The sequence below is a fragment of the Sphingomonas sp. M1A8_2b genome (genome assembly GCF_053345535.1).
The window spans coordinates 57,672-288,357 of record NZ_JBKFAH010000002.1; the positions used below are offsets into that span (position 1 = coordinate 57,672).

General features: G+C 65.8%; 199 protein-coding genes and 6 tRNA genes (2 of these 205 only partly in view). 115 read left to right on the top strand and 90 right to left on the bottom strand.

Features of this window, described 5'->3' with window-relative positions; translation table 11 throughout:
* Together ACLBWL_RS08655 and ACLBWL_RS08660 are read right to left on the bottom strand one after the other, a co-directional pair.
* On the bottom strand, nt 1-453 hold the 5' end (the start) of the coding sequence (locus tag ACLBWL_RS08655) for a tryptophan halogenase family protein (RefSeq protein ID WP_447792159.1). 1,173 nt of this gene lie to the left of the window's left edge; the window shows 453 of its 1,626 coding nt (coding positions 1-453); its start codon is at nt 451-453; the stop codon falls past the left edge of the window.
* Nucleotides 450-749, bottom strand: coding sequence for a tryptophan 7-halogenase (locus tag ACLBWL_RS08660; protein WP_447792161.1), 300 nt, complete (start codon nt 747-749; stop codon nt 450-452). Before ACLBWL_RS08660 ends, ACLBWL_RS08655 begins: the two co-directional genes overlap by 4 nt.
* 241 nt (nt 750-990) lie before the next feature.
* Here ACLBWL_RS08660 and ACLBWL_RS08665 point away from each other — a divergent pair, with 241 nt between their 5' ends.
* Complete coding sequence (locus ACLBWL_RS08665) at nt 991-4,482, top strand: TonB-dependent receptor (protein ID WP_447792163.1); 3,492 nt, start codon at nt 991-993, stop codon at nt 4,480-4,482.
* 107 nt (nt 4,483-4,589) lie between these two features.
* Here ACLBWL_RS08665 and ACLBWL_RS08670 read toward each other — a convergent pair whose 3' ends face one another.
* The 6 genes from ACLBWL_RS08670 to ACLBWL_RS08695 all read right to left on the bottom strand — a co-directional run bounded on the left by ACLBWL_RS08670 (nt 4,590) and on the right by ACLBWL_RS08695 (nt 11,158).
* On the bottom strand, nt 4,590-5,372 hold the full coding sequence (locus tag ACLBWL_RS08670; protein ID WP_447792165.1) for a gamma-glutamyl-gamma-aminobutyrate hydrolase family protein: 783 nt from the start codon (nt 5,370-5,372) through the stop codon (nt 4,590-4,592).
* A complete protein-coding gene (gene epsC, locus ACLBWL_RS08675; RefSeq protein ID WP_447792167.1) occupies nt 5,369-6,319 on the bottom strand; it encodes a serine O-acetyltransferase EpsC in 951 nt (316 codons plus the stop codon). The genes ACLBWL_RS08670 and epsC overlap by 4 nt, the downstream gene beginning before the upstream one ends.
* The gene (locus ACLBWL_RS08680) at nt 6,316-7,134 is read right to left on the bottom strand and encodes a phosphate/phosphite/phosphonate ABC transporter substrate-binding protein (RefSeq protein WP_447792169.1); all 819 of its coding nucleotides are present in this window, start codon (nt 7,132-7,134) and stop codon (nt 6,316-6,318) included. The genes epsC and ACLBWL_RS08680 overlap by 4 nt, the downstream gene beginning before the upstream one ends.
* On the bottom strand, nt 7,131-8,021 hold the full coding sequence (locus tag ACLBWL_RS08685; protein WP_447792171.1) for a fatty acid desaturase: 891 nt from the start codon (nt 8,019-8,021) through the stop codon (nt 7,131-7,133). Before ACLBWL_RS08685 ends, ACLBWL_RS08680 begins: the two co-directional genes overlap by 4 nt.
* Nucleotides 8,022-8,218: 197 nt before the next feature.
* On the bottom strand, nt 8,219-8,788 hold the full coding sequence (locus ACLBWL_RS08690) for an alpha/beta hydrolase (protein WP_447792173.1): 570 nt from the start codon (nt 8,786-8,788) through the stop codon (nt 8,219-8,221).
* A 213-nt stretch (nt 8,789-9,001) separates the two neighbouring features.
* Nucleotides 9,002-11,158 (bottom strand): TonB-dependent siderophore receptor, encoded by a 2,157-nt coding sequence (locus tag ACLBWL_RS08695; RefSeq protein ID WP_447792174.1) that lies wholly within the window; start codon nt 11,156-11,158, stop codon nt 9,002-9,004.
* A 52-nt stretch (nt 11,159-11,210) separates the two neighbouring features.
* On the opposite strand from ACLBWL_RS08695, the gene ACLBWL_RS08700 reads away from it, so the two are divergent.
* Nucleotides 11,211-12,404, top strand: a complete 1,194-nt coding sequence (locus ACLBWL_RS08700; protein WP_447792176.1) for a DUF1624 domain-containing protein — start codon at nt 11,211-11,213, stop codon at nt 12,402-12,404.
* A gap of 109 nt (nt 12,405-12,513) precedes the next feature.
* Here ACLBWL_RS08700 and ACLBWL_RS08705 read toward each other — a convergent pair whose 3' ends face one another.
* Genes ACLBWL_RS08705 through ACLBWL_RS08715 form a run of 3 tightly spaced genes read right to left on the bottom strand, consistent with a single transcriptional unit; the run spans nt 12,514 to nt 17,023 of the window.
* Nucleotides 12,514-14,019, bottom strand: coding sequence for a tryptophan halogenase family protein (locus tag ACLBWL_RS08705; protein ID WP_447792178.1), 1,506 nt, complete (start codon nt 14,017-14,019; stop codon nt 12,514-12,516).
* The gene (locus ACLBWL_RS08710; RefSeq protein WP_447792180.1) at nt 14,016-15,503 is read right to left on the bottom strand and encodes a tryptophan 7-halogenase; all 1,488 of its coding nucleotides are present in this window, start codon (nt 15,501-15,503) and stop codon (nt 14,016-14,018) included. Before ACLBWL_RS08710 ends, ACLBWL_RS08705 begins: the two co-directional genes overlap by 4 nt.
* On the bottom strand, nt 15,500-17,023 hold the full coding sequence (locus tag ACLBWL_RS08715; RefSeq protein ID WP_447792182.1) for a tryptophan halogenase family protein: 1,524 nt from the start codon (nt 17,021-17,023) through the stop codon (nt 15,500-15,502). Before ACLBWL_RS08715 ends, ACLBWL_RS08710 begins: the two co-directional genes overlap by 4 nt.
* Before the next feature lie 276 nt (nt 17,024-17,299).
* Between ACLBWL_RS08715 and ACLBWL_RS08720 the strand changes: the two genes are divergently transcribed.
* Nucleotides 17,300-20,680 carry a TonB-dependent receptor gene (locus ACLBWL_RS08720; RefSeq protein ID WP_447792184.1) on the top strand — a complete coding sequence of 1,127 codons (3,381 nt, stop codon included), beginning with the start codon at nt 17,300-17,302 and terminating at the stop codon, nt 20,678-20,680.
* Between the two features lie 37 nt (nt 20,681-20,717).
* On the top strand, nt 20,718-21,734 hold the full coding sequence (locus tag ACLBWL_RS08725; protein ID WP_447792186.1) for a cupin-like domain-containing protein: 1,017 nt from the start codon (nt 20,718-20,720) through the stop codon (nt 21,732-21,734).
* A 146-nt stretch (nt 21,735-21,880) separates the two neighbouring features.
* On the opposite strand, the gene ACLBWL_RS08730 is transcribed toward ACLBWL_RS08725, so the two are convergent.
* Genes ACLBWL_RS08730 through ACLBWL_RS08745 form a run of 4 tightly spaced genes read right to left on the bottom strand, consistent with a single transcriptional unit; the run spans nt 21,881 to nt 27,207 of the window.
* On the bottom strand, nt 21,881-23,734 hold the full coding sequence (locus ACLBWL_RS08730) for a glycoside hydrolase family 9 protein (protein ID WP_447792188.1): 1,854 nt from the start codon (nt 23,732-23,734) through the stop codon (nt 21,881-21,883).
* Between the two features lie 4 nt (nt 23,735-23,738).
* Nucleotides 23,739-24,836 (bottom strand): SGNH/GDSL hydrolase family protein, encoded by a 1,098-nt coding sequence (locus ACLBWL_RS08735; protein WP_447792190.1) that lies wholly within the window; start codon nt 24,834-24,836, stop codon nt 23,739-23,741.
* Nucleotides 24,833-25,855 carry a glycosyl hydrolase gene (locus tag ACLBWL_RS08740; protein WP_447792192.1) on the bottom strand — a complete coding sequence of 341 codons (1,023 nt, stop codon included), beginning with the start codon at nt 25,853-25,855 and terminating at the stop codon, nt 24,833-24,835. The genes ACLBWL_RS08735 and ACLBWL_RS08740 overlap by 4 nt, the downstream gene beginning before the upstream one ends.
* Nucleotides 25,855-27,207 (bottom strand): glycoside hydrolase 5 family protein, encoded by a 1,353-nt coding sequence (locus tag ACLBWL_RS08745; RefSeq protein ID WP_447792194.1) that lies wholly within the window; start codon nt 27,205-27,207, stop codon nt 25,855-25,857. Before ACLBWL_RS08745 ends, ACLBWL_RS08740 begins: the two co-directional genes overlap by 1 nt.
* Nucleotides 27,208-27,432: 225 nt before the next feature.
* Between ACLBWL_RS08745 and ACLBWL_RS08750 the strand changes: the two genes are divergently transcribed.
* The 10 genes from ACLBWL_RS08750 (at nt 27,433) to ACLBWL_RS08795 (ending at nt 38,295) form a co-directional block, all read left to right on the top strand.
* Complete coding sequence (locus ACLBWL_RS08750) at nt 27,433-27,735, top strand: PadR family transcriptional regulator (protein ID WP_447792196.1); 303 nt, start codon at nt 27,433-27,435, stop codon at nt 27,733-27,735.
* Complete coding sequence (locus ACLBWL_RS08755) at nt 27,732-28,385, top strand: hypothetical protein (protein ID WP_447792197.1); 654 nt, start codon at nt 27,732-27,734, stop codon at nt 28,383-28,385. The genes ACLBWL_RS08750 and ACLBWL_RS08755 overlap by 4 nt, the downstream gene beginning before the upstream one ends.
* A gap of 40 nt (nt 28,386-28,425) precedes the next feature.
* Entirely contained in the window at nt 28,426-30,993 is a 2,568-nt protein-coding gene (locus tag ACLBWL_RS08760) for a hypothetical protein (RefSeq protein WP_447792199.1), read from the top strand.
* Nucleotides 30,994-31,100: 107 nt separating this feature from the next.
* On the top strand, nt 31,101-31,310 hold the full coding sequence (locus tag ACLBWL_RS08765) for a hypothetical protein (RefSeq protein WP_447792201.1): 210 nt from the start codon (nt 31,101-31,103) through the stop codon (nt 31,308-31,310).
* A gap of 153 nt (nt 31,311-31,463) precedes the next feature.
* Complete coding sequence (locus ACLBWL_RS08770; RefSeq protein ID WP_447792203.1) at nt 31,464-32,573, top strand: AI-2E family transporter; 1,110 nt, start codon at nt 31,464-31,466, stop codon at nt 32,571-32,573.
* Between the two features lie 175 nt (nt 32,574-32,748).
* On the top strand, nt 32,749-33,435 hold the full coding sequence (locus ACLBWL_RS08775) for an NAD(P)H-dependent oxidoreductase (protein ID WP_447792205.1): 687 nt from the start codon (nt 32,749-32,751) through the stop codon (nt 33,433-33,435).
* A 50-nt stretch (nt 33,436-33,485) separates the two neighbouring features.
* Nucleotides 33,486-34,523, top strand: a complete 1,038-nt coding sequence (gene adhP, locus ACLBWL_RS08780; RefSeq protein ID WP_447792207.1) for an alcohol dehydrogenase AdhP — start codon at nt 33,486-33,488, stop codon at nt 34,521-34,523.
* A complete protein-coding gene (locus ACLBWL_RS08785) occupies nt 34,520-36,916 on the top strand; it encodes a phosphoketolase family protein (protein ID WP_447792209.1) in 2,397 nt (798 codons plus the stop codon). Before adhP ends, ACLBWL_RS08785 begins: the two co-directional genes overlap by 4 nt.
* On the top strand, nt 36,913-37,953 hold the full coding sequence (locus tag ACLBWL_RS08790) for an acetate kinase (RefSeq protein WP_447792211.1): 1,041 nt from the start codon (nt 36,913-36,915) through the stop codon (nt 37,951-37,953). Before ACLBWL_RS08785 ends, ACLBWL_RS08790 begins: the two co-directional genes overlap by 4 nt.
* Before the next feature lie 135 nt (nt 37,954-38,088).
* A complete protein-coding gene (locus ACLBWL_RS08795; protein WP_447792213.1) occupies nt 38,089-38,295 on the top strand; it encodes a hypothetical protein in 207 nt (68 codons plus the stop codon).
* Nucleotides 38,296-38,378: 83 nt separating this feature from the next.
* Here ACLBWL_RS08795 and ACLBWL_RS08800 read toward each other — a convergent pair whose 3' ends face one another.
* Complete coding sequence (locus tag ACLBWL_RS08800; RefSeq protein WP_447792215.1) at nt 38,379-38,525, bottom strand: ATP-binding protein; 147 nt, start codon at nt 38,523-38,525, stop codon at nt 38,379-38,381.
* A 28-nt stretch (nt 38,526-38,553) separates the two neighbouring features.
* Between ACLBWL_RS08800 and ACLBWL_RS08805 the strand changes: the two genes are divergently transcribed.
* On the top strand, nt 38,554-38,742 hold the full coding sequence (locus ACLBWL_RS08805) for a hypothetical protein (protein ID WP_447792217.1): 189 nt from the start codon (nt 38,554-38,556) through the stop codon (nt 38,740-38,742).
* 240 nt (nt 38,743-38,982) lie between these two features.
* Here the strand turns inward: ACLBWL_RS08805 and ACLBWL_RS08810 are convergent, their stop codons facing one another.
* From ACLBWL_RS08810 to ACLBWL_RS08825, 4 genes are all read right to left on the bottom strand, one after another.
* Nucleotides 38,983-39,801, bottom strand: coding sequence for a universal stress protein (locus ACLBWL_RS08810; RefSeq protein WP_447792218.1), 819 nt, complete (start codon nt 39,799-39,801; stop codon nt 38,983-38,985).
* Nucleotides 39,802-39,934: 133 nt separating this feature from the next.
* Nucleotides 39,935-41,215 (bottom strand): DEAD/DEAH box helicase, encoded by a 1,281-nt coding sequence (locus ACLBWL_RS08815; protein WP_447792220.1) that lies wholly within the window; start codon nt 41,213-41,215, stop codon nt 39,935-39,937.
* A 155-nt stretch (nt 41,216-41,370) separates the two neighbouring features.
* The gene (locus ACLBWL_RS08820) at nt 41,371-43,767 is read right to left on the bottom strand and encodes a glycoside hydrolase family 31 protein (RefSeq protein WP_447792221.1); all 2,397 of its coding nucleotides are present in this window, start codon (nt 43,765-43,767) and stop codon (nt 41,371-41,373) included.
* Nucleotides 43,768-44,118: 351 nt separating this feature from the next.
* The gene (locus ACLBWL_RS08825; protein ID WP_447792223.1) at nt 44,119-45,594 is read right to left on the bottom strand and encodes a PAS domain S-box protein; all 1,476 of its coding nucleotides are present in this window, start codon (nt 45,592-45,594) and stop codon (nt 44,119-44,121) included.
* A 165-nt stretch (nt 45,595-45,759) separates the two neighbouring features.
* On the opposite strand from ACLBWL_RS08825, the gene ACLBWL_RS08830 reads away from it, so the two are divergent.
* The 3 genes from ACLBWL_RS08830 to ACLBWL_RS08840 all read left to right on the top strand — a co-directional run bounded on the left by ACLBWL_RS08830 (nt 45,760) and on the right by ACLBWL_RS08840 (nt 47,075).
* Nucleotides 45,760-46,029 (top strand): GlsB/YeaQ/YmgE family stress response membrane protein, encoded by a 270-nt coding sequence (locus ACLBWL_RS08830; protein WP_056047837.1) that lies wholly within the window; start codon nt 45,760-45,762, stop codon nt 46,027-46,029.
* Nucleotides 46,030-46,104: 75 nt separating this feature from the next.
* Nucleotides 46,105-46,416, top strand: a complete 312-nt coding sequence (locus ACLBWL_RS08835) for a hypothetical protein (protein WP_447792225.1) — start codon at nt 46,105-46,107, stop codon at nt 46,414-46,416.
* A gap of 23 nt (nt 46,417-46,439) precedes the next feature.
* Complete coding sequence (locus ACLBWL_RS08840) at nt 46,440-47,075, top strand: hypothetical protein (RefSeq protein WP_447792226.1); 636 nt, start codon at nt 46,440-46,442, stop codon at nt 47,073-47,075.
* 57 nt (nt 47,076-47,132) lie between these two features.
* Here the strand turns inward: ACLBWL_RS08840 and ACLBWL_RS08845 are convergent, their stop codons facing one another.
* The gene (locus tag ACLBWL_RS08845; RefSeq protein WP_447792228.1) at nt 47,133-49,613 is read right to left on the bottom strand and encodes a TonB-dependent receptor; all 2,481 of its coding nucleotides are present in this window, start codon (nt 49,611-49,613) and stop codon (nt 47,133-47,135) included.
* A gap of 177 nt (nt 49,614-49,790) precedes the next feature.
* Between ACLBWL_RS08845 and ACLBWL_RS08850 the strand changes: the two genes are divergently transcribed.
* Nucleotides 49,791-50,603: a shikimate 5-dehydrogenase gene (locus ACLBWL_RS08850; RefSeq protein ID WP_447792230.1), complete on the top strand. Its 813-nt coding sequence runs from the start codon at nt 49,791-49,793 to the stop codon at nt 50,601-50,603.
* Between the two features lie 11 nt (nt 50,604-50,614).
* On the opposite strand, the gene ACLBWL_RS08855 is transcribed toward ACLBWL_RS08850, so the two are convergent.
* From ACLBWL_RS08855 to ACLBWL_RS08870, 4 genes are all read right to left on the bottom strand, one after another.
* Nucleotides 50,615-52,015: a M20/M25/M40 family metallo-hydrolase gene (locus ACLBWL_RS08855; RefSeq protein ID WP_447792232.1), complete on the bottom strand. Its 1,401-nt coding sequence runs from the start codon at nt 52,013-52,015 to the stop codon at nt 50,615-50,617.
* Between the two features lie 157 nt (nt 52,016-52,172).
* Nucleotides 52,173-54,722 (bottom strand): TonB-dependent receptor, encoded by a 2,550-nt coding sequence (locus ACLBWL_RS08860; RefSeq protein WP_447792234.1) that lies wholly within the window; start codon nt 54,720-54,722, stop codon nt 52,173-52,175.
* Nucleotides 54,723-54,835: 113 nt separating this feature from the next.
* Nucleotides 54,836-56,401, bottom strand: a complete 1,566-nt coding sequence (locus ACLBWL_RS08865) for a sulfotransferase (protein ID WP_447792236.1) — start codon at nt 56,399-56,401, stop codon at nt 54,836-54,838.
* Between the two features lie 86 nt (nt 56,402-56,487).
* The gene (locus ACLBWL_RS08870) at nt 56,488-58,155 is read right to left on the bottom strand and encodes a glycoside hydrolase family 43 protein (RefSeq protein WP_447792238.1); all 1,668 of its coding nucleotides are present in this window, start codon (nt 58,153-58,155) and stop codon (nt 56,488-56,490) included.
* Nucleotides 58,156-58,395: 240 nt separating this feature from the next.
* Between ACLBWL_RS08870 and ACLBWL_RS08875 the strand changes: the two genes are divergently transcribed.
* From ACLBWL_RS08875 to ACLBWL_RS08885, 3 genes are read left to right on the top strand one after another with little or no spacing between them, the layout of a single operon-like run.
* Nucleotides 58,396-60,774: a glycoside hydrolase family 95 protein gene (locus ACLBWL_RS08875; RefSeq protein ID WP_447792240.1), complete on the top strand. Its 2,379-nt coding sequence runs from the start codon at nt 58,396-58,398 to the stop codon at nt 60,772-60,774.
* 43 nt (nt 60,775-60,817) lie between these two features.
* Complete coding sequence (locus tag ACLBWL_RS08880; protein WP_447792242.1) at nt 60,818-61,876, top strand: alpha/beta hydrolase; 1,059 nt, start codon at nt 60,818-60,820, stop codon at nt 61,874-61,876.
* Nucleotides 61,877-61,887: 11 nt separating this feature from the next.
* On the top strand, nt 61,888-63,456 hold the full coding sequence (locus ACLBWL_RS08885) for a glycoside hydrolase family 43 protein (RefSeq protein WP_447792244.1): 1,569 nt from the start codon (nt 61,888-61,890) through the stop codon (nt 63,454-63,456).
* 3 nt (nt 63,457-63,459) lie between these two features.
* On the opposite strand, the gene ACLBWL_RS08890 is transcribed toward ACLBWL_RS08885, so the two are convergent.
* The 3 genes from ACLBWL_RS08890 to ACLBWL_RS08900 form a co-directional block, all read right to left on the bottom strand.
* Nucleotides 63,460-65,406, bottom strand: coding sequence for a sialate O-acetylesterase (locus ACLBWL_RS08890; RefSeq protein ID WP_447792246.1), 1,947 nt, complete (start codon nt 65,404-65,406; stop codon nt 63,460-63,462).
* A gap of 49 nt (nt 65,407-65,455) precedes the next feature.
* Nucleotides 65,456-66,997, bottom strand: coding sequence for a tryptophan halogenase family protein (locus tag ACLBWL_RS08895; RefSeq protein ID WP_447792248.1), 1,542 nt, complete (start codon nt 66,995-66,997; stop codon nt 65,456-65,458).
* A gap of 62 nt (nt 66,998-67,059) precedes the next feature.
* Nucleotides 67,060-70,005, bottom strand: coding sequence for a TonB-dependent receptor (locus ACLBWL_RS08900; RefSeq protein ID WP_447793451.1), 2,946 nt, complete (start codon nt 70,003-70,005; stop codon nt 67,060-67,062).
* Between the two features lie 323 nt (nt 70,006-70,328).
* Here ACLBWL_RS08900 and ACLBWL_RS08905 point away from each other — a divergent pair, with 323 nt between their 5' ends.
* Nucleotides 70,329-71,015: a SapC family protein gene (locus ACLBWL_RS08905; RefSeq protein ID WP_447792250.1), complete on the top strand. Its 687-nt coding sequence runs from the start codon at nt 70,329-70,331 to the stop codon at nt 71,013-71,015.
* Complete coding sequence (locus ACLBWL_RS08910) at nt 71,012-72,010, top strand: cupin-like domain-containing protein (RefSeq protein WP_447792252.1); 999 nt, start codon at nt 71,012-71,014, stop codon at nt 72,008-72,010. Before ACLBWL_RS08905 ends, ACLBWL_RS08910 begins: the two co-directional genes overlap by 4 nt.
* Here the strand turns inward: ACLBWL_RS08910 and ACLBWL_RS08915 are convergent.
* From ACLBWL_RS08915 to ACLBWL_RS08930, 4 genes are all read right to left on the bottom strand, one after another.
* Complete coding sequence (locus tag ACLBWL_RS08915; RefSeq protein WP_447792254.1) at nt 71,985-73,277, bottom strand: MFS transporter; 1,293 nt, start codon at nt 73,275-73,277, stop codon at nt 71,985-71,987. The two genes, ACLBWL_RS08910 and ACLBWL_RS08915, sit on opposite strands and share 26 nt — an antisense overlap.
* Nucleotides 73,278-73,293: 16 nt before the next feature.
* Nucleotides 73,294-75,378 (bottom strand): glycoside hydrolase domain-containing protein, encoded by a 2,085-nt coding sequence (locus tag ACLBWL_RS08920; RefSeq protein ID WP_447792256.1) that lies wholly within the window; start codon nt 75,376-75,378, stop codon nt 73,294-73,296.
* A gap of 173 nt (nt 75,379-75,551) precedes the next feature.
* A complete protein-coding gene (locus tag ACLBWL_RS08925) occupies nt 75,552-76,694 on the bottom strand; it encodes a YdcF family protein (RefSeq protein WP_447792258.1) in 1,143 nt (380 codons plus the stop codon).
* A gap of 5 nt (nt 76,695-76,699) precedes the next feature.
* A complete protein-coding gene (locus ACLBWL_RS08930; RefSeq protein WP_447792260.1) occupies nt 76,700-79,264 on the bottom strand; it encodes a TonB-dependent receptor in 2,565 nt (854 codons plus the stop codon).
* Between the two features lie 124 nt (nt 79,265-79,388).
* Between ACLBWL_RS08930 and ACLBWL_RS08935 the strand changes: the two genes are divergently transcribed.
* Nucleotides 79,389-80,498, top strand: a complete 1,110-nt coding sequence (locus ACLBWL_RS08935; protein WP_447792262.1) for an ROK family protein — start codon at nt 79,389-79,391, stop codon at nt 80,496-80,498.
* A 39-nt stretch (nt 80,499-80,537) separates the two neighbouring features.
* Here ACLBWL_RS08935 and ACLBWL_RS08940 read toward each other — a convergent pair whose 3' ends face one another.
* Both ACLBWL_RS08940 and ACLBWL_RS08945 read right to left on the bottom strand, forming a co-directional pair.
* Entirely contained in the window at nt 80,538-82,445 is a 1,908-nt protein-coding gene (locus ACLBWL_RS08940) for a S9 family peptidase (RefSeq protein ID WP_447792264.1), read from the bottom strand.
* 125 nt (nt 82,446-82,570) lie between these two features.
* A complete protein-coding gene (locus tag ACLBWL_RS08945; RefSeq protein ID WP_447792266.1) occupies nt 82,571-84,529 on the bottom strand; it encodes a glycoside hydrolase family 127 protein in 1,959 nt (652 codons plus the stop codon).
* A gap of 262 nt (nt 84,530-84,791) precedes the next feature.
* Here ACLBWL_RS08945 and ACLBWL_RS08950 point away from each other — a divergent pair, with 262 nt between their 5' ends.
* Complete coding sequence (locus ACLBWL_RS08950; protein ID WP_447793453.1) at nt 84,792-85,286, top strand: DUF427 domain-containing protein; 495 nt, start codon at nt 84,792-84,794, stop codon at nt 85,284-85,286.
* Between the two features lie 162 nt (nt 85,287-85,448).
* On the opposite strand, the gene ACLBWL_RS08955 is transcribed toward ACLBWL_RS08950, so the two are convergent.
* The 4 genes from ACLBWL_RS08955 to ACLBWL_RS08970 all read right to left on the bottom strand — a co-directional run bounded on the left by ACLBWL_RS08955 (nt 85,449) and on the right by ACLBWL_RS08970 (nt 87,801).
* A complete protein-coding gene (locus ACLBWL_RS08955) occupies nt 85,449-85,670 on the bottom strand; it encodes a hypothetical protein (RefSeq protein ID WP_447792268.1) in 222 nt (73 codons plus the stop codon).
* A gap of 269 nt (nt 85,671-85,939) precedes the next feature.
* Nucleotides 85,940-86,095 (bottom strand): hypothetical protein, encoded by a 156-nt coding sequence (locus ACLBWL_RS08960; protein WP_447792270.1) that lies wholly within the window; start codon nt 86,093-86,095, stop codon nt 85,940-85,942.
* A 127-nt stretch (nt 86,096-86,222) separates the two neighbouring features.
* Nucleotides 86,223-86,345, bottom strand: coding sequence for a hypothetical protein (locus ACLBWL_RS08965; protein WP_447792272.1), 123 nt, complete (start codon nt 86,343-86,345; stop codon nt 86,223-86,225).
* Nucleotides 86,346-86,628: 283 nt separating this feature from the next.
* Nucleotides 86,629-87,801, bottom strand: a complete 1,173-nt coding sequence (locus ACLBWL_RS08970; RefSeq protein WP_447792274.1) for a zinc-dependent alcohol dehydrogenase — start codon at nt 87,799-87,801, stop codon at nt 86,629-86,631.
* Nucleotides 87,802-88,329: 528 nt separating this feature from the next.
* Here ACLBWL_RS08970 and ACLBWL_RS08975 point away from each other — a divergent pair.
* The gene (locus ACLBWL_RS08975) at nt 88,330-88,995 is read left to right on the top strand and encodes an HAD family hydrolase (RefSeq protein ID WP_447792276.1); all 666 of its coding nucleotides are present in this window, start codon (nt 88,330-88,332) and stop codon (nt 88,993-88,995) included.
* Between the two features lie 34 nt (nt 88,996-89,029).
* Here the strand turns inward: ACLBWL_RS08975 and ACLBWL_RS08980 are convergent, their stop codons facing one another.
* On the bottom strand, nt 89,030-89,194 hold the full coding sequence (locus ACLBWL_RS08980) for a hypothetical protein (protein WP_447792278.1): 165 nt from the start codon (nt 89,192-89,194) through the stop codon (nt 89,030-89,032).
* Between the two features lie 691 nt (nt 89,195-89,885).
* Here ACLBWL_RS08980 and ACLBWL_RS08985 point away from each other — a divergent pair.
* The 3 genes from ACLBWL_RS08985 (at nt 89,886) to ACLBWL_RS08995 (ending at nt 93,972) form a co-directional block, all read left to right on the top strand.
* Nucleotides 89,886-91,907: an HAD-IIB family hydrolase gene (locus ACLBWL_RS08985; protein WP_447793455.1), complete on the top strand. Its 2,022-nt coding sequence runs from the start codon at nt 89,886-89,888 to the stop codon at nt 91,905-91,907.
* Complete coding sequence (locus ACLBWL_RS08990; RefSeq protein ID WP_447792280.1) at nt 91,904-93,064, top strand: glycosyltransferase; 1,161 nt, start codon at nt 91,904-91,906, stop codon at nt 93,062-93,064. The genes ACLBWL_RS08985 and ACLBWL_RS08990 overlap by 4 nt, the downstream gene beginning before the upstream one ends.
* A gap of 68 nt (nt 93,065-93,132) precedes the next feature.
* Nucleotides 93,133-93,972 (top strand): galactosyltransferase-related protein, encoded by an 840-nt coding sequence (locus tag ACLBWL_RS08995; RefSeq protein ID WP_447792282.1) that lies wholly within the window; start codon nt 93,133-93,135, stop codon nt 93,970-93,972.
* Here the strand turns inward: ACLBWL_RS08995 and ACLBWL_RS09000 are convergent.
* On the bottom strand, nt 93,906-95,087 hold the full coding sequence (locus ACLBWL_RS09000) for a glycosyltransferase (protein WP_447792284.1): 1,182 nt from the start codon (nt 95,085-95,087) through the stop codon (nt 93,906-93,908). The genes ACLBWL_RS08995 and ACLBWL_RS09000 overlap by 67 nt on opposite strands.
* 446 nt (nt 95,088-95,533) lie before the next feature.
* Between ACLBWL_RS09000 and ACLBWL_RS09005 the strand changes: the two genes are divergently transcribed.
* On the top strand, nt 95,534-96,805 hold the full coding sequence (locus tag ACLBWL_RS09005) for a tyrosine-type recombinase/integrase (protein ID WP_447792286.1): 1,272 nt from the start codon (nt 95,534-95,536) through the stop codon (nt 96,803-96,805).
* Nucleotides 96,806-96,855: 50 nt separating this feature from the next.
* Here ACLBWL_RS09005 and ACLBWL_RS09010 read toward each other — a convergent pair whose 3' ends face one another.
* From ACLBWL_RS09010 to ACLBWL_RS09045, 8 genes are all read right to left on the bottom strand, one after another.
* Nucleotides 96,856-98,763 (bottom strand): ATP-dependent helicase, encoded by a 1,908-nt coding sequence (locus ACLBWL_RS09010; RefSeq protein WP_447792288.1) that lies wholly within the window; start codon nt 98,761-98,763, stop codon nt 96,856-96,858.
* Between the two features lie 2 nt (nt 98,764-98,765).
* On the bottom strand, nt 98,766-100,664 hold the full coding sequence (locus ACLBWL_RS09015; protein WP_447792290.1) for an ATP-dependent nuclease: 1,899 nt from the start codon (nt 100,662-100,664) through the stop codon (nt 98,766-98,768).
* A gap of 347 nt (nt 100,665-101,011) precedes the next feature.
* Nucleotides 101,012-101,087 (bottom strand) — tRNA-Lys (locus ACLBWL_RS09020).
* 115 nt (nt 101,088-101,202) lie between these two features.
* Complete coding sequence (gene rodA / locus ACLBWL_RS09025) at nt 101,203-102,309, bottom strand: rod shape-determining protein RodA (protein WP_447792292.1); 1,107 nt, start codon at nt 102,307-102,309, stop codon at nt 101,203-101,205.
* 19 nt (nt 102,310-102,328) lie between these two features.
* The gene (mrdA, locus tag ACLBWL_RS09030) at nt 102,329-104,371 is read right to left on the bottom strand and encodes a penicillin-binding protein 2 (protein ID WP_447792294.1); all 2,043 of its coding nucleotides are present in this window, start codon (nt 104,369-104,371) and stop codon (nt 102,329-102,331) included.
* A 26-nt stretch (nt 104,372-104,397) separates the two neighbouring features.
* The gene (locus ACLBWL_RS09035; protein ID WP_447792296.1) at nt 104,398-104,928 is read right to left on the bottom strand and encodes a rod shape-determining protein MreD; all 531 of its coding nucleotides are present in this window, start codon (nt 104,926-104,928) and stop codon (nt 104,398-104,400) included.
* Nucleotides 104,925-105,797: a rod shape-determining protein MreC gene (gene mreC, locus ACLBWL_RS09040; protein ID WP_447792298.1), complete on the bottom strand. Its 873-nt coding sequence runs from the start codon at nt 105,795-105,797 to the stop codon at nt 104,925-104,927. The genes ACLBWL_RS09035 and mreC overlap by 4 nt, the downstream gene beginning before the upstream one ends.
* A 105-nt stretch (nt 105,798-105,902) precedes the next feature.
* Nucleotides 105,903-106,946 (bottom strand): rod shape-determining protein, encoded by a 1,044-nt coding sequence (locus tag ACLBWL_RS09045; RefSeq protein WP_055878614.1) that lies wholly within the window; start codon nt 106,944-106,946, stop codon nt 105,903-105,905.
* 170 nt (nt 106,947-107,116) lie between these two features.
* Between ACLBWL_RS09045 and mutL the strand changes: the two genes are divergently transcribed.
* The 8 genes from mutL (at nt 107,117) to guaA (ending at nt 114,344) form a co-directional block, all read left to right on the top strand.
* Nucleotides 107,117-108,919, top strand: coding sequence for a DNA mismatch repair endonuclease MutL (mutL, locus tag ACLBWL_RS09050; protein WP_447792300.1), 1,803 nt, complete (start codon nt 107,117-107,119; stop codon nt 108,917-108,919).
* Entirely contained in the window at nt 108,916-109,230 is a 315-nt protein-coding gene (locus ACLBWL_RS09055) for a DUF6966 domain-containing protein (protein WP_447792302.1), read from the top strand. Before mutL ends, ACLBWL_RS09055 begins: the two co-directional genes overlap by 4 nt.
* A 310-nt stretch (nt 109,231-109,540) precedes the next feature.
* The gene (locus ACLBWL_RS09060; protein WP_056047934.1) at nt 109,541-109,786 is read left to right on the top strand and encodes a hypothetical protein; all 246 of its coding nucleotides are present in this window, start codon (nt 109,541-109,543) and stop codon (nt 109,784-109,786) included.
* 154 nt (nt 109,787-109,940) lie between these two features.
* A complete protein-coding gene (rpsM, locus tag ACLBWL_RS09065; RefSeq protein WP_056015521.1) occupies nt 109,941-110,309 on the top strand; it encodes a 30S ribosomal protein S13 in 369 nt (122 codons plus the stop codon).
* An 84-nt stretch (nt 110,310-110,393) separates the two neighbouring features.
* A complete protein-coding gene (rpsK, locus tag ACLBWL_RS09070; RefSeq protein ID WP_031395237.1) occupies nt 110,394-110,783 on the top strand; it encodes a 30S ribosomal protein S11 in 390 nt (129 codons plus the stop codon).
* Nucleotides 110,784-110,880: 97 nt separating this feature from the next.
* Nucleotides 110,881-111,951 carry a DNA-directed RNA polymerase subunit alpha gene (locus tag ACLBWL_RS09075; protein WP_031395236.1) on the top strand — a complete coding sequence of 357 codons (1,071 nt, stop codon included), beginning with the start codon at nt 110,881-110,883 and terminating at the stop codon, nt 111,949-111,951.
* Nucleotides 111,952-112,206: 255 nt separating this feature from the next.
* The gene (gene rplQ / locus ACLBWL_RS09080) at nt 112,207-112,629 is read left to right on the top strand and encodes a 50S ribosomal protein L17 (protein ID WP_056482675.1); all 423 of its coding nucleotides are present in this window, start codon (nt 112,207-112,209) and stop codon (nt 112,627-112,629) included.
* Between the two features lie 158 nt (nt 112,630-112,787).
* Nucleotides 112,788-114,344 (top strand): glutamine-hydrolyzing GMP synthase, encoded by a 1,557-nt coding sequence (gene guaA / locus ACLBWL_RS09085; protein ID WP_254685942.1) that lies wholly within the window; start codon nt 112,788-112,790, stop codon nt 114,342-114,344.
* A gap of 216 nt (nt 114,345-114,560) precedes the next feature.
* Here guaA and ACLBWL_RS09090 read toward each other — a convergent pair whose 3' ends face one another.
* Genes ACLBWL_RS09090 through ACLBWL_RS09100 form a run of 3 tightly spaced genes read right to left on the bottom strand, consistent with a single transcriptional unit; the run spans nt 114,561 to nt 118,994 of the window.
* Entirely contained in the window at nt 114,561-115,892 is a 1,332-nt protein-coding gene (locus tag ACLBWL_RS09090) for an ABC transporter ATP-binding protein (RefSeq protein WP_447792306.1), read from the bottom strand.
* Between the two features lie 3 nt (nt 115,893-115,895).
* Nucleotides 115,896-117,641: an ABC transporter permease gene (locus ACLBWL_RS09095; RefSeq protein ID WP_447792308.1), complete on the bottom strand. Its 1,746-nt coding sequence runs from the start codon at nt 117,639-117,641 to the stop codon at nt 115,896-115,898.
* Between the two features lie 12 nt (nt 117,642-117,653).
* Nucleotides 117,654-118,994, bottom strand: coding sequence for a carbohydrate porin (locus ACLBWL_RS09100; RefSeq protein WP_447792310.1), 1,341 nt, complete (start codon nt 118,992-118,994; stop codon nt 117,654-117,656).
* A 461-nt stretch (nt 118,995-119,455) separates the two neighbouring features.
* On the opposite strand from ACLBWL_RS09100, the gene ACLBWL_RS09105 reads away from it, so the two are divergent.
* Nucleotides 119,456-119,734 carry a metal/formaldehyde-sensitive transcriptional repressor gene (locus ACLBWL_RS09105; RefSeq protein ID WP_037527252.1) on the top strand — a complete coding sequence of 93 codons (279 nt, stop codon included), beginning with the start codon at nt 119,456-119,458 and terminating at the stop codon, nt 119,732-119,734.
* A 181-nt stretch (nt 119,735-119,915) separates the two neighbouring features.
* Here ACLBWL_RS09105 and ACLBWL_RS09110 read toward each other — a convergent pair whose 3' ends face one another.
* Nucleotides 119,916-120,527 carry a phytochelatin synthase family protein gene (locus ACLBWL_RS09110; RefSeq protein WP_447792313.1) on the bottom strand — a complete coding sequence of 204 codons (612 nt, stop codon included), beginning with the start codon at nt 120,525-120,527 and terminating at the stop codon, nt 119,916-119,918.
* 258 nt (nt 120,528-120,785) lie between these two features.
* Here ACLBWL_RS09110 and bla point away from each other — a divergent pair, with 258 nt between their 5' ends.
* The 4 genes from bla to ACLBWL_RS09130 are packed head-to-tail and all read left to right on the top strand — an operon-like array spanning nt 120,786 to nt 124,406.
* Nucleotides 120,786-121,688 carry a subclass B3 metallo-beta-lactamase gene (bla, locus tag ACLBWL_RS09115; protein ID WP_447792315.1) on the top strand — a complete coding sequence of 301 codons (903 nt, stop codon included), beginning with the start codon at nt 120,786-120,788 and terminating at the stop codon, nt 121,686-121,688.
* A 6-nt stretch (nt 121,689-121,694) separates the two neighbouring features.
* A complete protein-coding gene (locus ACLBWL_RS09120) occupies nt 121,695-122,348 on the top strand; it encodes a DUF969 domain-containing protein (RefSeq protein ID WP_447792317.1) in 654 nt (217 codons plus the stop codon).
* Nucleotides 122,345-123,286, top strand: coding sequence for a DUF979 domain-containing protein (locus ACLBWL_RS09125; RefSeq protein WP_447793457.1), 942 nt, complete (start codon nt 122,345-122,347; stop codon nt 123,284-123,286). The genes ACLBWL_RS09120 and ACLBWL_RS09125 overlap by 4 nt, the downstream gene beginning before the upstream one ends.
* A gap of 16 nt (nt 123,287-123,302) precedes the next feature.
* Nucleotides 123,303-124,406: a lactonase family protein gene (locus ACLBWL_RS09130; RefSeq protein WP_447792319.1), complete on the top strand. Its 1,104-nt coding sequence runs from the start codon at nt 123,303-123,305 to the stop codon at nt 124,404-124,406.
* A gap of 4 nt (nt 124,407-124,410) precedes the next feature.
* On the opposite strand, the gene ACLBWL_RS09135 is transcribed toward ACLBWL_RS09130, so the two are convergent.
* The 5 genes from ACLBWL_RS09135 to ACLBWL_RS09155 all read right to left on the bottom strand — a co-directional run bounded on the left by ACLBWL_RS09135 (nt 124,411) and on the right by ACLBWL_RS09155 (nt 127,852).
* Nucleotides 124,411-126,012 (bottom strand): carboxylesterase/lipase family protein, encoded by a 1,602-nt coding sequence (locus ACLBWL_RS09135; RefSeq protein WP_447792321.1) that lies wholly within the window; start codon nt 126,010-126,012, stop codon nt 124,411-124,413.
* Between the two features lie 109 nt (nt 126,013-126,121).
* Entirely contained in the window at nt 126,122-126,997 is an 876-nt protein-coding gene (locus ACLBWL_RS09140; protein ID WP_447792323.1) for an exonuclease domain-containing protein, read from the bottom strand.
* 73 nt (nt 126,998-127,070) lie between these two features.
* Nucleotides 127,071-127,147: transfer RNA gene (locus ACLBWL_RS09145), tRNA-Arg, on the bottom strand.
* Nucleotides 127,148-127,340: 193 nt separating this feature from the next.
* Nucleotides 127,341-127,601 carry an SWIB/MDM2 domain-containing protein gene (locus ACLBWL_RS09150; RefSeq protein ID WP_031394799.1) on the bottom strand — a complete coding sequence of 87 codons (261 nt, stop codon included), beginning with the start codon at nt 127,599-127,601 and terminating at the stop codon, nt 127,341-127,343.
* 47 nt (nt 127,602-127,648) lie between these two features.
* Nucleotides 127,649-127,852, bottom strand: coding sequence for a hypervirulence associated TUDOR domain-containing protein (locus ACLBWL_RS09155; protein ID WP_056482645.1), 204 nt, complete (start codon nt 127,850-127,852; stop codon nt 127,649-127,651).
* A gap of 119 nt (nt 127,853-127,971) precedes the next feature.
* On the opposite strand from ACLBWL_RS09155, the gene ACLBWL_RS09160 reads away from it, so the two are divergent.
* Genes ACLBWL_RS09160 through fghA form a run of 3 tightly spaced genes read left to right on the top strand, consistent with a single transcriptional unit; the run spans nt 127,972 to nt 130,309 of the window.
* A complete protein-coding gene (locus tag ACLBWL_RS09160; RefSeq protein ID WP_447792326.1) occupies nt 127,972-129,078 on the top strand; it encodes an S-(hydroxymethyl)glutathione dehydrogenase/class III alcohol dehydrogenase in 1,107 nt (368 codons plus the stop codon).
* Nucleotides 129,079-129,089: 11 nt separating this feature from the next.
* Complete coding sequence (locus tag ACLBWL_RS09165; RefSeq protein WP_447792328.1) at nt 129,090-129,473, top strand: VOC family protein; 384 nt, start codon at nt 129,090-129,092, stop codon at nt 129,471-129,473.
* A complete protein-coding gene (fghA, locus tag ACLBWL_RS09170) occupies nt 129,473-130,309 on the top strand; it encodes an S-formylglutathione hydrolase (RefSeq protein WP_447792330.1) in 837 nt (278 codons plus the stop codon). Before ACLBWL_RS09165 ends, fghA begins: the two co-directional genes overlap by 1 nt.
* A 435-nt stretch (nt 130,310-130,744) precedes the next feature.
* Here the strand turns inward: fghA and ACLBWL_RS09175 are convergent, their stop codons facing one another.
* Nucleotides 130,745-133,687 (bottom strand): TonB-dependent receptor, encoded by a 2,943-nt coding sequence (locus tag ACLBWL_RS09175; protein WP_447792332.1) that lies wholly within the window; start codon nt 133,685-133,687, stop codon nt 130,745-130,747.
* A 239-nt stretch (nt 133,688-133,926) separates the two neighbouring features.
* On the opposite strand from ACLBWL_RS09175, the gene folE reads away from it, so the two are divergent.
* The 3 genes from folE to ACLBWL_RS09190 are packed head-to-tail and all read left to right on the top strand — an operon-like array spanning nt 133,927 to nt 135,630.
* Entirely contained in the window at nt 133,927-134,517 is a 591-nt protein-coding gene (folE, locus tag ACLBWL_RS09180; RefSeq protein WP_447792333.1) for a GTP cyclohydrolase I FolE, read from the top strand.
* Nucleotides 134,517-135,287 carry an SDR family NAD(P)-dependent oxidoreductase gene (locus ACLBWL_RS09185; protein WP_447792335.1) on the top strand — a complete coding sequence of 257 codons (771 nt, stop codon included), beginning with the start codon at nt 134,517-134,519 and terminating at the stop codon, nt 135,285-135,287. Before folE ends, ACLBWL_RS09185 begins: the two co-directional genes overlap by 1 nt.
* Nucleotides 135,280-135,630: a dihydroneopterin aldolase gene (locus ACLBWL_RS09190; RefSeq protein WP_447792337.1), complete on the top strand. Its 351-nt coding sequence runs from the start codon at nt 135,280-135,282 to the stop codon at nt 135,628-135,630. The genes ACLBWL_RS09185 and ACLBWL_RS09190 overlap by 8 nt, the downstream gene beginning before the upstream one ends.
* 116 nt (nt 135,631-135,746) lie before the next feature.
* On the opposite strand, the gene leuA is transcribed toward ACLBWL_RS09190, so the two are convergent.
* Nucleotides 135,747-137,405, bottom strand: a complete 1,659-nt coding sequence (gene leuA, locus ACLBWL_RS09195) for a 2-isopropylmalate synthase (RefSeq protein WP_447792339.1) — start codon at nt 137,403-137,405, stop codon at nt 135,747-135,749.
* 263 nt (nt 137,406-137,668) lie between these two features.
* On the opposite strand from leuA, the gene ACLBWL_RS09200 reads away from it, so the two are divergent.
* Nucleotides 137,669-138,001 (top strand): hypothetical protein, encoded by a 333-nt coding sequence (locus tag ACLBWL_RS09200; RefSeq protein ID WP_447792341.1) that lies wholly within the window; start codon nt 137,669-137,671, stop codon nt 137,999-138,001.
* Between the two features lie 12 nt (nt 138,002-138,013).
* Here the strand turns inward: ACLBWL_RS09200 and ACLBWL_RS09205 are convergent, their stop codons facing one another.
* The 5 genes from ACLBWL_RS09205 to miaA form a co-directional block, all read right to left on the bottom strand.
* Complete coding sequence (locus ACLBWL_RS09205) at nt 138,014-138,619, bottom strand: YceI family protein (RefSeq protein WP_447792343.1); 606 nt, start codon at nt 138,617-138,619, stop codon at nt 138,014-138,016.
* A 461-nt stretch (nt 138,620-139,080) separates the two neighbouring features.
* The gene (ilvC, locus tag ACLBWL_RS09210) at nt 139,081-140,100 is read right to left on the bottom strand and encodes a ketol-acid reductoisomerase (RefSeq protein ID WP_447792345.1); all 1,020 of its coding nucleotides are present in this window, start codon (nt 140,098-140,100) and stop codon (nt 139,081-139,083) included.
* Nucleotides 140,101-140,206: 106 nt separating this feature from the next.
* Nucleotides 140,207-140,722, bottom strand: coding sequence for an acetolactate synthase small subunit (ilvN, locus tag ACLBWL_RS09215; protein ID WP_056048113.1), 516 nt, complete (start codon nt 140,720-140,722; stop codon nt 140,207-140,209).
* A 137-nt stretch (nt 140,723-140,859) separates the two neighbouring features.
* Complete coding sequence (locus ACLBWL_RS09220; RefSeq protein ID WP_447792347.1) at nt 140,860-142,608, bottom strand: acetolactate synthase 3 large subunit; 1,749 nt, start codon at nt 142,606-142,608, stop codon at nt 140,860-140,862.
* 82 nt (nt 142,609-142,690) lie between these two features.
* Nucleotides 142,691-143,632 carry a tRNA (adenosine(37)-N6)-dimethylallyltransferase MiaA gene (miaA, locus tag ACLBWL_RS09225; RefSeq protein ID WP_447792349.1) on the bottom strand — a complete coding sequence of 314 codons (942 nt, stop codon included), beginning with the start codon at nt 143,630-143,632 and terminating at the stop codon, nt 142,691-142,693.
* Here miaA and serB point away from each other — a divergent pair.
* The gene (gene serB / locus ACLBWL_RS09230; protein ID WP_447792351.1) at nt 143,631-144,512 is read left to right on the top strand and encodes a phosphoserine phosphatase SerB; all 882 of its coding nucleotides are present in this window, start codon (nt 143,631-143,633) and stop codon (nt 144,510-144,512) included. The genes miaA and serB overlap by 2 nt on opposite strands.
* Before the next feature lie 146 nt (nt 144,513-144,658).
* Here the strand turns inward: serB and ACLBWL_RS09235 are convergent, their stop codons facing one another.
* The 3 genes from ACLBWL_RS09235 to ACLBWL_RS09245 all read right to left on the bottom strand — a co-directional run bounded on the left by ACLBWL_RS09235 (nt 144,659) and on the right by ACLBWL_RS09245 (nt 146,558).
* Nucleotides 144,659-145,144, bottom strand: a complete 486-nt coding sequence (locus ACLBWL_RS09235) for a hypothetical protein (RefSeq protein WP_447792353.1) — start codon at nt 145,142-145,144, stop codon at nt 144,659-144,661.
* Nucleotides 145,145-145,213: 69 nt separating this feature from the next.
* Complete coding sequence (locus ACLBWL_RS09240; protein ID WP_447792355.1) at nt 145,214-145,423, bottom strand: hypothetical protein; 210 nt, start codon at nt 145,421-145,423, stop codon at nt 145,214-145,216.
* 22 nt (nt 145,424-145,445) lie between these two features.
* Entirely contained in the window at nt 145,446-146,558 is a 1,113-nt protein-coding gene (locus ACLBWL_RS09245; RefSeq protein WP_447792357.1) for an SPOR domain-containing protein, read from the bottom strand.
* A gap of 187 nt (nt 146,559-146,745) precedes the next feature.
* Here ACLBWL_RS09245 and ACLBWL_RS09250 point away from each other — a divergent pair, with 187 nt between their 5' ends.
* Genes ACLBWL_RS09250 through ACLBWL_RS09260 form a run of 3 tightly spaced genes read left to right on the top strand, consistent with a single transcriptional unit; the run spans nt 146,746 to nt 149,273 of the window.
* The gene (locus ACLBWL_RS09250; protein WP_447792359.1) at nt 146,746-147,450 is read left to right on the top strand and encodes an AAA family ATPase; all 705 of its coding nucleotides are present in this window, start codon (nt 146,746-146,748) and stop codon (nt 147,448-147,450) included.
* 4 nt (nt 147,451-147,454) lie between these two features.
* The gene (locus ACLBWL_RS09255) at nt 147,455-147,946 is read left to right on the top strand and encodes a hypothetical protein (RefSeq protein ID WP_447792361.1); all 492 of its coding nucleotides are present in this window, start codon (nt 147,455-147,457) and stop codon (nt 147,944-147,946) included.
* A 16-nt stretch (nt 147,947-147,962) separates the two neighbouring features.
* The gene (locus tag ACLBWL_RS09260) at nt 147,963-149,273 is read left to right on the top strand and encodes an SPOR domain-containing protein (RefSeq protein WP_447792363.1); all 1,311 of its coding nucleotides are present in this window, start codon (nt 147,963-147,965) and stop codon (nt 149,271-149,273) included.
* 2 nt (nt 149,274-149,275) lie between these two features.
* On the opposite strand, the gene ACLBWL_RS09265 is transcribed toward ACLBWL_RS09260, so the two are convergent.
* The 4 genes from ACLBWL_RS09265 to ACLBWL_RS09280 all read right to left on the bottom strand — a co-directional run bounded on the left by ACLBWL_RS09265 (nt 149,276) and on the right by ACLBWL_RS09280 (nt 153,251).
* Nucleotides 149,276-150,496: a dihydroorotase gene (locus tag ACLBWL_RS09265; RefSeq protein WP_447792365.1), complete on the bottom strand. Its 1,221-nt coding sequence runs from the start codon at nt 150,494-150,496 to the stop codon at nt 149,276-149,278.
* Entirely contained in the window at nt 150,493-151,479 is a 987-nt protein-coding gene (locus tag ACLBWL_RS09270) for an aspartate carbamoyltransferase catalytic subunit (protein WP_447792367.1), read from the bottom strand. Before ACLBWL_RS09270 ends, ACLBWL_RS09265 begins: the two co-directional genes overlap by 4 nt.
* Before the next feature lie 198 nt (nt 151,480-151,677).
* Nucleotides 151,678-152,145: a Holliday junction resolvase RuvX gene (gene ruvX, locus ACLBWL_RS09275; protein ID WP_447792369.1), complete on the bottom strand. Its 468-nt coding sequence runs from the start codon at nt 152,143-152,145 to the stop codon at nt 151,678-151,680.
* Nucleotides 152,142-153,251 carry a DUF3089 domain-containing protein gene (locus ACLBWL_RS09280; RefSeq protein ID WP_447792371.1) on the bottom strand — a complete coding sequence of 370 codons (1,110 nt, stop codon included), beginning with the start codon at nt 153,249-153,251 and terminating at the stop codon, nt 152,142-152,144. Before ACLBWL_RS09280 ends, ruvX begins: the two co-directional genes overlap by 4 nt.
* Nucleotides 153,252-153,524: 273 nt before the next feature.
* Between ACLBWL_RS09280 and gatC the strand changes: the two genes are divergently transcribed.
* The 4 genes from gatC to gatB are packed head-to-tail and all read left to right on the top strand — an operon-like array spanning nt 153,525 to nt 157,258.
* Nucleotides 153,525-153,827: an Asp-tRNA(Asn)/Glu-tRNA(Gln) amidotransferase subunit GatC gene (gene gatC, locus ACLBWL_RS09285; protein ID WP_447792373.1), complete on the top strand. Its 303-nt coding sequence runs from the start codon at nt 153,525-153,527 to the stop codon at nt 153,825-153,827.
* A gap of 58 nt (nt 153,828-153,885) precedes the next feature.
* Complete coding sequence (gene gatA, locus ACLBWL_RS09290) at nt 153,886-155,370, top strand: Asp-tRNA(Asn)/Glu-tRNA(Gln) amidotransferase subunit GatA (RefSeq protein ID WP_447792374.1); 1,485 nt, start codon at nt 153,886-153,888, stop codon at nt 155,368-155,370.
* On the top strand, nt 155,364-155,780 hold the full coding sequence (locus ACLBWL_RS09295) for a hypothetical protein (protein ID WP_447792376.1): 417 nt from the start codon (nt 155,364-155,366) through the stop codon (nt 155,778-155,780). Before gatA ends, ACLBWL_RS09295 begins: the two co-directional genes overlap by 7 nt.
* Entirely contained in the window at nt 155,777-157,258 is a 1,482-nt protein-coding gene (gene gatB, locus ACLBWL_RS09300) for an Asp-tRNA(Asn)/Glu-tRNA(Gln) amidotransferase subunit GatB (protein WP_447792378.1), read from the top strand. Before ACLBWL_RS09295 ends, gatB begins: the two co-directional genes overlap by 4 nt.
* A 284-nt stretch (nt 157,259-157,542) precedes the next feature.
* Here the strand turns inward: gatB and ACLBWL_RS09305 are convergent, their stop codons facing one another.
* Nucleotides 157,543-158,193, bottom strand: a complete 651-nt coding sequence (locus tag ACLBWL_RS09305) for a retropepsin-like aspartic protease family protein (RefSeq protein ID WP_447792379.1) — start codon at nt 158,191-158,193, stop codon at nt 157,543-157,545.
* Nucleotides 158,194-158,371: 178 nt separating this feature from the next.
* Between ACLBWL_RS09305 and ACLBWL_RS09310 the strand changes: the two genes are divergently transcribed.
* Nucleotides 158,372-158,986 (top strand): hypothetical protein, encoded by a 615-nt coding sequence (locus ACLBWL_RS09310; RefSeq protein ID WP_447792381.1) that lies wholly within the window; start codon nt 158,372-158,374, stop codon nt 158,984-158,986.
* Nucleotides 158,987-158,989: 3 nt separating this feature from the next.
* Here the strand turns inward: ACLBWL_RS09310 and ACLBWL_RS09315 are convergent, their stop codons facing one another.
* Both ACLBWL_RS09315 and ACLBWL_RS09320 read right to left on the bottom strand, forming a co-directional pair.
* Complete coding sequence (locus ACLBWL_RS09315) at nt 158,990-159,208, bottom strand: hypothetical protein (RefSeq protein WP_447792382.1); 219 nt, start codon at nt 159,206-159,208, stop codon at nt 158,990-158,992.
* Between the two features lie 2 nt (nt 159,209-159,210).
* Complete coding sequence (locus tag ACLBWL_RS09320; protein WP_447792384.1) at nt 159,211-159,366, bottom strand: hypothetical protein; 156 nt, start codon at nt 159,364-159,366, stop codon at nt 159,211-159,213.
* Nucleotides 159,367-159,475: 109 nt separating this feature from the next.
* Here ACLBWL_RS09320 and ACLBWL_RS09325 point away from each other — a divergent pair.
* From ACLBWL_RS09325 to clpX, 6 genes are all read left to right on the top strand, one after another.
* Nucleotides 159,476-159,560: transfer RNA gene (locus ACLBWL_RS09325), tRNA-Leu, on the top strand.
* Nucleotides 159,561-159,627: 67 nt separating this feature from the next.
* Nucleotides 159,628-161,283, top strand: coding sequence for a trigger factor (gene tig, locus ACLBWL_RS09330; RefSeq protein WP_447792386.1), 1,656 nt, complete (start codon nt 159,628-159,630; stop codon nt 161,281-161,283).
* Between the two features lie 109 nt (nt 161,284-161,392).
* Nucleotides 161,393-162,931 carry a hypothetical protein gene (locus tag ACLBWL_RS09335; RefSeq protein ID WP_447792388.1) on the top strand — a complete coding sequence of 513 codons (1,539 nt, stop codon included), beginning with the start codon at nt 161,393-161,395 and terminating at the stop codon, nt 162,929-162,931.
* Nucleotides 162,928-163,872, top strand: a complete 945-nt coding sequence (locus ACLBWL_RS09340; RefSeq protein WP_447792390.1) for a glycosyltransferase family 2 protein — start codon at nt 162,928-162,930, stop codon at nt 163,870-163,872. Before ACLBWL_RS09335 ends, ACLBWL_RS09340 begins: the two co-directional genes overlap by 4 nt.
* A 232-nt stretch (nt 163,873-164,104) precedes the next feature.
* Entirely contained in the window at nt 164,105-164,824 is a 720-nt protein-coding gene (locus ACLBWL_RS09345; protein WP_447792392.1) for an ATP-dependent Clp protease proteolytic subunit, read from the top strand.
* Between the two features lie 123 nt (nt 164,825-164,947).
* A complete protein-coding gene (clpX, locus tag ACLBWL_RS09350) occupies nt 164,948-166,213 on the top strand; it encodes an ATP-dependent Clp protease ATP-binding subunit ClpX (protein ID WP_056048170.1) in 1,266 nt (421 codons plus the stop codon).
* A 418-nt stretch (nt 166,214-166,631) separates the two neighbouring features.
* Here clpX and ACLBWL_RS09355 read toward each other — a convergent pair whose 3' ends face one another.
* Nucleotides 166,632-167,090 carry a hypothetical protein gene (locus ACLBWL_RS09355; RefSeq protein WP_447792394.1) on the bottom strand — a complete coding sequence of 153 codons (459 nt, stop codon included), beginning with the start codon at nt 167,088-167,090 and terminating at the stop codon, nt 166,632-166,634.
* A gap of 100 nt (nt 167,091-167,190) precedes the next feature.
* Here ACLBWL_RS09355 and ACLBWL_RS09360 point away from each other — a divergent pair, with 100 nt between their 5' ends.
* Nucleotides 167,191-168,315, top strand: coding sequence for a calcium:proton antiporter (locus tag ACLBWL_RS09360; protein ID WP_447792396.1), 1,125 nt, complete (start codon nt 167,191-167,193; stop codon nt 168,313-168,315).
* On the top strand, nt 168,312-168,704 hold the full coding sequence (locus tag ACLBWL_RS09365; protein WP_447792398.1) for a VOC family protein: 393 nt from the start codon (nt 168,312-168,314) through the stop codon (nt 168,702-168,704). Before ACLBWL_RS09360 ends, ACLBWL_RS09365 begins: the two co-directional genes overlap by 4 nt.
* Nucleotides 168,705-168,989: 285 nt before the next feature.
* Here ACLBWL_RS09365 and ACLBWL_RS09370 read toward each other — a convergent pair whose 3' ends face one another.
* From ACLBWL_RS09370 to ACLBWL_RS09380, 3 genes are all read right to left on the bottom strand, one after another.
* Nucleotides 168,990-169,376: a c-type cytochrome gene (locus ACLBWL_RS09370; protein WP_447792400.1), complete on the bottom strand. Its 387-nt coding sequence runs from the start codon at nt 169,374-169,376 to the stop codon at nt 168,990-168,992.
* Complete coding sequence (locus tag ACLBWL_RS09375) at nt 169,373-169,570, bottom strand: hypothetical protein (RefSeq protein ID WP_447792402.1); 198 nt, start codon at nt 169,568-169,570, stop codon at nt 169,373-169,375. The genes ACLBWL_RS09370 and ACLBWL_RS09375 overlap by 4 nt, the downstream gene beginning before the upstream one ends.
* 116 nt (nt 169,571-169,686) lie before the next feature.
* Entirely contained in the window at nt 169,687-171,411 is a 1,725-nt protein-coding gene (locus ACLBWL_RS09380) for a M1 family metallopeptidase (RefSeq protein ID WP_447792404.1), read from the bottom strand.
* Nucleotides 171,412-171,661: 250 nt separating this feature from the next.
* On the opposite strand from ACLBWL_RS09380, the gene lon reads away from it, so the two are divergent.
* From lon to ACLBWL_RS09415, 7 genes are all read left to right on the top strand, one after another.
* Nucleotides 171,662-174,055, top strand: a complete 2,394-nt coding sequence (gene lon / locus ACLBWL_RS09385; RefSeq protein WP_447792406.1) for an endopeptidase La — start codon at nt 171,662-171,664, stop codon at nt 174,053-174,055.
* Nucleotides 174,056-174,182: 127 nt separating this feature from the next.
* On the top strand, nt 174,183-174,455 hold the full coding sequence (locus ACLBWL_RS09390) for an HU family DNA-binding protein (RefSeq protein ID WP_055872709.1): 273 nt from the start codon (nt 174,183-174,185) through the stop codon (nt 174,453-174,455).
* A gap of 207 nt (nt 174,456-174,662) precedes the next feature.
* Nucleotides 174,663-174,737: transfer RNA gene (locus tag ACLBWL_RS09395), tRNA-Val, on the top strand.
* 257 nt (nt 174,738-174,994) lie between these two features.
* On the top strand, nt 174,995-175,633 hold the full coding sequence (locus ACLBWL_RS09400) for a CerR family C-terminal domain-containing protein (RefSeq protein WP_447792408.1): 639 nt from the start codon (nt 174,995-174,997) through the stop codon (nt 175,631-175,633).
* A complete protein-coding gene (locus ACLBWL_RS09405) occupies nt 175,630-176,805 on the top strand; it encodes an HlyD family secretion protein (RefSeq protein ID WP_447792410.1) in 1,176 nt (391 codons plus the stop codon). Before ACLBWL_RS09400 ends, ACLBWL_RS09405 begins: the two co-directional genes overlap by 4 nt.
* A gap of 1 nt (nt 176,806) precedes the next feature.
* Nucleotides 176,807-178,426: a DHA2 family efflux MFS transporter permease subunit gene (locus ACLBWL_RS09410; protein WP_447792412.1), complete on the top strand. Its 1,620-nt coding sequence runs from the start codon at nt 176,807-176,809 to the stop codon at nt 178,424-178,426.
* Nucleotides 178,426-179,889 (top strand): efflux transporter outer membrane subunit, encoded by a 1,464-nt coding sequence (locus tag ACLBWL_RS09415; RefSeq protein ID WP_447792414.1) that lies wholly within the window; start codon nt 178,426-178,428, stop codon nt 179,887-179,889. Before ACLBWL_RS09410 ends, ACLBWL_RS09415 begins: the two co-directional genes overlap by 1 nt.
* A gap of 347 nt (nt 179,890-180,236) precedes the next feature.
* On the opposite strand, the gene ACLBWL_RS09420 is transcribed toward ACLBWL_RS09415, so the two are convergent.
* Together ACLBWL_RS09420 and ACLBWL_RS09425 are read right to left on the bottom strand one after the other, a co-directional pair.
* Nucleotides 180,237-180,572 (bottom strand): DUF6481 family protein, encoded by a 336-nt coding sequence (locus ACLBWL_RS09420; RefSeq protein ID WP_132740214.1) that lies wholly within the window; start codon nt 180,570-180,572, stop codon nt 180,237-180,239.
* A gap of 155 nt (nt 180,573-180,727) precedes the next feature.
* Entirely contained in the window at nt 180,728-181,384 is a 657-nt protein-coding gene (locus ACLBWL_RS09425; protein ID WP_447792416.1) for a prolyl hydroxylase family protein, read from the bottom strand.
* 213 nt (nt 181,385-181,597) lie between these two features.
* Here ACLBWL_RS09425 and ACLBWL_RS09430 point away from each other — a divergent pair, with 213 nt between their 5' ends.
* The 21 genes from ACLBWL_RS09430 to ACLBWL_RS09530 all read left to right on the top strand — a co-directional run bounded on the left by ACLBWL_RS09430 (nt 181,598) and on the right by ACLBWL_RS09530 (nt 199,277).
* A complete protein-coding gene (locus ACLBWL_RS09430; protein ID WP_447792418.1) occupies nt 181,598-182,371 on the top strand; it encodes a type II secretion system protein N in 774 nt (257 codons plus the stop codon).
* Between the two features lie 10 nt (nt 182,372-182,381).
* Entirely contained in the window at nt 182,382-184,592 is a 2,211-nt protein-coding gene (gene gspD / locus ACLBWL_RS09435) for a type II secretion system secretin GspD (RefSeq protein ID WP_447792420.1), read from the top strand.
* Between the two features lie 107 nt (nt 184,593-184,699).
* Entirely contained in the window at nt 184,700-186,241 is a 1,542-nt protein-coding gene (locus ACLBWL_RS09440) for a GspE/PulE family protein (protein ID WP_447792422.1), read from the top strand.
* Between the two features lie 171 nt (nt 186,242-186,412).
* Nucleotides 186,413-187,639: a type II secretion system inner membrane protein GspF gene (gene gspF, locus ACLBWL_RS09445; protein WP_447793459.1), complete on the top strand. Its 1,227-nt coding sequence runs from the start codon at nt 186,413-186,415 to the stop codon at nt 187,637-187,639.
* Nucleotides 187,640-187,647: 8 nt separating this feature from the next.
* Entirely contained in the window at nt 187,648-188,088 is a 441-nt protein-coding gene (gene gspG, locus ACLBWL_RS09450; protein ID WP_447792424.1) for a type II secretion system major pseudopilin GspG, read from the top strand.
* 22 nt (nt 188,089-188,110) lie between these two features.
* Complete coding sequence (locus ACLBWL_RS09455) at nt 188,111-188,566, top strand: GspH/FimT family pseudopilin (RefSeq protein WP_447792426.1); 456 nt, start codon at nt 188,111-188,113, stop codon at nt 188,564-188,566.
* Nucleotides 188,556-188,942, top strand: a complete 387-nt coding sequence (gene gspI, locus ACLBWL_RS09460; RefSeq protein ID WP_447792428.1) for a type II secretion system minor pseudopilin GspI — start codon at nt 188,556-188,558, stop codon at nt 188,940-188,942. Before ACLBWL_RS09455 ends, gspI begins: the two co-directional genes overlap by 11 nt.
* Nucleotides 188,939-189,628: a type II secretion system minor pseudopilin GspJ gene (gene gspJ / locus ACLBWL_RS09465; protein WP_447792430.1), complete on the top strand. Its 690-nt coding sequence runs from the start codon at nt 188,939-188,941 to the stop codon at nt 189,626-189,628. Before gspI ends, gspJ begins: the two co-directional genes overlap by 4 nt.
* Entirely contained in the window at nt 189,615-190,619 is a 1,005-nt protein-coding gene (gspK, locus tag ACLBWL_RS09470; protein WP_447792432.1) for a type II secretion system minor pseudopilin GspK, read from the top strand. Before gspJ ends, gspK begins: the two co-directional genes overlap by 14 nt.
* Nucleotides 190,616-191,707, top strand: coding sequence for a type II secretion system protein GspL (gspL, locus tag ACLBWL_RS09475; protein WP_447792434.1), 1,092 nt, complete (start codon nt 190,616-190,618; stop codon nt 191,705-191,707). The genes gspK and gspL overlap by 4 nt, the downstream gene beginning before the upstream one ends.
* The gene (gene gspM / locus ACLBWL_RS09480; protein ID WP_447792436.1) at nt 191,704-192,180 is read left to right on the top strand and encodes a type II secretion system protein GspM; all 477 of its coding nucleotides are present in this window, start codon (nt 191,704-191,706) and stop codon (nt 192,178-192,180) included. Before gspL ends, gspM begins: the two co-directional genes overlap by 4 nt.
* Nucleotides 192,177-192,902: a type II secretion system protein N gene (gene gspN, locus ACLBWL_RS09485; RefSeq protein WP_447792438.1), complete on the top strand. Its 726-nt coding sequence runs from the start codon at nt 192,177-192,179 to the stop codon at nt 192,900-192,902. The genes gspM and gspN overlap by 4 nt, the downstream gene beginning before the upstream one ends.
* Nucleotides 192,903-192,965: 63 nt before the next feature.
* Nucleotides 192,966-193,042: transfer RNA gene (locus tag ACLBWL_RS09490), tRNA-His, on the top strand.
* Between the two features lie 112 nt (nt 193,043-193,154).
* Nucleotides 193,155-194,204: a Leu/Phe/Val dehydrogenase gene (locus ACLBWL_RS09495; protein WP_447792440.1), complete on the top strand. Its 1,050-nt coding sequence runs from the start codon at nt 193,155-193,157 to the stop codon at nt 194,202-194,204.
* Nucleotides 194,205-194,390: 186 nt separating this feature from the next.
* On the top strand, nt 194,391-195,116 hold the full coding sequence (ccmC, locus tag ACLBWL_RS09500) for a heme ABC transporter permease CcmC (RefSeq protein WP_447792442.1): 726 nt from the start codon (nt 194,391-194,393) through the stop codon (nt 195,114-195,116).
* Nucleotides 195,113-195,241: a hypothetical protein gene (locus tag ACLBWL_RS09505; RefSeq protein WP_447792444.1), complete on the top strand. Its 129-nt coding sequence runs from the start codon at nt 195,113-195,115 to the stop codon at nt 195,239-195,241. The genes ccmC and ACLBWL_RS09505 overlap by 4 nt, the downstream gene beginning before the upstream one ends.
* Entirely contained in the window at nt 195,238-195,684 is a 447-nt protein-coding gene (ccmE, locus tag ACLBWL_RS09510) for a cytochrome c maturation protein CcmE (RefSeq protein WP_447792446.1), read from the top strand. The genes ACLBWL_RS09505 and ccmE overlap by 4 nt, the downstream gene beginning before the upstream one ends.
* Nucleotides 195,681-197,594: a heme lyase CcmF/NrfE family subunit gene (locus ACLBWL_RS09515; protein ID WP_447792448.1), complete on the top strand. Its 1,914-nt coding sequence runs from the start codon at nt 195,681-195,683 to the stop codon at nt 197,592-197,594. The genes ccmE and ACLBWL_RS09515 overlap by 4 nt, the downstream gene beginning before the upstream one ends.
* Nucleotides 197,591-198,118, top strand: a complete 528-nt coding sequence (locus ACLBWL_RS09520; RefSeq protein ID WP_447792450.1) for a DsbE family thiol:disulfide interchange protein — start codon at nt 197,591-197,593, stop codon at nt 198,116-198,118. Before ACLBWL_RS09515 ends, ACLBWL_RS09520 begins: the two co-directional genes overlap by 4 nt.
* 122 nt (nt 198,119-198,240) lie before the next feature.
* On the top strand, nt 198,241-198,636 hold the full coding sequence (locus tag ACLBWL_RS09525; protein WP_447792452.1) for a cytochrome c-type biogenesis protein: 396 nt from the start codon (nt 198,241-198,243) through the stop codon (nt 198,634-198,636).
* On the top strand, nt 198,597-199,277 hold the full coding sequence (locus tag ACLBWL_RS09530; RefSeq protein ID WP_447792454.1) for a tetratricopeptide repeat protein: 681 nt from the start codon (nt 198,597-198,599) through the stop codon (nt 199,275-199,277). The genes ACLBWL_RS09525 and ACLBWL_RS09530 overlap by 40 nt, the downstream gene beginning before the upstream one ends.
* Nucleotides 199,278-199,393: 116 nt before the next feature.
* Here ACLBWL_RS09530 and ACLBWL_RS09535 read toward each other — a convergent pair whose 3' ends face one another.
* On the bottom strand, nt 199,394-199,612 hold the full coding sequence (locus tag ACLBWL_RS09535) for a DUF3072 domain-containing protein (RefSeq protein ID WP_056058060.1): 219 nt from the start codon (nt 199,610-199,612) through the stop codon (nt 199,394-199,396).
* Between the two features lie 50 nt (nt 199,613-199,662).
* Nucleotides 199,663-200,769 (bottom strand): alanine dehydrogenase, encoded by a 1,107-nt coding sequence (gene ald, locus ACLBWL_RS09540; RefSeq protein ID WP_447792456.1) that lies wholly within the window; start codon nt 200,767-200,769, stop codon nt 199,663-199,665.
* Between the two features lie 127 nt (nt 200,770-200,896).
* Here ald and ACLBWL_RS09545 point away from each other — a divergent pair, with 127 nt between their 5' ends.
* The 6 genes from ACLBWL_RS09545 (at nt 200,897) to ACLBWL_RS09570 (ending at nt 207,700) form a co-directional block, all read left to right on the top strand.
* Nucleotides 200,897-201,337 (top strand): Lrp/AsnC family transcriptional regulator, encoded by a 441-nt coding sequence (locus ACLBWL_RS09545; RefSeq protein WP_254686007.1) that lies wholly within the window; start codon nt 200,897-200,899, stop codon nt 201,335-201,337.
* Between the two features lie 291 nt (nt 201,338-201,628).
* A complete protein-coding gene (locus ACLBWL_RS09550) occupies nt 201,629-203,527 on the top strand; it encodes a potassium transporter Kup (RefSeq protein WP_447793460.1) in 1,899 nt (632 codons plus the stop codon).
* A gap of 172 nt (nt 203,528-203,699) precedes the next feature.
* Nucleotides 203,700-204,218, top strand: a complete 519-nt coding sequence (locus ACLBWL_RS09555; protein WP_447792459.1) for a 2'-5' RNA ligase family protein — start codon at nt 203,700-203,702, stop codon at nt 204,216-204,218.
* A gap of 66 nt (nt 204,219-204,284) precedes the next feature.
* Nucleotides 204,285-204,361 (top strand) — tRNA-Met (locus ACLBWL_RS09560).
* Nucleotides 204,362-204,542: 181 nt separating this feature from the next.
* Nucleotides 204,543-206,915 carry an FdhF/YdeP family oxidoreductase gene (locus ACLBWL_RS09565; protein WP_447792461.1) on the top strand — a complete coding sequence of 791 codons (2,373 nt, stop codon included), beginning with the start codon at nt 204,543-204,545 and terminating at the stop codon, nt 206,913-206,915.
* Nucleotides 206,912-207,700 carry a formate/nitrite transporter family protein gene (locus ACLBWL_RS09570; protein ID WP_447792463.1) on the top strand — a complete coding sequence of 263 codons (789 nt, stop codon included), beginning with the start codon at nt 206,912-206,914 and terminating at the stop codon, nt 207,698-207,700. The genes ACLBWL_RS09565 and ACLBWL_RS09570 overlap by 4 nt, the downstream gene beginning before the upstream one ends.
* A gap of 30 nt (nt 207,701-207,730) precedes the next feature.
* On the opposite strand, the gene fdhD is transcribed toward ACLBWL_RS09570, so the two are convergent.
* The 3 genes from fdhD to ACLBWL_RS09585 are packed head-to-tail and all read right to left on the bottom strand — an operon-like array spanning nt 207,731 to nt 211,316.
* Nucleotides 207,731-208,519 carry a formate dehydrogenase accessory sulfurtransferase FdhD gene (gene fdhD / locus ACLBWL_RS09575; RefSeq protein ID WP_447792465.1) on the bottom strand — a complete coding sequence of 263 codons (789 nt, stop codon included), beginning with the start codon at nt 208,517-208,519 and terminating at the stop codon, nt 207,731-207,733.
* Nucleotides 208,516-209,121 carry a molybdenum cofactor guanylyltransferase gene (mobA, locus tag ACLBWL_RS09580; protein WP_447792467.1) on the bottom strand — a complete coding sequence of 202 codons (606 nt, stop codon included), beginning with the start codon at nt 209,119-209,121 and terminating at the stop codon, nt 208,516-208,518. The genes fdhD and mobA overlap by 4 nt, the downstream gene beginning before the upstream one ends.
* Nucleotides 209,028-211,316, bottom strand: a complete 2,289-nt coding sequence (locus ACLBWL_RS09585) for an FdhF/YdeP family oxidoreductase (protein WP_447792469.1) — start codon at nt 211,314-211,316, stop codon at nt 209,028-209,030. Before ACLBWL_RS09585 ends, mobA begins: the two co-directional genes overlap by 94 nt.
* A 125-nt stretch (nt 211,317-211,441) precedes the next feature.
* On the opposite strand from ACLBWL_RS09585, the gene trxB reads away from it, so the two are divergent.
* Complete coding sequence (trxB, locus tag ACLBWL_RS09590) at nt 211,442-212,410, top strand: thioredoxin-disulfide reductase (protein ID WP_447792471.1); 969 nt, start codon at nt 211,442-211,444, stop codon at nt 212,408-212,410.
* A 9-nt stretch (nt 212,411-212,419) separates the two neighbouring features.
* Here the strand turns inward: trxB and ACLBWL_RS09595 are convergent, their stop codons facing one another.
* Genes ACLBWL_RS09595 through ACLBWL_RS09605 form a run of 3 tightly spaced genes read right to left on the bottom strand, consistent with a single transcriptional unit; the run spans nt 212,420 to nt 214,151 of the window.
* On the bottom strand, nt 212,420-213,178 hold the full coding sequence (locus tag ACLBWL_RS09595; protein WP_447792473.1) for a hydrolase 1, exosortase A system-associated: 759 nt from the start codon (nt 213,176-213,178) through the stop codon (nt 212,420-212,422).
* Nucleotides 213,166-213,843: a hypothetical protein gene (locus tag ACLBWL_RS09600; protein WP_447792475.1), complete on the bottom strand. Its 678-nt coding sequence runs from the start codon at nt 213,841-213,843 to the stop codon at nt 213,166-213,168. Before ACLBWL_RS09600 ends, ACLBWL_RS09595 begins: the two co-directional genes overlap by 13 nt.
* Nucleotides 213,844-213,872: 29 nt before the next feature.
* A complete protein-coding gene (locus ACLBWL_RS09605; RefSeq protein ID WP_447792476.1) occupies nt 213,873-214,151 on the bottom strand; it encodes an acyl carrier protein in 279 nt (92 codons plus the stop codon).
* A gap of 77 nt (nt 214,152-214,228) precedes the next feature.
* Between ACLBWL_RS09605 and ACLBWL_RS09610 the strand changes: the two genes are divergently transcribed.
* The 12 genes from ACLBWL_RS09610 to ACLBWL_RS09665 all read left to right on the top strand — a co-directional run bounded on the left by ACLBWL_RS09610 (nt 214,229) and on the right by ACLBWL_RS09665 (nt 229,808).
* Complete coding sequence (locus tag ACLBWL_RS09610; RefSeq protein WP_447792478.1) at nt 214,229-215,821, top strand: acyl-CoA ligase (AMP-forming), exosortase A system-associated; 1,593 nt, start codon at nt 214,229-214,231, stop codon at nt 215,819-215,821.
* Nucleotides 215,818-217,044, top strand: coding sequence for a pyridoxal-dependent decarboxylase, exosortase A system-associated (locus ACLBWL_RS09615; RefSeq protein WP_447792480.1), 1,227 nt, complete (start codon nt 215,818-215,820; stop codon nt 217,042-217,044). The genes ACLBWL_RS09610 and ACLBWL_RS09615 overlap by 4 nt, the downstream gene beginning before the upstream one ends.
* Before the next feature lie 140 nt (nt 217,045-217,184).
* Nucleotides 217,185-217,829, top strand: coding sequence for an XrtA/PEP-CTERM system exopolysaccharide export protein (locus tag ACLBWL_RS09620; protein ID WP_447792482.1), 645 nt, complete (start codon nt 217,185-217,187; stop codon nt 217,827-217,829).
* Nucleotides 217,830-217,840: 11 nt separating this feature from the next.
* Entirely contained in the window at nt 217,841-219,364 is a 1,524-nt protein-coding gene (locus ACLBWL_RS09625; protein ID WP_447792484.1) for an XrtA system polysaccharide chain length determinant, read from the top strand.
* A 6-nt stretch (nt 219,365-219,370) separates the two neighbouring features.
* Nucleotides 219,371-220,378 (top strand): AAA family ATPase, encoded by a 1,008-nt coding sequence (locus ACLBWL_RS09630; protein ID WP_447792486.1) that lies wholly within the window; start codon nt 219,371-219,373, stop codon nt 220,376-220,378.
* Nucleotides 220,375-222,123 carry a hypothetical protein gene (locus ACLBWL_RS09635; RefSeq protein WP_447792488.1) on the top strand — a complete coding sequence of 583 codons (1,749 nt, stop codon included), beginning with the start codon at nt 220,375-220,377 and terminating at the stop codon, nt 222,121-222,123. Before ACLBWL_RS09630 ends, ACLBWL_RS09635 begins: the two co-directional genes overlap by 4 nt.
* A 13-nt stretch (nt 222,124-222,136) precedes the next feature.
* On the top strand, nt 222,137-223,213 hold the full coding sequence (locus ACLBWL_RS09640) for an ExeA family protein (RefSeq protein WP_447792490.1): 1,077 nt from the start codon (nt 222,137-222,139) through the stop codon (nt 223,211-223,213).
* Between the two features lie 34 nt (nt 223,214-223,247).
* Nucleotides 223,248-224,075 carry an XrtA system polysaccharide deacetylase gene (locus ACLBWL_RS09645; protein ID WP_447792492.1) on the top strand — a complete coding sequence of 276 codons (828 nt, stop codon included), beginning with the start codon at nt 223,248-223,250 and terminating at the stop codon, nt 224,073-224,075.
* Between the two features lie 8 nt (nt 224,076-224,083).
* The gene (locus ACLBWL_RS09650; RefSeq protein ID WP_447793462.1) at nt 224,084-225,112 is read left to right on the top strand and encodes a FemAB family XrtA/PEP-CTERM system-associated protein; all 1,029 of its coding nucleotides are present in this window, start codon (nt 224,084-224,086) and stop codon (nt 225,110-225,112) included.
* Nucleotides 225,109-226,422 carry a glycosyltransferase gene (locus ACLBWL_RS09655; protein ID WP_447792494.1) on the top strand — a complete coding sequence of 438 codons (1,314 nt, stop codon included), beginning with the start codon at nt 225,109-225,111 and terminating at the stop codon, nt 226,420-226,422. The genes ACLBWL_RS09650 and ACLBWL_RS09655 overlap by 4 nt, the downstream gene beginning before the upstream one ends.
* Complete coding sequence (xrtA, locus tag ACLBWL_RS09660; protein ID WP_447792496.1) at nt 226,419-227,921, top strand: exosortase A; 1,503 nt, start codon at nt 226,419-226,421, stop codon at nt 227,919-227,921. The genes ACLBWL_RS09655 and xrtA overlap by 4 nt, the downstream gene beginning before the upstream one ends.
* Nucleotides 227,922-229,808, top strand: a complete 1,887-nt coding sequence (locus ACLBWL_RS09665; protein ID WP_447792498.1) for an XrtA/PEP-CTERM system amidotransferase — start codon at nt 227,922-227,924, stop codon at nt 229,806-229,808. It begins immediately after the preceding gene.
* Nucleotides 229,809-229,811: 3 nt separating this feature from the next.
* Here the strand turns inward: ACLBWL_RS09665 and ACLBWL_RS09670 are convergent, their stop codons facing one another.
* Nucleotides 229,812-230,003 (bottom strand): hypothetical protein, encoded by a 192-nt coding sequence (locus tag ACLBWL_RS09670; RefSeq protein ID WP_447792500.1) that lies wholly within the window; start codon nt 230,001-230,003, stop codon nt 229,812-229,814.
* 67 nt (nt 230,004-230,070) lie between these two features.
* A protein-coding gene (locus tag ACLBWL_RS09675) for an alpha/beta hydrolase (protein WP_447792502.1) crosses the window boundary here: on the bottom strand, nt 230,071-230,686 show its 3' portion. 374 nt of this gene lie beyond the right edge of the window; the window shows 616 of its 990 coding nt (coding positions 375-990); its start codon lies off the right edge, out of view — the gene reads right to left on this strand; the stop codon is at nt 230,071-230,073.

The window sequence follows — 230,686 nt, forward strand, 5'->3', positions numbered from 1 at the left end:
TGATCGCGCGTCTCCGGTCGCCCGCCCGAACTTGCCGTGCGCGGCGGCCATCGCGCTCATCGACCAGTTCGAAATGCTGTCGGTCGGCCGCCGCGCCTGTTCGCGCAGCCAGAGCTGATGGAAATGGACGCCTTGCAGGTCGTGGCCGTAATTGCCGAACGGGTGGAAATACCGTTCGCCGACCGCGCCCCAGTCGACGAATTCGATCCCGAGCTTGAACGTGCCCGAGGTCGCGGCGAGGAACGCATTCTCGTCGAGCCCGAGCATCTGGTTGAAATTGATCAGCGGCGGGATCGTCGCCTCGCCCACCCCGACCGTCCCGATCTCCTCGGATTCGACCAGCGTGATCTCGGTATAACCATTGTTGAGGAACCGGGCGAAGGCCGCGGCGGCCATCCAGCCGGCGGTGCCGCCGCCGACGATGACGACGCGTCGGATCGAATGGTCGTTCATGGCAGGAGCTGTCTCGTCTGGGCCGCACGATAGGCGGCAGGGCTGGGAACATGCGGCAGGGCCGCAGAAATCCGTGCGGTCAGGCGCGCCATCGCCGCGTGGGCGGTGGCGGGCGGCACCGTGGTGATGACAAGGCGGTCGTCGAACGCGCGGATATTGGGCAGCGCTTCGGCCTCGACGAGTCGTCCCGAACACTGGTGTGGCGGCACACGTGATAGCGCTGCCGCGGCGATCCATCCGGCGAGGCCGCCGCCGACGATGGCCACCCGTATCTTTGGCTCTGCCACGACCGGCACCGACACTCTCCCCCTGCGCCTTATGTTTGCGCTCGCGACCAAAGCTCCCTCATTCGAACTGCTGCGTCAACCGTCCTCTGATTGTTGCGGGGGCGTTGCCGGATTGTCACGTTTCCAAACATTTAAGGTTTGATTTCCTTCTAATGTTACCGCAAACATTATGGGCACGCCGGGGCATTAGACACTCGGGGGCAACAGGGAATCAGGCGCGATCACAGCGTCGTATTTAGGAGGGGTCACGATGCGCCGTATTGCGCCGTCCAATAATGCCGTCCGTCATATCGTACGATTTTTACAGAGCACGTCGGCGACGACGTTGTGTGTCGCGCTGGCTGGCGTCGCCCAAGCGCAGGCCGGTCCCGATGCCCAGCAGGTCGCAGCGCCCGCCGCCAACCAGACGTCGCCGACCGGTGCGAAAACCGGCCCGGGCACCGCAGGGTCGGCCAGCCCCGCAACCGCCGCGAGCGACCCGTCCAGCGCCGATCCGCAGAGCGCCACCACCGCGCCCGCCACGACCGCCGACGCTGCCGATGCGCCGGGCGAGATCGTCGTCACGGGCATCCGGCAGAGCCTCGCCAACGCGCAGAACATCAAGCGTAATTCCGATACCGTCGTCGACGCGATCACCGCGACGGATATCGGCGCGTTGCCCGACCGATCGGTGACCGAGGCGCTGCAGCGCGTCCCCGGCGTGTCGATCAGCCGCTTCGCCGGCGCCAACGATCCGGACCATTTCTCGGTCGAGGGATCGGGCGTCGTGATCCGCGGCCTCAACTTCGTCCGGTCGGAGTTCAACGGGCGCGACGCCTTCGCCGCGGGCATCGGCGGCCAGGCGTTGAATTTCAGCGACGTTCCGGCCGAGCTGCTCGGATCGGTCGAAGTCTACAAGAACGTCACCGCCGCTTCGATTGAGGGTGGTCTGGCCGGCACGGTCAATCTCAACACGCGCAAGCCGTTCGACAATCCCGGCTTTCATATCGGTGCCGATGCCGAGGCGAACTATGGCGATTTCGCGAAGAAGTGGACGCCGACCGGATCGATACTCGTCAGCGATACATGGGATACGCCGATCGGCAGGTTCGGCCTGCTCGGCGACGTGTCCTATTCGCGGATTCGCAGCCGCGCGGATGGTGTCCAGATCACCAACTTCCAGGCGCGCGACAACAGCCAGGTGCCGTATCAGAACGGCAACGGCGTGCTGGTCTGCCGCAATCCGCTGCCGAGCAACGCCGACACCACGACGCTGCCCGCCGCCGGCGCACCCTGCAACGCCGCCTCGACCCCCGGGGCGGATGGCTTTGCCGATCTGTCGGCGGGGCAATATGCCCCGCTCGGCGGCCAGTATCGGACGCAGGATTTCGATCGCAAGCGCGACGGCGTCGCCTTGGCCGCGCAGTTCGAGTCGAGCGATCGCAATTTCCTGCTGACCGGGCAGTATATCCGCTCGCACACCACCAATGCGACCAACGAGCATACGTTCGAAGCCGCCCCCGATCTGTCAGAGTACAGCACCTTCCCGAAGGGCTGTCAGCAGAACAGCAACGGGCCGCTCTACAACAACAACGGCACGACGCGGGCGGAATGCCCGGTCGGCGGCTTCACCAACTACACCTACGACGCGAACGGGCTGTTCGAGAGCGGCTATATCACCACCCCCGGCACCGGATTTCGCACCAACCGCAGCGGCACGCCGTCGACCACCTCGATCCCGACCGGCGGCGCACCGATTTCGCTGTCGCGCGGCCAGACCTATGAGCGCAACCTTATCAACGATTATGGTCTGAATGCGGAAATCCACCCGACCGAACGGCTGTCGATCGCGCTGGACGCGGATTACACGCGCTCCGAACGCGACCAGCTCAGCCTGAACATCTTCGGCGAGACCTTCGCCGATCAGGAACTGGATCTCTCGGGCAGCGTGCCGAACGTCGTCTCGCACAAGCCGAGCACGCTGTCGGCCGCGTGGGCCACGCCGGCGAACGCGGTGCTCGCCGGCCAGACCGACAGCCAGTATTTCGCCGATCCCAGCACCACCTTCTGGCGCGCGGCGATGGATCACAGCGAGCACAGCGTCGGCAAGGAGTTCCAGTTCAAGGCCGATGCGACCTATGACTTCGCCGACGGTGGCTTCTTCACCAAGGCGCGGTTCGGTGCGCGCTATGCCGACCGCGATCAGACGGTGCAGTATTCGACCTACAACTGGGGTATGGTCAGCGAAGTCTGGGCCGGGTATCCGGTGACGGTCGACCAGTTCGGTGGCGACCGTGCGGATTATTACACATTCCCGAACTTCTTCCGCGGCGCGACGTCTTCGCCACCCGGCGCGTATTTCTATAATGGCGACATGATCAACGGCTACAACGACGCCGTCAACTTCATCAAGCAGGTCGAAACCACCGCGCAGACGCAGAACGGCAACACCCAGCAGCAGTGGCGGCCGCTGGCCGAACGTCCGGGCATCGTCGCCGGGACCAACTACCTGCCGAGCGAAATCCAGCGCGTCCACCAACGCGACTTCTCGGCCTATGCGATGGTATCGTTCAAGACCGAGTCCGACGCGAACGGGCTCAACTTCAGCGGCAATGTCGGCGCGCGATACGTGCGTACCGGGCTGGATTCGTTCGGCACCAGCACGATCCCGAACCAGGCGACGCTGAACATCACCAACAACTACGACACGCGCTGTGCGATCTCGACGGTGCCGGCGGGGGCGCCTCCGGGCACCAACCCGACCCGTCCGGGCGGCGTCTGCAACTTGGGTGCGGACGGTTATGCACGGTTGCAGCAGTTCGCCGGCGTCGATTCGGTCAATTTGTTCAACCAGGCCAAGACGAGCTACAATTACCTGTTGCCGAGCATGAACCTGAAGCTCGGCGTGACGCCGAAACTGCTGGCGCGCCTGTCCGGATCTAAGGTGCTTACCCGCCCCGACTCCGCGCTGATCCGCAACTATCAGCAGATCTCGATCGACGGGAACGGCAATTTCCTGAGCACGGTGGGCAACCCGTATCTGAAGCCGGCGACGGCGTATCAGTTCGATCTCACCGCCGAATGGTATTTCTCCAAGGTCGGCTCCCTGACGGTCGATGCGTTCTACAAGGACGTGAAGAACTTCTTCTACCAGTCGGTCGTCAATCTGCCGTTGCAGAACAACGGGGTCACCTTCCCGCTGCTCACCCGCGGTCCGGCGAATTACAACGGGCATGGCAAGATCAAGGGCGTCGAGGTCGCGTATCAGCAGACCTTCGATTTCCTGCCGGGCGTCCTGAGCGGCTTCGGTTTCACGGGCAATTATTCGTACATCAAGAGCTCGGGGCTGCCGAACTCGTTCCTGAACGGCGGCACGCCGGTCGGCAACGTCGCGCCGCAGACCAAGACCGGCAGCCTGCCGCTCGAAGGACTGTCCAAGCACAACGTGAATGCGACCTTGTTTTACGAAAAGGGCCCGGTCTCGGTTCGCGCAGCGTATAACTGGCGCTCCAAATACCTGCTGACTGCGGCCGACGTGATCTTTCCCTACACGTCGATCTTTCAGGATGCGGCCGGGCAGCTCGATGCGTCCGCTTTCCTCAACGTCAACAAATACATCAAGATCGGCGTCCAGGGCGTGAACCTGACCAACTCGGTGACCAAGACGCTGCAGGCGTATAGCGGCGACCCGAGCGCGCTCGCCCCGCGGTCTTATTTCGTCAACGACCGCCGCTTCTCGTTCATCCTGCGCGGCAATTTCTAGTCTGCCGGGCGGAGGGTAGCGCCAGAGAATGGACGGACCGCGGTCCGTCCATTCTCTTCCTTTTTTGGATAGCCTGTTATTCTAAAAGCAATGGAGCGGCCGTTGACTTACGAATTCGTCGAAGTCTGAAGCGATCGGCCGATGAGCGAGAAAAACGCGCGGCTCGCGTCGCTGACTGCGACATCCCATTCGGGATGCCATTGGACGGCGACGACGTCGCCACCACAGGGCCGCGCCGAAAATGCCTCGATCAGGCCGTCGTCGGTCGCGATCGCCTCGACGTTCAGCCCGGTTCCAAGCCGGTCGATGCCCTGGCGGTGCACCGACGTCACCGACATGCTCGACCGCGCCATCGCCGTTTCGAGCAGACCGCCGGTCTGCAGCGCGACATCGTGGACATGGTCGAACAGCGTTTCATACGCCGTCATGTCGCCGGTTTCGCGGTGATGGCCGACGTCCGCGCTGCGCAGCGTGCCACCGAACAGGACATTGAGTTCCTGCAAGCCACGACAGATGCCGAAGACCGGTCGGCCTGCCTCGATCATCCGCGCGGCAAGATCGAACGCGACCGCATCGCGATCGAGGTCCAGGGTATCGTCCGGCGCGTCGACACGGCCATAGCGGTCGCCAGCGACGTTCGACCGCGACCCGGTCAGCAACAGGCCATCGAGCCGAGTCGCCAGCGACCGGGCGTCCAGTGCGTCCGCAACCGCCGGCACCAGCAGCACGGTCGCGTTTGCATAGTGTACGAGCGGATCGATGAAGCGGGTGGCGACCGCCTGGATCGGACGATCGGCGACTTCGTTGCAGCACACCACGCCGATCACCGGGCGTGCGGGCTCCGCATCGCGACGGCTGGTATGACGATACGAGGGAAAGAAACGCGTCACGCGGTTCGCCCGCGCAGCGTCTCGTGCAACTGAGTGGCGGCGTCGCCTTTCAGGATCACCGCGGTTGGTTGCGCCACGACGCTGTCGGGCGGCACGTCCTCCAGCAGCCAGACATTGCCGCCGATCGTCGCGCCTCGTCCGATCGTCACCCGCCCCAGAATCGTGGCACCGGCATAGATCACGACGTCGTCCTCGACGATCGGATGGCGGGCCAGTCGCTCGCGCACCGACATGTCCGTCACGCCGAGCGGGCTGCGCGCGCCGAGCGTCACATGCTGGTAGATCTGGACCCGGTCGCCGATGATCGCGGTTTCGCCGATCACGACGCCGGTGCCGTGGTCGATGAAGACTCCGCGCCCGATCGTGGCGCCGGGATGGATGTCGATACCGGTGCGCGTGTTGGCGAGTTCGGACACGATCCGCGCGACGATCGGCGCGCCCAGATCGTGGAGCGCATGCGCGATACGGTGATGCAGCATCGCGACGATCCCTGGATAGCAGATGAGGATCTCGTCCGCGCTGCGTGCCGCCGGATCGCCGAGAAACGCGGCACGGACATCGGCGTCGACCATCTCGCGGATAGGCCCGAGTTCGGCGACGAAGAGACGGACGATCATCGCCGGCTGGCTGGGGTCGAACGCGTGCGCCGACTCCTCCTGCCAATAGGCGAGTTCGCTCGCCACCTGTCGCTGCAGGATCGTCAGGGCGCGACGAAGTGCGGCGGCGACGAAGGCATCTTCCCCAGCGCTGTCCCCCGCATAGCCACCGAGCCGACCGGGAAACAGCGCGACGACGAGATCGCCGATCGCGCGCTCGACCTCGATGCGCGACGGGAAGTGCGCGACGCTGTGACGCCCGCCATCCTCGCGTCGCCAGGCATCGCGTGCGGCGCGAAGGTCCGCGATGGCGTCGTCGAGATCGGGCACTTGCTGATGCGGCGCTGTCATCGCAGGTCCGGATAGCCGAAGCGGATCGCGGTGCGTTCCAGCGCGCGGATCGGGGCGAGCGCGTCGGCGTTTGCGGGGACGATACCCGCTAGCCCGAGCAGGGCGCGATCGTCAGCGAGGCGAGGGTCCGTCATGACCTGCTGCAAGGCGTGCTGCAGCGCCACGATCGTCTCGATGCTTGTTTCCGCCGACGTCACGAACGGCAGCGTCGGCGAGGCGGGGCTGCGCGCGACGATTCTGAGCGGGACGGTCAGATCGGGTTCGTGACGCACCAGCGTGGCGTAGGTGACGGCGTCGATCGCGGCGATATCCGCGTCCCCGGCAGCGATCGACGTGACACTGGCGCGGTGCGATCCGGTCTGCACCACGCCGGCGAAGAAGACATTCGTCTCGGCGATCGGCGCCAGCGTCGCGCGGAACAGGTTCATGCCCGTGTTCGACTGCGGATCGTTGATCGCGGCCCGGGTGTCGCGGTAGTCGACCAGCGATCTACGCCCATCGTTCGCGCGCGCCACCAGCACGCTGGCGTGCGTCGCGTCGCTATTCGTCGACCCCGGCGCGTCGTAGATCGGCAAGGCGATGACCTGCAGGGCAAGGCTATCGTCGGCGATCAGCGGATAGCCGCACGCCTGCCCGAACAGCAGGTTCGGGTCCCGCCAGAGGTCATGAACGTGGCGCGCCCGGTCGAGGGCCTCGGGCACGCCTTCGACTCCGCGTGTCCGCAGAATACGGACGATCGCGGACCAGATCCGATCGTTCGATCCCTGTTGCGCCGGATGATCGTACATCCCGAGCGAAGCGACCAGCCGCGTCATGCGGAGCGTGCCCGGTGATCGGGATGCAGCATGTCGTCATGCGATCGAAACGCGAACCGGCGCAGGACCTCGCCATAGCCACGATACACCGGCGCGCCTTGCGCCACGAACCGGTCACGGTGGCTGTGGTGATAGGACGGCAGGCGATACCAGGCGAGCCGTGGACGTTCGTGGTGGGCGGCATGGAGAGTGTTGTTGAGATACAGCAATGCGAACAGGCCGCCGCGCTCGACGATGGCGGCCCGTCCGGGGCTCGCCAGGTCGGCGCGATGCTCGGCATATGAGCGCAGCATCGTTAGCGCTGTGCCCGGATAGACGAACGCCAGGATATACGTGGCAAGGTTCAGTCCGACATGATCCAGCCACCACAACACCGCGGCCACGCCGATCAGATGCGGTGTCCAGTCGCGCGCAACGGCAGCAGGGCTGTGGATGGCACGCCGCGCCTCGGCAATGAGGAATCGGCCGATCGACAAGGCCGGGCCGAAGATCATCTGGCCGACCAGGGTCGACTGCAGCGAAGCGGCGAGGGCGCCGTGTCGGGATAGACGGTAGCGCGATTCGGGATCGTGTCGGGGATCGGTGATCACCTTGGCGGCATGATGCGCGAGATGGCTGCGGCGATACAGCCGATACGGTAGCCAGAGCGACAAGGGGGCAAAGCCGATCGCGCCGTCGACCCAGCCGATCCCGGTCGGATGGCCGTGGATCGTCTCGTGCTGCAGCGATCCCTGCCAGGCGACCAGCCATCCTCCGAGGATGACCAGCGCGGGAAGCGGAACCTGTGCGTGCAACGCGGTAAGGGCGATCCAGCCAGCGTAGATCAGCACCGCGATGGCGAGCGTGGGCCATTCTGTGACGGGCATCCTCGCGACGAGATTTCGCATATCCACCTCCTTTGCTGCTGCCAAAATCCCCTCGATCGATGGGAATTGAAAGCAAGCAAAGGTGCGCCGCTGGGATAGGTTTGCTTCGTCACGGCGATTTGAGGGCGGGCTACCCCAAAAAGTGACGTCGGAGATTCCCGACCGGGCGGTCACATTGCCCGACGTTCGGCCGGTCTCACTCGACGACCGCCGTCCAGCTAGGCGTCTCCGATCGCCTGGATGATACGATACGCGGCACCTACATCGCGCTCGACGACGGCGGAGGTAAAGCGTTCGATGATGGCGCGCAGGCGATAGGTCGGTGCCGTCGCCGCGCTCAGCAACGGGCCATCGATCAGGCGACTGCCCCATTCCACGCCCAGACGCTGCGCTTCGTCATCGGCGCCGACGACGATCGACGGGAAGGGCAGGCCGATCTTCGGCGCCGCGAAATGACGCTGGTGCAAGCGCGTGCCCTCGGGAGCGACCAGCAAGGCGCCGACAACGTTCGCGGTATAGGCTTTCGGCGACAGTCGCGCCCACCATGCGGCGGCCGCGCAGGCACTGCCCTGCGCCAGAAGCATGACCGCACGATCGGACGCCGATACGGCGGCATCGATCCGCGCTGCCAGCGCCGTTCGCTCGGCAGTGGTACGGCTGCGAACAGCGATCTGCTGCGCATCGCCAAACCGCGGAAATTCTCGGAACCGCTCGAATATGGAGACGGCCTTGTCGGGGACGAGCGCGACGAGCGTCAGCCGGTGACTATCCAGGACAGCAACAGACACAATCCGGTCTCCCTTTCCAAGAACGCATAAGCTGCCTTGTTCTGTTCACCGATGCAACGCAGCGTTTCGGATACGCGCCAGACCGTTCTATCCTGGGTTTCGGCTGAGATCAGGGCGATTAGATTTCACGCGATATGTCACCACATCCTGCAAAGCGGTGCTTTCCCCCATTCCGACTCAGTTAGATCCCTCAGCCTGGGCTGACGGGCGCGCCTACGAGCGCACCGTCAGCGTCGCGCGGACCGTCCGTCCGGTTCCGGGCACGATCCACAAGGCGCTGTACGAACTGTCAGCGTAGATCGTGTCGAACACATTGTCGATTTCGCCGCGGATTCCGATCCAATCGGTGACCGCATAGTCCGCCGCCATGCGGACCTTGGCATAGGCCGGAAGCTGCAGGCGGCTCGCATCGATCGTCGCTGCGCGACGCGACTGGTAGGTGACGCCGGCATTGGCGCGCAGCCGTGCGAACAACGGGCCCGAGACGAACGCCGTCGCCTGATGCTCGGGCACGTTCAGCACCGCGGTCGTCGACAAGGCGCGATCGTCCGAGCGGGCATGGACCCAGGCGTAATTGCCGACCAGTCGCCAGCCACCGGGCAACGAGGCCGACGCGTCGAGTTCGATGCCGCGGCTCGACAGCTCGCCGACCGGCGCGAGGAAATTGGCGTCGGTCGGATCGGTGGCGAGGATGTTGTTCTTTTCGATCGAGAAATAGGTCACCGTGGCGTCGATTCCCGGCCAGCGCGCGGCGACGCCGGTTTCCCAGCCTTGGCCGCGTTCCGGCGAAAACGCCGCGCCGTCGCGCCCGGTGCTGGAGTTCGCGCGGAAGGATTCGCCATAGCTTGCATGCACCGCGATGGTGTCGTTGACGCGGTAGCGCGCGGCGACCCGACCGTCGAACGGGCGATGCGACACGCGCGACACGGTGCCGTTGCGGCGATTGTCGTAGCGCTGCGTCCAGCGGTCGTAGCGCATGCCGCCGTTCAGTGTCAGCCGGTCGCCGATTTCCCACATGTCCTGCGCGTACAGCGTTATGGCCTCGCGATGCTCCTTCTGGCCGGTGAACGGCAGCAACGCTGCAGTCGTCGTACCGTAGACGGGCCGGCTCACGTCGATCTGATAAGGAAGCGTCACGCTCGGACTGCGTCGCCATTGCTGCTCGGTGAAGTCGAGCACATAGCCCTTGATGCCGAGCGCGGGCCGGTGGACGCCAGCGAGTCCGTCGATCCGTCCGGCGAGCTCGAGCCGGCCCGACAGATCGTCGACCGCGAAATCGCGGTAACGCCGTTGTCGCCACAGCGCAGGCCCGGCCACGAGCCGCGATTGCTCGGACGAGAAGCCGGTCAGCCGACCTTTGCGCCATGCCGCGCCCCCGTTCAGCGTCGAGTCGTCGCTGAGATCCTGAGTCGCCACCAGCTGTTGGCGCGTGTTGCGCGATACCATCCGCCCGTCGCTCGGTTCGCCATAGAAGCGGTCGCGCGGCACCGCCTCCGCATCGCCGTTCAGCGCGGGTACGCCGCGGTCGAACGGCGAGGCGAAGCGCAGCCATTCGCCCGTGTACGTCACGCGCGTCGCCCCTGAAGGCGCCCAGGTCAGCGACGGCGACACGACGGTGCGGCGCAAATCGACGAAGTCGCGATAACCGTCGCTGCGTTCGGCGGCGACGACAATCCGGGCGGCGAGTGCCCTTGACAGCGGCCCCGTCGCGTCGACTGTGATTCGCGCTGTGTCGAACGATCCGTAAGTGAGCGTAGCAGAAGAGCCGGGGGTGAAGGACGGGGTCTTCTGCACAATGTTGATGCGGCCCGCAGGATCGATCTCTCCGAACAGCGCGCCGGCCGGTCCTTTCAGCACCTCGATCCGCTCGACGAGCGCCGGGTCGCGCGGTGGCCCGAAGCCGCGATTGGCGAGAAACCCGTCGACATAATATTCGGCGCCGGTATCGGGCGTGCCGAGAAAGCCGCGGATCGCAAAATTGTCGCGCAGGCCGCCCAGGTTGTTCTGCCGGCTGATGCCGCTCACCAACTCCAGTGCGTCGTTGAGCCGCAGCGCGCCATAATCGTGGACCAGATCCGCCGCTATCGCCCGGCTCGATTGCGAGAGGCGCTCGGTGGCGAGGTCAGAGCCGATCCCGCGCTGAACTCTGTTGGCGCGATTGCCGAGGACGACGATGTCGCTGTCGCCGTCTCCGTCGCCGCTATCGTCGCTGCCCTGATCGGCCCCTGCATCTTCGGTGTCTTCGGCCGGCACGGGATCGCGTACCGGGGCCGAGGGAAAGCTCGGCAGCGCCGCCGCGACAGGGGCGACGAAGCAGCAGGGCGCTACGAAATAGAGGGGGACGGCGACGAGGGCCGGGCGCAGCGACAAGGTTGACCTCCCAGTAACAATATATCATTGCGCGTCGGGGGGAAACGAGACCATGTCAACCTTCATTGCCGCTGAACGCCCGAATGCACCGCCGGCCGCGCCGCCCGGATCGGGGTCGGCGACACCGGTTAGCCGTGGCACGCGGATCGAGTCGATCGACGGTCTGCGCGGTCTGGTTATGCTGTTGATGCTAGTCGATCACACCCGCGAATTCTTCTGTTATGGGCATCAGGTCGCCGACCCGATGGATCTGACCACGACGTCGCCCGGCCTGTTCTTTACGCGGCTGGCGGCGCATCTCTGTGCGCCGGTGTTCGTCGCATTGACCGGTCTGGCCGCATGGCTGTACGGCGCAGACAAACCCATGGCGGCGACGTCCGCGTTCCTGGTAAAACGCGGCGCGTTCCTGATCGCGCTGGAACTGACGGTCGTGGGGTTCGCCTGGACCTTCACCCTGCCGCCAGCGACGCTGTTTCTGCAGGTCATCTGGGCGATTGGCTGGTCGATGCTGGCGCTGGCCGCGCTGGTACATCTGCCGCGCGTCTGGGTCGCAGCGATCGGCGCGACGATTGTTGCCGGGCATAATCTGCTCGATCCGATCGCCTTTGCGGTCGGCGAGCCGGGCCACGCAATCTGGGCGGTGCTGCACGATCGGGGCTTTATCGATCTGTGGGGGGGCACGCGCGCGCGGACCTCCTATCCTGTGTTGCCGTGGGTCGGCGTCATCGCGCTCGGCTATGCGATCGGCCCCTGGTTCGCGTCGGCGATCCAGCCGAGGGTGCGGGTGCGCAGGCTGTGGATGCTGGCAGTTGGTTTACTGTCCGCGTTCTGCGTGGTGCGCGGGCTGAACGGTTATGGCGAGCCGAGTCCCTGGGTTGTGGGCGCGACCCCATCGCTGACCGCGATGTCGTTTCTGAACGTGACCAAATATCCGCCGTCGCTAGATTTTCTGCTTCTGACGCTGGGGACGGGATCGGCCCTGCTCGCGCTCTGGGACAGCCGTTCGCCGCGGCGGCTGGCGGTCTTGGGAAGCGCACCGTTGTTCTTTTACATCGTGCATCTCTACGTCCTGCATCTCGTCCAGATCGGTGCCGGTGCAGTCACCGGGACGACGGGCGCGGACGTGCCATCGATCGGCTGGATTTGGCTGATCGCGGCGGTCATGGTGGGGCCGCTCTGGTTGGTGACAGAATGGTTCGCGCGTGTGAAACGTGACAGCGGCCGGTGGTGGATGCGGTATCTCTGACGGCGTGGCTTCTAATGCGATGCTTCGGGATGCGAGCAATCCGGACGGTGTAGTGTGCCAGCGCGATCTACCGCCATCCACTGCGACCAGGCGATCTTCCGGTTCAAGTCTACGGCGTGAACCGGGCGTAGCGGGCGATGAAGTCGGCATGCCGTGGTAATGCTTGTGCGTTGCTCAGCGTTGTAGCGCGGATCTGCCTGAGAGCGTCCGCGACCCGGTCGGCGTCGAGTGCGTCGACGATCGGATCGTACCCGAGCGGCATGACGTTCTGGCCGAGCAGGACCTGGACCCAACTCGAGATGCCGAACAGTTCGTCGTCGTAGCGAAAGATCCGGCCCTTTTCACGGAACAGGTCGAGCTTACGCGTCAGGCTGGCGGGGACCGGCATCGTCCGGACGTGACGCCAGAACGCGGAATCGTCGCGTCGGGTGGCGTGGTAGTGGAGGATGATGAAGTCGCGCACCGAGGTGTAGGCGTCGCCCATCAGCCGGTTATATTCGTCGCGCTCGACCGCGCCCAACCGGCGGTCGGGGAACAGCGCGAACAGCTTCGAGATGCCGGTCTGGATCAGGTGGATGCTGGTCGATTCGAGCGGTTCGAGGAAACCGCCGGCGAGCCCGAGCGCGACGACGTTGCCGTCCCACATCTTCGCGCGCCGCCCGGCCTTGAAGCGGAGATAGCGCGGGTCCGCGGTCGGCCTGGCGTCGAGATTGGCGAGCAAGGTCGCGGTCGCCTCGTCGTCCGAGATGTGCGCGCTGGCGTAGACATGGCCGTTGCCGGTGCGGTGCTGGAGCGGGATCCGCCACTGCCACCCGGCCGAGCGGGCGGTGGCGCGGGTATAGGGCAGCAGCGGCGTGGAGGGCTCGGTCGGCACCGCGACGGCGCGGTCGCACGGCAGCCAGTGCGACCAGTCCTCGAACGGCACGCCCATCGTGTCGCCGAGCAACAGGCTGCGGAAACCCGAGCAGTCGATGAACAGGTCGCCGTCGACTGCGCGATCGTCGTCGAGCCTAACGGCGAGGACGTGGCCGGTCTCGGTATCGCGATCGGTGCCGGTGATCCGACCCTCGATCCGGACGACGCCCCCGGCTTCGGCACGACGGCGGAGGAATGCGGCATAGAGCCCGGCGTCGAAATGATAGGCGTGGGCGAGCGGGGGGCGGGTCGCCGGGTCGGCCAGCCCGAACCGGCCGAGATATGCGGCGACGGCGGACAGCGAATAGGCGTCGATGCCGCCGATGCCCGGGCGGTCGCGCAGGGCGAGCCAGAGCTGGTGGAACGCCAGCCCCTGGATGTCGCGGCCATGCCCGCCAAAGGCGTGCATGTAGCGATCGGTACCGGTGTCCCAGCCGACGAACTCGATCCCGAGCTTGAAGGTCGCGCCGGTCGCGCGGAGGAACTCGCGTTCGTCGACGCCGATCAGCTGGTTGAAGCCGAGGATCGGCGGGATCGTCGCCTCGCCGACGCCGACGGTGCCGATCGCATCGGATTCGATCAGGACGATCTTGCGCTGGCCGTCGTCGAGGAAACGGGCCGCGGCGGCCGCCGCCATCCAGCCGGCGGTGCCGCCACCGACGATGACGACCTTGCGGATCGGCGCGCGCGCGGCGGTCATCGGCGGCGCTCCAGTTGCGCAAGATAGGCGGGGTAGGGGGGCAGTCGGCCCGGCAGCGTGGCGATCCCCTCGACCAACCGTTTCAACGCCGACGCGGCGGTCGCGATCGGTGTCGCCGCGGCGATCGGATCGGGGCTGCGCGGGATCATGCCGAGCCCTAGCAACAGGCCATACCAGTCGTTCTTGTCGAAACTTTCGTCCTCATGGAACGGCAGCCGGCCGCGATGCGCGAATTGGTCGAGCGTGTGCGCCAAGCTGTCCGGTCGCGAGGCATGGCGGAGCGCCTTCCAGAATACGCCGCGGGTCCGGCCCGAGGCTAGCAGATACGCGGCCTGATAATCGCGGACGCGGGCCGCCTGCCGATAGGTGCGAGCATTATATTCTGCCAATTCCGTCGCTGCGCAGTCGCGACCGGGAAGCAGATCGATCGCGCGCAGGATCGCGGCATGCGCCAGATGCAGGTTCGCGTCCGCCAGCGGATCGAGCACGACCGCAGCGTCGCCGAGCGCGAGGACGTTGTGCATCCACGGATCGCGGCGGATGCCGGGCGCGATCGACACGACCTCGTCGCCTGCGGGCAGGATACGACAGGCGCTGGCGTCGGCGGTCTGGTCGGCGACATAGGCGAGGCCGACCAGCGTGCGATCGCGCAACGGCCGGGCGAACCGCCAGCCAGCGGGCAGCGCGACCAGATCGTCGGTCGGCGTCGGCGGCTGGACCGGGGCGGTGCCAAGCAGCAGACGATTGACCGGCAACGCACCGCGCCAATCCTCCCACTCGGCATCGATCGCCGACCGCAGCGGCGCGGCGGGCCCTCCGCAGTCGAGGTAGAGATCGGCGACAACACGGCGTCCGTCCGCGAGCGTCAGCGCCGCGACACCGCCGTCCGGGCGGCGATCGACACCGGCCAACCGACCGGCGATCGGGGTGATCTTCAGGTGTCGCGCGAGCGCCCGCAGCAGATCGCGGTAGCGCGGTGGATCGAGCCGCAGCGCATAGCCGAAATTGGCGAGCGGCGAGGCGCGATCGGTCGAGGGATGTACGAACCGGTCGGCCGCGGCGAGGACGGCGGCGGGCGAAAACGCGTCGAACCGCGCGACCTTTTCGTGGCGACGGACCGCGAGCCAGTGTTGGTGGAAAGCGCCCTGACCGATCGCGCCGCCGTGGTCGCCATGCGCGAGCACGATCGGGGCGGGGTTCGCGCTCCAGTCCGACAGGCGCGTACCGATCCGATGGGTGGTGCCGGCGGCGAGCAGGTCGGCCTCGCCGAGCCCGACCCGGTCGTGGAACGTCGCGATCGACGGCAACGTGCCCGGCATCCGATCGGCGAGCGCGGCGGGGTCGGCCGGCGTCTCGATCAGCGTGATCGCGAGACCGGGCAGCGCGCGCGCGAAGGCGATCGCGGCGGACAGGCCGACCAGCCCCGCGCCGAGGATCGCGACGCTGCGGATCGGCGCGCGACCTTCGCTTTCGGGTGCGCTCACGCAGGGACCGTGGCGTTGCGCTGGACGAGGAACGCAGCGTGATCGGGCATCGCCGCGGCGGTCGCGCCAACCTCGGTCCGCAGGTGCGCGACCGCGCGATCGAGCGCGTCGAGCGCCGGGCCGTCGGCGCGCTGATCCCATCCCGACGGCGTGATTCCCTGACCGAGATACACCGCGATCCAGCTCGGTTCGAGGAACAGCCCCTCGCTATAGTGCGTCACCCGGCCGGCGCGGCGGAATAGTTCCATCTTCTCGGCCAGCGTATCGGGGACCTCCATCGTCCGGACGTGGTTCCAGAAATCGGAATCGTCGCGGGTGGTGGCGTGGTAATGGAGGATCAGGAAGTCGCGGATGCGGTCATATTCCATGTCGACCATGCGGTTGAATTCGGTGCGATCGCGCGCCGAGATCCCGTCTTTCGCGACCCGCTGCGGAAACAGTTCGATCAACTGCGTGATCGCCATCTGCGCGAGGTAGATGCTGGTCGATTCGAGCGGTTCGAGGAACCCCGAGGCGAGCCCGACGCCGACGACGTTGCCGACCCAGCTGTTGCAGCGGCGCCCGGCGCGGAACTTGAGATAGCGCGGGTCGGCGAGCGGTGCCCCCTCGACCGACCCGACCAGCGCATCGGCGGCGGCCTGATCGCTCAGATGTGCGCTCGAATAGACATAGCCGTTGCCGACGCGATGCTGGAGCGGGATCCGCCACTGCCAGCCCGCGGGTTTCGCGGTGGCGCGGGTATAGGGCTCGATCGGCCCGGCGGGCGAGGCGCAGGGCATCGCGACGGCGCGGTCGCACGGCAGCCAGCGCGACCAGTCCTGCCACGGTTCGGCCATCGCGCCGCCCAGCAACAGGCTGCGAAACCCCGAGCAGTCGACGAACAGGTCGCCCTCGATCGTCTCGCCTGAGTCTAGCCGGACTGCGCGGACGTCGCCGGTTTCGGGGTGCTGATCGACCGACGTGATCCGTCCCTCGACGCGGTGCGTGCCCAGCCCCTCGGCGAAGCGGCGCAGATAGGGGCCGAACAGCGTCGCATCGAACTGATACGCATAGCCGAAGCTTCCCGCGAGTTCGTCCGCGTCGCTAACTGGAACGGCGAAGCGCGCGCGCTTTGCAGCGGCCACCGCGACCGAATAGTCGCCGATCGGCCCCACCCGCCCGGCGGCGGCGAGCCGCAGCCAATAATGGTGGAACCCGACATCGTTGAACGGTCGGCCGAACGTGCCGAACGGATGGATATAGCTGCCGCCGATCGCACCGAAATCGCGGAAGTCGATGCCGAGCTTGAAGGTGGCATTGGTGGCGCGCATGAAATCGGCCTCGTCGAGCCCGAGCCGCTGCACGAACGCGCGGATATGCGGCAGCGTCGCTTCGCCGACTCCGACGATGCCGATGTCCGCCGATTCGACCAGCGTCACGGTGCAGGCGGTCGGCAGGATGCGGATCAGCGCCGCCGCGGTCATCCACCCCGCGGTGCCGCCGCCGACGATCACCACGCGCGTTCGGTCGTTCGGTATCATGATCCTCTCTCTACCCTTTCGTTTGCGAAAGTGGGTGCCAAAAATAGGGCTGCGACAATGGGGCCGATCCGAGCCTGTTACAGATTAGCCACAGTCGAGCAACGTTCGACACATTCGTATACCAATTTGGGTTATTGAACTTGTGGCGATAAAAAAGGCCTCGTAACGCACGCTTAGCGTGATTGATGAACGATCGCGGCAAAAGGGGAAGCCCGATTCGAACGCCTGCTTGATAAGCGGCGGAGGTCGGGTTCGTGGATGTTGAAGGGGTCAATAATGACAGTTGGTACGTCGTCGCGGACGGTCGGTCTCGCGTATCGCATGTTTGGCGCGAGCGTCTCCGCACTGGCGATCGCGTTCGTCGCGCAGCCCGCGTTGGCGCAGGTCGCCGATCCTTCGACCGACGCGCAGGCGGCACCCGCGCCCGCGGGACCCGGTGTTGCCAGCACCACGTCGGGTTCGGCCAGCCTCGACACGGCGACCGCCGGAACCGCGCCGGGTTCGGCCAGCAACACCACCGGTACGTCGGGCGCGTCGCAGGGTGCCGGCAATCCGACCCCCGATACGCAGCGCGACGAGATCGTCGTCACGGGTATCCGCCAGAGCCTCGCCAACGCGCAGAGCATCAAGCGTAACTCCGACACCGTCGTCGACGCGATCACCGCAGAAGACATCGGCGCGCTTCCCGACCGTTCGGTCAATGAAGCGCTGCAGCGCGTCCCCGGCATCTCGATCAGCCGCTTCGCCGCTCCCAGCGACTCCGCGCATTATTCGGCGCAGGGCTCGGGCGTCGTCATCCGCGGCCTCAGCTATGTCCGTGGCGAGTTCAACGGCCGTGACGCCTTCGCGGCCGGTGGCGGTCGCGAGATCGGCTTCAACGACATTCCAGCGGAAATCGTCGGCTCGGTCGAGGTGTTCAAGAACCTCACCGCCGACCTGGTCGAGGGCGGTATCGCCGGCACCGTCAACATCAACACGCGCAAACCGTTCGATTCGAAGAAGGACCTGTTGTTCCTCTCGGCCGGCATGAACCTCGGTGATCTCGAAAAGCGCGGCGCGCCGCAGTTCGTCGGGCTTGTCTCGAAGCAGTTCGACCTCGGTAGCGCAGGCCGCTTCGGCATCCTCGCCAGCGGCACCTATCAGAAGCTCTACAGCCGCTCGGACTCGGTGTTCATCTCGTCGATGCTGCCGCGCTACAACGACGACAAGAACGGCAATGGCGTCCAGGATGCGGGCGAAGGTCGCGTGCTGAATGCCGGTACGCCGTTCCAGTCGACGCTGTTCGATACCTTCCCGCTGCCCGCCGGTCGCAACGTGGTGTACGCGCCGCTGGGCGCAGGCTCGCGATCGCAGGATTTCGACCGCACGCGCATCGGCTATTCGGGTGCCGCGCAGTATGAGAACGCGTCGGGCAACCTGCTGGTCACCGCGCAGTTCGTGCGTGCCGAATCGACCGACGACTGGATCGAGCATACCGTCGAGCCCAACGTCTATTACGGCGATGCCAACACGGTATTCCCGGTCGGCGGGTCGGACTTCACCTATGACGACGATGGCGTGTTCACGAGCGGCACGCTCGGCAAGCGGACCGGCGCGGTGCAGGGCAATGGCCCGAACGGCTACGGCGTGCTGTCGCAGTTCGCACCGAACGGCGTGTTCACGACAGAGTCCAACCGGCACTTCTTCTCGAAGTCGATCTCACAGGACCAGTCGCTCAACATCAAGTTCGAACCGATCGATCGCCTTCACCTGAATTTCGACGGTCAGTATGCGACGTCGAAGGTCAAGGTGCGTGACGACATTCTCGACACCGCGACGTTCAGCCAGACCGCGATCGATCTGCGCGGCAGCGTGCCGCAGATCACCTCGATCACGCCTGGCTTCGATACGACCAGCTATTTCGCCAACCCGAACTCGGTGTATTTCCGCGATGCCTTCAACGGGCGTCAGGACAACAAGGGTCACGAATGGGCGTTCCGCGGCGACGCGCAGTTCGACGTCAGCGATCACGCGTTCCTGCGCAACCTTCGCGTCGGCGGGCGTTACGCCGACCGCAAGCAGACCGTGCAGGCGGTCGACTATAACAACTGGGGCTATCTGTCGGAAACCTGGTCGGCGAAGGGCCCGGTCAGCTACGCCGCGCTCGGCCAGGACGAGCAGAGCCTGCACAGTTTCACAAACTTCTTCCGCGGCGGGACCAACACACCGCCGAGCACGACGTTCGTGTCCGACGATATCCTGCGCGATCACGACGCGTTCACCGATCTGTTGCGCAAGGTCACCGCGCTGGGCGGCGGCACCTACACGCCGGCCGAGGACCGCAAGACGGCGGATGGCAGCCCGCTGATCGACGGGGCGTATCTGCCGAGCGAAATCTATCGCAATCGCGAGCGGACCTATGCGGCCTATGCCCGCGCCGATTTCGGTGTCGACGATTTCGGCAACGGCATGAGCCTGACCGGGAACGTCGGTATCCGTTTCGTCCGGACCAAGGACGATTCCGACGGCGCGATCACCTATCCGCAGCAGAACACGATCTTCGATCCGACCAATCTCGGCCTCAACCCGGCCGGCGTCGCGTATCCTCAGAATTTGGGCGGTTTCTGCCAGTCGCAGATCGACAAGCCGCCCTCATCGGGATCGATCGCGGTGATCTGTACCGTTCCCGCGGCACAGCAGGCGGCGATCCTCGCCTACGCGAACGGCGGCTCGACGCCGGATGTCGCCAAGCAGAAGTTCAACTTCTGGCTGCCGAGCGCGAACGTGAAGCTTCAGGTCACGCCGACCCTGCTGTTCCGCGCGGCCGGTTCGAAGGCGATCTCGCGGCCCAATTTCGGCGATTTGCGCAACTATGTCGGTGTCGGCGCGTCGGGCGGCAATTCGGCCGGCAACTTCCAGTTCGCCGCGCAGTCGCGCAATCCCTTCCTCCGCCCGGTTGAGGCGCTTCAGTTCGACCTGACCAGTGAGTGGTATTTCTCGAAGGTCGGTTCGCTGACCGCGACGCTGTTCCAGAAGACCTTGTCGAACATCATCGTCGACAATTTCGGCTATACGCGCACGCTGACCAACAACGGCCAGACGTTCGACGTGCAGGTCAGCGGCCCCGCCAACGTCAAGGGCAAGTCTCGGATCAAGGGTGCCGAAGTCGCGTACCAGCAGACCTTCGACTTCCTGCCCGGACTGCTCAGCGGTCTCGGCATGCAGGCGAACTACACCTTTGTGAAGGCGGGCAAGATCCCCAACCCGGTGCCCGCCAACGGCGCCGCGGATGGCAGCCGTCCGCCGCAGGATGTCGCCGGCCTCTATGACAATCTGCCGTTGCAGGGCCTGTCGAAGCACACCGTCAACGTCGCGGGCTTCTACGACAAGGGCGCCTTCTATGCCCGCGTCGCGTACAGCTGGCGCTCGAAGTTCCTGCTGACCAACCGCGACTGCTGCTTCCCGTTCCTGCCGGTCTTCGCATTGCCGACCGGTCAGCTCGATGCCTCGGCGTTCGTGACGGTGAACGAGCATTTCAAGCTCGGCGTGACCGCGTCGAACCTGCTCGACGAGACGACCAAGACCAACTTCCTGTTGAACGGTGCCGGCCTCGAAGCGCCGCGCAGCTTCTTCAAGAACGACCGGTCGTACACGCTGTCGGCGCGCATGACCTTCTAAAGTAGCGCGATCGGAAGCCGGGGATTACACGCACGCGATGAGTGAAATCTCCGGCCTTCCTGTCGCCGAAACCGGTGCGATCGATGCGGCGCGGTTCGAAACCGAGATCGCGCACGGGTATCGTCCGGTGGTGATGCGCGGACTGGCGGCGGATTGGCCGGCGGTGCGTGCAGCCCGGATGTCAGACCGCGCGATCGGCGAGCATATCGTCTCGTTCGACGGCGGGCGCTCGGCCGACGTGATGGTCGCGCAGGCTGCCGTGCGCGGGCGGTTCTTCTACGACGAGGCGCTGACCGGGTTCAATTTCGAGCGTGCGAAGGCGCCGATCCCGACGCTGGTCGAGCAGGTGCTGGCGCTTCAGACGGTGCCGGGCGCGCCGGCGATCTATGCGGGGGCTGCGGCGGCGGGCGAGTTCCTGCCGGGCTGGGCGGAGGCGAACGTCCTGCCGCTGCCGACCCCCGACGCGGTGCCGCGGGTGTGGATCGGCAACCAGAGCCGGGTGTCCACGCATTACGACGTATCGAGCAACGTCGCGGTCGTGGTCGCAGGCCGGCGACGGTTTTGCCTGTTTCCGCCCGAACAGGGACCGAACCTGTATGTCGGGCCGCTCGACGTGACGATCGCCGGCCAGCCGGTGAGCTTGGTCGATCTCGAAGCGCCCGATCTCGAGCGATATCCCCGGTTCGCCGAGGCGCGGGCGCAGATGCAGGTGACAGTGCTGGAGCCGGGCGATGCGATCTTCATCCCGTCGATGTGGTGGCATGACGTCAAGGCACTTGGGCGGTTCAACGTCCTGGTCAATTACTGGTGGGGGCAGGCTGGTGCAGCCTCGCCATTCCCTGCGCTGATCCACGCGATCCTGGCGATCCGTGACTTGCCAGAGGGCGAGCGCGCGGCGGTGCGCGGCTGGTTCGACCAGTATGTGTTCGGGGATGAGGCGCAGGCTGCGGCCGCGCACTTGCCCGAGGCGATACGGGGTGTGCTGGGGAGCCCGTCGCCGGAGCGGACCGACGCGATCCGCGGGTATCTCGCGCGGACGCTTGAGCGGCTGTAGCGTAATCCGACGATCCTCCCCCGCCAGGGGGAGGTGGCGCCGAAGGCGACGGAGGGGGCGGACACGAAACAGTGGTTTTCCTTACCTCCCCCTCCGTCTGGCAAGCGCCAGCCACCTCCCCCTGGCGGGGGAGGATTATAATTGTCTTAGCGCCCCCGCGTCGCGTCGAGGAACGCGGCGGTCCAGACCAACGGCGCGTTCCAGTTGATCGCGACTTCGTTGACGGTGAAGGCGCGGTAGTCGTCGATCCAGCAGGTTTGCGGCGCGCAACCGTGCATCGGGCCGGCCTCGTTCGCCGCCGCCGAGTTCGGACCGCCGGACAGCACGCCGGTCGGGGGGGCGGGGTAGCGCTTGTCCGCCGCGGCGGCCCAGAAGCGGTGGTGCGGGTGCTGCATCGGGCGCGTGCCGATGCCCGTGACGTAGGAGCGGTCGAGCGGGTTGCGGCCGAGGACGTAGTCGAGGCTTGCCACCACCGCGTCGCGATAGGCGGGCTTGCGGTCGATCTGCCACGCGACGCCGAGCACGATCGCGCGGTTGAGGATCGCACTGTTCGAGCCCCACGGGTATATGGTGCCACCAAAGGGTATGCCGTAGCCGCTCTGCTTGCCCTCGGCGACGAAACCGTCTGCGAGCGCGATGATGCGGCTGCGAAGCGGCGTGCGATCGGCGGTCGGGAGCGCGCTCGGGACGGTCGCGAGCGTCAGCGCGCCGGCGAGTTTAAGCGAGCCCCAGCTGATGCCGTCGCCGGGATCGGTGAAAATGTGGTCAGTGCGCAGCCGGTCGAGGAACGGCTTTTCCCCCGTCGTGGCGTAGAGTTGCGCAGCGGCAAAGCTGAATTCGTCGCTTACGTCGGGGTCGCCATAGCCACCGCTACCGGTGAAGTCCGAGCTGGTGAGGAGGGCGGGGTGGCGTAGCGCCGCCGCCCAACCGCGTCGCGCCGCGGTGAGGCATTTGGCGGCGAATACGGGGTCGATCGTTCGCCAGATCCGCGCGCATTGGGCCGCGACGCCGACCATGTTGAGCGTCGCCGCGGTCGAGGGTGGGTAAAGGAACCGGCGTTCGTGGTCGTCGGCGGGGGCGGTCGGGAGTCCGGTCCAGTGCTCGTCGGCGATCTTGGTATGGACCAGGCCGCCGGCGTCGATCGTCTCGAACCGGGTGATCGGCTTGCCCGCGACGCCGGCATCGGGCGCGACCGCGAGCTTGGTCCCGTCGGGAATCTGCATCGCGAGCAGGAAGGCAACTTCGACGCGCGCTTCGTCGAGCAGGTCGTCGACGCCGTTGGCGCGCTCGGGCAGCGCAAGGCGACCGTCGGCGAATGCGCGCGCGTCCCCGAACGCGGCGAGGCGCTCGTGAAGATCAAGCAGGGTCCAGGTCGAGACGCCGCCGTTGACGACGTATTTCCCCTGGTCGCCGGCATCGTACCAGCCGCCGGTCGCATCGAGCTTGTACGCACAACCGGGCCATTTGACGCCCTTCGGGTCGGTGCCGGCAAAGCAGGTGGCGATGTCGGGGGCGTGGCCGGCGGCGCGGGCGAGGTCGGGCCGTTCGACGAATGCAGGCAGGATCGGGACGCCGCTGCGTTGCTGATAGAAGAACGCCATCGCCGCAGTCGCGACCGGCGCGAACGGGCGGGCGGTGATCGCGAACGGGTGGCTAACGCTGGTGCCGAAGTGGAGACGGTAGCCGGTGCCGGGGGCGTGGAGCGAGCCGAAATCGATCCGGTGGACGCGCTCGCCCGACGCCGCGTCGGGGCCGACCGGGATTGTCTTACCCGATGCGACGATCTTGCCGGTCGCGTCGGTCAGCGTCCAGACGACCGGTGTCGACGATGCGGACGGCAGGACCGCCGTCTTCGGGCCGTAGGTCTCGAACCCGGCCTGGTCGATGCGGATCGGCGCGGGCGGGACTTGGGCCGCGGCGGTGGCCAGCAGGACCGCCGCACCACCGAGCACGAGGCGCGCGCGCGAAGAAAAGCCTGTCGACATCATCGTCCCGATCATGTGGTTATTTCTTTGTCCAAAGGGACGGGTGCGCGTCGATGTATCCCGCAAGTGCGCTGGTAATTCGCGCGTCGTCGGCAGTCGACGGGTGGGCGTGGCAGCCGGTGAAGGCGAGGCCGGTGACGGGGATGAAGGTCACGTTGCGTTCGCCCTCAACCTTCAGGCGCGCGGCGACCTTAGCGACTTCGGCCGCAATCTCGCCGTCGGCCATGTCGGTTGCCCACAGGACGACATGCGCGTCGGGATCGCGGGCGCGGAGTCGTTTGACGAAGTCGACGTAGTGCGTTTCGTACTCGGCGTGGAGCGCGTCGCGCGTCTTCCACGGTTCGGTGGCTTTCAGCGGCGTGGTGAAGTCGTTGGTGCCGAGCGCGATGACGAACAGGCTCGGGTGCCAACTGGGATCGACGTAGCGCTTGGCCGACTTGAACAGCGTAAACGGGTAGGCCGCGGGAACGGTATCGCCGGGCGCGCCGTCATAGTTGCGGACGATCCCGCGGCCCGAGATCGCGTTGACCTGATAGTCGGCATCGTAGCGGCGGGCGGTCAGCGCGGGCATCGCGAGCGAGGTGTCGGTGGTCGCCCAGACCTCGTCCTGCGTGCAGTCGGGCTTGGTCGAGATGTTGCCGTAGCCGACGGTGTGGGAATCGCCGATGAACTCGATCTGGCGGGCGCGGACAGGTGCGGGGAGGGCGCGTGTTCCGGGTGCGGTGTAGAGGCCGCCGAAGACGGTGGGGGCGGCTTGGCTTTCGCTGGCGACGTCGACGCGGACGGTGTGGCGGCCGCGTCCGAGCCCGGCGACGCGGTATACGCCCGGCTTCGGCTTGACGAGTTTGGCGACGGTCGCGCCGTCGACCGAGATGCGGAGGATGACCTCACCGGTGCCGATTTTCAGGATTACCGCGGGGCCGCTGAACGCCGCCTCGAAATAGCTGCCCGGCCATTGGCGCGTGTAGCCATCTACGGTGCGCGCGACGCGGCCGCCGATATGCAGCGGGAGCGCGGCGCCCGGCTTGGTCGCGACGGGGGTAATCGTCGCGGGTTGGGCGACCGCTGCGCTCGCCGACAGCGAGGCCGCAGCGAGCAGCGCCAGGATCGTCTTCATGCCTTGACCTTCAACCATGCGGGAAGCTCGTCCTTGGTGATGTAGCGTTTCGAGGCGAAGTCGCGGCGCAGTTGGTCCGGCGTGTTCTGGTCGGCGCCGGTCAGCCAGCGCGTGTGCCAGGTCATGAACCACAGCCAGTCCGCCGAGGGACCGAGCAGCGCCGGATCGGGCACCGGGCCGTTCTCGTGCAGGCAGATCGGCAGCGTCTCGCCGACGATCGCCTTCACCTGCGCGAACAGGGCTGCGAGATTGCCGTGGTCGTTCGCGTAGATATCCGCCCCCGCGACATCGACCATCGCGCGGCCCGGATACCAGGCGGGGTCGACGTTCTGGCCGGCCCAGCCGAGCACCCAGATCAGGTTGTTCAGCCCGTGAACGCGCGTGAACTGGTCGTACATCAGCGCCCACAGCGCCTTGAACGCATCGGGGCCGTGCTTGCCCCACCAGAACCAGTCGCCGCTGAACTCGTGGAACGGGCGCCACAGGACAGGCACGCCGCGATCGCGCAGCACCGTCAGTAGGCGCGCGATCTCGGCCATCTGGCGCAGCATCGCGACGTTCTGCGGCGTGCCGGGTTTCAGCGCGGCGGCGACGTCGAAATCCTTCTTCGAATTCTCGTAGCCGGTGCCGACGTCCGGTGCTCCCCAGTGCCAGCACAACGTGACGATCCCGCCCGACCGCGCCCAGGCGGTGGCGCGGTCGTTGACCGCGGCGTTGTCGCGCGGGTCGATGTAATCCAGTCCGAGGATCGCGGGCAGCTTGCCGGCCACGCGCTGCAGATAGTCGAGTTCGCCGTTCGGATTGGCGGGCCCCGAGCCCTGTTCCTGTTGGCCGGTCAGCGTGGTCTTGCCGTACTGGCTCCAGAGATAGGCGTACAGGTGGCGCGCGGCGGGCGAGGCGTTCGCGTTGCTCAGGTTGCGGTTCGGAACGGCTGCGAGCGCTGGCACGCCGTGGAGCAGGCCGAGCGCCGCGGTCATGCCGAGCGTTTCGCGTCGGTTGAGCATCCCCGGTTTCGACATCAGAGCTTCGCCATCACGGCGGCATGCGCGCGGATCACGGCCTGCGTCGCGGCATCGCTGTCGAACACGCCGTACCAACCCTGCGGTTCGTGCGGCGGATCGCCCATGTACTGGAGGTCGCCGCGCTGGAACCGGTGATCCGCGTGCGGCGTGCGCGCCTCGCCGTTCCACGCCCAGAAGTTCGAGCCGGCAAGCGGTCCGCCGGCCTTCGCATTGGCCTCGATCGCAGCATAGATCTGGCGGTAGAAGCGGTCCTTGTAGACCGTCGTGATGGTCGGATCATACGCGGTCTTGCCGTCCCGCGGATAGCCGAACTCCTCGATCACCAGCGGCTTGCCGAGCGTCGTCGCGAGCCGGATGTGCGTGTCGATATAGTCCGCCACCTTCGCCGCGCCCGCGTCATAGGTGCCGGCGAGATCGCCCGCGTCCATCCAGCTCCAGTTGTTCGGCCAGATGTGCGTGGTCAGATAGTCGATCGACGGCGAGCGATGCGCGGCGAGCACGACGTCCTCGCGCTCGATCGAGCCTTTCAGCCCTTCCGACCCGGTCGAGACGAGGTGGTTGGGGTCGAGCGTCTTGATGTAGCGCGCGGTCTCGTCGATCCAGCGGTAGAAGTTCGGCAGATTGGGAACGGCGACCTTTTCCGATCCAGCCGGGCGGGGCTCGTTCGCCAACTGCCACGCCATGATCGTCGGGTCGGCGGCATAGGCGACACCGGAGACGGTGTTGATGCGCGTCACGACCGCGCGGATATAGTCGCGGTACATCGCCTGCGCCTGGCCGCTGGTGTAGAACGCGGCGTTCCAGTCGGCGAACTCGGGCCACGGATGCGCGGGGTCGTTCATGTTGATGTATTTGCCGCCGTTCACCCACGACAGATACGTCATCATACCGCCCGACCATTCCCAGAAGTTGGTCAAATAGATCACGCCGGTCATGTCGCGCTTCGCCATTTCGGCGAGCGTCCAATCGAGGCCCTTAAGAAGGTCCTCATTGTAGGTCGCGGTCTTGTCGCGGAAACCGGGGGTAATCGAGTTCTTGAGCGGCGACAGCTCCGCCGAGCCAAGGATCCGCAGATTGCGAATGCCGAGCGCCTGCAGCCGATCGAGTTCGCGCCCCAGCCGTGCACGGTTGCCATAAGCGGTCGGCGCGCCGAGCCACGCACCATACCAGATGTTCGCACCGGCATAGCGATACGGCTTGCCGCCGCGCTGGAACCCGGTCCCCTCGACGGTCACGAACCGCGACCCGGGCCGTGCCTTGCCCGTCTTTGCCGCGATCGCGCGGCCGGCCAGCAGCGCCGCGCCGGTTATCGCCAGGCCTGATCCAAGCAAGAAGCGTCGGTTGATCATCGTAAGTGCACCTTGTTGGGGAAGCGTCTGGCAGGACGCGATCCTACTGCATTCGCACCGTTATTTGGAATAGGTTGGCGCTGCATCGAGCGCTAGCGCCTTATCGTCAATCGGGTGCGGCCGCGGCGGCCCTGCGAGTGCACGCAGATTCCCAGTTCGAAACGCAAATCAAGAAAGAGCTGCGGCGGTTCTTGACTCATAAATCTACATATGTAGGTTACGGGCATGACCCGCGATCGACGCCCCTCGAAACAGATGCTGACCCTGCTCGGTGCCTTGTCGGAGCAGGCGCGAGACTGGCGCCACGGGTACGACCTGATGAAGGCGACCGGCATTTTGTCGGGGACACTCTACCCGTTGCTGATGCGGATGACCGAGCAGGGGATGCTGGAGGCCGAGTGGCGCGAACCGGTGCAAGCGGGGCGGCCGCCGCGGCATGCCTATCGCCTGACGGCTGCGGGGCTGGCGCTCGCGCGATCCGTCGCGGACGAGGACGTCCGGTCGGTCGGCGGGCGCGTGCCGATATGATCGAAGCGCTCGCACGGTGCCTGATGCGGGTCGCGATCCGCTGCCTCGGTGATCGCCGCCGCGACTGGGGCTTTGCGATGCAGGGCGAATTCGAGGTCGCGATCGACGACGGCAAGCCGTTGTCGTTCGCGCTTGGCTGTCTGCTCGGCGCGTGGCGCGAGATGCCGGCGCATGCGGAAGGGCGCTTCGTCCTCGCCAACTACACGCTGGCGCTCGGTCTGGTCCTGCCGATCGCGGCGCTGTTGATCGCGGGCGCGATCATCGGCTTTCCGTATCTCGATTTCGGGCAGAACGACATCGTCGGCATCCTGACGCTCGATGGCGCGCCAACGACGCTCCTCAACGACGGCAACCGCGCGGCAGCGTCCTCGCTGTCGCTGGTCGTGATCCTGCTGGCCGGCACGAGCGTCCTCGTCGCGTGGGCGATGCTCGACCGTGAATGGGAGCGTGTCGGCGCGATCGAGCGGTTTACCGCGGCGGCGACACTGACGTTGATCGTGTTCGTCGGACTGCTCGGTTTCGATGAAACGCGCATGGCGTTGCCGATCATCGGCCTCGTGGTGCAACACATCGCGATCCTGCTGCTCGCGCACTGGCATTGGCGGCTCTGCAGGAATGGATCGATTATCGACCATACCGCCGATGTGTAGAGCGTTGACGAGCGCCCCGGTCGCAGTCGACACCCGCTGAGTGACGCTGGCGGCGATCCTCCTGAGTTGGTTGGCCGCGGGTGCCGGCCAGTCGCCGCCGCCGCCAGCGGTCAATGCTACGACGGATACACAGGCGAAGACGGGCGCCGGTGCATCTCCCGACCAGTCCGCGGCATCGGACAGCGATCCCGAAATCGTGATCCTCGGCCGCCGCGGCGCGGTCGATACCAGCTTTCAGCCGCTGGCGACGCTGGATGCGGCGGCGATCTCCGCGACCGGGGCCACCTCGATCGGCGAACTGCTCCGCACCATTCGCGGCGTAACGCAGTCGGGCGACGGGCAGGAGCCGATCTTCCTGCTCAATGCCCAGCGCGTGTCGGGGTATCAGGAGATCGGCAACCTGCCGCCCGAAGCGCTCGATAAGGTGGAGGTCTTTCCCGAGCCCGTCGCGCTCCGATATGGCTATCCGCCGACGCGACGGATCGTGAATTTCATTACCAAGCGGCGCTTCCGCCAGCTCGCGTTGAAGCCCGCCGTCGGCACGTCGACGCGGGGGGGCGCCGACACCGTCAACGGCCATCTCGATTTTACCCGGCTCCACGACGACGGCAGGCTGACTCTGTCGCTCGACGCGCGGCATAGCGATGCGCTGCTGCAATCGCGGCGGCGCGTGCTGCCCGATCCGGATGTGCCGTTCGACGCGCGCGGCAACATCACCGGTGTGGGGGCGGGGAGCGAGATCGACCCCGCCTTGTCCGCGCTCGCGGGCCAGGTCGTGACGATCGTGCCCGTCCCGGCCGCGCCCGTCGCTGCGGGCGTCGGGCTGGGGCGTTTCGTCGCGCAGGCCAATCGGCCGCGACTGTTCGACCTGTCGTCGGTGCGCACGCTCGCGCCGTCGAACGATACGCTCCACGGCGAGGCGGTGATCGCCAACCGGATTTGGCGAACGGTGTCGGGATCGTTGACGCTGACCGCCGACCACAGCCGCGAGACGACCATATTCGGGCCGGCCAGCACGACGCTCGTCGTTCCTGCCGGCAACCCGTATTCGCCGTTCGCGAACGACGTGCTGCTCCAGCGCTACCTCGTCGAGGCGCCGCCGCTCCGTCAGCGTACCACGACCACCACGCTCCACGCCGGTGGCGTCGCCCGCGGCGCCTGGCGCGGCTGGCAATGGGACCTGACCGGTACGCTCGATACGCAGCGCAAGACCGGGGTGGTCGCCAAGGGCATCGACGTCACCGCGGCCAATGCGGCGATCGCGGCGGGTGCCGATCCGTTCCAACCGTTCGATCCCGCGCTGGTCGCCGGCCGTCTCGTCGATCGGACCGCGCAGTCCACCTACGGCGCCGGCACCAAGTTCGTCGCGACCAATCGCCCGCTCCGCCTGCCCGCCGGGCGCGTCACGCTGACCGCGACGGCAGAAGCCGAGCAGGTCGGCACGCACAGCAGGACGCGCGGGCCCACCCCGTCGGCGGTCGCATTCGGCCGCAGCCGGATCGAAGGCGCGGTCGCACTCGATCTGCCGATCACGTCGCGGCGCGAGGACGTGCTGCCCTGGATCGGCGACGTGTCGGCGACCGTCTCCGCGGCCACGCGCCACGTCGAAGGGTTCGGCGCGTTGACCGATACGACGCTCGGGCTGAACTGGACGCCGTTCACCGGGCTTCAGCTGTTGGCGCAACTCAATCGGTCGGCCGCTGCGCCGACGCTGGACCAGCTCGCCGCGCCGCAGGTTTCGGCGCCTCAGGTGCCGCTGTTTGATTTCGCGACCGGCCGCTCGACGCTGACCACGGTCGTTTTCGGCGGCAATCCGCTGCTGGTCGCCTCGCGTCGTCGTACGCGCTCGATCGGCGCGACCGTGAAGCCGCTGGCCAAAAGCGAGCTGCGGATCGGCGCCACCTACGAGCTCGCGGAGATCCGCAACGGCGTCCAGACGATCTATGCGCTGAGCCCGGCGACCGAGGCGGCGCTGCCCGATCTGTTCGTCCGCGACGCCAATGGCGCACTCGCATCGGTCGCGTTCCGTCCGATCAACGTCTTGCGCGAACGCCAGCGAACCTTGAACCTCACGGTCGCCGCCAGCGGCCAGATCGGCCGTGCCAGGCCCGCGACGACGCCCGGCGGCCAACCGCCCGATCGCCCCAGCTATTATGGCGGGATCGGGCCGACGATCCGCTTTTCCGACCGGTTGCAACTTCGTCCCGGCACACCGACGCTGGACCTGATCGCGGGCGACACGGTGTCGGGCGGCACGACACAGCGGCTGGCCGGCTATGGCTATGGCGGGGTGAACTATCGCGGCAATGGCGGCACTTTCGACTTCTACTGCACCGGCCGCGCCGATGTGCGCGGGCCGGTCGCCGCCTCGACGCTCCGGTTCGAGCCGCTGTGCAAGCTGAACGTCACCGGGTCGGTCGGCGTTCATCATTTCCTGCCGCAGCAACGCTGGGCTCGACATCTGGTGTTCAAGCTCGAAATCGCCAACGTCACCGACGCACGACAGCGGGTGCGCGATGCCAACGGCGTCGTTCCGTATCGGTACCAGCCGGACCTGCTCGACTCGGTCGGGCGCAGCGTCGTGGTGTCGCTCCGCAAACTGTTCTGACAGCGCGAGCGGGAGCACGAGCAAGAGCCGCCAAGCGGACAGGCCAGGCGTCGCGTCATCCCGCGCCCGATTGACCTGAGCCGGCGTTTGCGACCATCAGTCCGACGATGACCAAGACCAAGGGGCGCCTCGGCGCACATGCCCGCGCCAATATTCAGCCGCGGCCGACCGCGGCCGAACTCGAAGCCGCCAAGCGCGACGTGGCTCAGATCGAAGGGCGTCTTCGCGACCTCGCGGCCGGGCACCCCTCGGTGAAGACGTGGAAGGCGCGCCTGCGTCTGGCGCAAGCCGTGATCGCGCGTGCTCCACGCGAGTAGCGTGACGCCTCACCGATGTGCCGTCCGCAGCGCGCGTGATCGTCGTCCGCGACGTCCGAACGCGGTCGGGGACAGGGGCCGATCCCCCCGGCCGGAGGGTTGGCGGCACGCCCCCGGGCCCCTAGAGCGATCGGGTCTCATAAGGGGGGATCGATGACCGCTACCACCACACCGACGCAGACCCGCGCCCGTGTCGCTCTGGCTGCGGCGGTGGCCCTGATCGCTCTGTGGATCGGGTCGGCGTTCGTTCCCGCCATCCTATGGGCGGCGGTGGTGAGTATCGCGGTCGAGCCGCTGCGCGTTCTCCTGCTGCGGCGGTGGCCCGGGCGCCACACGCTTGTCGCCGCGCTGATCACGCTGGCCGTCATCACGATCGTGGTGGCGCCGCTGGTGATCGCGGTCACCCGCGCGGTCACCGAAGTCGACGGAATCACCGCCTGGATCAATGGCGCTCGCGCCCACGGCGTGCCGGTCGCCGCCTGGGTGGCAAATCTGCCGGTCGGGTCGGCCGAGTTGTCGGCATGGTGGACCAGCCACCTGTCCACCCCGACCGCCGCGGCGGGACAGCTCGCGCGATTGAACATGGGGACCATCATCGAGCAGTCGAAGTCGGTCGGACACAATATCGTCCAGCGCGCGGTGGTGTTCGCGTTCACCGTCCTGATGCTGTTCTTCGTCATCCGCGATCATGACGCGATCGGTGCGCAGCTCACGCGTGCGGTCGATCGCGCGTTCGGCGATGCGGGCCAGCGCATCGGCCGCCAGATCACGCTGTCGGTTCGCGGCACGGTCGACGGCGTCGTACTGCTCGGCCTTGCCCAGGGCGTATTCATGGCGGCGGTCTACGCCTTTGCCGGCGTGCCGCACCCGATCCTGCTGGGGCTTCTTTCGGGGGTCGGGGCGATGGTCCCGTTCGGGCTGATAGCAGTGATGCTGATCGCGCTCGCGCTGCTCGTGATCCAGGGCTCCGTCATTGCCGCCATCGTCGTCGGGATCGTCGGCGGCACGATGTCCTTCGTCGTGGATCACACCGCCAAGCCGGCGCTGATCGGCGGCGCCACCAAGCTGCCGTTCGTCTGGGTGCTTATCGGCATCATCGGCGGCGTCGAGACGATCGGCCTGCTCGGCCTGTTCGTCGGGCCCGCAGTGATGGCCGCGCTGGTCCTGATCTGGCGCGAGTGGGTGGCGGACGACACCAGCGTGGACAATGCCGTACAGTCCGCCGCGGATCCGAATGGGAATATTGGCGAGGTGTCACGATGATCTCTGCCGACGCTGCGGACAAAGCCGACCTGTCCGAACCTCCGTATTTCCCGAGGGTCAACGGCACGCCGACCTGTCGCTAGACCGATCGTACCTTGCAGGTTGGGCCCGCGGGGGGACGTTGGGACATCGTGATCTTGCGTCTGTAGCGCTGCGTACAAGATCGGAATTCGGGATGAGCGTGCAAGCAGACATCGTGGCGAAGGGCGGCCGACATGCGGTGATCCTGTGCCATCCCGATCCCCACAGCTTCAATCACGCGCTTGCGGATGCCTATTGCGAGGCGGTCCGCGGCGCCGGGCAGGAGGTCGTCGTGCGGGACCTGTATGCGCTCGGGTTCGATCCCGTGCTGAAGGCGGAGGAACGCCCGACGCTGGCCGCCCCGGTTCGATCGCCGGATGTCGCCGCCGAACTCGATATGCTCGCGGGGAGCGACGTGTTCGTGTTGATCTATCCGATCTGGTTCGGCTCCCCGCCGGCGATGATGAAGGGGTATATCGAGCGCGTGCTCGGCACCGGCGTGCGGCCTGATGCGGTGCAGAAGCGGCAGCGGACCGAGCTGCTCGGCGGCAAGCGGCTGCTGAGCTTCACGACGTCGGCGGCGAGCGACGTCTGGTTGAACGAGCAGGGGCAGGAACAAGGCCTGCGCAGTGTGCTCGATACGTATCTGGTGCACGCCTTCGGAATGCATGCGCAGGACCACAAGCGGTTCGATCACGTCACTGCCGACCTCGGCCAGCGGTTTGCGGACCAGTATTTTCGCGCGGTCGTCACACAGGCGCACCGAACCTGCGCGCAGATCACGTTTGGCGACGAGGCGCTACTCCACGATCCCGAGCTGGCGCGGCAAATCGCGCGCTGACCGCGATCTTTACCGATCCGTACGCCCACGCCCTCACCGAAGGAATTCCAATGTCCCGCATGATGCAGGCTGCCGTCGTCGAAGCGTTCGGCGAGCCCCTGAGCGTACGCGAATGCGCGATACCCACTGCAGGCCCCGGCCAGATCCTGGTCAAGACCGAGGCGTGTGGGGTGTGCCACACCGATCTCCACGCCGCGCGGGGCGACTGGCCGGTCAAGCCCGTACCGCCGTTTATCCCCGGGCATGAGGGGATCGGAATCGTCGTCGAGGTCGGCGCCGGCGTGACGATCGTGAAAGCAGGTGACCGGGTTGGTGTACCCTGGATGTATTCCGCCTGCGGACACTGCGAATATTGCCTGTCGGCCTGGGAAACCGTGTGCCCCGAGATCGAGTTTAGCGGCTACACGCGCAACGGCGGCTTTGCCGACTACATCCTCGCCGACCCGAATTATGTCGCGCATATTCCGACGGGCTTGTCCGCGGTCGATGCGGCGCCGATCATCTGTGCGGGTATCACCACCTACAAGGGGCTCAAGGAGACGGGCGCGCGGCCGGGCGAGTGGATCGCGATTTCGGGCGTCGGCGGGCTGGGGCATCTGGCGGTGCAATATGCCAAGGCGATGGGCCTTCGTGTCTGCGCGGTCGATGTCGACGACGGCAAGCTGGCGCATGCGAACGCGCTCGGCGCCGAGGTCCAGATCGACGCACGTGCGGGTGACGCGATTGAGGCATTGAAGGACGCTACCGGCGGTGGCGCTCACGGCGTGCTCATCACCGCGCCGTCGCTGACCGCCTTCAACCAGGGCGTCGCGATGACGCGGCGTCACGGCACCTGCGTGCTTGTCGGTCTGCCACCCGGCGACTTTCCGCTGCCGTTGTTCGACGTGGTGGCGAACTGCATCACGGTGCGTGGATCGTTCGTCGGTACGCGCAAGGACATGGCGGAGGCGCTCGCGTTTGCCGCCGATGGCAAGGTGAAGGCGGATATCGAGCTCCAGCCGCTGTCGGCGATCAACGCCGTGTTCGACCGGCTCGAACACGGCAAGGTCGCGTCGCGAGTCGTGCTCGATTTCGGTGCAGCATCATGACCGCAATCGACACGCTGCACCGATCTGGCACGGCGACGCCGCGCCACCCGCTGACCCCCGAGATGCTACGGCGGATGAACGCGTATTGGCGCGCCGCCAATTACCTGTCGGTCGGGCAGATCTACCTGCGTGACAACGCGTTGCTCGATCGGCCGCTGACGATCGCCGACGTGAAGCCGCGGCTGCTCGGTCATTGGGGCACGACGCCGGGACTGAATTTTCTGTACGTACATCTCAACCGGCTGATCGTCGAGCACGACCTCGACATGATCAATATCATCGGGCCCGGGCATGGCGGGCCGGGGCTGGTCGCGAATACCTACTTGGAGGGCTCGTACACCGAACGCTATCCGGCGATCGAGCGCAGCCGGTCGGGCATGCACCGCCTGTTCCGGCAGTTCTCGTGGCCGGGCGGCATCCCGAGCCATGTCGCACCCGAGACGCCGGGCTCGATCCACGAGGGCGGCGAGCTCGGCTATTCGCTGGCGCACGCTTACGGCGCGGCGTTCGACAATCCCGACCTGATCGTCGCATGCGTGGTCGGCGACGGCGAGGCGGAAACCGGCGCGCTGGCGGCGAGCTGGCATTCGAACAAGTTCCTCAATCCGGCGCGCGACGGCGCGGTGCTGCCGGTCCTGCATCTCAACGGCTTCAAGATCGCCAACCCGACCATACTCGCGCGGATCGACGGGCACGAACTTGACTCGCTGCTGCGCGGCTATGGCCACGAACCCTATTTCGTCGAGGGCAGCGATCCCGATACGGTCCACCAGCACCTCGCGGTCGCGCTCGATCGCGCGCTCGCGCGGATTCAGGCGATCCAGGCCGAGGCGCGGGTCGAGGGCGCGACGCCGGTGCGGCCGCGCTGGCCGATAATCGTGTTCCGCACGCCGAAGGGCTGGACCGGGCCCAAGTTCGTCGACGGCAAGCCGGTCGAGGGCACGTGGCGGGCGCACCAGGTCCCGATCGCGGACTTCAACGATCCCGAACATCTGCGCCAGCTCGAGGAATGGATGCGCAGCTATCGTCCCGAAGAGCTGTTTGACGCCGATGGAAAGTTCCTTGACGAGTATGCGTCGCTTGCGCCGACCGGGCATCGGCGGATGGGATCGAACCCGCATGCCAATGGCGGCGAACTGATGGTGCCGCTGTCGCTGCCCGATTTCCGCAGCTTTGCGGTGCCGGTGGAGACGCCGGGCAGGGTGAAGGCGGAGGCGACGCGGGTGCTCGGGCGGTATCTGCGCGACGTGATGAAGCTCAATCTGGCGACGGTGAACTTCCGGCTGTTCGGACCGGACGAGACCGCGTCGAACCGGCTGGCCGATGTGTATGACGTTTCCGGGAAGGTCTGGATGGCCGGGATCGAGGCGGTCGACGAGCATCTCGGCCCCGACGGCCGGGTGATGGAGGTGCTGAGCGAGCACCTGTGCCAGGGCTGGCTCGAAGGGTATCTGCTGACCGGTCGGCACGGGCTGTTCTCGTGTTACGAGGCGTTCGTCCACATCGTCGATTCGATGGTCAACCAGCATGCCAAATGGCTGAAGGTGACGCACGGCATCCCGTGGCGCCGGCCGATCGCCTCGCTCAATTATCTGCTGACCTCGCATGTCTGGCGGCAGGACCATAATGGCCTGTCGCACCAGGATCCGGGCTTCCTCGATCACGTCGCGAACAAGACCGCCGATGTCGTGCGGATCTATCTCCCGCCCGATGCGAACTGCCTGTTGTCGGTCGGCGATCACTGCCTGCGCAGCCGCGGCTATGTGAACGTGATCGTCGCGGGGAAGCAGCCCGAATGGCAATGGCTCGGAATCGACGCCGCCGTGCGGCATTGCACGGTGGGGGCGGGGATCTGGGGCTGGGCGGGGGACGATGCGGACCCCGACGTGGTCATGGCGTGTGCGGGCGATGTGCCGACGCTGGAGACGCTGGCGGCGGTGACGCTGTTGCGCGCCTATGTGCCGGATATCCGTATCCGGGTGGTCAATGTCGTCGACCTGATGACGTTGCAGCCGCGGTCGGAGCATCTCCACGGGCTCGACGAGCGCGAGTTCGATGCGCTGTTCACGCGCGATGTGCCGGTGATCTTCGCCTTCCACGGCTATCCCGCGCTGATCCACAAACTGACCTACGCGCGCGCCAACCACGCCAATATCCATGTCCGAGGCTATAAGGAGATGGGCACGACGACGACGCCGTTCGACATGGTCGTGCTCAACGATCTCGACCGCTACCGACTGGCGCTCGACGCGATCGAGCGGATCCCGCGGTTACGGGACCGGGTGCCGCGCGAGACCGCACGCTACTGGACGACGATGGAGCGCCACAAACTCTACATCGCCGAGCAGGGCGACGACATGCCGGAGGTGCGCGACTGGCAGTGGCGGCGGTGACGTCCGACACGGTCGTGCTCGCGCTCAACAGTGGGTCGTCGTCGCTGAAATACGCGCTGTACGCGGTAGGCGGCGCTACGCCCGCGCTCCTGGTGGGCGGCACGATCGAGACGACCGACGATCACGGCGCGTCTTTCGAGGCGATCGCGCTTGCACTGGTCTCGTTTCCGGCCCCGACCGCGATCGGTCACCGGATCGTCCATGGCGGACCGGACCGTGACGCGCATTGCCTGATCGATGCGGCGGTGATCGCCGATCTGGCGGCGGCCTGTGCGTTCGCGCCTTTGCATGGCCCGGCGGCGCTGGCGCTGATCGCGGCGGCACGCGCCCGTTTCCCCGTGCTGCCGCAGGTTGCCTGTTTCGACACCGCCTTCCATGCGGGAATGCCCGATGTCGCCCGGGTATTGCCGATCCCGCGGCAGTACCGCGAGGAGGGCGTCCGGCGGTACGGGTTTCACGGGCTGTCCTGCGAGTCCATTCTTCGACAACTTGGGGACGCCGTGCCGGCCCGGCTGGTGATTGCGCATCTCGGCAACGGCGCAAGCGTCACCGCGATCCGCGACGGCCGATCGGTCGACACCAGCATGGGCCTGACGCCGTCGGGCGGCGTGATCATGGCAACGCGGACCGGCGACATCGATCCGGGCGTGCTGCTCTATCTGTTGCGAGAGAAGCGGATGACGGTCGACGCGCTCGCAAGCATGATTGATCACGGATCGGGCATGACCGGGGTATCCGGCGGGTCTGGGGACATGCGACGCCTGCGCGCGGCGGCGGCGACCGATCCGGATGCCGACCTCGCGATCCGGATGTTCGAGCGCTCGGTCTGCAAGCAGGTCGCGGCGATGGCTGCCGCGATGGGCGGTGCCGATCTGCTCGTGCTGACCGGCGGTATCGGCGAGAACGACGCGGCAACTGGACAGGCGCTCCGCGAGGATTTGGCGTGGCTGCCAATGCTCGAGATCGTGACGATATCGTCGCAGGAGGACGAGGAGATCGCGCTGCACACTGCACGTCTGTGCCACCGCGCCGCGTGATCATCACCGGGATACGTGGTTTCCGAGTCCGGACACCGGACCGGACCCGATCTAGGGTCATCGTCGACGGCACCTCATCGGTCGGTCGCTGCGCCCTGCAGGACCCGAGACGGGGCGCCCGGTGAGGACAGTGTCATGGACGGACGGGAGGCAGAACCGCTGTATCTATCGGGTCGTGTGGCGGACTCGCTGGCGATGGCCGCTGCCGCAGCGGGGCCGTGCTCGCAGATTGTCCACCTGACTCTCGCGCGCCTGTATGGCGAGGCGCTCGACGCGCTGGTCGTGCGCCCCGGCGGGGCGACGGTTCATTTGCGACAACAGGCGCCGTCACGGCTGGCGTAATGCTGGCAGCGACGGCGCAGCGTGCGTCGTTGGCAGTGCATGCCTCAGCCGATCGCGTTCCAGCCGTCCGCGCCCGCATCCGCTCAGATCCGCCCGCCATGCGCCTCGACGATCGTCCGGCAGATCGACAGGCCCAGCTTCATGCCGTTCTGCTTGGCGGTCGCAAACGCCTCGAACAGCCGGTCCCGAATGTCGGGATCCAGCCCGATCCCCGTATCGGCGACGGCCACGCGGACCCAGCCCGCGCGATCGGGGCACGTGGTCGACCATCACCCCGTCGATGGCCGGCGCAATCACCATCGTCGCGGCGATGCCCGCCTCGTGCGCACCGAGTCGCCCCAGGCTGTTCGCTTCCTCGACGAGCATGTCGATCGCGTAGCTCTTCGCGCCGTCGATCGGCAGACCGGGTTCTTCGGCCAGCACGCGTTGCAACTCACCAGTGCTTAGGTGCCCGAGAGTCCGTCCAAGGGCGTCGGGCCGCTCGTATACGAGGAGCGGTCAGTCGGGCTATCCGGGCGCGGCTCATGGCGTGTGCCCCTGCTTTGGGCGTCTTCCGGTGCGGCGGCAATCCCCGCAGTATCCGAACCGCGATCTTGGCCCTTCGAATGATGGATAGTTTTGCGTGAGTCGCGACCGGCCCGATACTTTGGTTTCACAGCGAGCAAGGCGGCTCTGATCGCGGCAAGCTCAGTGCGACAACAACGTGCAGCGGTGCTCGTGGAGAAGCAGGTCGCGGGTCATGCCGCCGAACGCCCATTCGTGGATGCGACTGTGGCCATAGGCACCGGCGACGATCAGATCAGCCTCGATCTCGTCGGCGATCGTCGCCAGCGTCGAAGTCGGCGATCCGTCAACGCGCGTGTTGACTTGGTCCGCACCGATGCCGTGGCGATCGAGCCAGGCGGCGATGTCGTCGATCCCGCGCCGCGCGCCGATCGGGTCGTAGCTGGCCTCGACGAGCGTCACGCGGTCGGCGTCGTGGAGCATCGGCAGCGCACCAACGATCGCGCGTCGGCATTCCCGCGTGTCGGTCCAGGCGACGAGGACATTGCGGAAATCGGCCGTGGCATTCGTTGAAGGCACGACGAGCACCGGACGGCCGGCGTGAAGGACCAGATCGCCGGTGTCGGCATACGTCGTCGGGTCGTGATGCACCGGCCCGACGCTGGTGATGATCAGATCGGTGCAGCGCGCGAGGCTGGCGACGATGTGTGCGATCGTATCCAACGTCGAGATCGACCGCCACTCCAGGATATGAGATCGTATGCCCGGATGCGCGTGAACCTCTGTCTTGGCGCGAGCGAGCTCCTCGGTGACGAGGTCGCGCATGGCGACGGCAAGCGCGCCGTCCAGATAGCCGTCGCAGGCGCCGACCTTGACCGGCTGGCAGGCAGCGACGCCGATGACCTTGGCGTCGTAGCGTTGGGCGACCGCTGTTGCGACGTCGAGCAGCGTCGCGTTGGGTCGTGCGCCGTCGAGATGCACCAACACAGTCGAATAGGACACGACGGATCTCCGGCTCCGCAGGACGCGCGGGCGTTTCGTGTCCTGTCCTGCGCTACATCCGTGCCCGGCGGCAGCGTCGGAAACTACGTGGGCACCGACGATCTCATGCCAGCACCGTCGATCCGGCCAGCATTCAGGCGGCTTTCGCGGCCATCCGTGCGGCGAGCTTCTCTTCCTCGGTCCAGACCTTCCGCACGCGCTCCTTGGTCGGCTTGATCTGCTTGGCGGGGCCGCCGCCGAGCACCGGCGCGCGCTGGGTCGAGTTGCGCGCGACTTCGCAATGCCATTCGTGATCGTCGTGCACGGTCAGCGTGCGGCCGATCTCGCGCTCGACATCATGCAGCCACGCGCGCTGCTCGGCGTCACACAAGGTGATCGCAAAACCGCTGCGCCCGGCGCGGCCGGTGCGGCCGATCCGGTGGACATAGCTCTCCGGCAGGCTTGGCAGGTCGTGGTTGAACACGTGCGTCACCGTGTCGACATCGATCCCGCGCGCCGCGATATCGGTTGCGACCAGGACCTGCACGGTCCCCGCGCGGAAAGCATCGAGCGCGCGCTCGCGCTGGCCCTGCGACTTGTTGCCGTGCAGCGCCTCGGCGGTGATGCCGGCTTCGCCGATGAACGCGCAGACGTCGTTGGCGATGTTCTTCTGCAGCGTGAAGACGACCGCCTGGCCCATGTCGGGCGTCCGCAGCAGCGCCAGCAGCGCGGCCTTCTTGTCGGCCGCGTCGAGGAACATCACCGACTGGTCGATCCGGTCGACGGTGGTGGAGGGCGGCGCGATCTCGACCTTGGCGGGATCGCGCAACAGGCTATCGGCGAGCGCGGCGATCGACTTCGGCATCGTCGCCGAGAACAGCAATGTGTGGCGATCCTTCGGCAACGTCGCGACGATCCGCTCGATCGGCTTGGCAAAGCCCATGTCGAGCATCTGGTCGGCTTCGTCGAGCACCAGCGCTTCGAGCGCGGACAGGTCGCACAGCCCCTGGTCGATCAGATCGAGCAGGCGGCCCGGCGCGGCGACGATGATATCGACGCCGTCCTTCAGCGCGTTGACCTGATGAAACTGGCTGACGCCGCCGAAGATCGTCGTCACGCGCGGCTTGATATGCCGGCCGAAGCTTTCGAAGCCGGCGGCGATCTGCGACACCAGTTCACGGGTCGGCGCGAGCACCAGCACGCGCGCGCCGCCCTTGGGGGCAGGGCGTGGATCGGCGGCCAGGCGGTGGAGCAGCGGCAGCGCGAACGCCGCGGTCTTGCCCGTCCCGGTCTGCGCCATGCCAAGCATGTCGCGGCCTTGCAGCAGCATCGGGATCGACTTGGCCTGGATCGGCGTCGGGCTGACATAGCCTTCTTCCGTGAGCGCCTGCAGCAAAGCGGGCGCGAGGGCGAGGTCGGCAAACGTGATGGTCATGGTCGAGCGGCGCCTCCGGCGCAGAACAAAGCGGCACCGTGAAGGGCTTGGCGTAATAGAGGAGGCGCGCGTCTAGGATCGATGCTGCACTGCGTCAACGTTGAAAGCGGTGGCCCGGCTCGGATCCTCAGACCCGCGCGCACCGGCAAACCCGATTATCGACGACTTCCGGCACCCGGTCTGCCGGCGTCCAATGCGACGTCGATGGCCTTTCCGGTGTAAGCGATCGTCTGACCGATGCCTTCGCCCAGCCCGACACCATTGCCCATGCCGACCGAAACCACGTGGAAGATGCGCGATACGGGCATCCCCGGATAGCGTCCCTGTCGCGTACCGATCGTCAGCGTCCCGGTCTTGTCGTCCAGGGCGAGATCGATCGTCGCACGCTCGCCGCGGCGCCAGCCCTGGCCGTCCCCGGCATCGTCGTAGAGCGTGAAGCGGCCATTCCGCCCGCGGTACACGCGCAGTTCTATCGGCAACGCCGGCGACTGCTCGGCATATTCCACGCGCTGCCCCAGCGGCAGGATCGTTCCCGCCGCAACGTGCAGCGGGATCTGCCCGATCGGTGCGGCAACCGTGAGCCGCGTGCCGCCCACTAGACGTGCGCCCGACCAGAAATCATACCAGTCGGTGCCTGCGGGCAAATAGACCTGCCGCGACGTCGCGCCCTTTTCGACCACCGGGCTGACCAGGAGCGACCGACCGAACAGATAGTCGTCGCGCAAGTCCCGCGCCTTCTCGTCGCGCGGGAAGACCATGCCCACCGGATACAGGAACGACGCGCCGTGCTGCGTGACCTGCCACGACTGCGCATACAGGAACGGCAACAGACGGTAGCGCAGCGCCACCGCATCGAGCAGCGGACCGCGCGCCGTTTCGGGGAAGCTGTAGACCTCCTTGCCCGGACCGGTTCCGTGGATCCGGAACATCGGATTGAAGACCGCGAACTGGAGCCAGCGGGTGAACAATTCCTGATAGTCGGGATCGTCCGGGCTGCCGCCGAAGAACCCGCCGATGTCCGCCGACCAGTAGGGGATTCCGGTCATCGAGAAGTTGACCCCGGCGGGGATCTGCGCGCGAAACACGTCCCACCGGCCCGCGACGTCGCCCGACCAAGTGATCGCGGCATTGCGCTGTTGCCCGGCCCAGGCCGAGCGCGTCAGGATGATCGGGCGCTTGGCGGCGAAGTCGGTCGCCATGCCGTCGTGCACCGCGCTGGTGTGCATCAGCGGATACGCGTTGTAGACGTCCGCGCCCGGTCCGATCGCGGTCCGCACGTCGCGCATCTCGCCCCAATGGCCGCCGAGTTCCGCCTCGCTGCCGTCGAGCCAATAGCCGTCGAAACCGACCTTGCCCAACCGCTCCGACACGAACTTCCAATAGATCGCGCGCGCGTATTTGGAGAAGGCATCGTACCAGCGGCCTTCACCGGCGGGATAGACGTTGGGATAGGTCTTTTCGTACAGCCCACCGACCGCGTCGAGCGCCTTGGTCGTATCCAGGCCGAGGTCGAAGCGCGGCCAGATCGACACGATGCTGTGCAGGTTCTGGCGGTGCAGCGTGTCGAGCATTCGCTTGGGATCCGGATAACGTGCCGGGTCCATCAGGTGGCTGCCCCATTCGCCGGGCTTCCAATATTGCCAGTCCTGGACGACTGCATCGAGCGGGATGTTCATCGCGCGGTAGCGTGCGCCGACGCCTAATAACTCGGCCTGCGACGCGTAGCGTTCCTTCGATTGCCACAGTCCCCAGGTCCAGCGGGCCATCAGCGGCGCAGGGCCGGTCAGGTTTCGATAGGCGCCGATCACGTCGTCGACATCGGGACCGCCGAACAGGAAGTAATCGACCCCCTTGCCGGCCTGCGATCGGAACACGATCCGGTCGGTTGCCTGCGGTACCGCAACGGCGACATCGGTCACCGCTGGGTTGTTCCAGAACAGCCCGTAGCCCGCACTCGACACGAGCACCGGCACGCCGACATCGGTATTGGCCTGTTGCAGCCGCACGGTGGTCCCGCGGTAGTCGAGCAGCCCGGCCTGATGCTGGCCGAGGCCGTAAATCGATTGCCCCCCGTCGATCTCGAACCGCTGCTGGATGCGGCCGTCGGGTTCGGGCGCGTCGCCCAGGCGGCGGCTGGTCGGATCGCTTTCGCCGATCAGCGGCTTGCCGTCGGCGCCCAGCAACGCGACCCGGCCATCGGCTTTCGCGACCGTCACTCGCATCGCCGACGTCGCGATCACGAAGCGGTCGGCGTTCTCGGTCATCGTCCAAGACACCGCCGCGGGCGTACCCAGCACGGCGAGACCGGGGTCGATCTCCGCCCCTTGCGCCGTCGCGCCGACGGTCACGCGGATCGCGCGATCGCCCCACATGGTTACGCGCAGGACGCCGCCGGGAACGCGGAACCGCGCACCGGTCGCGGTCTTCTGCTCAAGCGCGGTTCGTGCGGCCGGGACCTGCGTCGCGGTCGATTGCCACGGCGTCTGTGCGCCCGCAGGGGTCGCGCTGGCGATTGCGCCGACCAACGCCGCGCCGATCCAACTCTGCTGCATCCATCCTCCCGGCCCGGACTTGAATGCCCGCGTCGCTTCTGAATATGTCAGAGTATTGACCAGGTCAATTCGCTGGCATCAGGCGGAGCGCGCATGACCCCGCGAACGATCGGCCCGGGCTCCAGGGTGGTGAACAGCGCGATGATCGCGACACCCGCGCTGGTGGCAGCGGAGGATATTCAGCCACTGCTCTGCCGCGTCGGTCCGCTTGCCCCTGCGCCGCAGCTTTTTTCCAAAGGAGCGTGCGGGATCACACGGCCGGTCAAGGTGCGCGAGCTGCGCGAGCTGCGCGAGGCGCGCGAGGCGCGCGAGGATCGTCGCAATCTTGCCGGCCGGCAATTCCCAGATCAATCAGGCGCCGACGCCGCGTTCGTGTGCCCAGACCACCGCGGCGCTGCGTCGGTTCACGCCGATCTTGGCATAGAGCCGTGCGACATGGTTGCGGACCGTGTTGCGCGACAGGCCAAGACGGTCTGCGATCGCCGCATCGTCGAGATCCTGGCAGATCAGTTCGAGCACCTCGCGTTCGCGTTTGCTGAGATCGGTGGAGGGGGCGCTGGTCCCGGGTAGCGCGCGCGGGTTCCGCAGCGTCGCCAGCTTGTCCATGATCGAGCGGCTGAGCCAGTTGGCATCCTTCATCACCGCATCGATCGCTTCGACGAGATCGAGTTCGCCGCGCCGCCGTGCCGAGATGTCCTGATAGAGCCACAGGACGCAGGGTTCGCCGTCGACGCTGATCCGTTCGGCGGAGACCAGGCAATCGAGCCCTTCGCCGTTCTTGTGGAGCAGCCGGACATCGTGGCCGCGAAAGCCGCCGGACTCGCGGATTTCGGTTTCGAGGCCCTCCCGCTGAGCCGCATCGTTCCACAGTTGCAGGTCGTCCGCGACCATGCCCACCACCGCCTTCTCGGTGTAGCCGGTGAGCGTCTTGAACGCGGCATTGACCTGCGCGATGCGGTTCTCCTCGCCCTGCGTCACGACCATCGCGATCGGTGCCATCTCGAACACCGAGGCGAAGTGGCGTTCGCTGGCCTGCAACGCGCGTTCGGCCTGACGACGCGGTTCGAGATCGGCGAAGGTGAATAGCAGGCAGTCTTCGTTCGCGACCTCGATCGGCTGGCCGGCCAGCACCACCAGCGTCTTGTCGCCGTTTGCGAGCGGCAGCTCGGCTTCGAGCTGAGGGACCGTCTTGCCCGCGGCCACGCAGTCCCTGACGAACGGCTTGCGCTGCACCTCGGTCAGGAAATCGAACTCGAACAGCGTCTTGCCGATGATCTGATCGCGGCTGTAGCCCGACAGGTCGAGAAACCCCTGATTGACGAGCACGTAGCGCTGGTCGGCAACCCGGATGATCAGTGCCGGCGCCGGGTTGGCATGGAACATCGCCTCGAACCGGTCCTCCGCATCGAACCGTTCGGACACGTCGTTGATGACGAGCCCCAGGCAATCGGGCTCGCCGCCATCCTCGTCCATGACGATGTCGCGAACCTGGTGCACCCAGCGCGGCTCGTCCGCACCCGCCGGGCCGACCTCGACGATCAGGTCGGGAAAGCTTTCCCCCGCGAGCAGCCGCATCAGCGGGTATTCGCGGCGCGGGATCTTACGGTGGTTCCGGTGGCGCAGATCGAACCGCGCGGCGTACTCGTCGGCGGTCTCGCCCAGATCCTTCACCGAGGATATTCCGTGCATCTTCAGGGCCGCGGGGTTCGCGCTGAGGATGACGCCGGTCGGATCCATCAGGATCACCCCTTCGAGCAGCCCGGTCATGAGCTGTTCGAGATGGTGCAGCGTGGGGGCGTGGAGCGGCGGATGCGAGGTCTTCGTCATACCCCGTCCAGCGCCGGCCGGGGCACTCTTGTTCCGCATCGCGCAGAGCAAAAATACCAATCACCCCGGTACTTCTGCACCAACCGGCAAAAGGTGCGATCTGAACGGAACCGCCCGTCCGACTGTTGAGCATCCCGTACTACAACCACCCCAGGGAACCTCATCATGAACCTCATCATCCTTCTCGTCGTCGGCGGACTCATCGGCTGGGTCGCCAGCATGATCATGCGGACCGATGCGCAGCAGGGGATCTTCCTCAACATCGTCGTCGGAATCGTCGGCGCGTTGCTCGCCGGGTTCCTGATCACGCCGCTGATCGGTGGCGCATCGATCATGGACGGCGCGCTCAACATCCAGTCGATCCTGATCTCGCTGGTCGGCGCGGTCATCCTGCTCGCGATCATCAACCTGTTTCGTCGCGGCACGGCACGCTGAGCAATGGGGGAGGCGGTTCGGTCCGCGGATTGCCTCCCACCCACTTCCTAAAAACCAAAAATCCAGGAGAGTATCATGACCGTCAGAACATTTATCGCCTGTGGCGCGATGCTGCTGGCGTCGAGCGCCGTCGCACAGACCGCGACGCATACCGGCGCGCACAATCCCGCGATCAAGAGCAACGACGCTGCGCACGTCGCCGCGCCCGCCAGCGGCGCCAATTCCTTCTCGCAAGACCAGGCGCGCGGTCGGCTGACCAAGGCCGGCTATCGGTCGGTCTCCGCGCTGACCAAGGACAAGGACGGCGTCTGGCGGGGCATGGCGACCCGCGGCGGCAAGAAGGTCCATGTCGGGCTCGACTACAAGGGCAACGTGACCGCGCGCTGATCCCAATCCCTAGGAGAGAAACGATGACCAAGACCCTTACACGCCTGTTCGACGACTATGCCGACGCAACCGCCGCGCTCCACGATCTCGAGCGACTGGGCGTACCGCATAGCCATATCAGCATCGTCGCGAGCAACGCCGACGGCGCGCATGGCGATAGCGACACGACGCTCGGCGACGTCGACGATCGCGGCGACGTCAGCCGCGGCGTCTCGACGGGTGCAGCGGTCGGCGGCGTCGGCGGCCTGCTCGCCGGGCTCGGCCTGCTCGCGATCCCAGGTCTCGGTCCGATCGTCGCGGCGGGCTGGCTCGCCTCGACCGTGGTCGGTGCCGGGATCGGTGCGGCCGGTGGTGCTGCAACCGGCACGATCGTCGGCGCGCTGAAGGACGCAGGCCACTCCGAAGAAGACGCGCATGTCTATTCGGAAGGCGTCCGCCGCGGTGGCACGCTGTTGAGCGCGCGCGTCGAGGACGATCTGGTCGCCGAAGCCGAAGCGGTGCTCGATCGCAACCGCTCGGTCGACGCGACGACGCGCGGCGCGGCGTATCGTCAGGATGGCTGGAGCCGCTTCGACGAGGCTGCTCCCGCCTATACGCGCGACGAAGTCGCCGCCGAGCGGAACCGGTATCGGCCGACGACGACGTCGACGACCTACTGAACTAATACCGCTTGGATGAAGACGGCGGCCTGTTGGAAAACAGGCCGCCGTTTTTCGTCAGAACCGCGTGGAAATGGTCGCGCCGTAGGTCCTCGGATCGCCCGGCTGTCCGACGATCAGACCGGTGCTGCCCGACTGGGTCGCGAGCACGTCATAGTAATGCTCGTCGAACGCATTGCGCAGCCAGAGGAACGCGCTGATCCCTTCGCGCTCGCGGAACCCGACGCGGAAGTTGCTCAGCGAATAGCCGTTGATCTCGGTATAGATCGATTCCGACGGGTTCGACGAGAAATGCGACCGGTAGCTGCCGTCATAGCCGACATAGACCTGACCATCCTTGCCCGCGATGCGTGCCGGCAAGTCGTATTCCGCGCCGTACGAGAGCGCGAATTTAGAGACGCCGGGTAGGCGCTGCCCCGAGATGTCGCAACTCGCCGGGCTGTACGACGGCCGGGTCGCGGTGCCGGCCTGGCCTGCGGGGCTCGCCGGGTGCGTCGCATCCGCCGCAGTGCCGCCGGTCAGCTCGGGCGGGCAGGGCGCATCGACGAACTTGACGTATTTGGCGTCGGTGTAGGCGCCGTTGACGTACAGGTTCAGCCGCTCCGACGGCCGGAACGCGGAGTCGAATTCGAGGCCGCGCGTACGCACCTTGCCTGCGTTCGCGAGATAGCCGCGCAACACCGAATACTGGTTATTGGTGACGGTTGCCTGATAATCCGCGATTTCGGTCCAGAACCCGGCGATGTTCAACGTCACGCGCCGATCGGCGAACTGCGTCTTCAGCCCCAGCTCGTAGTGATTGACCTTTTCCGGCTTCACGGTCGCCGCCGCGAGGATCGGGTTGTTGCTGGCATCGAGCGGCAGGCCGGACAGGTTGATGCCGCCCGATTTATAGCTGCGCGCATAGGTCGCATAGGCGTGGACGTCGGCGGTCACGGTGTACGACGCGGTGATGTCGCCCGACAGGTTCCAATTGTCGAACGTCGGCTTGTAGCTTTGCGGCGCGAGCACACCGCGCTGATCGGCTGTCAGCGTGGTGCCGCCATTGCCGGTGGTGACGACGGAGACGTAATCGCCGTCCTTCTTGTCGTAATTCAACCGCAGGCCGGGCGCGATCTGAAGCTTGTTCGTGGCATGCCACGTCAGCTTGCCAAACAGCGCGGCGCTGGTGTTGGTGAAGCCGATCGTGTTGCGGCTGGTCAGCCCGTCGAGCACCGACGGGTTGCACGCCGCGGTGGTCGCGGTCGCGCATCCGGTGGCGCCGGGCGCGACACCGTTGCCGGGATTGAGCAGGAACCGGCTCGCCGCGGGCCCCTGCACCTGAAGACCCTGCGTATCGATCGTCTGGTGGAAGTAGAAGACGCCGACCGTGTAGTCGACCGCGTGCGTGCCGTTCGATCCGACCCGCAGTTCCTGGCTGAACTGGCTCTGCTGCGACGGGTTTGCCGAGACCGGGGTGATCGGCAGGCCGATGAAGTCGCGATCGTTCGAAGGGTCCCAATGCCAGAACCGCCACGCCGTCACCGACGTCACCGTCGCGGGGCCGAGATCCCAATTCGCGAGCAGCGATGCGCCGCCCAGCTCCTGCTTCGCGCGCAGCGGCGTATCGACGTCGGTCACCCGGTCGAACGCGTTCGTCGAGGGCACGACATAGCCCTGCGCCGCGGCGAGCGCCGCATATTGCCGGTTGAGTGGGCGCTGCGTCGTGCCGACCCGCGCATAATATTGGACGCAGCAATTGGGGTTCTGCCGGCCGTAATCGCCGTACAGCGTCAGATCGAGATTGGACGCCGCGCGCCAGAGCAACTGGCCGCGAAACCCGAGATTGTCCTGGCTGTTGAGATAGGTGTCGGTGCGCGAATTGTAGATCGTGCCGCGCCGGGTCGTGATCGACGTCGACAGTCGGATCGCCAGCTTGTCGTCGACCAGCGGCCCCGACACCGACGCCTTGCCTTGGAAGAAATCGTAATTGCCGCCGCTCAGCTCGACGCGCGCCTCGGGCGTGAAGCTCGGCGCGCGGGTGGTGACGTTGATCGCGCCCGCGGTGGTGTTCTTGCCGTATAGGGTGCCCTGCGGTCCGCGGAGGATCTCGATCCGCTCGGTATCGGTGAAGTCGAACGTCGCCGAGGCGATCCGGCTGTAATAGACCTGGTCGACATAGATGCCGACGCCCTGTTCGATGCCGTCGTTGGTCAGGCCGAACGGCGCGCCGAGTCCGCGGATATTGGCGGCCGAATTACGCGGGTTGGTCGAATAGAATTGCAGCGTCGGTGCAAGCTGCGTGATGCGGCTGACGTTGTACGCGCCGGTGTCGGCGATCGCGGTGCCGCCGATCACCGACATCGCGATCGGCACGCTCTGGACGGTTTCCGCACGGCGGCGGGCTGTGACGAGGATGTCGCCGCCTCCATCGCCCGATGCCGGGCCTGCGCGTTCCTGCTCGCCTGTGGAGTGCGCCGATTGCGCGGCCGACGTCGCCACGGGTGCGGGCTGCGGGGGCGGAGTCTGCGGTACCTGATCGGCACTCTGTAATGTCATCAGCAAAGCAGTCAGCACCATATCGCGTCCCCCGAACCTGTTCCGGTAAACTCCATTGATATAGTAGGATTACCAATATCTATTTTGATCGGATGGCTAAAGCGCAGCTTTGAGGGGCGGCGGGATGGCAGCGTCGGCCCGACGCGATATACGCGCGACATGACGAAGGAGAGCAGCATGAAACCGCCGATCGGACGCGATACGCGCCTTTGCATGTCGTTGTCGGCAAGGCCCGGCAATTTCGGCACCCGGTTCCATAATCGGCTCTACGAGCTTACCGGACTCGATTGCGTGTACAAGTCCTTCTCGACCACCGATCTGCCCGCGGCGATCGGCGGCATTCGCGCGCTGAATATTCGCGGCTGTGCGATCTCGATGCCGTTCAAGGAGGCGGTGATCGCGCTGCTCGACGGACTTGCGCCATCGGCGAGTGCGATCGACAGCGTGAACACGATCGTCAACGACGACGGCGTGCTGACCGGGCACAACACGGATTACGGCGCGGTCGTCGATCTGGTCAGCGATATCGATCGATCGCTCTCGTTCGTGCTGCACGGTTCGGGCGGGATGGCCAAGGCGGTCGCCGCCGCGCTGAGCGACAGCGGTTTCCGGGACGGCACGATCGTCGCGCGCAATGCGGCGGCTGGGCGGGCGCTCGCCGATCTGTACGGATATCGTTGGGCATCCGAAGCGAGCGGGGCGGCGGCGCTCCTGATCAACGTGACGCCGATCGGGATGACCGGGGCGGATGCGAACGCGCTGGCGTTCCCGCCCGACATGATCGCGGCGTGCGACATCGCGTTCGACGTTGTGCAATATCCGCCCGAGACGCCGTTCCTGCGCGCCGCCGCCGACGCGGGCAAGCGCTGCATCACCGGGACCGAGGTCGCGACTCTGCAGGCGCTGCAACAGTTCGTGCTCTACACCGGCGTGACGCCCGACGCCGCCCAGGTCGCCGACGCGGCCGAGTGGGCGCGCGCGAACTCCTAAGCCGCCCGCATCTATTTCGTCAGGTCGGTGAGCAGCGAGCGGTAATAGGTGATCGCCAGCGGGATGTTGTCGATCGGCGTCCGCTCGTTGAGGCCGTGGCTGAAATCGTCGGACTGCTTGATGAAGGTCGGGCTGACCCCGTAGCTCGGCACGCCGACCGAGCGATACCACATCGAATCGCTCGCGCCCGCCGACATGCTCGGGAAGATCGGCACGCCGGGGCGGATCTTGGCCATCGCCGTCTTGACCGCACCCATCAGGTCGGCGCGCAGCGGCGAGGCGTCGGTCGGGTTCGACCCTTCGGTGACGTCGCTGAACTTCACGCCGGGGTCGGCGGCGACCTTGGCGAGTTCGGCCATCACGGTCGCGGGTTTCACACCGGGGAAGATGCGGCAGTTGATGTTGGCGGTCGCGCGCTGCGGTAGCGCGTTGAGCGCATGCCCGCCGCTGATCATCGACGTGACGCAGGTCGTGCCGATCTGGCCGACATACCCTGGGTTGGCGGCGAGCGTCTCGATCGCCTTCTGGTCCTTGGGGTTGGCGGCGAAGGCGCGCATTGCGGCACCGATCTCTGGTGTCTGGCGCGGTGCGACGCCCTCGAAATAACCCTTGGTGATCGGCGACAGCTGCGGCGCGAAGCGGTAGTCGCCGATTTTCACCAGCGCGGCGGCGAGTTGGTTGATCGCGTTCACTTTGCGCGGGGCAGAGGAATGGCCGCCGGCGCTGGTCGTTTCGAGCTGGAAATCGGCATAGGTCTTCTCGGCCGCGCCGACGGTGAAATATTCGGCCTTGCCGTCTTCGCCGTACAACCCGCCGCCGCCGTCGATGTTGAGCGCCATTAGCGCCATTTCGGCAGTCTTGAGCCGGTCGGCGATCAGCGACGACGCCTTCATGACGGTTTCCTCGTCGCCCGACAGCGCGAGGACGATGCCGCGCTTGGGTTTGTAGCCCGCCTTCTTCATGTCGAGCAGCGTGGCGATCGCGAGCGCGGCATCGAGCTTCATGTCCGTCGCGCCGCGGCCGTAGAGATAGCCGTTCTCGACCACCGCCGTGAACGGATCGCGCTGCCAGTCGGCGGGCTTGGCCTCGACCACGTCGATATGCCCGGAAATGACGATCGGCTTCAGCGCCGCGTCGGTCCCCTTCCAGGTCGCGATCAGATAGGCGGTGTCGTCGACCGGGGTGACCGTCACGTCGCTCGCCGCAAAGCCGCCGCCGACCAGTACGGACTTCAGATAGGCGGCGAGCTGCGGCGTCTGGTTGCCCGGCCCGCGCACGCTGCGAAACGCGATCATCTTCTTGGCGATTTCGAGCCCGTTGGCGGCGGCGGTCGGGGTCTGCGCCGCGGCGGGTAGGGCGGTCATCGCGGCGGTGCAGGCCAGGAGAAGCTTGAGCTTGGACGTCATCATCATCTTTCCTCGGAGAATTTTTCCTCCCCCGCCAGGGGGAGGTGGCTGGCGCTTGCCAGACGGAGGGGGAGGACACGGAGCAGAGGGTATCGCATGCCGCCCCCTCCGTCGCCTTCGGCGCCACCTCCCCCTGGCGGGGGAGGATAACGACGAGCCAGTCCTAGAATTTCGCCCCCGCGCGAAGGCCGATCGTTCGCGGCGTGCTGGTGACGATGTAGGTGCGCTGCGAACAGGTGCCGCATTGCTGGTAGCGGGACAGCTCGGCGCGTTCGTCCCACAGATTCTGGACGAATACTTCGAACGTGAAGTTGGATACCTCCGCACCGACCGAGGCGTTGCCGGTGGTGTAGGCCTGAAGCCGCCCCAGTGTCGCCGCCTGCGCCAGTCGGATATCCGCCGACGCCGAACTCTGATGTGCGACGAGGCCCTGGATATACGCCTTCGCGGTGCCGATCGGCATGCTGTAGCGCGCGGTGCCGCTCGCCTTGAAGCGCGGCGTGATCGGCAGGCGTGTCCCCGATGGCGCAAGCACGTCGGTGCCGTCGCCGCTGCAGATCTGTGTCGCGCACAGATCATTGCGCGTCTTCGCATCCGTGTACGAACCCGCCGCGGTCAGCGAGAGGCCGCCCGCCGAGTAGTTCGCATCCGCCTCCACGCCGCGGATCCGCGCGTTCGGGCCGTTCTGGATGATCGTGAAGCTGTTCGCGCCGAGGAACGAGAACTGGAACTTGTCCCATTGCTGTTGATAGATCGCGGCATTGAACCGCAGTCGATCGAACAACGTGGTCTTCAGGCCCAGCTCGTAATTGGTCAGGAAGTCCGCGCCGTACGGCGCGACGTCGCCGCGGCGGTTGATCCCGCCCGGCCGATAGCCGCGCGAGAAGGTGGCATAGGCCATGACCTTGTCGGTCGGCTTGAAAGTCAGGTTGAAGCGGTAGGTGGCACCTTGGCCCTGGGTCTTTTTGGGTACCAGCCCGGTGGTCGTATAGGTGGCGAGGTTGGTGCACGGCGACCCCGCGACCGCTGCCGGCAGCAGCGTCGAGGTGTCGCCGCCGTTCAGATAGGCCTGCCGCAAGGTCTGGCCATTGGCGAGATAGCAGCCTGCGACGCCGGTCTGGCTGCTGCCCGCGGCGTTGAACGGCGTGGCGGTGTACGGCCGGCCATCGTCCGGATCGACCGCCGGATTGCGGCCGAAGCCGTAGAAGCCGATCAGCGAATTGTCGTAGATGTACGCGCGGCCGCCCGCGGTCGCGGTCAGCGTCGGCAGGATGTCATAACTCGCCTCGCCGAACATCGCGTAATCGGTGTCGACGCGCTTCTGCTTGGTCAGCCACAGCGTCCCCGGCGAGCCGTTGACGGACACCGCGGTGCCCAGATTGGCGATCTGATAATCCTGGAAGATGTCGTTGGTCTGGCGCTGGTAGAACGCGCCCGAGACGATCCGGAAGCGATCCCCGGCGGGGGAGGCGACGCGGAGTTCCTGGCTGGTCTTCTTGAAGTGATCGGTGCCGATGATCTTCTGGCGCGGATCGATCGTCCGGCCGGCATTGTCCTGGTAATAGAAATAGCCGGCGAGCCCGCCCGCGGACGAGTACATCGAGTCATACGCCTCGGCGTAATCGGTATAGTCGCTCGACGTGAAGGTCTTCCGGTCGAGATACGCGCCCGCGTACGTGACGTCCCAGTTGCCGACCTTGCCCTCGATCGTCAGCGCGCCCTGGATGAAGCGGTCGCGGCGGAATTCTGGGAAGAAATGCTGGACCTGGAGATCGCCGACCTTGGGGTCGTAGCCATAGGTGCCGTGGTTGCGCTGTTCCTGGTAGAGGACGGTCGGCGTCACGGTCCAGTTGCTGTCGAGATCGACCTTCAGCGCGGCGCGGCCGCCATAGGTCTCGGTATCGTTGTAGTTCTTCTTCACGAATGCGGCATTGTCGACGACCACGCCGCCGTTCGCCGACGTGCACGAGGTCGCGGTCGGTTCGGGCAGGTAGCTGCGGCACCCGGCGACATTGTCGATATAGCCTGCATCGCGCTGGTAGAAGCCGACCACGCGCAGCGCCGCCGATCCGGACAGCGGCATGTTGAGCATGCCCTCGAGCTTGCTGCCGATGCCGCCCGACTTGACGCTGTTCACCTCGCCATCGACCCGGCCGTAGAAACCGCTCAGATCGGGCTTGTTGGTGATGATCCGGATCGTGCCGGCTTCCGACGACGCGCCGTACAGCGTGCCCTGTGGCCCGGCGAGGCTCTCGATCCGGGCGATGTCGTAGATGTGGACGTCGAGCGTACCGCCGATCGTCGTCACCGGCTGTTCGTCGAGATACGTGCCGACCGACGGCAGCGGGCCCGAATGATTGCCGTCGCCACCCGATGCGACGCCGCGCATGTAGACGACGGTCGAGCCGGGCTGCGTCGTCTGGAACGACACCGACGGCAGCAACTGCGTATATTGGTTGAAGTTCGAGATGTTGAGATCGTCGAGCCGCTTGGTGCCGATCGCCTGGATGCTGATCGGGACGCTCTGGATGCTCTGGTCGCGCTTCTGCGCGGTGACGACGATGTCGCCTTCGTATTCGCCTGCGGTTTGCGCGGCAGGGGCGGCAACCGGTGTCTGGGCGGCGGCAGGATCGATCTGGGCGTAGGCGGGAGACACGATTGCCGACGAGGCGAGAAGTGAGCCGATCAACAACCGACGATCGAATATGTGCATGCGCGAGCCCCCAAGCGATTATGCGCAGAGACTGTGGTGCGGTGCAGCGAAGGTCAAACGAAGCCGGGCGATTTTGCAGCTTTATTACGCGAGCGTGACGTTTTTGCCACGGATCATGCGCGCAGCAGGTCGCCGAGCGCAGTTTTGAGCGGGTCGAGCCACGTCTCGTATGGTCGCCAAGCATCGACGCCGTCGCGATTGATCGGGCGGCGGACCTGTTCCGAACTCGCGGTGCGCACCGCGCGATCGGTTTCGTAGAAAGCGAGGCAGGCGGGTTCGTAGTCGAGGCCGCACGCTGCGAGCAGCGCACGGACCTCGACCTCGGTGTTGTCGATCAGCGCTTCGTGATCAACGCGGTGGACGCGGCCCGGCGCGACCGTGTCGACGTGGCGCATCAGGCGGATGTAATCGCGATAATAGCGGCCGAGATCGTCGAGCGAATAGCTGAACGTCTGGCCCCGCGCGTAATGCTGTTTGAAGTTCGAGAAGCAGCAGTCGAGCGGATCGCGGCGTGCATCGATGATCCGCGCGTTCGGCAGCGCGAGCAGGATCAGCGGGACATGCGCCCAATTGTTGGGGAGCTTGTCGATGAAGAACGGGCGTTCGGTGCGGCGCTGGATCGTGGCGCGGCGCAGATACTCCTCGCCGAGTTCGCGCAACGCCTCCGCCGACAGCGTGTCGATCGCGCCCGGATAGTCGGCGATGCCGCGCGCGATCGCGGGCATGTCGGGGAGTTCGGTGGTGCCCTCGACCAGGCTGTGGCTGGCGAGGATCTGTTCGATCAGCGTCGACCCGGCGCGCGGCATGCCAAGCACGAAGATCGGGTCGGGGGCGTCGCACCCCTGTCCGCGACGCGCGTCGAGCAGCGCCGGGGTCAGCACCGCGATGCTGCGGTCGACGAACGCGGTGGTCTCGTCGGCATCGTAGCTGATGCGCGTGCGGCGCAGCGTGTTGCCGGCGTCGTAATGCGCGAACGAGCGGGCGGCGTCGCGGCGATCCTCGAATGCCTTACCGAGTGCGAAGTCTAGGTGGAACCTGTCCTCGTCGCCGAGGTCGCCGCGCGCGAGCGCCGCCTCCATCGCCGCGATATCGTGGTCATCGAACCTCACCGTCTTGAGGTTGGCCAGGCTCCACCACGCATCGCCCAGCGTCGGCTGGAGTGACAGCGCGCGCCGATATGCGGTGATGCCGTCGTCGCGGCGCCCGACGGTCTTGAGCATATGGCCGTAACTCAGCCACACGCGCGGCTGATCGGGGGCGTCGCGCAGCACCTTTTCGTACAGCGTGATCGCATCCTCGAACCCGCCGAGCCGACCCAGCGCCGCCGCCTTGAGGTTGGCGTGGCCGGGATTGTCGGGCTCGTCGGCGATCACCGCATCGAGCAGGGTCAGCGCCTCGGGTGCGCGGTTCTGGCGGTAGAGCACGAGCGCGAGGTTCGCGCGCGCCGCGGTGAACCCGGGGGCCAGTTCGACCGCGCGCCGCAGCAGCGTCTCGGCGTCCTTGTATCGCCCGATCCGCCCGGCGAGTTCCGCCAGCATACGGATCGCGCGCGCGTCGAACGGATCGCGTTTGAGATAGGCCTTCAGCAGCGGCTCGGCGACGTGGAGCTGATTGTCGTGCAGCGCCAGCGCGGCCTGCATCAGGTCGCTCGACCAGCGGGGAGTGGGGAGGGAAGCCATCGCGCCGAACAGTCGGAGAGCATCGCCCCAGCGTCAAGCATGCATCCGCACTCGCGCGCGCATGCCTGACCTACGCCGTCACGCGGTCACTGCGTCCAAGCATAGGGACCTACGACGGTCCCGACGAACCCGCCCGCGGACTTGGTGCTGAGAAAGCGTGCGTCGACCTTGTCCGACAACGTGCGCCGGGTGCCCGCGACCTGATAATCGAACGCCATCGTTCCGCCGTTCGCGCGGATCGTCAGCGTGATGGGACCGGCTGCTACGGGGGCCGACGCGACCAGCCGCTCGCGCCCGTCGGCCGCGCTATACAGCGCGACAACGGTCTTGCCGGCGATCCGCGTGACGCCGAACACCAGATAGTTTCGGTCGCTCTGCATCGCCGCGAGGCCGGCGCGGTCGCCATCGGTGTCCGGTGCGAATTTGACCGTGGTCGACATCGTCGCGACGTGATGCTGCTGACGCCGTCCGACGAATGCGGGTACGCCCGACAGGTCGCCGATCGGCGTACCCTTGCCGAGCACGAGGTCGCCGTGATCGAGCCGGTAGAACGGCTGTTTCGGGGTCCGCACGCCGATCCACTGCATCGCCAGCTTGGTGCCGTCGAAATCGTCGACATAGCCGAAGTCGCCGCTCGTCGGGATCTTGGACGCGGGTTGTTTGGGGAGGTCGGGCGTTTTGCCGACGAACGGGATCGCCTGGCCCTTGGGCAGGATGATCGGCCAGCCATCCTTCCACGTCACCGGCAGCAGGAACGTCTCACGACCAATGTTGTAATAGTCGCCGTTATACGGGCGGACCGCGAGGAAGGTCGCCCACCAGTCGCCCTTCGCGGTCTGGACGAGTTCGGCGTGACCCGACGAGGTGATCGGATTGGCGCGGGCGGGATCGAGGTCGCGCTGCGTCAGGATCGGGTTGCCCGCGAACGGCGCGAACGGCCCGCGCAACTGCCGCGACCGGAATACGACCTGCGAATGGTTAACGCTCGTGCCGCCTTCCGCCGCGGTCAAATAATACCAGCCGTCCTTGCGGAAGATGTGCGGTCCCTCGATCCAGACCGGCTTCTTCGTCAGGTCGACGCCGCCGTTGATCAGCTGCGTGCTCTCGCCGACCATTTTCCCCGTGCGCCAGTCGAATTCCTGGATCCAGATCGCGCGGTGGCCGTCGTAGCGCGGCGGCTCGTTCGGTGCGCGGTTGTTGACGACATAGGCCTTGTCGCCCTCCCAGTAGATCGACGGATCGATCCCCTCGAACGGCAGCCAGGTCGGATTGGACCAGGGACCCGCCGGGTTCTTGGCGGTGATGACGAAGTTGCCTTTGCACTCGACGCAGGTGTTGACGATGTAGAATGTGCCGGCGTGGTAGGAGATGTCGGGCGCGAACACCGCCTGTGAGGTGCGCATGCCGGTGAAGTCGAGCTGTTTCGGCCGGTCGATCGCGTTGCCGATCTGCGTCCAGTGGACGAGATCCTTCGACGTGAAGATCGGCAAGCCGGGGAAATGCGCGAACGACGACAGGACGAGGTAGAAGTCGTCGCCGACGCGGGTCACCGACGGATCGGGGTAATAGCCCGACAGGATCGGATTGCGGTATTCGCCGGGGCCGACTTTAACCTGTTCCTGCGCGTGGCCGTCATAGGTGAAGCGGCTGAACCGGGGGGCGTCGCTTGCCGAGGCGGTGGCGGCGGCCGTGCCTGCAAGCAGGACGGCGGTCGCGCGCAGTGCGGCGCCTGCATATCGATCGAAGCGCGTCATGGTGGTCCTCTCCCGTCGTCTCGCGGCACTGAACGCGCCTGCTGCCTCAGCATTATAGCGCTAACATTCTCGAAGGCCAGCCGCGTGCCTTCGAGTGGCGGAAGGAGGCTTGGGGGTAGCTAAGATACCGGTACCAAGTTACGCTCCATCCCAACGCAGGTGCAACGGGCGGCGTGATGAGTGTCGGACAGGGTCCGGCCTCCCGCAGATCCGCTCGTGACGATCGCGGAAGGGAGAAGGATGACCGAACTGTCCGCCAAGGGACCGCACGCATCGCCGTCGCGGCGTGAAGTGTTGGAAGGCGTGGGAGCGACCGTCGCGCTGGCCGTGCCGGCTTTGGTCCTGCCGACGACCGCCGAGGCGAAGACGTCCGCGCAAGGCGAAACGCGGTTATGGTATCGGCAACCGGCCAAGGTCTGGACCGAAGCGCTGCCGGTCGGCAACGGGCGCCTCGGCGCGATGGTGTTCGGCGGCACGACGCGCGAGCGGTTGCAGCTGAACGAGGACACGTTGTGGTCCGGCGGGCCGTACGAACCGGTCAACCCGGACGCGCGGGCGGCGCTGCCCGAGGTGCGGCGGCTGATCGATGCGGGCGCGTTCGCCGAGGCGCAGACGCTCGCCAACGCGCGGCTGATGGGCGTGCCGAATACGCAGATGGCGTATCAGCCGGTCGGCGACCTGCTGCTCGAGCTGCCGGGCACAGCGGGAGAGGCAAGCGCCTATACCCGGGATCTCGACCTCGATGCGGCGATCGCGACCACCAGCTTCACGTTCGGCGGGACGCGGTTCCGGCGTGAGGTCTTCGCATCGCCGGGTGAGCAGGTGATCGCGGTGCACATGACCGGCGATCGGCCGTTCGACCTGCTGGTCGGGCTGACCTCACCGCAACCGGGCGCGGGTGTCGTCGCGGCCGGGGGGATGCTGACGCTGACCGGTCGCAACGATGCGCGGGCTGGCGTTGCGGGCAAATTGCGGTTCGCGGCGCGCGCGCGTGTCGTGGCGGACGGCGGCAGGGTGGTGGCGGACGGCGAGCGTCTGCGCGTCACCGGTGCCCGGTCGGTCACGCTGCTGGTCGCGATGGGGACGAGCTATCGCCGGTTCGACGATGTCGGCGGCGATCCCGAGGCGGCGACACTGGCGGCGGTCGCGGGCGCGGCGCGGCGCGGCTTTGCTGGGCTGCGGTCGGACGCGATCACGGCGCACCGCGCGCTGTTCCGGCGGGTGAAGCTCGACCTTGGCCGGACCGCGATCGCGGATCGGCCGACCGGCGAGCGGGTGCTGGTCGATCTCGCCGCGGCCGACCCTGCGCTCGCCACGCTGTATTTCAATTACGGACGCTATTTGCTGATCGCGTCGTCGCGACCGGGGAGCCAGCCGGCCAACCTCCAGGGAATCTGGAACGCGGAGACCAGCCCGCCCTGGGAGTCGAAATATACGGTCAACATCAATACCGAGATGAATTACTGGCCGGCCGAGGTCACCGCGCTGCCCGAATGCGTCGCGCCGCTGGTCCAGATGGTGCGCGAGCTGGCGGTCACCGGCGCGCGGACCGCGAAGACGATGTACGGCGCACGCGGCTGGGTGTGTCATCACAACACCGACCTGTGGCGCGCGACCGCGCCGATCGATGGCGCGCAATGGGGGCTGTGGCCGACCGGCGGCGCATGGCTGTGCACGCATCTGTGGGACCATTACGACTATAGTCGCGATCTCAAGTTCCTACGGTCGGTCTACCCGCTGCTGCACGGCGCGGCGCTGTTCTTCCTCGATACGCTCCAGACCGATCCCAAGACCGGCGCGCTGGTCACCAATCCATCGCTGTCGCCCGAGAACGTGCACCCCAAGGGCGCGTCGATCTGTGCGGGGCCGGCGATGGACATGCAGATCCTGCGCGACCTGTTCGATCAGACTGGCAAGGCGGCGACGCTGCTCGGCACCGACGCGGCGTTCGTCGCGGAACTGGCGGCGGCACGCGCGCGGCTGGCGCCCGACAAGATCGGTCGCGGCGGCCAGTTGCAGGAATGGCAGGCCGATTGGGATGCCGATGCGCCGGAACAGCGCCATCGCCACGTTTCGCATCTCTACGGCCTGTTCCCGAGCGACCAGATCGATCTCGACGCGACGCCGGCGCTGGCCAAGGCGGCACGGCGTTCGCTCGAAATCCGCGGTGACGAATCGACCGGCTGGGCGACCGCATGGCGCGCGAACCTGTGGGCGCGGCTGCGCGACGGCGAGCACGCGCACCGCATACTCGCCTATCTGCTCGGCCCTGCGCGCACCTATCCCAATCTGTTCGACGCGCATCCGCCGTTCCAGATCGACGGCAATTTCGGCGGGACGCGCGCGATCGCGGAGATGCTGATGCAGAGCCGCGGCGACGAGATCCTGCTGCTGCCGGCGTTGCCGCGCGCATGGCCGAGCGGCTCGATCGCAGGGCTGCGCGCGCGGGGTACGTGCGTGGTGGACGTGCGGTGGGAGCGCGGCACGCTGACCGAAGCGGTCCTCCGTTCCACGATCCACGGACGCCGCCGTATCCGGCTGGGCGACCGCACCGTCGACGTGATGCTGGTGCCGGGGCGCAGCGTCAGGCTGCGCGGTGCCGGACTGGCGCAGGCATGACCACCGCATGCCCATCTTCTCTGCTCTTCGAGGAAGTGCACCCATGACGAAATTCCTGATGGCCGTGCTCTCCTTCGGCTTGGCGATATCCGGCACGGCCCATGCGCAGGTCGCGACCACCACGCCGCCACCGGTCACGGGCGCCAAGCCGGTCACGGTCGAGCGGATCACGGTTCATTCGCGCGCAATCGAGGGCAATCTCGAAGGTAACAGCGCGGATCGCGCGGTGATGGTGATGCTGCCACCGAGCTATCGCAGTACCCCGGCACGCCGCTATCCGGTGGTCTACGCACTGCACGGCTATTCGATCGGGGCCGAGCAATGGGCGAAGGAAATCCACGTCCCGCAGACGATCGAGGGAGCGTTCGCCAAGGGTGCGCGCGAGATGATCGTCGTGCTGCCCGACAGCAAGACGGTGCATAACGGCTCGTTCTATTCCAGTTCGGTGACGGTCGGCGACTTCGAGCAGTTCATCGCGCGCGATCTCGTCGGCTATGTCGACGCGCATTACCGGACGCTGGCGGACCGCCGCAGTCGCGGGCTCGCGGGGCATTCGATGGGCGGTTACGGCACCGCGCGGATCGGCATGAAGCATCCCGACATCTTCGGCGCGCTCTACATGATGAGCCCGTGCTGCCTGTCGACACGCGCGCTCGGCACGCCCGACGCGGCGGCGGAGAAGACTCTGCGGGCGCTACGCTCGCCGACCGAAAGCGCGCGCCTGTCGTGGGGATTGCGCGCGCAACTCGCGACTGCGGCGGCGTGGTCGCCGAACCCGAAGGCACCGCCGCTGTTCCTCGACCTGCCGATCAAGGACGGCGTCGCGCAGCCCGACGTGATCGCGCGTTGGGCGGCCAACGCGCCGCTCTCGATGCTCGATCAATATGCCGGCAATTTGCGGCGCTACGCGGCGATCGGGCTCGACGTCGGCGATCGCGACGGGCTGAAGGGCGATGCGATCGCGCTGCACGAGGGGCTCGATCGCTACGGGATCGCCAACCAGTTCGCGGTGTATCCGGGCGACCATACCAGCGGCGTTGCGGGGCGGGTGCAGGATGCGATGATGCCGTTCTTCTCGCGCAGCCTGGCGTTCGCACGATGAGGGGCAGGGCGTTGATCGCGGCGTTCGCGCTGCTGGCGATACCAGCGTCGGCGCAGGTCTGGCGGTCGGATCAGGGGAACGGGACTTTCCGCAATCCGGTGCTGTTCGCGGACTATCCCGATCCCGACATCATCCGCGTCGGCCACGACTATTATTTCGCGACGACGACGTTCGCCAACGTGCCGGGGATCACGATCCTGCACAGCCGCGACCTGGTCAACTGGACGCTCGCGTCGCACCTCGTCGATCGGCTCGAGGGGAAGCCCGAATATGATCTGAAGGGCGGCAACGCGTATCGGCATGGGCTCTATGCCTCGTCCTTACGCTATCACGCGGGCACCTATTATCTCGCCAATACACCGGTCGGGCAGAAGACGCGGATCTGGTACGCCAAGGACGTACGCGGGCCGTGGCACTATCACGAACTGGAGCGCGAGGCGTTCGATCCCGGGCTGTTCATCGAGCCCGATGGGCGCGCGTATATCGCCACCGCCTCGACCGCCGACGGCACGATCACGCTGCTCACGCTCGACAAGGATTTGGCGCACGTCACCGACGCGCGGAAGGTGCATTACATCAAGGGCGCGGAGGGTTCGAAGATCATCCGCCGCGGTGCGTATTATTACTTGTTCAACGCGTTGCCGCCGCGCCTCGGGCTGACCGTCTCGCGGTCGCGCAGCCTGTTCGGGCCGTGGGAAACGCGCGATCAGATCGACGACACGACCGGCGGCCATCAGGGCGCGCTGGTCGACCTGCCCGACGGCCGCTGGTTCGGGTTCGTCATGGAGGATAGCGGCGCGGTCGGCCGGATGACCAATCTCAGCCCGGTATTCTGGCGCGACGACTGGCCGGTGTGGGGCACCGCGGACGCGCCCGGTCGCGTACCCCGGCTCGCGCAAAAGCCGATCGCCGGGTTTCCGTTCGCCGAGCCGGCGAGCTCCGATAATTTCGCGGGTCCGCGTCTCGGCCTGCAATGGCAGTGGAACCATAATCCGGACCCGAGCCGCTGGTCGCTGACCGCACGGCGGGGCTGGTTGCGGCTGAAGCCGACGGTCGCGCCACGCTTCTGGTCGGCGCGCAACACGCTGACGCAGAAAGGGCAGGGGCCTGCCAGCCGCGCCGAGGTGAAGGTGGATATCGGTCATCTCGCGCCGGGCGATCGATGCGGGTTCGGGACGCTGGGGCAATATAGCGGCAACCTGACGATCGAGCGCGACGCGGGCGGCACGGCCGCGGTGGCGATGGAGGTGACCGAAGACACGGTCGACGGCGCGCGGACCGAAACGCGCGGTCGCAGCGTGATTGGTGCTGGTCGCGCGCTATGGTTGCGCACCGAGATGGATTTCACGATCGATCGTGCCCGCGTCGCGTATAGTCTCGACGGCCGCCGCTGGACCGGGCTCGGCGGCGACTTCCCGCTCGCCTTCGCGTGGCGGACGGGGACGTTCCAGGGCGAGCAGTTCGCGCTGTTCTGCTACGCGCCTAGCCCCAGCAGGGGCTGGCTCGACGTCGACTCGTTCACGCTGAGCGTGCTCGAACCCCGATCGACGTTCAAGTTCCGGAACGCGCCCCCGCGGTAATCATCATCGCGGCGCGACGGGTATCTCGAACGTGCCGACCGGCAACATCGCGTCGTCGGACAGGTTCACCGATGGCGCATCCGCCCAGGCATAGCGGACTCGGGTGACGGGCTTGCCGTCGCCCGGCAGCGTCACGGTGGTGCCGGCGACGCTGCCCGCGGCATAGCGGCAGGTGCCCGGCGCGGTGTCGCACAGTTCGAACCCGATCGCCTGGTTCGCACCGCGGGCGTGGAGCGCACCGGTCACATCGCTGAAGCGTAGCGCGATGCTGCCATCGGCCCCGGCGTCGGCCGAGGCGATGGCGGGACCGGACGGGCCGCCGGGGGCGCCATAGACCGCCGACCGCATGACCTTTGCGAGGCGTTGCCCGACCTCGTGCTTCTCGCCGGGATGGATGTCGAGCGCATCGCCGATATCGAGCGCGACCGCGATCCCGGCATGGCGATCGGCGGCGGCGACGCGGCGCTGCGCATCGCGGATATAGCCCCAGCCGCTGTCGCTCGGCACGCTGGTCGGCTTGCCGTAGTTCGCGAGCTGGACGATTCCGAACCCCGTCTCGGGCGTGCCGAACCGCGTGCGCCAGTCCGCGATCAGTGCGGTGAGGCGGCGGTCGTAGCCGGGGATGCCCGTGTCCGACTCGCCCTGATACCAGGCGATGCCGGCGAGCTTGGTCGAGGCCAGCGGCGCGATCATCGCGTTGTACAGCGTGCCGTCGCCATTGATATCGTCCCACGGCACGCGCGGTGCCGCGCCATCGAGCCGCTTGGCGATCGCATAGCGCCAGCCGCTGCCGAGCGGCGCGCTGCTGCCGTCGGCGAAGGTCACGCGCATCGTCTCGGCGGGGCCGGTCATGCCGCCGAACGCATAGACGTCGTCGTCGTTGACGGTGATGACATTGGCGCCGGGCTTCAGCGTGCCGACCGGCAGCGTGTAGACGCGCGGCTTGCTGGCAAGGCTGCTGCCACCGACGCCCTGGCCGTTGACCCAGGTCCGGTCGGCATCGTCGATCGTGCCGAGCGACAGGATCGCGGGTCCGCGCGCCTGCGCCGCGGTGACCTCGACCGTCCGCTGATACCAGATCATGCCGTTGTAATCGGCGAGTTCGGGCATCCCCCAGGTCTCGAAATTGGTCATCGCCGGCACCGGCTTCCAGTTGAGCGCGGCTGCCGGCTGCCACGGTTCGCGGCCCACCGCATCGCCCGACCCGGTGCGCCACCAGCTTTCCCAGATCGTCGACGCCTTGCGGTCGGCGGCGGCGGGATCGCGCGCATACAGGGCTAGCAGATCGGCCTCGGCGCCGAGACCCGCCTTGCGCAACGCGGGGTCGCTGAGCCACGCGCTGATCCGCGATCCGCCCCAGCTCGAATGGATCGCGCCGATCGGCACCTTCGCGGTCCGCCGGAGCGCCTGCACCATGTAGAAACAGGCCGCCGAAAACGTCGGTACGGTAGAGGGCCCGGCCGCAGCCCAGTGCGGTTGCTCGGCGAAGCGCGCGACGGTGCTCGCCGCCGAGACCTTGGCCACGGTCAACAGCCGCAGCTGATCGTCGATCGGCGGATGCGCGTCGGGGAACAGCGTCTGCGCGTTCTCGACCGCCAGCTCCATGTTGCTCTGGCCCGAGCACAGGAATACGTCGCCGATCAGGATATCGCGCACCACCGCGGCACCGCTGTTCGCCGCGATCGTCAGGTCGTAAGGGCCGCCGGCGGGCAACGCGGGCAGGCGCGCCTCGAACCGGCCGTCGCGCCCCGCCTTGGTCGTCACCGTGCGACCGGCGAGCGCGATCAGGATCGTCTCGCCCGCTGCCGCATCGCCGTTCAGGACGATCGGCTGGCCGCGCTGGATCACCGCATGATCGCCGAGCACGCCATTGAGACGCGGCGCGGCCAAGGCCGGGGAGGCCGCACCGGCAATAGCGGCGTAGAGCGCGAGGCGCAGGGCGGTCTTCATCGGATCGTTTTCCTTGGGGTTCGGATCGAACAGGGATCGACAGGGAGGCTCAGATCGGCTGGAGTCCGTGCTTGACGATGCGGTCGATCAGGTCGCGGTGACCGGGCAGGCTGCTCATCATGCGCTGCGTCTGGACGTGGTTTTCGCGGCGGGCGCGGCGCGCCAGTTCGGCGTCGGCCTCGATCGTGCCGGGCATCACCGCGGTGCGCGCGCCCATGCCGTAGAGGACATATTGATAGCTGGCCGACGGAAAGACCTCTTCGGCGCGATCGAACTCGTCGTGGATCCACGGCGACTGATAGCGCCACAGCTCCATCAGCCCGCGCAGCCGGTCGGGGATCGACTCGGGGCGGACATTGTCGCGCCAGAAGTCGGTGTCGGTCCGTTTGGTCAGCGTATAGTGCAGCTTGAGGAAATCGATGATCCGGCCCCAGCGATAGGTCGTCGTCGCGTTGAAGCGGTTGGCGACTACATCCATCACCTCGCGACAGACGGGCATCTGCTCGGCGATCATCTTGGCGGATAGCTCGATCAGCACGATCGCAGACGCCTCGAGCGGTTCGAGGAACCCGGCGGCAAGTCCGACCGCGACGCAATTGCCCTTCCAGAATGTTTCGCGGTGGCCGGCTCGGATCGAGAGTTTCCGGACGGGCAGATCTTTCCCCGCCGGGCCGAGATACGCGCGCAGTTCGCGTTCGGCGGCGTCGACGTCGATATGGCTGCTGGAGAAGACATGCCCGACGCCGCGGCGGTGGGGCAGGCCGATATCCCAGATCCAGCCGGCCGACTGCGCGGTCGAGATGGTGTGGCTGGCGATCGGATCGTCGGGGCGCTCGTACGGCAGTTGCACGGCGAGCGCGGTGTCGCAGAACAGCGTGTCGGTGCAGCTGCGGAACGGCACGCCCATCGCTTCGCCGATTAGCTTCGCGGCAAAGCCGGTGCAGTCGACGAACAGGTCGCCCTCGATCGACACGCCCTGCGCGGTCTCGACGCGCGCGATATCGCCGGTCTCGTCGAGGATGACGTCGGTGACGTCGGCCAGCACGTGCCGGACGCCCAGTGTGTCGCAGCAATGGCGTTGCAGGAAATGCGAGAATTTCCCCGCGTCGAGATGATAGGCGTAGTTCGCCACGCCGTCGAATTCGGGCGTCGCCATGGTCTTGGGAGCAAGGCCCTCGTCGCAGATCCGACCTTGCGGGGTGACTGCGTCGCAGAAGCTGTCGTGGCCGTCCTCGGCCAGCCAGTGCGGGGCGAGGTTCAGCGAGCCGAACTGCTGTGGCAGCATCAGCGGGTGGTAATAGCCGTCGTCGACCGCGCCGGTGGTCCAGCGGTTGAACCGCGCGCCCTGTTTGAACGCGGCGTTGCAGTGGCGGAACAGCTCGGTTTCCGACACGCCCATCTTGCGCAGCGTGGCGCGCAGCGTCGGCCACGTGCCCTCGCCGACGCCGATGGTCGGGATGTTGGGGGATTCGACCAGCGTTACGGTGAAGCCGTGCTCGCGCTGGCCCTTGTGCCGCGCAGCGATGACGCCCGCGGTCAGCCAGCCGGCCGTGCCCCCTCCGACGATGACGATGTCTCTGATCTGGTGCATGGGTCAGCGTATTCGAAAAATGGCGGAGCACAACATCGTCATGCTCCGCCAGGGGGGAGAGCTCAGAAGCGGAAGCGCGCGCCCAGCGTGTAGCGGCGTCCGTAATCGAACACGTCGAGCAGCTGGTTGCTGTAGCGACCATGCGTACTCTGCTGGTTGTTGTTGACGTTCAGCGCCTCACCGAAAATGCTGAAATTCTTGGTGATGTCGTAGCTGCTCGTCAGATCGACCTGGAAGCTCTGGTTGACGAAGGTCGGCTCCGCCCCGAACGAACCGGTATTCTGGTTCTGCCCGAACTGGAGGAGATACTTGTCGCGCCAGTTGGCCGCCGCACGGAACTGGAACCCGCTCTTGTCGTAGAAGCCGACGAAGTTCGCTGAATTGGCAAGCCCCGTCACGGCGAAGCCAGACTGGGTGATGTTCTTGTCGTCGTACGGGCGGTTGGTGTTCACGAACGTCGCGTTGGCCTGGAAGCCGAAGCCGCTGTCGCCAAACACCTGCTGCCAGGCGAGTTCGACACCGCGGACGGTGGCGTCGGGACCGTTGATCTGCTGCGACACCGCGAACGATGCGGGTTGGCCGGTGGTCGGATCGATCACGCCGTTGATCGTCTGGCGAGTCACGCCGGCCACCACGAAATTGCTGACGTTCTTCAGGAAGAAGCCGACCGACAGATACGAGTTGCGGCGATAATACCATTCTGCGCCGACGTCGAAATTGTCGGCGAGATAGGGCTTGAGGTTCGGATTGCCGCCGCTGGCCGACAGCGCCCCGATCCGCTGGCCGTTACCGACGTTGAGCACCGGGTTGAGCAAGTTCAGCGCCGGTCGGGTCAGCGTCCGCGATGCGTCGAACCGCAGGAGCAGGTTGTCGGTAAGCTCCAGCTTCGCATCCATGCTCGGCAGCAGGTAAGAATACGAGCTCTTGCTCGTGATCGCGCCGGGGTCCGTATAGGTCGGGATGCTCAGCAGCGTCGGGTCGGCGGTGCTCGTCACGAGCGACGTCGGCAGGCGACCGACACCATCTGACGTCAGGTTGGTATTCTCGTTGCGAACGCCGGCGTTGAAGGTGAACGGCAGGCCGCCGATCTCGGTCTTGAAATTGGCGCTGAAATACAGCGACCACGTCTTTTCGCGGACGCGCAGCACGCTGCCCGGATCGACCGCTTCGTCGAACGCGCCGGTAAAGCCCTGCACGTTGGCGTAGTTATAGCCCGGGACGTTCTGCGCCTGCGGATTGCCGAGGCTCGACAGGTAGTTCTGGTACGCGACCGGGCTGAACACGAATACCGACGGCGGCAGCGTGCCGTTGAAGCCGGGGATGAAGTTGTTCAGGCTGACCGAGCCCTGATACAGGTTGGCGGGCAGCGGCGCGACGCCCGACGTGCCACCCGATGGCGCGCCGTATCCGGCATAGGCCTGCCAGAAATTGTTGGTGAAGGTGCTCGTGTTGCGGAAGTTGAACGTGTCCTGGTAATATTGGCCACCCGCCTTGAGCGTCAGATTGTCCTGCTTCCAGGTGGCGTTACCGCGGAACTGGATGAGTTCGTCGGTGTTGCGCTGGGTCTGGTTGACCGCGACGTGCGAGCCGATCAGCGAAGTGTCGGCCCAGGCCGCGGAGTTGCCGGCCGGTCCGAAATTGCTGATCGACGGGAATGCGCTGTCGCTGTTGCCATCGATCTTGAAGCGCAGCGTGTTGCCCAGCGCGTTGCCATAGCCGATGTCGCCGTTCTGGCTGCCGATCACGTCGCCCGGGTTGCGCCAGCTCTTGGCATAGGCGCCATCGGCTTCCAGCGTCAGGTTGCTGGTCGCGTCGTATTTGACGTTCAGGCCGGTCTGGTTGGTCTTCAGGATCTCGGTGTTGAGCGCGGCGGTGAAATCGGTCGGCGTGCCGGTCTGCGTGAAGTCGACCGCCGTACCGTTCTTGTCGAGCGTCACGTTGCGCAGATCGCCCTGGTTGAACCAGACGCCGAACGCATAATTCTCCGACGTCACCTTTTGGCGCGAGTAATTGTTGTCCAGCGTCACCATCAGGTCATCGGTTGGATGATATTGCAGCGAGATGCGCGCATCGATGCGCTCGTCCTCGACGCGCTGCTGTTCCGCGCCATATTGCTGCGGGAACCAGCCGGGCAGGTTCTTGGTCTGCAATTGGGCTGGCGTACACGCCGCCGTCAGCTGGCACGCGGCGTAATTGCCACCCGGCCAACCCGACACGTAGACGCGATTGGTATCGGTATCACGCTTGGTGTAAATGACGTCTGCCAGCACGCCGAACTTGTCGTCGGCGCTGGTCGTGCTGAGTAGCAGGCCGCCGGTCGGGACGATCTTGCCGGAGCGATCCTGGATCGAGCCCGAGGCCGTGGTCGCGGCGCGGAAACCGGGATGATCGAACGGGTTCGGGAAGGCGATGTTGACGGTCGCGCCGATCGAGCTCGACGCCAGCGACACGTCGGGCGTCTTGAGCACGCTCAACTGGCCGATGAAGTCGACGCCGACGGTGCTGAAGTCGATCTGCCGTCCACCGGTCGCGGACGAAATCCGGCGGCCATCGTACAGCGTGGTGTTGAAATCGCCGCCAAAGCCGCGGACCGTGATGCCGGTCGGTTCGCCGCGCGAGCCGGAGCGCTGGATCGACACGCCGGGCAGGCGCTGGAGCGAAGCAGCGACGTTCGAATCAGGAAATTTGCCGATATCTTCCGCGGAGATGACGTCGACCACGCCCGAGGACGTGCGCTTCAGGTCGAGGTTGCGCTGCAACGAGCCGCGCAGGCCGACCACGACGATATCGTCGCCGGTGGTGGTGCCTTGCGAAGCGTCGGGCGCCGTCGCGGTATCCTGAGGCTGCCCGGCTTCGCTCGCGGTCGTCGTGTTGGCGGTCGCCGGTACGGCGGGCTGCACGCCGACCTGACCTGCGGCCTGTACCGCGGCGGGCTGACCGGTGGTCGCCGTCTGCAGGTTGGTCTGGTCCTGCGCGAACGCGGGCGATGCCCAGGCCAGCGCAGCCATGCTGCTGGCGCAGGCCAACGCACGGGCACGCCGCGCACGGCTGCGATCGGCAAGTATCGAACGGGTATCCTGGCTCACTTCAACATCCCCTCAACTAACACCGCGCTGCCCCCTATTGATGGGGGCTTCCGGCAATATCGTTCGCAATCTCGTGAGTCGGTGATCCGTCTCGTCTCGCTGCGGTAGCGCTCACAATACGCGATGCCGCTACCATTGCAAGCTATTGTAGGAGTGATCGCGAAGCCCCTTTGCAAGGGTAGCCGGGTGTGCGAGTTCGGGGATCAGAACCGCGAAGACAGTCGCGTGCGTTACGGGAGGATGGGATGCCGGCATGGGAAATGTTGAACAGCGAACAGCATGCCGCGCTGCGCGTGTCGCGGGCCTGCGACGCCACCCGGCATTTCGCGCAAATCGTCGCTGACGAGTTTCCCCGCGCCGCGCCGCATTACCTGATCCTGTTCACCAAGCATCCCGAGACCGGCGCCTTTTATGCGGGCGTGGTGATGGGACTGGAGCCGGGTGACAATCTGCTGACCGTCGACGGCGCGCTGCCGGACTATCGCCCCGCCGATCTCGAGCGCCAGGGTTTCTTCGTCAACGACGGCCAGATGGTGATCGATCGCGAGCATCCCGTCTTCGCGAGCGGACAGGGCGAGGCGCTGTTCGAGATGGATGGCGCGCCGTCGCTGACGTTGAAACGCGTCCAGCACGCGCTGCACACGCTGCAACACGGCCTCGCCGCCACCGACGATGCGATCAAGCGGTTCCTGGCGCATGGCCTGTTGGAGCCGATCGACGTGACGCTCGACTTCGACGACGGCAACCGGCTGCGGCTCGACGGCCTGTATTCGATCAGCCTCGACGCGCTGCATGCCTTGCCCGATGCTGCGGTGCTTGAGCTGTTCCGCGCGGGCGATTTGCAACTCGCCTATGCGCAGACGGGCTCGCTGCGCCATCTTCGCACGCTCGGCCGAATCCGCAACGCGCGCCTGTCGGATGTGTCCGCATGATCGAGGCGCCCCCCGCCACAGCGCTGGCCGATCCCGAACAGTTTCGCGACCACGTCATGACGGCGGGCGAGCCAATGCTTCTCCGCGGCGTCGCGCGCGATTGGCCACTGTTGGCTGGCGAAGGCGTGCAAGGCGTCGTTGACGAGTTGCTGCGGCTGGAGACGCGACGATCCGCCGAAGTGTTCGTCGGCGACCCCCAAATCGGCGCGCGCTATCATTACGATGCGACGATGGCGGGGTTCAATTTCACGCGCTCGACGATGCCGTTTCGCGATGCGCTGACGCGGATCCTCGCCACTGCCGGCGCGCCGGGACACCCCAGCATGTATATGGGATCGCTCACCGCGGAGACGTTCTTTCCGGGTGTCGAGCAGATGACCCGGCTGCCGTTCGTTCCGCCGGAGGTGCGCCCGCGGATCTGGATCGGCCATGCCTCGACCGTCGCCTGCCACTACGACACGATGGACAACGTCGCGTGCGTCGCGGCCGGGCGTCGGCGCTTCACGCTGTATCCTCCCGATGCGATCGGCGATCTCTATGTCGGCCCGATCGATCATACGCTGGCCGGCCAGCCGGTCGCGCTGGCGGTCGGCAGTACGCCCGGCGATCCCAATTTCCCCCGCTTCGAGCAGGCACGACATCGCGCGCGCGTGTTCGATCTGGCGCCTGGCGATGCGCTGTATGTGCCGAAACTCTGGTGGCATCAGGTCGAGGCGACCGGCGAGGTCAACGTGCTCGTCAATTTCTGGTGGGACGGGTTCGCCGCCGGCCCGGACCAACCCTATACCGCGATGCTGCTCGCGCTCACCGCGATCGCCGAGCGTCCGCCGGCCGAGCGTGCGGCGTGGCGTGCGTGGTTCGATCATTACGTCTTTCGCCCCGACGGCCATCCGCTCGCGTTCCTGCCGCCCGAGCGCCACGGTATCCTGGGCGCGGCGAAGGAGAATCACGGCCGCATTCGGGCGCTCGTCATGCGATTGCTGCGGGGCGGCTGACGGGCGCGGACTTCGATCCGACCATGATCGCAAGACCCGCCAGCGCGCCGATCAACGGGATCGCCCACGCCATCGTCAGCAGCAGATCGCCGCGTTCCGCCAGGAGCGGCCGACCGACTGTCCAGCCGATCGCCGACAGGCCGCGACCGAGCAGCGCCCCGCTCAGTCCGCCGCCGACCTTCAGCGTCAGCAGCAGCAGCGCGACCGGCAAGCCTTCGAGGCGGACACCGGTGCTGCGCTCGCCGTGATCGACCGCATCGGCGAGCAACACCCAGATCATCATCTGCAACCCCGCATTGCCCGCGCCGAACAGCGCGATACCCGCGATCATCGTCCCCGGCCCTGCGGCGAAGATGCCGAGCCCGACCGCGATCGCAACCAACGCGACCCTCAGCACCACGCGGCGGTCGCGGCGGCGGGCGAGTGCCATCCACGCCGGCAGCGCGACGAGTTGCGACAGCGCGAGCGTCGCCAGCGCCTGTCCGGTCCACGTCGCGTCGTGGATCACACCCTTGCCGATATACGCGAACGATCGCGCCAGGAACGGCAGCGTCAACGCCTGCGCGAACGCCAGCGCGAGCAGCATCAACAGCGGGCGGTTGCCTATGATCCACGCAAACGTCGCGCGCCGTGCCTGCGCGGCGATCGCGTCCGATCGCGGCGCGGCGGCCGCCGACAGCCACAGCGTGGCGACATAGGCGACCGCGGCACAGCCGGTGACGACGATCAGGGCCGTGCCGCGATCCGCGTCGGGATCGACGAACGCCGGTGCGCAATAGGCGACTGCCAGTGCCCCGCAGCAGCTGAACATGTAGCGCAGACCCGACACCGTCGTCGCGGCGCCCGGCGACCGCGTCAGCTGCATCATCAACGCGTTGTGCGCGACGTCGCAGACCGAGTAGGCGGAGCGGAACAGCAGCACGATCGTCGTCGCCCACAGCAGGATCGCGGAGTCCGGCCAGTGCGCGCCGCGCACGTCGGGTTGAATGAAGAAGACCGCGAAAAAGAGCCCGACGACCGGCGCCCCGACGAACAGCATCCGGCGATACGCAGCCAGCCGATCCGCGGACCGGTCGACCAGCCGCCCGAGCAGCGGATCGCAGACGCCGTCCCAGACCAGGCCGATCATCACCACGAGTCCGGCGGCTTCGGGCGATATCCCCCAGCGCTCGGTAAGGATGAACAGCAGGAAGAAGTCCATCGTCGAGGCGAGCACGTTCTTGCCGAAATTGCCGCTCGCATAGCCGAGCATCCGGGCGCGATGCACGGGGCGTTCGGCGGGTCTAGCGGGGGCGGGGCACTCCATTCTTCAACGTCTTAGCGCCGATGTCTTGCAGTTGCGGGACAATTCGTTCGCTGCGCGCGACCGTGGTGATCGTCAGCGTGCCGCCGCGGAGAAGATCGGCGTGGCGGACACGGAAATCGGGCAGGGCGCGCCCGTTCAAACTGGCGCGCACGATCGTGCCGTCCTCCGGCCCGTCACGCCGGATCGCCAGCGTGCGCGCATTGCCGAGGTCGATCTGCGCGCGGTCGAACGCTGGAGTCGTGATGACGTACCACGGCTCGCCAGGCACCAGCGGATACAGGCCAAGCGTCGCAAATACGTACCACGCGGTCATCCCGCCGGCATCGTCGTCCATCCCGTCGGCAAAGCCCTGCGACGACAGCGCGAAGCTGCGGCCGACGAACGGCACCGGCAGCTTGCCGCTGTTGGTATAGGGGTGCGCGATGGGCTTGGTGAGGATCGTGCGGATCAGGTCGGCGGTCGCCTGCGGCTGGCCCAGCGCGGCGAACATCCACGGGACCTGGATGTCGGGCTCGTTGGTCATGTTGAACAACCCGGCATCGAAGAAATGATGCAGTTCGCTCAGCAGGCGCTCGCGACCCACGGTCGCGGTCAGCCACGGCAAGTCGAAGATCGGCGCCCAGCGATATTGCCACAAGGTGCCCTGATACAGCCCGCGCGCCTTGACGACATCGCCATCCGCGCCGGGCGTCTGGAACACCGATCGCCACATCGGGCGGTAGCTCTGCGCCTTCGCGGTGAAGATCCGCGCGAGATCGGTGCGGCCGAGATCGCGCGCGAGTTCGGCGGTCGCCCAATCGTCATAGGCGGCTTCGATCTGCTCGTCTGGCGTGCCGCGCTTGAGCCGGTCGCTGTCCGCCGCCATCCCCGCCAGCGCGGCGGCCGCGTCGAACGCGATGCCTTTGCGATGCATGTCGAGCAGCGCGATTCCGGCATGTTCGGTCCGAACCGTCAGGAACGGCTCGTGCGGCGTCGACCATTGCGCCTTGCCGCCAGCGTAGAGCGCGACCAGCGAGTTCGCGATATCGGCGCTGCGCTCGGGCTGGAGCAACGCGAGCAGCGGCATTTGCGTGCGGTAATTGTCCCATAGCGACCAGTTCGCGTAGCGCGTCCGGCCCTTCGGCGAGGTCTGGACCGTGCCGTCCTTGTCGCGGTGGCGTCCGTCGGGATCGTCGATCGCGACCGGGGTTTCCATGACACGGTAGAGCGACGTGTAGAATAGCGCGCGCCGATCTCGCGGGCCGCTCACTGCGACGCGGCCGAGGATGCGGTTCCAGGCGGCGCGCGTCTCGGTCGCGACGGCGGCGAGGGGGCGGTCGCCGACTTCGGTCTCGCGCACCGATGCCGCGCCGCGTCCATCGACGGTCGACAGGCCGGTGCGGATTTCGATCGCATCGCCCGCTTTGCCGGTGAAGTGGAGCGTCGCCAGATCGCCCGCGCCGGTGGTCAGCGTCTGGTGGATCGGCCGTCCGTTGACGAGAATCCGGCTGGCGGTGTGGAGGTGATACGCGCCCTGATCACAGACAGTGCCGGCGACCAGATCGGCGCGGAGGTCGTCGCTGGCGAGGCTCGCCCAACTGGCTGCCAGGCGTTTCGAATAGCTGTGTCGCGGGTCGATCCGCAGGTCGACCGTGCCGGCGCGGGGCAGGGTGAAGCGCAGCACGCCAGCGCCGCGCGTCGCCGCCATCTCGGCGAGGATGCCGTGGTCGTAGCGGACGTGGTATTTCCTGGCGCGTGCGGTCTCGCTCGCCTTGTCGATCAGCGCGGCGCCGGTGCTGCCGGCATAGCGCAGCGAGATCATCAGGTCGCCGCCCGCACCGCTACAGCCTACGCCGACGCCGCGGGTGTGCGAAAAGCCGAGCAACGTGGTCGCCGCGTGGTCGTAGCCCGCGTGGTTGGCGGGGCTGGTGTCGAGGCCGAGTTGCATCATCCCGAACGGCGCGACGGCGGCGGGGGAGAGTTGGCCGAAGTCGGCGAGCGTGCCGACGATCGGATCGACGAGGTCTGCGGGGGTTTCCTGTGCGGTGAGGGCGGTGGGGGTGAGGAGGAGCGCGAGAAGCACCGGATATCTCGCCCTCCTTTTGCGTAACCACCCCGGCGAAGGCCGGGGCCCAATTGGAAAGGTCGGCGTAATGGAGCGCGATCCTCTGTTACAGCCGTCCCCCAATTGGGCCCCGGCCTTCGCCGGGGTGGGGGCCAGGGTACGCATCTTGGATGCGTTCAAGAAATACCGGCTCATGGATCGAGAGGATCGCGCGGATCCTGGCGCAGCGATAGCCGCGACGGGCGGAATTCGAGATCGTACACCGACAAACGCCGGCCCATCGCACCCGGCAGATACCCGAGTTCCGCGCGGTTGCGGTCGGTGAAAATCTGGCTCTCGATGTACTTGCTCTGCTCCGCATCGGTCACGATCAGCGTCGGCCGGTCGAGCGGGATGCCGAGCGCGACCATCCGCCGCGTCGCGTTGCGCAGATTGGTGGTCGTGTGACGCGCATACGGCTCCAGGATCACGCGATCGGCGGGGATGCCGTAGCGCTCGACCAGCGCACGGCGGATCTCGACAGCCTCGACGAACCGCGTGCCGCGCGGATGCACTGCGCTGCCCGAGACGAGGATGAACGGCGCGAGACCCTGGCGATAGCGTTGCGCGGCGAGCAGCGCGTGGAGCTTGCTGCGGGGGCTCAGGACCGTCGCGCTATCCTCGGGGCCGACGCCGGGCACAATCAACAGTGAGTAGCGGTACGCGCTCCAGTTCGTCCGCGCCGCCACCGCTTGGGCTCCCGCATTCTCGCGCTGATCGAGCGGGTCGAACCGCGTCGCCGCGGTCGCGTCGTTGGCATCCAGCAGCGCCACCGCCAGCCGTACGCTCGCGGCGATCGTGTCCGGCCGCGCCGCCGATGCCGCCCGCGCGGTATCGATCGCGACCTTGACGCTGTCGGTAAAGAAAGGCGTGTCGGTCGCGAAGACCGGGCCGTCGATCTTCGGATAGCGCCCCGGCAGCCCTAGTCCGTACACCCGCAGGACGACGTTCAGCGCTTCGAGCTCCTGGTCGATCCCCGCCGCCACCGACAGGTCCGCATTCTGCCGGGCGCCGGTCTTCCCCAGCCGCGGCACCGCTGCCGCGATTGCCGCGCGATCCCGATCGTTCCACATCGTCGCCTCGACCACGCAGGCCGGCCCTTCGCCACATGCGGCAATGCGCGCCGCCCGCGCCCGCGTGTCGAGGCCCGGCAACCGGCCGAGCGCGCCCAGCATCGGGAACAGCCGCTGCGACAGGCCGTCGGCCACCGTGTCCGTCACCGCGACCGGAGCGGCAGTCTCCGCCCCCACCGGCGCGCCAGCCATCATCGCCAGCGCCGCCAGCATCAACCGCATGCCGCTCACCAGGACTTGCTGACCACGAGGCGGAGATTGCGCCCGAAGATCGGCCGGCCATAGATCGCGTCAGCGGTGCCCTGTCCGCTCAGCTGGTCGGTGCGGGTGTTGCCTTCGGTCAGGCCTTTCGCGTTGAACAGATTGTCGCCGACGACCTGCATCTGCCACGTGTCGTGCGTCAGCGTCATGCCCGCGCCGACCGTCTGGTACGAGGGCAGGGCGGTGTTGTTGAAGAAGTCGACATAGCGCTTGCCGGTATATTCGTAGCGGCCGTACAGCTGCACCGCATTGCCCGCGACGTCGAAGTCGACCGAGGGGCGGATGTTGCCATAGACCTTGGGCTCGCGGACGATCTGGTTGCCTTCGACGGCGCCAGCGCTCGCGCCATTGGCGTTGGTCAGGCTCTTGTATTGCGGATCGCTGACCGTCAGCGCGCCGGTCACTGCGAAGCCGTGTGGCAGCGCGAGGTTGCCGTCCATCTCGATCCCCTTGATCTCGGCCTTGCCGATGAACGGCACCGACTGGTCGTTGCGGCCGGTCACCGGGTCAAGCGCGACGAACGACGCGTTGAGCGGATCGTAGCGCGTATAGAAGCCGATCAGGTACAGATACGACCTGCCGAACGCCGCCTTCAGCCCGACCTCGTACTGGTTCGCCTTCGAGGTGATGATCGTCGGATTGATCTGGTACGTCACCTGCGTCGACGGCGGCGTTTCGAGATGCGACGCGCGCGCATAGGCGCCGAGATGCTGCGTGACGTCGTAGTTGACGCCGCCCGTCCAGTTGGTGATGCTCGGGCTCAGCTTGGAGTTGATGATCTGGCCGGTGAACGCGCGCACCGCATTGTCGGCCAGCGTGTTCGGATCGCCGAGATTGGCGGACGTCGTCGCGAACGCAGAGCCCTTGAAGCTGTAGCGCTCATGGCGGATGCCGCCGTCCAGCGTCAGGCCCTTGACCAGTTCCCACGTGTCGTTGGCGTAGAGCGCGTACATCGAGGCGTCGGTGTTGCCGCGGTTGAGCGTGGTCGTATAGCGCAGCACGCCGTTGTCGGTGATCGAACCGACCGCCTGGCCCGCGGCGTTGTAGGCGATGAGGTCGAGCGTGCGCGGCTTGCCCTTCACTTCGAGCAGATAGTCCTGATACGCGACTTCGTTGGTCTCGCCGTACAGGCTGCCATACACACCGACGCGCAGGTCATGCGTGCCGAACCCGGTCGCGATCGATCGCGTGACGCTGAGATCGCCTTGCGTCGAATAATATTTCGAGACGACGTCGCGGAACTGCGCCGGCACGACGAGCCCGGACGCGGCGTTGGGATCATAGACCTGCGCGCCGTTGGTGCCGGCGATCGCGTAGCCGAGCCGCGTCACGCCTGAGCCGAATGCGGTCCTTGCCGCAGTCAGGTTGCTGGCGGCAAAGGCGTTGGCGTCCGACGGATTGCTGGTCGAATACAGCGCATCGAAATGCAGCTTGCCGACGCTGACGCCGCCCTTCGCCGCGACTTTCCAGCCGTCGTAATCCGCGTCGTACTGCACCCCAACATTGCCGAACTGCGTGTGGCGACCATTGCCGAGATCGGCATTGACGTTGCGCGTCGTGCCGTCGGCCTCGCGGAACCTGATGTCGGCGTTGCGCAGCGCAGGCGAGTTCATCGTGCCGCTGAAGAAATCGATATACTGGTTGAGCGACTTGGTCGGATCGCGCGGATCCGCGGTCGGGATCGGCAGGTAGAACACGTTGTGATCGTTCAGGTAGTTGCCCGTGATCCGCAGCGACCCGTTGCTGAAGTCGTGCTTGATGTTGGCACGGATCTGGCCGCCGCGATCATTGGGGAAGCCATTGTCGCGATAGCCGTCGTGATGACGGATGAACCCGCCGATCGCATAATAGGTCGAGTCGTCGATCGGCCCCGCCTGGTACGCGTCGAGCCGGTACAGCCCGGTGTCGCCGAGCGTCACCTGCGCCTTGCCGCGCGTCGTATCGGTGCCCGACACGGTGATGTTGTTGACGATCGCCGCGGCATAGCTGGCATAGACCGGCGCCGGCCCGCCGCGGACGACCTCGACGCGCTGCGTCATCAGGTCGAATCGGTTGATGCTGTCGCCGCGGAAGAAGTTGCCGTCATTCTCGTGGAACATCGGCAGGCCGTCCTGCTGGAACGTGACCAGACCGCCGTCGCTCGGCAACCCACGCAGGCGGATGATGTTCTGGACCTCGCCGCCGGTATTCTCGACCGCGAACCCGGGCAGCTTGCCGAGTAGATCGGCGAAGTTGATCGGTGCGAGCTTCTGGATGTCGGCGTTGCTGAGCGAATTTACCGCGTAGGATACGTCGAAGCGGCGCTGCTGGCGGGCCGATCCGGTGACGATGATGTCGCTACCGGTCTCAGGTGCGGCGGTTTCAGGTGTGGTCGCATCCGGGGCCGGCGCAGCGGCCGGAGCGGCGGCTTGCGTGGCCGACGCATCTTCACTCGGTGGGGTCGTCGGCGCGGTCTGGGCCCAGGCCGGCGCGCACGCCATCATGCCGAGCGCGATCAATGCGCTGCCGGAGCGCAAGCGAGTTTTCGTCATCGGTTCGTTCCCACCCTTTGTAATGACGCAGGCGCTGAACGCCCAATATGACAATTTTAATTAATTTCATGAAATAAACTAATCGTGTAGCCGATTGTCGCGGGAGCATGCAGAGGTGTCACACATGAGGCTCAGGCTGGACGACGACGAACGCCGCATCATGCAGGTGCTGCGCGTCTCCGGTTCGCGGTCGCGCAAGCAACTGGCGCTCGATCTCGACATGAGCGCCTCGAAGCTTACCCGCCTGTCGAGCAACCTGCTGGCGCATGCGCTGATCGAGGAGTGCGCGACCGTGGATCCGGTCACGCCCGGGCGTCCCGCCGTGCCGCTGCGGATATCGCCGCAGGCGGGCTATGCGGTCGGCGCGATGCTGCACCGCGGGCTGATCGAGGTGGCGCTGGTCGATTATGCCGGCGGCGTGATCGCGCACAGGTCGCAGCCGTTCGACGATTCCGACCCGCGCGTGTTCGCGCAAACCGTGACGACGACGATGCATGAGCTAGCGATCGCCAACCGGTTGCTCGGCCGCCGCCTGCTGGGGGTGGGCATCGGCGTCCCCGGTTCGTCGCTGTCGCCGGAGGGCAACAAGCGCTGGACGGTCGACAGCCTGGCGGTCTGGCGCGGCGTCGATCTGAAGGCGCTGTTCGAGGAGCATATCGGTCAGCGCGTCTGGATCGAGAACGACGCGAACGCCGCCGCGCTGGCGGAATATTATATCGGTGGCCTGATGCGGCGCTGTTCGACCGCGGTGGTGATCCTGCTCGGCCACGGAATCGGTGCCGGCGTGATCGTCGAGGGTCGCATCCTGCGTGGCGCAATGGCAAGCGCGGGCGAGATCGGCTGTCTCTATCCCAACACCGACGCGCGGCCGTCGACGCTCGACCTGCTGATCACGTTGCGCGCGGCGGGATGCGAGATCCATTCGCTGGTCGATTTCGACGCCGCGATCGCCGGGTACGAGGACGTCGTCGATCGCTGGGTGCGCCGTGCCGCCGCGCAGATCGCGGTGATCGTCAACTGGGGGATCGCCTGGATCGATCCCGGCGAGTTCGTGATCTCCAGCCCGCTACCCAATCGCATCCTCACCGCGCTGGTCGACCATATCGACTTCGCGGCGATGCACATCGGCGATCACGTGGCGACGCCGCCGCGGATCTCGGTGTCCACGCTCGAAGGCGCCGCGGCGACGATCGGTGCAGCGTTGCTGCCGATCCACGCTACGACGCTGTCCTGATACCACGCGACGCAGGGACGGACTTCGCGGACTGAAGCCTTAGCGGGCGTTCTTCACATAGCGGTCGAACCACGCGATCGACCGCTGGCGGACGTCGGCGGACTGTTCCTGCCCGGTGACGCAGTGGCCGGCATCGGGATAGATAACGAGGCTGACCGGCACGTTGCGGTCCTTCAGCGCATGCCACCATTCGATCGACTGGGTCGGCGGCACTTCGATGTCGCGCTCGCCGACATAGATGAAGGTCGGCGTCTTCGCCCGCTTGGCCTGATAGATCGCTGACACGTCCTCATATGCCTTCATATCGTCGTACATCGACTTGCCGAAGAACGGCAGCATCCACTGGTCGATGCCGTTGGTGCCGTAATAGCTGACCCAGTTCGACAGGCCGGCGCCCGCGACGATGCCCTTGAAGCGGTCCGTCTGCGTGTTCGCCCACATCGCCATGAACCCGCCATAGCTGCACCCGCCGAGGCCGAGCCGCCTGTCGTCGACCGGCGCGACGCGCTCGACCGCATCGACGCCGGCGAGGATATCGCGCAGGTCGCCACCGCCGAAATCGCGCTTGTTGGCCGCGGTGAACGCCTCGCCCTGGCCGTAACTGCCGCGCGGATTGGGCAGGAACACGTAATAGCCCGCCTTCACCAGCGCGGCGTTGAGCGAGGTCGGATAGAGATAGTTCGGCGTCGATGCGGCCGAAGGACCGCCGTGGACGATGGTGATCATCGGCGCCTTGTCGCTCGGCGCGACGCGCGGCGCGAGCAGCCACCCCTGCACGTCGTAGCCGTCGTTCTTCCAGCTTATGCTGCGCGCGGCGGCGAGCGCCGGGGCGGCGTCGTTGTCATGCGTGAGTTGTTTCACCCCGACACCCTGGTTGGCGATCGGTCCCGCATAGATCGCTGGCGCACGTTCGTAATCCTGCACCACCGCCGCGGCGATCCGGCCATCGGCGGAAAACGCCGCCCGGCCGTCGCCCGCCGTCGTGCTGACCGGCTTCGAAAAATTGGTGACGACCGACTGGCCCGGTGTCAGCGTCCCGAACTGGACCTTGTCGCCCGCGAGCGTCACGACGCGCAGCCCGGACTGGCTCCAGTCGATCGTCGTCACCGTCGCCTTGGCACCCTGCGTGATGTTGCGTGGAGTCCCGCCGCCGAGCCCGACCGTGTAGACGTCGCCACCGATCGATCCGAAATCGCTCATCAACCCGCCGATATAGGCGACCGTGCGCCCGTCCGGCGAAACCCTCGGCTGGTTGATCTGCGTCGCCGGCTTGGCGATCGACCGCACCGCGCCGGTCTGCGCATCGATCGCATCGAGCGTCGCCACCCACCAGTTGTTGTCGCCATTGCCGAGCGCGGTCGTCGCGACGAAGCCGCGTCCGTCCGGCGTCCAGTCATATTCGTAGACATAGCGTCCGGCGGGGGAGAGGGGCTTCACGCTCGTGGTCGTCCGCGTCAGGTCGAACACCGCGAGACGCTGCTCATCGTTCTTCTCGCCGATCTCGCCGATCATGCGGACGCCCGCCTGCGTCGCGCCCGATTCCTTGGCGGCGCCCAGCGTCACCAGCAACGCGACCCGCTTGCCATCGGGCGAAACGCGCGGCGTCTGCGCGATGCCGCCGATCGTCGCGACGGTGCGGGTGGTCTTCGCATCGGCATAGGTCAGCGTGACGGTCCCGGCGGCAGTGTCGCGGCTGAGAAATACCAGATCGCCATTGGGTGCGAAGGTCAGCCCCGCATAGCTGCAGCTCGGACACGGATCGATCGTCCGCAGCACATGGCCGTCGGCGGCGCTGCGGATCGTCACGACGCCGTGCGCGCCATTGCCCTCGATCGTCGCCAGGCGGTCACCGGTGGCGGACAAGGCCAGACCGCCATATTGGTGCAGCGTCTGGGCGGAGGCCGGCGATGTGGCGGCGAGAAGGGCAGCAGCAAGGGTAAGACGCATCGAAAGCTCCGGCAGACGGCAGGTGTCGCCTTGCTTACCGCGTCCACCCCAACCCACAAGTGCCGCCGCGCCAACCAAATCGATGATCGTCCTTTAATATGAACGGCATCGCCGCCGATCGTACGTCAGACCGCCCCGCGCGTGACCTTCCAATAGGTTGCGTACCGCTCGTGCGCGATCCGGTGATACGGGATCAGGCGGATCGGCTGCCCCTCGGCCGATACTGTCGCAAATTCGAGCGGCTTGGAGCCGGGACGTATCGCCGCCGCCATCGTGGCGGGATCGCCGGCCAGAGTCGGCGCCGCGAACGGCACGGCGTTATACTCGCCATATTTGCGCTCGCTGACGATGATGTCCGACCCCGCCGCCAGTCCGTCACGGCCGAGCGCACCCGCGAGCACCAGCGGGCCGTAGGTGAACGCCACGATGTCGGGCGCGGCGGGTGCATGCTGCACCGCGACGTCCATCGCGAGCCGTAGTTCGACTCGGTCGCCATCGCGCCACGTCCGCGCGACGTCGACATAGCGGCCGGGCGCGGTCGAGCGCGCGGTCTCGACGCCATTGACCAGCACGACCGCGGTTTCGCTCCAATGCGGATGCCGCAGTTTCAGCGTTGCCGTGGTCGGTCGCTTCGAATTCCATCGCAGTGTGGTCGTCGGCGTCTCGGGGAAGCTCGTCGTCTGCGTGACGACCGCGTCCTTGTCGCGCCATCGCACCGACGACGGCAGGAACAGGTTGACGTAGAGCGCGTCGGCATCGTGAAAATAGATCGAATCGCGGTATTTGACGTGGTTCTCCATGCCGGTGCCGGTGCAGCACCAGAACGAGTGCTCCGGGGTGTGGTACAGTTTCATGTACCCCGGACGCGCGCCCTGGAAATACGTCGCCATCCCGCTATCGGGATCCTGCGAGGCGAGGATGCCGTTATACAGCGTTCGCTCGTAATAATCGACATACGCCACCTGCGGATCGTGCAGGAACAGCGCCCGTGTGAGCTTGAGCATATTGTGCTGGCAGCAGGTCTCGGACCCCTTGGCCGAGAAGACGTGATCGGCGAAATCGGCCATCGGGAAGAAATGCTCGTTGTCGCCGTGCCCGCCGGTCGCGAACGACCGGGTCAGCGCCACTGTCTGCCAGAAGAACGCCGCCGCCGCATGATATTCGGGCTTGCCGGTGATCTCCCACACCCGCTGGTAGCCGATGATCTTGGGCAGTTGGGTGTTCGCGTGCATCGCGTCGAGCATATCGCGGCGCTTGGCGAGCGGAATCAGGATCGCCTTCTGCGCGAACCGCTCCGCCAGCTGCCGATACTCCGCCTTGCCGGTCATCGCGTACAGGTCGGCGAACACCTCGCTCATGCCGCCATGCTCGGTTTCGAGCATCGTCTCGAACTGCACGTCGCTCAGCGGCCGCGTCGCGATCACCGCCCAGTCGGCGAGTTTCAGCAGCACCGCGCGCGCCGTCGCGCTGTCCGCCAGCACCGCCCCGTCGCGCAAACCGGCGTACACCTTGTGCAAAGTATACCACGGTACCCCGGTGATCGGCTCGCCCCGCAGATGCGCCGCCACCAATGCGGCGCCATCGGGAAAGGCACAGACCAGTCCGCTGTTCGCGGCTTTCTGACAGGCGGCCAGTTCACGCGCGATATAGTCGACCCTGCGTTTGTACGAGGCGGTGCCGGTCGACCGATACGCGAGCGCACACGCCGACAGATAATGGCCGAGCGTGTGGCCGTGGCAGTTGATGTCCGCCCAGGTCGGATCGGACTCCCAACCACCATAGACTGGCGCCCTAGGTTTCAGTCCGGCGTTCACGCGAAAATTGTGCAGCATCCGGTCCGGCTGCAACGTCAGCAGATACGCCTCGGTCTGGCGCTGCGCATGCAGGAACGGACTGTCGCCCAGCGTGACGTCGGAGAGATCGAACGGCGTCACCGTCGCCGCCGGGTTCGTGGCAGCGTTCGGCGCGGGCAGGGCGGCGATCGACCGCGTGTCGACCAGCAACGACCCGGCCGACAGCGCGGCAGTCCCCGCACTCACGAGAAAATCCCGGCGCGAACCGCCCCTGCAACAGTCGTCAGCCATGCCCGCTCCTAAGATCATCACGCGTCTTGTTGGAGTATTTGATAGCAGCATTCGACCGTGGATAAAGCGGGAACTGGTCGACTAACTGAAGGCGACGCTGCCAGCGGGCGACCGAGGGAACGTCGGAGCCGCGACTTCGCTTTTATTCAAATGTGCGTCATATTCGCCGGGAGGAGCAAAGAATGCCAAAGGTCCTCGAGAAAGTCGCCTTGCCACGTCGTGCAGCGCGGCAGTGTGCCATCCGCTCGGCAGCATGTCGGTCGTGAGGCCCGTACCCGATCCCGTCGGTCCGGGGCAGACGAGCGTGTGGCAGTTCCCCCGACCGGCGATCGCCGAACCGACCTCGCGCCATATCGTGATGGAGCATCGCGGCGTTATCCTCGCGGACACGCGGTCAGCGGTCCGCACGCTAGAAACCAGCCATCCGCCAAGCTATTATATCCCGCCCGAAGACGTCTTGGCCTCGGCTCTCCGGCGCTCGGGACGAGGGTCATTCTGCGAATGGAAGGGGCAGGCGATCTATTACGACGTCGTGATCGCGGGCGACGTGTTCCCCGACGCGGCCTGGAGCTATCCGACCCCGACGTCGTCCTTCGCCAGCCTGCGCAATCACATCGCCTTCTACGCGACGCCGTTCGACCGATGCCTCGTCGATGGCGAACGCGTCATCCCCCAGCCCGGCGGCTTCTACGGTGGGTGGATAACCACAGACCTCGCCGGCCCGTTCAAAGGCATTCCTGGCAGTCGGTTCTGGTAGGGGCGGCAAGAGCACCATTTTAAGACGAACGAGCGGGCACCGGAAAACCCTAATAGTCATTAAAAGTTAGGGTCTCGCAGTGCCGGCTTAACAAGTTAGTGAAAACTAACCGTGATAAGGCACGCCCGACATGCGCCTGGGACGCATGTCCAACGATTTGTCTCAGCCGAACGGATCTTCGGGCTGATCGGGCGTGCCGTGTACCTGGTAAAAATAGTTGTAGCATTCGAGATAGGTCGAATAACCGAGCGCCTTCCAGCCATTGCTCAAGCACACACTGCGAGCATAGTCGCTCGCTGGATCACTGCCAGCGATCGACGGCTGAGACATTCCGACCAATGCTGCGGCGAGGGTTGCGACAACAGCTAAGCGAGACTTGTTCATAGACCTTCTCCCTGATGCGGAATCACTCCGACACCGGCAGGCTATTCCGCCCGAGGAGATAGGTAAATAGCCCATACTAATTATAGAGGTTCGTGACGGCGGTGTCGCTACTGTTCAAGGCCCGCCTGGGGAGACAGATCGAACTGTGCCTGTCACTATTGCCGAGCGTCGGGCTGGTTCGATCAGGAGAAATTGTCATCTCGAGTCGCTTCCGTCGTCTACCTGAATCGGATCATCGCCCGCCGACGCTAGGCCGGCGGACGGGTAATCTATTCGTCTTCAGGGTCGATGTTGACGCCACTCAGCAGATCGGTGTGTTTCTCGATACCAGCCTGCGACCTGGTAAGCAGGTCTTTCAGCAAACGTCGCTCGCCCTCGACGTGATCTTCTTCAGGACCTTCTTCATCGGGTCGTGTGCCGACCATAGGTGCTTCAGTACGTCGGTGTAGAATCTTCGGGTGCAGACGCGGGTTCGTCTTTGAGTTTCCACCGCGCGATGTGTGCGGTGGTTGGTCTTGAATTTCAAAATCGCGAGGGTTCGGTGTTGCGGTGTCAGCCGGCGCCTGGCTTGGCTTGCTCTTCCTCGTAGCGTGCGTCGGTGCCGATCTTGCCGTTCGCCTCGGCTTCGGCGATGCTCGACGACGCTGATCGTGCGGCCTGCGGCGGCGATCGCATGGGGTTCGCGATCGGCATCCGGGTCGGCGGCTATCGTCGTACGGTCACCACCGCCAGAACCTGCGACGCCGTTGGCCGCACTGCCGCCTCCTTCGCTGCAACCATGGACGTCGTCGCCGCCGCGGGGCGAGTCCGATACGCCGTCCGGGGCGCCCTTGCTTGCCGGATTGCCGGGAACGGGAGTGTGAACCTTGTCACTCATCGGTACGTCCTTCTGAATGGAGCGGATCAATAGAAGGTCGCACCGGTCCACTCGACATGCGTGGACCGGTGCGGAAAGGGGTTACGGTCGCAGCACGACCTTGATGACGCCGTCCTGCTTGTCGCGGAACTTCTGGTACATCTCGGGCGCATCCTCAAGGCTTGCCGGGTGCGTCACGACGAAGCTCGGGTCGATATCGCCCGCCTCGATCCGCGCGAGCAGTGGCTTGGTATAGGCCTGGACGTGCGTCTGGCCGGTCTTGATCGTCAGCCCCTTGTTCATCATCGCGCCGATCGGGATCTTGTCGCCCATCCCGACATAGACGCCGGGGATCGACACCGTGCCGCCCATCCGGCAGCTCATGATCGCCTCGCGCAGCACGTGCACGCGGTCGGTCGCGAGGAACGTCGCGGCCTTCACCTTGTCGATGATCGCGTCGACAGCGCCGTGCCCCGAGGCCTCTGCGCCTACCGCATCGATGCAGCTGTCGGGACCACGACCCTTGGTGCGGAACTGGAGCTCGTCATAGACGCTGTCGACCTCGGCGAAGTTGATCGTCTCCGCACCACCGGCCTCGGCCATCGCCAGGCGCTCAGGAACTTCGTCGATCGCGATCACGCGACCGGCACCAAGCATCAGCGCGGAGCGGATCGCGAACTGCCCGACTGGGCCGCAGCCCCAGATCGCAACGGTATCGCCGGCCTCGATGTTGGCGTTCTCGGCGGCCATATAGCCTGTCGGGAAGATGTCCGAGAGGAACAGCGCCTGGTCGTCGGTGACATTGTCGGGCACCTTGATCGGGCCGATATCGGCCATCGGCACGCGCAGATACTCGGCCTGACCGCCGCAATAGCCGCCCAGCATGTGGCTGAACCCGAACAGGCCGGCGGGCGAATGGCCCATCGCCTTGATCGCCATCTCCGAGTTCGGGTTGGTCCGCTCGCACGCCGAGAACAGACCCTTTCGACAGAAGAAGCAGTCGCCGCAGCTGATCGTGAAGGGCACGACGACGCGGTCGCCGATCTTCAGATTGGTGACTTCGGACCCGAGTGCCACGACGACGCCCATATTCTCGTGTCCTAGAATGTCGCCGGCCTGCATGGTCGGCTGATATCCGTCGAGCAGATGAAGGTCGGACCCACAGATCGCGCAGGCCGTAACCTTGATGATCGCGTCACGCGGATGCTTGATTTCTGGGTCGGTGACCGTGTCGACCCGAACGTCACCTTTTCCATGCCAAACCAGTGCACGCATCAGAGAATCTCCATAATAGAATCATAGTAATGAAATCGCGAACATCGCAGATGTCGGTCGATCGATTTGGAAGCCATACGATCTCGCGGCCAACGTCGGGTTGCTGCGCTTCCACGTTTCCGCCGTGCGCCAGCGCATGTTCTGGAGAGTATAGCGATTCGAGCGGCATCATCGTTCCTGTCGCCGGCCAATATCCGCGATTTAAATTTTGTGTTGATCGATATCAGTATCGATCACGATGAATTAATATCGGTAAAAACACGAAAATATCTAAAAATCATATAGGGTTGGCAAATAGCGCCGATCATCAACTTCGTTACGAGTGCGATATAGTTCCTGTGCGTTGTTGTGCGGGATCGTGTCGGCATTCGAAATATCGGGGTAAGCGGGGCCAATTCTCGGATTGAACCGTTAGGATGCTGTCGCACGCCGCACATTCTGTTCGACGGCGGCGCCTTGATGCCGCTGGGGCAGTTCGATCAGCGTGCCCGATCAGCGGGCGTATGATTTCAGTTTCAGGACACCCTTATGAAGATCAAAGCCATTCTCTTCGATATCGACGGTACGCTCGTCGATACCAACGACATGCATGTCGTTGCTTGGGAAGAGGCGTTTGCTACCGTCGGTGCATCGTTCGACCGCCAGGTGATCCACGACCAGATCGGCAAAGGAACGGACATGCTCGTGCCGACGCTCTTGCCCGACGCGGACGAGGATCAGCAGCAAGAGCTGGGCGACACGCACGGCGCGATCTTCCAGGCAAAATTTCTGAAGGCCGCCAAGCCGTTCGCGCAGGCGCACGCGCTGTTGGCGCATGCGCATGGTCTGGGGCAGTGCGTCGTCCTGGCATCGTCGGCGTCGGAGACCGAACTCGACCACTATATCGATCTGCTCGAAGCGCGCGACCTGATCGCCGCAACGACGAGCAGTGACGATGTCGAGAAGACCAAGCCCGCGCCCGACATCTTCGCGACCGCGCTCAAGAAACTGTCGGGGATCGACCCCACCGAAGTGATCGTCGTCGGCGACACGCCTTATGATATCGAGGCAGCGAAGAAATGCGGCATTGCTGCGGTCGCGGTTCGATCGGGCAAGTTCAGAGACGAGCAACTGCAATCTGCGGGCGCGATCGCGATCTACGACGACGTGGCGGCCTTGCTCGCCGGCTACGCGACCTCGCCGCTGGGGCGTTGATCGAGATGGGCATCACTCTGAAACTCCTGCGCGATCAGGTGATCGTCGTCACCGGCGCAACCAGCGGCAACGGCCTCGCGACCGTCGCGGAGTCTACGCGGCGTGGAGCGGTCGTCTGTCGGCCGTCGACGAACGCGTCGCGATCTGCGTCGTTGACGTTAGCGACATGGCATTTGCGCGGACGGGGTGGGGCTAACATAAATGTCGGCTCGATCCTCAGCGACCGCGCGATCGTCGAGCACCATATTGCAGATGCAGAAGCTCAACCCTGCTGCTCGGTGTTCTTGGTGCCGGTATCGCCGTGGCGCTCAGCCGAACGAGGGAAAGCCAGTGACGGCAGAGGCCGCAGGGGCAGGGGGCAGGGGCAGGGGGCAGGGGCCGTGGCGCCTTCGAACTTGTGCTCGTCCTCATTGCTCGGCGCGTTCGAGGCGGTGTCGACGAGGCGCTATACGAGCATGGCTTCCAGCCCGACTGGATCATCGGCGCATCGATCGGAGTCATTAACGGAGCGCTCATCACCGGTTCCGCCCCGATCGCCGGATCGAGACGCTGCGGGCATTCTGGCAGCCTACGCTTTTGTCTTCGCGAATTTGCGTTTGATGCGTTCTCAACCAGCTGTCGTACATACGCCGTCGGATGGACCGCCGCCTTGGGCCGCACCGGTATCTTCGGCCTGATGCCCTCCGCCGTGACCGCGTGGACCGACAACGCGCCGTCATCTTCCAAACCAGCCAGCTTGCCCCGACGTTCTTCATGCTGATGCAAATCAGTATTAAACTGGACTAGTTGGGTTTAGAACACGCAACCACAACATGAACCCTGCGTTAATATAGTCAGTTCCGACAGGAGCGGTTATCTTTTGATTTAAGGCTTTCCATCCCTTGTTCATCATGTCGATTGCCCTTGGCGGGTGCCTGAAAGGACCGCCTATTGAATTCGGCCTAACCGAAGATACGGGCGGACATATCACCTATGCGCTGGGAGCTGCCCAAGCGCTGGCGGCGCGGCACGATGTCGACAGGGTAGAGATCGTCACACGCTTGATCGAAGATGCGGACCTAGGCGCGGCCTATGCCGTGCCTTTCGAGCCGATAACAGAAAAACTCGCGATCCGTCGCATCGGAACCGCCGATCGGCAATATCTGTGCAAGGGCGCTGCGGCGGCTGATCGTCCTGCTTTCGCCGACGCGCTGCTTGCGCATATCGCAACGTTCGAGCAGCGCCCCGATGTGATCCATGCCCATTTTGCCGACGCCGCCGACGTCGCCGCGCTGGTTCGTGAGCGTTTCGGCATCCCCTTCATCTACACCGCGCACTCGCTGGGTATCGACAAGGGGAACTCGGCGCCGGGGCTGAGCCACGCCATGGCGCCGAGGATCTCCGAGGAGAATCGAGCGATCGCCGCGGCGGATGCGATTATTGCATCCTCGCGCGACGAGGCCGAGCGGCAACTGATGTCGTATCCCTCGGCTTGTCCCGCTAAGATCCACTGTGTGCCACCAGGGGCCGGCCTCGCCTATACCGCGCCAAGCGATCTGACCGGCGCTCGGGAGTTGATCGTGCCGTTTCTGCGAGAGCCAGACAAGCCGATGATTCTCGCCATTGCGCGGCCCGTCGCCAAGAAGAACCTTAGTGGCCTGATCGATCTTTTTGCGACCGATGCACGGCTGCGCGATCGCGCTAATCTAGTGATCGTGGCGGGCCTGCGCGATGGGCCCGATACGGGCGAGGAGGAACAGCGGAGCGTCATCGCGGGCCTGCTCGCTGGGCTCGACCGACACGATCTTTATGGCACGCTGGCGCTGCCCAAGCGCCATACGACCGACGATGTTGCCGCGCTCTACGCTCTTGCGCGGGAAACGCGGGGTATCTTCGTCAACCCCGCGCTGACCGAACCCTATGGATTGACGCTGACTGAGGCTGCCCTGCACGGGTTGCCGGTGGTGGCGACCTGCCATGGCGGTCCTGCGGACATCGTCGCGCGGTTGAGGCATGGCATCGTTGCCGATCCGCGTGACCATGCGAGCTTCGCGGCTGCGATCAACGCGTTGCTCGATGATGAGATCGAATGGGCACGTGCTTCGAGCGCCGGGCGCGTCAATGCGCGGACGCTTGATTGGCATGGATACGCCGCGCGGTTCGTCGCGATCGTCGACGGTCTTTCCACGGTTGCTGCGGTGAAACCGCGCGCGTCGCGGTTATTGCTCTGCGATATCGACAATACACTGACCGGATGCACCATCGGAGCGCATGGCATGGCGGCGTATCTCAAGGCCGAGCCAAACCTCGCCTTCGGGGTCGCGACCGGACGGTCGCTGCAGGAAGCCGAGCGGTTGCTCGGGGAATGGGGGCAACCCGCGCCCGACGTTCTGATTACGTCTGTTGGCGCGGAAATCTACTGGCGTGACGGTGCCCGGCTCGCCGCGGATGCCGACTATGCTGCGCATATCGATCGCGGCTGGGACGCGGCAGCGGTCGATGCGCGTATTTCGGGCCTTCCAGGAGTCGAGCGCCAGCCGGCCGTCGAGCAACGGCGCCACAAACGGAGTTATTTCGCGGAGGAGCCTTCAGTAGTCGCTGCCATCCGCAGGTCGGTCGTCGATCTGCCGGTGCGCGTCATCCACAGTCACGGACGACTGCTCGACATCGTTCCGGCGCGTGCCGGCAAGGGCGCGGCGATGAAATGGGCGGCGCGCGCCTTGGGGGTGGCGCCCGATCAAGTCTATGCCGCGGGCGATAGCGGCAACGATCTTGATATGCTCGCGCAGTGCCACAACGGCATCCTTGTCGCCAATTACAGTAAGGAGCTAGCCGAACTGATCGGGCGCCCGACAATCTACCTTGCACGGCGTGCGCATGCCGCCGGCGTCGTCGAGGGCATGCGCGCCTTTGCCATGGCGCGCGCGGCATGAAGCGGCCGATCGGGTATTTTGTCCATCATCAAGGGCGGGGACATGCCGAGCGGTCCGCGGCGATTGTCAACGCGTTGCCCGGCGACCAGCCAGTCGTGCTGTTCTCGGCGCGCGCAGACATCTTTCCGCCGCTCGCCGCGAACGTGACGCTGCGCACGATTCCGTCGCTGTTCGAAGCGGTCGGTGACGAGCCGGTCGGCTTGGCGAATGCACCGACGCCGGCCAGCCTCCATTGCGCGCCGCTCGGCTGGAAGAGCATCACGCAAGCTGTCGCGGTTATCGCGACCTGGTTTGATACCGCCCAGCCTGCACTGTTCATTACCGACGTGTCGGCGGAACTGGCGCAGCTTGCCCGGATCGCGTCGGTCCCGTGCGTAACCGTCCTCCAGCACGGCGACCGCAGCGATCCGGGGCATATGGCGGCGTATGAATCAGCGCTTGGGATCTTGGCGCCCTATGCGCCGTCGCTCGAGCAGCCTGGACGGCCGGCGTGGATGCTCGCGAAGACACACTATGCGCCAGGCGTGGGGGTTCAGATCGACGCGATCGAGCGGGACGCGGCCCGCACCGTGCTTGGACTGCCGCGCGATGCCGAGATCGTCGTTGTTATCGCCGGCGGCGGGGGCACTGGCACGCCTGCAACCCCACTCACGCTCGGCGCACGCGCCGAGCCCGACGTGCTTTGGCTGACGATCGGGTCGGTCCAGCAGGAGTGGCACGCGACGGCGCCGGGCAACCTTAAGCATCTCGGGTGGGTCGATACGCCAGCGCTGTACATCGCGGCCGCGGATCGTGTCGTATCCTCGGCGGGCAATACGACGGTCCACATGATAGCGGCGGTCGGCCGGCCTTGGATCGTCGTACCCGAATGGCGCTATTTCGACGAACAGCTGTGGAAAGCGCGGGTGCTCGATCAAGATGGCGCCGCGATCATGCTCGAACATTGGCCGTCGCATGTCGGGGCATGGGCGCGAGCCTGGACGCGCGCCGCATCGCTCGACGTTTCGCGACAACGCGCACTCTACGACGCCAATGCGGCGCGCAACGCCGCATCATGGATTTCGCGCGTGACGGACTCGGCCTGGACGCCGGTCGGCGTCGCACCGGCGCCCGAACTTGCCCCTGCGGATCATCCTATCAGTGAAGGCCTACGATGACTGTCTCGATCTGTACGCTTGCCCATGGACGCTCGGACCACTTGGCCAACGTCGTCCGCTCTCTCGATATGCAGACGCAAACGCCCGGCGAACTCGTGATCGCGGTGATGCAGAGCGAGGCGTATGAGCTGCCTGAGACACGGTTTCCGGTGCGGCAGATCATGATGGGCTCCGACGGCATCCCGCTGGCATCGGCGCGGAACGCCGCTGCCCAGGCAGCGCATGGCGAACATCTGATCTTTCTTGACGTGGACTGCATTCCGGAGACGTCGCTCGTCGCGGACTATCGGGCGCAGTTGCGGTCGGTCGATGCGGTGCTGATGGGCGAGGTCTTGTACCTGCCGTCGGGGGCCACGGCGGGGGGGCTCGATTTCGACCGGTTCGCCGCGATCGGGGTCAAGCATTCCGAACGGGCGGGGCCACCGGTCGAGGCGCTCGGCGATTGTACCGACTATCGCTGTTTCTGGTCGCTCAACTTCGCGATGCGGCGCGCAACGTTCCTCGCGCTCGGCGGGTTCGACGAACGCTATGTGGGCTATGGCGGGGAGGACACAGATTTCGGGCGCGTCGCGATGACCGCAGGCGTGCCGATCAACTGGGTGCGTGGGGCGCGGGTCTATCATCAATACCACCCGCATCACATGCCACCTGTCCACCATGTCGACAGCGTGATCGCCAACGCCGCGCGCTTTCGCGAGAAATGGGGGCATTTCACCATGGAGCATTGGCTCAAGGCCTTCACGCTGATGGGCCTGATCACGCTGCGCGACGGCGAGTATGTACGGCTGCGCGAGGTCAGGGATGATGATCTGGCGTTGACCCGGCAGCAGGTCGACCAGCCCTATGCGAGCACATCGGTAGTTCTGGCACAGCTCGAAATGCGCGAAGCTGCGATCGCCGCGGCATAGGAACGTTCATAGCCGGCCACCATCGATGTCAGCGAGAACAGCCGTTCGACCCTGTCGCGACATGCCGTGCGAGAAAGGGCCACCGACCTACTAATCGCGTTTGCGAGCGAGGGGGCATCGGTCGCGAGGACACCGCAGTCGCCTACAACTTCGCGCATTGCTCCGCGATCGAGCGCTGCGACGGGCACGCCGCAGGCCAACGCCTCAGCTGCGATCAAGCCAAACGGTTCGTCCCACATGGGGGTGGAGAGCAATACCGATGCCGAACCGACAGCATCGACCAAGGTTTGGCCGCCGAGAAGGCCGTGATAGACGCGACGATGATCAAGTAATGGAGCGACCTGATCGGTGAAGTAATCCATGCAGTCGACTGGCCCGATAACGTCCAGCTTCATGTCGGCGAGACGCGCGGCCTCAAGTGCCACTGCGGTGCCCTTGTTCGGAGTTATTCGACCAGCCCAGACCGCCCGAGCGTTGCCAGCCGGACGGAATCGCCAGCGTGAGGTGTCGATGCCGTTATGGACAACCGTTGCGGTCTCGGGTGGCGCGCTCCACCAAGTTGCCAGATGCGCCTGAGACGTGGTCGTCTGGCGCATCCAGGCTGCAGCGTTGGCACCGATGGAGTCGGCCAGTCCGGCAAATGGGGGCACGTGGAGCGACGTCACCATGGGTTTGCAATCGCGCTTCGCGAGGATGTGCAACGTCGGGTGCATCGTGTTGTTGTGAACGATATCGAAGTCACTACCGCTGATCACGTCCCATGCGTGACGAAAGGCGACGTCTTGGAATGCGGTGAGTTCCGGCGTTCCGTGCCACTGCGCCCAAGGCAGCACGGCCTCATAATGGCGTTCGGCAATGGGATGAAGCTGCAGCACGGGGTCGCTGTCGCCGCTGGCGAACAGCGTAACATCATGGCCGCGTGCGATCAGCGCTGTGACGAGCTGATGGCAATGCGCTTCCATGCCGCCCATGAACGGCATCGCAATCGGATGACGAAGATGGGCGATGACGGCGATCCGCAAAGGCGCGCATTTATCATTGGCCGCAGGTGCGGGTTTGGCAGACTCGGCGATGCTCATGAAGTTGAAACACCCCAAAGGCGCGATCGTGCCCACCAGCGTAACACCGCGCCCGAGAGAGAAGACCCCGGTCGAGGTTACAAAACTGGTTACAGTACGAGCCCGTTCCGGCCCAGACCTATAGGTGGGACCGAGCTAAATGCCAAATGTATATAGAGAAAAATGGTGGACGCACTTGGGCTCGAACCAAGGACCCGCTGATTAAGAGCCCTGCAGAATAAAAATAATCTGTGGTTTATCAATATGATAGCGAAGCTTTACGGACGAATAACAAGCTCTTTTTGCTCGGTGTTGTGGGGGGTGTAGCTTGGCTGTTGCTGCATGATGCAGCTGATTCGGTATTGAAGAGTATATTCTGCCTCTACTCGAACACCACAACGCCGTGGGACAAGTAACCGTACGGTTGAGTTAGAATATAACTATACTAGATGTGTGCTAAGTCACGCTAAAATTTGAAAATAAACCAAATTTCGACGACAAGGGTGCCAGTTGCTTCACTGTTGCTGGAGGTTCGGTTGCTCGGAAAATCTCTCACGGATGCTAAGGTTAGGGCCCTGCCTTTGATGCCGGAGTTGTACCGTGTCGCGGATGCGGAAATTAAGGGTCTGGGTCTGTCTGTGTATCCAACCGGCCGGAAGGTTTGGAATTGGAAAGGTAGGACGCCCGATGGCGTAAAGACGTTCACGCTTGGCAGTCACCCAGCTTACTCGGTACAAGCGGCCAGGGAGTTCGCATCGTCGATCATGCTGGAGAAGGAGAGGGGGCACGATCCTGTCCTGAGCGGTAGTGCACTGCCTTACGAGCCAGCCATCGTTTCGACTAAGACCGTAGATTGGGCGTTTGAGAGGTACATGGCTCAGGAAGGCGGTCAGAGAAAGTCTGCAGCCGAGAAGTGGCGTATCTACCGGAAGGACATTCAACCCATCCTTGGTGACAAATCTATCTACAAAATAAGGTATGACGATCTCGCGAGAATTGTACTAGAAAAGTCTGAAACCGCGCCGATCATGTCAAACAATATCGTTGCGTTGATCAAGCGCTTCTTCCGGTGGTGTGTCACAAAGGGTCGGGTAGTGACGAGACTAGAAGTAGACCCTTCCCAACACGTTGTGAAGCTCGAGAAAGCTAAAGAAGGTGATCGATTTCTCTCAGATTATGAACTGTCGATATTGATCTCCATTCTTAATGCGAGCGCATCAAGACTTGCAGAACCATCCTTGTTCATCCTTCTAACTGGAGCACGTCGCACCGAGGCTTTCGAGGCTCGCTGGTCCGAGTTTGATTTCTCGAAGGATACATGGACTCTGCCATCGGAACGCAGCAAAAATGGGAATGAACTTGTTCTCCCGCTCTCCTCACAAGCGATGCGCCTTTTGTGTAATCGCCGGCGCTTCGCGGGCAACTACGAGTACGTTTGGCCCGGTCGCAATGGCCCCGAACGACCACTGAGCGGGTACAGTAAGTCCGTATCAGGCATGCGTGAACTTATGGCCCGCATAGCGGCCCGTGATCGAAAAAACGTAGTTCCATGGTCCCTTCACGATCTCCGACGCAGCGTGGCAACGGGAATGACCGGGCTTCTCGATGACAACTTCCGGCCGCTCATCAGTACGGAGGTCGTGGAGCGCATCTTGAACCATAAACAGATCGGCATCCGTCGTATCTATAACCGTTGGGAGTACTTTGCAGAAAAGAAGCAAGCGCTTCAATTATGGGCTGATCATCTCGACAGCCTGATCCCACCTCCTTCGTAAGCTATCGTGCAGCCGCACGAAAAAATCGCCTACCGCTTGAGCGCGAGTCGTCAGGCAATCGGCACGGGTGGTAGGGCGATTTCCATTTCGGTCAGAAAGCGTGACGGCTGTTTGGCCCAACCGCGATACCGATCTGCGTAGGATAGACATAACCATTCACGAGCACGCGTAATTGCTACAAAGCAGTTTCGCCGCTCCTCTTCCATCTCAGCGCTATCCTCACCCGCTTTTAAGCTCTGAAAGCTGGGTAAGACATCTTCCGCTAAACCGATGACATAAACGTGATCGAATTCTTTACCCTTTGCTCCGTGGATCGTCATCAAAGAAACGGAGTCGGCCGGTAGAGGTGGCTCCTTCGACCGAAGCGCTAATTCCTGCAAAAACATTTCAAGCGGTGCATCACGACCTATAGACTGTCCGATGCTTCGGGAGAGGCTCATCCAAGCAGACTTGTCTTCGCCTACGTCATCCGCGATTTCATTCTCTTCGCTTGGCAATAATTCCAAAAACTGACTGATGAAGTCTCGAAAGCGTGATGGCTGTTCAGCAATTAATTCAGTCATTTCGGCCATGCTTTGTACTCGGCTATCGGAGTTCACTGAGACGGCTTGGATCCACTCCGCTAAGAAGGACCGGGCAGAAAGGTTGGCAGCTAAAACTAGCTCGTCAGAGCGCAGGTCGCTATCAAACCACCTATTAAACGCACCTATAAGAGCTTCGAACGCGCGCCGATCCATTGGACGGCTTGCGAGCCGAAGTGTGGCCGCCAGCCAGAGAAACTGAGCGGATCGAAAGTCATCGCGTCGAACAGCGAGATTCGCTGGGACGCTTAATGCGGCAAGCGCTGCGTGCATTTTGTCCAGCAGCGCCCTAGTGCGAGCGAGCACGACGACCTCGCTCCTGCGAGCGGGTGGGACCTGACTAATGCCTTCGGCTATTCCACTAACTTCGGCGTCCTCGCTTGAATAGCGCGCTACTCGAATATGTTGTTGATCTGGATAAAGAAGTTTGGTTTTACCGGCAAGTAGTGGCTGCTTGGTGGAAGTGCGCTGGGTATTATGGATTACGAGCTTGTTAGCAGCTGCAACGATGCTCGGAGGGCAGCGATAGTTCGTTGGAAGTTGTATTTCGGCGGGTTTGTAGTCTGCTCGGAATCTTTGTATTTGCTGATAACTCGCACCGTTCCACTGATATATAATTTGGTCGTCATCAGCAACGGCAAAGACGTTTTTGAATTCGTCTCCGGCTAATGCGCGTATCAGCCGATACTGCCCGTCGGTCGTGTCCTGAAACTCGTCGAACATCCAGTACGCGTATGACCTTCTATAGTGCATCGACACGCCTGGGAATTTGCTGACGAGCAAGTAGGCATTGATTATCAGGGAGCCGAAATCGAGCGCGTTCGACCGCTGTAGAGCCTCGTCATATGCTTTGTAGGTTGCCTCGACCTTCAGTCCCGTCGCAGTATCGCGAAAACGTAGTGCGCTACCTTCTGGGCCGATGAGTTGCGCCTTAAGCTTATCGATCACGGGTAAATAACGCTCACTGTCAGGGTCTAACGAAGCCTCTCTGATCGCATCTTTCAGGAGGTCCATGCGATCGGCCTCTAGCGAATAGATCGCAAAATCGGGCTTGATCCCTACGTGTGCTCCGTGTTGCTGAAGCATCTGCATACAAAAGGAGTGAAAGGTTCCGATTGCAGCCCGCTGCTGCTGGTCAGGTACGAGCGCAGCGACGCGCGCTGACATTTCGTCCGCGGCCTTGTTTGTAAATGTCAAAGCGAGAATCCGGAACGACCGGTCAGGCGTTTCATTCAAAATTCGCGCGACGCGGGTCGTAAGCACTCGAGTTTTGCCCGAACCCGGTCCTGCGAGCACGAACAATGAGCCGGCGTCCCAGCTTACCGCTGCCGCCTGAGCGTCGGTCAGCTCGTCCAATGCCTGTTGAACTGCGCTCATGGTTATTCCAATCCCTGAATGGTCGTTATGGCCTGCCGGAAGGCCGCAGGCATCCGTAAAGCTAGTGCGGGGTCGCGCGAGCATTGGTTCGCGAGCACTTGTGCGTATCCAGCTTTGTCGCCCTTGAGGGCGTCTATCAAGCCGGCGTCCGTTAAGATTGCGGCACCCGCCACGCCCAGTTGTGTAAGAATGGCCTTTAGCTCTGGCTGAAGACCGTCTGCGACCAGTTGCTGCTCCAAATATCCAGCCGGCAATTGGCTTACCCGCTGGGTCATAGCAGGGGCCGAAAATCCCCGGCGCGAGATTGAATTCACATATCGGTTGCCGGCATTGTCGCCATCCACAACCATTACCCAAGGATAACCTAACGCTCTAGCCAGCACAGCGAAGCTTTCTGGGTTTCCGTTGTTGACGGCATCAATCACAGAAATACCATGTTCGTCTAAGTTGTAGCCCATCCCCTGAGCGATCCCGTGCATTAGATGGTACTCGGATTGCCCCTCGACCAATAGCCATTTCCGAGCAAAAAATATCTCGCCTCTAATACGTCTCGCGTAAGTCTCTAACTTCTGGAGTTCATCGTCAGAAATGAACTCGGTTGACTTATCTTTAATGACTCTCAGCTTCGCGTGATATTGGGCCGTATCAGGTTGCCCAAAATACGCGACCAATAAAGCTTGAAAGATAACAGGTGGCATTTCTCCGCCGATTACCAACTCGCCAAGGCCGCTATCATATGAAATAAAGTTGGGGTTCGCGGCAAGGACGGCCGCAATAGAAGGAAGGTTCGGAAGTTGGACGCGGAACTCTTTTGGTAGTGAGAAGACGGCTGTCCCATTTGGAGTTGCTTTAACAACACGCAAATCTCGGAAGGGGACGTGTTGTAGGAAGTATGGGGAGTGGGTCGACACAATCTTTTGTCCCGGTAGCTCTCCAATGTGGCGAAACAAACTCCGGGCCGCTTGTGGATGAAGGTGAGTTTCGGGCTCTTCGAGCGCGAGCACAGCGGTACTTTCAGGCCTGTAAAGCTCAGGCAGTAAAAGGCTGAGAAACGATTTGAACAGGAACATAACGGACAAGCTTTGAACGCCTTGCCCGTGCCTCGCCAGCGGAAGCCATGGCTTTGCAGCATCCGTTTGATAGATGACCTCAGCTTTCGAAAGCAAATCCCACGTGTTCATGGGGAGCACGCGTAAATTTGCCTGTCCGGGGGTGCCCGATGTTGCAACTCGGCTAACTGCGGACAGCTCGTCCGATAATGTACCAAGCTTTGGATCGGCGTATAAGAGTTTTTTGTTAAGTAAGTTAAAAACTCGAATAGATTGTTTTTCGAGGTGTTCAGGAATTTGAACTGCTCGGAGTATTCTGCCCCAAAACTGACTTCCAGCTGAGAACTCGTCTTTAGCGTCGCGCAACGCGGCCAGATAGAACGCCGGTAAGAATGAGAAAAACTCTTGAAAGTTGGTCGACCTTGCGCCTCTGCCGACAAGGGGGCTGCGATCCACGTTTAGAAATTGCCAACTTGGTATGTATGCCTGCTCACCATCATCCCAGCCGCAGCTAACCCGCAAAATGATCGACGACTGACCCGTAATAGGGTTGAGCTGAATAATATCAGCCAGAGTTTCATGCAGCTCCTCCGGCCATTCATTCGGAGTGCTTTCCTGCATCTCAATTTCGATGACCACGGGGTCGCCCACTTTCGGATCCAAGCGGGTGGCACAAAGGTGGACGTCATATTCGGTGAAGCCGGTTCCTCGCTGCCCCCACCGCCGCGTCAACGCTATCCTGATCGCTTCTAAGATCGCGGTTTTCCCCGCGTTGTTGGGGCCTATGAGAACCGTCGTTTCGCTTAGGTCAATTTCGGCTTCGCGGATCGAACGGAAATTGGCGATTTTCACACGTTTGATTTGCACTTCAATGTCCCCCGAAGCGCGACGCTAACGATAGAACCTGATTTGCGCCAACTGCCAGTGTCCATTGCCGTCGATGGAGGTGCTGGCGGAGCGGCGATCCTCCCGCGTTCAAAGTGGCTCAGTCGCAAAGCGCGGTCAGCAAAATCTCCCGCCCTGCGGACGCAACATTGAGCCCGATGGATTCGTCCACTGGTGCACAAGATCGTCGAACGTCGGCCGCGATGACATATCGCAAGGCAGCTACTTTCGCTTCGCTGTTGCCCCGTTGTAGCTTGGAGATTGATCAGGGGGAGATCGCTGCGCGAAAATCAGAGCTAAGTGTCTGAAAAGAATGGTGGACGCACTTGGGCTCGAACCAAGGACCCGCTGATTAAGAGTCAGCTGCTCTACCAACTGAGCTATGCGTCCATTCCGGGGCGGTTTTTACGGCGCCCTGGTGTGGCGCCCCGCTGCTGGAGGGGCGCTGTTAGCAGACTCGACGGAGGCCGCAACCCCTTTTGTGCCTCCGCGGCGTGCTTTTTGCCTACCAGCCGACGGTTTTGCGATTTTGCCGGTCGATCGACATCAGGATTCCGAGGCACAGCAGCACGGTCATCTGCGCCGAGCTGCCGAAGCTCACCAGCGGCAGCGGGATGCCGACCACGGGCGCAAGGCCCATCACCATCATCAGGTTGATTGCGACGTAGAAGAAGATCGTCGTCGCTAGGCCGGCGGCGGTCAGGCGCGCGAAGCGGCTGTTGGCGCGCTGGCCGACCTCGATTCCCCAGCGGATCACCAGGATGAACGCGAGGATCAGCAGGCACCCGCCGACCAGACCCCATTCCTCCGCCATCGTCGCGAAGACGAAGTCGGTATGGCCCTCGGGGAGGTAGTCGAGATGGCTCTGCGTACCTTGGAGGAAGCCTTTGCCCCAGATCCCGCCCGAACCGATCGCGATCTTCGACTGGCTGATATGATAGCCGGTGCCGAGCGGATCGCTCTCCGGATCGAGGAAGATCAGGATGCGGTTGCGCTGGTAATCGTGGAGCAGGAAGTTGATCGCCAGCGGGATCGCCACCGCCGCAGCGATCGCGCCGCCCGCGAACAGCCGCAACGGCACGCCAGCGAGGAACATGATGGTCGCGCCGCCCGAGCAGATCATCAGCGCGGTGCCGAGATCGGGTTGCTTCATCACGATCCCGGCGGGAATGCCGATCAGCAGCGCGGCGGGCCAGATCGCGCCGAACCGCCGCGTCTCGTTGGCGGGCAGCATATCGTAGAATTTCGCGCAGGCGAGGATGATCGCCGGTTTCATGAATTCGGACGGCTGCAGGCGGATAAAGCCGAGGTCGAGCCAGCGTTGCGAGCCCCCCGAGACCTTGCCGAGGATCTCGACCGCGACCAGCGACAGCACGATCAGCACGTAGGCGGGCAGGGCGCCCGCCTTCCAGGTCCGTTCGGGGACGTAGGACAGCGCGATCGCGCCGCCCAGCAGCACGAAGAAGCGCAGACCTTGCGATAGTGCCCAGGGCCGGAGCGAGCCGCCCGCCGCGGAATACAGCACGACCTGGCCGAAACAGCCGATCGCGACCACCAGCAGGAGGACGCGCCACGGTAGTTTGGCAAGCGGTTCGGGGACGATGCGGTTCATGGACGGCGCTTGTTTTCGGTCATTGCTGGCGATCCCGCGAACCGTCTTCGGCGACGGTATTGCCGGGGGTGGTGAGTGCCTCCTGCGTGGCGTTGGCCATGTCGGTCGCGTTCTCGACCGCGGGCGCGTCGCTGGGCACGATCGCGTCGGTCTTGGTGGCGATCGCCGCGGGGGGCGCGGATTGCGCGGCACGGTACGCCTCCGCGGTCGCCGCCATGCGCGTGCGGATGTCGCCGCCCCAGGTCGGTTCGACCTCGGCGAGCGACTTCAGCGCGCGCTCGCGGTCGAGCATATAGGTCATGATGTCGCGGCCGATCATCGGGGTGTCGAGGTTGCGGACGGTATGGCCGTTATGCTCCAGCACTACCGCCAGCGCGTAACGCGGATTGTCGGCAGGCGCGAAGCCGATGAAGAGCGCATGGTCACGCATCTTGAACGGGAGCTGCCCGTTTTTGAGCACGCCCGATCGGCGCTCCGCCATCGTGATCCGGCGGACCTGCGCCGTGCCGGTCTTGCCCGCGATCGCGACGCCGGGGATCAGCAGTTTCGCCGCGCCGCCGGTGCCGCCCTGGTTGATCACGCCGAACATCGCATCGCGAACGCGTGCGAGATGCTCGGAATCGATCGCGAGGGTAGGGGAGTCGCGGTGGACATGGTCCGCGAGGATGCTCGGCTGCAACGCGCGACCCGAGGCGAGACGCGCTGCCATAACCGCAAGCTGCAACGGGTTGGCGAGCACATAGCCCTGGCCGATCGACGCGTTGAGCGAGTCCGCGACGGTCCAGTCATGCTTGTACTTCTTCAGCTTCCACGCTGGATCGGGCACCGTGCCGTAGCGCTGCGTCGAGAAGGGCAGATCGAACTTCTGTCCGAGCCCCAGCGTGCGCGCGATCGGCGCGATCGCGTTGTAACCGACCCGCCGCGCCATCTCGTAGAAATAGATGTCGCAGCTCTGCATGATCGCGTTCTTGAGATCGAGCGGACCGTGGCCGCTCTTCTTGTGGCAGTGGAACACGCTGGTCCCGAGCCGCATCGCGCCCGAACAATTGACGCGGGTCAGCGGATCGACGCCCGCATTCATCAGCGCGAGGCCGTTCATCGGCTTGACGGTCGAGCCCGGCGGATACAGCCCCTGCGTGACCTTGTTCATCAGCGGCACGTGGTCGTCGTCGCTCAGCATCTGCCATTCGAGATGGCTTATCCCGTCCGAAAAACTGTTCGGATCATAGGCAGGCATCGACACCATCGCGAGCATCTCGCCGGTTCGGCAGTCGAGCACCACCACCGAGCCGGAATTGGTGCCGAGCCGTCGCGCAGCATATTCCTGAAGTCCCGCGTCGATCGTCAGGCGTGCAGTCTTGCCGGGGATGTCGGGCTTGGTGGCCAGTTCGGCGACCAGCTTGCCACGCGCGGTGACCTCGACGCGTTTGGCGCCGGCAACACCGCGCAGTTCGGACTCGAGCATCTTCTCGAGCCCGTCCTTGCCGAGCTTGAAGCCGGGCGTGACTAGCAGCTGATCATGCGTCTTCTTATACTGTTCGGCGTTGGGCACGCCGACGTAGCCGGTCAGGTGCGCGACCGCGGCGCCCGCCGGGTAATTGCGCGCGAACCCGCGGGTCGGCGCCACGCCGGGGAGTTCGGGAAGCCGCACACTGACCGCGGCGAACCGCTCCCAGTCGAGATTTTCCGCGACCTGGACGGGCTGGAAGCCGGCGGCGTGGTCGAGGTCGATCGCGATCCGCTCGACTTCCTCGGGCGGCAGCTGGAGGATGCGGCCAAGCAGCGGCAGCACGCGCTCCTTGTCGCGCAGGCGGTCGGGGATGATGTCGACGCGGAAATCGGTGCGGTTGTTGGCGATCGGCACGCCGTGGCGGTCGACGATCCAGCCGCGGCGCGGGGGCAGCAGCGTCATGTTGACGCGGTTGCTCTCCGACAGCATCGTGTAGCGCTCGTTCTGGGCGATTGACAGCCATGCCATTCGTCCCGCGAGCATGAGGCCGACCGCGCCCTGCGCCGCGCCCAGCATCCACGCGCGACGCGAGAAGCTGTACGCCTGCGACATCTCGGTAACGATGCGGGGAGTATTCCTCACTCGGCACCGCGCTTGTTCTGGATCGCCGCGACGATCCGCGCGGCGAACGGAAACATGAGGATCGTGACGGCGATCTGCGCGATCAGGATGGTGTCGACATGCGCGCCGACCGGCACCGCGATAAAGCGCCCGACGATGATGCACAGCGCGATCAATCCGCCGGCGATCAGCCAGTCCTGCCAATAGTCACGGAAGGCGAGCCGCTGTTCGATCATGTCGATCGCAACGAACGCTAGCGACCACATCAGCACCGCGCTGCCAAGCGGCTGGCCGCTGACGAGATCGTCGAAGAAACCGAGCGGTGCCGCCGCCCAGGGCCGGAATGCGAACCGCGCGAGCAGCCGCCACGCCAGCAGCATGACGAAGCCGAACGGCGGGAGGAGCGGGATCGTCGCGACGACCGGGATGATCGTGACCAATGATCCCGCCATTACCGTCAGCCAGGGGATCGCGCGTGCGCGGCTCGCCGGCAGCTTGGTTTCGAACGGCTTGTAGTCGACGCTGTCGACGACGCGCGGGCGGTTCATTGCCGCGTCACCGGGCGAGGCGGTGGCACCGGCATGAACATCCGCTCGACCAGCGCGAAGTCGATCGTGTCGGGGTCGGCGAACGTCCGCGCCATCACCGAATCCGATCCCGCCTTCATCACCCGCGCGACGGGCACGCCGGGCGCATAGATACCGCCGGTGCCGGTCGTCACGAACACGTCGCCGGCGTTGAAGCGCACATTGGTCGCGTTGACCGAACGGATGTCGATCATCCCGTCGCCGCGCCCGGCGGCGATCGCGGGCAGGCCGTCGCGCGTCCGGCGGACGGGGACGATGCTGTCGCCGTCGCTCAGCAACAGCACGCGCGCCGCATTCGGCCCGGTCTCGACCACGCGGCCGATCAGCCCATCGGGGCCGCGGACCGGCATGCCGGGCAACACGCCGCTCCACCGTCCGGCGTTGAGCAAGGCATAGCGGCGCCCGCTCGACGCACTCGAACTCACCAGCCGCGCGGTGACCACCGGATCGGGCGACCGGTCGCGGATCGCCAGCAGCGTGCGGAGGCGGCGATTGTCATAGGCGATGGTCCGCGCCCGCATCAGCAACGCGCGCGTGCGGTCGCGATCGGCGCGCAACGCGACGTTCTCCTGCTTGACGAAGAAGTAGTTGCCGATCGCATCGGGGACACCGGCGATGCCCGACCCGACCGACGCGAGCCCGGTCGAGACCGGAGTCGTCACCCCCGCCATTGCCATCCGCAGCGCGGCGAACGCGGGCGGATTTAACGTCGACGCGACGAGCAGCACCAGGCCCACCACCGCACCGGCGACGGCAAGCACATAGCCCAGGAACACACTATATTGCCGACGCCGGGAAAACCCCGTGCGCCGGTCGCGGGCTGGCGCCATGCGCCTGTCCCCCTGTCCTCTGGCGCCGCCAAGGCGCGGGGGGCGGTCCCCGCGACTCGAACGGTGCGATTTCGTGTCCGCGTGTCTTACAACAAAACCAATCGGTTAGCCGCTCATCAGGACGCCGCGGAACAGCGGGTCCTCCAGCGCGCGACCGGTGCCCAGCGCGACGCAGGTCAGCGGGTCCTCGGCGACCGTCACCGGCAACCCGGTCTCGTCGCGCAGCACCTCGTCGAGCCCCTGCAGCAGCGCGCCGCCGCCGGTCAGCACGATGCCCTGGTCGACGATGTCCGCGGCCAGTTCGGGCGCGGTGTTCTCCAGCGCGACGCGGACGCCCTCGACGATGGTCGCGACCGGTTCGCTCAGCGCTTCGGCGATCTGGCCCTGGTTGATCTGGATCTCCTTCGGCACGCCGTTGACGAGATCGCGGCCCTTGATCTGGATGATCATGCCGATGCCGTCGACCGGCGGCTTGGCGATGCCGACTTCCTTCTTGATCCGCTCCGCCGTCGCTTCGCCGATCAAGAGGTTATGGTTGCGGCGGACGTAGCTGACGATCGCCTCGTCCATCTTGTCGCCGCCGACGCGCACCGAGGTGGTGTAGGCAAGACCACGGAGCGAGAGCACCGCGACTTCGGTCGTGCCGCCGCCGATGTCGACGACCATCGAACCGATCGGCTCGGTCACCGGCATGTCCGCGCCGATCGCCGCCGCCATCGGCTCCTCGATCAGCCAGACCTGCGACGCGCCCGCGTTCGAGGCTGCATCGCGGATCGCGCGGCGCTCGACCTTGGTGGACCCCGACGGCACGCAGATCACGATCTCGGGCCAGCGCGCGAACTTGCGCGGGCCGTGGACCTTCTGGATGAAATACTTGATCATCTGCTCGGCGACGTCGATGTCCGCGATCACGCCGTCGCGCAGTGGCCGGATCGCCTCGATGTTGCCCGGCGTCTTGCCCATCATCATCTTGGCGTCGTCGCCGACCGCCTTGACGCGCTTGATCCCGTTGATCGTCTCGACCGCGACCACCGACGGCTCGTTCAAAACGATGCCGCGGCCACGGACGTAGACGACGGTGTTCGCGGTGCCGAGGTCGATCGCCATGTCGTGCGACATGAACTTGAAGAAACGCGAGTAGAAGGCCATTCAATCAGGGTCCCGTATCCAGTCCGCCGGACGGGCGAACCGCCAGCAAAAACATGCGCACACACATCATCTCGCGGAGCCCTCCGGTGGTTTCGAACACCGGGTGCCTATACTATTTAAGTGGCGTTTGCGGGTCGCGGGATGCCGTCGCTTGGTCTAGACGCAAACCCATGTCAATACGGCGTCTCCCCGAGCATCTGGTCAATCGCATCGCCGCCGGTGAAGTGGTGGAAAGACCCGCCAGCGCGTTGAAGGAGTTAGTCGAAAACGCGATCGACGCCGGCGCCGGACGCATCGCGATTCTCCTTGTCGAAGGCGGCACTTCGCGGATCGAAGTCGCCGACGACGGCTGCGGGATGACCCCCGCCGACATGGCCTTGGCGCTCGAACGCCACGCCACCTCGAAGCTGCCCGACGAGTTTATCGAATCGGTCGTGACGTTGGGCTTTCGCGGCGAGGCGTTGCCCTCGATCGCGAGCGTCGCACGGCTGACGATCGAAAGCCGGATCCGCGGCGCCGAAGGCTGGGCGCGGACCGTCGACAATGGCCGGGTCGAGCGCGAAGGCCCTGCGGCGCTCCCGCCCGGCACGCGCGTGGTGGTCGAGGACCTGTTCGCCCGCGTCCCCGCTCGTCGCAAGTTCCTCCGCTCCCCCCGCGCCGAGTACGCCGCCTGCCTCGACGTCGTCCGCCGGCTTGCGATGGCACGGCCCGACATCGGCTTCACGCTGGAGCATGACGGCCGCCGTGCGCTGTCGGCGATGCAGGTCGAGGACCGGCCGGGCAGGGTGGCGACGCTCACCGACCGCGCGCTCGCCGACAATTCGGTCGCGATCGACCTCGAACGCGAAGGTCTGGTGCTCGGCGGCGTCGCCAGCCTGCCGACCTACAACCGCGGCATCGCCGACCACCAATATCTCTTCGTCAACGGCCGCCCGGTAAAGGACCGCCTGCTGATGGGTGCGATCCGCGGCGCCTATGCCGAGATGCTCCCACGCGACCGCCATGCGGTGGTCGCGCTATTCCTCGACATCCCCGCCGACCAGGTCGACGTCAACGTCCACCCCGCCAAGACCGAAGTCCGCTTCCGCGATCCCGCAATGGTACGAGGCCTCATAGTCTCGGGCCTCCGCCGCGCCCTCGACGCCGCCGGCCACAGAAGCCAACGCGCCAGCGAGTCCGCCCTCTCCATGTGGCAACCCGAAAACTCCTCTCCCCCCAGGGGAGAGGAAGGGGCCCGTCCGCAAAGCGGATGGGAAGGTGAGGGCACGCCCCAAAGGCTCCCGGTGGAAAACCGAAGCTACGGCTCCGTCAACGACTCCCGGCCCACCTTCTTCGCCGCGCCCCCCCAAGCAAGAGCCGAACCCGCCTGGACACCCCCACCGCAAACCACAGCCTTCCCCATGGGGGTCGCTCGAGGCCAAGTCGCAAAAACCTACATAGTGGCCGAAGCCGAAGACGGCCTCGTCCTCGTCGACCAGCACGCCGCGCACGAACGCCTCGTCCTCGAACGCATGCGCGCAGCCCTGATCGGCGGCACGATCGCGAGCCAGGCCCTCCTGATCCCCGAAGTCGTGGAGCTCGACGAATCCGCCTGCGACCGCCTCCAATCCCGCGCCGCAGAACTGTCGGAGTTCGGCCTAGACCTCGAACGCTTCGGCCCCCACGCGATGCTGGTGCGCGCCACCCCCGCGCTGCTAGGCCAAAGCGACCCCAAAGGCCTCGTCACAGACCTCGCCGACGAACTCGCCGCCTTCGACGAAGCGCTCTCGCTAAAGGAGCGCCTCGACGCAGTAGCCGGCACGATGGCCTGCCACGGCTCCGTCCGCGCCGGCCGCATCCTGTCGGTCCCCGAAATGAACGCGCTGCTTCGCGAAATGGAAGTCACCCCCCATTCCGGCCAATGCAACCACGGCCGCCCCACCTGGGTGAAGCTCGCCCACGGCGACATCGAGAAGCTGTTCGGGCGAAAATGACACTGCACTCTGATGTTGCTCAGCTCGTTGGAACGCTCGAAGCAATGACGAGATTGCTAAAGCTGCACGGTGACAACGGATGGGCCGAGCAGCTCGATCGGTGCAGATCGAGTATCGCACGGTCCGACTATCATGGCGTCGACCGGCTTTTGCGTCTCTATGCCGGAATGGGATCGTTGAATGACGTGATCCTGCAATCCGGTGGCGTCGCCCCAGCGGAAGACAACGAACGGTTTGACGCGCTTCGCACCGATGCTTGGGAACGGGCACACGCCTTGGCGCGGAACGAAACGGGCGCAAACGGCAACTGACGTCTCAATTCTGTCATCCTGACGAGAGTCAGGATCCAAAGTTTCGTGCGGCCTCTTTCATGGCTCTGGATCCCGGATCAAGTCCGGGATGACGCGTGGGGAGGGCGCGTCATCCTCCTTCCATCTTGCACATTGGCTTCGTAGTATTGGGCTGTCTCCTCCGTCATGCCGGGCTTGTTCCGGCACCCACCGTTCCGCGAACTCGGGGCGTGGAGTGTGCGGCGCGGTGGACCCCGGAACAAGTCCGGGGTGACGGGGCGTAACCGACCAAACATAGCCTTTGCTCGCCATCCTGGGCACAAGGCCGCAAATGGACTCCCTCTCCCTATTCGGCTTAGCCGCGGTATCCTTCACCCTGCTATGCTACGCCAAGGAAGCCGGTTCGCACTGGTGGACGCTCGGTTTTGCGTTCGGGTGCGTGCTCGGTTCGATCTACGGTTTCCTTCAGGGCGCGTGGCCGTTCGGGGTGGTCGAGCTGATCTGGACGGTCGTCTCGTTCCGTCGCTGGCTCAAGATGCGCCACGCTGCACCGTCCGCCGTGGAACCGCTCGCTTGACACTGCGTTAGCGCGCGCCTATTCGAACTCTCCCCGACACGACGGTTCCGGCGGCGCTTGTTTGCGTTCGTCGCTATCGTGCGTTTCGGTTCATCGCTAAGAGATGGGGTTCGTGCAGCCATGCCGGACCTCGTGGAGCAGGAGAACCAAGTTCATGGCACGTATCGCGGGTGTTAATATCCCGACCAACAAGCGCGTGGTGATCGCGCTGACCTATATTCACGGCATCGGTTCGACCAAGGCCAAGGAAATCGTCGCGAAGCTCGGCATCGCCGATACCGCACGCGTCCAGGACCTGACCGACCAGGAAGTCCTGCACATCCGCGAGACGATCGACGCCGATCACACCGTCGAGGGCGATCTGCGCCGCCAGACCTCGATGAACATCAAGCGCCTGATGGATCTCGCCTGCTATCGCGGCCTGCGTCATCGCAAGGGCCTGCCGGTCCGCGGCCAGCGCACGCATACCAATGCGCGCACCCGCAAGGGCAAGGCCAAGCCGATCGCCGGCAAGAAGAAGTAATCCACTTTTTCAATGGATTACTCCGCCGGCGCTGGTCCCAACGGGCCGCCCGGCGTCACGCAGATACAGGTCAGGAAATACACCATGGCACGCGAACCTCAGCGCATTAAGCGGCGCGAGCGCAAGAACATCACCTCTGGCGTCGCTCACGTGAATGCCAGCTTCAACAACACCATGATCACGATCACCGATGCCCAGGGCAACGCGATCTCGTGGTCGTCGGCCGGCGCAATGGGCTTCAAGGGCTCGCGCAAGTCGACCCCGTATGCGGCCCAGGTCGCAGCGGAAGACGCCGGCAAGAAGGCCGCCGAGCACGGCGTCCGCACGATCGAAGTCGAGGTCAAGGGCCCCGGCTCGGGTCGCGAATCGGCACTGCGCGCGCTTCAGGCAGTCGGTTTCCAGATCACGTCGATCCGCGACGTGACCTCGATCCCGCACAACGGCGTGCGCCCTTCGAAGCGTCGTCGCGTCTGATTCTCCGCCTCCCGTGCGCGGTTGATCGCGCCGCACGGGTGTATTTTATTGGTCGGCGGACACACCCGTTCGCCGGCCCCCAAATTAGGGGAAGCATGTGTCTGTCAACGCAAAGAACTGGCAGGAACTCAAGAAGCCCAGCGGCCTGGAGAAAAAGGCCGGTGGCGACACCAAGCGCAAGGCGACCTTCATCGCCGAGCCGCTCGAGCGTGGCTTCGGCCTGACGCTCGGCAACGCGCTGCGTCGCGTGTTGCTCTCGTCGCTGCAGGGCGCGGCCGTCACCTCGATCAAGATCGAGAACGTGCTGCATGAGTTCTCGTCTCTGGCTGGCGTCCGCGAGGACGTGACCGACATCGTCCTCAACGTGAAACAGATCGCGATCCGCATGCAGGGCGAGGGGCCCAAGCGCCTCCAGCTCTCGGCAACGGGTCCGGGTGAAGTCAAGGCCGGCGACATCGCCGTCTCGGGCGACATCGAGATCATGAACAAGGATCTCGTGATCTGCCACCTCGATGAGGGTGCGACGCTCAACATGGAGCTGACCGCCGACATCGGTAAGGGTTACGTGCCCGCGACCGCAAACCGCCCGGCCGATGCGCCGATCGGTCTGATCCCGGTCGATGCGCTGTACTCGCCGGTACGTCAGGTTTCGTACAAGGTCGACCCGACCCGCGTCGGTCAGGACCTGGATTACGACAAGCTGACGCTGACGATCGAAACCGACGGCACGATCACCCCGGAAGACGCAGTCGGCTATGCCGGTCGCATCCTCCAGGACCAGCTCGCGCTGTTCGTCCACTTCGACGATTCGTCGGTGACGCGCTCGTCGGCCCCGATCGGCCAGGCAGCACCCGCTGCCGGTGGTGCGGAGCCCGCAGGCGACACCCAGCAGATCAACCGTTACCTTCTCAAGAAGGTCGACGAGTTGGAACTGTCGGTGCGTTCGGCGAACTGCCTCAAGAACGACAACATCATCTATATCGGCGATCTGGTCGGCAAGACCGAAGCCGAGATGCTGCGTACGCCTAACTTCGGCCGCAAGTCCTTGAACGAGATCAAGGAAGTGCTGTCGTCGATGGGTCTTCGCCTGGGGATGGAAATCCCGGGCTGGCCACCTGAGAACATCGAAGAGATGGCCAAGAAGCTCGAGCAAGAGATAATGGGTTGATTTCGCACCGGGGCAAGCAAAGCTTGCCCCGGAGACGAAACAGCCCGGCCGGCGGGTCGGTTTCGACCGACCCGTTCGACGACACGGCTTTGCCGGGTCGCCACCCGGCTGGAGACGAAGTGGGCATGGCCAAGGAAGCGTCGTTGGCGTAACCCGGCCTAACCTTCTTTACGAAAGGCGATCGGTCGCGGCCTTAACGGCGACCAGCTCCCGGGTACCTCATACGGCCCCTGAACGAACGAAAAGGTATTAAACATGCGCCATCGCGTAGGCGGCCGTAAGCTTCAGCGGACCTCGGCCCACCGTCTTGCCCTGTTCCGCAACATGAGCGCCGCGCTCATCAAGCACGAGCAGATCACCACCACCGTCGCCAAGGCAAAGGAACTGCGTCCCTACGTCGAGAAGCTGATCACGCTCGCGAAGAAGGGTGGCCTGTCCAACCGTCGTCTCGCGCACGGCAAGCTGCTCGACGATGCGCAGCTGATCAAGTTGTTCGACACGCTCGCGACCCGGTATGCGGATCGTAACGGCGGTTACACCCGCGTCATCAAGGCCGGTATCCGCATGTCGGACGCCTCGCCGATGGCCGTCATCGAGTTCGTCGACCGCGACGTCTCGGCGAAGGGCCAGGATTCGGGTCCGGTGATGTCTGACGCAGAGTACGACGACGCCGCCTGATCTGTTCTCCTGCGCACGCAGGAGCCCAGGATCACAAGCGTAATCGTCCGTTACCCTGGGCTCCTGCGTTCGCAGGAGAACATGGAAACCGTAGAGGCCGCGTCCAGCAATGGGCGCGGCCTCTTTCGTTCAGGCCTCCATCCGGCTATGCGCCCGACATGGAGCACCCAGACAGCATTCTCATCGTCGATTTCGGCAGCCAGGTAACCCAGCTGATCGCCCGCCGCGTCCGCGAGGCCGGCGTCTATAGCGAGATCGCCCCCTTCCAGTCGGCCGAGGCCGCGTTCGACCGGATGCAGCCCAAGGGCATCATCCTCTCCGGCGGCCCCGCCTCGGTCACCACCGAGAACTCACCACGCGTGCCGCAGCGCTTCTTCGAGGCGGGCATCCCGATCCTCGGCATCTGCTACGGCCAGCAGGTCATGTCCGCACAGCTCGGCGGCAACGTGATCGTCTCGGGCGATGGCGGCGAGTTCGGCAGCGCGTTCATCGACATCAAGTCCGAATGCGCGCTGTTCGACGGCCTCTGGGCCGAGGGCGAACGCCACCAGGTCTGGATGAGCCACGGCGACAAGGTCGACGCGATCCCGCCCGGCTTCACCCCCGTCGCGACCTCGACCGGCGCGCCCTATGCGATCGTCGCCGACGAGGCGCGGCGCTTCTACGGCGTGCAGTTCCATCCCGAGGTCGTCCACACCCCCGATGGCGGCAAGCTGATCGCCAACTTCGCGCGCCACGTCTGCGGGCTCAGCGGCGACTGGACGATGGCCGAGTTCCGCGACAACAAGATCGCCGAGATCCGCGCGCAGGTCGGCAAGGGCCGCGTCATCTGCGGCCTGTCCGGCGGCGTCGATTCGGCGGTGGCCGCCGTTCTGATCCACGAGGCGATCGGCGAGCAGCTCACCTGCGTATACGTCGACCACGGCCTGATGCGTGCGGGCGAGAGCGAGCAGGTCGTCAGCCTGTTCCGCGGCGCCTACAACATCCCGCTGATCCACGTTAACGTCGAGGAGCTGTTCCTGAGCGGTCTCGCCGGGATCACGGACCCCGAGCTCAAGCGCAAGTTTATCGGCAAGACCTTCATCGACGTGTTCGACACCGAAGCGAAGAAGCTCGGCGGTGCGGAGTTCCTGGCGCAGGGCACGCTGTACCCGGACGTGATCGAGAGCGTCAGCTTCACCGGCGGGCCGTCGGTGACAATCAAGAGCCACCACAATGTCGGCGGCCTCCCCGAGCGCATGAACATGAAGCTCGTCGAGCCGTTGCGCGAGCTGTTCAAGGACGAGGTCCGCGTACTCGGGCGCGAGCTCGGGCTCCCCGAGATCTTCGTCGGTCGCCACCCATTCCCTGGGCCCGGTCTCGCGATCCGCATCCCCGGCGAAGTCACCAAGGAACGCTGCGACATCCTGCGCAAGGCCGATGCGATCTATCTCGAGGAGATCCGCGCGGCGGGGCTCTACGACACGATCTGGCAGGCGTTCGCGGTGTTGCTCCCGGTCCGCAGCGTCGGCGTGATGGGCGACGGCCGCACCTACGACAACGTGCTGGCGTTGCGCGCGGTAACCTCGACCGACGGCATGACCGCACAGGCGTTCCAGTTCCCCGGCGACTTCCTGCCGCGCGTCGCGACCCGGATCATCAACGAGGTCAAGGGCATCAACCGGGTGACGTACGACTATACCTCCAAGCCGCCGGGCACGATCGAGTGGGAGTAACGGACGAAAATGGCGGCAATGGCAGGCATTCGGCGCTGAGTTTCGCCGTGAGGTCTTTGCACTGCTGCCGATGGCGCTGGGGGTGGTCCTAGTCCGCGAACGTCTATCGATGTCGATTATGTCGGCCGCGGCGCCGCCGGTCCGGATGGCGGCGGATAAGCACGACCATCAGCGATAGCCATCCGACGCCGATTGCCACGAAAAGGAGAAACATGGTCACTCGGGATCTTCGAGGCTGAACTGGTCGCTTTGCTCGTCATAAGCGAAAATCTCGCCATAACGGCCCCACAGCGTGACCGTGCGTAGCGTCTCGTCGGCGTAGTCGGGCGACATATGGTCTTCGAGCTCGTCGCGGAACCGCCGAGCAGGAGCAACATGGCTTGCTCGCTCATCGAGAACGCGTCGGACGTGCTGGATCAGCGGGACGTGCGCGAGCAGCGCTTGGGCAAACAACGCCTTGCGTGCATCGACGTCCGCCTGCGCATAATGACGCGCAGCGGTCGTGAGGACGATATTGGGGCCCTGCAGCTCGGCAAAGCGCAGCAGCTGCAGCGTTTCGGCGATTGGAAAGAGTTCATCGATTTCGAGCTGCAGCGAATCAGCTAGGTCGGCCATGCTCGCCCGGCCGTCAAAAGGCGTGCCATCCACCTCCTCGATCAGACCAGCGAGACTGTTGGTCGACACGCGCGGCAGCACCATGGCGATGCCCATCCCCGGGAAAAATCCGTCGCGTGCCGGCTGCGTTGTGACCGGACGAGCGGTCATGCGCGCGTAGATATCATCGACCAGCGCGCGGAACGCCGGGTCGAGCCGGTCGCGCGGCTGGGGCAGGTTGACGTTGATCTCGGCCGCCACCCGGCCTGGATTGGAGGAGAAGACCAGGATGCGGTCGCACATCAAGACAGCTTCCTCGATGTTGTGGGTGACGATCAGGATCGATTTGATCGGCATCCGCCCCTCCGACCACAGGTCGAGCAGATCGGTGCGCAGGGTCTCGGCGGTCAGGACGTCGAGCGCCGAGAAGGGCTCGTCCATCAGTAAAAGCGACGGATTGACCACGATCGCGCGCGCCAGGCCAACGCGCTGGCGCATGCCGCCCGACAGCTCCTTGGGATAGGCATTTTCGAAACCATCAAGGCCGATCAGATCGATCGCGGCGAGCGCCCTGGTGCGACGTTCGTCGACCGGTACTTTCTGTGCTTCGAGGCCCAGTTCGACATTCTGCAACACGGTGAGCCACGGGAAAAGCGCGAAGGTCTGGAACACCATGCTGACCGTTGGCGCACGGCCCGCTTCATCAGGCTCGAAACGGATATCGCCTTCGCGCGGATGAATCAGGCCCGCGATCGACCGCAGCAAGGTCGATTTCCCCGAGCCGGAGCGGCCAAGCAGTCCGACAACCTCGTTCTCGACGAGGGTCAAATTGACATCGTCCAGGACGAGATGGCCGCCGGGAGGCGCCCCATAGAAGTGGCGCAGGGCTTCCACCTGAACGAGCGGGCGGGGGGCAGGCATGCTAGCCATGGTGAGTGCTCCGGTGTCGGTCATGGATCAGGCGAGGCGCAGACGGCGTTCGGCGAATGCATACATCGGACGCCACACGAGGCGATTGAAGCCGAGAACGAAGAGCGACATGACCGCAATGCCGAGCGCGACGCGCGGATAGTCGCCCGCGACCGTTGCCTTGGCGATATAGGTGCCAAGGCCATGGGCCTCGAGGTGCCGGCTTCCCCAGGAGACGGCTTCGGCAACGATCGAAGCGTTCCAGGAGCCGCCGCTGGCCGTCAGGGCGCCGGTGACGTAGAAGGGGAAGATCCCCGGCAGTGCGACTTGGCGCCACCATTGCCAGCCACGGACACCGAACATTCCTGCAGCCTCGCGCAGATCGTTGGGAATGGCGCTCGCACCGGCGATGACGTTGAACAGGATATACCACTGCGTACCCAGGATCATCAGCGGGGACAGCCAGATATCCGGGCTAAGGCGCCAGTGGACGATGACAATCACCGCGAACGGGAATAGCACGTTTGCGGGAAAGGCGGCGAGGAACTGCGCGACGGGTTGTAGTCGTTCCGCCCAGGCCGGATTGAGCCCGATCCAAACACCGATCGGAACCCAGATCAGGCTTGCGAGCGCGATCAGGACGATCACCCGCAACATCGTCAGGCAGCCGAGAAGGAAGGCTTCGCCGATATCGCCGACACCGAGCGTGGTGAGGACATACCGGGCCGACCACCAGCAGGCACCGCCGACGGCGAGCAGGACCGCGACCTGCCAGACGCGCTCGATGATCGGGGTCGGCGCGGCCGCATGCGCCCGCCGCGCAGCAGGGCGCGCCGGCTCCAGAGCGAGCAGTAACCGGCCCACTCCGGCGATCGGCGCGAACAGCACCGGCAGAAGGCGGGTACGGCGCAGGAGGTCGTACGCCCAGGAACCGGGGCGATCGTTGCTCGCGGTCTGCTCGAAGCGGAAACGATCCGCCCAGGCGACGACGGGGCGAAAGAAAAGCTGATCGTAGAGGACGATGACGAGGCCCATCATCAACACCGCGAGTGCGATTGCACCGAAGTCCTGATGCTGGATCGCAAGAGCTAGCCATGAGCCGATGCCCGGCAGGGTCACCGTCGTGTTGCCCACTGTGATGGCTTCCGAGGCGACGACGAAGAACCAGCCGCCCGACATCGACATCATCGCGTTCCAGACGAGGGCGGGCGTGGCAAAGGGGAGATCGAGCCGCAGGAAGCGGCGCACGGGGGACAGGCCGAAGCCGTTGCTGACCTCTTCAAGATCCGTCGGAACGGAACGCAGCGACTGATAGAAGCTGAATGCCATATTCCACGCCTGACTGGTGAAGATCGCGAAGACGGCGGCGAGTTCGACACCGAGGATATTGCCAGGAAACAGTCCCATGAAGAAGGTGACGGTGAAGGTCAGAAACCCCAGGATCGGCACAGACTGAAGAATGTCGAGCGCAGGCACGATGATCTGACCGGCACGTCGGCTGCGAGCAGCGAGCGTCGCCACGACAAGCGTGAAGACGGTCGAGGCAAGCAGCGCCGCAAACATTCGGATTACGGTGCGCAGGGCATAATAGGGCAGAGACGCTGGATCGAGCGTCACCGGCTCGAACCGTAGCCTGGCCAGCGGCTCGACAGCGCCCTCGGCACCGCGGAACACGAGCAGCGCGAGCGCCGCGAGAATAACGAAGGCGATCCCGTCGGCGCGGTTCGGCGTCGTGAGGCGCAACATCCGGGAGAATGGAGGCAGCGCGCGGACAGGCTGTTTTTCGGGGCTCATCGGGCGATCATTTCAAAAAGCGCCATGCAGCCGAAACGCCAGGATGTTGGCGGGGCCGCGATCGCTGTTGTAGGCGGGATTGGCGATCAGTTGATAATCGAGTGTGACGTTGACACCGCGAGCTGCCTGACAATCGTAATAGGCTTCGGCGATGAATTCCGATCCCGGATGCGGAAGCCTGCCGTCGCCAACCAGGACACCGATGCCGCCGGCATTCAGATACCGCTCGTGGTCCTTAGAAATGCCGTTGACGACCCCGGCGATGCCGATCGTGTCGCCGGGCCGACCCCAGCGCTTACCGTTTTTTGCGCCGCCCAAAGCGAGCGTGCGGTCGATGTCCGTAAAGTCGTAAGGCTCTATCGCGCCGTCGCTGATCCCGGCGCGCGCGAACAGGTCGAGCGTATCGGTGACCGCCTGCTCGATGTTGATGTGAGCCCCCGGGCGGGTCATCCGGCGTCGGGTAAGGCTCGCATCAACTGGGTCACCTGTCGCGTTCGCCAGGCCCAGCGCATCATCGAAGCGGCTGAAGTTGCCGCGATTGCGAAACAGCGTCACGCGAAGCGCGCCCGGATAGCCCGCGATGCTATGACGATGCTCGACCTCTCCAACGAGCTGGTACTGCCGGAAGTCGCTTTCCAAGATCTCGCCATTGGGCACCTTCGAAAGATTGAACGCGCCGAGCCGAACGGTCCATGGTCCCCGATACCATTCGGTGGCAACACCATAGCTGTAGCCCCAAGCGTCGGCCGCATAGTCGAAATTGCCGGCATCGACGACCGACCAATTCAGAAAATCGCCGCGTGGATCGTGCGCGTAGCGGTTGGTGTCGAAAATATCGCCAACGCCGAACTTTCCAGCCGTGATCACGAGCCGATTGGCGGTTTGGGTACCGGCAAGCTGGTTCGCCATGCCAGCGACAGCCTGCGCGTCGCCGCCGAGATCGAGTGTCTGGCGGAAGAAAAGGCGCTGCAGACGCATATAAGGGCTGGATTTGCCGACCTTATAAGCTTCCGCGCTCGGAAATCCGGCCGCACCTAGCGTATTGGACAGACCGAACCCCTGATCGATTTCGGGGTTGATCCACAATTCCGCGCCAGACCACGGACGGACGCCTGCGTAAAGTGTGGCATCGACGGTTTCCTTGACCTGGCGCGGCGAAAGGCTGTTCGGGCCGTCATAGGGAGAGCGGAAGGCGAACACCCCTTGGGTGACAAACGTCGCCTGCGCGTGCAGCGCCCAATCCTGTTGCTCAGGCGTAACCCGTACTGCGTCCTGCGCCGCGACGGGCGAAGCGCCGAGAATTCCCAATGCCAGCGCTATGGTCGCGGCGCTGGCAAGCGTCCGATACAGCATCGCTCGATCCTCCTTACGCGTCAGATTAGAAGCGGTGTGTGACACGCGGTGTGACGACGCGCGGAGTGACGACGCGCGGAGGTGCCGCGAGCGCCGGTGTCGCTGCAGGAAGATCGCTCAGGGAAGGCGGGCAAACATGGGGGTGGCGGTTCATAGCGACTTTCCTTTTCAGAAGACTTGGGCAGACCCAGTCCTGAAAAGTGCCGCCCGCGGGTTAGGCTTGAGCCAAACCCTCGAACAACGACTTCCGTCGGACCCGGTCTGTGTCGGGGATGTTTCGAATCGAAGCGGAGCTTCGACTGTCCTCATCGCTGGATGAAGGGCGGGATCGGCTGGGCATTGCAGTCCTGTACTCGGGGTGCGCATGTTGCGCGGGGGTAGCCGGGTCACGACCTGCGACTCGACAGGCTCGGCCCTATACCCTAGGGGGCTATATTATCAAGGGAATTAAAGGCGAAAAAATGGGACACGTCGCAAAGGAAAAGCAGAAGCTGCTCAACCGCCTGAAGCGGCTTCGCGGCCAGCTCGAGGCGATCGAGCGCGCGGTCGAGGCGGATACCGAGTGCGCGCGCGTCCTACAGCAGGCGACATCGTGCCGAGGTGCCCTCGACGGCTTCATTGCTGAAGTGATCGAAGACCATATCCGCGAGCACATGCTCGATCCGGATGCACCGCGCGATGATCCCCGGACGCAGGCGGCCGAGGAGCTGGTTGCGATCGTCCACGCCTACCTGACATGAGATAACTGACTTTTGCCGCATACAACTCGGGCGTGGTCTTCGCTGCGCCTGCGAGATTGCGCAACGAAACCAGCAGCATAGCTTTCTGATGACGGTCAGCCTGGCAGGCTCGATCACGAACGCACTGGAGGTCGATAGCGCCGACGCTGGACGGTCCGCCGTTACGCCGCCCGAGCCGTCTTCACGTCACCGACCAGCACGAGGTCGCGATCGGCGAGAAATGCCCGCCGCCGCGACCGAACAGCGGCCCGCGGTGGAAATTGACGATGATCCGGCGGACTGGGTCGTTGGCCAGGCGCATATAGCTCCGGAAGCTGGTCAGCGCTGGGTCGCGGACGACGGTGACGGGATCGCGGGTCCGCTGCCGGGTCAGGTCGGCCAGTTCGTCGAGATCCATGCCGCCGGGCAGCACCCCGAACCAGGGATCGTACCGGCTTCCCGCAATCACCGCGCGCTGGTTGCTGGCGTCGCCCAGCGAATGCATCACGTCGGCGAGGCTGGTCGGTCCGCAAAAGCTCTGGTTGCCCTGGAACTCATAGGGGAGGCGGCGATAGGTGCGTGCCACCGGCAGCGACCAGGTGGCGGCCATCGCCCTGGGATCGCGACAGCTGGGCTGGTACTCGATCGAGACGACTGCGGCGTATTGGTTCGGGGTGAGCAGGTAGCCGATCAACGGGCGGAGATGGAGGCCGGCCAAGATCAGCAGAATGAACAGTAAAATAGCGAAGATGCCGATCGGGCGACGCCAGAAGGATCGTCGTGGGTCGGTACTGGCCGGAATGCTGTCGCTCAAGGGCTTCGGCTCCGTTGGACGAGCGGTCTTATGCCCCAGTGCAAATCGATCCGACTGGGCCGCGCGCCCGGTGAAGTGTGGGTCGAACGTCCGGCGATCCGGCACTTTAGCGTGGCCCGGAAAATGTCGACCGCGGCAATTCCCAACGAAATCAAGAACTCGATTTGTTGACCGCGCGCGCCGCGTCATCGTAAACCGAACGCGAAATCCTGATAGGAATATTTTGAAGTTGATCGTGATGCGGACGGATAAGTGGGTGTGAACGGACCGTGGCGTGAACGCGGAGCAACGCTGGTTCGTTCGGTCGACGGCAGGAACCGTGGCCGCCGCGCGAAATTCCTGTCGATCGCCGCGCCGCTCCTGACCCTCGCGGCAGCCGATCCACCGGCCTGGACGCGGCCGCAGGCGCCGTTCCCGATCGCCGGCCCGATCACCTATGTCGGCAGCGAAGGCATCGCGGCGTACCTGATCAAGACGTCCGCCGGCGCGATCCTGATCGACGGCACGCTCGCCGATAATGCGGGCATGGTCGAACGCAACATCGTCGCGGCGGGCGTGCCGCTCCGCGACGTCAAATTGATCCTCGTTACGCACGCGCATTTCGATCATGCCGCCGGTGTCGCCGCGATCGAGCGGGCGACCGGCGCGCACGTCGTCGCCGGCGTCGGCGATGTCCGCGCGCTGGAGACCGGCGTGCCACCGGGCGAGACCAACTACGGCGTGATTCGATTTCCCCCGGTCCGGGTCGATCGCGGTGTTCGCGATGGTGACAAGGTCACGCTCGGCAGCGTCACGCTAACGGCGCGCGCGACACCGGGCCACACCCCCGGCTGCACGACGTGGACGATGCGGATCCCGGCCAAGCCGCGCCCGCTCGACGTCGTTTTCCCGTGCAGCGTCAGCGTCGCCGGCAACCGCCTGATCGGCAACCGGGCCTATCCGGATATCGTCGCCGACTACCGCCGCAGCATCGCGATGCTCGGCACGCTGCACGCCGATATCGTCCTGCCGTCGCACCCCGAGCTCGCCGACGTGATCGCCCGCGGCAAGCGCCGCGCCGCCGGCGATGCCACCGCGTTCGTCGATCCGACGGTGCTGCCAAGGATCGTCGCGAAGGCCAAGATCGCGTTCGCCGCCGACCTCGCCAGGCAGGCACGCTAGACCGGCATGCTGGTCCTGTGCGGTATCGCGGTGATCGTCGCGGGGTTCCTGCTCCGGTTCAATCCGTTGCTCGTGGTCGCGGTCTCCGCGCTCGCGACCGGCCTCGCCGCCGGGATCGCGCCGCTCGCGATCCTCGCCGCGTTCGGCAAGGCGTTCAACGAGAACCGCTACGTCACGGTGATCTACATCGTCCTGCCGGTGATCGGCCTGCTCGAACGCCATGGCCTCCAGGAACGCGCGCGCCTCGCGATCGCCACGCTCAGGGGCGCGACGGTCGGGCGGCTGTTGATCGGCTATCTGCTGTTCCGCCAGCTTACCGCAGCGCTCGGCCTGACCTCGATCGCCGGTCCCGCGCAGAGCGTCCGGCCGCTCGTCGCGCCGATGGCCGAGGCGGCCGCCGAGGCGCAGGGCGTCGCGCCCGGTGGCGATCGCATCCCGGCAATGGCGGCGGCAACCGACAATATCGGGCTGTTCTTCGGTGAGGACATCTTCATCGCGATCGGCTCGATCCTGCTGATGAAGGGCGTGCTCGAGGGCTATGGCATCGTCATCCAGCCGCTTCATCTGTCGATGTGGGCGATCCCGACCGCGATCGCCGCGTTCGTGATTCACGGCTTCCGGCTGTGGTTGCTCGATCGTCGACTGGCACGCGGCGGGTGATCGGCACCGGTTTCATCTACGGCATCGCGGGCCTGATGTTCGCCGCGTTCGCGGTGCTGAGCGCGACCGATCGCGCCAACACGAAGCGCTTTGGCAATGCCGCCTTCTACGCCGTGCTGGCGATCAGCTTCCTGCTGGGCGGACGGCTGGGCGATATCGGCAACGGCGTCCTGGTCCTCGCGCTCGTGGGCATCGCCGGATCGGGTGCGATGGGGCGGGGCGGACGGGCCACCCACTCGTCCGATGACCGGCGGATCGAAGCCGCGCGGCTCGGCAATCGGATATTCCTCCCCGCGCTGATCATCCCGGCCGCAGCGCTCGGCGGCACGGTGCTCTTCCGCACAGTCCCGAGCCTCGTCGATCCGAAGCAGGCGACGCTTGTCGCGCTGACCTGCGGCGTGCTGATCGCGCTCATCGCGATGCAATTCTGGTTTCGCCCGAAGATCGCGACGCCGCTCGCCGAGGGCGTGCGCCTGATGGATGCGATCGGCTGGGCCGCGGTGCTGCCGCAGATGCTCGCGAGCCTCGGTGCGGTCTTCGCGTTGGCGGGCGTCGGTGAGGTCGTCGGCGGTCTGGCGGGCCCCGCGATCCCCGAGGGCAGCCTGATCGGCGCGGTGCTCGCCTATACGCTCGGCATGGCGCTGTTCGCGATGATCATGGGCAACGCGTTCGCCGCGTTCCCGGTGATGGCGGCGGCGATCGGCATCCCGCTGCTCGTCCGCCATTATGGCGGCGACCCCGCGGTGGTCGCGGCGATCGGCATGCTCAGCGGGTTTTGCGGCACGCTGATGACGCCGATGGCGGCGAATTTCAATCTCGTCCCTGCCGCGTTGCTCGAGCTCAAGGATCGCAACGCCGTCATTCGTGCGCAGATACCGACCGCGCTGCCGCTGCTCGCCGTCAACATCGGCTTGCTATACTGGCTCGGCTTCAGATGAGGGTGAAGGGTTTGCGATGACCGATTGGACGATGACCCGGCGATCCGCGCTGACCGCGATGGCGGCGACGATGGCGGTACCTGCCGCGGCGGCGAGGCGCCCGGTGAGGTTGATCGCCGGGACGTATGCGCGTGAGGGCGGGAAGGGGCTCTACCCGATCGGCTACGACGCCGATCGAGACCGGTGGCAGGTCGAGGCGCCGATCGCCGGAATCGACGACGCCTCGTTCGGTGTGGGCGGCGGCCCCGGCGGTGCCTATTACCTCGTCCGCGAAAAGACGCAGGGCGAGATCTCGGCCTATGCACCCGACTGGACGACGCGGGGTACCGCACCGACCAAGGGCGCCGACCCGTGCTACATCGCGCTCGACCGCCCGAGCGGCTGCCTCGCGGTCGCCAATTATTCCAGCGGCGGGGTCGCGTTCCACCGGCTCGATCCCCGGACCGGCGTGCCGGGCGACCCGGTGCTGTTCGACCATGTCGGCACGGGGCCCAATACCGCGCGGCAGGAGGGACCGCACGCGCACTGGGTCGGGTTCAGCGCGGACCGGCGATGGCTGCATTCGATCGATCTGGGAACGGACACGATCTACGCCTATCGCTTCGATCCGACCGCGCGGCAATTGGCGCGGCCGGTCGTCGCTTGGCACGCGGAGCCCGGTGCCGGGCCACGCCATCTCGTCCACCACCCGCGAATGCCGCGCGCCTATGTGGTGTGCGAACTGTCCAATGCGTTGATGACACTCGACGCCCGCGCGGACGGCAGCTTCGTCACGCGATCGCGGGTGTCCACGCTGCCCGCGGGCTATCGGGGCGCATCGCAGGCCGCGCATATCGCGATCGATGCCACGGGCCGGCGGTTGTACGTCTCGAACCGCGGGCAGAACGGTATCGCCGTGTTCGCGCTCGATGCGGCCGGCATGCCGACGCTGCTCCAGCATATCGCGAGCGGTGGCGACTGGCCGCGCTTCTTCTTGCTGCTCGACGACGCGCGGCGGATGGTCGTCGCCAACGAGCGATCGGGGACGCTGGCGATCTTCGCGATCGGCAGCGACGGTCGACTGTCCGCCACCGGGCAGCAACTCGCCGTACCGGGCGCGGTCTTTCTCGACCGGCTCTGATCGATCAGCGGACCCGCCGTTCGAGCAGCGGGACTGCGGCCTCGTAGCGGGCCTGCGCAGCGAACGGCGTCGACCGGGTGGTCACGTCGATCGTCTGCCGCAGGATCGGTCCAGCACCGGGCGCGGCCGGTGACCAGCGCGGCAAGCCGGCGGCGTTGGGATCGCCGGTCTTGATGAAGCCGGCGAAATAGCCCTGGAACACGGCCGAGATCCTGCGGTCGTCCGCGGTCCAGGCATAAGCCGGGTTAGTGTCCAGATTGCCCAGCGCATATTCGATCTCCGCGCTGTGCACCGCGCCGATCGGTGCGACATCGGGATTGGTCAGCGGCGGCAGCGCGGGCGGGCGCGGGTGCGCGAAATAATAATAGTAGGTCGGCTGTCGCGATCGGCGATGCAGGTCGAACCACTTCCAGGTCGATGCGCCGAGAAACGCGTCGCTCGCCAACGCGGTTGCGGCGGCCGGAACCTCGGCGTCGGCAGCCGCGGGATACAGCGCGAACAGCGCGTCCGGGTCGGCAAAGACCTTGCCGATCGCCGCGCGGTAATTCGCGACGGTCGGCGGCTGATCGCGCAGGATGCTGGTCCACGCGCCCTCCTGCGAATTCGAGCCGACCAGCAGCGGCACGCGCGCGGCTCGACCGGCGGCATAGGTATCGATCGGCGGTTCGGTCAGAAACAGCCCGTCGACGATGAATTCCGCACTCGCGTGCGCGTCGCCCTGGGCCTTGAGCAGATCGGCGGCGGGCATCGCGCGGAGTGCAGCCAGCGACGGCGCGCCGGCGGCGCGCGCGAACGCCTCGCCCTGCGTCACCGCCGTCGCAAGCGGTTTCGGCCGGAACGTCGGCGGCAGGACACCGCCGCTTTCGCCGATCGCGCGTGCAAATCGCGTCCGCGTCAGCGGCGAGGTCATCAGCACGCTCACCGACATCGAGCCCGCACTTTCCCCCGCGATCGTGATCCGCGCCGGATCGCCACCAAAGGCAGCGGCGTTGCGGCGGACCCAGTCTAGCGCGGCCGCCTGGTCGAGCAGGCCGTAATTTCCGGCGGCGTGCGCCGGCGATTCCGCCGCCATCTCGGGTGTCGCGAGGAAGCCGAACACCCCCAGCCGGTAGTTGATCGTCACGACGACGATGCCCTGCCGCGCCATCGCCGCACCGTCGTAGCGCAGTTCGGATCCGTCGCCCGCGATCGCGCCGCCGCCGTGGATGTAGAACAGCACCGGCAGGCGCGCGCCCGGCTTGGCACCGGCGGGCGTCCAGACGTTGAGCGTCAGGCAGTCCTCGTCGATCCGCGGCGACCGGAACCGCATGTCGGCGAACAGCGGTTGCTGCGTGCACCGCGGCCCGAACGCGTCCGCCTTGCGCACGCCGCTCCAACGGCCAGCGGGCTTGGGCGGTTGCCATCTGAGCGCACCGATCGGCGGCGTGGCGTAGGGGATGCCGAGATACGCGTCGACGGGGGGCGAAGCCGGCGCCGGCGAAGTCGCCAGACGCGTGCCGCCGAGCGTGCCTTCCGCAACGCGCGCCCGTTGCGCGATCGCCGGTACCGCCAGCAGGCCGCTCGCGAGAGCCGCTCCCCCTGCCATGGCCATTATCGCTGCCCGCATGTCATCCTCCACTTTGGTTTGCAGCGACGGTCGCAGGTTGCCGGGACGTTGCCAAGGTAAAGGGCTATCCGCGCAGCAATCTCCCCGTTGGGGGGACGATACCGTATCGTCAGGCGCCGGTCGGTCCGGCAACCCCGTCCGCAATGCCAAGCTCGAAGTCGGAGACGATCCGTATCGCGGCGCCGAGCTGTCGATAATGTTCCGCTCGGCGATACGCACTGCTGTTGCGAACCGAATAGCTGAACGGCGGCTGCCCCGCGATCACGAGCAGCGTCGTGGTGTTGCCGACCGCCGACACGATCCGGCCGCCGAACGCCGCGATCCGCTCCGCCAACGCCCCGTCGCGCGGCGCGCCGAGGAGCGCGATGCGCTCGCCAGCGAGCGGTCCGGACGGCGCTGGACGGGGGGCTGGGCCGGGCTTGCGCGGCGGGGCGAGCCATTCGTCGAGCGAGATCCCGGTATGGTCGATCGCCTTGACGATCACCCAGCCGGCCGCGCGTGCATCGCTGAGCGCGTCGTGATGCTTGTGCGCGATCCCGAGATATTGCGCGAGCAGGCCGAGGCGGTGGCTTTCCAGATCGGGCCAGGCGCGCTTGGCGACGCGGACGCTGTCGAGCCATACCGTCTCGATCGCCGGGCGGTCATGAACCCGGCAGGCGGCTGCGAGCGCGCCCTTGTCGAAATACGAGTGCGCGACCGTCGTGCGACCGCTCAGGTGTCGGTCGACGATGGCATGGACGTCGGCAAAGCTCGGCTGGCCGACGACATGATGCTCGGCGATGCCGTGGATCCGCGTGTTGAACAGGTGGAATTCATCGCACGGGTTGACCAGCGTCTCGTAGTCGAAGATCTCGCGGCCGTCGCGGAACCCGACGATGCCGATCTGGCAGATGCTGCTGACCCGCGAACACGCGGTCTCGACGTCGATGACGACGAAGTCGGGCTGCAGGGTGACGGCATCGGCGAGCATCGCAGTCGAAAGCATCCCTCCTCCATGCACGCATGCGAGAGCCGGATAAACATCTTTGACGGCAATGATATCACGGTCGCGGAAAAGCTGGTGCCCCCGGCGAGATTTGAACACGCGGCCTACGGTTTAGGAAACCGTCGCTCTATCCGGCTGAGCTACGGGGGCATCCGGTTGCGCAGTACGACGGTCGGATGAGGCGATCAAGCGCCCGGTTCGCGATCAGCTGGGTCGATTGCGCGGCCGCTATGGGTAGGGCGATCAGACCCGGCACTTGGGTAGTGGGGTCGTGTAAAGGTGATCAAGGGCGACGGGTATCGCTTACGATGCCCCGTCGCCGCTTGCCGTGCAGTGCTGGCGGTTAGGCCTTGACGTGCTGCGAGATGTACTTGTTCATCTCGAACATCGTGCACTTGTCACGCCCGAAGACCTTCTTCAGCTTCTCGTCGGCGAGGATCTCGCGCTTGTTCTCAGGGTTCTGGAGGTTGTGGGCCTTGATGTAGACCCACACCTTGCTGATCACTTCGCTGCGCGGCAGCTTGTCGTTGCCGACGATCTCGCCGAGCTCGGGAGAGGGCTGGACGGGGGCATGGATGCCGCCGGTCTTGGGTGCTGTAGCCATAAGCATTCCTTCCTGTTGCGTGCGTGCGTTTGGCACTGCGCGCGTGGTCACGCCTTGGTGAGCGCGTCCGCCTTGTGCGCCGCCTTGCCGCCCTTGTCACTCCTTACGATGAACTGGGGCTCCTCCTTGGACGCCTTGACGGTGTGCCCCTTGATCTTCGTGTCGGTGGTCTGCTTCTTCTCGACCGTGCCGTGCGCCTCGCCGCCGTGCGATTTCCAGGTGACCTCGTCGCCCTTCTTCGGATCCTTCATCGCGCCATCTCCTTGATTTGAAAGGATCAAGCGCGGCAACGCGGCATTGGTTGCATCGCCTACGGGTTGCGGAGGCGTGGCGCGGGGGCCATCAGGGCGGCAATCAAGGAGACCCACGCATGAAGACCCGCGCCGCCGTAGCCTTCGAGGCAAAAAAACCGCTCGAGATTGTCGAACTCGACCTCGAAGGGCCGAAATTCGGCGAAGTGCTCGTCGAAATCATGGCGACGGGCATCTGCCATACCGACGCGTACACGCTCGACGGGCTTGATTCGGAAGGGTTGTTTCCGAGCGTGCTGGGGCATGAAGGCGCCGGCATCGTCCGCGAAGTCGGCGCGGGCGTGACCAGCGTCGCGGTCGGCGACCACGTCATCCCGCTCTACACCCCCGAATGCCGCCAGTGTAAGTCGTGCCTCAGCGGCAAGACCAACCTGTGCACCGCGATCCGCGCCACGCAAGGCAAGGGGTTGATGCCCGACGGGACGACGCGGTTCAGCTACAAGGGCCAGCCGATCTTCCATTACATGGGCTGCTCGACCTTCTCGAACTTCACCGTGCTGCCTGAGATCGCGGTCGCCAAGATCCGTACCGACGCGCCGTTCGACACCAGCTGCTATATCGGTTGCGGTGTGACGACGGGCGTGGGCGCGGTCGTGCACACGGCGAAGGTCCAGCCGGGCGACACCGTCGTCGTATTCGGACTCGGCGGGATCGGGTTGAACGTGATCCAGGGTGCGAAGCTGGCGGGCGCTGGGATGATCGTCGGCGTCGACATAAATCCGGACCGCGAGGAATGGGGCCGGCGCTTTGGCATGACTCACTTCGCCAATCCCAAGGATGTCGGCGATATCGTCGCGCACATCGTCGCGCTGACCGATGGCGGCGCGGACTATACGTTCGACGCGACCGGCAACACGACGGTCATGCGGCAGGCACTGGAGGCGTGCCATCGCGGCTGGGGGACCTCGATCGTGATCGGCGTGGCCGAGGCGGGGAAGGAAATCTCGACGCGGCCGTTCCAGCTCGTCACCGGGCGCAACTGGCGCGGGACGGCGTTCGGCGGCGCGCGCGGGCGGACCGATACGCCGAAGATCGTTGACTGGTACATGAACGGCATGATCGAGATCGACCCGATGATCACGCACCGCCTGACGCTCGACGAGATCAACAAGGGCTTCGACCTGATGCATGCCGGCGAGAGCATCCGCTCCGTCGTGATCTACTGAGGAGCGCGCCCATGTTCACGCATATCATGATCGGCGCCGATGACATCGCGTCGTCGAAGGCGTTCTACGACGCGGCGCTGGGCGCGCTTGGTGTTCCCGAGGGCGTCGTCGATGAATGGGGTCGGGTGGTCTACGCGCATGACGGCGGGCGCTTCCTGCTGACCAAGCCGATCGACGGGCAGCCTGCGAGCCACGGCAACGGCAGCACGATGGGGTTTGCTGCTGCCTCGACCGAGGCTGCGGATGCGTGGCACGCTGCGGGCCTCGCGCATGGCGGTACGGCCTGTGAAAATCCGCCGGGCGTGCGCGAAGCCACCGGGGGGCGGAAGCTGTATCTGGCATATCTGCGCGACCCGTCGGGGAACAAGATCTGCGCGCTGCACCGGGTCGCGTGATGGAAACCGTGTCCACCAGCAAAGCGTATGGCGGCGTCCAAGGCGTGTACCGCCACGCCTCGACCGCGACCGGCACCGATATGACCTTCGCAGTCTATGTGCCGCCGCACGACGAGGGCGCGCGATTTCCGGTGTTGTGGTTCCTGTCGGGGCTGACGTGCACGCACGCCAACGTCATGGACAAGGGCGAGTATCGGCGCGCGTGTGCCGAGCTCGGCGTGATCCTGGTCGCGCCGGATACGTCGCCGCGCGGTGACGATGTTCCCGATGACGAGGCGTATGATTTCGGCAAGGGGGCGGGGTTCTACGTCGATGCGACCGAGCAGCCCTGGTCGAAGAATTTCCGGATGCGGTCCTATGTCGAGGACGAACTGCCGGCGCTGATCGCAGTGGAGTTCCCGGTGGCGGACATGGCACGGCAGGGCATCTTCGGACACTCGATGGGCGGGCACGGCGCGCTGACGATCGGGTTGCGGAATCCCGATCGGTTCCGGAGCGTGTCGGCATTCGCGCCGATCGTCTCGCCGCTGCAGTGTGCTTGGGGTGAGAAAGCGCTCGGCGGGTATCTCGGGGCGGACCGGACGGCGTGGCGGGCTTATGATGCGTGCGCGCTGATCGAGGATGGTGCGCGGGTGGCTGAGGTCCTGGTCGATCAGGGTGATGCGGATGGCTTTCTGGTCGATCAGCTGAAGCCTGAGTTGCTCGTGGCTGCATGCAACTCCGCGAGGATCGGCCTCACGCTACGGATGCAGCCGGGATATGACCACAGCTACAATTTCATCTCGACGTTCATGGCCGATCACGTCGCGTGGCATGCGGAGCGACTGGCGCGCTAACCGCGGTTTTGATGGTGCAAGGCTGTCGGTCTGCAGGCCGTGCACTCACCCTCACCGCCTTTGGCGTATCTCCCTCTCCCGATGGGAAAGGGAAGGGGCCCGTAGCGCATTCGCTGCGGTTGGGATGGGGCAGGGGAGAGTCCCCGGTCTGCATGAGCCAGAACGTCGCTCAATCCACGCGTCATCCTGACGAAAGTCAGGAACCAGGGTCACGAACGCCGCGATGATTGGCTCTGAATCCTGACTTTTCTCAGGATGTCGGCGGCATAGTCGGGTCCTTCCCCGCCAGGGGGAGGTGGCGGGCTATTGCCAGACGGAGGGGGCGGTAAGGGAAACGTCTGTTCCGTGTCCGCCCCCTCCGTCACCTTCGGCGCCACCTCCCCCTGGCGGGGGAGGATCGTTAGAACAGCCGAGGCCCGGGGATGCTGTGCCCCCTCAGAACTTGAACCCCGCCGCAACACCATACCGGCGCGGATCGATCGTGAAGATGTTGGTGAACAGACCCGCCGACTGGTCGGTCACATATTGCCCGGTGACGGCATTGTTGTTCGTCAGGTTTTGCACGAACGCGCGCACGTAGAACCGGTCTTCGCGCGCGTTGAGCTGGACCTGCATGTTGACCACCTCATAGCCCGGGATACGATCGATATTCGTGTTGAAGATGCTCGCGGACAGGCCCCCGGTGAAGTTGAGATCGGCACGGGGCACGAGCGTCATGCCGTTGGCGAAGTCGATCGTGTACTGCGCTCCCACCGACCATTTGTAGGTCGGTGCCTGCGGCAGGCGGTTGCCGCGGATGTTGGTGGTGACGCCGTCGAGCACCGATACGCCGCTCGCCGCGGCGTTGGCGCCTAGCACCGAGCAGATGCCGAACGCACCGGTTGCCGCGACCGTCGGAATTGCGGTCGGCGCGCGCAGGCCGATCGCCTGATTGACCGCAGCGACATAGCCGTTCGACAGCGCCGCATTCCCCGCCACGTTGGGCACGACGACGCAGTTCGACGCGTTGGTGATGTCCTTGATGATCACCGCGTCCGCGCGGCCGTTCGACACGTCGCGCGGGTTCACGAGGAACTTGTCGCTCGACACCTTCGAATGGAGGTAGCTGGCGTTCATGTTGACCACGAACGCCGGGATCGGGCTCACGATCGCCTCCGCTTCGACGCCGTAGATATCGGCGTCGACATTGTCGTTGACGGAGGTGCGCGCGACGATCCGGCTCAGCTGCAGGTTCTTGTACTGGTAATAGAAGCCGGTGAGGTTGAGCCGCAGCCGACCACCGGCGAATGTGTTCTTCGAGCCGATCTCGTAGGCGTTGACCTGCTCCGGATCGAACGTGCTGCTGACGCTGAACTGCGGCAACAGCGGCGGGTTGATCCCACCCGATTTATACCCGCGCGAATAGGACGCGTAGAGCAGATTGTTTTCGGTGATCCGGTAATCGAGCACCGCGCGACCCGTCAGTCGCGAGAAGCTGACCTGCGCATTGGCGAATTCCTGCCGCCCGGGCAGGTTCGGGTCGAAATCGACCGTGCCGTAATTGATCCCCTGCTCGATCGCGGTCGCGCCGATCGGGGTCAGCACGTTGAGCGCGAGGTTGCGCGCCTGATCGGTCTTCTGGTCGTGATTGTAGCGCAGGCCGACGGTCAGTTTCAGCGTGTCGGTGAACTTGAAGTACGTCTCGCCGAAGATGCCGTAGGATTTCAGGCGGAACTCGGTGTCGTTGTTGCGGTAGAACGGCGTCGCCAGGAAATAGCCGTTGCCGGCGGGCAATCCGGCGGCGGCGGCGCTGGCCGAGCCGAGGATACCGGCGCCATAATCCAGTCCGAACGCGTTGACGAAATAGTCCGTGTTGGTCGACTTGCTGTCGACGTAGATGCCGCCGAGCAGGAAGTTGAACATCCCGTCGAAATTGCTGTCGAGATGCGCTTCGGCGGAATATTGGCGGTTCTTCTGCCGCGAGCGATCGAAGTCGAGGCTCTGCGGATAGCATCCGATCGAATTACCGCCATAGACGCCGACATTGTTCGGATCGGCGGCGGACTGGCACGCGCCGCCGGCGGGGCCGTTGGGGATCAGTGTCTGTCGCACGCCGCTGAGGAACGCGAACGGCGATCCGGTGCGGGCGAGCGCGTTGAGCGTAGCGAGCCCGACATTGTTGGTCAGCGGGTTCTCGACCGCGAGGTTGTAGTCGGTCGTGCTGTCGACGACGTTGCGCGTGTAGCCGCCGGTGAAGTTCAGGCTGACCGGGCCGAAATCGTGGAAGATCTTGGCGGTATATTGCTCTTCCTCGGCGAAGTAGGTCGGGCTGTAATCGAGCGAGACCTGCCGCACGTCGCTCGGGTTGACGACGCCGGCATAGGTATCCTGGCCGTAGAGGCTCTGCAGGCCGAAGCGGGCGAGCGCGGGATTGTTGACCGCGAAGAACTCGCGCGAGCTGAGCACCGCCGAGAGCGTCGAATTGCCGTTCGCGGTCTCGTTGGCGAGCCGGTCGGGCAGGCAGCCGAGGATGCCGGTCGGATCGCGGTGGCACAGCTGTTTCTGCAACCGCGAGCGATCGTCCTTCTCGCGGAAATAATAGCCGATCAGGTCGATCCGCGTGTCGCTGGTCGGCTCCCACGACAGCGTGCCGCGGATCGAATACAGGTCGCGCCCGTCGATCTTGCCGCCATCGTACAGGTTCTTGGTATAGCCGTCGCGGTTGAGATAGGTGCCGGCGACGCGGATGCCGAGCGTGTCGGTGAAGGGCAGGTTGAACATCGCCTTCACGCGCTTCGAATCGTAATTGCCGTATTCGAACTCGGCGGCGGCGTGGATCCCCGAAAGATCGGGCTTGGCGGAGATGAAGTTGACCACGCCCGAGGTCGCGTTGCGACCGAACAACGTACCCTGCGGCCCGCGCAGCACCTCGACCCGCTCGAGATCGAAGAACTCGCTTTCGAACAGGCGGGTCGTCACCAGCGGCATGTCGTTGACGTGGATCGCGGTCGCGGTATCGCAGGTGGCGCCGGTGCACAGGTCGCCGATGCCGCGGATCGTGAAGCTCGACGTGGTGAAGTTGGTCTTGGTGAAGGTGACGTTGGGCAGCGTCTGCTGGAGCGCGCTCGGGTTGACGATCTGCTGCTTGGCGAGATTGTCAGCGGTAAAAGCGCTCACTGCAATCGGAACATCTTGTAACCGCTGCGACTGGCGTTGCGCGGTGATCACGATATCCTGCATGGCGAGGGGATCGGCAGGGGCCGGGGTCACCGCTTCCTGTCCGGGACCATTGGTCGGCGCCGTGTCTTGGGCGGAGCTGGTGGCGGCGGTTTGGGCGGCGGCGGGAACAACAGGCAGAAGCAACATCGCCGATGCGGCGAGCAATTCGAACTTGGCCATGATCTATCCTCTCCCTGGAACCGCCCCGGTCTTTGCCGATGTCGGTTTCGATTTTCAGGTATGCTCAATAAGCGATCAAAAAATTGCGGCGTCAACGCTTTTATAGCTCGGAAAACGGCGCAAAACGCGGCACATACGCAGGATGAAACAGTTGCAAATTCGAACTTATGTTACGGACCTTCGCGTTGACGCTACGGCAACCCACGATGTCGGGTGAGCGTAGGGTCGTGGAAGGCGATATGGTCGATGACGACGGCAAGATTGTCGTGCCGCCCGAGGTGGCCGATGCGATCAGAACGCTGATCCGGTGGTCCGGCGACAATCCCGATCGCGAGGGCCTTCTCGATACGCCGCGTCGAGTCGCGCGCGCGTGGAAGGAATATTGCGCGGGCTACGGCGACGATCCGGCCAAGCATCTCGACCGCGTGTTCGAAGAGGTCGGCGGCTATGACGAGATCGTCCTGCTGCGCGACATCCCGTTCCAGTCGCATTGCGAGCATCATATGGCGCCGATCATCGGCAAGGCGCACATCGCGTATCTGCCGAAGAACCACGTCGTCGGGATTTCGAAGCTGGCGCGCGTGCTGCACGGGTTCGCGCGGCGGTTGCAGGTGCAGGAGCGGCTGACCGCCGAGGTGGCCGACTGCATCTGGGAAAACCTCAAGCCGCAGGGCGTCGCGGTGGTGATCGAGGCGAGCCATGCCTGCATGACCGCGCGCGGTGTCCGCACGCCGGGGGTAACGATGGTCACGAGCCGGATGATGGGCGTGTTCCGCGACGACGAGCGCAGCCGCAAGGAAGTGCTGGCGCTGATGGGACAGCGTGCCTGATGCGAACGGTGCTGGTGACCGGTGGTGCGAAGCGGCTAGGCGCGGCGATCGTCCGGCGGCTCGCGGCGGACGGTCACGCGGTGATCGTGCACCAGGGGCATTCGCGGGATGAGGCTGAAGCGCTGGTCGCGGCAATCGTTGGCGCGGGCGGTCGCGCTGCGGCGGTGTCAGGCGACCTGAGCGATCTCGGCGCGATCGGCGACCTGTTTGCGGCGGCGCGGACTGCGATCGGCGGACCGATCGACGGCCTTGTGAACTGCGCCTCGCGGTTCGCGTTCGATCGGCCGCCGAGTGTGGATCCGGTGCTGTTCGCGGAACTCGGCGCGATCAATTGCGGCGCACCGGTGCTGCTCGCGTCCGCGCTGGCGTCGCAGGACGACGTGGCGGACGGCGCGGTGGTCAATGTGCTCGACCAGAAGGTGGCGAACCTCAACCCCGATTTCTTTTCGTACAGCTGCGGGAAGATCGCGCTGGAGGGGGCGACGACGATGCTGGCGCAGGCGCTCGGGCCGCGCATCGCGGTGAACGCGGTGTCGCCGGGGCTGACGCTGCCGAGCGGCGACCAGACCGAGGCGGAGTTCGCGGCGGTGGCGAGCGATAACCTGTTGCGGCGGCCGGTCGGCGCGGCGACGGTGGCGGATGCGGTGGCGTGGCTGCTGACTGCAAAGGGCGTAACGGGACAGAATGTCTTCGTCGATTGTGGGCAGCGGTTCCTGAAGCGCGATGGCGACGTGATGTTCGACCGGGACCGAGAGGGGCGCAATGGCTGAATTCACGACGATCCTCGACGGGTTCGAGGTGATGATGCGGCTCGGCATCCACCCGCACGAGGTGGCACCGCAGCGCGTGCTCGTGTCGGTCGAGATGACGGTCGTGTATCCGGGGCCGCTGCGCGACGATGCGATCGAGGAAGTGCTCGATTACGACTTCGTGCGGACGGCAATACTGGCGATGGTCGCAGATCGGCCGATCGCGTTGCAGGAGACGCTGTGCGAGAGGATCGCAGGGCTGTGCCTGGCGGATGCGCGGGTGCGGCGGGTCAAGGTGCGGACGGTGAAGGCCGACGTGTATCCGGACGCCCGTGTCGGCTGCGAGATCGTTCGCGAGCGGTGAACTGCTCCCCCTCCCCTGCGGGGAGAGGGCTGGGGTTAGGGGCTGTTCCGGGCGAAGCACTGCTTGGCTGCCCCTCACCCCGACCCTCTCCCCGGAGGGGGAGAGGGAGGTGCGCATCACGCCCGGTTGGCGGCGCTCAACACCGCGCGGACCGAGGCGGTGGCGATGTCGGTGTCCATGCCGACGCCGAATACCGTTTTGCCCTCCGCTGTCCGGCATTCGACATAGGCCGCGGCCTGCGCGTCCGCGCCATGGCCGATCGCGTGCTCGTTGTAATCGATCACGTCGAGCGTCGGCCCGGTCGATTCTGCAATTGCCGAGATCACACCCGAGATCAGCCCGTTGCCACGCCCGGAGATCGACCGCTCCTCGCCATCGATCGCCACCCGGCCGATGAACACGCGCTGCCCCGACGCACCGCTTTCCTCATAATCGCGCAGTTCCACGCGGTCGTCGGCCTGCGGCATGTAGGTCCGCTCGAACAGGCCCCAGATGTCCGCCGCGTTCAACTCGCGGCTGGTCTCGTCGGCATAGGCCTGGACGTGGCGGCTGAAGTCCGCCTGCAACCGCTTTGGCAGCTTCAGGCCCTTGTCCTGCTCGATCACCCAGGCGACGCCGCCCTTGCCCGACTGCGAATTGACGCGGATCACCGCCTCGTAGCTGCGGCCGAGATCGGCGGGGTCGATCGGGAGATACGGCACCTCCCACAACGTGTCGTTCTTCGCCTCCTGCGCCGCGAACCCCTTCTTGATCGCGTCCTGATGGCTCCCCGAGAACGCGGTGAAGACCAGGTCGCCGGCATAGGGCGTGCGCGGGTGGACGGGAATGTTGGTGCAGTAATTGACCGTGTTCACGACCCCGTCGAGGTCTGACAGGTCGAGCTTCGGATCCACCCCTTGCGTGTACATGTTGAGCGCGACCGTCACGAGATCGCAATTGCCGGTGCGCTCGCCATTGCCGAGCAGGCAGCCCTCGACGCGGTCCGCGCCCGCCATCATGCCGAGCTCCGCCGCCGCGACGCCGGTGCCGCGATCGTTATGCGTGTGCAGGCTGATCGCGACCGCGTCGCGGTTGCGGATGTTGCGGCCGAACCATTCGATCTGGTCGGCATAGATGTTCGGCGTCGCGCACTCGACGGTGGCGGGCAGGTTGAAGATGATCGGGTTCTCGGGCGTGGGCATCAGGACGTCCATCACCGCCTCGCAGACCTCGAGGCTGAAATCGAGTTCGGCGGTCGAGAAGGTCTCGGGCGAATATTCGAACTGCCAGCGGACGTTGGGCTGCTTGGCGGCTTCGTCGCGGAGCACCTTGGCGCCATCCACGGCGATCTGCTTCACCTGCGCACGGTCCATCCCGAACACGATCTTCCGCCATGCGGGGGAGACTGCATTATAAAGGTGGACGATCGCAGTCTTCGCGCCAACGAGGCTGGCGAAGCTCGTCTCGATCAGGTCGCGGCGCGATTGGGTGAGCACCTGGATCGCGACGTCGTCGGGGATCCGGCCGGTCTTCACGAGGCCGGAGATGAAGTCGAACTCGGTCGCGCCAGCGCTCGGGAAACCGACCTCGATTTCCTTCAGTCCGACCTTGCAGAGCAGGTCGAAGAAGCGCGTCTTCTTCTCCGCATCCATCGGGTCGATCAGCGCCTGGTTGCCGTCGCGCAGATCGGTGGAGAGCCAGCGGGGTGGCTTGACGATGGTCTTCGACGGCCATTGGCGGTCGGGCAGGTCGACTTGCGGAAACGGTCGGTATTTGGTCGATGGGTCGCGCAGCATGGCTCGTGTCTCTCGTATCGTCGGGAGCGTTCGGGTCAGCCCTTAGGCGCGAGGCGCGGGGCATGGCCACCGCGCAAACGATCGGCGCGCCTAAGGGCGCGTAAGTCGAAGCAGCAGGAGGCGAAGGGCCGGCGTCATTGCATCTACGCTATCGTCGACCGGCAGCAATTGTCCAGCCAAAATGGATCAGCCTGCCGATTACGCCGGATCGGCCGCATGATAGCATCTGCGGGTCCGGTGACCGACCGGGTGGGGAGAGAGTCATGACCAAGACGATCTACAAAATCGGATGCGTCCACGTCGAAACGACAAAAAGTCTTCCGCCGACACTTAAAATAGAGGCCGATGGCTTCGTCAACACCGGCGGCTGGAAGAACCCGACCTTGTCGAAACACATCTACATCACGCCACCGGAAGACGGCGTGCAGGGCTATGATTTCGTCGCCGATGAACCCGGAGGCATCGTGACCCAAGTGCTGACGCCGGTGAAGACGATCTATGCCGATCGGCAGGACGACTGGGTGACCGCGGTTGCGATCCATTCCGCCACGAACACGGTCACGGTTACCCTGTCGGTTCCCGTGGCCGCGTCGTAGCGGGACGCGCGATCAGTTCGCGGAGAACGCCGCGTTGATCGTCAGGTCGACCTTGTCCGACACCACCGGGGCGTAAGCGCCGAGGTTGAAGTCGCTGCGCTTGATCGAGGTCGTCGCGCGGAAGCCGAAGTTCAGCTTCTTGTTCATCGGGTTCGCGCCCGCGCCGATGAAGGTCGCCTGGAGCACGACCGGCTTGGTGACGCCCTTGAGCGTGAGATCGCCGGTGATCGTCGCCTTGTCGCCGGTCGCGACGACCTTGGTCGAGACGAACTTGGCGGTCGGGTAGGTCGCGGCGTCGAAGAAGTCCTTCGACTTCAGGTGGCTCGCGAACGGTGCAGCGGTGACCGAGAGCTGATCGATCGCGAAGTTGACCTCGACCTTGGTCGCGTTCGGCTTGGCGGGATCGATCGTGATGCTGCCCCCCGACGCGCCCAGCTGCCCTTCGAGCATCGAGAAGCCCATGTGATTGACCTGCCACGTGACCTGCGTGTGGTTCGGATCGACCGCGTAGGTGCCGGCGGCGACGCGCGCCTTGACGGGGGCGCCGGGGACGGCGGCGGTCTGGGCGATGACTGGCGCGGCGGTTATGGCGAGGATGGTGGCTAGGACTAGGCGCATGCGGGGTCTCCTGTTGATCGCGCGATGCTGGCCGAGGTGAGGGGGCGCGTCAAACGGCGTTATGCCAACGCTGTGTTTCGGAATTGGGGGGGGCGTCGCTCTCCCGGTAGAGTGCAGCGCAAGCTCTTGTTCCCCCGCGGACGCGGGGGCCCAGCTAAACCACGATCACCGCCTGAGACCCTGGACCCCCGCGTTCGCGAGGGAACAGTAAGGGAAGAACGGTCCCACCTCACAAAACCACCCCGGCGAAGGCCGGGGCCCAATTGGGTGAGGTCGGTCACGGAGGATTGTCCTACGTTACTAAAGCCTTCCCAATTGGGCCCCGGCCTTCGCCGGGGTGGAGTCCGCGAGGGTATGGGGCAACCGAAACGCGCACCCCCGCCAGCCCGTCGGCCCCGGCGAAGCCGTGCCCTATGGGCAGGCTCCGTCGTGCCGGCCGCGCTCACGCGCGTTCGTTGCGCTCAGTTGCGCTCGCGATCCACCAAAGCATTCTTCCCGATCCAAGGCATCATCCCACGCAACTCCGACCCGATCTTCTCGATCGGATGCGCCAGCGCCTGCTTCCGCGCCGCCTTAAGCTCAGGCTGCCCCGCACGATTATCGAGGATGAAGTGCTTCACGAACCGGCCCGACTGGATGTCGGCCAGCACGCGCTTCATCTCGGCCTTGGTCTCCGCCGTGATGATCCGCGGACCCGTCGTGATGTCGCCATATTCGGCCGTGTTCGAGATCGAGTAGCGCATGTTGGCGATGCCCCCCTCATACAGCAGGTCGACGATCAGCTTGGTCTCGTGGAGACACTCGAAATACGCCATCTCGGGCGCGTAGCCGGCTTCGACCAGCGTCTCGAACCCGGCCTGGATCAGGTGGGTGATGCCGCCGCACAGCACGGCCTGCTCGCCGAACAGGTCGGTCTCGCATTCCTCGCGGAAGTTGGTCTCGATGATCCCCGAGCGCCCGCCGCCGACACCGCTGGCATAAGCGAGCGCGATGTCATGCGCGTTGCCAGACTTGTCCTGGTCGATCGCGATCAGGCAGGGGACGCCGCCGCCGCGGACATATTCGCTGCGCACGGTGTGGCCGGGGCCCTTGGGCGCGATCATGATGACGTCGAGATCGGCGCGCGGCTCGATCAGGCCGAAATGCACGTTGAGGCCGTGCGCGAAGGCAATCGTCGCGCCTTGCTTGAGGTTGTCGTGCAGGTCGGCGGCGTAGATCGCGGCCTGATGCTCGTCCGGGGCGAGGATCATGACGATGTCGGCCCAGGCGGCGGCTTCCTTGTTCGACTTGACCGCGAAGCCCGCCTCGATCGCCTTCTTGGCGGTGGGCGAACCCTCGCGCAGCGCGATCGTGACGTCCTTGACGCCCGAATCGCGGAGGTTCTGCGCATGCGCATGGCCCTGCGAGCCGTACCCGACGATCGCGATCTTCTTGTCGGTGATCAGGTTCAGGTCGGCGTCGCGATCGTAATACACACGCATTGGATTCTTCCTTCTTTCGTCATTCCGGCGGACGCCGGAACCCAGAGTTCCAGGCGGCGCCGATTGTGGCTCTGGATCCTGACGTTCGTCAGGATGACGCAGTAATTCAGGCCGGCTCTTTGCCGCGGGCGATCGCGACGATGCCGGTTCGGGCGACTTCGATCAGACCGACTTCACCCATGAGTTCGACGAACTTGTCGATCTTGTCGATCCCGCCGGTCACCTCGAACACGAAGCTCGACGTCGTCGCATCGACCACACGCGCCCGGTAGACGTCGGCGAGGCGCAGCGCTTCGATTCGGTGGTCGCCGGTGCCGCGGACCTTCACCAGCGCAAGCTCGCGTTCGACGTGTGCGCCCTGGGCGGTGAGGTCGGTAACCTTGTGCACCGGCACCAGCCGGTCGAGCTGCGCGATGATCTGCTCCATCGTCGCCGGCGACGCGCTGGTGACGATGGTGATCCGGCTGACCGACTTGTCCGCGGTGATCTCGCTCACCGTCAGGCTCTCGATATTATAGCCGCGCGCGGTGAACAGGCCGGCGATCCTGGCGAGGATGCCCGGTTCGTTGTCGACGATGACGGCGAGCGTGTGCCGCTCGGCCTTTTCCTGGGAAATGTGCATGGTTTCTTACTCTCCCCTTCCGCTTGCGGGAGGGGTCGGGGGAGGGGAGGCGAGGGCTGACGACGACGTGGTCATCAGGCCCTCCCCTAACCCCTCCCGCAGGCGGGAGGGGAATTCTGTAGCGATTGGGGCTGCCATCACACCAGCGCCTTCGCTTCGTCGTCCATCGTGCCGGACACTTCGTTCGCCTGCAGGATCATGTCGGTATGCGCCGCCCCCGACGGGATCATCGGGAAGCAGTTGGTCAGCTGCGACACGCGGCAATCGACGATCACCGGGCCGTCATACGCCAGCATCTCGGCGATCCCGCCGTCGAGCTGGTCGCGCGTCTCGATCAGGATGCCCTTCCAGCCATAGGCCTCGCCGAGCTTCACGAAATCGGGCAGCGAATCCGAATAGCTCTCGGCATAGCGGCTCTCATAGGTGAGCTCCTGCCACTGGCGGACCATGCCCATATACTGGTTGTTGAGGATGAAGATCTTCACCGGCAACCGGTATTGCGACGCGGTCGCCAGCTCCTGGATGTTCATCTGGATCGACGCCTCGCCGGCGATGTCGATCACCAGCGCGTTCGGGTTGCCGAGCTGCGCGCCGATCGCGGCGGGCAGGCCATACCCCATCGTGCCGAGACCGCCGCTGGTCAGCCACTTGTTCGGCTTCTCGAACCCGAAATGCTGTGCGGCCCACATCTGGTGCTGGCCGACCTCGGTCGTGATGATCGGCGAACGCGCGTGCGTCGCATCGAACAGCGCCCGGATCGCGCGCTGCGGCATGATCTCGTTCGGATCGTTCTCGGGGAAATCGAGACACTTCACCGCGCGCCAGCCAGCGATGCGACGCTGCCAGTCGGTCGTGTCGGGCTTGGGATGCTGGCGGCTCTTCCAGATCCGCACCATGTCTTCCAGCGCATGGCCGACGTCCGCGATGATCCCGAGATCGACGCGCACGGTCTTGTTCACCGACGAGCGATCGATGTCGACATGCACCTTCCGCGAATTGGGGCTGAACGCATCCAGCCGTCCCGTCACGCGGTCGTCGAAGCGCGAGCCGAGCGCGACGACGAGGTCGGCCTGGTTCATCGCCATGTTGGCCTCGTACGTGCCGTGCATCCCGAGCATGCCGAGCCACTGAGGGCCGGACGCGGGATAGGCGCCGAGGCCCATCAGCGTCGACGTCACCGGCGCGCCGGTGATGCGGACGAGTTCGCACAGCAACTGGCTTGCGGCCGGACCCGAATTGATGATGCCGCCGCCGGTATACAGGATCGGACGTTCGGCCGCGGCGAGCATGTCGACGAGCTGCTCGATCTGCGACTGGTCGGCCTTCACCTGCGGGCGATAGGTCTTGTGCTGGATTGGCCCCGGCTTCTTGTAGCGGGCGGTCGCGACCTGCACGTCCTTGGGGATGTCGACGACCACAGGGCCGGGACGCCCCGAGGTGGCGATGTGGAACGCCTCGTGGATCACGTCACCCAGGCGGGCGGGGTCCTTCACGAGATAATTATGCTTCGAGCAATGGCGCGTGATGCCGACGGTATCGGCCTCCTGGAACGCGTCGGTGCCGATCAGCGCGGTCGGCACCTGGCCGGTGATCACGACCATCGGGATCGAATCCATCAGCGCGTCGGTGATCCCGGTGACCGCGTTGGTCGCGCCCGGGCCCGAGGTGACGAGCACAACGCCCGGCTTGCCGGTCGAGCGCGCATAGCCTTCCGCGGCATGCGTCGCGGCCTGTTCGTGGCGCACCAGAATGTGCTTGATCCGACCGCTGCGAAACAGCGCGTCGTAGATCGGCAGCACGGCACCACCCGGATAGCCGAAGACGACCTCCACGCCGAGATCGCACAGCGCCTCGATCAGGATATCGGCTCCACTCTTCTCGGTCATTTCATATCATCCTTTGCGAGACCGCTGCCTTTAGCGTCTCGTGGTGGGGCCGGCTACCGATATAAAAGATGCGTGTCAAACATCATTTGAGCAATATAGTTTCAAATTGCTGCAGGCGCGTCGGCAGGTCGAGCGCTTCGATGCGGGGCCAGGCGGCGGGTGGCTGATGTCGGAGCCACGTATATTGGCGCTTGGCGTAACGCCGCGTGGCGAGCGATCCGGCGGCGATGGCGTCGGGTTTCGAGGTCTCGCCGCGGACGAGCGCGGCGATCTCGGGCACGCCGATCGCGCGGCGGATCGGGGCGTCCTGTGGGATGTCGGTGCGGGCGAGAAGTGCGGCGATTTCCTCGCGGCTGGTGTCGGCCATTTCGGCGAAGCGCTGGTCGATGCGCGCGTTGAGCCAGTCGCGGTCGGGGATCAGGATCAGCGCGCGGACGTCGATCGTATCGCCGATCCCGCCGACCTTCTCCGTCTGCCAGTCGGCGAGCGTGCGTCCGGTACCGCGGACGACTTCGAGCGCGCGGGCGACGCGCGTGGTGTCGGCTGCGTTCAGTTTCTGGGTGGCCTGCGGGTCGAGCTGCGCGAGCGTGGCGTACGCTTCAGCGACAGGGAGGGCACGGACTTGCTCGCGAAGGATTGGGTCGATCGCGGGGACGGGCGCGATACCGTCGAGCAAGGTGCGGATGTAGAGCCCGGTGCCGCCGACCAGGATTGGAAGCTTCCCCTCGACCAGCGCGTCACGGATCGCCCGTGTCGCCTCGGCAGCCCAGCGCGCGGCGGAGTAGGTAGCGTCGGCGGCATCCACGTGACCGAATAGCCGGTGCGGGGCGCCCGCCTCCTCCTCCGCGGATGGGCGCGCGGTGAGGATGCGGAGGTCGGCATAGACTTGGGCCGAATCGGCATTGATTACGACGCCCCGGTGGTTGGCGGCGACGGCCAGCGCCAGCGCGGACTTGCCGCTCGCGGTCGGCCCTGCGATGAGCGCGACCTTCGGCAGCGCGCCCGGTGGTTTGGAGTACGGCATGTTCACGGCAACGCTTATAGCCTCCGCCACGCTGACCGCGGGCGATATTTCGACCGCGATGGACCGGTTGCGCGACGCGGGCTGCGCGCCTGGCGTCAGCGGCTGGATCGACGAGGGCGAGGCCGCCGACCTGATCTTTGGGTTGGCGCCCGATGCGGCGCGGGCTGCGCTCGAGGGTGCGTTCGCCGCAACCGACGTGATCGTGCAGTCGAGCCTGACGCGGACCAAGACGCTGCTGGTCGCCGATATGGACTCCACCATGATCACCGTCGAATGCATCGACGAACTCGCCGACTACGCCGGCATCAAGCCGCAGATCGCCGAGATCACCGAACGCGCCATGCGCGGCGAACTCGATTTCGAGGCGGCGCTCGACGCACGCGTGGCGCTGCTAAAGGGGCTGGCCGAGAGCGACATCGAGCGCTGTCTCGCGGAGCGGGTGAAGATCATGCCCGGCGCGAAGGCGCTGGTGCGGACGATGCGGTCGCGCGGGGCGCTGGCGGTGCTGGTATCAGGCGGCTTCACGCGGTTCGCAGACCCGGTCGCAAAGGACATCGGCTTCGACCGCGCGATCGCCAACGTACTGGAGATCGAGCGCGGCGTGCTGACGGGGACGGTGACCAAGCCGATCGTCGGGTCGAACACGAAGCTGACGACGCTCTCGGAGGCGATCGTCGAGCGGGGGATGGGCGTGGACGAGTCGCTCGCGGTCGGCGACGGCGCGAACGACCTTGCGATGATCGAGGCGGCGGGGCTGGGGGTCGCGTATCACGCGAAACCGATCGTCGCGGCGGCGGCGGCGGCGCGGATCGATCACGGCGATCTGACGGGACTACTCTACGCACAGGGGATCCCGAAGCAGAATTGGGTGCTGGACTAGCCCCCTCGCGATCCTCCCCCGCCAGGGGGGGGGCGCCGAAGGCGACGGAGGGGGAGGACACGGGACCGAGGTCATTGCTTACTTCCCCCTCCGTCTGGCAAGTGCCAGCCACCTCCCCCTGGCGGGGGAGGATTAGACACGTCGCATCAGCCCTTCGCGAGCGGCGTCCCGCTGGCCGCGCACACATACGTCGCCAGTTCCTCGCGCAGCGGCAACCCCTTGATCGGCCGCAGCGGGCCGTCGTTGGCGATGTCGGTTTCGACCAGCGCGCGGTTCGGCCCGACGCCGAGGACATGGAACAACCGCTTCTCGCAATCGGTTTCGGTGCGCGCATAGGCGACCTTGCCGTCATGCTCCTGCCGCAGGATCGCGATGATCGTGCCGCCGACCGCCTTGCGCTCGCGCAACAGGAAATGCCGCGACGTCGGATCGGACGGGGTCGGGATCAGCCGCCCCTTGACCGTCAACTGCTCGGGCTTGGGAACCGCGACATCGGTTTCGGCGAGATTGCGTAGCGAGACACCGTTCTCCGGCATCGTGTCGTTGGCCGTGTCGTTGGCAGGCTGCTGTCCAGAACACGCGGACAGCAGCGTTGCGCCGGCGAGTGCCAGCGCCAAGGTCTTCGAAATCATACATCTTGCTCCCGGTCGATGTCGAAGCGAAACGACCGGTTCGGACTTTTGATCCCGCAGTGAGTGCCCTCAACCGGGTCTTTTGTCGACCGTGCGGCGATCTGCCTTGCCGACGGGGTGGACGGGGGCGGGCGTGCAGACGCGCTGGATCGGCTGGCAGGCGATGCCGACCAACGAACACCCTTTCGGGCTCCCGGCGGTCGGGCAGGCGCGGCATTGCTGCTTCGTCCCGGTGCAGGCCGGCGGCGACGCGAGCAGTGCGAGGGTCAGGAACAGCATCGGTGCATCCCCATCGTAGACATTACGGCGCGACGATCACGCACGGTACGCCCGCCGATGCGCAGGCGCGGGTCGCGTCGGCCTTCGAGGCGAAGCCGCCGGCCTGGAGACGCGTGACGCTGCCGGCCTTCGGGTAAAACGGTTGCGCACCGCGGAGCTTGCCGCGAACCTGGTTCCACAGCGTCTCTGCATTGCCCTGGTCGCGGAACGCCCCGAGTTGCACGCGCCAGTTGCCGGTCGGACGAGCGGCGACGGCCTTGGGCGCAGGCGTCGGCTTGACCGCACTGCGTTTGGCGGCTTCGGACGCAGTGCGTTCGGGCTTTGCTGGCGGCGGTGTCGCCGCGACAGCGCCGCGCACCGGCGCGGGAACGCGTGCTGGCAGCGAACTGCCCGGCAGCGAACTGGCGGGCAGCTTCGCAGGACGCGGCGGGGCCGACGGACGCGCGGCCGGCACGGTGGCGTTGGCCACCGTCGCCCCCGACGTTGTCGACGAAGCCGGCGACGCCTGCGCCTGCAACGCGTAATGCTGGGCGAGCGCGGTACCCTTCTCGCGGTCGGCGGGCGAGATGTACTGGTCCATCTGCGTCAGCGTCTGCGAGGCGGACTGCAACCCGGATGCGGAGGCGCGGCTCATCAACGCATAGGCGCGCGGATAGTCCCGCGTCACGCCGTCGCCGTTGAACAGCATCGTCCCCAGCACGAGCTGCGTCCGGGGTTCGCCGCGCGCCGCCGATTTCTCGAGCCACGGCAGCGCCTCGGTCTTCTTGCCCGACTGGAACAGCGCGAGGCCGTAATTGTCTTCGGCCTGGAGATGCCCCTGCATCGCCGCCTTGCGGAACCAGCTTTCGGCCAGCGGCAGGTCGAGCGGCACGCCGCGCCCGAGCTTGTACGCCTGTGCCAGGTTGAACTGCGCATCGGGATCGCCGGCGATCGCGAGCGGCCGCCAGACACCGACCGCACGGGGAAAGTCGCCCTTCGCCCAGGCATCGACGCCAGCTTTCACGTCGGCTCCCGCCTTGACGTCGGCGCCCGCGGGCACGGCCGCCAGCGCACTACCCGCCATAAGCATGCCGCTCGCCGCCGCCATGCTGCCCAGCGCTACCGCACCCCAGAATCGTCCGCGCCCAGCCTTCATCGGTCAACCTCTTCTCAACGTGTCGTCACCATGCCGTCGTTCGTCTGGCAAGGGAAGGCGGACAAGGATTTAGCCATCTTGCTCGCACCGATCTCCAGCCGCCGGATCGCGGTTTATGAAGCCGCATTAACCTATTCTTAGACCCGCACGTGGCATTCCCCGGTCAACTAAAGGGGTTCGGGGATTTATGCGCGTTTTGGCGTTCGCATCGCAGAAAGGGGGATCGGGCAAGACCACCCTGACGGGCCATCTCGCGGTCCAGGCGGAGCGTGCCGGGCATGGTCCCGTCGTGCTGATCGATATCGATCCGCAGGCATCGCTGGCGGACTGGTGGAACGAGCGCGTCGCCGACGAACCCGCTTTCGCACAGACGACCGTCGCGCGGCTTGCCGCCGATCTCGAAATCCTCCGCCAGCAGGGCTTCAAGCTGGCGATGATCGATACGCCGCCGGCGATCACGATGGCGATCCAGAGCGTCATTCAGGTCGCCGAACTCATCGTCGTCCCGACTCGCCCGAGCCCGCACGATCTGCGCGCGGTCGGCGCGACCGTCGACATGTGCGCGCGCGCCGGCAAGCCGCTGATCTTCGTCGTCAACGCCGCCACGCCGAAAGCGCGGATCACCGCCGATGCGGCGCTGGCGCTGTCGCAGCACGGCACGGTCGCCCCGGTCATCATCCACCAACGCACCGATTTCGCGGCGTCGATGATCGATGGCCGGACGGTGATGGAGGTCGATCCGAAAAGCCGCTCGACCGCTGAGATCGAAGCCCTGTGGACCTATGTCTGCGACCGGCTCGAAAAGAATTTCCGGCGCACCGTCTTCGCGGTGCCGTCGGCCGCTGCAAACCGTCCGGCTGCCGGGGGCTTCGGCCGCCGGATCGTGGGCTGACGCGATGACCAATCCCAAACCTATGGCGTCTTTGTCGCCGTCGCTGCTGGCGCGCAAGGGCACTGCCCGGCCCGCCATGCGAACCCAGGATCTGACCGAGGCGGCCCAGACCGAGCCCACCGAGGATCTAGGCTGGAACGACATGGGCGTCGGCACGGGATTGCGCCCGGCCCGCGACGCGGTGCCGCCGGTACTGATCGAACGCGGCGCGCTCGAGACCGAACTCGAACAGCGCACCGTCGCGGCAACCTCGGTGTCGCTTGCGGCCGCGACCCGGATCGGGCGCGAGGCCGCCCAGAAGACGAGCGGCACGAAGGCGGCGTTCACGCTGCGGCTCGACGCCGATCGGCACCTCCGGCTGCGACTGGCGAGTGCCGTCACCAAAACCTCGTCGCAGAATCTGGTCATCCAGGCGCTCGACGAATTTCTGCGGCGCCTGCCCGAGGTCGATGCGCTCGTCGCGCAGCTGCCGCGCGCAAAGCCCCGCAAACGATAGAACAGGGATTTTCCCGATGAAGACGCATGCACTATTCGTTGGCGGGTTGACCGCTCTTCTGCTCGGCGGAACGATGGTCGGTTGCGCAGCCAATGGTGGCAACGTGGCCTCGGCAAGCGATCGCAGCAACGCGCTGGCGGCCAAAGATGCGGCCGGCGATGCAGGCAGGGCGCAGACCGCGCTGGCCAGCCGCAACGGCGCGGCGGCGGTGGGATACGCCGAACGCGCAGTGGCGCTGATGCCGCAATCGGCCGGCTACCGCCTGCTGCTCGGGCAGAGCTATCTCCAGGCGGGCCGTTTTACATCCGCGGCCCACGCCTTTGCCGATACGCTTCAGCTGTCGCCCGCCAATGGAAAAGCCGCGTTGAACCTTGCCCTGTCGCAGATCGCGACGGGCGACTGGCAGACGGCGCGCCGCACTTTGGAGGCCAACGCAGCGATCATCCCGGCGAGCGATCGCGGGTTGGCAATGTCGCTGGCGGGCGACACGGCGGGCGGCATCGCGGTCCTGACCGAGGTCGCGCGGTCGCCTCAGACGAGCGCGAAGGTCCGGCAGAACCTCGCCTTGAGCTTGGCGCTGGCGGGTCAGTGGCAGTCGGCGCGCGTCGCGGCGGCGGCGGACATGGCGCCGGGCGACGTCGATGCGCGGCTCGAGCAATGGGCGGCCTTCGCGCAGCCGGCCAAGGCGTCGGATCAGGTCGCCAGCCTGCTCGGCGTGCATGCGGCGGCGGATGCCGGGCAACCCGTCGCGCTCGCGCTGAACACGCCGTCGTCTGCGGCGACCGATGCGCAGGCGTTGGCATCCGTCGACCCGACGGTCGTCGCCGCGCCGTTTGCGGATGCCGCCACTGCCCCGGCATCGGCGGCCGGACATTCGAAGGTCACGTTCGGTCCCTCGCGTGAGGTTGCGCAGGCGTTGCCGCCGATGATGCTGCGCCCGGGCGGTGGTCCGATCAAGGTCGCGGCGTCGCGCGGTATGATGATGGCGGCGGCACCCGCCAGGCCATCGGTCGAGGGGCGGGCTCCCGGCGACTGGTACGTGCAGCTCGGCGCGTTCGAAAGCGCCGGGGTCGCCAGGGATGCATGGGGTCGCGCCTCACGTCGCTTCACGGCATTGGCCAAACATGCCCCGAATGGCATGACCTTCAAGACCGGCGGCGAGGACTATTATCGTCTATCGGTGGGCGGGTTCAGCCGCGCCTCCGCCAATGCGGTATGCCGTCAGTACCGCGCGAAGGGCGGCAATTGTTTCGTCCGTCGCGGCGCCGGCGATGCGATGGCGAAATGGGTGCGCACCGCCGGAACGCAGATGGCCTCGCGGTCCTGAACTCAGCGAACCTCGCGGCCACCCTTCCACAGACGCAGAACGCGACCCTGCACCGGCAATCCATCGAACGGCGTGTTGCCGGCGCTCGCGGCGAACGCTTCCCCGACGATCTGCCACGGCGCCTGTTGGTCGAACAGCATAAGGTCGGCCGGCTTGCCCGCCTCCAGCGTGCCCGTATCGAGCCCCAGGACGCGCGCCGGGTTCCGCGCCAGCAGCGCGAACAGGCGTTCGAGCGTCAGCAACTCGTCGCGCACCAGCATCAGCGATAGTGGAAGCAACGTCTCCGCGCCCGCCATCCCGCTGCTCGAATCGGTGAACGGCAGTCGCTTTTCCTCCGGCCCGCGCGGCTCGTGCGCCGAGCACAGCACGTCGATCGTCCCGTCGGCGATAGCGTCCAGCGCCGCCCGTCGATCGCCCTCGGCACGCAGCGGTGGGGAGAGTAGTGCGAACGACCGGAAATCGCTGACCGCGATCTCCGACAGATGCAGGTGTGCAGGCGTGATCCCGCAGGTCACCGCGACGCCGCGACGCTTTGCCGCGCGGATCAGGTCGAATCCCGCCGCCGTCGTCACCTGACGGATATGGAGACGCGCGCCGGTATCTTCGGCGAGCATCAGGTCGCGCGCGATCGCCAGTGCTTCGGCAACCGCTGGCGCGGCGGGAAGGCCCAGCCGGGTCGCCGTCTCGCCCTCGGTCGCGACCGCGCCAGCGGTGAGCCCGCCATCCTCGGCATGCGCGATCACCGTCACGTCCAGGTCGCGCGCATAGGCCAGCACCCGCCGCATCACACCGCTGTCGGAGATCCAGTGCCTCCCCGTCCCAACCGCTTTCGCGCCGGCCGAAACGCAGATCGCCATCTCGGCGAGGTCATGGCCTTCGAGCCCGCGCGTGGCGGCGGCGATCGGGTGGATCCAGAGGTCGGGCTTGCCGATCAGCGCGGCGCGCTGGACGATGCCGGGGTCGTCCAGCACCGGCGACTGATCGGGCATGAGGCCGATCCGGACGATGCCGCCGGCCCGGAAGGCGGCCCGGTCGACTTTCGCCACGCCGAGATCGACGATCCCCGGCGCCACGGTCTTTCCCGCGCAATCGACGATGTCCGCATCCGACGGGATGTCGACGATCCCGGTCGCGACGATCACGCCGTCGCGGACCAGCACATTGCCCTTCGACAAACCGCCGACCGGGCAGGCGAGCGTCGCGTTGGTAAGCGCCAGTATCATGCCCAATCCTCCACGCCGCGCGCTCTTCGGGTCAGAACGTCGAGGCAGGCCATGCGGACGGCGACCCCCATCTCCACCTGTTCGGTAATCGCCGAGCGGGCATGATCGGCGACGGCGGAGTCGATCTCGACGCCGCGGTTCATCGGGCCGGGGTGCATGACCAGCGCATCGGGCGCGGCCTTCGCCAGCCGGTCGAGTGTCAGCCCGTAGCGCAGCCGGTATTCGCGGGTAGAGGGCACGTACGCACCGTCCATCCGCTCGTTCTGCAAGCGCAGCATCATCACCACGTCCGCACCCTTCAAGGCCTTGTCGAAATCGGTAAACGCGGTGACGCCCATCCGCTCGATCATCGGCGGCATCAGCGTCGACGGCGCGCAAACGCGAACCTCCGCGGCCAGCGCGGTCAGCGCGAGAATGTTCGAGCGCGCGACACGGCTGTGCAGGAGGTCGCCGCAGATCACGACGCGCTGCCCCGCGATCGAGCCTTTCCGCCGCCGGATCGTCAGCGCGTCGAGCAGTGCCTGGGTGGGGTGCTCGTGCCGCCCGTCGCCCGCGTTGAGCACCGGGCAGTCGACCTTGTCGGCTATCAGACGTACCGCGCCCGACGACATGTGCCGTATGACGATCACGTCGGCGCGCATCGCGTTGAGTGTCATCGCGGTGTCGATCAGCGTCTCGCCTTTCTTCACGCTCGACTGTGCGGCGTGCATGTTGACGACGTCGGCGCCGAGCCGCTTGCCGGCGATCTCGAACGACAACAGCGTCCGCGTCGAATTCTCGAAGAACGCGTTGATCTGCGTGAGCCCCGCCAGCCGCTTGTCGGGGGTAGCATGCGTCCGGTTCGCACCGACCCACGTCTCCGCCTCGTCGAGAAGGAACGCGATCTCATGGGGCTGGAGACCGTCGATGCCGGTGAGATGCCGGTGCGGGAAGACGGCGCCGCCTTCGATGAGGGCGGCGGGGCGGTGATCTGAGGTTCGCATTAAAGTTGCGGGATAGTGGCCGCAGGGGCGGGGGGCAAGGCTTTCGAAGGCGCGCGATCCTCCCCCGCAGGGAGGAGGTGGCTGGCGCTTGCCAGACGGAGGGGGAGGTAAGCGACGACCTCGGCTCCGTGTCCTCCCCCTCCGTCACCTTCGGTGCCACCTCCCCCTGGCGGGGGAGGATCGTTGGGGTGACTCGCCTCAGATCCGCGCGGTCACCAGTGCGTCGATCGCGCCCTGGAGGATGTAGGCGGCGGCCATCTTATCGACGAGTTCGGCGCGTTTGGCGCGGCTCGCATCCTGTTCGATCAGCGTGCGGGTGACGGCGACGGTCGACCAGCGTTCGTCCTGGAGCATGATCGGCAGGCCGATGTCCTTGAGGTTCTGCGCAAACGCCCGCGTCGATTGCGAGCGCGGGCTTTCGCTGCCGTCTAGATTGATCGGCAGGCCGATGACGAGGCCGACGACCGCTTGCGCCTTGATGATTTCGGCGAGCGCGGCCTTGTCCTTTTGGAACTTGGTGCGGCGGATCAGCAGAGCAGGGCTCGCAAACGACCAGCCGGCGTCGCAGAGCGCGGTGCCGATCGTCTTGGTGCCGACGTCGAGGCCGATCAGCCGGCCGCCGTTCGGGAGCGCGTCGCGGAAGAGGGCGGGGGATACGGTGATCATTTCTTGAACGCTGCCAGGCGGCGGTTGGCGTCGGCGCGGATGTTCGCCCAGAACAGGCTGTAGTCGTAGACGTGGTAATTGTTGCCGGGCAGCACGTACGGGCCGAGGTTGGGGCCGTCGCCGATCAGCAGGAAGCCGCGGTCGGCGCAGCGGGCCGGAACGCTGCCGATGGCGATCGTCGCGGTCTTGAGATCGGTGGAGGGGACGAGGGTGCCGAGATTGGCGGCGGCGGGCGCGGTCGCGTCGGCGGTGCCGGTCAGCGGGTTGGTGCAGATCATCGGCGTGCCCTTGCGCGGTTGGCCGTTGAAGCCGGCGGTCTTGTCGTAGGTGTCGACGATCAGCGATGGATCGGCGGGCTCGGCAAAGCTTTCCCACGACAGGATGCAACCAGTCTGGTCGGCCGCGCGGCATTCGGAGAGGCCCATCTTCGGCAAGTCTGTTGCGCGGGAAACCGGCCAGCCGACGACATAGGCTGCGACGATCCGCGCCTTCAGCCTCGGGTCGCTGGCGACGCGATCGCGCAGCAGGCGGGTGAGGTGGAGCGCGCCCTGGCTGTGGCCGGCGAGGATGATCGGGCGGGTGGGGCCGGCTTCCTTGAGGAACCGGTCGAACGCGGCGGAGACGTCGCCGTACGCCAGCGCCAGCGCGCGTTCGCTTTCGGTGGCGCTGGTGAGGAACGCGCCGAACGTCGCCTGGCGATAGCGCGGCGCCCAGATGTCGCCGGCTTCGTTGAACGCGCTCGCCTGGCCGCGGAGGAACAACTCTGCCCGCGCATTGGTCTCCGGATCGTCGATCGGCGCGTTCCAATGGTCGCGGTTGATGTACGAGGTCGGGTGGATGAAGAAGATTGCCGCGCCTTTGCCGGGCTTGCCGGGGGTGTAGCCGGGGGGTGTCCAGAGCGCGGGATTGCCGGGCGCATCGGGGCGCGCGAGCCACATGATTTTCCGCGCGTAGATGTTGCGCGGGGCTTCGCGTTGCGCCTTGAACGTCTCGGTCGGCACCATCGCCACGCGCATCAGCTGCGTGCCGAACAGGCGGTAGGCGAGCAAAGCGGCGATCGCGAGGACGATCATCGCGGCGACGAAATAGAGAAACTTGCGGGCCAAGCGGGACCTTCCGTGCAGGCGGTCCGGCTCCCGTGCCGTATGCGGGGGAAGGTTGCAACGGGCTCCCTAACGATGGCCGGGCTCCCTAACGATCCTCCCCCGCCAGGGGGAGGTGGCTGGCACTTGCCAGACGGAGGGGGCGGTAAGGTGGAACCGATGTTCCGTGTCCTCCCCCCTCCGTCGCTTCGCGCCACCTCCCCCTGGCGGGGGAGGATTTCATCTCGGGCGGGAAACATATTGCGCCCCCGCCGCGCCGGGTGCTAGCCGCACGGCATGTCCGTAGATACTGCAACCGTGAAGCGGATCGCGAGCCTTGCGCGCATCGCGATCACCGACGAGGACGCCGCCCGCATGGCGCCGGAACTCGGAAACATCCTTGGCTGGATCGAGATGCTGGGCGAGGTCGATACGACCGGCGTCGAGCCGATGACCGCCGTCATCCCCAACACGCTGCGGCTGCGCGACGACGTCGTCAACGCCGACCCGCTGACCGGCGGCGGCATCCGCGAGCAAATCCTCGCCAACGCGCCCGTGGCCGAACACGGATTCTTCGCCGTGCCCAAGGTGATCGAATGATTACGGCACGTCATCATTCGATCATCCCCGCGCCGGCGGGGATCCAGGAATCAAAAGCATGACCGACCTTACAGATCTCGGAATCGCCGGTATCCGCGACGGCGTCCGCGATGGCAGCTTCAAGGCGCGCGAAGTCGCCGATGCGTTCATCGTAAAGGTGAGCCAGGCCAAGGCGTTGAACGCGTTTCTTGTCGAGACGCCCGAACACGCGATCGCCGCCGCCACTGCTGCCGATACCGCACGCGAAGCCGGCGAGACGCTCAAGCCGCTGGCCGGCGTGCCGATCGGCATGAAGGACCTGTTCTGCACCAAGGGCGTCACGACGACCGCGGCGAGCCACATCCTAGAGGGCTTCACACCGACCTACGAGTCGACGGTCTCGCAGAATTTGTGGGACGCGGGCGCGGGGATGCTCGGCAAGCTGAACATGGACCAGTTCGCGATGGGCTCGTCGAACGAGACCTCCGCGTTCGGCAACGTCATCAGCCCGTGGAAGCGCAACGACGGCGGCAACGCCGCGCTCGCACCCGGCGGCTCGTCGGGCGGTTCGTCGTCGGCAGTCGCCGCGCGGCTCTGCCCCGGCGCGACCGGCACCGACACCGGCGGCTCGATCCGCCAGCCCGCGGCCTTCACCGGCATCAGCGGAATCAAGCCCACCTATGGCCGCTGCTCGCGCTGGGGGACGATCGCGTTCGCGTCGTCGCTGGACCAGGCGGGGCCGATGGCGCGCGACGTTCGCGACTGCGCGATCCTGCTCGAGGCGATGGCCGGGTTCGACGCGAAGGACGGTACCTCGTTGCAGCTCGACGTGCCGAAGTGGGAAGCGGGTTTGTCGGGCAATCTCAACGGCCTGCGCGTCGGCATTCCCAAGGAATATCGCGTCGACGGGATGCCCGAGGAGATCGAGGCGCTATGGCAGCAGGGCATCGACTGGCTGAAGGATGCCGGGGCGACGATCGTCGAGGTCTCGCTTCCGCACACCAAATACGCGCTGCCGGCCTATTACATCATCGCGCCTGCCGAAGCGTCGTCGAACCTCGCACGCTATGACGGCGTCCGCTATGGTATCCGCGATCTGCCGACCGGCGCCGGCCTGCAGGACATGTACGCCGCGACGCGTGCCGACGGCTTCGGCCCCGAGGTGAAGCGCCGCATCATGATCGGCACCTATGTGCTGTCGGCCGGCTTCTACGACGCCTATTATACGCAGGCGCAGAAGGTCCGGACGCTGATCGCGCGCGATTTCGAACGCGCTTGGGAAACATGCGACGTCCTGCTGACGCCGACCGCACCTTCCGCAGCGTTCGCGCTCGGCGAGAAGTCGGCCGATCCGATCGCGATGTATCTGAACGACGTCTTCACCGTGCCGTCGTCGCTCGCCGGATTGCCGGCGATGTCGGTGCCGGGCGGCCTCGACAAGCAGGGGTTGCCGCTCGGGTTGCAGATCATCGGCAAGCCGCTCGACGAGCAGGGCGTGCTGAACGCGGGTCTCGCGATCGAACAGCGGGCCGGGTTCGTCGCCCGGCCGGATGTCTGGTGGTAAGCGACCGCGCCTTCGTCAGCCGCAACACTGCGGTCCTGCGTGAGGCGCAAGCCGCGCTGAATGTCGCCTTCGGGGCGATCCTCAGCGCGTATGTCGGGGTGTCGCTGTCGGAGATCGACAACCACCCGTTCGACCATCACGTGCTTGCGCGGTTCTTCATCGGCATCGCGGTGTTCATCCTGTGCCTGTGCGTCGGCAACAGCGTCATCATGCGGGCGGAATTCCGCCTCGGCGCGATGTTCCTGCTGTTCTCGGCGGTGGCGGGATACTGCGCGCATCACGAGGCGCTGCGGCTCGGCTTCGAGGGCGCGATCCTGCGCGTCCTCGCGGCGACCTGGGTCGTCAGCCTGCTCGGCAGCAACGCGGTGCTGACCGCGATCAACTATATTCATCATCGGAATCGGACATGAGCGACTATCGGATCCAGGGCGAAACCGGCGAGTGGGAGGTCGTGGTCGGCCTCGAAGTCCATGCGCAGGTGACGTCGAACGCCAAGCTCTTCTCGGGCGCGGCGACCGCGTTTGGCGCGGAGCCCAACACGCAGGTGTCGCTCGTCGATGCGGCGATGCCGGGCATGCTGCCGGTCCCGAACCGCGAGTGCATCCGCCAGGCGGTCCGCACGGGCATGGCGATCGAGGCGCAGATCAACACATGGTCGCGGTTCGACCGTAAGAATTACTTCTATGCCGATCTGCCGCAGGGCTATCAGATCAGCCAGCTCTATCATCCGATCGTCGGTGAGGGCGCGATCGACATCAGCCTCGACGAGAAGAACCCGGATGCCGCGGGCAAGCGGATCGGCGTCGAGCGCATCCATGTCGAGCAGGATGCCGGCAAATTGATGCACGACCAGCATCCGACCCAGTCGTACGTCGACCTCAACCGGTCGGGCGTCGCGCTGATGGAGATCGTGTCGAAGCCCGATCTGGCTTCGCCTGCGGAAACAGGGGCTTATCTGCGGAAGCTGCGATCGATCCTGCGCTATGTCGGGTCGTGCGACGGCAACATGGAAGAGGGCTCGATGCGCGCCGACGTCAACGTCAGCGTGCGCAAGCCCGGCGACGAACTGGGCACGCGGACCGAGACGAAGAACGTCAACTCGGTGCGCTTCGTGATGGCGGTGGTCGAGCAGGAGGCCAGGCGCCAGGTCGAGGTGCTCGAAGCCGGCGGCAAGATCCAGCAGGAGACGCGGCTCTACGATCCCGATCGCAACGAGACGCGGTCGATGCGGTCGAAGGAAGACGCGCATGATTACCGCTACTTCCCCGATCCAGACCTGTTGCCGCTGGTGCTCGACGATGCGTTTCTGGCCGAGTGCCGGGCTTCGTTGCCCGAACTGCCGGATGCGAAGCGGGCTCGGTACGAGTCGCTCGGGATCGCGCCGTATCAGGCGGCGGTGCTGACCGCCGAGGTCGAGGCGGCGCGGTGGTTCGATGCGTTGCTCGATGCGGGCGTGAAGCCGGCGGCGGCGGCGAACTGGACGACGTCGGAGCTGTTCGGCGCGCTCAACCGGACGGGTAAGGATATCGAGAACTCGCCGGTGTCGCCGGCGCAGGCGGCGGAACTGCTGGGGCTGATCGCGGACGGCACGCTGTCGGGTAGCCTTGCCAAGCAGGTGTTCGAGGTGATGCTCGAGACCGGCGACGGGGCTGCGAAGGTGGTCGAGGATCGCGGGTTGAAGCAGACCAGCGATACCGGGGCTATCGAGGCTGTGATCGCCGAGGTTATGGCGGCGAACGCGGACAAGGTTGCCGATTACCGCGGCGGCAAGGACAAGCTGTTCGGGTTCTTCGTGGGTCAGACGATGAAGGCGATGGGGGGGAAGGCCAACCCTGCCGTGGTGAACGAGGTGTTGAAGGGGATGCTTGGGGAGTCGGTGGCTTCGTAAAGCTACCGACTTCCTCGCTCTCTCTCCCGCACCTGCTGGTCTCCCGCCCTTTCCGTTCTTCCGCGAACGCGGGAGTCCAGGGTAACGAAACGCAGCGCTGCTTGATTCCTGGGCCCCCGCGTTCGCGAGGGAACAGAAGGGCGGCCATCTCCCCAATCGCCACCACCCCGGCGAAGGCCGGGGCCCAATTGGGGCACGGTGATAACGAGGGGCAGCGCTTCGTTACTGCAACCTTTCCAATTGGGCCCCGGCCTTCGCCGGGGTGGTTGTGTACGGAGGCGGCCTTACCCGTCCATCTTCTGCGGATGATGCGGCACCAGGATCAGCGTGTTCTCCTCCACCCGCCACGACGCCAGTCGCGACAGGAAATTCATCCCGAGCACGTTGGTCTCGCCGAACGCGGGCGACACCACCACCTGCAAGTCCCGCGCGACGATCGCGCCGAGCCGCAAGCTCGCGATCGTCCCCGTCTTCGCCGCGATCGACCCATTGGCGGTCTGCAACACGATCGGCACGACGCCGACCCGCGCGTCGATCCCCGCAGCGTCCGCCGTCTGTTCCGAGATCGCGGTAATCGTCGCGCCGCTGTCGATCAGCAGTCGCTGGCTCACCCCGTCGATCGTCGCGCGCGCCCAGAAATGGCCATCCGGCGACATCCGGATACGGACCTCGCCGCCGACCACCTGCTGGTCCTCGATCTTGAGGAACCGCGCGATCTTGCCGACATACGGGTCGAACTGGCGCCGCTGGTCGATCGCGACGAACAGCAAGCCGACCAGCACGAGCGTCATGCCGATATTCACGAGCGTCCGCACGATCGGAATGCGCTGCGCGACAACGAGCACGACGACGGCGATGCCGAGTGCGACATAGAGCGTGTGCGGTTGGCTGGGGTTGGGCAGTGTGAAGATCGACGGGTCCTGAAATAGAGGCAAACGCAGTATCTTAGCGTAGTCGCGGCAACCTGTATCGGTGCTGACCGGCGTTCGGCCGAACGGAGCTCGAAAAAGGACCGATCCGAAACCGGCCGGATTGCCGTCCCCACGGATTGCGCGTGTCCGTCGAACGCGCTTCACTGTGACCCGGGGGCGGCAGATGGCGATCAGATGGACAATGACGGTCGCGATCCTGACGCTCGTCATCGGTCAGGCGTCGCCCGCACCAAGCCAGTCCAGCGGCGAGCGCCGGCTTGCGGCGATGACGCCGGCGCAATTCCAGGCCCGAGCGACGCTTCGTGACGACGCTCTGGACACGGTCGCGACGATCACCACCGCGAACGGATTCGTCGCGCGGAGGCCGCTGCTGGGACCCGCGCGCGATGACGTCTTTCTTCGAGCTTTCATCGACAAGACGTCGGGGCGGGCCACGTATCAGGCCTATGTCAGGATACGGTATCGCGACTATGGCTGGGCGAACTGGAATACAGCCAATTATGCAACGCCTGCCGGGCCGCGTACGATAGCGACGCAACGGATCGCGCGCTTGAGGGCATCATGCCCGAGGAGGTTTGCTTGCTTGCGGTCCGAGACCATCGGCTTTGCGATCGGCGCGCCACTACGGAGAGCCAATGCCAAACTGTACGTCGGCGATGGAGCGACGTCATTGCCATTCAAGATATCGGCGCAAAACGGCGGCGAACGCTCGTTCCTGCTCTCGGCGGCGGAAATCGCCGGCTTGTTGATGGCGGTCGACGCCTATCGCACCGACCGCCATTTGCCGTCCTCTTAACGATTATTGCGCGTCGTCGTCCTGATTCTTCACGACGCCACCGGTTCCACCGACGCCGTCGTGCAGGCCAGTGTCCGTGAACGTCTCGGGCTCGTCGCCACCGTCGCCGCGCTCGACGGCGTCGGACCGGGACTCCACCGCCTGTTCGATGTCGCTTCGGGTGTCGTCGTCACGATCCTCCGGGGGTGTCTCGGAGTTCGTGCCGGAACGGGGATCGGCCACGCTCAAAACTCGGGCTGCACGGGTGCGGGATCGGTCGACGGCGTTCCCGGTGCTGGCACGTCGATGTCGGGTGCTGGCGGATTGAACTCTGGCGGCGGCGCGGTCGGCTCGACGGGCGGCGTCGGGGTCGGGAATTCTGCCGGGGGTTGGGTAGCCATGATGTCTCTCCTTCTCGCTACTCAACGCCTGTAATCGGCGGGAGTTGCCTATGTGCTTGCCCCCGCATGCATCGTTGGTATAGACGCGCCCGCTACGGCGATGTCCTGTGCGGGCGTGGCGGAACTGGTAGACGCGCTTGGTTTAGGTCCAAGTATCGCAAGATGTGGGGGTTCGAGTCCCTTCGCCCGCACCAGCCCGCCCGCAGGCGAGGCGACCGCCCGATGAAATTATCCCGAATGCTCTTATAACAAAGGCCGGACATGCAGACTGTCGAGACGTTGAACGAGGGCCTCAAGCGCGCCTACACGCTCACCATCACCGCGAAGGATATCGATGCCAAGGTCGATGTCGAACTGAAGCGCCTGGCGCCGCAGATGAAGATGCCGGGCTTCCGTCCGGGCAAGGTGCCGGCGAACCTCATCCGCAAGATGCATGGCCCGGCGCTGACGCAGGACGCGCTGAATTCGGCGATCCAGGAGAGCGTCCAGAGCCTCGTCGCCGAAAAGCAGCTTCGCCCTGCGATGCAGCCTTCGGTCGAGCTGGAAGATGGCTATGATCTGGGCAAGGACGCCGTGGTCAAGGTCGAGATGGAGGTCCTGCCGCAGGTCCCCGCTCCTGCGATCGACGGCCTGAAGCTCGAGCGCCTGACCGTGCCCGTCGCCGACGACGCGGTCACCGAGCAGCTCCAGAAGTTCGCCGACCAGCAGAAGAAGTGGGACGACGCCAAGCCGACCTACAAGGCGAAGATGGGTGACCTGGTCACCGTCGATTTCGTCGGCAAGACCGCCGACGGCGTTGCGTTCGAGGGCGGCACCGGCACCGACATGGGTGTCGAGCTCGGCGCGGGTCGTCTGATCCCGGGCTTCGAGGATCAGCTCGTCGGCGTGAAGACCGGCGACGACAAGGTCCTGAACGTGACGTTCCCCGAGGAGTATCAGGAGAAGTCGCTCGCAGGGAAGCCGGCGACGTTCGACATCACCGTCAAGTCGGTGAAGACCGCGGGCGAGAGCAAGATCGACGAGGATCTGGCCAAGTCGCTCGGTCTCGAAAGCCTCGAGCAGCTCACGGGGCTGTTGAAGGGTCAGATCGAGCAGGAGCATAACGGTCTCACGCGCACGCACATGAAGCGCAAGCTGCTCGACCAGCTCGCCGAGGGTCACGACTTCGAAGTGCCGCCGTCGATGGTCGAAGCCGAGTTCAACCAGATCTGGTCGCAGCTCCAGCATGAAGCCACGCACGAGGCCGATCCCGAAGCCGCGATGGCCGAGATGGAAGGCGAGCGCGACGATTACCGCAAGATCGCCGAGCGTCGCGTGCGTCTGGGCCTGCTCCTGTCGGAAATCGGCCAGGCGAACGGCGTCGAGGTTTCGAACCAGGAAATGCAGCGTCTGATGGCGCAGGCAGCCCAGCAGTATCCGGCCGAGCAGCGCCAGCAGTTCATGCAGTACATCCAGCAGGAGCCGATGGCGGCCGCCCAGCTGCGTGCGCCGCTGTACGAGGACAAGGTCGTCGACTTCCTGTTCGAGAAGGCCGAGATCACCGACCGCGAAGCCACGCGCGAGGAGCTTGAGGCTGCGATCGAGAGCGAGGACGGTTTCGCCAGCGGCACGCACACGCATGATCATGACAATCACAAGCCGAAGAAGAAGGCTTCCGCCAAGAAGAAGACCGAGGCTTCGGACGAGGTCGTGACGGAAGAGGCTCCGGCTTCGGACGCGACGGACGAAGCCAAGCCTACGAAGAAGGCGCCTGCCAAGAAGAAGGCAGCGCCTGTCGAAGCTGAGACCGCTGTGACGGAATCGTCGCCGGTTGCTGCCGAGGCTGCCGAGGGCACCGAAGCTGCCGACGCTCCGGCGAAGAAGCCGGCCGCAAAGAAGCCTGCTGCCAAGAAGGCGGCGACGAAGACCGAGTTGTAAGAACCTAATACCGTCGGCCGCGATCAATGGCGGCCGACGGGTTGTTCTCGTAATGACAGCCTGTCAGGGTAGATATTCTTCGTCTTCTCCCTGTTCTTAAGGCGTGTCTATGCGGCAATGGCTCCTAGCGCTTTTACAGACCGTATTTGCAACGCTGATAATTTTAGCGCCAGCCGCGATAAATCGCAGTCCCTTTATTTTCTATGACACGACTCATTATTTGGAGTTGGGGCAGTCTATATTCGCTGCAGCCCATATTCCTCTTAAAGGCTTCCAGTCCAAAGACTCGGCATCGATCATGGGTCACGACGATCCAGCTCCCTTACCGGCCAGCCCTGCGAAGTCTGTCGCCAAGACACCGGACAGGAATATGTCGCTGAGTTATGTCGGCGGCCGATCCCCTTATTATTCGACTGTCTTGGCTCTGATCATCAGTCTGGGCGGGCTGTGGCTGGTGGCTATTGTACAGGCGTTGATAGGGGCCTGGTTGTGCCGCACGGTCGTGTGGTCTTTGCCCGGCCCAAGTTTTGGCGCGTACGCCGGGCTTGTGACCGCGCTGACATGTGGGTCTAGTCTGCCGTATTTCGCCGCGTTCACGATGCCCGACATTTTTGCGGCCTATGCGCTCGTTGCGATGTGCCTTCTCGCCGTCAGGAGCGGCGGAAATCTGGTAACGCTTTCAGCGCTTTGGGCCATCGCCGCGTTCGGCATTCTGGCGCACGCGACCATCCTGCCGCTCAGCATCATCGCGGGCGTCGGCATCGTCGTGGTACTCCGGTTATTGCGATCGTCGTGGAGGCAGGCGATGGGGGGCGCTCGCTGGCCGCTGAGCGCGGTCGCCATAGGTGCACTCGGCATGCCCGTTTTCGCGTGGACGACGCAGTTGGTGTTGCACGATGCGCCTCGAAGCCCGCCGTATCTCATGGCGCGTATTCTCGCGGACGGGCCCGGCCGCCGCTATCTGGCCGACCACTGCAATGGTCCTGCGGATTTCGCGATATGCAAGTATCGGGACAGGCCAAATATAGACCATAATGCAATCTTATGGTCGACCGACCCGCGGGACGGCGTTTTCTATTTCGCCGATTTCGATACGCGCGTTCTGATGTCGGAGCAGCAGCTTAAGTTCGTGCTGGCGTCGATTGCGTACAGTCCCGGGTTGGCGTTCGACGCTGCGTTGGCAAATAGCTGGCGCCAGCTTTCGACGCTGTCCATCGGGCCGGAGATCGGGGCGACAAAGCTTAGCTGGGATACGATGGTTAGTAAGACCATCCCCTATGCGAGGCGCTCCATAACCGCGTCCAGATCTTATACCGGCAACTATTCCTTCGCGCTAGTAGACCTCGTGATAGGCGTTGTTTTCATGCTGTCTCTGGCATTCGTCATATGGCGCTTGGCGCAGTCCGATGTCATCGCGGCTTGGCGAGCTCCGAAAACACATCGTGTCGTACTCATATTGGCTGGGGCTGCGATCGGCCTGACGATTATCATTGTGTCCAACGCAATTCTCTGCGGCACGTTGTCCGGTCCGACGAACCGATATCAGGGGCGACTGACATGGCTCCTTCCAGCAATCGCGTTCCTCATGTTTCGTCACCTGGGGTTCCGAGCTATGGCGACAGAAAGCAGCAAAAGGCGTCACGTATGATCGAGGGTATCGATAGGCAGGGACTTAAAGTCGCCGTTCTGCTTCCATGTTATAACGAAGCGGCAGCAATCGCGCAGACGGTGGCCGGCTTTCGTGCCGCGCTGCCGGACGCTGTGATCTACGTGTACGACAACAATAGCCGGGACAACACCGTCGAAATCGCGCGCACCGCGGGCGCCGTTGTCCGAACCGAGCGAATCCAGGGCAAGGGCGCGGTCGTTCGGCGGATGTTCGCGGACATCGACGCGGACATCTATGTGATGGCCGACGGCGACGCGACCTACGATGCCGCCTCCGCTCCGATGCTGGTCAAGCGCGTCCTCGACGAACAGCTCGACATGGTCGTGGGCTCGCGGATCAGCCAGGTCCAGGAAAGCTATCGCCGGGGCCATCGCTTTGGCAATGCGCTCCTCACCGGCATGCTCGCCCGCCTGTTCGGCCGCAGCTTCACCGACATTCTCTCGGGCTACCGCGTGTTCTCGCGCCGGTTCGTGAAGAGCTTCCCGTCCTTGTCCGCCGGGTTCGAGATCGAGACCGAGATCAGCGTCCATGCGCTCGAACTCAAGATGCCGATCGGCGAGATCGAGACGCCCTATTACGCGCGCCCCGAGGGCTCTGAATCGAAGCTCAGCACCTACGGCGACGGCTGGCGCATCCTCCGCACGATCATGACGCTCTACCGGATCGAGCGGCCGCTGTGGTTCTTCGGCGCGATCGGCGGCGTCTTCGCGCTGCTCGCGCTGATCCTCGGCATCCCGCTGGTGCTGACGTACATCGAGATCCACCAGGTCCCGCGCTTCCCGACCGCGATCCTGATTACCGGGCTCGGCATCTTCGCCGCGCTCAACGTCTTCACCGGCCTGATCCTCGACACCGTAGTAAGAGGCCGCCGCGAAGTCCGCCGCCTGGCTTACCTGGCTTACCCCGCACCGGGCATCTGACTCCCTCGCCCTTCCGGGGAGAGGGAAGGAGGAGCCACTTGGCGACGGGAGGGTGAGGGGCGGTTGGTGTCCGCCAACTTCCCCTCACCCTCCCACCCGCAAGTGCGTGCGGCCCCCTCCCTCTCCCCGGAGGGGCGAGGGGGACCTGTCCCCCCGGCAAGGTGCGAAGGGCTTGAACTCCCCTTCCGGACAGCCGATGTTAGCGGTTCACTGGGGCATAAGAGAGATTTCCATGCACAATCCGTTCGAGACCGGCGATTTCGCGAGCCCGTTGGCCAGCGCCGGGCTCGGCCTGCAGCAGACGCAAGCAGGCCTGGTTTACCCCGTTCCGGCGCAAGCCGGGCTAGTGCCAATCGTCATCGAGCAGTCGAACCGCGGCGAGCGCTCGTTCGACATCTTCTCGCGCCTGCTCCGCGAGCGCATCATCTTCGTGACCGGCGGCGTCGAGGACGGCATGGCCTCGCTGATCACCGCGCAGCTGCTCTTCCTCGAGTCCGAGAACCCGAAGAAGGACATCTTCATGTACATCAACTCGCCGGGCGGTGTCGTCACGGCGGGCATGGCGATCCACGACACCATGCGGTACATCCGCCCGCGCGTCGGCACCGTCTGCATCGGCCAGGCAGCCTCGATGGGCAGCTTCCTGCTCGCGAGCGGCGAGCCCGGCATGCGCGTCGCGATGACCAATGCGCGCATCATGATCCATCAGCCATCGGGTGGTGCACAGGGCATGGCCAGCGACATCGAGATCCAGGCGCGCGAGATCCTGCGCATCCGCAAGCGCATGAACGAGCTGTATTCGCAGTATACCGGTCAGCCGATCGAGGAGATCGAGCGCCGGATGGACCGCGATACGTTCCTCGAAGCGAACGAAGCGAAGGATTTCGGCTTGGTCGACGAGGTGTTCGACAAGCGTCCGGCACCGGCGGACGATGCGGCAAAACCCGCTTAACCGACACTGGCATGGGGCGAATCGTAAACCCTGCCGGTTTATTTGATTGTAGGAACTCCGGGGCGCGTTACGGTAGCGGCCCCGGAAACGGCACGTGCACCGACATGCACGAGAGGTGATTGAATGACGAAGCTGAGCGGTGGCGATTCGAAGAGCACCCTCTATTGCTCGTTCTGCGGCAAGTCGCAGCATGAGGTACGCAAGCTGATCGCGGGTCCAACCGTGTTCATCTGCGACGAGTGCGTCGAACTTTGCAACGATATCATCCGCGAGGAGACGAAGTCCGCGCTGGTGTCCAAGAAGGACGGCGGCGTGCCGACTCCGCAGGAGATCTGCGACGTCCTCGACGATTACGTGATCGGCCAGAAGCGTGCCAAGCGCGTGCTGTCGGTGGCGGTGCACAATCACTACAAGCGGCTCAACCACGGCGCCAAGGGTGCCGATGTCGAGCTGTCCAAGTCGAACATCCTGCTGGTCGGCCCGACCGGTTGCGGCAAGACGCTACTCGCGCAGACGCTCGCCCGTATCCTCGACGTGCCGTTCACGATGGCCGATGCGACGACGCTCACCGAAGCGGGGTACGTCGGCGAGGATGTCGAGAACATCATCCTCAAGCTGCTCCAAGCGTCGGACTATAACGTCGAGCGGGCGCAGCGCGGGATCGTCTACATCGACGAGATCGACAAGATCTCGCGCAAGGCCGAGAACCCGTCGATCACGCGCGACGTGTCGGGCGAGGGCGTGCAGCAGGCGTTGCTCAAGCTGATGGAAGGCACCACCGCGTCGGTGCCGCCGCAGGGTGGCCGCAAGCATCCGCAGCAGGAATTCCTGCAGGTGGATACGACCAACATCCTGTTCATCTGCGGCGGTGCATTCTCGGGTCTCGAGAAGATCATCGGTGATCGCCTCCAGGGCAAGTCGATCGGCTTCGGCGCGTATGTCGCCGGGCCGGACGAGCGCAAGACCGGCGAGACGCTGAAGTCGGTCGAGCCCGAGGATCTGCTCAAGTTCGGGCTCATCCCCGAGTTCGTCGGCCGTCTGCCGGTGATCGCGACGCTCGAGGATCTCGATGTCGACGCGCTGGTGAAGATCCTGAAGGAGCCGAAGAACGCGCTGGTCAAGCAGTACCAGAAGCTGTTCGAGATGGAGGACGTCGCGCTCGGCTTCACCGACGACGCGCTGGTTTCGGTCGCCAAGAAGGGCATCGAGCGCAAGACCGGCGCGCGCGGGCTTCGCTCGATCCTCGAGAGCATCCTGCTCGACACGATGTTCGACCTGCCCGGCATGGACGGCGTCGACGAGGTGATGATCGACAAGGACGTGATCGAAGGCCGCAAGGAACCGATCCGCGTCTACGCCGAGAAGAAGAAGACGGGCGACGCTGCGTAAGGCGAAGTTGGTTTGAGATACGGGAAAGGGCGTCGAGCGATCGGCGCCCTTTTTCGTTTGGGGCGAAACTCGGCCACCAAACCTCCACCGGTTGAGGTTAAACGCGCGGATAGCCACAGGCCCATCATCCTGACGAAAGTCAGGACCCAGAGCCAAGAAGGCCTGCGCTTTGTACCCTGGGTCCTGACTTTCGTCAGGATGACGGGTGGCAGCAGCCGGACAGCGATCCCTTCGTTCCTCCCCTGCAAGGGGAGGTGGCAGCGCATGGCGCTGACGGAGGGGTGACCCGCTCTCGATAGGCCATCACCCCTCCGTCGCTTCGCGCCACCTCCCCTTGCAGGGGAGGATCTCTTGTCGAGCCTGATCGGCCGCCCCGTCGTCACCTTTGGTCGTGGTCAGGCTGAGGGCGGCTATGACGCTACATCTGCAAGGTCAAAAGCCGAACCCGCTCCAGATCCTTCGGACGCCCGAACAGCCTGAGCATCCCGCCTAACTCCGCGCGCTCTGGTACGTAGACAGCGCACCCTTCGACAAGAACAGGCACGCGCGTCCGAGGCAGCACCTCAGTCCACCCCGATCCCGTCGCAACATGAAACCCCGCCATGATCTCGACGACCAAGGGCGGCGTCTCCCATCGCCCGAACAGCGTCGACCGAAAGAGCGAACTCGCGCCATCCTCGATCGGAGCTATCCCAAGCCCATCCATCAGTCGCCGGGCATCGCCCACGCTTACCACCACATCGACATCGCCGACCTCGACCGGTCCGACACCGTGAAGCGCTACCGCCGCGCTGGAAATGACCCACCACGGGTCCTGCGCTTCACGCATCGCCGCCGCCACCATGACCAGCGTTTCGCGAAGATTGGGCGCCAACATCGCCGCAACCTATCCGATCGCCCGGAGACCGCAATCGCCCCGACTCGGACCCTTATCCGCCCTCGCGCATTCGTTATCCAAGTGGAACGAGGGAGCATGCATGACGATCGAGGTGGCCGAGCGACCTAACGAACACCTGGTGGAAACAATGCCGGACCGCATGGCCCTTCCGATCTGGACGCTGATCGCCCCGGTTCTCGGCCTCGTCGCGGTTCTTGTCGGGCTCGCCAAGATGGGCACGCTCGGCACCGCGGCGGCCGTGATCGTCCTGATCGGCAGCGTGCTCGCCGCGGTCCATCACGCGGAGGTCATCGCGCACAAGGTTGGCGAGCCGTTCGGGACGTTAGTCCTCGCGATCGCCGTCACGGTGATCGAGGTTTCGCTGATCGTATCGCTCATGCTTTCCAACGCCGGCGACGCGACCGCACTGGCGCGCGACACGGTGTTCGCGGCGATCATGATCATCCTCAATTTCATTATCGGCCTCTGCCTGCTGGCGGGCGCGGTGCGGCATCATGAGCAGCGGTTCACGCAAACCGGGATGAGCGCCGCCTTGGGCGTGCTCGCGGCAATGGCGGTGCTGTCTCTGATCCTGCCCAACTACACCCTGTCGACCGCCGGGCCGACCTACTCACCGTCGCAACTGCTGTTCGTCGCAGTCGTGTCGTTCATTCTCTACGGCACCTTCGTGCTGGTGCAGACCGTTCGCCACCGCGAGTATTTCCTGCCCTCGACCGATGACAAGGACGATCACGCCGCACCGCCCTCGGGTCGCGCGTCGGGGATCGCGTTCGCGGCGTTGCTGGTCGCGCTGGTGTCGGTGGTCTTGCTCGCCAAGACGTTGTCGCCGACGATCGAGGCGGCGGTGATCGGCGCTGGCCTGCCGCTGACCGTGGTCGGCGTCGTGATCGCCGCGCTGGTCCTCGCGCCGGAAAGCCTCGCCGCGTACAAGTCCGCACGCCGCAACCGGTTGCAGACCAGCCTCAATCTCGCGCTGGGCTCCGCGCTGGCCACCATCGGGCTGACCATCCCGAGCGTCGCGATCGTGTCGCTGGTGCTCGACCTGCCGATCGCGCTCGGCATCGATGCGAAGAGCATGACTCTGCTCGCGCTGTCGCTGTTCGTCGCGACGCTGTCGCTTGGCACCGGCCGGACGACGGTGTTGCAGGGCGTCGTCCACCTCGTGATCTTCGCGGCCTATCTGTTTACGACGGTGGTGCCATGACCATCATGCGTATCGGCTCGATCGACCATTTCGTGCTGACCGTGCTCGACATCGATACCACCGTCGCCTTCTACCGGCGGGTTCTCGGTATCGAGGCGGAGGAGATGGCACCGGGGCGGTGGGCATTGCGGATTGGCCGGCAGAAGATCAATCTCCAGCAACTGCATCTGAGCGTCGATCCGAACACGCGCCATCCGACCCGCGGTGCCGGCGATTTCTGCCTGTTGACCGATGTGCCGATCGACGCGGTCGTCGCCCATCTGCAGCGCGAGAAAATACCGATCGTCGCAGGTCCGGTGCAGCGTACCGGCGCGGCCGGGCCGATCCTGTCGGTGTATGTCTACGATCCCGACGAGAACCTGGTCGAGGTTAGCAACCAGATCGGATAAGCTGTCGGCGCGGCGGCTCTGGCGCGCGGCGAGCAGGAGGCGGCGATCCGCAATACTGCATCGAGCGGCCTATGAACGGCGATACCGGTGCCTAGGTCTAGAGCGCATCATCGTTCCAGAGGTCGAACTCCCGATCGCGCTCTGAGTCGATGGGAAGAGCATAGGGCTGTTCGCATTGGTGTTGTTCGTGGCGATGTCGCTCGGTACCGGGCGGACGACGGTGCAGGGCGTTGTCCATCTTGTCATCTTCGCCGCCTATCCGTTTACGACGGTGGTGCCGCAAGCTCAGGGCCGTTGCGTCGACAGGTAGGCGATGACGTCGGCGCGATCCTTCGGGTCGGGCAGGCCCGCGAACCCCATGGTTGTGCCGGGCACCATCCGGCGAGGGTTGGTCAGCCAGGCGTCCATGCGCTTGGCATCCCACTTGCCGCCAAGCGCTTTCAGCCCGGCAGTGTACGAGAAGCGGGGGCGTCGTTCGCCGATCGGACCGCCCATCACGCCGTAGAGGTTGGGCCCGTCGGTATCGCCGGCATATTGCCCGATCGTGTGACACGCGGTGCAACGCCGGAATACGCGCTCGCCCCGCGCGACTTGACTGTTCGAGGCTGCGTCCGGGCCTGAGCCACACCCGACGAGCGCCAGCACGGGCAGCAGCCAACCCGCGGCCTTCATCGTCTTTGGCGTGCGGCCAAGGCGAGGCCGGCGGCGATCTGCACGACAGCATACAGGCGTCGTCGACCGGGGCGGTCGACGAAGGGCGCGACGAGCTTCTCGGTCCCGAGCGCGTCGTCCTTCCAGAGGTCGACGTGCCGGCGCGGCTGGAGCAAGCCGATCAGCCCGTCCCCGACCATGAAGATCGCCGCCATCTCCGCCGCGCGAGCAGGCCATGGGCCGTTCTCCTGCGCACGCAGCCGTCCAGGAGTTTCTAGCGGTGTCTCTTGGTACCCTGGGCCTCCGCGTTCGCGGGGGAACGATGAAGACGTCATTGGGGCTTGGCCTTCGCAGCCTGCGCGGCTTTCCAGGCGGCCACGTCTTCGAGTGCGACGCTACGCCGCAGGACCAGCGCATCCGGATCGATCACGACATGCGCGCGCGCCGGGACGGATAGGCTCGCCTTCCCGCCCGTCATCGGCAAAGTCCGAGTCTTGCCGTCGATCTGCACCTGCACCGGCAGCGGGAAGGGGCCGTTACCGGGCACCTTCCACGCCAGCACGAGCGTATTTCCCGTCCGCGTCTCGACCAGTTCGGGTAGCGCGGCCTGGCGAAGATACACGTCGAAGAACCATTTAAAGTCCTTCCCCGTCACCTTCCGGACAAGTGCCTCATATTCCTTCGTCGAGCCGAACCGCGGCGCGAAATTGCCCGGCTTCGGATCCGCGCGCCCATACACCGCCAGCCGCGTGACGTCGAAGAACGCCTTGTCGCCGATCAGCGCGCGCAGCGTGTGGAGCATCCACGAGCCCTTGTAATAAATGTCCTGCCCGGCACCGCCCTTGTCGAGTTCGTACACCTCCTCTTCGGTGGTGACGCGCTGCTGCGTGATCGGCTTGCGGTTCATGATCGACGCGCGCTCGGTCTGCAGCATCGCCGCGTACCGCGCACGCCCCTCGCGCCACTGGCCGTAGAGCGGCTGCATATACGTGCCATATCCCTCGTGCAGCCAGTAATCGTCCCAATTGGCGGCGGTCAGCTGATTGCCGAACCACTCATGCGCGAATTCGTGCTGGAACAGCCAGTCGAACCCCTCCGGCGCCTTCTCGTAGTTATTGCCGTAGGCGTTGATTGTCTGATGCTCCATGCCCTTGTGCGGCGTCTCGACGACGCCGAGCTTCTCGTCGCCAAACGGGTAGGGGCCGATCATGCTCTCGAAGAAATCGAGCGTCGGTGCGAACTCGGCGAACAGCTTCTCCGCCTGCGGCTTTTCGCCCGGCAGATACCAGTAATACATCGGGATGCTGTTGCTGAAGCGGCTCTTGTAGGTGCCGCTGATCTCCTCATACGGCCCGACGTTGAGCGCGATACCGTAGGTGTTGGGATGCTTGGCGCGCCAGTTCCACGTCGTCCGCCCATCCGCCAGCGTATCGACGCCGAGCAGCACGCCGTTCGACGGCGCCTTCAGCCCCTTGGGCACGGTGATGTGCAGCGTCACCAGCGCGGGCTCGCCGGTCGGGAAATCGAGGCACGGCCAGAACAGGTCGCAGCCATAGCCCTCCGCGGTCGTGGCGAACCAGGTGCGGCCGTCGGGCGTCTTCGACCAGACCATCCCGTCGTCCCACGGCGCCTTCACCGCGACGTGCGGCGTGCCGCCATAGGTGATCTTGGCGGTGACCTTTCCGCCCGCCGGGACGCGTTTGGGCAGCGTGATCGTCAACCGCCCTTCGGGATTGCTCCACGCCGACGAAGCGAGCGGTATGCCGTCGATGGAAATCGTGCTGACTGGCAGGTTGCGGTCGAGGTCGATCGGCAGGCGGGTGAGGGGGGCCTTGGCCGTAAAGACCAGCGTGGCGACACCGTTCAGGCTCTCCGTTTCGGGCAGTACCTCGAACGCCAAGTCAGCGCTGTCGAACTGGAGTGCGGTCTGCTCGGGCGTGAGCACCCCACCCGAACGCTGCGTCTGCGCGGTGATCGCGGGCTCGCCCTTCTTGGGAAGCGGGGCGGCGGCGAGGAGCGCGGTGGCGCTGGCGGCGAGCAGAAGACGCGAGATCATGCTGCGTTCTCGCGCCTGGGCGGCTCGCATACAAGTGCGATCCGGCACCTCCGGTTCTCCTGCGAACGCAGGAGCCCAGGATCACTAAAACCGCCGCCCGTTACCCTGGACTCCTGCGTTCGCAGGAGAACGGCGGGGCTTCGGGGAACGCACCAAAACCCCTAACCACCACCAACCAATTGATGGACGGTTCATCCTCACCATATAAGCTGTAGATTATGCCCCCATGCAGGCACCCACCGGAGCGTTCATGACCCAGTACCCCGTCCTTCCCCTTCGCGACATCGTCGTGTTCCCGCACATGATCGTGCCGCTGTTCGTCGGCCGCGATAAGTCCGTTGCCGCGCTCGAAGCGGCGATGGCGGCGGACAAGGAGATTTATCTCGTTGCGCAGGTCGACCCCGCCGAGGACGATCCGTCGCGCGACGACCTGTATTCGATGGGCGTCACCGCGACCGTCCTGCAGCTGTTGAAGCTTCCCGACGGCACCGTCCGCGTGCTCGTCGAGGGCAAGCAGCGCGCGACGCTGGAGACGCTGGACGAGTCGGGCGACTTCCTGACCGCGACCGTCGAAACGGTCGCCGATGCCGAAGTCGAGGGCCCGGAGGTCACCGCGCTGATGCGTTCGGTGGTCGAGCAGTTCGAGAATTACGCCAAGCTCAACCGCAAGCTGTCGTCGGAAACCACCGTCCAGCTTTCGGAAATCGTCGAGGCGGCCAAGCTGTCCGACGCCGTTATCGCCAACGTGCAGATCAAGGTCGCCGAGAAGCAGGCGCTGCTGATGCAGACCGACCCTGTGAAGCGCCTCGAAATGGCGTTCGCGGCGATGGAGGGCGAGCTGGGCGTCCTGCAGGTCGAGAAGAAGATCAAGAGCCGCGTCAAGCGTCAGATGGAGAAGACGCAGCGCGAATACTATCTGAATGAGCAGTTGAAGGCGATCCAGCGCGAACTCGGCAACGAGGACGGCGAGGGCGAAGGCGACGAGATCGCCGAACTGACGCAGAAGATCGCGACGCTCAAGATGAGCAAGGAAGCGCGCGGCAAGGCGACGTCCGAGCTGAAGAAGCTCAAGACGATGGCACCGATGAGCGCCGAGGCGACCGTCGTGCGCAACTATCTCGACGTCCTGCTCGGGCTCCCCTGGGGCAAGAAGTCGAAGATCAAGAAGGACATCGCCGCCGCCCAGGTGACGCTGGACGAGGATCACTATGCGCTCGAGAAGGTCAAGGACCGGATCGTCGAGTATCTGGCGGTGCAGGCGCGTACCAACAAGCTGAAGGGGCCGATCCTGTGCCTCGTCGGCCCTCCTGGTGTCGGCAAGACCTCGCTCGGCAAGTCGATCGCCAAGGCGACCGGGCGCGAGTTCATCCGCCAGTCGCTCGGCGGCGTGCGTGACGAAGCCGAGATTCGCGGTCATCGCCGCACCTATATCGGCTCGCTGCCGGGCAAGATCGTGACGAACCTCAAAAAGGCCGGCACGTCGAACCCGCTGTTCCTGCTCGACGAGATCGACAAGCTCGGTCAGGATTTCCGCGGTGACCCCGCCTCGGCGCTGCTCGAGGTGCTCGATCCGGAGCAGAACGGCAAGTTCCAGGATCACTATCTGGAGGTCGATATCGATCTGTCGGACGTGATGTTCGTCTGCACGGCGAACTCGCTCAACCTGCCGCAGGCGCTGCTCGACCGCATGGAGATCATCCGTCTGGAGGGGTATACCGAGGACGAGAAGGTCGAGATCGCCGAGCGCCATCTGGTCGAGAAGCAGATCGAGGCGCACGGCCTGAAGCCGGGCGAGTTCATGCTGACGCAGGAGGGGCTCCGGACGCTCATCCAGCAGTACACGCGCGAGGCCGGCGTGCGTACGCTGGAGCGCGAGATCGCCAAGCTGTGCCGCAAGGCGCTGCGCCAGATCCTCGAGAACAAGACCACCAGCGTCACGATCACGCCCGAGAACATCGGCGAATATGCCGGCGTGCAGAAGTATCGCCATGGTCTTGGCGAAACCGAGAACCAGATCGGTGCGGTCACCGGGCTCGCCTGGACCGAAGTCGGCGGCGAATTGCTGACGATCGAGAGCGTGACGGTTGCGGGCAAGGGCCAGGCCAAGCTCACCGGCAAGCTCGGCGACGTGATGAAGGAGTCGATCGAGACTGCGTTCAGCTTCGTCAAGGCCCGCGCGCCGAGCTACGGGATCAAGCCAAGCCTGTTCGCGCGGAAGGATATCCACATCCATCTGCCCGAGGGTGCGGTGCCGAAGGACGGTCCGTCGGCGGGTATCGGCATGGTCACGTCGATCGTCTCGACGCTGACCGGCGTGCCGATCCGCCGCGAGGTGGCGATGACCGGCGAGGTGACTTTGCGCGGTCGCGTGCTGCCGATCGGTGGGCTCAAGGAGAAGCTGCTCGCCGCGCTGCGTGGCGGGATCGAGACGGTGCTGATCCCGGCGGAGAACGAGAAGGACCTCGCGGAGATCCCGGCGAACATCAAGGCTGGGCTCAAGATCATACCCGTGAGCCATGTCGATGAGGTACTGCGTCTGGCGCTCACCGAGCCGCTCGAAGCCATCGAGTGGACCGATGCGGACGAGTTGGCGGCGCTGCCCCCGGCACCGATCCCACCGGTCGGGGGTGGTTTACACCACTGATCTAGATTGGGTTTATGCGACGTACTTCGGCGGTTTCGTTTGACACAAAGCGAAGCCGCCGCATTACTGTGTGCTGACTGCGGCCGCGAGTCCTCGTGGTCGATTCGAGTTTTTCCGGGGGATACAGATGAACAAGCAGGAGCTGATCGCAACGGTTGCCGACACGTCCGGGCTCGTCAAGGCCGACGCGATCAAGGCGGTCGAGGCGGTATTCGAGGCGATCGAAGCGTCGCTGAAGAAGGGCGACGAGGTTCGCCTGGTCGGTTTCGGCACATTCTCGATCTCGAAGCGCAAGGCATCGACCGGCCGCAATCCCCGCACCGGCGAGCCGATGACGATCAAGGCCTCGACACAGCCGAAGTTCAAGGCCGGCAAGGGCCTGAAGGACGCGGTCAACTAAAGTGACCTCAATCCTCCCCCGCCAGGGGGAGGTGGCTGGCCCTTGCCAGACGGAGGGGGAGGTTGGAGACGACCTCTGCTCCGTGTCCTCCCCCTCCGTCGCCTTCGGCGCCACCTCCCCCTGGCGGGGGAGGATCGAAGGGATCGACGTCAAAAGGCTGGACAGGGGGACGGGGTCTGCCTAAAGGCCCGCTTCCGAACGAGTTTCGGGCGCGTAGCTCAGTGGTAGAGCACACCCTTCACACGGGTGGGGTCGCTGGTTCAATCCCAGCCGCGCCCACCATATTTACGCCGGCCTCTTCGCAGAAGAGGCCGGCGTTTCTGTATGTAGCGAGGCGGAACGACCTTTTGTCATTCCCGCGGGGGCGGGAACCCAGAACTCTATCGATTCCGATTGATCCCTAAAGTTGGCCAATATGGGGCCCCACCTGCGCGGGGATGACGACCGGATATAGGTAAGTCTCGATCTTCGCTCGATATTCCAACATCATGACGGATTGTTCATTAGGCTGGTTCGTTCGATCGAACTAGACACGGCGCGTGGTCCAGTCCCGACTCCTCGACATCGCGATCAGCGAATTCGGCACCAAGGGGCTGGAGGGGGCGAGCACGCGTGGGATCGCGGCCGCGGCGGGGACAGCGATGTCCTCGATCACCTATCACTACGGCAGCAAGGAGGGTTTGTACCTCGCGGCTGCCGACCGGATCGCCGAGCGCATGTCCGCCGTGATGGGCGACCCGTCCGAGCTGTCGCACGACGTCGCAGCGGACGATGCGAACGAAGCCCGCGCCCAGATCCACCGCATCTTCGGCCGGCTTGCGGACAAGATGGCCAGCAGCGAGAGCGCCGACTGGACGCTGTTCGTGCTCCGGGAACAGATGAAGCCGGGCGAGGCGTTCGAGCGCATCTATGGCGGCGTGATGGGTCAGATGGTGCGCAGACTGAGCGACCTCGTCTGTATCGCCACCGGCTGCGCCGAAATCCGCACCGGCAGGATCGCGACGATCACCTTGATGGGGCAGGTCATCACGCTGCGGGCGAACCGCGCGACCTGCCTCAAACTGCTCGAGCGCGATGTGCTCGAACCCCAAGACATTCTCGATATCAAGGCGCGGATCGACGCCAATATCGATGCCATCCTCGATTCGATGCGTGCCGAAGAACAGGGCCAGCTATGAGCGACCAGCAGAACGACCATTCCACTACGTCGAAGACCGACGACGAGGACGCCCGCAAGGCCGACCAGCACGGCGAGGCGCAACAGTCCGAGGACAATGGCGACGAGTCCGAGGACGACGACGACAAGAAGCCTTCGGTGTTCAAGAAGCCACTGTTCTGGGTGATCCTGGTCGTCGTGGTCGGCGCGCTGGTGATCGGCGGCGTGCTCTACTGGCTGCACGCGCGGCAGTTCGAATCGACCGACGACGCGTTCGTCGACACGCACATCGTCCGCCTCGCGCCGCAGGTCGCAGGGACGCTGGTGCAGGTCGCGGACATCGACAACCGTCATGTCGAAGCGGGCCGCCTGCTTGCGGTCATCAAGGCATCCGGCCGCGATGCGCAGGTCGCCGAGGCGCAGGCGAACGAATCGCAGGCCCGCGCGCAGTTCGCGCAGGCGCAGGCGCAGGTCACCGCCGCCGAAGCGCAACGCCAGCAGGCCGCCGCACAGGCGCGCGTGCCGATGGCGGCTGCGATCAAGGCGCAGCAGGATCTCGCGCGCTACGAGGCGTTGCTCCGGCTCGACCCCAACGCGGTCGCAGGGCAGCAGCTCGATCAGGCCCGCTCGACCGCCCGCCAGACCGCCGCCGATGCCGCCGCCGCGCGCGAGCAGATCGACACCGCGACCGCGCAGATCGCGGTCGCGCGCAAGCAGGTCGGTGCCGCCAGGTCGGTGATCGACGCCAAGCGTGCGCTGGTCGATCAGGCCAATGTCAGCATCAGCGATCTCCGCCTGACCGCGCCGGTCGCGGGGCAGGTCGTCAACCGCTCGGTCAACATCGGCTCCTACGTCGCGCCCGGCACGCAGCTGATGGCGATCGTTCCCGACCAGATGTGGGTGACGGCCAACTTCAAGGAAACGCAGCTCACGCTGATGAAGATCGGCCAGCCGGTCGATATCCATGTCGACGCGTATCCCGGCGTCGACTTCAAGGGTCATGTCGACTCGATCCAGCGTGGCGCAGGCCAGGCGTTCGCCTTGCTGCCCCCGCAGAACGCGACCGGCAACTACGTGAAGGTGGTCCAGCGCGTCCCCGTCCGGATCGTGTTCGACGCGAAGAACGGCCCCGATCCGAAGCGCTATCCAATCGGCCCCGGCATGTCGGTGGTGCCGACCGTCAAGGTCCGCTGAGGTGGCGAAAGCTCCTGCGAAAGCCGATGCGGGGGGCGGTCACACCTGGTCGCCGAGCCGGTCGGCGGCGGGCAAGTACAGCCCGTGGCTGATCGTCGCGATCATCTCGATTCCGACCTTCATGGAGGTGCTCGACACCTCGATCGCCAACGTCGCGCTCGATCACATCTCGGGCGGCCTGTCGATCACCACCGACCAGGCGACCTGGGTGCTGACCAGCTACCTCGTCGCCAACGCGATCGTCATCCCGATCTCGGGCTGGCTGTCGGATGCGATCGGCCGGAAGAGGTATTTCCTGCTGTCGATCGCGCTGTTCACGATCGCGTCGCTGATGTGCGGCCTTGCGCCCAATATCGGGACGTTGGTCGTCGCGCGCGTGCTGCAAGGCATTGGCGGCGGCGGATTGGCGCCGGTCGAACAGTCGATCCTCGCCGACACCTTCCCACCCAAGCAACGCGGGATGGCGTTCGCCGCCTTCGCGATCGTCGTCGTCGTCGGTCCCGTGCTCGGGCCGACGCTGGGCGGCTACATCGTCGAATATTCGAGCTGGCACTGGGTGTTCCTGATCAACGTCCCCGTCGGCATCGCCGCGTGGTTCGCGGTCGAGACCTTCGTCGACGAGCCGGCGCAAGTGAAGAAGGACCGCGACGAGCGCTTCAAGAACGGCCTGACGATCGATTACGTCGGCGTCGCGCTGGTCGCGCTCGGCCTCGGCTTCCTCGAACTCACCTTCGATCGCGGCGAGCGCGAGGATTGGTTCGCGAGCGGTTTCATCGTCATGTCGGCGATCATCGCTGCGGTGTCGCTGGTCAGCCTCGTGATCTGGGAGCTGAACCACAAGGACCCGGTGATCGACCTCAAGCTGATGAAGAACCGCAACTTCGCGCTGACGATCGGCGTGATGGGCGTCACCGGCATGATCCTGTTCGGCACCACGCAGCTGATTCCGCAGATGCTGCAACAGGTGCTCGGCTACAGCTCGCTCGACGCCGGCCTGGCGCTGACCGCGGGTGGCCTCGCGACGCTCGTCATGGTGCCGTTCGCGGGCCGGTTGAGCGGGTTGGTCGATGTCCGCTTCCTGCTGTTCCCGGCGTTGCTGGTGCAGGCGTTCGCGCTGTGGAACATGAGCCACCTGACCGCCGACATCGCGTTCTCCGATGCGGCGTTCGCGCGGCTGTTCCAGGCGATGGCGCTGCCGTTCCTGTTCGTGCCGATCAACGCGATCGCCTATGTCGGGCTCAAGCAGACGCAGACCGCGCAGGCGTCGAGCCTGCTCAACGTCTCGCGCAATCTCGGCGGTACGATCGGCATCTGCTTCGCGCAGACCCAGCTCGCGGGTGGATTGCAGCGGCACCAGTCGGAACTGACGCAGACGCTCAACCCGCTCGATCCGAACTACAACGACTGGATGCAGAAGGCGGGCAGCGTGTTCGGCGGGCAGGGCGATCCGACCACCACGCCGCTCGCCGTGCTCTACAGCCAGATGCAGCGGCAGGCGACGATGCTCGCGTTCCTCGACGTGTTCCGCGCGATGATGGTGGTCGTGCTGTGCGTCGCGCCACTGGTTCTATTCATGCGCTCCGGCAAGACCGGCGGCGCGCCCTCGGGAGGGATGCATTGATGCGTGCGCGGTTCATGGTGGTTGCGGTTGCGGCCCTGCTCGCGGGGTGCACCGTCGGCCCGAATTACGTCGCCCCCGAGATGGCGGTGCCGCCGGCGTTCGTCGGTCCGCAAGCGAGTGTTGGCGCGACCGTCGACCCAGCCCGCTGGTGGTCGGCGTTCGGCGATCCGCAGCTGGACGGCTTGGTCGAGCGCGCGCTGAAGGGCAATCCCGACATCGCGATCGCCGCCTCGCGCGTGCGACAGGCGCGGTTGCAGGAGATCGTCGCACGCTCGCAAGGGTTGCCGAGCGTCAATGCCAGCGCCAGTCCGAGTCGTATCGAGTTCAGCAAGAATGCCGGCCTCTCGTCGATCGCACGCGCGTTCAGCGGCGGCACGGGGGCAGGGGGCACCGGCTCGACCGGCGGCATCGCGTTGCCGGGCAACGGGATCACGACCTATTCGGTCGGCTTCGACGCAAGCTGGGAACTCGACCTGTTCGGCGGCGTCCGGCGCAGCACCGAGGGCGCGCGTGCGCGCACCGAAGCGGCGGTCTGGTCGAAGCGCGACGCCGCGGTGACTTTGGCGGCCGAAGTCGCCCAGGCGTATTTCGCGCTCCGGCTCGACCAGGCGCAGCTCGCGACGATCGAGGGCGAAATCGCCAATCAGCAACGCGCGCTGACGATCGCGGGCAACATCGCCAAGGTCGGCCTAGTCCCGCCGATCGATGTGACTCGCCAGCGCGCGTCGATCACCTCGACGCAAGCGCGCGCCGAGCCGGTCCGCGCCGATGTCGATGTGCGGATGCATGCGCTGGCGATCCTGCTCGGTGAGCCGCCCGCGACGCTGATGACCGAACTGGCGGCGCCCTCGGCCGCACCGCTCGGTGTGCCGACGATCCCGGCGGGCCTGCCCTCCGAACTTTTGCGGCGGCGTCCCGATATTCGTGCGGCCGAGCGCGATCTAGCGGCGTCGACGGCGGATATCGGTGTCGCGGTGGCGGATATGTATCCGAAGTTCAGCCTCACCGGCATGGGGCAGCTGATCTCGACCGCGCTCGGCAATCTGTTCTCCGGCGACAGCCTTCAGCTGACCGCGAGCGGTGCGGCGCAGTTCCCGCTGCTCGACTGGGGCCGGCGCAAGTCGACCGTCAAGTCGCGCGAGGAAGACCGCGAGCAGGCGTATCTCCGCTACCGCTCGACGGTGTTGCAGGCGTTGCGCGACGTCGAGGACCCGCTGGCGCAGATCGCCGCCGAGCGCCGTCGCAACGCCGCGCTGCAACGCGCGGTGGTTGATGCGCAGAGCAGCGCGAGGGCGGCGGAATCGCAGTACTGGACCGGGTTCGTGGCGCAGAATACGCTGCTGGATGCGCAGACGGACGTGCTGGCCGCGCGCGAGCAGCTGGTGGCGAGCGATGCGCAGTTGCGGCAGCTGACGGTGGCGTTGTTCAAGGCGCTGGGCGGCGGTTGGGAGCAGGCGGAGTAGGGGCTGCTTGCAATCCTCCCCCTTGCTGGGGAGGATTGGAGGAGGGACCGCTGTCCGCACGGCCTCCCGCTCAAATTGTTCTCCCGCGAAGGCGGGAGCCCAGTCTGGACTCCCGCCTTCGCGGGAGAACAAGCTAGTTGGCGAATTGCGCCCGTTCCAGAAGTACCACCCCGGCGAAGGCCGGGGCCCAATTGGGAAACGTCGGTAACGAAGGTGCGCGCTTCATCACTGCGGCCTTGCCAGTTGGGCCCCGGCCTTCGCCGGGGTGGTAGTCTTTTTGGGCAGAGTGCTTTCAGCGAACAGTAGTTAATTCGGAAGACAGGAGCGGCACCACGGCCGCCCCAAAATCACTTCTTCTTGTTCTTCCGCGCCGCGTACTTAGCGTCGCGAATCGCCTTCTTCTCGGCATCGGTCAGCTCGACCTTGGCCTCGGCCTCGCGCTTCTTGGCAGCAGCGGCTTCGGCTTCGGCCTTCTTCGCGGCCTTGGCCTCGTCCTCGGCGGCACGCTTGGCGGCGCGCTTCTCGCGCTCGGCCAGTTCCTTGGCTTCGCGCGCGGCCAGACGCTCGGCGACGACGGCTTCGTCGATCGGCGGCTTGGCCTTCAGCGCTTCGAGCGCCTTCTGCTTGGCGGCCGCGGCGCTGCTCGTGCGATCCTGGAAACTGGGGTCCTTGAAAGAGGCCATTATGGTCGAAATATCCTGTACTATAGGTCTGACGGCCCGATCGCAGGACTGCGCGGGTCGTGACTCTGGCAGCGCCCTTAAATCATCGCACGCCGGATCGGAAGGGGTGTGTTCGCGCGCCGCGTTTTGAAGACCGATTCAGGCCGGGACAGTCGTCAACGCCACTGGTTTTCGCGAAACCATTTGGTGATGACGTATTTGACGCCGCTGCGCACCTTCATCCCCTGGTGCAACGTCGCCGCATTGAGGCTGCCGTCCGCACGCCGGTTGTTCCAGGCGAGCAGCTTGCCCGTTTCAGGCTGGATGACCTTGTCGATCGCCTTGAACCGCGTCGCGCCGCCTGCTTCGGGCCGATTGAGATAGATCATCACGGTCCAAGTCCGGTTGCCCACGACACCGCAATAGCGATCATAGTCGACCCCGGTCGGTTCGAAATAATCGGTGTGTCCCTTGAACTCCTGGCCGACCGCGTAGCGTTGGCCCTGCAACGGTTCGCCGTGGCGACCGTCGAGCCCGGTCAGCGCGGCGATCCGGCGCTCGACCTCGATCACCGCCGGATCCAGCGCCGACAGATCGCCCGTCTCGCTGGTGCGGTAGTTCGCGTCCCCGTTCGAATCGGAGATCGTCGACGGCCGCCGCACCGAATCGATCCGGTCGATCAGCGTCGCGCACAGGTCCGCCGGCAGGAAGTCGCGACATACGAACAGGTCGAGCTTGGCGCTGGGAACGCGCTGGACGCCCGGCGTCGACAGCCGAGCGATGATCGGTGCGGGCGGCAGGCCGGAACCGGCGGGCGGAAGGGACGCGGACATGATCGTCTTTTGCCCACCCGGACGGCGTCGCGCCAGTCTCCGTGCATCCGCGGCGGGCGCAAACATTCCCGGTTGGGCGTCGGACTTCGACCCGCAAGGCATTGACGCGCGACTGTAACATGGCATGCCTACGCCCCGGATGCGGGTGAATTTTGGGGTGGATCGCGGATGCGATTGAAGCTGGACGCACGGACGCGCCGTATCTTGCGGCGTATGCCGATCGTTAACGTCTATACCGTCGTCGAACTCGCGCTGCTGGCCGGGTTGGCGACGCAGTGCGCGCGGCTCGTCTGGACGATCGCGACGCCGATCACGCCGCTTGGCGACTGGCGTCCGGCCGCACCGATGGTGGTTGGATCGGCCGCCGACATCCTGAATGGTTTCGACCCGTTCTTCCGTCTTGGCGGTACAGGCGGTGCGCCGGCTACGGTCACCTCGCTGCAATTGACTCTGTTCGGCACGCGGATCGACGAGGCGATGGGGCGGAGTTCGGCGATCATCGCCGGCCCCGACGGCATCCAGCAGAGCGTCGAGATCGGCGACGAGATCCAGCCCGGCGTCAAGCTGAAGGCGGTCGCGTTCGATCACGTCACGATCGACCGCGGCGGCGCCGACGAGGACCTGTTCCTCGACCAGTCCGGCGCGGTCACGCCGGTGGTGCCCGGCGCGGCCTCTGCCGGCACGCCGCCCCCCGCGGTCGGCATCCCGATCGCGCAGCTGCGCAGCGAGATCGGCTTCATCCCGCGGATCGACGGCGGCCGGATCAGCGGGCTCACCGTCCGCGCGCAGGGCTCCGGCAACGTGTTTCGCTCCGTCGGCCTGAAGGACGGCGACGTCGTCACCTCAATCGGCGGTCGGCCCGTGTCCGGCCCCGGCGATCTCGACCGCATCACCAAGGATTTCGCGGGCGGCGGCAACGTCCCCATCACCGTAGAGCGCGGCCGGGATACCCTGCCACTCGCCATCACGATTGCGCCCCCACAATGAAAATGGCTCAATGAAAAAACTGATTCTTGGTCCGGTCGTCGCGCTGGCACTCGCCGCGAGCGTTCATGCGCAGACCACGCTCAACGTCCGCGACGCCGACATCCGCGCGTTCATCGCCGACGCCGCCAAGGTGACCGGGCGGACCTTCATCATCGACAACCGCGTCGCCGGCAAGGTGACCGTGGTCACCGACCGCCCGCTGTCGCGCTCCGAATATTTCGAGATATTCCTCTCCACGTTGCGCGCCAACGGCCTGGTCGCGGTGCCGACCTCGGGCGGCGCGTTCCGCGTCCAGCCGCTCGACAACGCCGCCTCGCAGCCGAGCCGGATCGGCGTCGCGGGGGCCGCGCGCAACAGCTACGTCACCGAGATCGTCCGCCTTCGCGCGATCGACGCACAATCCGCGGTCGAGACGGTCCGTCCGCTGGTCAGCGCGCAAGGCTCGGTCAGCGCCAATCGCGGCGGCAACAGCCTGGTGGTGGTCGATTTCGCCGACAATATCCGCCGCATCCGCGAAGTCCTGCGCCGGATCGACACCGACACCTCGTCCACGCGTGTCGTCGCACTCAAGAACGCCAGCGCCAAGGAGATCGCCACCGCGCTGCAAGGTCTGATCGGGACAGGCACCGGCGGCGGGCAGGGCGGCGCGGCTGCAACCGGCCCGAGTGCATCGGTCGTCGCGGTCGAGGGATCGAACGCGGTCGCCTTGCGCGGCGACCCGTCGACCGTCGCGCGGCTCGCGCAGGTTGCGGTCGACCTGGATCAAAAGGCGCGCAACGGTACCGAGATCAGGGTGGTGTTCCTCGAGAACGCCGACGCCGAGCAACTGCTGCCGGTGTTGCAGGAACTCGTCGGCCAGACTCCGACCCAGCCCGTCCAGACGTCGCTGTCCCGCTCCAATTTCGGGTCGAGCAGCACCAATGGCGCATCCGGCGGCCAGTCCAACGTCTCGCAGCCGCAGATCCCGCAGTCCGGTCCGACATCGGGTGGCGGATCGTCGGGGTCGGGCCAGCCCGCGATCACCGCGGCCGGCGGCAAGACCGCCGCGGTCGTCACGCGCTTTGCCGGTGCCAATGCGATCGTCATCGCCGCGCCCGCCGAAATCCAGCGCCAGTTGAACGAGGTCGTCCGACAGCTCGATACGCGCCGCGAACAGGTGCTGGTCGAGGCGATCGTCGCCGAGGTCTCGGATACGACCGCGCGGGCGCTCGGCGCGCAGTTCATCGTCGGCGACCCAAGCGGCGGCGCGTTCGGCGCATCGACCTTCGCCAACTCCGCGCCCAACATCCTCCAGATCGCTGGCGCGATCGGTGCGACGCAGCTCAACACATCGAGCACGACCACCGTCAACACCGACGGCAGCACGACGACCACCAAAACGACCAGCGACGCGGCCAATACGCTGCAACAATCGGCGATTGCGTCGATCCTGAGCGCGACCGGGGGGTTTGGTGGGTTCGGCGGGCAGATTGGCAGCACGTTCTTCGGCGCGATCATCAACGCGGTGAAGAGCGACACGCAGTCGAACCTGCTCCAGGTCCCGCACCTCGTGACGCTCGACAACCAGGAGGCGCACAGCCTCGTCGGGCAGGAGATCCCGATCACTACGGGGCAGGCGCTCAGCACCAATTTCGACAACGCGTTCCGCACCACGCAGCGGCAGAATGTCGGCATCGAACTGACTGTCCGTCCGCAGGTGAACTCCAGCGGTACGGTGAAGCTCAACCTGCGCCTGGAGGTCAGCTCGATCGCCGGGCCGGTGTCGAGCGACAACAGCGACCTGATCCTCAACAAGCGCGAGGTCGAGACCGTCCGGACCGTCGACGACGGCCAGATCGCGGTGATCAGCGGCCTGCTCGACGACAACGAGCGGCGCACGATCGAGAAGATCCCGCTGCTCGGCGATATCCCGGTGCTCGGCAATCTGTTCAAGTCGAAGGCCAAGCAGCGCTCGAAGACCAATCTGATGATCTTCATCCGCCCGACGATCCTGCGTACCGCCGAGGACAGCCGCAAGCTGACCGAGCAGCGCTACGGCTATGTCCGCCTGCAGCAGGGGTTGCAGCAGCCGGGGCAGGAGCCGTCGATCGACGAACTCGTCCGCGATTACCTGGGCGCCGCCCCACCGATTCCGCCCGCGCCGATGGCGGGCAGCATCGAGGATCCGCGCGTGGCGGTGCCGGTGCGGACCTCGACGATGGTCGTGCGGCCGAAAAAATGATCATCCGCGAAGGCCACGAGATCGACGCTTCTACTCCCCTCCCGCTTGCGGGAGGGGTCGGGGGAGGGGCTGCCTTGACCGCGGACGCGGCGATTGGGGGATATGTCATGCCCTCCCCCGCCCCCTCCCGCGAGCGGGAGGGGAGCAGTGACCTCCCCCAGATCAGCATCCCCTACGCCTTCGCCCGAAAATTCGGTGTCGTGATCGACCACACCGACACCGACTCCCACCTCACGATCGCGATGCGCGCCGGCGCCGAGCCCAAGGTCCTGCTCGAACTCCGCCGCTACCTCGCCCGCCCGTTCGATGTGACCTTCGTCGACCAGATCGCCTTCGACCGGCTCCTGTCGAACGTCTACGCGATGGACGGCCAGGCCAACGCGCTCGCCGCGGTCGGCATGGGCGACGAACTCGACCTGCTCGCCGGCGACATGCCGACCGCGGAGGACCTGCTCGACACCGCCGACGACGCCCCCGCTATCCGCCTCATCAACGGCATCATCGCCGACGCCGCGCGCAACGGCGTGTCCGACATCCATATCGAGCCGTACGAAACCGGCCTCGTCGTCCGGATGCGGATCGACGGTGTGCTGCGCGAGACGCTGCGCATGCCGCCCAACGTCGCGCCGGTCGTGGTCAGCCGCATCAAGGTGATGGCGCGCCTCGACATCGCCGAGCGCCGCGTGCCGCAGGACGGCCGCATGGGGCTGACGCTGGGCGGCAAGCTGCTCGACGTCCGCGTCTCGACGCTGCCGAGCCGCGCAGGGGAACGCGTGGTGCTGCGTATCCTCGACAAGGAAAACGCCGGCATCGACCTCGAAGCGCTCGGCCTCCCGCCCGCGCTGTTCGCGCTGCTGAACGAGGCGCTGAGCGAGCCGAACGGCATCATCCTCGTCACCGGGCCGACGGGTTCGGGCAAGACGACCTCGCTCTATGCGGCGCTGCGCCTGCTCAACGACGGCAGCCGCAACATCCTGACGGTCGAGGATCCGGTCGAATATGCCGTCGACGGCGTTGGCCAGACGCAGGTCAATCCGAAGGTCGGCCTGACCTTTGCGGCTGGGCTGCGCGCGATCCTCCGCCAAGATCCCGACGTCGTGATGGTCGGCGAAATCCGCGACCGCGAGACCGCCGAGATCGCGGTGCAGGCGTCGCTCACCGGCCATCTCGTGCTGTCGACGGTCCATACCAACGATGCGATCGGCGCGATCACCCGGATGCGCGACATGAAGGTCGAAAGCTTCCTGCTCGCCTCGACTCTGCGCGCGGTGATCGCGCAGCGTCTCGTGCGGCGCCTCTGCCCGACGTGCCGCAAGGCCGTGCCCGCCTCGGACACGGTAGCCCCGCTACTCGGCATCGCGCCGGACGCGGTCGTCTACGTCGCGCAAGGTTGCGAAGACTGCAACCAGACTGGCTACAAAGGCCGCATAGGGGTGTTCGAAGCGGTCCGCATCGACGACACCATCCGCCGCCTGATCAACACCGACGGCCACGAATCGGAGATAACCGCGCACGCGTTCGCCAGATCACCGAACCTCGCCCAGTCGGCGCGCGACCTGGTCCTCTCCGGCCAGACCACCGCCGAAGAAGCCGTCCGGGTATCCCGCCGCGACACGACCGAAGTGGTCGAGGATACAGGAGTTGCGTAGCGCGCGGCAATTCCTCCCCGGAACGGGGAGGGGGACCAGCGAAGCTGGTGGAGGGGGTTCACCACGCTCGCACCACCAGCCGTACGCCGCTAGCAGCGCAACGCAACGTTCGCGGCACGCCCCCTCCACCACCGCTTCGCGGCGGTCCCCCTCCCCTTGCAGGGGAGGATGATGGCGGACTTCGACTATCTCGCGATCGACACCAAAGGCGCCGAACGTCGCGGCCACGTCGCCGCCGCGGACATCGACGTCGCGCGCGCCACGCTCGACGCGCGCAAGCTCTACGTCGTCAAGATCAGCCCCGGCGCCCCGCCGCAGGCGACCAAGGGCCGCCCGCTATTCGGCCTCCAGCTCGGCACGCCGAAGATGTCGGGCAAGAACCTCACGCTCTTCACCCGCCAGCTCGCCACGCTCAACCGCGTTTCCCCGCTGGAGGAGTCGCTCCGGACCATCACTCGCCAGACCGAACAGGAGAGCGTCCGCACGATCGTCCAGCACGTCCATGCCGGCGTCGTCGAAGGCCGCCGCCTCGCCGACGCGATGGCGCGCGAACCCAAGAGCTTCCCGCCGCTTTACCGCGCGATGGTCTCCGCTGGCGAAAGCTCGGGCTCGCTCCCTACGATTCTCGACCGGCTCGCCGCGCTCCTGGAACGCCAGGCGGAGATCCGCGGCAAGCTGATCACCGCGCTCGCCTACCCCTCGATCCTCGCGCTGGTCGCGCTGGGCGTCGTCACCGCGCTGATGATGTTCGTGGTGCCGCAGGTGGTCGAGCAATTCGACACGGTCGGCCAGCAATTGCCGCTACTCACGCGGATGGTGATGGCGTTCTCGGCGTTCCTCGTCGGGTATTGGTGGGTGATGCTGCTGGTCGTCGGGATTGCCGCGCTCGGTGGATGGCAGGCGCTGAAGGACCCGACGCTCCGCCTCGCCTTCGACAGCTGGCTGCTCCGCATCCCGATGCTCGGCCGCCTGATCCGCGACCTTCATGCCGCGCGAATGGCGCGCACGCTAGGCACGATGGTGGCGAGTCGCCTGCCGTTGCTCGACGGCCTCAATCTCACCGCCAGCACGATCCACAACCGCCGGCTGCGCCTCGCCTCGGACCAGATCGTCGAGGCGATCCGCGGCGGCGGCTCGCTGTCGGCCGCGATGCGCCGTGCGGGCGTGTTTCCGCCGCTGCTGACCTATCTCGCAGCCTCGGGCGAAGCGGCGGGACGGCTCGACGAGATGCTGGAGCGCGCCGCCGACTATCTCGAACGCGAGTTCGACCGTTTCACCGCCACCGCATTGTCGTTGCTCGAACCGCTGATCATCGTCGTGATGGGCGGCATCGTCGCGACGATCGTGCTATCCATCCTGCTCCCGATCCTCCAGCTCAACACGCTGGCCGGACAATGAGGTCGTACATGCGTCCAGAAGACAAAAAGAAGCGCCGCGAGGCCGGCTTTACCCTCGTCGAGCTGATGGTCGTGATCGTCATCATCGGGCTGCTCGCCACGATCGTCGCGCTCAACGTGCTGCCCTCGGGCGACACCGCGCGGATCCAGAAGGCGAAGGCCGACATCGCCCAGATCGAGGGCGGGCTGGAACTCTACAAACTCCAGAACATGAGCTTCCCCAACACCTCGCAGGGCCTGAACGCGCTCGTCACCGCACCTGCCGGCCTGACAGATCCCTCGCGCTATCAGCGCGGCGGGTATCTAAAGAAGCTGCCGAACGATCCCTGGGGGCGCCCGTATCTCTATGCCTCGCCCGGCGCGCATGGCGAGGCCGACGTCTGGACCTTCGGCGCCGACGGCAAGGAAGGCGGCGAGGGGATCGATGCCGACATCGGCAGCTGGCAGTAAGCGCGAAGGCGGCTTCAGGCCTGTGAGGCGTTCCGCCGAACTCGGCTTCACATTGGTCGAGCTGATGGTCGTCGTCACGATCATCGGCCTAGCGTCGGCGGTGGCCGTGTTCGTCATGCCCGACCCGCGCGGTCGCGTGGTCGACGAGGCGACGCGGTTCGCCCTGCGGACCCGCGCTGCGCACGATTCCGCGATCGTCGAGGCACGCCCGGTCAGCGTCTGGGTGACCGGCGGCGGCTATGGTTTCGACCGGCGGCAGGCCGGCGGCTGGACGCCCATCGCGGAGAAACCGATGCGCGTCGAACGCTGGACCGACGGCACCAAGGCGACGATCGGCGACGCGAGCGGGCGGGTCCGGGTGACCTTCGACCCGACCGGACTGGTCGATCGTCCTGCGGAAATCCGGCTCGATCGCGGCGGGATTGCCGCAACCGTGCATATCGATGCCGATGGCAGCGTGCGCGCCGATGCGGGCTGAGCGCCATCCGCGCGAAAGGGGCTTCACCCTTATCGAGATCATGGTCGCGCTGGCGGTGTTCAGCCTGGCGGCGATGGCGCTCGTCCGGCTGGAGAGCGCGACGGTCCGCGGCGCGTCGATCCTCGATGAGACGCTGGTCGCGCAGATGGTCGCGCGCAACGTCGCGATCGACGCGGTCACCGAGGCGCAGCCGCCCACCGCCGGCCGCGTCACCGGTGTCGAGACCAACGGTGGCCAGGCCTGGACCTGGACCCGGCAGGTTAGCGCCCTCGGCGGCTCGCAGGTGTTGCGGATCGACGTCGCGGTCGCGGATCGTTTCGGCACGCAACTCGGCCGGCTGACGATGGTCCGCCCGGCGCCGAGGTCGGCGACATGAGCCCCGGTCGTGCGCAGGCAGAGGCGGGCTTCACGCTGATCGAGGTGATGGTTTCGCTGATGATCTTCGGGATGATCGCTGCCGCGGGCGTTGCGATCCTATCGTTCAGCGTCAAGGCGCAGAGCACGACCGGGGCCAAGCTCGATGATATCAGCGCGCTGACCCGGACGATGTCGATCCTGTCCACCGATCTCGCCCAGGCCTCGAATCGGTCGACGCGCGACGAAGCCGGCACTGCTGTTCCCGCATTCGTCGGCGAGAGCGGATCGGGGGTCACGCCGATGCTCCGCCTCGTCCGCGCCGGCTGGAGCAACATCGACGGCGCCGCGCGGCCGAGTACGCAGAAAGTGGCCTACCGCATCGACGCCGGTACGTTGCAGCGGATCGCCTACCCGATGATCGACGGCGCGCCACCGCTTCCCCCCGCGACGCTCCTCACTCGCGTTCGCCAAGTAGCGCTCCGCTACCGGATCGCCGGTGCCTGGAGCGATCGCTGGGACGGTGCGAGCGGCAGGGCGTTGCCTGACGCGATGGAACTCACGGTTTCGCGCGACGACGGCATGCAGTTCCGCCAGATGTTCCTCGTCGGCACGGGCTACATCCCGATGCCGATCGATGGTGCCAGCGCGCCGACCCCGCCACCGTCCGGCACGCCAGCACAGGGGGCACTCGGTGCGCGGACCTGAGCGCGGCGTCCACCGTGGACGCGAGCGGGGGGCGGCGCTGCTCACCGTGCTGATGCTGGTCGCGATCATCGCGGTGATGGCGGGCGCGGCGCTTGAGAAGCTGCGGCTGTCGACCCGGCTGGCGGGCAATGCCGCGACCGGCGAACAGGCGCGCGCCTATGCCTTCGCGGCGGAGACGATGGCACTGACCCGCGTCTCCACCCTGCTAAGCCAGAGCCCCAAGCGCGTCACGCTGGCGGGAAACTGGAACAACACGCCGTTCGGCTTGCCGCTACCCGGCGGCGGGTTCGCGGTGGCCCGTGTCCGCGATGGCGGCAATTGCTTCAATCTCAACGGCTTGGTGACACAGGGCACTAGCCCCGGCAGCTATGTCAGCGTTCCCGAGATCCGGCCGCAGTTCGTCCGGCTGATGCGCTTGCTGAACGTACCGACGCAGGTCGGCGAGCAGATCGCGGCAAGCGCGTCGGACTGGATCGACAGCGATCAGGACCAGCAGGCGATGGGGGCGGAGGATGGCGCGTATCTCGGTCGCGAGACGCCGTACCGGACCGCCGGCACGCTGATGACCGATCCGAGCGAATTGCGCGCGGTCGCCGGCATGACGCCCGAGATCTACGCCACCTTGCGGCCGTGGATCTGCACGCTGCCGGTCGCCAAGCCGTCATCGATCAACGTCAACACGCTGGCGCCCGAGCAGGCGCCGCTGTTCGCGATGCTGTTTCCCGATACGCTGTCGGTCGGCAGCGCGCAGCAGTTGCTGCTTCGTCGGCCGCCACAAGGCTATGCGGATACGGGCGAGATCACCAAGGCGGCGGCGCTGCTGGGCGCGGCCAACCTCGCGCCCGGTGCGGTCGCCTCGGTGCAGTCGAAATGGTTCACGCTCGATATCGACGTGACCCTGGGCCGCACGCAAATGCAGGAACGCGCGGTGATCGACGCGAACCGACTTCCCGCGCAGCTCGTATCGCGGCAATGGGGCGAGCCATCATGACGACGTTGCTGTTCCTCCCTGCCGGCGAGACCGGGTTCCGCTGGATGCGCGTGGCGGACGCGCGCGTGGCCGAGGAGGGGCAGGGCATCCCCGCCACGATCGACGACGACACGATCGCGGTCGCACCGGCGGACGCGGTGACGCTGCACTGGGCGGAGCTGCCGTCCCGCTCGCCGGCGCAGGCGACCGCGGCTGCTCGCCTCCTTGCCGCCGAAGCCAGCGCGTCGCCGCTCGCCGAGCTCCATGTCGCGGTCGGCGACGAAGGGGCAAGCGACCGGCCGATCGGCGTCGTCGGTGTTGCGACGATGCGCGAGTGGCTGCGGACGCTCGCGGAAGCGGGGATCGATCCGGTCGCGATGATCCCCGCGCCGATGCTCCTCCCGCGCCCCGACGAAGGCTATGCGCGTGCCGACCTCGCGGGCAGTGGCGTCGTGCGCGGAACGTCGAGCGGTTTTGCCGACGAAGCGCGCCTGACCGACCTGATCACCGGCGGTGCGGCCCCGGTATCGATCGATCGCGAGATGCTCGAGGCGGCGATCGTCGCCGCTGTCGTCGTGCCCCCGCTAGACCTCCGGCAGGGGCCGTTCGCGCGGCGGCGGCAGTTCGCGATCGACTGGGCGCTGATCCGGCGGCTTGCTGTGCTGTCGCTGACGATCCTCGCGGTGACGCTGGCGATCTCGCTCGTCCGCATCGCCAAATACAGTTTCGGCGCCGATGCGCTGGAGGCGGAAGCCAACACGGTCGCGTTGGCCGGCTTGCCGCGCGGCGAGACGGTGGTCGACGCGGGCCGTCAGCTCGACGAACGCCTGTCGCGCGTCCGCGGGCCGGGGCTTGGATTCACCAATACCACGGCGGCGGTGTTCGCGGCGGTGCGCGCGACGCCGGGCACCGAAGTGACCGGGCTCGATTTCCAGGCGAACGGCGATCTGCGGCTGTCGGTCGCGGTCGAGCGGGAGGCGTTGGCAACCGATCTGAAACGCGCGCTCGAAACATCGGGGTTCACGGTGCGCGCGGGCGTGTTCCAGGCAGCAGCCGGCCGCGTGACGGGCGAACTCACGGTCAGCCCAGCATCGGGAGTTGCACGATGACCGGCCTTAAGACCTGGTTCGAGGGACGATCGCTGCGCGAGCGCCGGCTGCTGCTCGTGATGGCCGCGCTCGCGGTGCTGACATTGCTGTGGGCGGTGATCATCCGACCCGTCGGCGACGGCCTGTCGAGCGCGCGCGAACGCCATGCCGACGCGGTGACCCGGCTCGGCGAGACGCGTGCGCAGGTCGCGACGCTGCGCGATATCCAGCGCACCCGCGCCGCGCCGCTGACCGGCACGCTCGCCGATGCGGTCCGCGCCGAGGCGGATCAGGCCGGTTTCGCACTCGCCTCGCTCGATCAGGACGGCGCGGATCGGGTCCGTATCGGCATCCAGTCCGCGCGGCCCGCGGCGCTCGTCACGTGGCTGGCCCGGCTCGAACGGCGCGGCATCCTCGTCGATACGGCGACGATGACCGACAAGGGCGACAAGACCGTCGGCGTCGCGCTCACGTTGAAGGCGCGCGCGGCATGAGGCGGATACGCTTGCAGACCGGCCCCGCCGCGTTGTTCGGCGGGATGCTGCTGATCGCGCTGATCGTCTTCCTGCCGATGCGCGCGGTGCTCGGCTGGGTCGGTATCGGCGACGAAGGGCTGGTCGCGCGGCGCGTGTCGGGGACGATCTGGGGATCGACGCTGACCGAAGCGCGATTCGGCGATCTCGCGCTCGGCGACCTGCATGCGAAGGTGTCGCCACTGCCGCTGCTGGTCGGTCGCGCGACGATCGTCTTCACCGGCGCGGACTCGCTTGCGGCCAGACCGCTGAGCGGATCGGCGAGCGTCAGCCGCCACGGCTTCGGTGTCGACCATGTAACGGCCACGGTCGCGACCGGGCGGGTGTTCGCGCCGGTGCCCGTCTCCGCGCTCGACCTCGACGACGTGTCGGTCCGTTTCCGCGATGGCCAGTGCGAGAGTGCCGAGGGCCGCGTCCGCGCGACTCTGGCAGGCGACGTCGGCGGGATCGCGCTGCCGCAATCGGTCGGCGGCACTGCGCGCTGCGACGGTACCGCGTTGCTGCTGCCGCTGACGAGCCAGGCGGGTACCGAAGGCATCGCATTGCGGATCGAAAACGCCGGTAAGTATCGCGCCGAACTGGCGCTCCGGCCGTCCGATCCGCTCGCCGTCCAGAAACTCGAACAGGCCGGCTTCGTCCGCGGCCCGACCGGCTATCGTCTGTCGATCGAAGGACGTTTTTGAGGGGTTTGTGCGATCGGCGGTTGACGCAGGGCAGCGACCCCCGCTAGGGGCGACGCCTTCGCGGCGATCGTAGTTCAATTGGTTAGAGCGTCGGCTTGTGATGCCGGATGTTGCGGGTTCAAGTCCCGTCGGTCGCCCCATTATTTCGTTATTTTCGACAGGCCCCGGCAAAGCGGTCGCTTTGGGCTGGCCAAACGGCCCAGAAAATAATATTTCGCCTCCCGGTAATTTTATTCTCCTCAGGAGCCGGCGATGACAGCGGTTTGGGACCTTCCCGATTTCGACGACCACGAGGGCGTACACGCCTTCACCGATCCCGAATCGGGCCTGCGCGCGGTCATCGCGCTGCACTCCACCAAGCTAGGGCCGGCGGCTGGTGGCACGCGGTTCTGGCATTACGCCGATACCGGGCGCGCGGTGACCGACGCGTTGCGCCTGTCGCGCGGCATGAGCTTCAAGAACGCGATGGCCGGCCTGGAGCTCGGCGGCGGCAAGGGCGTGGTCCTCGCGGCCAAGCCCGGCGATGTCATCACGACGGCGCAGCTCGAGGCGTTCGGTCGCGCGGTCGATTCGCTCGGCGGGCGCTATGTGACGGCGGAAGACGTCGGCATGTCCGAAGAGCGGATGAAGGTGATCTCCACGCAGACGCGCTATGTCTCCGGCTTGCCGGTCGCGAGCGGCGCCGCTGGCGGCGATCCCGGGCCATACACCGCGCTCGGCATCTATCTCGGCGTGAAGGCGGCGGCGCAGCGTGGCCTCGGCGCGACCGACATGAAAGGCGTCCGCGTCGCGATCCAGGGTGTCGGTTCAGTCGGCGGCGGTCTCGCCCGACTGCTGGCGAAGGACGGCGCGGTGCTGACGCTGGCCGATGTCGACGAAGGCCGTGCGCAGAAGCTCGCCGGTGAACTCGGCGCGACCGCAGTGGCGGCCGAGGCGATCCTGACGACCGAGGCGGATATCTTCAGCCCGAACGCCCTGGGTGCGATCCTGACCGAAATGTCGATCGCGTCCTTGAAGGCGAAGGTCGTCGCCGGTGGCGCGAACAACCAGTTGAGCGTGCGCGAGGACGGCGCGAGGCTGCATGCGCGCGGCATCCTGTATGCGCCGGACTACGTGATCAATGCGGGCGGGATCATCAACGTCGGTCTCGAATATCTCGGCCAGGGCGACGAGGCCGAGGTCAAGGCGCGGATCGCGCGCATCCCCGAGCGCCTGATCGAAGTGTGGAACGAGAGCGATCGTTCGGGTGAGCCGGCATCGGATGTTGCCGATTCGATCGCAAAGCGCCTGATCGGCCGCTGAAATCCTTCTCCCCACTGGGGAGAAGGTGGCGCATAGCGCCGGATGAGGGGTGGTTGGGGTGAACGCCTGAGCCTCACTCCCCCTCACCCTCCCACCGCAAGCGCGGCGGGTCCCTCCCTCTCCCCAAGGGGAGAGGGCTTAACTCTCGCGTGACGTCAGTGAATTAAGGCAATAAGGCTGTCCCCAGTGGCCACCCTACACGCCTTCGCAAACCCCGCGCGCTTCCTGAAGATCGCCAAGCCGTTGACGCCCGCGCTTTTCTGGGCCGGTGTCGCGCTGATCGTGCTGGGCTGCTGGGCGGGCCTGACCCAGACCCCGCCCGATTACCTCCAGGGCGAGACCGTCCGCATCCTCTACATCCACGTCCCCGCCGCTTGGCTCGGGATGGGCGGGTGGAGCGGGATCGCGATCTCCAGCCTCATGGTCCTCGTCTGGCGCCACCCGCTCGCCAGCGTCGCCGCACGCGCGATCGCGTTGCCGGGCGCGGTGTTCGCGGCGCTGTGCCTGATGACCGGCTCGATCTGGGGCCGCCCGACCTGGGGGACCTGGTGGCAATGGGACGGCCGGCTGACCTCGATGCTGCTGCTGTTCTTCGTCTATCTCGGTTACATGGCGCTCGCGAGGGCCGATGCGGATCGTGGCGGCGACGGGCGCGTGCCGGCGCTGTACGGGATCGCCGGATCGGTACTGCTGCCGATCATCCGCTATTCGGTGGTATGGTGGAACACGCTGCACCAGGGGCCGAGCATCGGCCTCACCAAGTCGACCATCGCCGGTTCGATCCTGTGGCCGCTGCCGATCATGCTCGCCGGGTTCACCTTCGTGTTCGCGGGGATCGTCCTGATGCGAATGCGGACGATGCTTGCTGTGGCGAAATCCGAAGCCCGTATGCGGCGGATGGCGCGCGCATGAACCCCTGGCCGTTCGTGACCGCCGCGTATGCCGTGACGCTGGGTGGCGGGGCGCTCCTCGCGCTGCTGAGTTACCGCGCGATGCGCAGGGCCGAGAAGCCTGTCGTGAGCGACGTCGAACGATGAAGGCGAAGCATCAACGCCTTACACTCGCGCTGCTGGCGCTCGGCGCAGTCGTCGTCGCGGGGCTGCTGGCGCTGTCGGCGCTGAAGGATCAGGCCGCCTTCTTCTACGCGCCGTCCGACGTACGCCGCGACGGCCTGCCGCTCGGTCGCGCGGTCCGGCTCGGCGGCATGGTCGAAGCGGGATCGGTCAAGCGTGCTGCCGACGGCATCACCGTGCATTTCGTGGTCACCGACGGCCAAGCGACCACGCCGGTCGTCTTCGCAGGCATCGTCCCGGACCTCTTCCGCGAGAAATCGGGCGTCGTCGCCGAAGGGCAGTTCCAGCCCAACGGCAGCTTCGTCGCGTCGAACCTGCTCGCCAAGCACGACGAAAAGTACATGCCGCCGGAGATGGCCGGCAAGATGCACGAATCCAAGTCCCTCGAACCTGACGCGAAACAGTGATCGCCGAAGCAGGTCTTGCCGCGCTCTGGCTCGCGGGTGCGCTTGCGGCGTTGCAGTTGGCGATGGCGGCGATCGGCATCGCGCGCGGTCGTGACGACGTCGCGGCGGCTGTGCGCCCCGTGGCGATCGTCCAAGGGCTGCTTGCGGTGCTGGCGATGGCGCTGCTGATCGAGCTGTTCCTCGAGTCCGACATGTCGGTGAAGCTGGTCGTCGAGAACAGCCATTCCGCCAAGCCCTGGCTCTACAAATTCGCGGGTGCCTGGGGCAATCACGAAGGCTCGATGCTGCTCTGGGTGACGATCCTCGGGCTGGCGGGCGGGGCGGTCGCGATCTTCGAGCGCTCGCTGCCCGAACGCACGCTGACCGCGACTCTCGGCGCACAGGCGACGATCGCGCTCGGCTTCTACGCGTTCCTGCTGTTCTCCTCGAACCCGTTCGCGCGGCTCAACCCCGCAGCGCCCGATGGCCTCGGGCTCAATCCTCTGTTGCAGGACCCGGGCTTGGCTTTCCATCCGCCGACGCTCTACATCGGCTATGTCGGCCTTTCGGTCGCATTCTCGTTCGCGGTCGGCGCGCTCGTCACGCGGGACGTCGGCCCCGCGTTCGCCAAGGCGATGCGGCCCTGGGTGCTGATCGCGTGGATCTTCCTCACGCTCGGCATCACCGCGGGATCGTACTGGGCCTATTACGAGCTCGGCTGGGGCGGCTGGTGGTTCTGGGATCCGGTCGAGAATGCCTCGCTGATGCCGTGGCTCGCCGCGACCGCGCTGCTTCATTCGGTGACGGTGCTGGCGACGCGAGACGGCCTGCGTGCCTGGACGATCATGCTGGCGGTGGTCGCCTTCTCGATGTCGATGATCGGCACGTTCCTGGTCCGCTCGGGCATCCTGACCAGTGTCCATGCCTTCGCGGTGGACCCAGAGCGGGGCGCGTTCATCCTGGCACTTCTCGCGATCTACATCGGCGGCGCGCTCGCATTGTTCGCCGCTCGCATCGGCACTGTGCGCGCGGGCACGACCTTCGATCCGGTTAGCCGCGAGGGCGGGCTGGTCGCGAACAACCTGCTGTTGTCGGTGATCCTCGGTATCGTCCTGATCGGCACGCTCTATCCGATCGTCGCGGCGAGCTTCGGCGTGCAGCTGTCGGTCGGCCCGCCGTTTTTCAACAAGGCGGCGGGACCGATCGCGCTGCTGCTGGTCGCGGTTATGGCGGTGGGGCCGCTGCTGCGCTGGCGGCGTGACGACGCGAAGGCAGTGCTCGGGCGAGTCATGCTGCCGATCGGCGCGACGCTGGTGGTGGCGATCGCGCTGCTGTTCCTGTGGCCGGGTTGGCTCCCCTGGGCCGGGCTGTCGCTCGCCGCCGGTCTCGCTGTCGCCAGCGTCGCGCCGCTGTGGAAGCGCAACCTCAGGCGCACGCCGCTTTTCACCTACGGCATGGTCATCGCGCATCTAGGCATCGCGGTCAGCCTTGCCGGGATGGCGTCGGACAGCGCGTTCACGAAGGAAACGCTGGTCGCGGTGCGCGCGGGCGAACCGGCGCGCGTCGGTCCTTATACCGTGACGCTCGACGGCATCTCGCCGGTGATCGGGGAGAATTGGTCGGCACTCGAAGCGCGACTGACCGCAGCCCGCGGTAGCAGCGCGAGCATCCTGCGCCCGCAGCTCCGGTTTTTCGCCAACCCGCCGACCAGCACCAACGAGTCGGCGATCCTGACGGTACTCGACGGGCAGCTCTATACTGTGCTCGGCCAGCCGGACGGCCAAGGACGGTGGCAGCTGCGCCTGTGGTGGAAGCCTTTCGTGACGCTGATCTGGTTCGGCGGCGTGCTGATCGCGCTGGGCGGCGCATTGTCGCTGCTCGGCCGCGTGCGACGCGAGCGACGTAGCGCGATGCGGGCGTATTGGGCATGAAGCGATTAGCACTCTGGGCGCCGCTGGCGATTTTCGCGCTGCTGTTCGCGGTTGTCGCGAGCGGACTGTTCCGGCCGGCGGAGAAGGTGGTTCGGTCGGCGATGGTTGGCAAGCCGCTGCCTGATTTCGCGCTGTCGCCAATGATCCCCGGCAAGCCGGGCTTGACCAGTGCGTCGTTCCGCCAGGGCAAACCGCGTTTGCTCAACGTGTTCGCGAGCTGGTGCATTCCGTGCATCGCCGAGGCGCCGCAGTTGATGCGCCTGAAGGCGATGGGGGTCCCGATCGACGCGATCGCGATCCGCGACACTGCGCCCGCGATCGCCGGGTTCCTGCGGCGTAACGGCGATCCCTACGAGCGGATCGGCAGTGATCGGGCCAGTCAGGTGCAATTGGCGCTCGGCTCGTCGGGTGTGCCGGAGACGTTCGTGATCGACGGCCGCGGGATCGTCGTGAAGCAGATCATCGGCGATATCCGGCCGGACAATGTCGCCGAGATCATGCAAGCCATGAAGGACGCGCGGTGAACAGGCGCAACCAAGTCCCCCTTCCGCTTGCGGGAGGGGTTAGGGGAGGGGCTTCCTCTCCCACGCCGAGCGCACGTTTGAGTCATGCCCTCCCCCGACCCCTCCCGCGAGCGGGAGGGGAGGTGCTGGCGGCACTGTGGCTCTGCATTTCTCCGGCCGCCGCGCAGCCCGTCACGCCGCCCGCTCACTATGCCAACGTCCAGCTCGCGGATCCTGCCAAGGAAGCCTCCGCGCGCGCGCTCATGGAAACGCTGCGCTGCCTCGTCTGTCAGGGCCAGTCGATCGCCGACAGCGATGCCGACATGGCCGCCGACATGCGCGCGCTGGTCCGTGAGCGGATCGAGCGCGGCGAGAAGCCGGCGTCGATCCGTGCTTGGCTGATTGCGCGCTACGGCGATTACGTGACCTACGATCCGCCGCTGTCGGGCCTGACTTGGCCGTTGTGGCTTACACCGATCCTGCTGCTTGGCGTCGGCGCTTGGATCGCGCGGTCGAGCTTTCGGCGGAGGACGCGCTGATGGGCTGGGTCTGGCTCGGCGTGATCGGTGCGGGGGCGTTCGCGTTGCTCGCGGTGTTGAAGGTGAACCGGGTTCTTTGGACGATGGTCGCGGCGGCACTGATGCTCGGCGCGGCGGGGTATGCGTGGCAGGGGCAGCCAGGGCTTGCCGGCCATAGTGTATCGACCGGGCTTGCGCCGACGCCCGACGATGGCGCGATGCTGGAGCTGCGCGATCAGATGCTGGAGCGCTACACCGGCGCGGCAGCGTATCTGGTGGCCGCGGATGCGATGACGCGGATCGGCGATCGTCGCGCGGCGGTGCAAGTGTTGCTGGGTGGAATCCGGGTCGCGCCGAAGAGCTTGGTCTTGTGGACTGGGCTCGCCAATGCGCTCACTGCACATGATGCGAACCAGGTTTCCCCGCCTGCGTTGTTTGCATTCCAGCAGGCGATGCGTCTGGCGCCTAGACATCCCGCGCCGCCGTTCTTTCTCGGCCTGGCGTATGTAAGGGCAGGGGAATTTGCGACGGCTCGGCCATATTGGGCGAAGGCACTAGCGCTGACGCCAGCCGGCATATCATACCGCGGCGAGATCGCTGCGCGACTGGCATTACTAGACCGATTGCTGGCCGCGCAGGATATTGAAACGCCGGGGCAATAATATGTCCGTAATCTTGGGCTCCACCCAGAATCCAGAGCCATCAGCGGTGCCGCAATGGGCTCTGAATCCTGAGTTTCGTAAGGATGACGGGCCGTAAGACTATTGTGCAGGCGGGCTTACTGCCCCCGCCCAGTCTTCGACTGCAATTCGTCGATCTTCTTCGACGCATCCGCCTTGGTCAGCGTCTCGTCGAATTCCTCGTGTGCTTCCTCGGACAGCGTCTTGAGGTAGCTCGCCTGCGCACCGGTCATCTTCTCATCGCCGGTGGTCCAGTCGTCCGGGTCCTTCTCGGCGTTCGAGAACGGTTCGGATTTGGGGTTCGGGGTGTCGGACATTGGAAATTCCTTTCCTCTCTCCAACACCCATGTTCCGCATCCGTTCCCGATCAGCTGACCCAAGCTTCGTAAGGTAAACCTAGATCATCCGCGACCGCCTTGTACGCGATCTTGCCCTTGTAGACGTTCAGCCCGTTGGCGAGGTGGGGGTCGGCCTTCATCGCCGCTTCGGCGCCCAGGTTCGCCAGCTTCAACGCGAACGGCAACGTCGCATTGTTCAGCGCGAACGCCGAGGTCCGCGCGACTGCGCCCGGCATGTTGGCGACGCAGTAATGGATCACGCCGTCGACCTCGAACACCGGATCCTCATGAGTCGTCGCGTGCGACGTCTCGAAGCATCCGCCCTGGTCGATCGCGATGTCGACCAGCACCGAGCCGCGCTTCATCGTCTTCAGCATCTCGCGTGTGACGAGCTTCGGCGCAGCGGCGCCCGGCACCAGCACCGCACCGATCACCAGATGCGCGTTCTTCACCGCCGCCGCGATCGCGGCCTTCGACGCATACGCCGTCTTGATCTGGCTAGAGAAGAACATGTCCAGTTCGGCGAGACGATCGTTCGAGATGTCGTAGATCGTCACGTCGGCGCGCATGCCGACCGCCATCTGCGCGGCGTTGACGCCTGACACGCCGCCACCGAGGATCGCGACCTTGGCGGGCGCGACACCGGGGACACCACCGAGCAGGACACCGCGTCCGCCCTGCTCCTTCTCGAGATAGTGCGCACCGACCTGCACCGACATGCGGCCTGCGACCTCGGACATCGGCTTGAGCAGCGGCAGCCCGCGGCGATTATCGGTGACGGTCTCGTACGCGATGCAGGTCGCGCCGGACTTCATCAGCCCCTCGGCCTGCGGCTTGTCGGCGGCGAGGTGGAGGTAGGTGAACAGCAGGTGGCGCGGTTCGAGCATCGCGATCTCGCCCGTCTGCGGCTCCTTGACCTTCACGATCATGTCGGCGCCAGCAAACACCGCGGCCGCGGTCGGCAGGATCGTCGCGCCCGCATCGACATAGTCCTGGTCCTCGAAATCGATGCCCGAACCGGCCTGCGTCTCGACCACGACCTCGTGCCCGGCGGCGACCAGTTCGGCGACCGATGGCGGGGTCAGGCCGACGCGATATTCGTGGTTCTTGATTTCCTTGGGGACACCGACGCGCATTGATTCCACTCCATTATCGTTTGCGCGATAGTAGCGCGCCTTGGACGGGAAGGGTTCGCAAACTCGTTTCAATACGGTAGCGCATTTGCAAGATGCGTGCATCCACCGCCGTCAAAACGAGAGAATCTTGAGCGCCACGATCGAACGCAGGATACTCGACCTGCTCGCCGCCAATTCCGACCTGACCAGCGCAGAGCTCGGCGACGCGGTCGGCCTGTCGGCGAGCGCCGCGCATCGGCGTGTCGCGCAACTGCGGGAGAGCGGCGCGATCACCGGCTACCGCGCGGTATTGTCGCGCGCGGCTCGCGGCGATCCGAGCATCGTTCTGGTCAACGTCACGCTCCGCGACCAGCGCAAGGAGACGATGGCGGCATTCGAGGCGGAGATCGTCGATTGCCCGCAGGTGGTGCAATGCTTCCTGATGAGCGGCGAGGCGGATTACATGCTCCATGTCGAAATCCGTGACGGCGAGACGTTCGAACGCATTCACCGCGAGACGCTGTCGCAATTGCCGGGGGTGACGCGGCTGGCGTCGCATTTCGTCATCCGCGAAGTCGTCACTCGTTAGCGTTTTCCTGCGAACGCAGGAGTCCAGGATCAAGAACGTCAGCGCCCGTCACCCTGGGCTCCTGCGTCCGCAGGAGAACGGAAATGGTCGAAGCGTTTTGCGCGCGACGGACGCGTCCATTCTGACCCGGTTAATCCACGCTAACCGCCCCGCCGTTGCCGCCCTCTACCCCTCATGCTAAATGCGCGCGCTTGGGGCACAGGGTGAAATCGGAAATTCGATGAATATTGCTGCACTTCCGGGCCGATTCACCGTCCAGTGAGCGTCGACCAGACCGCCGCGGCCTCGACCGTGCCACCCGCCAATCTCGATCTAGAGACGGGACATCACCATTCCGACGGCATGCTGAAGCTCGCCTTCGGGGCGATCGGCATCGTCTTCGGCGATATCGGCACCAGCCCGCTCTACGCCTTCCGCGAGACCTTCGCCGGCCATCACAAGCTCGCGCTCGACGCGGCGCACATCATGGGCGTCATCAGCCTGATGTTCTGGTCGATGATGATCGTCGTGACGGTCAAGTACGTCATCATCATCATGCGCGCCGACAACAAGGGCGAGGGCGGCAGCCTTGCGCTGCTCGCGCTGGTCTCTGGCAAGACCAGGACAAAGCGCTGGAGCCGCGGGATCATCCTGCTCGGGGTGTTCGCGACTGCGTTGTTCTACGGTGACAGCATGATCACGCCGGCGGTGTCGGTGCTGTCCGCAGTCGAAGGCCTCGCCGTGGCCGCGCCCGCGTTCGCAGGCCTCGTGCTGCCGATCGTGATCGCGATCCTGATCGCGCTGTTCTGGGTCCAGAAAAGCGGCACGGCGCGCATCGGCCTCGTGTTCGGGCCGATCATGCTGGTGTATTTCAGCGTCATCGCGGTGCTCGGCATCCTCAGCATCGTCCAGACCCCCGGCGTGCTCTGGGCGCTGTCGCCGCACTATGCGGTCGAGTTTTTCCTGATCGACCCCGAGCGCGCCTTCCTCGCACTCGGCTCGGTCGTGCTCGCGGTCACCGGCGCCGAGGCGCTGTACGCGGACATGGGGCATTTCGGCCGCAAGCCGATCGGCCTGTCCTGGCTGTTCTTCGTACTCCCCGCGCTGATCCTCAACTATATGGGGCAGGGCGCGCTGCTGTTCCGCGACGGGCGGGAGGCGCTGGTCAGCCCGTTCTACAATCTCGCGCCCGAAAGCCTCCAGCTTCCGCTCGTCATCCTCGCGACGATGGCCGCGGTGATCGCGTCGCAGGCGGTCATTTCCGGCGCGTTCTCGGTGACGCAGCAGGCGATCCAGCTCGGCTTCATCCCCCGCCTTCGCATCGAGCACACCAGCGCCTCGACCGCCGGCCAGATCTACATCCCGCTCGTCAACGGGGCGCTGATGACGATGGTGATCCTGCTCGTGCTGTTCTTCCGCACCTCGTCGAACCTGACGAGCGCGTACGGCATCGCGGTGACCGGTGCGATGTTCATCGACACCTGCCTGCTCGGCGTCGTCCTGTTCCGCCTCTGGAACTGGCCGAAGATCGCGGCAATCCCATTGCTGGCGATCTTCTTCACCGTCGATGGCGCCTATTTCGCGGCGAACCTCACCAAGGTGCCGGCGGGCGGCTGGTTCCCGCTGCTGGTCGGCTTCATCATCTTCACGATCCTGACGACCTGGTCGAAGGGGCGGCAGCTGATGATCGATCGCATGCACGAGGCGGCGATGCCGATCCAGGTGTTCATCGGCTCGGCGGCCAGCTCGGCGTCGCGCGTACCGGGCACCGCAGTGTTCATGACCTCGACCGCGGACGGCGTGCCGCACGCGCTGCTCCACAATTTGAAGCACAACAAGGTGCTGCACGAGCGCGTCATCCTGCTGACGGTCAAGATCGTCGGCCAGCCTTACTGGCCCGCCAACGACCGTGCGGTGCGCGAGGAGCTAGGCGACGGCTTCCACCGGCTGATCCTGCGCTACGGCTTCATGGAGGACGCCGACGTGCCCGCGGCGCTGCGCCAGGTCCATAATTGCGGCGCGGATTTCAAGATGATGGACACCAGCTTCTTCCTGTCGCGCCAGACGCTGCTCGCGTCGGACAAGCCCGGGATGATGATCTGGCGCGAAAAGCTGTTCGCGTGGATGCTGCGCAACGCCGAAAGCGCGATGGAGTTCTTCCGGTTGCCGACGAATCGCGTCGTCGAGCTTGGCAGCCAGGTCGAGATTTGATGGCTCATTTGGTCCATATGCCGAACGCGCTCGGTGCGCCTATCCTCCGGACGTTTGCTCCCCCCCGGCGGAGGCCGGGGCCCAATTGGAGAGGTTGCCGTAACGGAGCGCGGCCTTCGTCATTGACGTTTCCCAATTGGACCCCGGCCTTCGCCGGGGGGGTGCCTCTCCTATGACGGCTCCGACCGAAGTCGCCCCGATCATCGTCACCGCCCTGTTCGGTCGCCAGGACACCACGTTCTTCGACTCGATGCGACGCGAGCATTTCCCGCCCGAGCGCAACCAGCTCGATGCGCATCTGACGCTGTTCCACCATCTGCCGCCTTCAGGCCTCGACGAACTCAAGCACCGCCTCAACCAGGAAACCCGTGGTATCCGGGCCCCGCAGGCGCGGATCGGTGGCCTGATGTCGCTCGGTCGTGGCGTGGCGTACCGGATCGAGTCCCCGGACCTCGTCGGTATCCGTGGGCGTCTCGCCGACGCGTTCACCGGCATGCTGACGCCGCAGGACGCCGGCGGCTGGCGTCCGCATGTCACGATCCAGAACAAGGTCAGCCCGCCGGTGGCCAAGCTCCTGCTCGTCAATCTCCAGCGCGATTTCACCCCGAAGGATGTCGAAATCGCCGGTCTGGGCGCGTGGTGGTATCGCGGCGGACCATGGGAAGCGATTTCCCGGCACATGTTCGCTTGACCGCCCCGAAACCGCTTCCTATAGGCCGCGCCTCGCAGGGAAGAACGCTTCCCTGACGGACGGTACGGCGAAGTAGCTCAGTTGGTTAGAGCACGGGAATCATAATCCTGGGGTCGGGGGTTCAAGTCCCTCCTTCGCTACCATTTTGGACTTAGCGCACGGCGGCGCTGGCCCATTACCCGCAGACCGACGCAAGCGATCACCAAGTGCGGGAAACTCGTTTTCGCAATCGTAAAATGCGGTTCTATTGCCGTACGTTAATGGTCAGCCTCTGTGTCGCGTTTTCGGCGTGCGCGAGCGTTTGGCGGTACGGGAGAGACGAGTATGCGTGAGAAACGTCCCGAGGGGATCGCCGATTACACCGGCCCCGCCGGCGGCTGGGGTGCGCTGAAAGCGGTCGCCGTCTCGCTCAAGGCGCAGCAGATCGTCGTGCGCGGCGGCCAGACGCTGCTCAAGTCGAACCAGCCCGACGGCTTCGATTGCCCGAGCTGCGCATGGCCCGACCCGAAGCATACCTCCTCGTTCGAATTCTGCGAGAACGGCGCCAAGGCCGTCGCCTGGGAATCGACCGCCAAGACGATCGGTGCCGACTTCTTCGCCAAGCACAGCGTCTCCGACATCTGGCAGCAGAGCGATCACTGGATCGAGGATCAGGGCCGCGTTACCGAGCCGCTCCGCTACAATGCCGCCACCGATCATTATGAGGTCGTGAGCTGGGACGAGGCGATGCGCGAGATCGGCGCAGGCCTCGCCGCCGTGCCCGATCCCAACCAGGCGGAGTTCTACACCTCGGGTCGCTGCTCGAACGAGGCGGCGTTCCTGTTCCAGCTGTTCGTCCGGCTGTACGGCACCAACAATTTCCCCGACTGTTCGAACATGTGCCACGAGGCCACCTCGGTCGGGCTGCCGAAGTCGATCGGGATCGGCAAGGGCACGGTCAGCCTCGAGGATTTCGACCACGCCGACCTGATCCTCTCGATCGGCCACAACCCCGGCACCAACCATCCGCGGATGATGGCGACCCTGCGCGAAGTCTCGAAGCGCGGCGGCAAGATCATCGTCTTCAACCCGCTCAAGGAACGCTCGCTCGAACGCTTCGAATCGCCGCAGTCGGTGGTCGAGATGGCGACGATGTCGGCGACCCCGATCGCCAGCAGCTATTATCAGGTGAAGGTCGGCGGCGATGCGGCTGCACTGAAGGGCATCGCCAAGGCGCTGGTCGCGCTCGACGACGCGGCAAAGACGTCCGGCGGCGAACCCGCGCTCGATCATGCGTTCATCGCCGAGCATACCGCCGGGCTCGACGACTATATCGCCGATCTCGCGACCACCGAATGGGCGGACATCGAACGCTCCAGCGGGCTCTCGCGCACCGATCTCGAAGAAGTCGCGCTGGCATACTCGAAGTCGAAGTCGACGATCTGCTGCTACGGCATGGGCGTCACGCAGCACCGCACCGGCACGACCAACGTCCAGCAGATCGCCAATCTGCTCCTCCTGCGCGGCAACATGGGCAAGCCGGGTGCGGGCATCTGTCCGCTGCGCGGCCACAGCAACGTCCAGGGCGACCGCACCGTCGGCATCACCGAGCGGCCGATGCCGGTGCTGCTCGACGCGATGCGCGACGTGTTCGGGTTCGAGCCGCCGCGCGACCACGGCCATTCGGTGGTCGAGAGCATCGCCGCGATGCGCGACGGCAAGGCCAAGGCGATCGTCTGTCTCGGCGGCAATCTCGCGATCGCCTCGTCCGACCCGCAGGCGTGCGCGGAAGGGTTCCGCAACCTCGATCTCGCGGTCCACATCACCACCAAGCTCAACCGCACGCAGTTGCTGATGGCGAAGGCGACCTATGTGCTGCCGTGCCTGGGGCGGACCGAACTCGACATGCAGGCGACTGGCCAGCAATCGGTGACGGTCGAGGATTCGATGTCGATGGTCCACGCCTCGCGCGGCTTCCTGATGCCGCCGGGCGAGAACGTGAAGTCGGAGATCTGGATCGTCGGCGAGATCGCCAAGGCGACCTTCGCCGCCAAGGGCCGCGCGCCGGTCGAGATCGACTGGGACGCGTATGTCGGCGACTACAGCCTGATCCGCGACAAGATCGAGGCGGTGTTCCCGGCGTTTGCCGACTACAACGCGCGCATCCGCAAGCCGGGCGGCTTCCATCTGCCGAACTCCGCGGCGATGCGCGAGTGGAAGACGGACAGCGGCAAGGCGAACTTCCTCGTCACCAAGGGCGTCGAGGAGGACGAGGGCGCGGGCGATCCGACCGTGCTGCGGCTGACGACGCTGCGCGCGCACGATCAGTACAACACCACCGTCTACAGCCTCGACGACCGCTATCGTGGCGTGTTCGGGCGGCGCGACATCCTGTTCATGAACGAGCGCGACATAGCGCGGCTCGGGCACAAGGAAGGCGACGTCGTTGACATCGCCACCGCGCTTCAGTTCGCGCGCCCCGACCGGGTCGTGCAGAAGTTGATGCTGGTCCGCTATGCGCTGCCCGATGGCTGCGTGGCGTCCTATTATCCCGAGACGCAGCCGCTGATCGCGCTTGAGGACCATGATCCGCAGAGCTTCACCCCCTCCTATAAATCCATCCCGGTGACCGTCCGTCCCGCCGCCGCCGACCTGGGGTCGGATCGCGGCGTGGTGCGTGCCGGGATCGTCGGCCAGCAGAGCAAAGTCCACGCATGAGCACCGGATATTCGTCGACGATCGACACCTACGCGACCCTCGCAGCCACCAAGGCGGAGGCGTTGCGGCGCTCTCCCGCGGGGTTCTTCGCGGGCGCGATCCTTGCGGGCACGTATATCGGCATCGCGATGATCTTGGCGCTCAGCACGGGCTCGGGGCTCGAGCCCGGCGTCCGGCCGCTGGTGATGGGCGCGACCTTCGGGCTCGGGCTGATCCTGACGGTGTTCGCTGGTGCCGAACTGTTCACCGGGTACGTCATGTATCTCGGCTTCGGTCTGGCGAAGCGGACGGTCAGCATCGCCGATGCGCTGAAGCTGATCGTGGTTGTCTGGATCGGCAACCTGGTCGGCGGGATCATCCTGTCGTTCATCTTTGCGGCGGGCGGCGGCGGCGCGATCTATGCGAACGCCGACACGATGTTCCACGCCTACGTCCAGCATAAGGTGTCGGTCGACGCGACTGCGTTGCTGGCGCGCGCGATCCTCTGCAACTGGCTCGTCTGCCTCGCGATCTGGACCGCCGCGCGGATGACGGGCGACGCCGCCAAGTGCATCGGCATGGCCTGGATCCTGCTCGCGTTCGTCGCCGCCGGGTTCGAGCATTCGGTCGCCAACATGACCGCACTGACGCTCGGCCTGCTCGTCCCGCATTCGTCGATCGATATCTTTGGGATGATCCGCAATCTCGCGATCGTCAGCCTCGGCAACATCATCGGCGGGCTGGTGTTCGTCGTCGGTGGCTATCTGGCGGCGTCGAAGACCGATGCGGTCCTCGCCGCAAAGTAAGCCGTCTTGGCCTGGCCGCACCGGTTGCGGCTAGGCGAAGACGTTCCACGGATCGTTGACCACCAGGATCGCGTCGCTGCGGGCTAGCGCGAGCAATGTCAGGCCGTGTGCGCGCGCATGATCGATCGCCAGGCTGGTCGGGGCGGAGATGCCCACCAGCATCGGCGTGCCGGCGATCAGCGCCTTGTCGACCATCTCGAAACTGATCCGCGAGGTGACGACGATGAAGCCGTCGATTTGCGTGCCGGCGATCGCAATGCCGCCGACAAGCTTGTCGAGCGCGTTGTGGCGTCCGACGTCCTCATAGGCGGCGATGATCCGGCCCTCACGATCGCATGCCGCTGCCGCGTGAATCGCGCCCGTCGCGGCGTTGAGCGGCTGATGCGCGCGTAACCCTGCCAAGGCAGCAAACAGTGCAGAGACGGGCGTGGCGGGCTTTGGCGGCGTTCCCAGTACCGGTTTGCGCAGTTGTTCGAGCCCGGAGATTCCGCACAGCCCGCAGCTTGTGTCGCTGGTGCGGTGGCGGACGCGGTCGTGGATTCGGCCCTTGCAGCGCTCGGACAGCCCGACGCGGACGATCCAGCCCGCCTCCGCTTCGAAGACATCGATGTCGCGGACGTCTTCGGCGCTGTCGGCAAGCCGCTCGGTCATCAGGAAGCCGGTGGTGAACTCGGCCAGATCGGCCGGGGTCATCATCATCACCGCATAGCCGAGCCCATCGATCTCGATCGCGACGGGTACCTCGATCGCGATCGCGCGTTCTCCCGCGGTGATCGAATCGGGGCGGAGGATCTTGATCGGCAATGTGCGCGAAATCATAGGAGGGCGAGGTCTTCCGGGGTGTTGACGTTGACGATCGGTCCGCCAGCCGGGATCGGCAGCGCGCCGATCGCCTCGGCCCAGCCGCGTACAGACCGCCGCGGCGATGCCGCGATATGCGCGATCAGCGTGGCGGTCGACGCGGTTTCCCAGTGGCCGAGGACGGGCGCTTCGGGGCAATAGGCCGGCGCGCGCCGCAACAGTGCGTCAAGCAGCCCGCGCGGCAGCCGCGGCATGTCGCAGGCGATCGTCAGGATCGACGTGAACCCAAGCCCCCCGGCGTACTGGAGCGCGCCGGCGATACCGCCCAGCGGACCAAGGCCGGGGCAGGGCAGGTCGGGAATCGCGCCGTCCGGTCCGACGATCACCGCCTGCTCGACGTGATGCAACAGCAGTTCGCGCGCATGTTCGGCGAGCGCACGGCCGTCGAACATCGCGCGCGCCTTGTCCGACCCGAACCGCGACGATCGCCCGCCCGCCAGGACGACACCCAGAACATGCGCCTCGGTCAGCGCGTCCTCTCCATCCGCACCGGCACCGATTTCGCGGCGGGCACATGGCTTTCGCGAGCATGGTGAGCAACCGGCATGAGCAGATTGCACTCCGGGTAATACGCACCCAGACAACCCTCGGGGATCGAATATTCGACCACGCGCAGCTTGTTCAGGCGACGGTCCGAATTGCCACCGGCATCGCCGACCAGATCGACCTCGTCGCCGTCGGCGATGCCCATCCGGGCCATGTCGCTGCGGTTCATGAATACGATATCGCGCGTGCCCTTTACGCCGCGGAAACGGTCGTGATAGCCGTAGACGGTCGTGTTGAACTGATCGTTCGACCGCAGCGTCATCAGGCGGAAACGGCCGTCGGCCTCTTCGAACCCGGTCACGTTGAGTGATTGCGGGATGTTGATTTCGGCCTTGCCGCTCTCGGTCTTCCACTCGCGATGCGCGGCGGGAACGCCCTTCCAGAACCCGCCGGGCGTGAACATCTGCTTGTTGAAGTCCTTGAACAGCTCCGGATACGTCACCTCGATCGCATCGCGAACGCGCGCGTAATCCCGCACCCACGCATCCCAATCGAGCTTCGGATTGGGCGCGAGCGTCGCCTTCGCGATCCCCGCGACGATCGCCGGCTCGGACAGCAACGTCTCCGCGGCAGGCGTCGCCTTACCCTTCGAGCCGTAGATCTGGCTGAACGAATCCTCGATCGACACGCTCTGTGGCCCGGTGCCCTGCATGTCGGTCTCGATCCGGCCAAGGCAGGGGAGCAGATACGACGTCTCGCCGGGCAGCAAGTGCGAGCGGTTGAGCTTGGTGGCTATATGCACCGTCAGGTCGAGCGCGCGCCACTTCGGCTCCATCCGCGCATGATCCGGGATCGCGCGGACGAAATTGCCGCCAAGCCCGACGAACGCCTGCGCGCTGCCGTCGAGGACCGCCTCGCAGGCTTCGACCGTATCCCAGCCCTTCGCGCGCGGCGGCTCGAAGCCGTATTGCTCGGCCAGCTTGTCGAGCGGGGCGAGTTCGGGCTTTTCGGTGATGCCGACAGTGCGCTGGCCCTGGACGTTGGAATGACCGCGAACCGGGCCCATGCCGGCGCCGGGCTTGCCGATATTGCCGCGGAGCAGCATCAGATTGACGACCATGTGGACGTTGTCGATCCCGCCGACATGCTGCGTCAGCCCCATGCCGTACACCGCTATCACTGCCTTCGACTTGGAATAGACCTTCGCCGCCGCCTCGATCTCGGTGCGGGGCAGGCCGCTTTCATGCTCGATCGTCGCCCATTCGGTCGCGCGCGCGACCTCTGCAAACGCCTCGAATCCGGTCGTGTGCTCGGCGAGAAACGCGTGGTCGAGGACGGGCAGGCCGTTGATGCGCTTGGCGGTGTCGTCGGCCTCGATCAGGTATTTGCACATCCCCATGATCGCGCCGACGTCGCCGCCGGTCTTGAGCTGGTGATATTGCGAGGCGATCGGCGTCGACTTGCCCGTCACCATCTCGATCGGGTTTTGCGGATCCTGGAATTTCTCCAGCCCGCGTTCCTTGAGCGGATTGAACACGACGATCTCGACGCCGCGCTTCGCACAGTCGCGCAGCGGATGCAGGAATCGCGGGCTGTTCACGCCGGGGTTCTGCCCGAAATAGAAGATCGCGTCGCACTTCTCGTAATCCGAGAGATGGATCGTGCCGACCGCGGAGCCGATCGCCGACTTGAGCCCGACTGACGTCGTCTCGTGGCACATGTTCGAGCTGTCGGGCAGGTTCTGGCTGCCATACATCCGCGCGAGCAGGCTATACATGTACGACGTTTCGAGGCTCGCACGGCCCGACGCGTAGAAGATGACCTTGGTCGGATCATAGGTCTTCAGCTTGGCGCCGATGCCCGCGAACGCCTCGTCCCAGCTGCACGCGGTGTATTTGTCGGTGGTCGGATCGTATTTCAGCGGATGCGTCAGGCGCCCGGCCTGTTCCAGGTCGTAATCCTTCCAGCCGATCAGTTCGCTCACCGTATGCTGCTCGAAAAACGCCGGCGTGACGCGGAACGAGGTCAGTTCCCATGCGGTCGCCTTCGCACCATTCTCGCAGAATTCCGCGACATGCGGGTTCGCCGGCTTACCCCAGGCGCAACTGACGCATGCAAAGCCGTCCGGCTTGTTCTGCCGCGCGAGCTCGCGGATCACCTCCGGACCGACCTTCTCACGCGCGGAAATCTCGACCAGCGACTTCATCGAGCCCCAGCCACCCGCGGGCGCGGTGTAATCCTCGATCTCGACGGTCCGGTCTTCGCTCATGATTGTCTCCGCTTTTATACTCGAACGAAGCGGCGAAGCTTTCGATGCAGGCGGGACAGATTTACCGGCGGTTCAAATCCGGGCGGTCATCGCCTAGATACGATACGAATCTCCAAGGAACCACGATGACGACGCACACGACCCGCATGCTTATCCTCGGCTCGGGCCCCGCCGGGCTCTCTGCCGCGATCTATGGCGCGCGTGCCGGGATGGCGCCGATCGTCGTGCAGGGCATCCAGCCCGGCGGCCAGCTCACGACGACGACCGATGTCGAGAATTACCCCGGCTTCAAGGACGTCATCCAGGGCCCATGGCTGATGGAGCAGATGCAGGCGCAGGCGGAGCATGTCGGTACGCGGATGATGTGGGACACGATCACGCAGGTCGACCTGACCAGCCGCCCGTTTCGCCTGATCGGCGACAGCGGCGACGTGTACGAGGGCGACACGCTAGTGATCGCCACCGGCGCGCAGGCGAAATGGCTCGGGATCGACAGCGAGGAGCCGATGAAGGGCAAGGGCGTCAGCGCCTGTGCGACCTGCGATGGGTTCTTCTACCGCGGCAAGAAGGTCGCCGTCATTGGCGGCGGCAACACCGCGGTCGAGGAGGCGCTGTACCTCACCAACCATTCGCCCGACGTGACGCTGATCCACCGCCGCGATTCGCTGCGCGCGGAGAAGATCCTTCAGGAGCGACTGTTCGCGCACAAGGGCGTGACGGTGCTCTGGAACAAGGAGGTTCGTGAGTTCGTCGATGGCGGCGGCACTGCGGGGTTGGTCGCGCTCGAACTCGAGGACACGGTGACCGGCGAGCGCTCGCGGCTCGCGGTCGATGGCGGGTTCGTGGCGATCGGCCATCACCCGGCGACCGAGTTGTTCCGCGGGCATCTCGAACTCGATTCGGACGGCTATATCGCGGTCGAGACCGGCTCGACGCGTACAAATGTCGAGGGCGTGTTCGCGTGCGGCGACGTAGCGGACAAAGTCTATCGGCAGGCGGTGACCGCGGCGGGCACGGGCTGCATGGCGGCGCTGGATGCCGAGCGCTTCCTCGCGGCTGCCGAGTTCGCCGAGCTTGCCGAAGCCGCCGAGTAAATCGGGAGGTTAGTCGAGGGAACGCCGGATTGCCATTTCCAGCGCGGCGCCCGCCGCGCCGGTGAAGCTGTGCGAGTCGGTGTCGATCGTCTCTGACGGGACGGCGGCGCCGGCGGCTGAGGCGAAGGCTATCGCGGTCGCATCGCCGCGGGCCAGAATGACCGCGGCGTTGGTGTGCCAGCTCGCCAGCGCGGACAGGACACGGCTTGTAAGCGCCTCAGACTGGCTGGCAGAAATGCGCTTCAGGCCTCTGATTAGCTTACGAATATCGACACTGCCGAGCAGGGCTCTTCGCCACGTCACGGGGTCGCGGAGCGCCGCTCCGTAGCGGGCCCGGATGGCGGCGGCGGGGGGGAGGCCGTCGATCGGTTCGACGACCCAGGGGTTGGCCAGGACGATCCGGTCGATGGCCGCCGATCGGCCGAACAGCGCCAGCGTGGTGGCGGCATCGCAATTGCCGAACCCGACCAGGCGCGTGACATGCGGAGCGGCGGATCGGAACGCTGCGGCGGCGGCGATCAGGTCGGGCTCTGCGCTGAGGAAGCCGCGATTGTCACCGGTCGAGTCGCCGACGCCGCGCCGGTCGTAGCGGAATACCGGAATGCCGGTGGCGGCCAGACGGCGGGCGAGCATCGCCATGCCGCGGTGCGCGCCGCTGCGGATCTCGTTGCCGCCTGAGACTATCAGCAGGCCGGTCGTGCCGGTGGCTTCGTCGAGCGTGGCGACAAGCATTTCGCCTTCGCAGGGGAAGGCGATCAGCTTTCGCATGATGCGATCCACTGCGAGATATCTTCCGCAAGTGTATGCGCCAACGCGATATCGTTGTCGGGCTCCGACCGCCGCCACAGGGGTGAAGCAGGGTATTTCACGTCCGCCTCACGCGGATCGGATTCGAGCCTGACGATCCGTCGGGCGCCCCCACCAGGGTAAGGCGTGGCCTCGCGGAGATCGGTCAGCATGTTGCGGGACAGCGTGTTGCCCGCATATTCGGTTTCGTTGGTGGGAGCGGACCGGGTAGTCGCTCGCGTGCGGTCCAGCTCCCGCAACAGGTCTTCACCGGCTTGCGGGGACAGCTGCCACCGGCCGGCGAGGGCTGCGTCGGTATCGAAGAGCGCGCCGCTTCTTATCGAAATGCCGTAGGTGTTCGGGCCAAGGTGTTGAGCGAGATCGACATAGGCCTTGCGCTGGTCGCGGAGCCGCGCGTCGCTGGTGACGACGATGCTTTCGCCGGTGCCGGGAAAATCGGGGAGCACGCTGCCGATGCCGTGAGCGGCTAGAGCACGCAGAATGGTAACCAGGAACTGGCGCGTGCGGTTCGCCTCCTCGAACAGCGGGAGCGCGGCAATGACGATCGGGCCCGTATCGGGACCGAACCGCAGCATCGCTTCGCGGCCGCCGCTCCAGTCATAGGTGTCGAAGCAGAGGCCGGTCATCCCGGCCGAAGCTAGACCGCGCGTTATGGCTAGACCAGTGCCTTGGTCGCGGCAAACTGGACGAGAGCACCGAACGTCTCGAGCATCTCGCCGTCGATCTCGTCGTCCTCGATCAGGATGCCGAGCCGGTCCTCGAGTTCGGTCAGCACGCTTGCTACCGCCATCGAATCGAGTTCGGGCAGCGCGCCGAACAAGGGCGTGTCGTCGGTGAACGCGGCGACGCGGTCGGCGCTCAGGCCGAGGATATCGGCGAGGACGGCGCGTACCGTCGTTTCGACTTGGGAAGTGCCTTCGAAGATCACGAGCATCGCCTGAACCGTTACGAACCGCGCCCCGCTAGCGTGTGGGGGTGAATTCGGCAATCGCTTGGCGCTATTAGGGGCGGATGATCGCCCTCGACCCGACGCCATACCCTATCGACCATGTCGCGTTGCGCGGCGCGCCCGACGCCGTTGCGCTGGTCGACAAGGCCGGCGCGATGACGTTTGCCGAGCTTGAGGCCGGGGTAGGGGCGCTGGCGGGGTGGTTTGCCGGTCGGGGGCTGTCGGCGGGTGACCGGGTGGCGACGTGGCTGCCGAAGACCCGCGTTGCTTGCGTGATGCCGCTGGCGGCGGCGCGGGCGGGGCTGGTGCATGTGCCGGTCAATCCGTTGCTGAGACGGGCGCAGGTCGCGCATATTCTGGATGATAGCGGGGCGCGGTTGCTGGTGACTCAGCGCGCGCGCGCTGGGACGTTGAACTATGGTGACGTTCCGGATGGGTGTGCAATCGTGGACGAAGTCGATCTTCCCTTGGCTCCCCGGCCTTCGCCGGGGAACCGCGAGCAAGGCAGTATCGGACCGTCCGACGCCGATCCCGATAGTCTCGCAGCGATCCTCTACACGTCCGGCTCCACCGGGCGGCCGAAAGGGGTGATGCTGAGCCACGCGAACCTGTGGCTGGGGGCGATCTCGGTCGCGCATTACCTGAAGCTGGAGCCGCACGACCGCGTGCTCGGGGTGCTGCCGCTGTCGTTCGACTATGGCCAGAACCAGCTGTTCTCGACCTGGGCGGCGGGCGCGTCGGTGGCGCCGCTCGATTATCTGGTCGCGCGCGACGTGGTGAAGGCGGTCGAGCGCGTCGGGGCGACGACGCTGGCGGGGGTGCCGCCCTTGTGGGTGCAGTTGGTCGAAGCGGAGTGGCCCGCGGACACCGCGGCACGGTTGAAGCGGCTGACCAATTCCGGCGGAGCGTTGACGCCGCGGTTGGTGCGGGGCTTGCGCGAATGCTTTCCGTCGGCCGACGTGTACGCGATGTACGGCCTGACCGAAGCATTCCGGTCGACATATCTTGACCCGGCGCTGATCGATACGCATCCCGATGCGATGGGGCGGGCGATCCCGTTTGCGCAAGTTTCTGTGGTGAAGCCTGACGGGACGCGCGCCGCGCCGGGTGAAGCGGGGGAACTGGTGCACGCCGGGCCGCTCGTCGCGCAAGGCTATTGGCAGGATGCGGAGCGGACGGCGCAGCGGTTTCGGCCCGCGCCGGACGGGGGCGGCGTCGCGGTGTGGTCGGGGGATACCGTGGTCGAGGGCGAGGACGGATTGTTGCGGTTCGTCGGGCGCAACGATGAGATGATCAAGAGCGCAGGGAACCGGATCAGTCCGCTTGAGGTCGAGGAGGCGGTGCTGGCTGGCGGCGAGGCGCGCGAAGCGGTCGCTGTCGGTGTGCCGGACGAGCGGTTGGGGCAGGCGATCGTGGTTATGCTGGCCGGGGACGCGGACGAGGAAGCGGCACTGCGGGCGCGGTTGCGGACGGCGTTGCCGAGCTTCATGCAGCCGGGGAGGTATCTCTGGCGGGACGAATTACCGCGCAACGCCAATGGGAAATTGGACAGGTCTGCCATCGCGTTGGAGGTACGAGATTGTTCATCCGCGAAGGCGGGTGCCCAGACTGGGTCCCCGCCTTCGCGAGGAAACAAGGAAGGGAGGGAGTCATGAAACCAATGGGTGCTCTTCCTCCGGAGTTTGCCGCGCAGACAGACGCGTTGATCATCGCAGGCCGAACGGCGGTCGATTGGGTCGCGCACGCAGGGGAAACACCGCTGTTCGTCTACGACATGGCGATCGTCGCCGCCCGGATCGCACGGTTCCGCGCGGCGATGCCGGCGATCGATCTGCACTATGCGATCAAGGCCAATCCGCATGCCGACCTGCTGACCGCTATTGCGCCGCCGGTCGACGGGCTCGACGTTGCCTCGTCGGGGGAACTGATGAAAGCGCTTGCGGTCAAGTCAGCCGCCTCGATCAGCTTCGCCGGGCCCGGCAAGCGTGACGACGAACTCGTCGCGGCAATTACCGCGGGCGCCACGCTAAACGTCGAGTCCGAAGGCGAGGCGGCGCGTGCGTTCGCGATCGGCGACCGGCTCGGGCGCACGCCGCGCATGGCGGTGCGCGTGAACCCCGATATCGAGCTCCGCGGATCGGGCATGCGGATGGGTGGACGGGCGTCGCCGTTCGGGGTGGATGCGGTGCGCGCCGCGGCGCTCGTGAAAGCGATCGTCGCTGCCGGCGCGGACTGGCGCGGCTTTCATATCTACGCCGGCAGCCAGGCGCTCGATCCGGGCGCGATCATCGAGACGCAGGCAGCGACCATCGAACTCGCCGCGCGGCTGGCAAACGAGGCGGGCGTCTCGCCGCCGCTCGTCAATCTCGGCGGCGGTTTCGGCGTGCCCTATTTCGCGGGCGATGTCGCGCTCGACGTCGAGCGCGTCGGTAACGCGTTGGCCGAAGCGCTCGCATCCCGCCCCACGATCCTTGCCGAGACACGGTTCGCGATCGAACTCGGCCGCTGGCTCGTGGCCGAAGCGGGCGTCTACCTCACCCGCGTCATCGACATCAAGCAAAGCCAGGGCGAGACCTTCGTTGTGGTCGATGGCGGGCTCAACCACCAACTCGCCGCCAGCGGCAATTTCGGCACGGTCGTGCGCCGCAACTATCCGCTCGCGGTCGCCGCGCGCATGGGCGACGCTCCGGCCGCAACCGTTTCGGTCGTCGGCCCGCTCTGCACCCCGCTCGACCGGCTCGGCGACAAGGTCGCGCTCCCACCGGTCCATGTCGGCGACCTGATCGCGATCTTCATGGCCGGCGCTTACGGTGCTAGCGCGAGCCCCGCGGCGTTTCTCGGGCATCCACCCGCCACCGAGATCGTATCTGTGCTATAGTGATACGATGTCGACCTATCGGGCGCATGGTTACGGGGCGCTCCTAACGCTATCTTCACCTGTTCCCGCCATAGCGAAGGTTGAGTTTAGCCGACTGTCGGTCCGCCGATGGCTGGCGTGACGCCAGGAGAAAAGTGCCAATGCGTTCCGGATCCGTTTCGAAATCCCTGCTGACCCTTGGCGTGGCTGCGACCACGCTCGGCGCCTGCACGAGCACCGGCGGCCGTCCCGAACTGCCGCCCGCGCCGTATGTCGCGAGCCAGGAGCTACCGGGCGAGGAATACGTGATCGGCCCGCTCGACCAGCTCAACATCTTCGTCTGGCGTAATCCCGAACTGTCGTCGAAGGTCCAGGTTCGTCCCGACGGCCGGATCACCACGCCGTTGATCAACGACATGCCCGCGGTCGGCAAGACCCCGGCGATGCTCAGCGACGACATCAAGAAGGCGCTCGGTGCCTATATCAAGGATCCGATCGTCTCGGTGATCGTCGAGAATTTCAGCGGTACCTACAGCCAGCAGGTCCGCATCGTCGGCGCGACCGAAAAGCCCGCCTCGATTCCGTTTCGGGCGAACATGACGCTGCTCGACGCGATGATCGCGGTCGGCGGTCTCGGCCAATATGCCGCGGGCAACAAGGCGCGGCTGGTGCGCTACGACCGCGCGACCGGCAAGCAGACCGAATACGGCCTGCAGATCGGCAATCTGCTCAAGAAGGGCGATTCGTCGGCGAACGTCCGGCTCCAGCCGGGCGACGTGATCATCATCCCCGAATCGATGTTCTGAGGGACGCCGGGATGAACGGGATCTACGACGAGGTGCGCATCGCGCTGCACACGATCTGGACGCGGCGCTGGCTGGCGCTCGGCGTGGCCTGGGGCGTGTGCGTGCTCGGCTGGCTGGTCGTGTCGCAGATCCCGAGCCGGTATGATTCGACCGCACGCGTCTTCGTGCAGATGCAGACGATCCTGCCTGCCGGGATGGACGGCGTGCCGCAGAGCGTGCCGATGAGCGTCGATGCGATCCGCACCACGCTGACCTCGGCGGTGACGCTCGAAAAGGTCGTGCGCGGGACCGACCTCGCCAACACCGTGTCGAGCGACCGCGATGTCGCCGACCGCGTGTCGAGCCTGGCGCAGAACATCAAGGTCGTCTCGCAGCAGGATAATCTGTTCCAGATCACCGCCACCGCCTCCAGTCCGAAGCTCGCGCCACAGATCACGCAGAAGCTGATCGACCTGTTCGTCGAGCAGAATCTGGCGGGGGACCGGTCGAAGACCACGCAGAGCCTGACCTTCCTCGACCAGCAGCTCGCCGCCCGGCAGAAGCAGCTGACCGACGCGGAGGCCAAGCGCGCCGATTTCCAGAACCGCTATCTTGGCGCGTTGCCGGGGACCGGGTCGATCAGCGACCGGATCGGCGCGGCGCGGTCGCAGATGGCGCAGGTCGACGGTGATCTCGCCGCCGCGCAGTCGAGCCTCGCCGCGGTGCAGGGCCAGATGGCGGGAACGCCAGCGACCGTCGCGGGAGCCGGCGGAGTAGCGGGCGCGGCCGGCCCGGCGCGGGCACGGTTGCAGGCGATCCAGGGCCAACTCGCCGATGCGCGTGCGCGCGGTTATACCGAGAATCATCCCGACGTTGTGGCGCTGAAGAGCCAGCTGGCGGCGGCGACCGCGGCGGCGCGCAGCGAACCGCTCTCGGGGGGCAACGCCGCGGGTAGCGTGCAAAACCCGCTCTACGCCTCGCTCCAATCGATGGTCGCGGATCGCCAGGCAACCGTCGCGTCGCTGCGGATGCGCAAAAGTCAGTTGCAGAGCGATCTCGACCTACTCAATTCAAAGCTTGCGGGCGATCCGGAGGTTGCCGCCGAACAGGGTTCGATCGACCGCGACTATCAGGTGCTTAAGGATCAGTACGACACGTTGCTGACGCAGCGCGAGCAGACCGCGCTGATGGGGCAGGCGCAGTCGCAGAGCGATCATGTGAAGTTCAGCGTGATCGACCCGCCGACCAAGCCGCGGACTCCCAGCGCGCCGAACCGGATGCTGCTGTTGTCGGGCGTGCTGGTCGCTGGACTCGCGGCCGGGATCGGCGCAGCCTTCGCGATGGGGCAGTTGCGCGCGACCTTCGCCACCTCGAGCCGGCTTGAAAAGGTCGCGGGGATGCCGGTGATGGGGTCGATAAGCGAGGTCGTGACGCGGGTCCAGTCGGACCAGCGGCGGCGCAAGCTGACGATGTTCCTGGGTGGTACCGCCGCCCTGGGCGCGGCCTATGTCCTGCTGTTGGGGGTCGAGATCCTGCAGCGCGGTCTGGCGGCATAACGGGGGATGACCGTGACGAAACCTGATCGCGAACCCTCGCTGCTCGAACGCGCAGCCAAGGTCTACGACTTCAACGCGCATTTGCGGGCGCGCGGTGGCCCGACGCCTGCGCCAGCTGCTGTCCCGACGACAGAGCATATCGTTCCGCCGCCCGCGCAGGAAGCGGCGCCCGCGACCGCGTTCGAGGACGCCAGCTTCCTGGCGATCCCGGAGGAATTGCGCGCGCCGATCGGCAGCGAACTGCCCGACGAATTCTACCTGCCCGACGACACCGACGACACTGCACGGATCGATCGCGGCATGCTCGCGGCGAACGGCATGATCGTGCCCGGCGCCCCGGTCGGTCCGCTCGCGGAGGAATTCCGCCTCATCAAGCGCCAGCTGCTGACTGCCAGCGCGCGGATCACGGAAAGCGACAGCCCGGAAAAGGCCCGCATGATCCTGGTTTGCTCGGCGCGGCCGGGCGACGGCAAGACCTTCAGCGCGATCAACCTCGCACTCTCGCTCGCCGCCGAGCGCGACACTGAAGTGCTGCTCGTCGATGCGGACGTCGCCAAGCCCGATGTCACGAACCAGCTCGGTCTCCGCGCGGGCGCCGGCTTGCTCGATGCGCTGGCGGATACGGCGATCGACGTCGAGGATCTCGTGATCCGCACCGATGTCGCCCATCTGTCGGTGCTGCCCGCAGGCACCAAGACCGCGATGGACACCGAACTGCTCGCCAGCGCGCGGACCAGGACCGTGATCGCACGATTGCTGGCCGCCAACCCGCGCCGCATCGTGATCTTCGATTCGCCACCCGCGCTCGCCGCCTCGCCCGCCGCAGTGCTCGCGATGCGCGTCGGGCAGGTGATGCTCGTCGTCCGCGCCGACCGTACGCCCGAATCCGAAGTGCGCGCCGCGGTCAACCTGCTCGACGGATGCGAACATATCCAGCTCGTCCTGAACGCGGTGTCGTTCGTGCAGGGCGGCGCGCGGTTCGGCAGCTATTACGGCCACGAGGCTTCCCAATGACCGCCGCACCGACGGTCGCTCCAAACCGCCGCGCGATCCGGTCGCTTGCGCGTGTTGGCACGACGCTGACGCTCGCCGCGATCTGCGCGACTCCCGTGGCGGCGCAGATCGGTCAGTCGGGCCAGACGGAGCCGACATCGCAGACCGCATCGCTCCAGCAGGCGGCGCCATCGGCCCAGACCGGACCGCGCACATCGATCAGGCCGTATATCGAAGCGAGCCAGATCTTCGACGCCGATCTGAACGGCGGCGACGTCCTGACCTATACCAGCCTTGCCGCCGGCGTGGATGCGGCGATCGCGACCCAACGCGTCCAGGGGCAGGCAAGCTACCGCTACGAACACCGCTTCGCGTGGAACAGGAACGCCGCCGACAACGACGTCCATTCGGGCCTCGCGCGCGTCAATGCGCGGGTGACGCCGGCGCTGACGCTCGAAGCGGGCGGCATCGCCACGCGCACGCGCTCCGACATCCGCGGTGCCGCGCCCGGGCTGCTGGTCGGCAACCTCGACAACATATCGCAGGTCTACGCGGTCTATGCCGGGCCGAGCCTCGCGACGCGCGCCGGACCGGTCTCCTTCAACGCCGATTATCGGCTCGGCTATACCAAGGTCGAGACCCCCAGATTCGGCGGCTCGACGGTCGCCGGCCAGCGGCTCGATTATTACGACGACTCGATCGGCAACACCGTCACCGCGCGCGCGTCGACCGCGCCGGGCAGCGTCGCGCCGTTCGGCATGACGCTCAGCGGCGCGTACGACCGCGAGACAGCCAGCCAGCTCAAGCAGCGGTACGAGGGCTATTACGGCCGCGGCGACATCCTCCAGCCGATCTCCCCCTATGTCGCGCTCACCGCCGGGGCCGGGTACGAGAAGATCGAGACGAGCCAGAAGGACGCGCTGGTCGATGCGGCCGGTGCGCCGGTGCTCGACAAGAATGGTCGGTTCGTCACCAACGACGCTTCGCCGCGCCGGATCGCCTACCGCACGGACGGCCTCTATTACGATGCGGGCGTGATCTGGCGGCCCAACCGCCGGACCTCGGTCGAGGGGCATGTCGGCAAACGCTACGGCTCGCTCAGCGTGACCGGCACCGCGACCTATCAGGCATCGCAATCGGTCGGCATGGCGGTCAACGTCTATGACGGCGTCCAGACCTTCGGCCGGCAGCTGCGGACCGGTCTCGGCAACCTGCCGACCAGCTTCATCTCGGGCCAGCAGCTCGGCTTCGGCCAGCAGTTCAACGGCTGCGTGTTCGGCGCGAGCGGTGCGCAACCGGGCGGCTGCCTCGACAACGTGTTCCAGTCGATCTCGACCGCGAGCTACCGTGCGCGCGGGATCGACGGCGTGATCGTCGCGACCCGCGGTCGTTCGACCTGGGGCGCCGGCGTCGGCTACACCAATCGCCGGCTCTACGCGCCGAACGACGCGCCGGGGCTGGTCGTCACCGGGCTCGAGGACCAGAGCTACTACGCGCAACTCTATTATGCGCGGTCGCTCAGCCAGGTCTCCGGGATCAACGCGGACCTGTTCGCGAACTACTACGAGCCCGGCGTTCCCAACATCCCGCTGGAGACAGTGTCGGGCGACGACAGCGTCTGGTCCTACGGCGCGACCGGCACCTATTATCGATATTTCGGGCGACTGGGCACAACCGCCTCGCTCGGACTTTACAGCTTCAAGGTCGGTGACCTCGACAGCGACTGGTCGGCGCAGGCGCTGATCGGTGCGCGGTACCAGTTCTGAAGGCGAGCAGCATATGTACGATGAACATTATGGACTGACGGGTCGGCCGTTCCAGCTGACCCCCGATCCCAAATTCTGGTTCGAGACGGCGACTCACCGCAAGGCGATGGCGTATCTCGGCTATGGTCTGGCGCAGGGCGAGGGCTTCATCGTCATCACCGGCGATATCGGTGCTGGCAAGACGACTCTGGTTGGCCATCTGATGGATACGATCGATCATCAGCGGTTGAACGCGGTCCGGCTCGTGTCCACCGCGATCGAGGCGGACGACTTGTTGCGGATCGTCGCGACCGAACTGAAGGTCGATCCTGCCGGGCTGACCAAGGCCGAGCTGCTCACCGCGATCGAACGCGGGCTGCACGCGGTCGCGCGAACCGGCAAGCGGACTCTGCTGATCGTCGACGAGGCGCAGGCGCTGCCGATCTCCGCGCTCGAAGAACTGCGGATGCTATCGAACTTCCAGGCGGGGGGCCACGCGCTGCTCCAGATCGTCCTGCTCGGCCAGCCCGAGTTCCGCGACCGGCTGCATGGTTCTGACCGGCTAGAGCAGCTCCGCCAGCGCGTGATCGCGATCCATCATCTCGATCCGATGGAGGAGGACGAGGTGTCCGACTATCTCGCCCACCGTCTTTCGGTGGTCGGCTGGACCGGCAACCCCGACTTTGCCGACGACGCGTTCGCAGCGTTCTACACCGGGTCGGCGGGCGTCCCGCGCCGGCTGAACATGCTGGCAGGCCGCGTGATGTTGCATGCCGCGATCGAGGACCTGACCGTGATCGATGCCGCGGTCGTGAGCGCGGTCCAGCGCGATCTGGAGGGCGACCTGCCGACGATCGCGACCGCCGCCACGACTGCGACGGCGCCGGCGACCGACACCAACGCCGACCAGCCGATCGCGCCTCGTGCCGAAGCACCGCGGATCGACCCGGCGATCGTCGACCGGATCGCCGATCTCGAAGCGCGCGTCGAATTGCAGGACGAGGCGCTTCGTCGCGTGCTGACGCTGCTCGTCGACTGGGTCGAGAGCGATACCGACAAGCCCGACTATTCGCCGGTGCGCGGCGTCGCGGCATGGCATGATGCGGCCTGACGTGACGACGCGAACGGGCCCTGTTGTCAATGGTATGTCTGTCGACGTCGAGGACTGGTTTCAGGTCGGCGCGTTCGAAAACGTGATCGACAAGGCCGATTGGGATTCGCTGATGCCGCGGGTCGAGGCGAACACCGACGCGGTACTCGCGCTGTTCGCCGAGCGCGATACCAAGGCGACGTTCTTCACGCTCGGCTGGGTCGCGCACCGCTATCCCGCGCTGATCCGGCGGATCGTCGATGCGGGACACGAGATCGCCAGCCACGGCTGGGATCACCAGCGCGTCTTCACGATGACGCCGGAGGTCTTTCGCGCCGACCTGATCCGCGCGCGGACGGCCATCGAGGACGCGGCGGGCACGAAGATCACCGGCTACCGCGCGCCGAGCTTCTCGATCGACCAGCGAACACCCTGGGCGCATGTCGAATTGGCCGCAGCGGGCTACACCTATTCGTCGAGCGTCGCGCCGGTGAAGCACGATCATTACGGCTGGCTCGACGCGCCACGCTACGGGTTCAAGCCGCTTCCCGACAGCGCGCTGATCGAGGTGCCGGTGACGGTCGCCAAACTCGGCGAGCGCAAGCTGGCCACCGGTGGCGGTTTCTTCCGCCTGCTTCCCGCTGCCATCACGGACTTCGCGGTGCGTCAGGTGAACCGCGAGGATCGTCCAGCGATGTTCTATTTCCACCCGTGGGAGATCGATCCGTCGCAGCCGCGTGTCGCGCAGGCGCCGATGCGGTCGAAGATCCGGCATTATTCCCGGCTTGGCGCGATGGCGGGGAAGTTGCGCGGTCTACTCGACCGGCACGCTTGGGGCCGCGTCGATACGGTCGTCGCGCGCGAAGCGGCCCGGCTGGCGTGACCGCGCCGATGCCCGTCGGCGTGCGCGAAGCGGACCTTCGCGATCCGGCGGAATGCGCGCGGATCGTGGCGTTCGTGGCGGCGGCCGACGGCGCCACGCCGTTCCATCTGCCGGCGTGGAGCCAGGCGGTGCAGGATGGTTGCGGTCAGCGCGCGCGTTATCTGATTGCCGAGACTGGCGGGGGCGCGATCGCCGGCGTCCTGCCGCTGACCGAAATGCGCTCCCCTCTCTTCGGCCGTGCGCTGGTCTCGACCGGGTTCGGTGTCGATGGCGGCGTGCTCGGGAACTCGGTCGAACCGCTTGCGGCGGGGGCGTGGAACCTCGCGCTGCGGATCGGCTGCCCTTCGGTCGAACTGCGCGGTGGCGCTGCACCGAACGGTTGGGCGAGCGACGACACCAGCTATCTCGGCTTCGCGCGCGATCTGGCCGCGGACGACGACGCCGAACTGCTCGCAATCCCGCGGAAACAGCGCGCGGAAGTCCGTCGCGCGCTGGGCTTCGATCTGGAGATCGTTACCGGCGCCGATCGCAAACTGCTCGCCGAGCATTACCGGGTGTACGCAGAATCGGTCCGCAACCTTGGCACGCCAGTGTTCCCAGCGAAACTTTTTCGCAGCGTCGCGAGCGTGATGGACGCCGATGTTCTCACCGTCCGGCATGAGGGCAGGGCAGTCGCGAGCGTCCTCAGCCTGTATTTCGACGGCACGGTCTATCCCTATTGGGGGGGTGGCACCGATGCGGCGCGGGGATTGCGCGCCAACGACCGGATGTATTTCGCGCTGATGGCGCACGCGCGCGCGCGCGGGTGTACGCGGTTCGACTTCGGGCGCTCGAAGACGGGTACCGGGGCGGCGGCGTTCAAGAAGAACTGGGGCTTTGCGCCCGAGCCGCGGCTCTACGCCAAACGCAGCAACGGGCCGGCGCGCGAGGTGAACCCGCTCAATCCGAAATACGCGGCGATGGTGCGGACGTGGAAAAAGCTGCCGCTGTGGGCGGCGAATGCAGCCGGGCCGTGGATTTCCCGAGGGCTGGGGTGAGCCTGCTTTTCCTGGCGCACCGCGTCCCGTTCCCGCCCGACCGCGGCGACAAGATCCGCAGCTTCCACATCCTCCAATATCTGGCGAAGCGCGCGCGCCTGCACCTCGTCGCGTTTGCCGATGATGAGGCTGACCTCGATTCGCCGGCGGTCTTCACCGATTTGCTCGCGAGTTGCACCATCGTGCGGCGCGAAAAGTCGCAGGCGCGCGCTGCGATCGAGGCGCTGGCGACGGGCAAGCCGGTATCGCTAACCGCGTTCGCGCATCCGGCGGTGCAGGCGGCGGTGGACCGGATCGTGCCGGAGGTCGCGGGGATCTACTGTTTCTCGGGACAGATGGCGCAGTATCTGCCGGTCGGCGGCCCGCCGGTGGTGATGGATTTCGTCGATGTCGATTCCGCCAAGTTCGCCGGGTTCGCCGAGGAATCCCGCGGGCCGATGCGCTGGATGATGCGGCGTGAGGCTCGGCTCCTGGGGGCGTTCGAACGCGAGGTTGCGGGGCGAGTCTCGGCGAGCCTGTTCGTCAGCACCGCTGAGGCCGCGATGTTTCGCGACGGCGGCGCGACCGGGCGTGTGCTCGCCGTTGAGAACGGCATCGACTCGGTAAAGTTCGATCCGGCCGCGCAGTTCGCCAGGTCGGGCATAGACCTGCAACCCGGCGAAGGCGTCCCCCCCGGCGAAGGCCGGGGCCCAAGGGGAGAGGTTCGGGTAATGGAGCGCGGTCCGTCGTTATCGATGTCCCCCAATTGGGCCCCGGCCTTCGCCGGGGGGGTGAACGCGCGCGGAGCGACGGCAGACGGGCTGATCGTCTTCACCGGCCAGATGGACTACCGCCCCAACATCGACGCGGTCACTTGGTTCGCGCGCGACATCCTGCCGCTCGTCCGCCAGCACACCCCCGCGCGTTTCGCGATCGTCGGCCGCGCGCCGACGTCGGCGGTGCAGGCGCTGGCCGGAGACCACGTCACCGTCACCGGTGAAGTCGACGACGTCCGCGGTTGGCTCGCCGCCGCCGACGTCTGCGTCGCGCCGCTCAAACTCGCGCGCGGGATCCAGAACAAGGTGCTCGAGGCGATGGCGATGGCGCGTCCAATCGTCGCCTCCACCGCCGCCGCCGAGGGGATCGACCATGCCGGGACGATCCGCGTCGCCAGCACCGCGCGAGACTTCGCCGAGCAGGTGATCGCGCTGCTCGATGCTCCCGACGCCGCTGCTGCGCTCGGCACCGCGGCGCGCGCGCAGGTGATCCTGCGCTACGGCTGGGACGCGCGCCTTGCGCCGCTCGACGCGCTGTTCGAGCTCGCCCGATGACGGTCTGGCGCCGCCACGCGCTCGCGCTCGCCTTGGTGTCGGCGATCATCCTGCTGGTCTTCCGCAGCGACGTCCGCGATCTCGCGCGGATCTGGTGGACCAGCACCACCTTCGGGCATTGCCTGTTCATCGGCCCGGTGATCGCGTGGCTGGTATGGCAGCGTCGCACCGAACTGGCGCAGCTTGTGCCGACCGGCTGGTGGCCGGGTCTCGCTCTGATCGCGATCGGCGGGTTCGGCTGGCTGATGGGCGACGCCGCCTCGGTCGGTTTCGCGCGCCAGCTCGGGCTGGTGATGGTGCTGCAAGGCGCCATCCTGACGATACTCGGTCCCAATGTCGCGCGCGGCTTGCTGTTTCCTTTATGCTACGCATTCTTCCTCGTCCCGTTCGGTGAAGGCCTCGAGCCGCCGCTGCAGACCGTGACGGTCGCGATCGTCATGCCGTTGCTCCACCTCGTCGGCGTGCCCGCGGTGGTCGACGGCGTGCTGATCCACGCCGGCCGCTATTATTTCGAGGTCGCCGAGGCGTGTTCGGGCGCCAAGTTCGTCATCGCGATGGTCGCGTTCGGCGTGCTGGTGGCCAATCTCTGCTTCGTATCGCCCAAGCGCCGCGCAGTGTTTCTCGTCGTTTCCGTGGTCGTCCCCGTCATCGCCAACGGGTTTCGCGCGTTCGGGACGATCTGGGCGGCGGACCTGACCTCGGTCGAGGCCGCGACAGGTCTCGACCACATCATCTACGGCTGGGTATTCTTCGGCCTCGTGATGGCGGGCGTGCTGGCGATCGGCTGGCGCTGGTTCGACCGTGCGCCCGACGATCCCGCGTTCGACCCGGACACGCTCCAGGCGCAACCCCGGCATCGCACCGGTCTGGCCCTCGCGACTGGTCTCGCGCTGGCGACGGTCGCGGTCTTCCCCGCCTGGAGCGCCGCCATCGCCGGCCGCGCGCAACCGCTGCCCCCGCATATCGACCTCCCCGCAGTCGCCGGCTGGCACCGTGTCCCGGTCAGCACGCGCGCGCCGTGGACGCCCTATTACCCCGGCGCCGACCATTATCTGTTCGGCCGCTACGCCGACGCGTCGGGTGCGACCGTCGACCTGAGCATCGCGATGTTCGGCGAGCAGCACGAAGGCAAGGAACTTATCGCGTTCGGTACCGGCGTGCTGCGCGAGGAGGATCGCTGGGTGCGGGTCGAGGACTTACCCGACGTCGTCGATAAAGCCGGCGCGCGCGGATCGGCGATGCGGATCACCGCGCCCGGGCCCGTGGAGCGGATCGTCGCGACGTGGTACCGGGTGGGCGACGCAACGACGCATGACGAGACGCTGGTGAAGATCGAGACGATGAAAGCGCGACTATTGGGCGGTCCGCAGCGCGCGGTGGCGATTAATCTGTCGACCGAGGGCAGCGACCCGCGGCCGATCGCGCGCTTCCTGTCGGCACTCGGCCCGCTCGACCGGATCGCCGATCGCGCCGCGGGCCAAATCGCAGGGACACGCTAGATGTGCGGCATCGCCGGGATTTTCCACCCGGGTACGCCGAAGCCGGTCGAGCCCAACCGCGTCCTCGCGATGATCGCCGCGCAGGCGCATCGCGGCCCTGACGGCGACGGGATCTGGACCGCGCCGGGTGTCGGCCTCGGGCATCGCCGGCTGTCGATCATCGACCTCGAAGGCTCGCCGCAACCGATGTCGGACGGCACGCTGACCATCACCTACAACGGCGAGATCTACAACTTCGCCGAACTGCGCGAGGAGCTGATCGCCAGAGGCGCGATCTTCCGCACCGAAGGCGATACCGAAGTCCTGCTGCATGGCTGGCGGGCTTGGGGCCCGTCGATGCTCGACCGATTGAACGGCATGTTCGCGTTCGCGATTCACGATTCGCAGGCGCACACGCTGTTCCTCGCGCGCGACCGGATGGGGGTGAAGCCGCTCCACTATGTCGAGCTGGCGGACGGGTCGCTCGCCTTCGCGTCCGAACTGAAGGGCCTGCTTGCGCATCCGCAACTGCGTCGCGTCCCCGACCTGCACGCGGTCGAGGACTATCTGGCGTTCGGCTACGTGCCCGATGATTCGTGCATCGTCGCGGGCGTGAAGAAGCTGGCGGCAGGGCATTTCCTGCTGGTCGAGCGCGGTCGTCCGGTCCCCCAGCCGCGCAAATGGTGGGACATCGACTTCTCCAACCGCGCGACCGGGTCGGCCAAGGCACTGGGCGAGGAACTGGTCGACCGGATGCGCGCCGGTGTCCGCTCGCGCATGGTCGCCGACGTGCCGCTCGGCGCGTTCCTGTCGGGCGGCGTCGACAGCTCGGCGGTGGTCGCGCTGATGGCGGAGGCCAGCGCGAAGGCGGTCCGCACCTGCACGATCGGCTTCGACGAAGCGGGCCATGACGAGCGCGCATACGCCGACACGGTCGCCCGCCGGTTCGCGACCGATCACCGCGAGCGGGTCGTCGCGTCGGGCGATTTTGGCCTGATCGACACGCTGGTCGCAAGCTTCGACGAGCCGTTCGCCGACGCCTCGGCGCTGGCCACCTATCAGGTCTGCGCCCTCGCACGCGAAAGCGTCACCGTGGCCTTGTCGGGCGACGGCGCGGACGAAGCGCTCGCCGGCTATCGTCGCTACAAATTCCAGGCGGCGGAAGAGCGAGTCCGTGGTCTGCTGCCCGCGCATCTCCGCACCGAGGTGTTCGGGACGCTGGGCCGCTTCTATCCGAAGGCCGATTGGGCGCCACGTCCGCTGCGCGCCAAGTCGACGCTGCTCGCGCTCGCGCAAGGTGGCGGCGAGGCCTATGCCCGCTCGGTCGGCGTGACCTCGCCCGAACTTCGCGCGCAGCTGTTCACGCCTGGCGCGCGCGGGCGGCTCGGCGGCTACCGTGCCGAAGATCGCTATGTCGCGACGATGGCCGACGCGCCCGCGCGCGACGCGATCGACCGCGCGCAATATGCCGATATCAAGCACTGGCTGCCCGGCGATATTCTCACCAAGGTCGACCGGACGAGCATGGCGGTCGGGCTGGAGGCGCGCGAGCCGCTGCTCGATCACCGCCTGGTCGAGTTCTGCGCGACATTGCCGGCGACCATGAGACTCCACCGCGGCGAGGGCAAATGGCTTATGAAGAAGGCGATGGAGCCATATCTGCCGCGCGAAATCCTCTATCGGCAGAAGATGGGGTTCGTCACGCCGATCAGCGCGTGGTTCAGGGGCGTGCTGGCGGGCGAGGCGATCGCGCTCGCCAAGTCGCGGACGCTGGTCGAGACGGGCTGGTTCGACATGGCGACGATCGCCCGGATCGCCGAGGAGCACCGTGCCGGGCGGGCCGAGCACGGCCGGACTTTATGGCAGTGCGTGATGCTCGAACGATCGATGAAACGGATGTTCGGGTAGCGGTCAGTGCGTACTGTCTACGCTGGGGGGCTTTGCGCGCTCCAGCAGGGCGCCTAATGCCGCGTCGTCAAGCCGCCCCGCAGTCCGTAGCGCAGCTTCCGGCGTCATCGAGATCACCGTGCCGTTCGGGCCATCGATGATCACCTCTCCTTTCTCGTGGAAGACATCCCGAGGCAGGGTATACGGCAACGGCATCGCCACTCTCCTATTATCCTGAGATAACGCGACTTGTATTGATTTAGCTCCGTCCTTCGAGGCCCCTTCAACCCGCGACCAGCTCCCCCATCCAGCGATCGAACAATTGCGGCCAGAGCGAGCCGGGCGAGCGCGGCGACAGGCGGGTACCGAAGCCGTGGCCGCCATGCTGCAGGAAATGCGCTTCGGCGGGGATCAGCAGGCGGCGCGCGGCGGCCAGCGTATCGACGCTGTTGGCGACCGGTACGGTGTTATCGTCCTCGGCATGGACCAGGAACAGCGGCGGCGCGCCTGCGCGCAACTGGCGATCGACCGCAAAGCGCGCCTGTGTCGCGGGCAGCGGATCGGGCCCGAGCAGGTTCGCGCGCGATCCGCCATGGCTCCTGCCCGGATCCATGTTCGAGACGGCATACATGAGCCCGGCCCAGGCGGGACGTGCAGAGTGGCGGTCGGCGGTATCGACCGGGCGATAGGCCTTGAAGTCGTGCAGCACCGTCAGCGATCCGGCGAGATGGCCGCCTGCCGAGAAGCCGAGCACGCCGAGCTTCTCCGCCCTGATCCGGTAGGCGCGCGCGTTGGCGCGGATCAGCCGCATCGCGCGCTGGGCATCGGCGAGCGGGACGTCGGCACGATCGGCCCAGCCTTCGCCCGGCAGTCGGTAGCTCAGTACGAACGCCGTGATC

Coding starts and splice junctions, on each gene's coding strand:
- ACLBWL_RS08825 (WP_447792223.1), bottom strand. CDS start 45,594: ATGACGAAGACCTCGCATCCGCCGCTCCACGCCCCCACGCTGCACCAT.
- clpX (WP_056048170.1), top strand. CDS start 164,948: ATGACGAAGCTGAGCGGTGGCGATTCGAAGAGCACCCTCTATTGCTCG.
- ACLBWL_RS08665 (WP_447792163.1), top strand. CDS start 991: ATGCGCCGTATTGCGCCGTCCAATAATGCCGTCCGTCATATCGTACGA.
- rpsK (WP_031395237.1), top strand. CDS start 110,394: ATGGCACGCGAACCTCAGCGCATTAAGCGGCGCGAGCGCAAGAACATC.
- gspM (WP_447792436.1), top strand. CDS start 191,704: ATGACCGGCCTTAAGACCTGGTTCGAGGGACGATCGCTGCGCGAGCGC.
- ACLBWL_RS08935 (WP_447792262.1), top strand. CDS start 79,389: ATGAGGCTCAGGCTGGACGACGACGAACGCCGCATCATGCAGGTGCTG.
- gspD (WP_447792420.1), top strand. CDS start 182,382: ATGAAAAAACTGATTCTTGGTCCGGTCGTCGCGCTGGCACTCGCCGCG.
- ACLBWL_RS08815 (WP_447792220.1), bottom strand. CDS start 41,215: ATGACCATCACGTTTGCCGACCTCGCCCTCGCGCCCGCTTTGCTGCAG.
- ACLBWL_RS08870 (WP_447792238.1), bottom strand. CDS start 58,155: ATGACGCGCTTCGATCGATATGCAGGCGCCGCACTGCGCGCGACCGCC.
- ACLBWL_RS09415 (WP_447792414.1), top strand. CDS start 178,426: ATGCGTGCGCGGTTCATGGTGGTTGCGGTTGCGGCCCTGCTCGCGGGG.
- ACLBWL_RS09200 (WP_447792341.1), top strand. CDS start 137,669: ATGACCAAGACGATCTACAAAATCGGATGCGTCCACGTCGAAACGACA.
- ACLBWL_RS08910 (WP_447792252.1), top strand. CDS start 71,012: ATGATCGAGGCGCCCCCCGCCACAGCGCTGGCCGATCCCGAACAGTTT.
- ACLBWL_RS08900 (WP_447793451.1), bottom strand. CDS start 70,005: ATGGCTGCGCTGGCCTGGGCATCGCCCGCGTTCGCGCAGGACCAGACC.
- ACLBWL_RS09165 (WP_447792328.1), top strand. CDS start 129,090: ATGTTCACGCATATCATGATCGGCGCCGATGACATCGCGTCGTCGAAG.
- ACLBWL_RS09245 (WP_447792357.1), bottom strand. CDS start 146,558: ATGAAGGCTGGGCGCGGACGATTCTGGGGTGCGGTAGCGCTGGGCAGC.
- mutL (WP_447792300.1), top strand. CDS start 107,117: ATGTCAATACGGCGTCTCCCCGAGCATCTGGTCAATCGCATCGCCGCC.
- tig (WP_447792386.1), top strand. CDS start 159,628: ATGCAGACTGTCGAGACGTTGAACGAGGGCCTCAAGCGCGCCTACACG.
- ACLBWL_RS08930 (WP_447792260.1), bottom strand. CDS start 79,264: ATGACGAAAACTCGCTTGCGCTCCGGCAGCGCATTGATCGCGCTCGGC.
- gatB (WP_447792378.1), top strand. CDS start 155,777: ATGAGCGACTATCGGATCCAGGGCGAAACCGGCGAGTGGGAGGTCGTG.
- ACLBWL_RS08745 (WP_447792194.1), bottom strand. CDS start 27,207: ATGATCAACCGACGCTTCTTGCTTGGATCAGGCCTGGCGATAACCGGC.
- ACLBWL_RS08725 (WP_447792186.1), top strand. CDS start 20,718: ATGAGTGAAATCTCCGGCCTTCCTGTCGCCGAAACCGGTGCGATCGAT.
- ACLBWL_RS09625 (WP_447792484.1), top strand. CDS start 217,841: ATGAACGGGATCTACGACGAGGTGCGCATCGCGCTGCACACGATCTGG.
- ACLBWL_RS09440 (WP_447792422.1), top strand. CDS start 184,700: ATGCCCTCCCCCGCCCCCTCCCGCGAGCGGGAGGGGAGCAGTGACCTC.
- ACLBWL_RS08705 (WP_447792178.1), bottom strand. CDS start 14,019: ATGACCGCCGCGCGCGCGCCGATCCGCAAGGTCGTCATCGTCGGTGGC.
- ACLBWL_RS08990 (WP_447792280.1), top strand. CDS start 91,904: ATGAAGCGGCCGATCGGGTATTTTGTCCATCATCAAGGGCGGGGACAT.
- ACLBWL_RS09155 (WP_056482645.1), bottom strand. CDS start 127,852: ATGAAGGATCCGAAGAAGGGCGACGAGGTCACCTGGAAATCGCACGGC.
- ACLBWL_RS09220 (WP_447792347.1), bottom strand. CDS start 142,608: ATGACCGAGAAGAGTGGAGCCGATATCCTGATCGAGGCGCTGTGCGAT.
- ACLBWL_RS09375 (WP_447792402.1), bottom strand. CDS start 169,570: ATGGCGGCGATCTTCATGGTCGGGGACGGGCTGATCGGCTTGCTCCAG.
- ACLBWL_RS08960 (WP_447792270.1), bottom strand. CDS start 86,095: ATGGTCGGCACACGACCCGATGAAGAAGGTCCTGAAGAAGATCACGTC.
- ACLBWL_RS09105 (WP_037527252.1), top strand. CDS start 119,456: ATGGGACACGTCGCAAAGGAAAAGCAGAAGCTGCTCAACCGCCTGAAG.
- ACLBWL_RS08940 (WP_447792264.1), bottom strand. CDS start 82,445: ATGCGTCTTACCCTTGCTGCTGCCCTTCTCGCCGCCACATCGCCGGCC.
- ACLBWL_RS09420 (WP_132740214.1), bottom strand. CDS start 180,572: ATGGCCTCTTTCAAGGACCCCAGTTTCCAGGATCGCACGAGCAGCGCC.
- ACLBWL_RS09205 (WP_447792343.1), bottom strand. CDS start 138,619: ATGCGCCTAGTCCTAGCCACCATCCTCGCCATAACCGCCGCGCCAGTC.
- gatA (WP_447792374.1), top strand. CDS start 153,886: ATGACCGACCTTACAGATCTCGGAATCGCCGGTATCCGCGACGGCGTC.
- ACLBWL_RS09235 (WP_447792353.1), bottom strand. CDS start 145,144: ATGATTTCGAAGACCTTGGCGCTGGCACTCGCCGGCGCAACGCTGCTG.
- ACLBWL_RS08845 (WP_447792228.1), bottom strand. CDS start 49,613: ATGACATTACAGAGTGCCGATCAGGTACCGCAGACTCCGCCCCCGCAG.
- ACLBWL_RS08855 (WP_447792232.1), bottom strand. CDS start 52,015: ATGATGATGACGTCCAAGCTCAAGCTTCTCCTGGCCTGCACCGCCGCG.
- gatC (WP_447792373.1), top strand. CDS start 153,525: ATGTCCGTAGATACTGCAACCGTGAAGCGGATCGCGAGCCTTGCGCGC.
- gspL (WP_447792434.1), top strand. CDS start 190,616: ATGACGACGTTGCTGTTCCTCCCTGCCGGCGAGACCGGGTTCCGCTGG.
- ACLBWL_RS09100 (WP_447792310.1), bottom strand. CDS start 118,994: ATGCTGTATCGGACGCTTGCCAGCGCCGCGACCATAGCGCTGGCATTG.
- ACLBWL_RS08955 (WP_447792268.1), bottom strand. CDS start 85,670: ATGAACAAGTCTCGCTTAGCTGTTGTCGCAACCCTCGCCGCAGCATTG.
- ACLBWL_RS08880 (WP_447792242.1), top strand. CDS start 60,818: ATGACGAAATTCCTGATGGCCGTGCTCTCCTTCGGCTTGGCGATATCC.
- guaA (WP_254685942.1), top strand. CDS start 112,788: ATGGAGCACCCAGACAGCATTCTCATCGTCGATTTCGGCAGCCAGGTA.
- ACLBWL_RS09190 (WP_447792337.1), top strand. CDS start 135,280: ATGGCTGAATTCACGACGATCCTCGACGGGTTCGAGGTGATGATGCGG.
- ACLBWL_RS09250 (WP_447792359.1), top strand. CDS start 146,746: ATGCGCGTTTTGGCGTTCGCATCGCAGAAAGGGGGATCGGGCAAGACC.
- ACLBWL_RS09175 (WP_447792332.1), bottom strand. CDS start 133,687: ATGGCCAAGTTCGAATTGCTCGCCGCATCGGCGATGTTGCTTCTGCCT.
- ACLBWL_RS09595 (WP_447792473.1), bottom strand. CDS start 213,178: ATGCGAAAGCTGATCGCCTTCCCCTGCGAAGGCGAAATGCTTGTCGCC.
- ACLBWL_RS09335 (WP_447792388.1), top strand. CDS start 161,393: ATGCGGCAATGGCTCCTAGCGCTTTTACAGACCGTATTTGCAACGCTG.
- ACLBWL_RS09535 (WP_056058060.1), bottom strand. CDS start 199,612: ATGTCCGACACCCCGAACCCCAAATCCGAACCGTTCTCGAACGCCGAG.
- ACLBWL_RS09505 (WP_447792444.1), top strand. CDS start 195,113: ATGAACCCCTGGCCGTTCGTGACCGCCGCGTATGCCGTGACGCTGGGT.
- ACLBWL_RS09600 (WP_447792475.1), bottom strand. CDS start 213,843: ATGACCGGCCTCTGCTTCGACACCTATGACTGGAGCGGCGGCCGCGAA.
- ACLBWL_RS08735 (WP_447792190.1), bottom strand. CDS start 24,836: ATGAAGACGATCCTGGCGCTGCTCGCTGCGGCCTCGCTGTCGGCGAGC.
- ACLBWL_RS09650 (WP_447793462.1), top strand. CDS start 224,084: ATGCCCGTCGGCGTGCGCGAAGCGGACCTTCGCGATCCGGCGGAATGC.
- ACLBWL_RS08685 (WP_447792171.1), bottom strand. CDS start 8,021: ATGCGAAATCTCGTCGCGAGGATGCCCGTCACAGAATGGCCCACGCTC.
- ACLBWL_RS09555 (WP_447792459.1), top strand. CDS start 203,700: ATGACGGCTCCGACCGAAGTCGCCCCGATCATCGTCACCGCCCTGTTC.
- ACLBWL_RS08740 (WP_447792192.1), bottom strand. CDS start 25,855: ATGTCGAAACCGGGGATGCTCAACCGACGCGAAACGCTCGGCATGACC.
- ACLBWL_RS08980 (WP_447792278.1), bottom strand. CDS start 89,194: ATGTTAGCCCCACCCCGTCCGCGCAAATGCCATGTCGCTAACGTCAAC.
- ACLBWL_RS09255 (WP_447792361.1), top strand. CDS start 147,455: ATGACCAATCCCAAACCTATGGCGTCTTTGTCGCCGTCGCTGCTGGCG.
- ACLBWL_RS08850 (WP_447792230.1), top strand. CDS start 49,791: ATGAAACCGCCGATCGGACGCGATACGCGCCTTTGCATGTCGTTGTCG.
- ACLBWL_RS09060 (WP_056047934.1), top strand. CDS start 109,541: ATGGACTCCCTCTCCCTATTCGGCTTAGCCGCGGTATCCTTCACCCTG.
- ilvN (WP_056048113.1), bottom strand. CDS start 140,722: ATGCACATTTCCCAGGAAAAGGCCGAGCGGCACACGCTCGCCGTCATC.
- ACLBWL_RS09270 (WP_447792367.1), bottom strand. CDS start 151,479: ATGCGAACCTCAGATCACCGCCCCGCCGCCCTCATCGAAGGCGGCGCC.
- ACLBWL_RS09185 (WP_447792335.1), top strand. CDS start 134,517: ATGCGAACGGTGCTGGTGACCGGTGGTGCGAAGCGGCTAGGCGCGGCG.
- ACLBWL_RS08700 (WP_447792176.1), top strand. CDS start 11,211: ATGTCAACCTTCATTGCCGCTGAACGCCCGAATGCACCGCCGGCCGCG.
- ACLBWL_RS09570 (WP_447792463.1), top strand. CDS start 206,912: ATGAGCACCGGATATTCGTCGACGATCGACACCTACGCGACCCTCGCA.
- rplQ (WP_056482675.1), top strand. CDS start 112,207: ATGCGCCATCGCGTAGGCGGCCGTAAGCTTCAGCGGACCTCGGCCCAC.
- ACLBWL_RS09355 (WP_447792394.1), bottom strand. CDS start 167,090: ATGTTGGCGCCCAATCTTCGCGAAACGCTGGTCATGGTGGCGGCGGCG.
- ACLBWL_RS08795 (WP_447792213.1), top strand. CDS start 38,089: ATGGACGGACGGGAGGCAGAACCGCTGTATCTATCGGGTCGTGTGGCG.
- ACLBWL_RS09160 (WP_447792326.1), top strand. CDS start 127,972: ATGAAGACCCGCGCCGCCGTAGCCTTCGAGGCAAAAAAACCGCTCGAG.
- ACLBWL_RS09095 (WP_447792308.1), bottom strand. CDS start 117,641: ATGAGCCCCGAAAAACAGCCTGTCCGCGCGCTGCCTCCATTCTCCCGG.
- ACLBWL_RS08765 (WP_447792201.1), top strand. CDS start 31,101: ATGACCAAGACCAAGGGGCGCCTCGGCGCACATGCCCGCGCCAATATT.
- serB (WP_447792351.1), top strand. CDS start 143,631: ATGTTCACGGCAACGCTTATAGCCTCCGCCACGCTGACCGCGGGCGAT.
- ACLBWL_RS09345 (WP_447792392.1), top strand. CDS start 164,105: ATGCACAATCCGTTCGAGACCGGCGATTTCGCGAGCCCGTTGGCCAGC.
- ACLBWL_RS09495 (WP_447792440.1), top strand. CDS start 193,155: ATGACAGCGGTTTGGGACCTTCCCGATTTCGACGACCACGAGGGCGTA.
- gspJ (WP_447792430.1), top strand. CDS start 188,939: ATGAGCCCCGGTCGTGCGCAGGCAGAGGCGGGCTTCACGCTGATCGAG.
- ACLBWL_RS08820 (WP_447792221.1), bottom strand. CDS start 43,767: ATGCAGCAGAGTTGGATCGGCGCGGCGTTGGTCGGCGCAATCGCCAGC.
- ACLBWL_RS09265 (WP_447792365.1), bottom strand. CDS start 150,496: ATGATACTGGCGCTTACCAACGCGACGCTCGCCTGCCCGGTCGGCGGT.
- ACLBWL_RS09135 (WP_447792321.1), bottom strand. CDS start 126,012: ATGCGGGCAGCGATAATGGCCATGGCAGGGGGAGCGGCTCTCGCGAGC.
- ACLBWL_RS09565 (WP_447792461.1), top strand. CDS start 204,543: ATGCGTGAGAAACGTCCCGAGGGGATCGCCGATTACACCGGCCCCGCC.
- ACLBWL_RS09320 (WP_447792384.1), bottom strand. CDS start 159,366: ATGGCTACCCAACCCCCGGCAGAATTCCCGACCCCGACGCCGCCCGTC.
- ACLBWL_RS09140 (WP_447792323.1), bottom strand. CDS start 126,997: ATGCTTTCGACTGCGATGCTCGCCGATGCCGTCACCCTGCAGCCCGAC.
- ACLBWL_RS09150 (WP_031394799.1), bottom strand. CDS start 127,601: ATGGCTACAGCACCCAAGACCGGCGGCATCCATGCCCCCGTCCAGCCC.
- ACLBWL_RS08905 (WP_447792250.1), top strand. CDS start 70,329: ATGCCGGCATGGGAAATGTTGAACAGCGAACAGCATGCCGCGCTGCGC.
- leuA (WP_447792339.1), bottom strand. CDS start 137,405: ATGCTGCGCGACCCATCGACCAAATACCGACCGTTTCCGCAAGTCGAC.
- ACLBWL_RS08975 (WP_447792276.1), top strand. CDS start 88,330: ATGAAGATCAAAGCCATTCTCTTCGATATCGACGGTACGCTCGTCGAT.
- ACLBWL_RS09405 (WP_447792410.1), top strand. CDS start 175,630: ATGAGCGACCAGCAGAACGACCATTCCACTACGTCGAAGACCGACGAC.
- ACLBWL_RS09055 (WP_447792302.1), top strand. CDS start 108,916: ATGACACTGCACTCTGATGTTGCTCAGCTCGTTGGAACGCTCGAAGCA.
- ACLBWL_RS09670 (WP_447792500.1), bottom strand. CDS start 230,003: ATGCCGTTGCCGTATACCCTGCCTCGGGATGTCTTCCACGAGAAAGGA.
- ACLBWL_RS09310 (WP_447792381.1), top strand. CDS start 158,372: ATGACGGTCGCGATCCTGACGCTCGTCATCGGTCAGGCGTCGCCCGCA.
- ACLBWL_RS09620 (WP_447792482.1), top strand. CDS start 217,185: ATGCGTTCCGGATCCGTTTCGAAATCCCTGCTGACCCTTGGCGTGGCT.
- ACLBWL_RS09430 (WP_447792418.1), top strand. CDS start 181,598: ATGCCGATCGTTAACGTCTATACCGTCGTCGAACTCGCGCTGCTGGCC.
- ACLBWL_RS09605 (WP_447792476.1), bottom strand. CDS start 214,151: ATGCTCGTGATCTTCGAAGGCACTTCCCAAGTCGAAACGACGGTACGC.
- ACLBWL_RS09615 (WP_447792480.1), top strand. CDS start 215,818: ATGAAACCAATGGGTGCTCTTCCTCCGGAGTTTGCCGCGCAGACAGAC.
- gspN (WP_447792438.1), top strand. CDS start 192,177: ATGAGGCGGATACGCTTGCAGACCGGCCCCGCCGCGTTGTTCGGCGGG.
- ACLBWL_RS08945 (WP_447792266.1), bottom strand. CDS start 84,529: ATGGCTGACGACTGTTGCAGGGGCGGTTCGCGCCGGGATTTTCTCGTG.
- mrdA (WP_447792294.1), bottom strand. CDS start 104,371: ATGTCGCAGGCGTACAGCTTCTCGCGTCGCGCGTGGATGCTGGGCGCG.
- gspG (WP_447792424.1), top strand. CDS start 187,648: ATGCGTCCAGAAGACAAAAAGAAGCGCCGCGAGGCCGGCTTTACCCTC.
- ACLBWL_RS09120 (WP_447792317.1), top strand. CDS start 121,695: ATGCTGGTCCTGTGCGGTATCGCGGTGATCGTCGCGGGGTTCCTGCTC.
- ilvC (WP_447792345.1), bottom strand. CDS start 140,100: ATGCGTGTGTATTACGATCGCGACGCCGACCTGAACCTGATCACCGAC.
- xrtA (WP_447792496.1), top strand. CDS start 226,419: ATGACGGTCTGGCGCCGCCACGCGCTCGCGCTCGCCTTGGTGTCGGCG.
- ACLBWL_RS09010 (WP_447792288.1), bottom strand. CDS start 98,763: ATGAGCGCAGTTCAACAGGCATTGGACGAGCTGACCGACGCTCAGGCG.
- ACLBWL_RS08985 (WP_447793455.1), top strand. CDS start 89,886: ATGTCGATTGCCCTTGGCGGGTGCCTGAAAGGACCGCCTATTGAATTC.
- ACLBWL_RS08890 (WP_447792246.1), bottom strand. CDS start 65,406: ATGAAGACCGCCCTGCGCCTCGCGCTCTACGCCGCTATTGCCGGTGCG.
- ACLBWL_RS08715 (WP_447792182.1), bottom strand. CDS start 17,023: ATGATACCGAACGACCGAACGCGCGTGGTGATCGTCGGCGGCGGCACC.
- ACLBWL_RS08995 (WP_447792282.1), top strand. CDS start 93,133: ATGCAGACGCAAACGCCCGGCGAACTCGTGATCGCGGTGATGCAGAGC.
- ACLBWL_RS09360 (WP_447792396.1), top strand. CDS start 167,191: ATGACGATCGAGGTGGCCGAGCGACCTAACGAACACCTGGTGGAAACA.
- ccmE (WP_447792446.1), top strand. CDS start 195,238: ATGAAGGCGAAGCATCAACGCCTTACACTCGCGCTGCTGGCGCTCGGC.
- ACLBWL_RS08770 (WP_447792203.1), top strand. CDS start 31,464: ATGACCGCTACCACCACACCGACGCAGACCCGCGCCCGTGTCGCTCTG.
- trxB (WP_447792471.1), top strand. CDS start 211,442: ATGACGACGCACACGACCCGCATGCTTATCCTCGGCTCGGGCCCCGCC.
- gspI (WP_447792428.1), top strand. CDS start 188,556: ATGCGGGCTGAGCGCCATCCGCGCGAAAGGGGCTTCACCCTTATCGAG.
- ACLBWL_RS09045 (WP_055878614.1), bottom strand. CDS start 106,946: ATGGCCTTCTACTCGCGTTTCTTCAAGTTCATGTCGCACGACATGGCG.
- ACLBWL_RS09130 (WP_447792319.1), top strand. CDS start 123,303: ATGACCGATTGGACGATGACCCGGCGATCCGCGCTGACCGCGATGGCG.
- rpsM (WP_056015521.1), top strand. CDS start 109,941: ATGGCACGTATCGCGGGTGTTAATATCCCGACCAACAAGCGCGTGGTG.
- fdhD (WP_447792465.1), bottom strand. CDS start 208,519: ATGATTTCGCGCACATTGCCGATCAAGATCCTCCGCCCCGATTCGATC.
- ACLBWL_RS09240 (WP_447792355.1), bottom strand. CDS start 145,423: ATGCTGTTCCTGACCCTCGCACTGCTCGCGTCGCCGCCGGCCTGCACC.
- ACLBWL_RS09090 (WP_447792306.1), bottom strand. CDS start 115,892: ATGACCGACACCGGAGCACTCACCATGGCTAGCATGCCTGCCCCCCGC.
- ACLBWL_RS09365 (WP_447792398.1), top strand. CDS start 168,312: ATGACCATCATGCGTATCGGCTCGATCGACCATTTCGTGCTGACCGTG.
- ACLBWL_RS09380 (WP_447792404.1), bottom strand. CDS start 171,411: ATGATCTCGCGTCTTCTGCTCGCCGCCAGCGCCACCGCGCTCCTCGCC.
- ACLBWL_RS08775 (WP_447792205.1), top strand. CDS start 32,749: ATGAGCGTGCAAGCAGACATCGTGGCGAAGGGCGGCCGACATGCGGTG.
- lon (WP_447792406.1), top strand. CDS start 171,662: ATGACCCAGTACCCCGTCCTTCCCCTTCGCGACATCGTCGTGTTCCCG.
- ACLBWL_RS08830 (WP_056047837.1), top strand. CDS start 45,760: ATGAACCTCATCATCCTTCTCGTCGTCGGCGGACTCATCGGCTGGGTC.
- gspF (WP_447793459.1), top strand. CDS start 186,413: ATGGCGGACTTCGACTATCTCGCGATCGACACCAAAGGCGCCGAACGT.
- ACLBWL_RS08785 (WP_447792209.1), top strand. CDS start 34,520: ATGACCGCAATCGACACGCTGCACCGATCTGGCACGGCGACGCCGCGC.
- ACLBWL_RS09665 (WP_447792498.1), top strand. CDS start 227,922: ATGTGCGGCATCGCCGGGATTTTCCACCCGGGTACGCCGAAGCCGGTC.
- ACLBWL_RS09370 (WP_447792400.1), bottom strand. CDS start 169,376: ATGAAGGCCGCGGGTTGGCTGCTGCCCGTGCTGGCGCTCGTCGGGTGT.
- ACLBWL_RS09585 (WP_447792469.1), bottom strand. CDS start 211,316: ATGAGCGAAGACCGGACCGTCGAGATCGAGGATTACACCGCGCCCGCG.
- ACLBWL_RS09520 (WP_447792450.1), top strand. CDS start 197,591: ATGAAGCGATTAGCACTCTGGGCGCCGCTGGCGATTTTCGCGCTGCTG.
- folE (WP_447792333.1), top strand. CDS start 133,927: ATGGTCGATGACGACGGCAAGATTGTCGTGCCGCCCGAGGTGGCCGAT.
- ACLBWL_RS08895 (WP_447792248.1), bottom strand. CDS start 66,997: ATGCACCAGATCAGAGACATCGTCATCGTCGGAGGGGGCACGGCCGGC.
- ACLBWL_RS09035 (WP_447792296.1), bottom strand. CDS start 104,928: ATGAACCGCCCGCGCGTCGTCGACAGCGTCGACTACAAGCCGTTCGAA.
- ACLBWL_RS08860 (WP_447792234.1), bottom strand. CDS start 54,722: ATGCACATATTCGATCGTCGGTTGTTGATCGGCTCACTTCTCGCCTCG.
- ACLBWL_RS08840 (WP_447792226.1), top strand. CDS start 46,440: ATGACCAAGACCCTTACACGCCTGTTCGACGACTATGCCGACGCAACC.
- ald (WP_447792456.1), bottom strand. CDS start 200,769: ATGCGCGTCGGTGTCCCCAAGGAAATCAAGAACCACGAATATCGCGTC.
- ACLBWL_RS08965 (WP_447792272.1), bottom strand. CDS start 86,345: ATGCGATCGCCGCCGCAGGCCGCACGATCAGCGTCGTCGAGCATCGCC.
- ACLBWL_RS08755 (WP_447792197.1), top strand. CDS start 27,732: ATGATCGAAGCGCTCGCACGGTGCCTGATGCGGGTCGCGATCCGCTGC.
- ACLBWL_RS09425 (WP_447792416.1), bottom strand. CDS start 181,384: ATGTCCGCGTCCCTTCCGCCCGCCGGTTCCGGCCTGCCGCCCGCACCG.
- fghA (WP_447792330.1), top strand. CDS start 129,473: ATGGAAACCGTGTCCACCAGCAAAGCGTATGGCGGCGTCCAAGGCGTG.
- ACLBWL_RS09610 (WP_447792478.1), top strand. CDS start 214,229: ATGATCGCCCTCGACCCGACGCCATACCCTATCGACCATGTCGCGTTG.
- ACLBWL_RS09635 (WP_447792488.1), top strand. CDS start 220,375: ATGACCGCCGCACCGACGGTCGCTCCAAACCGCCGCGCGATCCGGTCG.
- rodA (WP_447792292.1), bottom strand. CDS start 102,309: ATGAACCGCATCGTCCCCGAACCGCTTGCCAAACTACCGTGGCGCGTC.
- ruvX (WP_447792369.1), bottom strand. CDS start 152,145: ATGATCACCGTATCCCCCGCCCTCTTCCGCGACGCGCTCCCGAACGGC.
- ACLBWL_RS09640 (WP_447792490.1), top strand. CDS start 222,137: ATGTACGATGAACATTATGGACTGACGGGTCGGCCGTTCCAGCTGACC.
- ACLBWL_RS08680 (WP_447792169.1), bottom strand. CDS start 7,134: ATGACGCGGCTGGTCGCTTCGCTCGGGATGTACGATCATCCGGCGCAA.
- ACLBWL_RS08865 (WP_447792236.1), bottom strand. CDS start 56,401: ATGGCTTCCCTCCCCACTCCCCGCTGGTCGAGCGACCTGATGCAGGCC.
- ACLBWL_RS09645 (WP_447792492.1), top strand. CDS start 223,248: ATGTCTGTCGACGTCGAGGACTGGTTTCAGGTCGGCGCGTTCGAAAAC.
- epsC (WP_447792167.1), bottom strand. CDS start 6,319: ATGACAGCGCCGCATCAGCAAGTGCCCGATCTCGACGACGCCATCGCG.
- ACLBWL_RS08970 (WP_447792274.1), bottom strand. CDS start 87,801: ATGCGTGCACTGGTTTGGCATGGAAAAGGTGACGTTCGGGTCGACACG.
- ACLBWL_RS08925 (WP_447792258.1), bottom strand. CDS start 76,694: ATGCGGTTGATGCTGGCGGCGCTGGCGATGATGGCTGGCGCGCCGGTG.
- ACLBWL_RS09260 (WP_447792363.1), top strand. CDS start 147,963: ATGAAGACGCATGCACTATTCGTTGGCGGGTTGACCGCTCTTCTGCTC.
- ACLBWL_RS09630 (WP_447792486.1), top strand. CDS start 219,371: ATGACCGTGACGAAACCTGATCGCGAACCCTCGCTGCTCGAACGCGCA.
- mreC (WP_447792298.1), bottom strand. CDS start 105,797: ATGGCGCCAGCCCGCGACCGGCGCACGGGGTTTTCCCGGCGTCGGCAA.
- ACLBWL_RS08875 (WP_447792240.1), top strand. CDS start 58,396: ATGACCGAACTGTCCGCCAAGGGACCGCACGCATCGCCGTCGCGGCGT.
- miaA (WP_447792349.1), bottom strand. CDS start 143,632: ATGCCGTACTCCAAACCACCGGGCGCGCTGCCGAAGGTCGCGCTCATC.
- ACLBWL_RS08730 (WP_447792188.1), bottom strand. CDS start 23,734: ATGATCGGGACGATGATGTCGACAGGCTTTTCTTCGCGCGCGCGCCTC.
- ACLBWL_RS08750 (WP_447792196.1), top strand. CDS start 27,433: ATGACCCGCGATCGACGCCCCTCGAAACAGATGCTGACCCTGCTCGGT.
- ACLBWL_RS08835 (WP_447792225.1), top strand. CDS start 46,105: ATGACCGTCAGAACATTTATCGCCTGTGGCGCGATGCTGCTGGCGTCG.
- ACLBWL_RS09390 (WP_055872709.1), top strand. CDS start 174,183: ATGAACAAGCAGGAGCTGATCGCAACGGTTGCCGACACGTCCGGGCTC.
- adhP (WP_447792207.1), top strand. CDS start 33,486: ATGTCCCGCATGATGCAGGCTGCCGTCGTCGAAGCGTTCGGCGAGCCC.
- ACLBWL_RS08720 (WP_447792184.1), top strand. CDS start 17,300: ATGACAGTTGGTACGTCGTCGCGGACGGTCGGTCTCGCGTATCGCATG.
- ACLBWL_RS09340 (WP_447792390.1), top strand. CDS start 162,928: ATGATCGAGGGTATCGATAGGCAGGGACTTAAAGTCGCCGTTCTGCTT.